The 165,383-nt window shown below is 56.7% G+C and carries 150 protein-coding genes, 5 tRNA genes and 2 pseudogenes (1 of these 157 only partly in view); 91 read left to right on the top strand and 66 right to left on the bottom strand.

Annotated elements, in window-relative coordinates:
* Positions 1 to 290 precede the first annotated feature (290 nt).
* Positions 291 to 366: transfer RNA gene (locus KIF87_RS14125), tRNA-Phe, on the bottom strand.
* A 169-nt stretch (positions 367 to 535) separates the two neighbouring features.
* On the opposite strand from KIF87_RS14125, the gene KIF87_RS14120 reads away from it, so the two are divergent.
* Entirely contained in the window at positions 536 to 1,381 is an 846-nt protein-coding gene (locus KIF87_RS14120; RefSeq protein ID WP_213329055.1) for an AraC family transcriptional regulator, read from the top strand.
* A gap of 36 nt (positions 1,382 to 1,417) precedes the next feature.
* Positions 1,418 to 2,008 (top strand): LysE family translocator, encoded by a 591-nt coding sequence (locus tag KIF87_RS14115; protein ID WP_213329054.1) that lies wholly within the window; start codon positions 1,418 to 1,420, stop codon positions 2,006 to 2,008.
* Here KIF87_RS14115 and KIF87_RS14110 read toward each other — a convergent pair.
* From KIF87_RS14110 to aspA, 5 genes are all read right to left on the bottom strand, one after another.
* The gene (locus tag KIF87_RS14110; RefSeq protein ID WP_213329053.1) at positions 2,005 to 2,580 is read right to left on the bottom strand and encodes a transcriptional regulator; all 576 of its coding nucleotides are present in this window, start codon (positions 2,578 to 2,580) and stop codon (positions 2,005 to 2,007) included. The genes KIF87_RS14115 and KIF87_RS14110 overlap by 4 nt on opposite strands.
* A 49-nt stretch (positions 2,581 to 2,629) precedes the next feature.
* The gene (locus KIF87_RS14105) at positions 2,630 to 4,321 is read right to left on the bottom strand and encodes a protein-disulfide reductase DsbD (protein ID WP_213329052.1); all 1,692 of its coding nucleotides are present in this window, start codon (positions 4,319 to 4,321) and stop codon (positions 2,630 to 2,632) included.
* Positions 4,297 to 4,620, bottom strand: coding sequence for a divalent cation tolerance protein CutA (gene cutA / locus KIF87_RS14100; RefSeq protein WP_014168278.1), 324 nt, complete (start codon positions 4,618 to 4,620; stop codon positions 4,297 to 4,299). Before cutA ends, KIF87_RS14105 begins: the two co-directional genes overlap by 25 nt.
* A gap of 113 nt (positions 4,621 to 4,733) precedes the next feature.
* Positions 4,734 to 6,035, bottom strand: coding sequence for an anaerobic C4-dicarboxylate transporter (locus KIF87_RS14095; RefSeq protein WP_032662382.1), 1,302 nt, complete (start codon positions 6,033 to 6,035; stop codon positions 4,734 to 4,736).
* Between the two features lie 115 nt (positions 6,036 to 6,150).
* Entirely contained in the window at positions 6,151 to 7,587 is a 1,437-nt protein-coding gene (gene aspA, locus KIF87_RS14090; RefSeq protein WP_003855923.1) for an aspartate ammonia-lyase, read from the bottom strand.
* A gap of 335 nt (positions 7,588 to 7,922) precedes the next feature.
* Between aspA and KIF87_RS14085 the strand changes: the two genes are divergently transcribed.
* Positions 7,923 to 8,387 carry an FxsA family protein gene (locus KIF87_RS14085; protein WP_032651318.1) on the top strand — a complete coding sequence of 155 codons (465 nt, stop codon included), beginning with the start codon at positions 7,923 to 7,925 and terminating at the stop codon, positions 8,385 to 8,387.
* 24 nt (positions 8,388 to 8,411) lie between these two features.
* On the opposite strand, the gene yjeH is transcribed toward KIF87_RS14085, so the two are convergent.
* Positions 8,412 to 9,662, bottom strand: coding sequence for an L-methionine/branched-chain amino acid transporter (gene yjeH / locus KIF87_RS14080; protein WP_213329051.1), 1,251 nt, complete (start codon positions 9,660 to 9,662; stop codon positions 8,412 to 8,414).
* A 178-nt stretch (positions 9,663 to 9,840) separates the two neighbouring features.
* Here yjeH and KIF87_RS14075 point away from each other — a divergent pair, with 178 nt between their 5' ends.
* From KIF87_RS14075 to KIF87_RS14065, 3 genes are all read left to right on the top strand, one after another.
* Positions 9,841 to 10,134 (top strand): co-chaperone GroES, encoded by a 294-nt coding sequence (locus KIF87_RS14075; protein WP_003855929.1) that lies wholly within the window; start codon positions 9,841 to 9,843, stop codon positions 10,132 to 10,134.
* Between the two features lie 31 nt (positions 10,135 to 10,165).
* Positions 10,166 to 11,809, top strand: a complete 1,644-nt coding sequence (gene groL / locus KIF87_RS14070; protein ID WP_029742112.1) for a chaperonin GroEL — start codon at positions 10,166 to 10,168, stop codon at positions 11,807 to 11,809.
* Between the two features lie 134 nt (positions 11,810 to 11,943).
* The gene (locus KIF87_RS14065; protein WP_023310115.1) at positions 11,944 to 12,297 is read left to right on the top strand and encodes a DUF4156 domain-containing protein; all 354 of its coding nucleotides are present in this window, start codon (positions 11,944 to 11,946) and stop codon (positions 12,295 to 12,297) included.
* Positions 12,298 to 12,363: 66 nt separating this feature from the next.
* Here the strand turns inward: KIF87_RS14065 and epmB are convergent, their stop codons facing one another.
* The gene (gene epmB, locus KIF87_RS14060; protein WP_213329050.1) at positions 12,364 to 13,392 is read right to left on the bottom strand and encodes an EF-P beta-lysylation protein EpmB; all 1,029 of its coding nucleotides are present in this window, start codon (positions 13,390 to 13,392) and stop codon (positions 12,364 to 12,366) included.
* 40 nt (positions 13,393 to 13,432) lie between these two features.
* On the opposite strand from epmB, the gene efp reads away from it, so the two are divergent.
* From efp to ecnB, 3 genes are all read left to right on the top strand, one after another.
* Positions 13,433 to 13,999: an elongation factor P gene (efp, locus tag KIF87_RS14055; RefSeq protein ID WP_010427766.1), complete on the top strand. Its 567-nt coding sequence runs from the start codon at positions 13,433 to 13,435 to the stop codon at positions 13,997 to 13,999.
* A 58-nt stretch (positions 14,000 to 14,057) separates the two neighbouring features.
* Positions 14,058 to 14,189 carry an entericidin A/B family lipoprotein gene (locus KIF87_RS14050; protein ID WP_024907352.1) on the top strand — a complete coding sequence of 44 codons (132 nt, stop codon included), beginning with the start codon at positions 14,058 to 14,060 and terminating at the stop codon, positions 14,187 to 14,189.
* Between the two features lie 108 nt (positions 14,190 to 14,297).
* Complete coding sequence (gene ecnB / locus KIF87_RS14045; RefSeq protein ID WP_014168289.1) at positions 14,298 to 14,444, top strand: lipoprotein toxin entericidin B; 147 nt, start codon at positions 14,298 to 14,300, stop codon at positions 14,442 to 14,444.
* Between the two features lie 36 nt (positions 14,445 to 14,480).
* On the opposite strand, the gene KIF87_RS14040 is transcribed toward ecnB, so the two are convergent.
* On the bottom strand, positions 14,481 to 15,080 hold the full coding sequence (locus KIF87_RS14040) for a helix-turn-helix transcriptional regulator (RefSeq protein ID WP_213329049.1): 600 nt from the start codon (positions 15,078 to 15,080) through the stop codon (positions 14,481 to 14,483).
* 261 nt (positions 15,081 to 15,341) lie between these two features.
* Between KIF87_RS14040 and sugE the strand changes: the two genes are divergently transcribed.
* Entirely contained in the window at positions 15,342 to 15,659 is a 318-nt protein-coding gene (gene sugE / locus KIF87_RS14035) for a quaternary ammonium compound efflux SMR transporter SugE (protein ID WP_148244443.1), read from the top strand.
* Here sugE and KIF87_RS14030 read toward each other — a convergent pair.
* Positions 15,656 to 16,186 (bottom strand): lipocalin family protein, encoded by a 531-nt coding sequence (locus tag KIF87_RS14030; protein WP_213329048.1) that lies wholly within the window; start codon positions 16,184 to 16,186, stop codon positions 15,656 to 15,658. The two genes, sugE and KIF87_RS14030, sit on opposite strands and share 4 nt — an antisense overlap.
* Before the next feature lie 122 nt (positions 16,187 to 16,308).
* A complete protein-coding gene (gene blaACT, locus KIF87_RS14025) occupies positions 16,309 to 17,454 on the bottom strand; it encodes an ACT family cephalosporin-hydrolyzing class C beta-lactamase (RefSeq protein WP_213329059.1) in 1,146 nt (381 codons plus the stop codon).
* 132 nt (positions 17,455 to 17,586) lie between these two features.
* Here blaACT and ampR point away from each other — a divergent pair, with 132 nt between their 5' ends.
* Positions 17,587 to 18,462 (top strand): LysR family transcriptional regulator AmpR, encoded by an 876-nt coding sequence (gene ampR / locus KIF87_RS14020; RefSeq protein WP_213329047.1) that lies wholly within the window; start codon positions 17,587 to 17,589, stop codon positions 18,460 to 18,462.
* Positions 18,463 to 18,491: 29 nt separating this feature from the next.
* On the opposite strand, the gene frdD is transcribed toward ampR, so the two are convergent.
* Genes frdD through frdA form a run of 4 tightly spaced genes read right to left on the bottom strand, consistent with a single transcriptional unit; the run spans position 18,492 to position 21,785 of the window.
* Positions 18,492 to 18,851 (bottom strand): fumarate reductase subunit FrdD, encoded by a 360-nt coding sequence (gene frdD / locus KIF87_RS14015; protein WP_032662398.1) that lies wholly within the window; start codon positions 18,849 to 18,851, stop codon positions 18,492 to 18,494.
* Positions 18,852 to 18,861: 10 nt separating this feature from the next.
* Positions 18,862 to 19,257, bottom strand: coding sequence for a fumarate reductase subunit FrdC (gene frdC, locus KIF87_RS14010; RefSeq protein WP_029739890.1), 396 nt, complete (start codon positions 19,255 to 19,257; stop codon positions 18,862 to 18,864).
* A gap of 10 nt (positions 19,258 to 19,267) precedes the next feature.
* Positions 19,268 to 20,002, bottom strand: coding sequence for a succinate dehydrogenase/fumarate reductase iron-sulfur subunit (locus tag KIF87_RS14005; protein WP_023310124.1), 735 nt, complete (start codon positions 20,000 to 20,002; stop codon positions 19,268 to 19,270).
* Complete coding sequence (gene frdA / locus KIF87_RS14000; protein WP_063144110.1) at positions 19,995 to 21,785, bottom strand: fumarate reductase (quinol) flavoprotein subunit; 1,791 nt, start codon at positions 21,783 to 21,785, stop codon at positions 19,995 to 19,997. The genes KIF87_RS14005 and frdA overlap by 8 nt, the downstream gene beginning before the upstream one ends.
* Positions 21,786 to 22,095: 310 nt before the next feature.
* Between frdA and epmA the strand changes: the two genes are divergently transcribed.
* Both epmA and yjeM read left to right on the top strand, forming a co-directional pair.
* The gene (gene epmA / locus KIF87_RS13995) at positions 22,096 to 23,073 is read left to right on the top strand and encodes an elongation factor P--(R)-beta-lysine ligase (RefSeq protein WP_023334238.1); all 978 of its coding nucleotides are present in this window, start codon (positions 22,096 to 22,098) and stop codon (positions 23,071 to 23,073) included.
* A gap of 195 nt (positions 23,074 to 23,268) precedes the next feature.
* Complete coding sequence (gene yjeM / locus KIF87_RS13990; protein ID WP_213329046.1) at positions 23,269 to 24,768, top strand: glutamate/gamma-aminobutyrate family transporter YjeM; 1,500 nt, start codon at positions 23,269 to 23,271, stop codon at positions 24,766 to 24,768.
* A 37-nt stretch (positions 24,769 to 24,805) separates the two neighbouring features.
* On the opposite strand, the gene mscM is transcribed toward yjeM, so the two are convergent.
* The 3 genes from mscM to rsgA all read right to left on the bottom strand — a co-directional run bounded on the left by mscM (position 24,806) and on the right by rsgA (position 30,267).
* Positions 24,806 to 28,129 carry a miniconductance mechanosensitive channel MscM gene (gene mscM, locus KIF87_RS13985; RefSeq protein ID WP_213329045.1) on the bottom strand — a complete coding sequence of 1,108 codons (3,324 nt, stop codon included), beginning with the start codon at positions 28,127 to 28,129 and terminating at the stop codon, positions 24,806 to 24,808.
* A gap of 19 nt (positions 28,130 to 28,148) precedes the next feature.
* Complete coding sequence (gene asd, locus KIF87_RS13980; protein ID WP_033144458.1) at positions 28,149 to 29,117, bottom strand: archaetidylserine decarboxylase; 969 nt, start codon at positions 29,115 to 29,117, stop codon at positions 28,149 to 28,151.
* A gap of 97 nt (positions 29,118 to 29,214) precedes the next feature.
* Positions 29,215 to 30,267, bottom strand: a complete 1,053-nt coding sequence (rsgA, locus tag KIF87_RS13975) for a small ribosomal subunit biogenesis GTPase RsgA (protein WP_023334242.1) — start codon at positions 30,265 to 30,267, stop codon at positions 29,215 to 29,217.
* 107 nt (positions 30,268 to 30,374) lie between these two features.
* Here rsgA and orn point away from each other — a divergent pair, with 107 nt between their 5' ends.
* The 4 genes from orn (at position 30,375) to KIF87_RS13955 (ending at position 31,425) form a co-directional block, all read left to right on the top strand.
* Positions 30,375 to 30,920 carry an oligoribonuclease gene (gene orn, locus KIF87_RS13970; protein ID WP_023310130.1) on the top strand — a complete coding sequence of 182 codons (546 nt, stop codon included), beginning with the start codon at positions 30,375 to 30,377 and terminating at the stop codon, positions 30,918 to 30,920.
* Positions 30,921 to 31,116: 196 nt separating this feature from the next.
* Positions 31,117 to 31,192: transfer RNA gene (locus tag KIF87_RS13965), tRNA-Gly, on the top strand.
* Positions 31,193 to 31,237: 45 nt separating this feature from the next.
* Positions 31,238 to 31,313 (top strand) — tRNA-Gly (locus KIF87_RS13960).
* 36 nt (positions 31,314 to 31,349) lie between these two features.
* Positions 31,350 to 31,425: transfer RNA gene (locus KIF87_RS13955), tRNA-Gly, on the top strand.
* Positions 31,426 to 31,695: 270 nt separating this feature from the next.
* Here the strand turns inward: KIF87_RS13955 and queG are convergent.
* A complete protein-coding gene (gene queG, locus KIF87_RS13950; protein WP_121424842.1) occupies positions 31,696 to 32,835 on the bottom strand; it encodes a tRNA epoxyqueuosine(34) reductase QueG in 1,140 nt (379 codons plus the stop codon).
* Here queG and nnr point away from each other — a divergent pair.
* From nnr to rlmB, 14 genes are all read left to right on the top strand, one after another.
* Positions 32,834 to 34,357 (top strand): bifunctional ADP-dependent NAD(P)H-hydrate dehydratase/NAD(P)H-hydrate epimerase, encoded by a 1,524-nt coding sequence (nnr, locus tag KIF87_RS13945; protein WP_213329044.1) that lies wholly within the window; start codon positions 32,834 to 32,836, stop codon positions 34,355 to 34,357. The two genes, queG and nnr, sit on opposite strands and share 2 nt — an antisense overlap.
* Complete coding sequence (tsaE, locus tag KIF87_RS13940; RefSeq protein WP_008502923.1) at positions 34,350 to 34,811, top strand: tRNA (adenosine(37)-N6)-threonylcarbamoyltransferase complex ATPase subunit type 1 TsaE; 462 nt, start codon at positions 34,350 to 34,352, stop codon at positions 34,809 to 34,811. Before nnr ends, tsaE begins: the two co-directional genes overlap by 8 nt.
* 16 nt (positions 34,812 to 34,827) lie before the next feature.
* Complete coding sequence (gene amiB, locus KIF87_RS13935; protein ID WP_159515371.1) at positions 34,828 to 36,168, top strand: N-acetylmuramoyl-L-alanine amidase AmiB; 1,341 nt, start codon at positions 34,828 to 34,830, stop codon at positions 36,166 to 36,168.
* A gap of 9 nt (positions 36,169 to 36,177) precedes the next feature.
* A complete protein-coding gene (gene mutL / locus KIF87_RS13930) occupies positions 36,178 to 38,022 on the top strand; it encodes a DNA mismatch repair endonuclease MutL (RefSeq protein ID WP_213329043.1) in 1,845 nt (614 codons plus the stop codon).
* On the top strand, positions 38,015 to 38,965 hold the full coding sequence (gene miaA, locus KIF87_RS13925) for a tRNA (adenosine(37)-N6)-dimethylallyltransferase MiaA (RefSeq protein WP_213329042.1): 951 nt from the start codon (positions 38,015 to 38,017) through the stop codon (positions 38,963 to 38,965). The genes mutL and miaA overlap by 8 nt, the downstream gene beginning before the upstream one ends.
* Positions 38,966 to 39,050: 85 nt before the next feature.
* Positions 39,051 to 39,362, top strand: coding sequence for an RNA chaperone Hfq (gene hfq / locus KIF87_RS13920; protein WP_023334248.1), 312 nt, complete (start codon positions 39,051 to 39,053; stop codon positions 39,360 to 39,362).
* Between the two features lie 74 nt (positions 39,363 to 39,436).
* A complete protein-coding gene (hflX, locus tag KIF87_RS13915; protein ID WP_023310136.1) occupies positions 39,437 to 40,717 on the top strand; it encodes a ribosome rescue GTPase HflX in 1,281 nt (426 codons plus the stop codon).
* Positions 40,718 to 40,773: 56 nt separating this feature from the next.
* The gene (gene hflK, locus KIF87_RS13910; RefSeq protein ID WP_213329041.1) at positions 40,774 to 42,033 is read left to right on the top strand and encodes an FtsH protease activity modulator HflK; all 1,260 of its coding nucleotides are present in this window, start codon (positions 40,774 to 40,776) and stop codon (positions 42,031 to 42,033) included.
* 2 nt (positions 42,034 to 42,035) lie between these two features.
* Complete coding sequence (gene hflC, locus KIF87_RS13905; RefSeq protein WP_023334250.1) at positions 42,036 to 43,040, top strand: protease modulator HflC; 1,005 nt, start codon at positions 42,036 to 42,038, stop codon at positions 43,038 to 43,040.
* A 71-nt stretch (positions 43,041 to 43,111) separates the two neighbouring features.
* Positions 43,112 to 43,309: a DUF2065 domain-containing protein gene (locus KIF87_RS13900; protein WP_003855996.1), complete on the top strand. Its 198-nt coding sequence runs from the start codon at positions 43,112 to 43,114 to the stop codon at positions 43,307 to 43,309.
* Positions 43,310 to 43,413: 104 nt separating this feature from the next.
* Positions 43,414 to 44,712, top strand: coding sequence for an adenylosuccinate synthase (locus tag KIF87_RS13895; RefSeq protein ID WP_024907332.1), 1,299 nt, complete (start codon positions 43,414 to 43,416; stop codon positions 44,710 to 44,712).
* Between the two features lie 193 nt (positions 44,713 to 44,905).
* Entirely contained in the window at positions 44,906 to 45,331 is a 426-nt protein-coding gene (gene nsrR / locus KIF87_RS13890) for a nitric oxide-sensing transcriptional repressor NsrR (RefSeq protein ID WP_023334253.1), read from the top strand.
* Between the two features lie 38 nt (positions 45,332 to 45,369).
* Complete coding sequence (rnr, locus tag KIF87_RS13885; protein ID WP_193940751.1) at positions 45,370 to 47,814, top strand: ribonuclease R; 2,445 nt, start codon at positions 45,370 to 45,372, stop codon at positions 47,812 to 47,814.
* 66 nt (positions 47,815 to 47,880) lie between these two features.
* The gene (rlmB, locus tag KIF87_RS13880) at positions 47,881 to 48,615 is read left to right on the top strand and encodes a 23S rRNA (guanosine(2251)-2'-O)-methyltransferase RlmB (protein WP_010427468.1); all 735 of its coding nucleotides are present in this window, start codon (positions 47,881 to 47,883) and stop codon (positions 48,613 to 48,615) included.
* A gap of 90 nt (positions 48,616 to 48,705) precedes the next feature.
* Here the strand turns inward: rlmB and KIF87_RS13875 are convergent, their stop codons facing one another.
* Positions 48,706 to 49,980: an MFS transporter gene (locus KIF87_RS13875; RefSeq protein ID WP_213329040.1), complete on the bottom strand. Its 1,275-nt coding sequence runs from the start codon at positions 49,978 to 49,980 to the stop codon at positions 48,706 to 48,708.
* A 193-nt stretch (positions 49,981 to 50,173) separates the two neighbouring features.
* Between KIF87_RS13875 and KIF87_RS13870 the strand changes: the two genes are divergently transcribed.
* The gene (locus KIF87_RS13870) at positions 50,174 to 51,796 is read left to right on the top strand and encodes an isovaleryl-CoA dehydrogenase (protein ID WP_213329039.1); all 1,623 of its coding nucleotides are present in this window, start codon (positions 50,174 to 50,176) and stop codon (positions 51,794 to 51,796) included.
* On the opposite strand, the gene KIF87_RS13865 is transcribed toward KIF87_RS13870, so the two are convergent.
* From KIF87_RS13865 to bsmA, 3 genes are all read right to left on the bottom strand, one after another.
* Positions 51,793 to 53,724, bottom strand: coding sequence for a methyl-accepting chemotaxis protein (locus tag KIF87_RS13865; RefSeq protein ID WP_213329038.1), 1,932 nt, complete (start codon positions 53,722 to 53,724; stop codon positions 51,793 to 51,795). The two genes, KIF87_RS13870 and KIF87_RS13865, sit on opposite strands and share 4 nt — an antisense overlap.
* 172 nt (positions 53,725 to 53,896) lie before the next feature.
* Positions 53,897 to 54,184 carry a DUF1471 family protease activator YjfN gene (gene yjfN / locus KIF87_RS13860; protein ID WP_032665074.1) on the bottom strand — a complete coding sequence of 96 codons (288 nt, stop codon included), beginning with the start codon at positions 54,182 to 54,184 and terminating at the stop codon, positions 53,897 to 53,899.
* Positions 54,185 to 54,320: 136 nt separating this feature from the next.
* Positions 54,321 to 54,650 carry a biofilm peroxide resistance protein BsmA gene (bsmA, locus tag KIF87_RS13855; protein WP_029740376.1) on the bottom strand — a complete coding sequence of 110 codons (330 nt, stop codon included), beginning with the start codon at positions 54,648 to 54,650 and terminating at the stop codon, positions 54,321 to 54,323.
* A gap of 137 nt (positions 54,651 to 54,787) precedes the next feature.
* Here bsmA and yjfP point away from each other — a divergent pair, with 137 nt between their 5' ends.
* Entirely contained in the window at positions 54,788 to 55,510 is a 723-nt protein-coding gene (yjfP, locus tag KIF87_RS13850; protein ID WP_213329037.1) for an esterase, read from the top strand.
* Here yjfP and ulaR read toward each other — a convergent pair.
* Both ulaR and ulaG read right to left on the bottom strand, forming a co-directional pair.
* Positions 55,507 to 56,262, bottom strand: a complete 756-nt coding sequence (gene ulaR, locus KIF87_RS13845) for an HTH-type transcriptional regulator UlaR (protein WP_032643819.1) — start codon at positions 56,260 to 56,262, stop codon at positions 55,507 to 55,509. The genes yjfP and ulaR overlap by 4 nt on opposite strands.
* Positions 56,263 to 56,372: 110 nt before the next feature.
* Positions 56,373 to 57,437, bottom strand: a complete 1,065-nt coding sequence (gene ulaG / locus KIF87_RS13840; RefSeq protein ID WP_010427455.1) for an L-ascorbate 6-phosphate lactonase — start codon at positions 57,435 to 57,437, stop codon at positions 56,373 to 56,375.
* Between the two features lie 358 nt (positions 57,438 to 57,795).
* Here ulaG and ulaA point away from each other — a divergent pair, with 358 nt between their 5' ends.
* The 6 genes from ulaA to KIF87_RS13810 are packed head-to-tail and all read left to right on the top strand — an operon-like array spanning position 57,796 to position 62,204.
* Positions 57,796 to 59,196 carry a PTS ascorbate transporter subunit IIC gene (ulaA, locus tag KIF87_RS13835; RefSeq protein ID WP_126545637.1) on the top strand — a complete coding sequence of 467 codons (1,401 nt, stop codon included), beginning with the start codon at positions 57,796 to 57,798 and terminating at the stop codon, positions 59,194 to 59,196.
* 12 nt (positions 59,197 to 59,208) lie between these two features.
* On the top strand, positions 59,209 to 59,514 hold the full coding sequence (gene ulaB / locus KIF87_RS13830; RefSeq protein ID WP_003856022.1) for a PTS ascorbate transporter subunit IIB: 306 nt from the start codon (positions 59,209 to 59,211) through the stop codon (positions 59,512 to 59,514).
* 10 nt (positions 59,515 to 59,524) lie between these two features.
* On the top strand, positions 59,525 to 59,992 hold the full coding sequence (gene ulaC, locus KIF87_RS13825; RefSeq protein WP_213329036.1) for a PTS ascorbate transporter subunit IIA: 468 nt from the start codon (positions 59,525 to 59,527) through the stop codon (positions 59,990 to 59,992).
* Between the two features lie 12 nt (positions 59,993 to 60,004).
* Positions 60,005 to 60,655, top strand: coding sequence for a 3-keto-L-gulonate-6-phosphate decarboxylase UlaD (gene ulaD, locus KIF87_RS13820; protein WP_063144079.1), 651 nt, complete (start codon positions 60,005 to 60,007; stop codon positions 60,653 to 60,655).
* 9 nt (positions 60,656 to 60,664) lie between these two features.
* On the top strand, positions 60,665 to 61,525 hold the full coding sequence (locus tag KIF87_RS13815) for an L-ribulose-5-phosphate 3-epimerase (protein ID WP_159515378.1): 861 nt from the start codon (positions 60,665 to 60,667) through the stop codon (positions 61,523 to 61,525).
* Positions 61,518 to 62,204 (top strand): L-ribulose-5-phosphate 4-epimerase, encoded by a 687-nt coding sequence (locus tag KIF87_RS13810; protein WP_159515379.1) that lies wholly within the window; start codon positions 61,518 to 61,520, stop codon positions 62,202 to 62,204. The genes KIF87_RS13815 and KIF87_RS13810 overlap by 8 nt, the downstream gene beginning before the upstream one ends.
* Before the next feature lie 142 nt (positions 62,205 to 62,346).
* On the opposite strand, the gene yjfY is transcribed toward KIF87_RS13810, so the two are convergent.
* On the bottom strand, positions 62,347 to 62,622 hold the full coding sequence (gene yjfY, locus KIF87_RS13805; protein WP_010427445.1) for a DUF1471 family protein YjfY: 276 nt from the start codon (positions 62,620 to 62,622) through the stop codon (positions 62,347 to 62,349).
* 341 nt (positions 62,623 to 62,963) lie between these two features.
* On the opposite strand from yjfY, the gene rpsF reads away from it, so the two are divergent.
* The 5 genes from rpsF to KIF87_RS13780 all read left to right on the top strand — a co-directional run bounded on the left by rpsF (position 62,964) and on the right by KIF87_RS13780 (position 65,485).
* Positions 62,964 to 63,359, top strand: coding sequence for a 30S ribosomal protein S6 (gene rpsF / locus KIF87_RS13800; protein ID WP_080328808.1), 396 nt, complete (start codon positions 62,964 to 62,966; stop codon positions 63,357 to 63,359).
* Between the two features lie 6 nt (positions 63,360 to 63,365).
* Positions 63,366 to 63,680: a primosomal replication protein N gene (gene priB, locus KIF87_RS13795; RefSeq protein ID WP_008502895.1), complete on the top strand. Its 315-nt coding sequence runs from the start codon at positions 63,366 to 63,368 to the stop codon at positions 63,678 to 63,680.
* 4 nt (positions 63,681 to 63,684) lie between these two features.
* Complete coding sequence (rpsR, locus tag KIF87_RS13790; protein ID WP_000135199.1) at positions 63,685 to 63,912, top strand: 30S ribosomal protein S18; 228 nt, start codon at positions 63,685 to 63,687, stop codon at positions 63,910 to 63,912.
* Between the two features lie 41 nt (positions 63,913 to 63,953).
* Positions 63,954 to 64,403 (top strand): 50S ribosomal protein L9, encoded by a 450-nt coding sequence (rplI, locus tag KIF87_RS13785; protein ID WP_023310148.1) that lies wholly within the window; start codon positions 63,954 to 63,956, stop codon positions 64,401 to 64,403.
* Positions 64,404 to 64,555: 152 nt separating this feature from the next.
* Positions 64,556 to 65,485 carry a DMT family transporter gene (locus KIF87_RS13780; protein WP_213329035.1) on the top strand — a complete coding sequence of 310 codons (930 nt, stop codon included), beginning with the start codon at positions 64,556 to 64,558 and terminating at the stop codon, positions 65,483 to 65,485.
* A 45-nt stretch (positions 65,486 to 65,530) separates the two neighbouring features.
* Here the strand turns inward: KIF87_RS13780 and KIF87_RS13775 are convergent, their stop codons facing one another.
* Positions 65,531 to 66,175: an OapA family protein gene (locus KIF87_RS13775; RefSeq protein ID WP_213329034.1), complete on the bottom strand. Its 645-nt coding sequence runs from the start codon at positions 66,173 to 66,175 to the stop codon at positions 65,531 to 65,533.
* A gap of 233 nt (positions 66,176 to 66,408) precedes the next feature.
* Between KIF87_RS13775 and bamJ the strand changes: the two genes are divergently transcribed.
* Both bamJ and cycA read left to right on the top strand, forming a co-directional pair.
* Positions 66,409 to 67,029, top strand: a complete 621-nt coding sequence (bamJ, locus tag KIF87_RS13770; protein WP_008502892.1) for a BamJ family beta-barrel-assembly machinery protein — start codon at positions 66,409 to 66,411, stop codon at positions 67,027 to 67,029.
* 311 nt (positions 67,030 to 67,340) lie between these two features.
* The gene (cycA, locus tag KIF87_RS13765; protein WP_213329033.1) at positions 67,341 to 68,750 is read left to right on the top strand and encodes a D-serine/D-alanine/glycine transporter; all 1,410 of its coding nucleotides are present in this window, start codon (positions 67,341 to 67,343) and stop codon (positions 68,748 to 68,750) included.
* Positions 68,751 to 68,846: 96 nt separating this feature from the next.
* Here the strand turns inward: cycA and ytfE are convergent, their stop codons facing one another.
* A complete protein-coding gene (gene ytfE, locus KIF87_RS13760; RefSeq protein ID WP_159515381.1) occupies positions 68,847 to 69,509 on the bottom strand; it encodes an iron-sulfur cluster repair protein YtfE in 663 nt (220 codons plus the stop codon).
* Positions 69,510 to 69,753: 244 nt separating this feature from the next.
* On the opposite strand from ytfE, the gene KIF87_RS13755 reads away from it, so the two are divergent.
* Positions 69,754 to 71,403 (top strand): methyl-accepting chemotaxis protein, encoded by a 1,650-nt coding sequence (locus KIF87_RS13755; RefSeq protein WP_121424858.1) that lies wholly within the window; start codon positions 69,754 to 69,756, stop codon positions 71,401 to 71,403.
* A 79-nt stretch (positions 71,404 to 71,482) separates the two neighbouring features.
* Here KIF87_RS13755 and KIF87_RS13750 read toward each other — a convergent pair whose 3' ends face one another.
* The 3 genes from KIF87_RS13750 to KIF87_RS13740 form a co-directional block, all read right to left on the bottom strand.
* Positions 71,483 to 72,448, bottom strand: coding sequence for a DMT family transporter (locus KIF87_RS13750; RefSeq protein ID WP_213329032.1), 966 nt, complete (start codon positions 72,446 to 72,448; stop codon positions 71,483 to 71,485).
* 75 nt (positions 72,449 to 72,523) lie between these two features.
* A complete protein-coding gene (locus tag KIF87_RS13745) occupies positions 72,524 to 73,348 on the bottom strand; it encodes an AraC family transcriptional regulator (RefSeq protein WP_213329031.1) in 825 nt (274 codons plus the stop codon).
* A gap of 48 nt (positions 73,349 to 73,396) precedes the next feature.
* Positions 73,397 to 74,440, bottom strand: a complete 1,044-nt coding sequence (locus KIF87_RS13740; protein ID WP_249665901.1) for a GlxA family transcriptional regulator — start codon at positions 74,438 to 74,440, stop codon at positions 73,397 to 73,399.
* Positions 74,441 to 74,616: 176 nt separating this feature from the next.
* Here KIF87_RS13740 and KIF87_RS13735 point away from each other — a divergent pair, with 176 nt between their 5' ends.
* The 8 genes from KIF87_RS13735 to KIF87_RS13700 all read left to right on the top strand — a co-directional run bounded on the left by KIF87_RS13735 (position 74,617) and on the right by KIF87_RS13700 (position 89,820).
* Entirely contained in the window at positions 74,617 to 76,515 is a 1,899-nt protein-coding gene (locus KIF87_RS13735) for a beta-ketoacyl synthase (RefSeq protein ID WP_213329030.1), read from the top strand.
* Between the two features lie 91 nt (positions 76,516 to 76,606).
* Positions 76,607 to 77,017, top strand: coding sequence for a membrane protein (locus tag KIF87_RS13730; protein ID WP_024907308.1), 411 nt, complete (start codon positions 76,607 to 76,609; stop codon positions 77,015 to 77,017).
* A 25-nt stretch (positions 77,018 to 77,042) separates the two neighbouring features.
* Positions 77,043 to 77,870: a hypothetical protein gene (locus tag KIF87_RS13725; protein WP_104949582.1), complete on the top strand. Its 828-nt coding sequence runs from the start codon at positions 77,043 to 77,045 to the stop codon at positions 77,868 to 77,870.
* A 43-nt stretch (positions 77,871 to 77,913) separates the two neighbouring features.
* On the top strand, positions 77,914 to 85,647 hold the full coding sequence (locus tag KIF87_RS13720) for a type I polyketide synthase (protein WP_213329057.1): 7,734 nt from the start codon (positions 77,914 to 77,916) through the stop codon (positions 85,645 to 85,647).
* Positions 85,644 to 86,660 (top strand): arylesterase, encoded by a 1,017-nt coding sequence (locus KIF87_RS13715; RefSeq protein WP_213329029.1) that lies wholly within the window; start codon positions 85,644 to 85,646, stop codon positions 86,658 to 86,660. Before KIF87_RS13720 ends, KIF87_RS13715 begins: the two co-directional genes overlap by 4 nt.
* A gap of 1 nt (position 86,661) precedes the next feature.
* Positions 86,662 to 87,717 (top strand): 2Fe-2S iron-sulfur cluster binding domain-containing protein, encoded by a 1,056-nt coding sequence (locus KIF87_RS13710; protein ID WP_213329028.1) that lies wholly within the window; start codon positions 86,662 to 86,664, stop codon positions 87,715 to 87,717.
* Positions 87,711 to 88,880 carry an alkane 1-monooxygenase gene (locus KIF87_RS13705; protein ID WP_213329027.1) on the top strand — a complete coding sequence of 390 codons (1,170 nt, stop codon included), beginning with the start codon at positions 87,711 to 87,713 and terminating at the stop codon, positions 88,878 to 88,880. Before KIF87_RS13710 ends, KIF87_RS13705 begins: the two co-directional genes overlap by 7 nt.
* Positions 88,873 to 89,820: an alpha/beta fold hydrolase gene (locus KIF87_RS13700; protein WP_213329026.1), complete on the top strand. Its 948-nt coding sequence runs from the start codon at positions 88,873 to 88,875 to the stop codon at positions 89,818 to 89,820. The genes KIF87_RS13705 and KIF87_RS13700 overlap by 8 nt, the downstream gene beginning before the upstream one ends.
* Here KIF87_RS13700 and KIF87_RS13695 read toward each other — a convergent pair.
* Together KIF87_RS13695 and KIF87_RS13690 are read right to left on the bottom strand one after the other, a co-directional pair.
* The gene (locus tag KIF87_RS13695; protein WP_213329025.1) at positions 89,788 to 90,501 is read right to left on the bottom strand and encodes a 4'-phosphopantetheinyl transferase family protein; all 714 of its coding nucleotides are present in this window, start codon (positions 90,499 to 90,501) and stop codon (positions 89,788 to 89,790) included. The genes KIF87_RS13700 and KIF87_RS13695 overlap by 33 nt on opposite strands.
* A gap of 96 nt (positions 90,502 to 90,597) precedes the next feature.
* A complete protein-coding gene (locus KIF87_RS13690; RefSeq protein ID WP_213329024.1) occupies positions 90,598 to 91,446 on the bottom strand; it encodes an SDR family oxidoreductase in 849 nt (282 codons plus the stop codon).
* Positions 91,447 to 91,530: 84 nt separating this feature from the next.
* Here KIF87_RS13690 and KIF87_RS13685 point away from each other — a divergent pair, with 84 nt between their 5' ends.
* A complete protein-coding gene (locus KIF87_RS13685) occupies positions 91,531 to 91,917 on the top strand; it encodes a winged helix-turn-helix transcriptional regulator (RefSeq protein ID WP_023334278.1) in 387 nt (128 codons plus the stop codon).
* Positions 91,918 to 92,015: 98 nt separating this feature from the next.
* Here KIF87_RS13685 and KIF87_RS13680 read toward each other — a convergent pair whose 3' ends face one another.
* A complete protein-coding gene (locus KIF87_RS13680) occupies positions 92,016 to 93,959 on the bottom strand; it encodes a bifunctional 2',3'-cyclic-nucleotide 2'-phosphodiesterase/3'-nucleotidase (RefSeq protein ID WP_213329023.1) in 1,944 nt (647 codons plus the stop codon).
* A 190-nt stretch (positions 93,960 to 94,149) separates the two neighbouring features.
* Here KIF87_RS13680 and cysQ point away from each other — a divergent pair, with 190 nt between their 5' ends.
* A complete protein-coding gene (gene cysQ / locus KIF87_RS13675; protein WP_023334280.1) occupies positions 94,150 to 94,890 on the top strand; it encodes a 3'(2'),5'-bisphosphate nucleotidase CysQ in 741 nt (246 codons plus the stop codon).
* Here the strand turns inward: cysQ and KIF87_RS13670 are convergent.
* Positions 94,884 to 95,441 (bottom strand): YtfJ family protein, encoded by a 558-nt coding sequence (locus KIF87_RS13670; protein ID WP_213329022.1) that lies wholly within the window; start codon positions 95,439 to 95,441, stop codon positions 94,884 to 94,886. The genes cysQ and KIF87_RS13670 overlap by 7 nt on opposite strands.
* A gap of 324 nt (positions 95,442 to 95,765) precedes the next feature.
* Here KIF87_RS13670 and KIF87_RS13665 point away from each other — a divergent pair, with 324 nt between their 5' ends.
* The gene (locus tag KIF87_RS13665) at positions 95,766 to 95,972 is read left to right on the top strand and encodes a DUF1107 domain-containing protein (RefSeq protein ID WP_008501430.1); all 207 of its coding nucleotides are present in this window, start codon (positions 95,766 to 95,768) and stop codon (positions 95,970 to 95,972) included.
* Between the two features lie 76 nt (positions 95,973 to 96,048).
* Here the strand turns inward: KIF87_RS13665 and paeA are convergent, their stop codons facing one another.
* The 6 genes from paeA to KIF87_RS13635 form a co-directional block, all read right to left on the bottom strand.
* Positions 96,049 to 97,386 (bottom strand): polyamine export protein PaeA, encoded by a 1,338-nt coding sequence (gene paeA / locus KIF87_RS13660; RefSeq protein WP_063144067.1) that lies wholly within the window; start codon positions 97,384 to 97,386, stop codon positions 96,049 to 96,051.
* 194 nt (positions 97,387 to 97,580) lie between these two features.
* Positions 97,581 to 99,128, bottom strand: coding sequence for an MFS transporter (locus KIF87_RS13655; RefSeq protein ID WP_213329021.1), 1,548 nt, complete (start codon positions 99,126 to 99,128; stop codon positions 97,581 to 97,583).
* A gap of 79 nt (positions 99,129 to 99,207) precedes the next feature.
* Positions 99,208 to 100,230, bottom strand: coding sequence for a Gfo/Idh/MocA family protein (locus tag KIF87_RS13650; protein WP_213329020.1), 1,023 nt, complete (start codon positions 100,228 to 100,230; stop codon positions 99,208 to 99,210).
* A gap of 12 nt (positions 100,231 to 100,242) precedes the next feature.
* Positions 100,243 to 101,310 (bottom strand): Gfo/Idh/MocA family protein, encoded by a 1,068-nt coding sequence (locus tag KIF87_RS13645; protein ID WP_213329019.1) that lies wholly within the window; start codon positions 101,308 to 101,310, stop codon positions 100,243 to 100,245.
* Between the two features lie 11 nt (positions 101,311 to 101,321).
* Positions 101,322 to 102,491 (bottom strand): Gfo/Idh/MocA family protein, encoded by a 1,170-nt coding sequence (locus KIF87_RS13640; protein WP_213329018.1) that lies wholly within the window; start codon positions 102,489 to 102,491, stop codon positions 101,322 to 101,324.
* 16 nt (positions 102,492 to 102,507) lie between these two features.
* Positions 102,508 to 103,659, bottom strand: coding sequence for a Gfo/Idh/MocA family protein (locus KIF87_RS13635; RefSeq protein ID WP_213329017.1), 1,152 nt, complete (start codon positions 103,657 to 103,659; stop codon positions 102,508 to 102,510).
* A 192-nt stretch (positions 103,660 to 103,851) separates the two neighbouring features.
* On the opposite strand from KIF87_RS13635, the gene KIF87_RS13630 reads away from it, so the two are divergent.
* Entirely contained in the window at positions 103,852 to 104,910 is a 1,059-nt protein-coding gene (locus KIF87_RS13630; protein ID WP_213329016.1) for a LacI family DNA-binding transcriptional regulator, read from the top strand.
* Here KIF87_RS13630 and msrA read toward each other — a convergent pair whose 3' ends face one another.
* Positions 104,911 to 105,552 carry a peptide-methionine (S)-S-oxide reductase MsrA gene (gene msrA, locus KIF87_RS13625; RefSeq protein WP_213329015.1) on the bottom strand — a complete coding sequence of 214 codons (642 nt, stop codon included), beginning with the start codon at positions 105,550 to 105,552 and terminating at the stop codon, positions 104,911 to 104,913. It lies immediately after the preceding gene.
* Between the two features lie 224 nt (positions 105,553 to 105,776).
* Between msrA and tamA the strand changes: the two genes are divergently transcribed.
* From tamA to KIF87_RS13610, 3 genes are read left to right on the top strand one after another with little or no spacing between them, the layout of a single operon-like run.
* A complete protein-coding gene (gene tamA / locus KIF87_RS13620) occupies positions 105,777 to 107,510 on the top strand; it encodes an autotransporter assembly complex protein TamA (protein WP_213329014.1) in 1,734 nt (577 codons plus the stop codon).
* The gene (gene tamB, locus KIF87_RS13615) at positions 107,507 to 111,283 is read left to right on the top strand and encodes an autotransporter assembly complex protein TamB (RefSeq protein WP_213329013.1); all 3,777 of its coding nucleotides are present in this window, start codon (positions 107,507 to 107,509) and stop codon (positions 111,281 to 111,283) included. Before tamA ends, tamB begins: the two co-directional genes overlap by 4 nt.
* Before the next feature lie 2 nt (positions 111,284 to 111,285).
* Positions 111,286 to 111,630, top strand: coding sequence for a gamma-glutamylcyclotransferase family protein (locus KIF87_RS13610; protein WP_014830431.1), 345 nt, complete (start codon positions 111,286 to 111,288; stop codon positions 111,628 to 111,630).
* 118 nt (positions 111,631 to 111,748) lie between these two features.
* On the opposite strand, the gene ppa is transcribed toward KIF87_RS13610, so the two are convergent.
* The gene (ppa, locus tag KIF87_RS13605; protein WP_010427397.1) at positions 111,749 to 112,279 is read right to left on the bottom strand and encodes an inorganic diphosphatase; all 531 of its coding nucleotides are present in this window, start codon (positions 112,277 to 112,279) and stop codon (positions 111,749 to 111,751) included.
* Positions 112,280 to 112,588: 309 nt separating this feature from the next.
* On the opposite strand from ppa, the gene ytfQ reads away from it, so the two are divergent.
* From ytfQ to KIF87_RS13580, 5 genes are all read left to right on the top strand, one after another.
* Positions 112,589 to 113,545, top strand: coding sequence for a galactofuranose ABC transporter substrate-binding protein YtfQ (gene ytfQ, locus KIF87_RS13600; protein ID WP_014882271.1), 957 nt, complete (start codon positions 112,589 to 112,591; stop codon positions 113,543 to 113,545).
* 65 nt (positions 113,546 to 113,610) lie between these two features.
* Positions 113,611 to 115,113, top strand: a complete 1,503-nt coding sequence (gene ytfR / locus KIF87_RS13595; RefSeq protein WP_213329012.1) for a galactofuranose ABC transporter, ATP-binding protein YtfR — start codon at positions 113,611 to 113,613, stop codon at positions 115,111 to 115,113.
* Positions 115,114 to 115,123: 10 nt separating this feature from the next.
* A complete protein-coding gene (gene ytfT, locus KIF87_RS13590) occupies positions 115,124 to 116,149 on the top strand; it encodes a galactofuranose ABC transporter, ATP-binding protein YtfT (RefSeq protein WP_183078921.1) in 1,026 nt (341 codons plus the stop codon).
* Complete coding sequence (gene yjfF, locus KIF87_RS13585) at positions 116,136 to 117,137, top strand: galactofuranose ABC transporter, permease protein YjfF (RefSeq protein ID WP_023293434.1); 1,002 nt, start codon at positions 116,136 to 116,138, stop codon at positions 117,135 to 117,137. Before ytfT ends, yjfF begins: the two co-directional genes overlap by 14 nt.
* A 93-nt stretch (positions 117,138 to 117,230) precedes the next feature.
* Positions 117,231 to 118,802 carry a methyl-accepting chemotaxis protein gene (locus KIF87_RS13580; RefSeq protein ID WP_213329011.1) on the top strand — a complete coding sequence of 524 codons (1,572 nt, stop codon included), beginning with the start codon at positions 117,231 to 117,233 and terminating at the stop codon, positions 118,800 to 118,802.
* Here KIF87_RS13580 and KIF87_RS13575 read toward each other — a convergent pair.
* The gene (locus KIF87_RS13575) at positions 118,774 to 119,130 is read right to left on the bottom strand and encodes a helix-turn-helix domain-containing protein (protein ID WP_213329010.1); all 357 of its coding nucleotides are present in this window, start codon (positions 119,128 to 119,130) and stop codon (positions 118,774 to 118,776) included. The two genes, KIF87_RS13580 and KIF87_RS13575, sit on opposite strands and share 29 nt — an antisense overlap.
* A gap of 150 nt (positions 119,131 to 119,280) precedes the next feature.
* Positions 119,281 to 120,279, bottom strand: coding sequence for a class 1 fructose-bisphosphatase (gene fbp / locus KIF87_RS13570; RefSeq protein WP_024907283.1), 999 nt, complete (start codon positions 120,277 to 120,279; stop codon positions 119,281 to 119,283).
* A gap of 197 nt (positions 120,280 to 120,476) precedes the next feature.
* Here fbp and mpl point away from each other — a divergent pair, with 197 nt between their 5' ends.
* On the top strand, positions 120,477 to 121,856 hold the full coding sequence (mpl, locus tag KIF87_RS13565; RefSeq protein WP_121424883.1) for a UDP-N-acetylmuramate:L-alanyl-gamma-D-glutamyl-meso-diaminopimelate ligase: 1,380 nt from the start codon (positions 120,477 to 120,479) through the stop codon (positions 121,854 to 121,856).
* Positions 121,857 to 121,950: 94 nt separating this feature from the next.
* Here the strand turns inward: mpl and yjgA are convergent, their stop codons facing one another.
* Complete coding sequence (yjgA, locus tag KIF87_RS13560; RefSeq protein ID WP_023334300.1) at positions 121,951 to 122,502, bottom strand: ribosome biogenesis factor YjgA; 552 nt, start codon at positions 122,500 to 122,502, stop codon at positions 121,951 to 121,953.
* A gap of 95 nt (positions 122,503 to 122,597) precedes the next feature.
* On the opposite strand from yjgA, the gene pmbA reads away from it, so the two are divergent.
* The 14 genes from pmbA (at position 122,598) to KIF87_RS13490 (ending at position 133,922) form a co-directional block, all read left to right on the top strand.
* Complete coding sequence (gene pmbA / locus KIF87_RS13555) at positions 122,598 to 123,950, top strand: metalloprotease PmbA (RefSeq protein WP_213329009.1); 1,353 nt, start codon at positions 122,598 to 122,600, stop codon at positions 123,948 to 123,950.
* A gap of 41 nt (positions 123,951 to 123,991) precedes the next feature.
* Complete coding sequence (gene cybC, locus KIF87_RS13550) at positions 123,992 to 124,378, top strand: cytochrome b562 (RefSeq protein ID WP_213329008.1); 387 nt, start codon at positions 123,992 to 123,994, stop codon at positions 124,376 to 124,378.
* A 316-nt stretch (positions 124,379 to 124,694) separates the two neighbouring features.
* Entirely contained in the window at positions 124,695 to 125,033 is a 339-nt protein-coding gene (locus tag KIF87_RS13545; protein ID WP_025911967.1) for a glycine dehydrogenase, read from the top strand.
* A 10-nt stretch (positions 125,034 to 125,043) separates the two neighbouring features.
* A complete protein-coding gene (locus KIF87_RS13540; RefSeq protein ID WP_010427372.1) occupies positions 125,044 to 125,406 on the top strand; it encodes an SFCGS family glycine-rich protein in 363 nt (120 codons plus the stop codon).
* A 2-nt stretch (positions 125,407 to 125,408) separates the two neighbouring features.
* On the top strand, positions 125,409 to 125,708 hold the full coding sequence (locus KIF87_RS13535) for a DUF4312 family protein (protein WP_006810338.1): 300 nt from the start codon (positions 125,409 to 125,411) through the stop codon (positions 125,706 to 125,708).
* Between the two features lie 22 nt (positions 125,709 to 125,730).
* Positions 125,731 to 126,507: a DUF4311 domain-containing protein gene (locus KIF87_RS13530; protein WP_063144056.1), complete on the top strand. Its 777-nt coding sequence runs from the start codon at positions 125,731 to 125,733 to the stop codon at positions 126,505 to 126,507.
* Positions 126,508 to 126,520: 13 nt separating this feature from the next.
* Entirely contained in the window at positions 126,521 to 127,162 is a 642-nt protein-coding gene (locus KIF87_RS13525) for a DUF4310 family protein (RefSeq protein ID WP_010427370.1), read from the top strand.
* Between the two features lie 42 nt (positions 127,163 to 127,204).
* A complete protein-coding gene (locus KIF87_RS13520) occupies positions 127,205 to 128,338 on the top strand; it encodes an amidohydrolase/deacetylase family metallohydrolase (protein WP_213329007.1) in 1,134 nt (377 codons plus the stop codon).
* Complete coding sequence (locus KIF87_RS13515) at positions 128,322 to 129,440, top strand: DgaE family pyridoxal phosphate-dependent ammonia lyase (RefSeq protein ID WP_213329006.1); 1,119 nt, start codon at positions 128,322 to 128,324, stop codon at positions 129,438 to 129,440. The genes KIF87_RS13520 and KIF87_RS13515 overlap by 17 nt, the downstream gene beginning before the upstream one ends.
* Positions 129,437 to 130,177, top strand: a complete 741-nt coding sequence (dagF, locus tag KIF87_RS13510) for a 2-dehydro-3-deoxy-phosphogluconate aldolase (RefSeq protein ID WP_213329005.1) — start codon at positions 129,437 to 129,439, stop codon at positions 130,175 to 130,177. The genes KIF87_RS13515 and dagF overlap by 4 nt, the downstream gene beginning before the upstream one ends.
* 84 nt (positions 130,178 to 130,261) lie before the next feature.
* Complete coding sequence (locus tag KIF87_RS13505) at positions 130,262 to 131,398, top strand: lactonase family protein (protein WP_213329004.1); 1,137 nt, start codon at positions 130,262 to 130,264, stop codon at positions 131,396 to 131,398.
* Positions 131,399 to 131,417: 19 nt separating this feature from the next.
* Positions 131,418 to 133,328: a BglG family transcription antiterminator gene (locus tag KIF87_RS13500; RefSeq protein WP_213329003.1), complete on the top strand. Its 1,911-nt coding sequence runs from the start codon at positions 131,418 to 131,420 to the stop codon at positions 133,326 to 133,328.
* A 77-nt stretch (positions 133,329 to 133,405) separates the two neighbouring features.
* Positions 133,406 to 133,648, top strand: a complete 243-nt coding sequence (locus KIF87_RS13495) for a type II toxin-antitoxin system RelB/DinJ family antitoxin (protein WP_063144050.1) — start codon at positions 133,406 to 133,408, stop codon at positions 133,646 to 133,648.
* Positions 133,638 to 133,922 carry a type II toxin-antitoxin system RelE family toxin gene (locus KIF87_RS13490; protein WP_213329002.1) on the top strand — a complete coding sequence of 95 codons (285 nt, stop codon included), beginning with the start codon at positions 133,638 to 133,640 and terminating at the stop codon, positions 133,920 to 133,922. Before KIF87_RS13495 ends, KIF87_RS13490 begins: the two co-directional genes overlap by 11 nt.
* A 3-nt stretch (positions 133,923 to 133,925) precedes the next feature.
* On the opposite strand, the gene nrdG is transcribed toward KIF87_RS13490, so the two are convergent.
* The 5 genes from nrdG to treR form a co-directional block, all read right to left on the bottom strand.
* Entirely contained in the window at positions 133,926 to 134,390 is a 465-nt protein-coding gene (gene nrdG, locus KIF87_RS13485) for an anaerobic ribonucleoside-triphosphate reductase-activating protein (RefSeq protein WP_213329001.1), read from the bottom strand.
* Positions 134,391 to 134,518: 128 nt separating this feature from the next.
* Entirely contained in the window at positions 134,519 to 136,657 is a 2,139-nt protein-coding gene (gene nrdD / locus KIF87_RS13480; RefSeq protein ID WP_023310191.1) for an anaerobic ribonucleoside-triphosphate reductase, read from the bottom strand.
* A 375-nt stretch (positions 136,658 to 137,032) separates the two neighbouring features.
* The gene (treC, locus tag KIF87_RS13475) at positions 137,033 to 138,676 is read right to left on the bottom strand and encodes an alpha,alpha-phosphotrehalase (protein WP_213329000.1); all 1,644 of its coding nucleotides are present in this window, start codon (positions 138,674 to 138,676) and stop codon (positions 137,033 to 137,035) included.
* A gap of 51 nt (positions 138,677 to 138,727) precedes the next feature.
* On the bottom strand, positions 138,728 to 140,146 hold the full coding sequence (gene treB / locus KIF87_RS13470; RefSeq protein WP_047646668.1) for a PTS trehalose transporter subunit IIBC: 1,419 nt from the start codon (positions 140,144 to 140,146) through the stop codon (positions 138,728 to 138,730).
* A gap of 129 nt (positions 140,147 to 140,275) precedes the next feature.
* On the bottom strand, positions 140,276 to 141,223 hold the full coding sequence (treR, locus tag KIF87_RS13465; RefSeq protein ID WP_213328999.1) for a trehalose operon repressor TreR: 948 nt from the start codon (positions 141,221 to 141,223) through the stop codon (positions 140,276 to 140,278).
* 391 nt (positions 141,224 to 141,614) lie between these two features.
* Between treR and mgtA the strand changes: the two genes are divergently transcribed.
* Together mgtA and KIF87_RS13455 are read left to right on the top strand one after the other, a co-directional pair.
* The gene (gene mgtA, locus KIF87_RS13460; protein WP_213328998.1) at positions 141,615 to 144,323 is read left to right on the top strand and encodes a magnesium-translocating P-type ATPase; all 2,709 of its coding nucleotides are present in this window, start codon (positions 141,615 to 141,617) and stop codon (positions 144,321 to 144,323) included.
* 202 nt (positions 144,324 to 144,525) lie between these two features.
* Positions 144,526 to 146,910 carry a beta-N-acetylhexosaminidase gene (locus KIF87_RS13455; RefSeq protein ID WP_213328997.1) on the top strand — a complete coding sequence of 795 codons (2,385 nt, stop codon included), beginning with the start codon at positions 144,526 to 144,528 and terminating at the stop codon, positions 146,908 to 146,910.
* A gap of 101 nt (positions 146,911 to 147,011) precedes the next feature.
* On the opposite strand, the gene gbpA is transcribed toward KIF87_RS13455, so the two are convergent.
* From gbpA to KIF87_RS13430, 5 genes are all read right to left on the bottom strand, one after another.
* The gene (gene gbpA / locus KIF87_RS13450) at positions 147,012 to 148,463 is read right to left on the bottom strand and encodes an N-acetylglucosamine-binding protein GbpA (RefSeq protein WP_213328996.1); all 1,452 of its coding nucleotides are present in this window, start codon (positions 148,461 to 148,463) and stop codon (positions 147,012 to 147,014) included.
* A gap of 139 nt (positions 148,464 to 148,602) precedes the next feature.
* On the bottom strand, positions 148,603 to 148,989 hold the full coding sequence (gene ridA / locus KIF87_RS13445; protein ID WP_014882305.1) for a 2-iminobutanoate/2-iminopropanoate deaminase: 387 nt from the start codon (positions 148,987 to 148,989) through the stop codon (positions 148,603 to 148,605).
* Positions 148,990 to 149,063: 74 nt separating this feature from the next.
* Positions 149,064 to 149,525, bottom strand: a complete 462-nt coding sequence (pyrI, locus tag KIF87_RS13440; protein WP_023310197.1) for an aspartate carbamoyltransferase regulatory subunit — start codon at positions 149,523 to 149,525, stop codon at positions 149,064 to 149,066.
* Between the two features lie 12 nt (positions 149,526 to 149,537).
* Complete coding sequence (gene pyrB / locus KIF87_RS13435) at positions 149,538 to 150,470, bottom strand: aspartate carbamoyltransferase (RefSeq protein ID WP_213328995.1); 933 nt, start codon at positions 150,468 to 150,470, stop codon at positions 149,538 to 149,540.
* 34 nt (positions 150,471 to 150,504) lie between these two features.
* Positions 150,505 to 150,609 (bottom strand): pyrBI operon leader peptide, encoded by a 105-nt coding sequence (locus KIF87_RS13430; protein ID WP_022646880.1) that lies wholly within the window; start codon positions 150,607 to 150,609, stop codon positions 150,505 to 150,507.
* On the opposite strand from KIF87_RS13430, the pseudogene KIF87_RS13425 reads away from it, so the two are divergent.
* Positions 150,589 to 150,706, top strand: a pseudogene (locus KIF87_RS13425) (hypothetical protein). The gene KIF87_RS13430 and the pseudogene KIF87_RS13425 overlap by 21 nt on opposite strands.
* Before the next feature lie 3 nt (positions 150,707 to 150,709).
* Here KIF87_RS13425 and KIF87_RS13420 read toward each other — a convergent pair.
* The 5 genes from KIF87_RS13420 to arcA all read right to left on the bottom strand — a co-directional run bounded on the left by KIF87_RS13420 (position 150,710) and on the right by arcA (position 155,955).
* The gene (locus KIF87_RS13420; protein WP_023334317.1) at positions 150,710 to 151,189 is read right to left on the bottom strand and encodes an arginine repressor; all 480 of its coding nucleotides are present in this window, start codon (positions 151,187 to 151,189) and stop codon (positions 150,710 to 150,712) included.
* A gap of 75 nt (positions 151,190 to 151,264) precedes the next feature.
* Complete coding sequence (locus tag KIF87_RS13415; protein ID WP_213328994.1) at positions 151,265 to 152,668, bottom strand: YfcC family protein; 1,404 nt, start codon at positions 152,666 to 152,668, stop codon at positions 151,265 to 151,267.
* Between the two features lie 46 nt (positions 152,669 to 152,714).
* The gene (argF, locus tag KIF87_RS13410) at positions 152,715 to 153,719 is read right to left on the bottom strand and encodes an ornithine carbamoyltransferase (protein ID WP_023310201.1); all 1,005 of its coding nucleotides are present in this window, start codon (positions 153,717 to 153,719) and stop codon (positions 152,715 to 152,717) included.
* Between the two features lie 93 nt (positions 153,720 to 153,812).
* Positions 153,813 to 154,724: a carbamate kinase gene (arcC, locus tag KIF87_RS13405; RefSeq protein ID WP_213328993.1), complete on the bottom strand. Its 912-nt coding sequence runs from the start codon at positions 154,722 to 154,724 to the stop codon at positions 153,813 to 153,815.
* Positions 154,725 to 154,734: 10 nt separating this feature from the next.
* Positions 154,735 to 155,955: an arginine deiminase gene (arcA, locus tag KIF87_RS13400; RefSeq protein ID WP_047646513.1), complete on the bottom strand. Its 1,221-nt coding sequence runs from the start codon at positions 155,953 to 155,955 to the stop codon at positions 154,735 to 154,737.
* A 675-nt stretch (positions 155,956 to 156,630) separates the two neighbouring features.
* Between arcA and KIF87_RS13395 the strand changes: the two genes are divergently transcribed.
* Complete coding sequence (locus tag KIF87_RS13395; protein WP_213328992.1) at positions 156,631 to 157,083, top strand: YhcH/YjgK/YiaL family protein; 453 nt, start codon at positions 156,631 to 156,633, stop codon at positions 157,081 to 157,083.
* Between the two features lie 102 nt (positions 157,084 to 157,185).
* Here the strand turns inward: KIF87_RS13395 and argF (KIF87_RS13390) are convergent, their stop codons facing one another.
* Both argF (KIF87_RS13390) and argL read right to left on the bottom strand, forming a co-directional pair.
* Complete coding sequence (gene argF, locus KIF87_RS13390) at positions 157,186 to 158,190, bottom strand: ornithine carbamoyltransferase (RefSeq protein WP_023299201.1); 1,005 nt, start codon at positions 158,188 to 158,190, stop codon at positions 157,186 to 157,188.
* Positions 158,160 to 158,255 carry a putative translational regulatory protein ArgL gene (gene argL, locus KIF87_RS13385; protein WP_213328991.1) on the bottom strand — a complete coding sequence of 32 codons (96 nt, stop codon included), beginning with the start codon at positions 158,253 to 158,255 and terminating at the stop codon, positions 158,160 to 158,162. The genes argF (KIF87_RS13390) and argL overlap by 31 nt, the downstream gene beginning before the upstream one ends.
* Before the next feature lie 99 nt (positions 158,256 to 158,354).
* On the opposite strand from argL, the gene rraB reads away from it, so the two are divergent.
* From rraB to KIF87_RS13360, 5 genes and pseudogenes are all read left to right on the top strand, one after another.
* Positions 158,355 to 158,780, top strand: a complete 426-nt coding sequence (gene rraB, locus KIF87_RS13380; RefSeq protein ID WP_029739283.1) for a ribonuclease E inhibitor RraB — start codon at positions 158,355 to 158,357, stop codon at positions 158,778 to 158,780.
* 46 nt (positions 158,781 to 158,826) lie between these two features.
* Positions 158,827 to 159,585 (top strand): tRNA isopentenyl-2-thiomethyl-A-37 hydroxylase MiaE, encoded by a 759-nt coding sequence (gene miaE, locus KIF87_RS13375; protein ID WP_213328990.1) that lies wholly within the window; start codon positions 158,827 to 158,829, stop codon positions 159,583 to 159,585.
* 30 nt (positions 159,586 to 159,615) lie between these two features.
* Positions 159,616 to 160,338, top strand: a complete 723-nt coding sequence (locus tag KIF87_RS13370; RefSeq protein ID WP_213328989.1) for a topoisomerase II — start codon at positions 159,616 to 159,618, stop codon at positions 160,336 to 160,338.
* Between the two features lie 105 nt (positions 160,339 to 160,443).
* Positions 160,444 to 160,528: transfer RNA gene (locus KIF87_RS13365), tRNA-Leu, on the top strand.
* 199 nt (positions 160,529 to 160,727) lie between these two features.
* Positions 160,728 to 161,993, top strand: a pseudogene (locus KIF87_RS13360) (tyrosine-type recombinase/integrase).
* Positions 161,994 to 162,102: 109 nt separating this feature from the next.
* Here the strand turns inward: KIF87_RS13360 and KIF87_RS13355 are convergent.
* The 3 genes from KIF87_RS13355 to KIF87_RS13345 form a co-directional block, all read right to left on the bottom strand.
* Complete coding sequence (locus tag KIF87_RS13355) at positions 162,103 to 163,203, bottom strand: DUF8606 domain-containing protein (protein WP_193163414.1); 1,101 nt, start codon at positions 163,201 to 163,203, stop codon at positions 162,103 to 162,105.
* A 144-nt stretch (positions 163,204 to 163,347) separates the two neighbouring features.
* A complete protein-coding gene (locus KIF87_RS13350) occupies positions 163,348 to 165,249 on the bottom strand; it encodes an AAA family ATPase (RefSeq protein ID WP_213328987.1) in 1,902 nt (633 codons plus the stop codon).
* A 44-nt stretch (positions 165,250 to 165,293) separates the two neighbouring features.
* On the bottom strand, positions 165,294 to 165,383 hold the 3' end of the coding sequence (locus tag KIF87_RS13345) for a restriction endonuclease subunit S (RefSeq protein ID WP_213329056.1). 1,692 nt of this gene lie beyond the right edge of the window; only the last 90 of its 1,782 coding nucleotides appear in the window; its start codon lies off the right edge, out of view; its stop codon occupies positions 165,294 to 165,296.

Raw genomic sequence — 165,383 nt, 5'->3', positions numbered from 1 at the left:
TCAGAAGTGAAACGCCGTAGCGCCGATGGTAGTGTGGGGTCTCCCCATGTGAGAGTAGGGAACTGCCAGGCATCAATTAGAAGAACCCCGTACCGAAAGGTGCGGGGTTTTTTGCTTTGTGCGTAGAAAAAACCAGTAACGCTGCGGGCTTAGTAGGCCGGATAAGGCAAAGCCGCCATCCGGCAACGCAGGCCGCACGATCCCACGATAAAGAGAAACAAGAATACAAAGAAGGGATTTATAAACGCAGAAAAGCAAAAACCCAGCCATAGGCTGGGTTCTTTAAATAGTGGTGCCCGGACTCGGAATCGAACCAAGGACACGGGGATTTTCAATCCCCTGCTCTACCGACTGAGCTATCCGGGCAACGGAGCGCATTAAACCGCAATCACGTCCGATCGTCAACATTATTTCGGGAAAAGCTGTTCAACTGCTTAAGTTTGCGGCAATCCGTCCGCTTTCGCCGTGAAAATGCACAAATCTTCCAGACAGTACCTGCGTGATACGGCAATGCTGAGAGTAAGAGGAGGGCAGTATGACGAATGACTGGCTTGAACTGCGTCAGCATGCAGATACGGGTATTGAGACGATTAAAGCGCATTTCGAAGGGCATGCCTTTGATCCGCACTGGCACGATAGCTATCTGGTAGGGATAACCCTCTCCGGCACGCAGCAGTTTCATTGCCGCCGTGAGCGTCATCGTAGCCAGCCGGGCGACGCATTTCTCCTCGAGCCTGGAGAAATTCACGACGGAGATGCGCCTGTAGAGGGCGGTTTTACCTATCTGACCTTCTATCTTGATGAGTGCTGGCTTACCGGTGCGCTACAGGGGCTCTACGAATCGACTCCCGGGAGTTATTCACTCCACTTTGCCCAAACGCTGACGCGGGAACCGCAGCTGGTGCGCGCTATCGGTGAGACATTCTCTACCCTGCATAATGACGAGATGAAAATCGTTCAGCAGAGCACAATGGATAATCTGCTCTCCCGGATCACCGCCCATTGTCACTGGCGTAAGAAACTGCCGTCGCAGTTACAAAGCGCTGCCGTGGCGCATCGTGCGCGCGACTATCTCTATGCCCATATCGGTGAGAACGTGGGGCTGTCAGACCTTGCGCGCGAGACGGGCACGGATCGCTTTACCCTGACGCGCTGTTTCAAGCGCGAGTTCAACCTGGCGCCCCATGCGTGGCTTATTCAGCTGCGTCTGGCAAAGGCCCGACAGCTGCTGGCGCGCGGTGACCAGCCCGTTGATGTGGCTGCCGCAGTGGGTTTTGCCGATCAAAGCCATTTGGGGCGTTGGTTTCAGCGGGCTTATCGTATCTCTCCTGCACACTACCGCCGGTTGTGCACAAACCTTCCAGACGTTTCCAAAAAATAACGGCACATTCATGGCTCTAATAAAAAGGAGCCACCTGTGAGTTTGATACCCTTTCTGTTGTTCGCATTTGTCGCCTCCATTACGCCGGGGCCAACCAATATCCTGGTGCTGACGAACAGCCAGCACTTTGGCGTAAAAAATACCGTACCTGCTATTCTGGGCGGGTGTATCGCGGCCAGTGCGATCGTGCTGGTATCAGGCGCGGGCGCAGGAGAAGTGCTGCGTCAGTATCCTCTGATACGTCAGATAATGAGCTGGGCAGGCGTGCTGTGGCTAAGCTGGATGAGCTGGCAGCTATTTCGCGCTCCGGCCGCCCGTCTTTCCGCTGAGAACCGTATCCGATTCACCGCTCAGGCGGCGGCGCTGCTGCAGATCGTGAACCCGAAAACCTGGATGATGGCGCTGGCCGTCGTCAGTCTGTTTGCCCCTGCTGGCGACCATGCATTGCGGGAGATTGCGCTAATGGCGCTATGGTTTCTGCTGATCTCAATAGTCTGTTTGATGTGCTGGGCGTGGTTGGGTAAAGCGGTGAACCGAATTTTTCGCACCACCGTGGCGATGGTGCGGTTTCAGCGCCTGATGGCGCTGTGTCTTCTCGTCTCTGCCTGGGCGGGCATCCTGGCTTAGGTCAGTGCTCCGCCCATACGACACTGAGCAAATCGCAAAATATCTTCCGCCAGACGGTGCGCCGTATCCACATCGGCCTGGCTACGGTTCACCAGCATGCGGCTGAGGCAACCTTCCAGCACCAGCTCCATCTGCTTCGCCACCATCGCCGGGTCATCGACTTCCAGCGTGGTCAGCAGTTCGTGGGTGAAGTCATGCGCCGCCCGTTTTTGCTGCTCCGCCAACTGGTGGATAGGATGGCCTGGGTCGGGAAAATAAGTGCAGGCGGCGATGAACAGACAGCCCGGGTAACGGTTGTTGCTGACGCACTCCGTCAGGGCGGTATAGCGCGCCAGAAGCTTTTGCTCCGCAGTCAGTTCTTCATCCAGCATCAGTTGCCTGCGCCAGATATCAACCTGCTGGCTGAGATAGCGCAGGGCATCATAGAGTAGCGCCTCTTTATCCGGCCAGAAGCGCTTAAGTTCATCCAGGGGATAATCGATACGGTCGGCTACCATCTCAAGCGTGGTGCTGGCGATCCCTTGAATCTCAAGTAGTTGCAGGGCTTGTCCCAGTACGTCTTCACGTTGCACGGTTATCTCCTCCGCTATTCCCAACGGTTTGTCCCGTTTAAAGTGTTGTTTACGGTTGGCGATTGCGCAAATGCGCGCTAAATGCCGCTGCATCCATAAACCCGGTTATACGCTGTTCTGGCTGCTCCTGGCCCTGTTGATTGAAGAACAGAATGGTTGGCAGCCCGAGCACGTTAAGCTGCTTCAGCAGAGCCTTATCCTGCGCATTATTGGCGGTCACGTTCGCCTGGAGCAAAACGGTCTCTTTCAGGGCGCTTTGCACCTGTGGATCGCTAAAGGTATATTTTTCAAACTCTTTGCAGGCGACACACCAGTCGGCATAGAGATCGAGCATCACCGGTTTGCCTTTTGCCTCTGCCAGGGCGCTGTTGAGTTCATCCACGTTTTTAATCTGGGTGAAGTTCAGATGCGCTTGCGTCTGACCCACCGGTGTGCCGAACGCCCAGTCCTGCAGAGGGCGTACACTCACCAGCGCGGCAGCGAGCAGGAGGATTTGCACCAGGCGCATCCACGTTTTTTTCGCCCCCAGGCTGACGATAAACGCCCAGGCAAAGAATGCTACGCCGAGCATCGCCCACAGGCGCAAACCCCAGGCGTCGCCGATGATACGCTCAAGGAGGAACACCGGCAGCGCGAGGATGACAAAGCCAAACGCGGTTTTCACCGTCTCCATCCACGGGCCGCTCTTCGGCAGCAGTCGATTGCCGAAAACCGTGACCAGAATCAGCGGCAGGCCCATGCCCAGGGCATACAGGTACAACGTTCCGCCGCCGAGCCACATATTGCCGCTCTGGGCGATATAGAGCAGGATGGCGCTCAGCGGTGCGGTGGTGCAAGGAGAACAAATCAAACCGGCGATGGCTCCCATCGCGAATACCCCACCCACCGAGCCACCCTGCTGGCGGTTACTCATCAGCGTTAAGCGAGTCTGCAAAGCCGACGGTAGCTGCAGGGTAAACAGGCCGAACATCGACAGTGCCAGCAGGATGAAGACCACCGACAGGCCAATAAGGACGTAAGGATGCTGCAGCGCGGCCTGGAACTGTAACCCGGCAGCGGCAACCACAAGGCCAAGGGCTGTGTAGGTCAACGCCATGCCCTGCACATAAATAAAGGCCAACAGCAGGGCGCGTGCGGTGGAAAGCCGTTGCTTACCGCCCAGCACGATGCCAGAGATGAGCGGATACATCGGCAGCACGCACGGCGTAAAGGCAATGCCGATACCGATCAGCAAGGCCCAAAGCGCTGAGAACGGAAGATCTGTCCGCTCTTCGCTTGTCTCGCCCGAGGGGAGAGGGGAGAAAGCGGCGGCAGCCTTAACTTCGCTGAGCGGAACGACCTTCGTTTCCGGTGGATAGCAGAATCCGGCGTCCGCGCACCCCTGATAGGTGACGGTCAGCGTCGCGCCTTTATCCGCCTGATTCACCGTGACGGGGACGCTTAGGCGCTGGCGGTAGATCTCACTCTTGCCGTAGAACTCGTCCTCGTGCCACTCGCCAGCGGGCAACTGTAATGCGCCCACGTTTGCCTGGGCAGGGGTAATGCTCACCTGCTTGCGATAGAGGTAATAGCCCTCTTTCACCTGCCAGGTAAGACTGAGATCGTGCTGGTTTTGCTGAAAGTCGAAAACGAAAGCCTGGTCGGCAGGGATGAAGTTCGAACGGCCGGGCGCGTCAAACAACCCGGCAAAAGCTGACGTGCTGCACAGCAGCAGGATCAGCGTAAGGAAGCGTTGAGCCATGAGAGATAGTCGTTATCGCCATGAACCACTGGCAAGACCAGCAGTTCCGGGGTTTGGTAAGGATGATGAGATTTGAGGCAGTCCAGGAGCGCCTGCTGATTCGCCAGATTGGTTTTGAGCAACATCTGGACTTCGTACTCCTGCTCCAGCTTGCCTTCCCAGTAATAAAGGGAGGTGGCACCGGGGAGGAGCGTCACGCAGGCAGCCAGTTTTTCGGCCAGCACTTTGGCGGCGAGATCCTGGGCAGAGGCTTCATCAGGGGCGGTACACAGTACGACAACAGCATCAGGCGTGTTCACAAGTCGACCTCCTCATCACGAAAGGCTTCACTATATCACGCAAGGCGGTTGGTCATTAATGAAACGGGCCGCAGAGCGGCCCGATTTTAACTATTTTTACAACCACTCACCGTTTACAGCACCACGCCGCCAATGATAAAGCCGAGGATCACGCACAGCGAAATGGCGACCACGCCCGGGATCAGGAACGCGTGGTTAAACACATACTTACCGATACGGGTTGAGCCGGTGTCGTCCATTTCAACCGCCGCCAGCAGGGTTGGGTAGGTTGGCAGAACGAACAGGGCAGAAACCGCCGCGAAAGAGGCAATCGCCGTTAGCGGGGTAACGCCCAGCATCAGTGCCGCAGGCATCAGCGCTTTGGTGGTCGCCGCCTGGGAGTAAAGCAGGGTAGCTGCAAAGAACAGCACCACCGCCAGCAGCCACGGATAGTTGTGCAGCAGGTCGCCTGCTACGGTCTGAATGTCGCTGATGTGCGCTTTCACGAAGGTATCACCAAGCCAGGCTACGCCGAGGACGCACACGCAGGCGCTCATACCGGATTTGAAGGTGCTGGCGTTCAGCACTTCGCTGGTATCAATTTTACAGGTGATGCTAATCAGCGTCGCGATGGTCAGCATAAACACCACAATCGCTTCGTTACGCGGCAGGACCGGGTTCTGGATCAGGCCCACGGTATCGCTGATAGCGGTCGCGTAGAACATGACGGCGACAATACCGATCAGGAACAGCAGTACGGAGCGTTTTGCGTGCGGCTTCAGCTCGAAGACCTGGCTGCCGCGCAGTTTCACTTCGCCCTTGGCAAGACGTTCCTGATAAACCGGATCGTCTTTCAGTTCGGCGCCGAGGAAGTTACACAGCACGGCAGTGATCATCACCGCAATCAGCGTCACCGGGATACAGATCGCCAGCAGCGTCAGGTAGCTCACGCCCATCGGCTCAAGGATACCGGCGAAGAAGACCACCGCAGCGGAAATCGGCGAGGCGGTAATCGCAATCTGGGACGCAACAACGGCAATAGAGAGCGGACGAGACGGGCGGATACCCTGCTCTTTCGCCACTTCGGTAATCACCGGCAGCGTAGAGAAGGCGGTGTGGCCCGTACCGGCGAGAATGGTCATAAACCAGGTCACCAGCGGGGCAAGGAAGGTAATGTATTTTGGATGGCGGCGCAGCATACGCTCCGCCAGGCTCACCAGGTAGTCCATACCGCCTGCCACCTGCATGGCGGCGATAGCGGCAATAACGGCCATGATGATTTCGATAACGTCAAACGGGATTGCACCGGGTTTAATCTGAAAGATAAGGGTAAGAACGAGCACCCCGAGACCGCCAGCAAAACCGATGCCGATACCCCCGAGTCTTGCTCCCAAATAAATCGCCAACAAGACGATGACGAGTTCTGCTCCAAACATAAGGACCTTCCTTGCTTATTAACAAGTTGATATTGAATTGTTGTATTTTGGTAACGCCTAAAAAGAAAAAAGGCACGTCACAAGTGACGTGCCTTAAGAAGCCTAGCCTGAACGGTTACTGTTCGCTTTCATCGGTATATCGTTTTGCTTTATATGCCGGGTGCATCAGGTTCTGGGCCGAGAAGATATCGTCCAGCTCAGCTTCGGTCAACAGCCCGCGCTCCAGCACCACTTCACGTACGCTCTTACCGGTTTCGGCACAAATCTTACCGACGATGTCACCGTTGTGGTGACCGATGAACGGGTTGAGGTAGGTGACGATCCCGATGGAGTTATAGACATAACCCTCACAGACTTCTTTATTCGCTGTGATGCCGTTAATGCATTTTTCCAGCAGGTTGTAGCAGGCGTTGGTCAGGATGTGGATAGATTCAAACATCGCCTGGCCAATCACTGGCTCCATCACGTTCAGCTGCAGCTGACCCGCTTCAGAGGCCATGGTCACGGTTGTATCGTTACCGATGACTTTGAAGCAAACCTGGTTCACCACTTCTGGCACAACCGGGTTCACCTTGGCTGGCATGATGGACGAACCGGCCTGCAGTTCTGGCAGGTTGATTTCGTTCAGGCCAGCGCGCGGACCGGAAGAGAGCAGGCGCAGGTCGTTACAGATTTTGGACAGTTTCACTGCCAGACGTTTCAGGGCGCTGTGTACCATGACGTAGGCGCCGCAGTCGGACGTCGCTTCAATCAGGTCTTCTGCAGGCACAACCGGCAGGTTAGAGACTTCAGCCAGCTTCTGTACCGCCAGCTGCTGATAGCCGTCCGGGGTGTTCAGACGCGTACCGATGGCGGTTGCGCCCAGGTTCACTTCCAGCAGCAGCTCGGAGGTGCGCAGCAGGTTTTTGGTCTCTTCGTTAAGCAGCACGTTAAACGCGTGGAATTCCTGGCCGAGCGTCATCGGCACTGCGTCCTGCAGCTGGGTACGACCCATTTTCAGGATGTCCTGGAACTCAACCGCTTTACGCTGGAAGCCATCACCCAGCTGGTTGATCGCATCTACCAGTTTCACTACAGAGGCATACACCGCGATACGGAAGCCGGTAGGGTAGGCGTCGTTGGTGGACTGGCATTTGTTAACGTGGTCGTTCGGGTTCAGGTACTGGTATTCACCTTTCTGGTGACCCATCAGCTCCAGGCCAATGTTTGCCAGTACTTCGTTAGTGTTCATGTTGACGGAGGTGCCCGCGCCGCCCTGATAGACGTCAACCGGGAACTGGTCCATGCATTTGCCGTTGTTCAGCACTTCATCGCAGGCCGCGATAATCGCATTTGCCGCGCTTTTAGGAATGGTTTGCAGCTCTTTGTTGGCCAGCGCTGCGGCTTTCTTCACCATCACCATGCCACGGACAAACTCAGGGATGTCGCTGATTTTGCTGTTGCTGATGTAGAAGTTTTCAATCGCTCTCAGAGTGTGAACACCGTAGTAGGCATCCGCTGGAACTTCCCTGGTACCCAACAAGTCTTCTTCGATACGAATGTTGTTTAACATGTGAACCTTCTTTTCAAGCTGCCGATGGATTGTACTAAACACACAGTATTTATGTGGTTTTGAATATTTTCTGGCCGACGATTATTCCCTCAATCAGCCAGATGCTCGAGATCATATGCTGATGATAGCGAATTGCCGTAAGCTGGATCACTTATTATCGAGCCGATTCCATGATAATTATTAATCTGTGAAATGGGTCACCGCTTTAATATTTCCAAAAAAAATATCCGTGCAAACTGATTGAATTTTCGCTAACCGTCACCATTTCATACAAACGCGCGTCGCGAACACATTCAGACAGGGGCCCGATGGCCCTTGCCACACAGGAGATGCCAGTGCGCTGGATACCGTTTATTGCTTTCTTTCTCTATGTTTACATTGAGATTTCCATTTTCATCCAGGTTGCCCATGTGCTGGGCGTCCTGCTGACGCTGATTCTGGTGATTTTCACCTCCGTCATCGGCATGTCGCTGGTGCGTAATCAGGGTTTCAAAAATTTCCTGTTAATGCAGGAGAAGATGGCTGCAGGCGAAAGCCCGGCAGCGGAGATGATCAAAAGCGTATCGCTGATTATTGCGGGGCTGCTGCTTATCCTGCCGGGGTTCTTCACCGACTTCCTCGGCCTTCTGCTGCTTCTGCCGCCGGTGCAAAAACACCTGACCATGAAGCTGCTGCCGCATCTGCGCTTTAGCCGTATGCCGGGGGGCGGGTTCAGCACCGGGCCGGGCGATACCTTTGAAGGGGAGTATCAGCGTAAGGATGAACAGCACGACCGTTTAGACCATAAAGACGATCGGTGATGTTGTTGCCCGGAGGCGTTTCGCTTACCGGGCCTCCGGCAGCGCACCGCGCTTCGGCAAAAACAGCCACAGCCCTGCCAGCATGACAATCGCGTACAGACTCTTCCATCCCACCATCGCCAGCAACAGCAGGCAAAGCACGCCCCCGACGACCGCCAGTGCTTTATAACGACCTTTCAGCAAGCGACATCCCGCCAGCATGCACAGCAGGTAGATCATGATGAAAATACCGTTGGCGTAGACGATCAGCGCGTCCAGATTGATCTTCAGCGCGTAAATACACAGCGTGCTCAGCACGCAGCAGCCCAGTACGGCATTCAGGGCATTCAGCGGAAGCTGGCGTTTAGACAGGCGCGCGAGGCGATTCTCAGGTTTGTCGAGCGCCTGCGACCACACCAGGCGCGCAAAGCTCTGGATATAAATATTCAGGCTGGCAAAACAGGCCAGATAGCCAATGACGCAGGCGATCCACAGCGCCTTCACGCCGAACAGCTCCACCACGATACCCGGCAGCGATGCAGCAGCGGCGAGATCTGCACCGAACGCGTTGAAGTGTAATACCAGCACGGTACACGCCCAATAGACCGTACCTGCCAGCAGCAGGCCTATCATCAGCGCACGGGGGAAATCGCGTTCAGGCTGCTTAAATTCCGACGCCAGATGGGCAAAGGCTTCCAGACCTACAAAACACCAGAACATGACGGAGAGCGCGGCGAAAAGCTGTGAATGGTCGACGTCTGTCACCGCCGGGAAGGGAATTTCCTTGATTGTGATATCGCCTGCCCACCAGATAGCGGCAACGAGCGCGACAATCAGCACCGCAACCAGCGTCTGCAGGTTGGCGCTGGAGCTCGCTCCGCGAGAGCCTACCCACCAGACGATAGCCAGCGTACCCAGCTCGGCCAGCAATAACTGCTCGTTATGCCAGCCAAACAGCGCCTGACCAAAGCCGGTCGCAATATGCAGCGCCGCAGGAAGGCCAACCGGAATGACGGAGAGAAACAGCCAGCCGGTGACGCGCTGCAGCCGCGGGCCAAAGGCCAGGCCGACAAAGTGCGCCACGCCGCCCGCGCTGGGGAAATGCCGCCCCAGAATGGCAAACACAATGGCTATCGGGAAAACCAGTACAATCAGCGCTGGCCACGCCCACAGGCTGTTATTTCCAGCCACCAGCGCCGCCAGCGCGGGGACGGCAAACACGCCCGTACCTAACAAGGAGGTTGAGAGAAGTCCAACGCCCTGCGCCAGCCCCAACTCCTGCTTGAGTCCACTCATTGACATCGCCCTGCCCGTACCAAAAGAGAGGCGATGGTAACACTTTCGCAAATTTTTTTTCGACTCCCCCTTGAAGGGGTAAAAAGCTATCCCCATCTCTCAGGGCACTAGTCGGAAAACCGCATGCGGGCCGGCGTCATCCATAACTGATAATGACTTTCTCAAAGGAGAGCTATCAATGAGTATTCGTCCGTTACATGATCGTGTGATCGTCAAACGTAAAGAAGTTGAAACCAAGTCTGCTGGCGGCATCGTTCTGACCGGTTCTGCAGCAGCCAAATCAACGCGTGGCGAAATCATCGCTGTCGGTAAGGGCCGCATCCTGGAAAACGGAACTGTGCAGCCACTGGACGTTAAAGTTGGTGACATCGTAATTTTCAACGATGGCTACGGCGTGAAATCCGAGAAGATCGACAATGAAGAAGTGTTGATCATGTCCGAGAGCGACATTCTGGCAATTGTTGAAGCGTAATTTACGCACGAGAATTTGAGGAAATAAGAACATGGCAGCTAAAGACGTAAAATTCGGTAACGACGCTCGTGTAAAAATGCTCCGCGGCGTAAACGTACTGGCAGATGCAGTTAAAGTGACCCTGGGCCCGAAAGGCCGTAACGTAGTGCTGGATAAATCCTTCGGCGCGCCAACCATCACCAAAGATGGTGTTTCTGTAGCACGTGAAATTGAGCTGGAAGACAAGTTCGAAAACATGGGCGCGCAGATGGTGAAAGAAGTTGCCTCTAAAGCGAACGACGCTGCAGGCGACGGTACCACCACCGCGACCGTACTGGCGCAGGCGATCATCACCGAGGGTCTGAAAGCCGTTGCTGCGGGCATGAACCCAATGGATCTGAAACGTGGTATCGACAAAGCCGTCACTGCCGCTGTTGAAGAACTGAAAGCGCTGTCCGTACCGTGCTCTGACTCTAAAGCCATTGCTCAGGTAGGTACCATCTCCGCTAACTCCGACGAAACCGTAGGTAAACTGATCGCTGAAGCGATGGACAAAGTCGGTAAAGAAGGCGTGATCACCGTTGAAGACGGTACCGGTCTGGAAGATGAACTGGACGTGGTTGAAGGTATGCAGTTCGACCGCGGCTACCTGTCCCCATACTTCATCAACAAGCCAGAGACTGGCGCTGTTGAGCTGGAAAGCCCGTTCATCCTGCTGGCTGACAAGAAAATCTCCAACATCCGCGAAATGCTGCCAGTGCTGGAAGCCGTTGCGAAAGCAGGCAAGCCGCTGGTTATCATCGCTGAAGACGTTGAAGGCGAAGCGCTGGCGACCCTGGTGGTTAACACCATGCGCGGCATCGTGAAAGTGGCTGCGGTTAAAGCACCTGGCTTCGGCGATCGCCGTAAAGCGATGCTGCAAGACATCGCAACACTGACCGGCGGTACCGTTATCTCTGAAGAGATCGGTATGGAGCTGGAAAAAGCGACCCTGGAAGACCTGGGCCAGGCGAAACGCGTTGTGATCAACAAAGACACCACCACCATCATCGATGGCGTGGGTGAAGAAGCCGCTATTCAGGGCCGCGTAGGTCAGATCCGTAAGCAGATCGAAGAAGCAACTTCCGATTACGACCGTGAAAAACTGCAGGAGCGCGTAGCGAAACTGGCTGGCGGCGTTGCGGTAATCAAAGTTGGTGCGGCGACCGAAGTTGAAATGAAAGAGAAAAAAGCACGCGTTGACGATGCCCTGCACGCGACTCGTGCTGCGGTAGAAGAAGGCGTGGTTGCTGGTGGTGGTGTTGCGCTGGTGCGTGTTGCCGCTAAGCTGGCAGGCCTGACCGCACAGAACGAAGATCAGAACGTGGGTATCAAAGTTGCGCTGCGCGCAATGGAAGCGCCTCTGCGTCAGATCGTGTCCAACGCCGGTGAAGAGCCATCTGTTGTGACCAACAACGTGAAAGCGGGCGAAGGTAACTACGGTTACAACGCGGCAACTGAAGAATACGGCAACATGATCGACTTCGGTATCCTGGATCCAACTAAAGTGACCCGTTCTGCTCTGCAGTACGCGGCATCTGTTGCTGGCCTGATGATCACTACCGAGTGCATGGTAACCGACCTGCCTAAAGGCGATGCACCTGACTTAGGTGCTGCTGGCATGGGCGGCATGGGCGGTATGGGCGGCATGATGTAATCGTGCGCTCTACGTCGTAGAATGTAAAAAACCCCCGGGCAGAAATGCTCGGGGGTTTTTCTTTTGGTCATCTTTTAGGTATAAGATTTACACACGGACAACTACTGTCCAGCTTATTGAAAACGAGGAATAACATGCGCGTAAAAGTCTGTGCAGGGATTGTAGGGGCAGCATTGCTGCTGGCGGGTTGTAGCTCCAGCAATGAGCTGTCGGCAGCGGGCCAGGGCGTTCGCTTTGTGGAAGATAAGCCTGGCAGTGAATGCCAGCTGTTAGGCACGGCAACCGGTGAGCAAAGCAACTGGATGTCAGGCCAGCATGGCGAAGAAGGTGGTTCTATGCGCGGTGCGGCGAATGCCCTGCGTAACCAGGCTGCGGCGATGGGCGGTAACGTGATTTACGGCGTGAGCAGCCCAACGCAGAGTATGCTGTCCAGCTTCGTGCCGACCGCCAGCCAGATGAACGGCCAGGTTTACAAGTGCCCGAACTGAGTTAACTTGCTGATGGCGCTGCGCCCGGACCCCGTAGGGCAGGTAAGCGTAGCGCCACCTGCCTTTTTAGAGCTGCCGCAGCTGCAAATCCAGCGGCGTCTTGCTCGGCTCTCCGCCAATCTCGCGTGCCAGCTTCGGCACCATATAGCCTGAAACCAGCGTTAACAGTTCGCGCATAATCTGCCGGGCTTCTTCATCCGTCACCATGAAATGGGCCGCGCCCTGAACGCGATCCAGCACGTGCAGGTAATAGGGCATCACGCCCGCATCAAACAGGGCATTGCTCAGGTCGGCCAGCACGCGGGCGCTGTCGTTTACACCGCGCAGCAGCACGCTCTGGTTCAGTAGCGTCACGCCCGCTTTACGCAGACGCGCCATCGCCGCGCGAAACGCATCGTCAATTTCGTTCGCGTGGTTGATATGGTTCACCAGCAGCACCTGCAAGCGGGACTGCTCCAGGCGTGACACCAGGCCGTCCGTGATCCGCGCCGGAATAACAATCGGTAAACGGCTGTGAATACGCAGGCGCTTAATATGCGGGATGGCTTCAAGCTCGGTCAGCAGCCAGTCCAGCTCATGATCTTTCGCCATCAGCGGGTCGCCGCCGGAAAAAATAATCTCATCCAGCTCCGGATGGGCGGCAATATAGTCCAGCGCGACCTGCCAGTTGCGTTTATTGCCCTGATTTTCGGCGTAAGGGAAGTGCCGACGGAAGCAATAACGACAATTTACCGCACAGCCGCCTTTTACCAGCAGCAGGGCGCGGTTGAGATACTTATGCAGTAAACCCGGCACCACGCTGTTCTGCTCTTCCAGCGGATCGGTGCTATAACCCGGTGCGGTGACAAACTCATCCTGCGAAGTAAGCGTTTGTTTTAATAGCGGATCGTCAGGGTTGCCTTTCTCCATCCGCGCCACAAACGCACGGGGAACGCGCAGGGCGAAAAGGCGCTTTGCCTCGCGGCCTGCAAGCAACTCTGGGTGCTGATCGAGGTCTAAAAGACGCAGCAATTCATCAGGACTGGTGATTACATCGGCAAGTTGCGATAACCAATCTTCTCTGGACGGGGTGTTTAGGGTTACAATATGCGCCATTTTGTGGCTTAGCTACCAGTTAACAAATTTAGAGGGCCTTATGGCAACGTACTATAGCAACGATTTTCGTGCTGGTCTTAAAATCATGATGGACGGCGAACCGTACGCGGTTGAAGCCAGCGAATTCGTTAAACCAGGTAAAGGCCAGGCATTCGCACGCGTTAAGCTGCGCCGTCTGCTGACCGGTACCCGTGTTGAGAAAACCTTCAAGTCTACTGACTCCGCTGAAGGCGCTGATGTTGTTGATATGAACCTGACCTATCTGTACAACGACGGTGAGTTCTATCATTTCATGAACAACTCCACTTTCGAACAGCTGTCTGCTGATGAGAAAGCGGTAGGTGACAGCGCTAAATGGCTGCTGGATCAGGCTGAGTGCATCGTGACCCTGTGGAACGGCCAGCCTATCGCTGTGACCCCACCAAACTTCGTAGAACTGGAAATCGTTGAAACCGATCCAGGTCTGAAAGGTGATACCGCAGGTACCGGCGGTAAACCAGCCAAACTGTCTACCGGTGCAGTGGTTAAAGTGCCACTGTTCGTACAGACTGGCGAAGTGATCAAAGTGGATACCCGCTCCGGCGAATACGTGTCCCGCGTGAAGTAATTTACGTCATGATTGAAGGCGCAGCGCCCGCTGCGCCTGATTTTTGCAGGCAGGGATGATGAAACGTACCGTTAAAATTCTGCTTCTGTTAGCGCTTTCCAGCGCATTACTCTCCGGCTGTAACACCACGCGTGGAATGGGACAAGATATCCAGGATCTCGGTCATATCATTTCTCACGCCGCCAGCTAAGTTCGTCTAATTTTCCTAAAAATGCTTCCTTTTTCGTCAACCGGCGGGATCTTGTCTATTCTTAAGTTGCTATACACAAAACAACTTTGGCTATAAAAGGAAGATATTATGGTTAAGAAGACAATTGCAGCGATCTTTTCAGTCCTGGTACTTTCTTCAGTGTTAACGGCCTGTAATACCACGCGTGGCGTCGGTCAGGATATTTCTGAAGGTGGTAGCGCAATCTCTGGCGCGGCATCAAAAGCTCAGCAGTAATTAACACACGGTACGGGACCAGCGGGTTTCGTACCGTCAGCTTTCTGATTCCTGCAGGGATAAGAACGGAGAAAAACGCGTATCCATATGCAATTTCATGCGGATATTGCGTTTATAGGTATAGACCGTTTTTCCGTTGATACTCAGGTGAGCGGCAATTTTTTGATTGCTCGCGCCGTCCATCCACAATGTCAGCACTTTCTCTTCCTGCCGGGTTAGCAAGGGGGCGGCTGCCGTTGGCCTTTCAGCGCATGAGCGCGAGATCAATGCGTCGTTGATAACCGTTGCCACCTCTCCGAGACTGGCGTTTTTCAACAACGACGACCACACCGGGAACTGGCCGAGCCAGTCTGTCATGCCGTTGTCCTCTCCCGATTGCAGCAAAATAAACGGTAAGCGTTCACTGGCGTTGAGCAAGGACGAGAGCTGCTGAAAATGATGAATATCCTGCCTGAAGCCGTATAGGTCAGCGATAACCAGCGTGGGTTTCCATTGCAGAATGTGCTCTCTGGCAAGGAACAGATTATTCAGCCCGGTCACAACGTAGTGTCCCGGGAACAAACCGGAATGATTGAGCCATGCTTCAAATCCCGTGCGGGTGAAGTGACAACGGTCAATCAAAAGAATTTTGAACATATTTTATTCGCAGTCGGCTAGTGGTTTGGCTTCCTGCCATCAGAAAGCACATCATCATAGAGAAGTCGGATGAGTGCTAAATGCCGGAACTACGCGCCATACTGCGGCTATTTCTTGCCTTAACGTGTTCAGCAAAAAATGATTGAAAAAAAATAGCACGCTAACCACAATATGGGGCGTAATCTCTGCCTTACGGGACGACCCGTAAGCATTTCTTTCACCGGGGACGGCCCCAACTTGAATTAAGTTAAGGAGCCTGAAATGTCCTGGATCATTCTTTTTATTGCTGGCCTGCTCGAAGTGGTATGGGCGATTGGTCTCAAATACACCCACGGATTTACCCGTCTGACGCCCAGCGTCATTACCATCACCGCGATGATCGTGAGTATTGTCCTGTTATCCTGGGCGATGCGCTCGCTGCCTGTGGGAACGGCTTATGCCGTCTGGACGGGCATTGGTGCGGTAGGGGCCGCCATCACCGGCATTCTGCTGCTGGGAGAGTCAGCGAGTCTGGCGCGTATCGCCAGCCTCGCCTTGATTGTGGCCGGGATCATTGGGCTGAAGCTCAGTACCCATTAACGGGGTTGTTTTACCCAGATAAGTTTTGACACATCAAACCCTTGCCGGGTCGCGACGTCCAGCATCTGCTGTTTCATTTCTGACGAAATAGTTGGCGTGCGGGAAAGTATCCACAGATAGTCGCGATCCGGCCCGCAGACCAGCGCGTGACGGTACTCTCTGTCGAGCGCTATCACGTTGTAGCCGCCATAAAACGGACCAAAGAAAGAGACTTTGAGCGCGGCCCGTCGCGGGTCGCCCGTGAAGTACGCTTTCCCAATCGACTGTTGCCACATCTCCCGGTCGGGATTATAGCCCCGGTTGATCACCTGAATACCGCCATCGTCCATCGGACTGTAATTTGCCGTGACCTTCTCCAGGCCCTGCTCAAACCGATGGTCGAGGCGCGCGATTTCATACCATGTTCCAAGGAAGCGTTGTGCATCAAAAGGCGTGACGACGGTAACGCCAGGCGGTGGGGTAGGGGAACTGCAGGCAACCACTAAAAACGCGGCTGTCACCGCGGCGATAACAGGCAGAATGCGCATAGGAGTTTCCTTACTGTTTTTTTGTTAAGTGTAGATGACGGCAAGGAAAATGTGGTTTTTGTGCGGCGTCACACCGTGGATTTTGTAGGCCGGGTAAGGCGAAGCCGCCACCCGGCAATGTTTTACTGCAGCACGTCGAGGATACGGTATGCCGCCTCAACGCGTGCCGGGTTCGGATAGCTTTTATTTGCCAGCATCACAATGCCGAGCTGCTTTTCAGGAATAAAGGCTACGTAGCTGCCAAATCCGCCGGTTGAGCCTGTTTTATGGACCCAGGAGGCCTTAACCGGCGGTGCCGGAGGATTTACTTCTCTCGCGGGCAAAGGTGCCAGCGCCACCTTATTGTCGCTACCTTCAACCACGGTTCTGGCATCGACGGGCCAGTTAAGCATTTCCCAGCCTAACCCCTGATACATGGCCCCCACGCGCCAGTAGCGAGACTGCGCCAGGGCAATGCCTTGCCTGAGTGAATTATCCTGAAGGGAGTCCGGCTTCATGTTGACCATTACCCAGCTTGCCATATCCTGCACGTTGGTTTTTACGCCATAGGCTTCCGCGTCGAGCATGCCTGGCGAAACGTGTACCGCTTTACCGTCACGGTATCCCCAGGCGTAATGCGCCTCTTCCGCTTTCGGAACGTTAATCCAGGTATGGTCCAGCCTGAGCGGCTTAAAGACCCGCGTCGTTATGGCCTGCTCATAGCTCATGCCGGAAGGTTTGACCGCCAGCGCGCCAAAAAGGCCGATGCTGGTATTGGCATAAAGACGCGTGGTACCCGGCTTCCACTGCGGCTGCCAGTTTTGATAAAAGCGCAGCAGAGCGGCGTTATCCGCGACCTCATCCGGTATCTGTAACGGTAGACCGCCTGCGGTATAGGTTGCCAGATCCAGCATGCGGATCCCCTGCCACTGCTTGCCCGTCAGCTCAGGCCAGTATTTGGTCACCGGATCGCCCAGCGATATTTCACCGCGAGCAATCGCATCGCCACCCAGTACGCCGGTGAAGGTTTTACTTATAGAACCCAGTTCGAACAAGGTTTGTGGGGTGACAGGCTTGTTTGCCGCAACATCGGCTTTACCGAAGGTAAAGTAGTGCGGCTGACCCTGATAAATCACCGCCACCGCCATGCCCGGAATGGCCTGCGCTTTCATCAGCGGCGTAACGGTACGTTCAACCACCTCAGCCAGCTGTTTTTCTGACATCGGGGCAGCCAATACCGAGCAGGAGGTGCTGAGCAGCAGGGCGCAGCAAAGGGATTTTGTCATCATCATTTATCTTCCGTAATAGCAGTTCAAGGGAGTGTCCGGGCCCGTCAGACCGCTGTAGTCTGTTGGATTTGACTATGGCTGACAAACGGTTAAATTTAGCATTAGCTGTTAATTTTTCTAACGGACGAGGCCATGACGCGCAGCTATCTTCCTCTTAATTCCCTGCGGGCGTTTGAAGCTGCTGCCAGGCACCTCAGTTTTACGCATGCCGCTATCGAGCTGAACGTCACCCATTCCGCGATTAGCCAGCACGTAAAGGCGCTTGAGCAGCACCTTAATTGCCAGCTGTTTGTCCGCGTTTCGCGTGGGCTGATGTTGACCACCGAAGGCGAGAATTTACTGCCGGTGCTGAATGACTCGTTCGATCGTATCGCCGGAATGCTGGATCGCTTTGCCAGCCAGCGCGCTCAGGAGAAGCTCAAAATAGGTGTGGTAGGGACCTTTGCCACGGGGGTTTTATTCTCTGAGCTTGCGGACTTTCGCCGCTGCTATCCGCATATTGATCTTCAGCTTTCCACCCATAACAATCGCGTCGACCCGGCGGCTGAAGGGCTTGATTACACCATTCGCTACGGCGGCGGCGCGTGGCATGGAACCGATGCTGAATTTCTTTGCCCCGCGCCGCTGTCTGCGCTCTGTACACCCGACATAGCCTCCTGTCTAAAAAGCCCGGCAGATATCCTGAAGTTTACCCTGCTGCGCTCCTACCGGCGCGACGAGTGGGCTGCGTGGATGCAGGCAGCGGGTGAACATCCTCCCTCGCCGACGCACCGGGTGATGGTGTTTGATTCGTCCGTGACCATGCTGGAAGCCGCGCAGGCAGGCGTAGGGATTGCCATTGCGCCTGTCGACATGTTTACCCATTTACTCAGCAGCGAGCGCATCGTGCAGCCGTTTGCAACGCAGATTGACCTCGGCAGCTACTGGCTCACAAGACTACAGTCACGGACAGAAACGCCCGCAATGCGCGAGTTTGCCCAGTGGCTGGTGGGGAAGATGCAGAAATAAAAGGCCCGCCGGATGGCGGGCCAGAAGCGTCAGAGGGTGACCACGGCAATCAGCGTCACCACGGTCAGGATGGTCGCCAGACCGTAGAACACCCATTTACCGCTTGGTACATGGATTTTCAGGTCATGCATCGCATGGTGAATACGGTGCAGACCACACCACAGCGGCAGGACGATCATCAGGAAGATGAACACGCGGCCGATAAAGCTGCTCGCGAACGCCAGCACGCGCTCGTAGCTCAGCGCATCGCCCGGGAACAGCCCCAGCGGCAGCATAATGCCAACCAGCAGGATGATGACGGGGGCGATGATGGCACTCCACATGCCGCCTGCGCCAAACAGGCCCCAGAAGACCGGCTCGTCAGAACGTTTTGGATTTGGATTGATCACAGGTGTCTCCTTACCAGAACAGTGCGACAAACAGAATGACCACAGTGACCAGAATCGTCACTGCCCAGAGCCCTTTAATCACCGGCTCTGGCCCCATTTTCTCGCCTTTTACGATGATGTTCGCCGCTTTTGGCGCCAGCTCAAACCAGGTTTTGGTATGAAGCAGCGCGGCCGCGAGCACGATCAGGTTCAGAACCACAATGATCGGGTTTTGCAGGAAACCGACAAAGCTGGCCCAGGCTTCAGGACCGTGCTTGAGGGCAAAAACGCCGTACATCAGCTCAAGGCTGAACCAGACCGCCGGTACCGCCGTGCCTTCACGCAGCATGTAGAAGCGATAAAACGGCAGGTTTTTCCACCAGGTGGACGGCACAGGCCGCACATAGGCCTTGCGTTTAGTCGTCATCATGCACTCCTTAGCGTGGTTTCAGGGTAGCGATAAGAAAGTCTTTCGAGCTTTCCACTTTACCCTGCTGAATTGCGGCGGCCGGGTCGACGTGCTTCGGACAAACTTCGGAGCAGTAACCCACAAAGGTACAGCTCCACACGCCGTTCTGGCTGTTAAGCTGCGCCATACGTTCTTTTTTACCGTGGTCGCGGCTGTCCTCGTTATAGCGGTGCGCCAGGGTAATGGCGGCCGGGCCGATGAACTCCTTGTTCAGGCCAAACTGTGGGCAGGCGGCGTAGCAAAGACCGCAGTTGATGCAGCCGGAGAACTGATGGTATTTCGCCATCTGCGCCGGCGTCTGGGTGTTCGGGCCCTGATCCGGCGTGCGCGGATTACCAATGATGTACGGCTTAATGGCTTCCAGGCTTTCGATAAAGTGGGTCATATCGACCACCAGATCGCGTTCAATCGGGAAGTTGCCCAGCGCTTCGACCTTAATGCCTTTGGTGTATTCGCGCAGGAAGGTCTTACAGGCCAGCTTTGGCACCTTGTTGACCATCATGCCGCAGGAGCCACAGATGGCCATGCGGCAGGACCAGCGGTAGCTCAGGTCTGGCGCCAGGTTATCTTTGATATAGCCGAGCGCATCCAGCAGGGAGGTTTGCTCGTCATAAGGGACTTCATAGAAAGCGCTGTGCGGTGCGGCGTCCACTTCCGGATTGTAGCGCACCACTTCAACTTTCATTTTTTGCATCTCAGCCATTCGCCTTCTCCTTCTTCTCGGCGGCTTCTGCTTCTGCACCGTACACGCGTTTAGCCGGCGGCAGCGTGGTGATTTTCACGTCGCTGTAGTCCAGACGTGTGGTGCCATCCGCATCGCGCCAGGCGAGAGTGTGTTTCAGGAAATTGACGTCGTCACGTTCGGTACAGCCTTCGTCCAGACGCTGGTGGGCCCCACGCGACTCTTTACGCGCCAGCGCAGAGTGCGCCATACATTCCGCGACGTTCAGACCGTGGCCCAGCTCGATGGTGTAGAGCAGGTCGGTGTTGAATACGCTGGAGGTGTCGGTGATGCGCACGCGCTTGAAGCGCTCCTGCAGTTCCGCCAGCTTGTCGACGGTTTTTTGCATCAGCTCAGGGGTACGGTAGATACCGCAGCCTTCTTCCATCGACAGGCCCATTTCGTCGCGGATCTTCGACCAGTTCTCATTGCCTTCCTGGTTCACCAGATCTTTCAGGCGTTTTTCAACGTCTGCGACCTGCGCATCCAGCGCGGCACCGTTGGCTTCGCCTGCGGTAGCCGCTCGCTCCATCGCGCGCTCGCCCGCCATGCGGCCAAAGACGACCAGCTCTGCCAGCGAGTTAGACCCGAGACGGTTAGCGCCGTGCAGGCCGACAGAAGAACACTCGCCGACGGCGAACAGGCCTTTAATCCGGGTTTCGCACTGCTGGTCGGTTTCGATCCCGCCCATGGTGTAGTGCGCGGTTGGACGCACCGGAATCGGCTCTTTCACCGGGTCGACGCCGACGTAAGCTTTCGCCAGCTCGCAGATGAACGGCAGACGTTCCAGCAGTTTCTTCTCGCCAAGGTGACGCAGGTCGAGATAGACCACATCGCCGCGCGGCGTGGAGATGGTGTTGCCTTTGCGCCACTCGTGCCAGAAGGCCTGAGAGACTTTGTCGCGCGGGCCGAGTTCCATGTATTTGTTCTTCGGCTCGCCGAGCGGGGTTTCCGGGCCCATGCCGTAATCCTGCAGATAGCGGTAGCCGTTTTTATTGACCAGAATACCGCCTTCACCGCGGCAGCCTTCCGTCATCAGAATGCCGGAGCCCGGCAGGCCGGTTGGGTGATACTGCACGAACTCCATATCGCGCAGCGGCACGCCGTGGCTGAGCGCCATGCCCATGCCGTCGCCGGTGACGATACCGCCGTTGGTGTTGTAGCGATAAACGCGGCCCGCGCCGCCTGTTGCCATCACCACGGCTTTCGCGCGGATCTGGACAAGCGTGCCTTCCATCATGTTCATCGCTACCAGACCGCGAGCCTCACCGTCATCGACCAGAATGTCGAGGACGAAATGTTCATCGAAGCGCTGAATTTGTGGGAACTGAAGGGAGGTCTGGAACAGGGTGTGCAGCATGTGGAAGCCGGTTTTATCGGCGGCGAACCAGGTGCGTTCAATCTTCATTCCGCCAAAGCGGCGAACGTTGACGCTGCCGTCCGGACGGCGGCTCCACGGACATCCCCACTGTTCAAGCTGGGTCATTTCCGTTGGACAATGATGCACAAAGTAGTCAACGACATCCTGTTCGCAAAGCCAGTCGCCCCCTGCAACCGTGTCGTGGAAATGGTATTCAAAGCTGTCATGATCCTGCGCAACGGCGGCGGACCCTCCTTCTGCTGCCACTGTGTGACTACGCATTGGATAGACTTTTGAAATCAATGCGATTTTAGCGTTGGGATTAGCTTGTGCTGCAGCAATCGCAGCACGTAATCCAGCCCCGCCAGCGCCTATTACGGCAAGATCGGCTTGAAAAGTTTGCACGACATTCCTCCAGATTTTTGTTATTTCGCAACGCGACAAACTAAAGGTAGTTCACCCGTCCAAAAGGACGATTGCGAAAGCGTTTCCACTGCTCCTTTATGGGTAAAACAGTATAACCGTGTAGATGTCAGGGAAATTTGACGTGTTCGATTTTTTTGCTGTTCTGTCAGGCGATTTATCATGAAGATTGATGAATTACGTCACGTAATTGCCCACCTAAATGAAATGCGCTTTTTTACTGCGCAAAATTTGTCTCTGCCCCAGCTAACGAGTAGACTTCGTGCCCTTGTCTGAAATCGGAGAACAACTCATGAGCGAAACGGCCACCTGGCAGCCGAGCGCATCCATCCCTAATCTGTTAAAACGCGCTGCAATTATGGCGGAGATCCGCCGTTTCTTTGCCGACCGCGGAGTCCTGGAGGTGGAAACGCCGTGCATGAGTCAGGCAACGGTAACGGATATTCATCTGGTCCCGTTTGAAACCCGTTTTGTTGGCCCCGGCCACTCTCAGGGCATGAATTTGTATCTGATGACCAGCCCGGAATACCACATGAAACGCCTGCTGGCAGCGGGGTGTGGTCCGGTGTATCAGCTGTGCCGCAGTTTCCGTAATGAAGAGATGGGTCGTCATCACAACCCGGAATTCACCATGCTGGAGTGGTACCGCCCGCATTATGATATGTACCGCCTGATGAATGAGGTGGACGATCTGCTGCAGCAGGTCCTGGAATGCTCAGAAGCCGAAACGCTCTCCTATCAGCAGGCTTTCCAGCGCCATCTGGAAATCGATCCGCTGTCGGCGGACAAAGCCCAGCTGCGCGAAGTGGCGGCAAAACTGGATCTGAGCAACGTGGCGGATACCGAAGAGGATCGCGACACGCTGCTGCAGCTGCTGTTCACTTTTGGCGTTGAACCGCAGATTGGCAAAGATCGCCCGACGTTTGTCTATCACTTCCCGGCAAGCCAGGCGTCACTGGCGCAGATCAGTACCGAAGATCATCGTGTCGCAGAGCGTTTTGAGGTCTATTACAAAGGCATCGAGCTGGCGAACGGCTTCCACGAACTGACTGATGCCCGCGAGCAGCAGCAGCGCTTCGAGCAGGATAACCGCAAGCGCGCCGCGCGCGGTCTGCCGCAGCAGCCTATTGATGTTAATCTGCTTGAAGCATTGAAAGCAGGTCTGCCGGATTGCTCCGGCGTGGCGCTGGGCGTTGACCGTCTGGTGATGCTGGCCCTGGGTGCAGAGCAGCTTGGCGATGTGATTGCCTTTACGGTCGATCGCGCCTAATAAAATGCCGGGTGGCGCTGCGCTTACCCGGCCTACCATTCCTGTCAATTAACCTTTCCATTTCCGCACAACAACATTAAAAACTGCCACATTCTCTATACACAGGTCTTTTTCTTAATTTGCCCCGCATAGCCACAATATTTGTCTGGTCTTCTGCTACCATCCGCGCAGTTTAATTCCTCTTCGGATGGTTCTATGTCCCAGTCACTCAAAAAGATGACCCTCACCGGGCTCATTCTGATGATATTTACCTCAGTCTTTGGCTTTGCCAACAGCCCGTCAGCGTTCTATCTGATGGGCTACAGCGCGACGCCGTTTTATATCGTTTCTGCTCTGTTTTTCTTTATCCCGTTTGCGCTGATGATGGCGGAGATGGGCTCGGCTTACCGGAAAGAAGAGGGCGGGATCTACTCATGGATGAATAACAGCGTCGGGCCGCGCTATGCGTTTATCGGCACGTTTATGTGGTTTTCATCCTACGTCGTCTGGATGGTCAGTACGGCGGCCAAAGTTTGGGTGCCGTTCTCAACGTTTCTTTTCGGTGCCGATAAAACGCAGGTCTGGTCTTTAGCCGGGCTGAGCTCCACGCAGGTCGTCGGGATTCTGGCGGTAGGCTGGATGGTGCTGGTCACCCTGGTGGCGTCTAAAGGTATCAATAAAATTGCCCGGATTACCGCCGTGGGCGGGATCTCGGTTATGGGGTTGAATCTGGTACTGCTGCTGGCGAGCATCGCTATCCTGTGCCTGAACGGTGGTCATTTCGCGCAGGAGGTGAACTTTGCCTCCTCGCCAAATCCGAGCTACCAGTCCGGGCTCGCCATGCTCTCCTTCGTGGTGTTTGCTATCTTCGCTTACGGCGGTATTGAAGCCGTAGGCGGCCTGGTCGATAAGACGGAGAACCCGGAAAAGAACTTTGCGAAAGGCATTATTTTTGCCGCCATCGTCATTTCCATTGGCTATTCGCTGGCTATTTTCCTCTGGGGCGTCAGCACCAACTGGCAGCAGGTGCTGAGCAACAACACCACTAACCTTGGCAACATCACCTATGTGCTGATGAAAAGCCTGGGGATGACGCTGGGACAGGCGATGAACCTGAGTCCCGAGGCGGCATCGGTAATGGGTGTCTGGTTCGCGCGTATTACCGGCCTGTCGATGTTCCTGGCCTATACCGGTGCGTTCTTCACGCTGATCTACTCGCCGCTGAAAGCGATTATTCAGGGTACGCCAAAAGCGCTGTGGCCAGCACGTATGACCCAGCTGAATAGCGCAGGCATGCCTGCCAACGCCATGTGGATGCAGTGTCTGCTGGTGTGCGTGTTCATTCTGCTGGTGTCATTTGGCGGCGATACGGCATCTGCGTTTTACAACAAGCTGACCCTGATGGCGAACGTGTCGATGACGCTGCCGTACCTGTTCCTGACCCTGGCGTTCCCGTTCTTTAAGGCGAAGCAGGATCTTGAACGTCCGTTTGTGATTTTTAAAACCCGCGCGGCAACGCTGCTGGCGACCACGGTGGTGGTGCTGGTGGTGGCGTTTGCCAACATCTTCACCATTATTCGGCCGGTGATTGAGGCGAACGACTGGAACAGCGCGCTGTGGATGGTGGGCGGGCCTATTTTCTTCTCGCTGCTGGCGATGGGGATTTATGAGAATTACCGTCGACGCGCGATGGCGTACGTCGCAGAAGTGGCGTAGCGGGAATATTCCCCTCCCGAAAGGGAGGGGAGCAGCGTTACAAACTTCCCGCCGGGCGCTTACGCGTCGCTGACGTCAGCGTTCTTCCCGTTTTACGCCCGTCCAGGCTTTCCAGACGCATCTGGAACGGTGGGAACGGCATATCGATACCGTGCTCGCGGAAGCCTGCCAGAATCAGCTGGTGGATCTCATGGCGCAGCGGCATACGGTGTCCCATTTCGGCGGCGTAGATACGCAGCTCGAAAATCTGGATCCCCTGCTGTAAATCCACAAGGAAGACTTCCGGCGCCGGGTTGTCGATTACCAGCGAGCAGCGCTCAGCGGCGGTGTAGAGGATCTGGGTGACCTCTTCGCTGTTGGCGTCCGACGGTGCCGGTACCGTCAGCACCACACGGGTAACGGAGTCTGACAGCGACCAGTTGATGAACTGCTCGGTGATAAACGCCTTGTTTGGCACGATGATCTCTTTCCGATCCCAGTCGCTGATCGTCGTCGCACGGGTGTTGATCTTCGTGATGCTGCCGGTCAGATCGCGGATCGTGACGGTATCGCCAATGCGGATCGGTTTTTCGAACAGAATGATCAGGCCGGAGATGAAGTTGGCGAAGATCTCCTGTAAACCAAAACCTAACCCTACACCGAGCGCCGCCACCAGCCACTGCAGCTTCGACCACTCAATACCGATCATCGAGAAGCCAACCAGCCCGCCAAACAGCATGATCAGATATTTGGTGATGGTCGTAATCGCATAACCCGTCCCCGGGGTTAAATCCAGGTGCTGCAGCAGCGCCAGCTCCAGCAGCGCCGGGAAGTTGCGCACCAGCTGCGTGGTGATGATCAGCACCAGAATGGCAATCAGCACCGCCCCCAGGGTAATCGGCTCCAGGCTTTCAACACCCTGCACCGTGGACGTCACGTCCCAGAGAGAGATGTTCTCCAGGAAGCCAAACGCGGAGTGGATCTCTGACCACAGGAAGATCACCGAAAGGAGGGCAATCAGCATCAGGATGGAGCGAACCAGGCGCAGGGACTGGGTGCTGATGGCATCCAGATCCAGTTCGACCTCGTCCGCATCCGTTGTGCCTTCCGTACTGTTCACATGGTTTGGCTCTTCCTCACCCCGCGCACGCTGGGCGAGGATCTCCGCCCGACGATGCTTGGCTCGGTCAAAGGCCAGACGGCGGCGCTGGATCAGCATCCAGCGGCGGATCACGTGGTACACCACCAGAAGCAGGAACCAGATGGCTACCGAGGTTTCCAGCCTTGCCAGCAGCGCCTGCGCGGTTGCCAGATAGCCCACCGCGGCTGCCAGCATCGCAAACAGCGGCGCGCTAAGCAGCAGGTTCCAGAGCAGCCGGTTAAACATGTTTTCGCCGCTGCCGGATTTATCCAGATAGAGCGGAATACCCGCGCGTTTCAGGCTGAGCGTGACGATGGCCAGCGCCCCGCATATCAGCATAAAGCAGAGGCGGCCCAGCGAGCCTGAGAATTCCCGGTCGTTGAGATTATCGAACATGATCAGCGCCATAATCAGCGGCACAATCAACCCGATGCTCATCAGGTAGTAACGCATGGCGCGCGCCACACGGTTACGCGGCCAGCCAAAGTGGGTGATGAACAGTCCATTGGGGCGCGCGAAGGTGGCGCAAATCATGACCACCCACAGCAGCGGAACCGTGGCGGTGACGCCATCGCCAATCGCTACCGCGAGCGGATAGGGCCAGGCTTCCCGCAGGCCATACCCCAGCGTCATCCACAGCACCGGCAGCGGAGAGGCGACAAGAATCGACCAGAAGACGGTGCGCAGCGTCAGCCAGAAGTGATCCTGGGTGACTTTCCCGACCCTGGAGCTGGAACGCTCCAGGAAACGGGTGAAATGTCTGCGCGAGTAAATGCTGAAGCCCACCAGAATCAACGCTCCCAGCAGCGGGAAAATGGTCTCTTTGCTGGTGAACATCATCACGCTGGCCTGTCCCAGCTGGCTGAAGGTATCCAGTGAAATCAGGCGGCGCAGGTCCTGGACAATCTCAATCGGCCACGAGAAGGTCATCGGACGCACATCGGACGTCCAGAAGAGATAACGGTGCGTAGCCTCGTTCACCTCTTTCAGCGCATCTTCCAGCTGGCTGTTGGAGACTTTTAGCTTGGTCAGCTCCAGAATCAACGTATCCCCGCCCTGGAGCAGAGAGTTCAGCAGTTCACGCTGGGTACGCAGCTGGGCTTCAAGAATACGGTTTTGCTCGCTGGTCAGCGGCTGTCCGTCAGCCTGACGGATCTGGCGGATTTGCGGCTGCTTGTTGAGAAGATCTTCAAAGTGCAGGCGCTGAACGCGCAGCTGGGCCATCTCGGTATCCAGCTGCTGCGGCTTCGGCATCTCCGGCAGGCGCGCGACCTGGGCGCGCAACGCTTCGCCGAGAAGGTTTGATGACCCGAGCCACTGTGACTGTTCGCGCAGGGTGTTGAGCGCCTGACGCACCTGCAGGGTTTGATTGGTCGCCTGACGCTGCTGGGAGGCAACCAGATCCATACGCTGCGCCTGCTGGTTCAGCGCGGCAGAAAGTTCGCGGTTGACCCTGAATTGTTCGTTGATACCGGCAGGGAGGTTTTCGCTGTTTTCAGCGAGCAGTTCTGTACTTTCCAGCGCCCGTTCGGCTTCACGCTGGCGCTGGCTGTTCAGCTGATTACGCAGGGCCTGAAGGTAGGCATCAAGCTGCTCGCTCTGCTTTTGCGCCAGCTCGGCGCGCATGCGCGACAGCTCCTGACGGTTGTTGGCAGAAAGCTGCGCCAGCTCGAGTTCATCAACCAGCGCTTTAAGTCGGGCGGATTCAGCCTGAATCCCAAGATTTTGCGCCTGGCTTTGTGCTGAATTGCCAGACTGCGTGCCCACGCGGCGCTCCACCTCGTTTAGCTGGCGGCGGGCGTCGGTTTGCTGCTGCGGAAGCTGGCTGAGCGAGTCGGCGATTTCGCGCGCGCGCTCCTGTTCCTGCTGCGCCAGGCGGCTCTTTTCCAGAAGCTGGCTGCTGACCTGGAGGATTTCCTGGTTTAGCGCATCGGAGGTTAAGCCCGCAGGAACATCGCGCGGTTCGTCACGCAGATTATTGAGCTGCGCGCGCAGCGTCTGCGAGAGTTTGGGGAAGTTGTCGATAACCTGCTGATACTGCTGAGCGCGCTCAAGAGAGCCTTTCCGCTCCTCAAGCGCGTTCAGGGCAGCCTGGAGCGACTCGACGGTCTCTGGCTGAGCGGGTTTGGCCGCTTTTGCCTGCTCCAGTTCCTGGGTTATCTGTTTGGCGTCGGGGGCTGTCGCTGCGTACGCCCCCATGCTGAGGCACCAGGCCATCAGTAGAACGATAATCGGGCGCACGTCAGCGATCCTTCTGTTGTTAGCCTTCGTCTTTTTTGTCGTCAACCAGCGGGCTGGCGTCGTGCTCGGCGTTGATCTCTTCCTGTGGCAGCGGAGCAGGTTCTGCATCTGGCGTCACGAAGGTTTCGGTAGAGACCGCCAGCGGCTGGCCCAGTTTGGTGACCGACAGGCTTTCGAGCTGTTCAGCCAGCTTCACTTTGCCCGGCGCAAACAGGTTGATCACGGTGGAGCCCAGCTTGAAGCGACCCATCTCCTGACCTTTCAGCAGGGCCACAGAGCCTTCCGCTTCACCGGCAGGCCAGGTCCAGCGTTTGATCACGCCTTCACGCGGTGGGGTGATGGTGCCGGCCCAGACGGTTTCAATGCTGCCTACGATGGTTGCACCCACCAGAATCTGTGCCATAGGGCCAAATTCAGTATCGAACAGACAGATGACGCGTTCGTTACGGGCAAACAGGTTCGGCACGTTCTGCGCGGTCAGGTGGTTTACGGAGAACAGGTCGCCCGGGACGTAAATCATTTCACGCAGGATACCGTTACACGGCATATGCACGCGGTGATAGTCGCGCGGTGACAGATAGGTTGTGGCAAACGTACCGTTGCGGAACAGATCCGCCATCAGGTAGTTACCTGCCAGCAGCGCTTCCAGACTGTAGTTATGGCCCTTCGCCTGCAGGATTTTGTCGTCTTCGATGTTACCCAACTGGCTGATCACGCCGTCTGCTGGCATCACCAGGACGTTAGGGTCGGTGTTCAGCGGGCGCACTTCGTCACGCAGCGGGCGCACGAAGAACTCGTTGAAGGTGCGATAGCTGGCGGTGTCCGGCTTCTGCGCTTCTTTCATGTCGACCTTGTAATATTTTACGAAAAGGTCGATGACCAGTTTGGTCAGCCAGCCCGCGCGTTTGCTTGCGCCCCAGCCCGCCAGGCGAGTGAGCCACAGTTTTGGCAGAATGTATTGAAGCGAAAGTTTAAATGCGTTTAACAAGGTAGCCTCCAGGCCATTGTTTTGTCGTTCCTGATCCGGCGTTAAGCCGCCGGAACCTGAAAAAAGGGGACGATTTTAGCGATGCTTAGCTTAGTTGTCAGTTATCAGAATCAGAAAAGTTTTTACGCGTTTTTACGTCTTCCATGCTCTCAAGAATGCGGTGGTAATTCTCGAAGCGGGTTTCCGCGATCTCGCCTTTCTCAACCGCTTCACGGATAGCGCAGCCTGGGTCGTTATCGTGTTTACAGTCGCGGTATTTACAAGCGCCTAAATAATCATGGAATTCGACAAATCCGTTAAAGATTTGTTCCGGCTCAAGGTGCCACAAACCGAACTCACGCACCCCCGGGGAGTCAATCACGTCGCCGCCGTGCGGGAAATGATACAGACGCGAGGCGGTGGTGGTGTGCTGGCCCAGACCCGAGACGTTGGACACATCGTTAGTCAGGATCTCTTGCTGGAGGCCAAGCAGGTTGTTCAGCAGGCTCGATTTACCCACGCCGGACTGGCCCGCAAAGATGCTGATACGGTCGGTCAGCGCCTCTTCCAACGGCTTAAGGCCATCTTTGGTGTGGCTGGAGACCATCAGCACGCGATAGCCGATCTTACGGTAGATATCCATCTGCTCATTCACGAAGGCCATGCCGTCGTCATCCAGCAGATCGATTTTATTCAACACGATGATCGGTTCAACCTGCAGCGTTTCGCAGGCGACAAGGTATCGGTCGATAATGTTGAGTGAAAGCTCAGGTAAAATCGCCGAAACAATGACGATCTGGTTAATGTTGGCGGCAATCGGTTTTACGCCATCGTAAAAGTCCGGTCGGGTGAGCACCGACGTGCGTTCATGCACGGCTTCAACGATGCCCTTAACCGTGACACCTTCAGCGGCCTCTTTACCCGGACGCCAGACCACGCGATCGCCGGTAACCAGTGAACGGATGGTGCGACGGATATTGCAACGGTGAATGTCACCGTCGGCGGATTCGACATCGGCATGCATACCGAAACGGCTGATGACTACGCCTTCTGTCGCTTCACCAAACAGGTTGTCGTCATAATCCGGCTTCTCCGAAGTGGTTTTAAGACGGCGCTGGTGGTTGGCGTTTACGCGGCGCTGCTGCCCTTTGGAGAGTTTATTTTTACTCAATCGCGCTGGCTCCTGGTCGCCCGTAAGGGGCAAAACCTCTATGATACACTCTAATTAATACTAGTTAACCTGCTACTGCCGGTTATGCGAGAAGGGTGGAAAATAACATGAGCGCGGATGAAAACAACCTGATTTGGATCGATCTCGAAATGACCGGGCTGGATCCCGAGCGCGATCGCATCATTGAAATTGCTACTCTGGTGACGGACGCCAACCTGAATATCCTGGCTGAAGGGCCAACGATTGCGGTGCATCAGTCCGACGATCAGCTGGCTTTGATGGATGAATGGAACGTGCGTACCCACACCGGCAGTGGCCTGGTGGAGCGCGTGAAGGCGAGCACGTTCGGCGACCGTGAGGCGGAGCTGGCGACGCTTGAGTTCCTGAAACAGTGGGTTCCGGCAGGCAAATCGCCAATCTGTGGGAATAGCATCGGCCAGGATCGCCGTTTCCTGTTTAAGTACATGCCGGAGCTGGAGTCTTACTTCCACTATCGCTATCTGGATGTCAGCACCCTGAAAGAGTTGGCGCGTCGCTGGAAGCCTGAAATCCTCGACGGCTTTAAAAAGCAGGGGACCCACCAGGCGATGGACGATATCCGTGAGTCCGTGGCGGAGCTTTCCTACTACCGCGAAAACTTTATTAAGCTGTGATTTTGAGATCCGGCGCCTTGCGTGGCCGGGTTTTTGTCGTTAAATTGTTCAGCTTGCCGATTTAATAAGCATTTGAACTTAATTTCGAAAAAATCGCTTTAAGGGGGGTTGCAGCTAAAAGGATTTCTCGTATAATGCGCCTCCCGTAACGACAGAGAATTACACGTTACGACAGCAACAAAAGCAGTACAGATTTGCGGGAATAGCTCAGTTGGTAGAGCACGACCTTGCCAAGGTCGGGGTCGCGAGTTCGAGTCTCGTTTCCCGCTCCAAAATTTGAAAGTATCTCCGGATACGCCCAGCACCAGAACACCCAAGCGGGAATAGCTCAGTTGGTAGAGCACGACCTTGCCAAGGTCGGGGTCGCGAGTTCGAGTCTCGTTTCCCGCTCCAAAATTTGAAAGTGCTTCTAAAGCACGGACCACCCAAGCGGGAATAGCTCAGTTGGTAGAGCACGACCTTGCCAAGGTCGGGGTCGCGAGTTCGAGTCTCGTTTCCCGCTCCAAATTCTTCTTAATCTCTAAAGTATCCACAGCGAAGAAACTCGTTGGGGACGTTTTCTATTGTCTCTGAAATACTCTTGTGAACAGAGTTATCCACAGAAACCGCGCTTACCCTGAACAGGGTTAAAACTTAGCAGGGTGAATAGTATCCATATAAATTGCTGTATTTAATGGATAAATTTTCATTTCAAAATGTTAGTGAGATCACTTGACCTCTTCTCTAGCCCAGATGGCGCTTGAGTTTGTAATTTTATTCACAGGCTGTGAATAGTTCAGGCATCCCGCGTAAGCCCTTTTTCAATCACCCTCACCAGACGCTGTTTCTTCGGTAGCTGCACCTCGATCGCACTGGCATTACGCTTCTCAATTTGCTGCGCAATCGCCCATTCTATGTGTTCATCAAGAAGTGGGTGCTCACCTCTACGGCTTTCAAGCGCCCGCACGTTCGCTTCATCCCACGGGGCATTACCCAGCGCGACGGCAACATTACGCAGCCAGCGCAGATGACCGATACGGCGAATGGCCGAACCTTCCGTCACCTTCAGGAACCAGGCTTCGGTCCAGGCGAACAGCTCAATGAGCTGCGGCGCATGCAGCGCCTTACGCGGGCTGAAATCCTCTTCGTCCGTGAGCTGCGAATAGCGGTTCCACGGGCAGATCAGCTGGCAGTCGTCGCAGCCGTAGATGCGGTTGCCGATAAGCGGTCGAAACTCTTCGGGAATGGCCCCTTCCAGTTCGATAGTGAGGTAGGAGATGCAGCGGCGCGCATCAACGGTGTAAGGCTCTACGATGGCACCCGTCGGGCAGATGGTCATGCAGGCCACGCAGCGGCCACAGCCTTCCTCTACCGGACCGTCTACCGGCAGCGGTAAATCAATCAGCAGTTCACCCAGGAAAAAGAACGATCCGGCGTCGCGGCTGAGGATAAGTGAGTGCTTACCTGTCCATCCAAGCCCGGCTTTTTCGGCGATCGGGCGCTCAAGAATAGGCGCAGAATCGACAAAGGGTCTAAAATTCAGCGAAACACAGTGCTGCTGAATAGTTTCCCCGAGTTTTTTTAAACGGTTACGCAAAAGCTTATGGTAATCACGTCCCAGGGCGTACCGGCTGACGTAACCTAAAGAGGGATTTTTTAGCGTGCGCGCAAAGGCCGCGTTGGCGGGCAGGTAGTTCATGCGCACGCTGATGACGCGTAATGTGCCCGGCAAAAGCTCGTGAGGACGCGCGCGCATCATGCCATGACGCGCCATCCATTCCATTTCGCCGTGGTATTGTTTGTCCAGCCAGGCCTGCAGTTTCGGCTCGCTGGCGGAAAGGTCGGTATCGGTAATGCCCACCTTCTGGAAGCCAAGCTCAGCACCCCACTGTTTTATTTTTTGCGCTAATTCATTGAGATCGAGGGGCTGTGACATGACGGACCATACGGTGAAGAAAAACCCCGCAAGTATACCACATTCCATCTGGCATGCGGATGACCTCCGGCGCGCCGAAAAAGAGGCCGCAGACAGCCTCGGAATTACCCTCTATGAACTGATGCTGCGCGCGGGTGAGGCGGCGTTTAACGTTGCCCGCAGCGCGTACCCGCAGGCCGCCCACTGGCTGATTCTGTGCGGTCACGGCAATAACGGCGGCGACGGCTACGTCGTCGCCCGTTTGGCGGTTGCGGCGGGTATCCGCGTGACGTTGCTGGCCCTGGAGAGCGATAAACCGCTGCCGGAAGAGGCCGACGCGGCGCGGGAGGCGTGGCTTAACGCGGGCGGTGTGATTCATGCGCCTGATATCGTCTGGCCGGAAGAGGTGGATCTGATTGTTGATGGTCTGCTGGGTACCGGGCTACGCAGTGTGCCTCGTGAGAACATTGCCGCGCTTATTGAACACGCTAACAGACATTCCGCGCCGGTAGTCGCCCTGGATATTCCCTCTGGCCTGATTGCACAAACCGGCGCGACGCCGGGGGCGGTCATTCATGCTGCCCATACGGTGACCTTCATCGCCCTCAAGCCAGGGCTACTGACCGGTAAAGCGCGAGACGTCGTTGGCGTGCTGCACCACAATGCGCTGGGGCTGGAGAGCTGGCTGGCCGGGCAGGAAATGCGCATCGCGCGTTTTGATGCGTCGCATCTTGCTGCATGGCTTCCGCCGCGCCGGCCGACGTCCCATAAGGGCGATCACGGCAGGCTGGTGATTATTGGCGGCGACCATGGTACGGCAGGTGCGATTCGCATGACCGGCGAAGCGGCTCTGCGCAGCGGTGCCGGATTAGTGCGAGTACTCACTCGCATCGAGAATATTGCGCCGATCGTTACAGCCCGACCGGAGCTGATGGTGCACGAGCTTACGCCCCAGGCGCTTGAAGAGAGCCTTGAATGGGCGGATGTGGTGGTAATTGGCCCGGGTCTTGGGCAGCAGGCATGGGGTAAACAGGCCCTGCAAAAGGTCGAGAATTTTCGTAAACCGATGCTGTGGGATGCCGACGCGCTTAACCTTCTGGCAATAAACCCGGATAAGCGTCACAATCGCATTCTGACGCCACACCCCGGCGAAGCCGCGCGCCTGCTTAACTGCAGCGTGGCAGAAATTGAAAGCGATCGCTTACTTTCTGCTCAGCGTCTGGTAAAACGTTACGGAGGTGTTGCTGTTTTGAAAGGGGCAGGAACCGTTGTCGCCAGTGACGAGACGCAGGGCATTATTGATGCTGGAAATGCGGGCATGGCAAGCGGCGGCATGGGCGATGTGCTTTCCGGCATCATTGGCGCATTGCTTGGACAGAAACTTCCCCTTTATGATGCAGCCTGTGCGGGCTGCGTGGCCCACGGTGTCGCGGCGGATAAACTCGCCGCGCGCTACGGTACACGCGGTATGCTGGCCACCGATCTTTTTTGCACGCTGCGGCGTGTTGTTAACCCGGATGTGATTGACGTAGAAAATGACTAATCGAGCGATTCCTTTACCTGATGAACAAGCCACTTTAGACCTCGGCAAGCGCGTGGCGCAGGCCTGTCAGGGGGCAACCGTCATTTATCTGTATGGTGATTTAGGTGCGGGTAAAACCACCTTCAGCCGGGGTTTTTTGCAGGCGTTAGGGCATAACGGGAATGTGAAAAGCCCAACCTACACGCTGGTCGAACCGTACACCCTTGAAAATCTCATGGTGTACCACTTTGATTTATACCGCCTTGCGGATCCTGAGGAGCTGGAATTTATGGGGATCCGTGATTATTTTGCCAACGACGCCATTTGCCTGGTGGAGTGGCCGCAACAAGGTGCGGGTGTGCTGCCTGACCCGGATGTCGAAATTCACTTAGATTACCAGGCACAAGGGCGTGAGGCACGCATCAGTGCTGTTTCCTCATCAGGCAGTTCCTTACTGGCGCGACTGGCCGGTTAAGCGTAGGGATGACGGGATGATAAATCGCGTTAAAGGTTGGTTGTTGGCTGCCACCGTGCTGCTGTGCGCGCAGGCCGGGGCGGCAAACCTCTCAGATATTCAGGTATCAAACGGCGAAAGCCAGGCCCGTATCACGTTCAGCTTTATGGGCGATCCTGAATATGCGTTTTCACAGCCAGACAGCCACAGCGTGGCGCTGGATATTAAGCAGACTGGCGTGATCCAGGGGCTACCGCTGCGGTTCAGCGGTAACAACCTGGTGAAAAGTATCCGTTCGGGAACGCCGCAGGATAGCCAGTCGTTACGCCTGGTGGTCGATCTGACCGAAAAGGGCAAAACGAAGGCGGTGAAGCAGCAAAACGGGGCGAACTATACGGTGGTCTTTACCATCAATGCCGACGCACCGCCACCGCCTCCACCGCCGCCGGTCGTAGCGAAGCGCGTGGAAGAACCGGTATATACGCCGCGTCCTTCTGAACCTGCGCGTAATCCGTTTAAATCGCAGAACGACCGCATTACTGCGGCAACCAGCAGCAATACGGTGACGCGTCCGGCGGCCAGCGCGCGACGCGCGACGGTCAGCGGTGACAAAGTGATTATCGCCATTGATGCGGGCCACGGCGGGGAAGATCCGGGGGCGATTGGCCCTGGCGGCACGCGAGAAAAAAACGTGACTATCGCTATCGCACGTAAGCTGCGTTCGCTACTCAATGACGACCCTATGTTTAAAGGCGTGTTGACCCGCGACGGGGATTACTTTATCTCCGTAATGGGACGCTCGGATGTGGCGCGTAAGCAAAACGCGAACTTCCTGGTCTCCATTCATGCGGACGCCGCACCGAATCGTAGCGCCACCGGCGCCTCGGTTTGGGTGCTGTCGAACCGTCGCGCTAACAGCGAAATGGCCAACTGGCTGGAAGAGCATGAGAAGCAGTCTGAACTGTTAGGCGGCGCGGGCGACGTGCTGGCGAACAGCCAGTCCGATCCGTACCTCAGCCAGGCGGTGCTGGATTTACAGTTCGGTCATTCTCAGCGCGTCGGGTATGATGTCGCCACTAACGTATTGAACCAGCTGCAAAGCGTTGGCGTGCTGCATAAGCGTCGTCCGGAACATGCCAGCCTCGGCGTTCTGCGCTCGCCGGATATCCCGTCCATCCTTGTAGAGACGGGCTTTATCAGTAACAACGGTGAAGAGCGTCTGTTGGGAAGCGACAGCTACCAGCAGCAAATTGCCGAAGCGATTTATAACGGTCTGCGTAAATATTTTGATGCCCATCCGCTGCAGTCCGCGCCGCAGAGCGGCGCTGCCCAGACGGCCAGTGCAGCGCTACCGGGTGAGATGACCGCGACCAACTAAGGAGAATTCATGCCGATTCAGGTTCTACCGCCGCAGCTCGCGAACCAAATCGCCGCCGGTGAGGTGGTGGAACGCCCTGCGTCGGTGGTGAAGGAGCTGGTGGAAAACAGCCTCGATGCGGGCGCAACCCGCATCGATATTGATATCGAACGCGGTGGCGCGAAGCTTATCCGCATTCGCGACAACGGCTGTGGCATCAAAAAAGACGAGCTGGCGCTGGCGCTGGCCCGTCACGCCACCAGTAAAATAGCCTCTCTGGATGACCTGGAAGCGATTATTAGCCTTGGTTTTCGCGGTGAAGCGCTGGCCAGTATCAGCTCGGTTTCGCGCTTAACGCTGACCTCCCGTACCGCTGAACAGCAGGAAGCCTGGCAGGCTTACGCCGAAGGGCGCGATATGGATGTGACGGTTAAACCCGCAGCGCACCCTGTTGGCACGACGCTGGAAGTCCTGGATCTGTTCTACAACACCCCCGCCCGACGCAAGTTTATGCGTACCGAGAAGACCGAGTTCGGCCATATCGACGAGATCATTCGCCGTATCGCGCTGGCCCGCTTCGATGTCACCATCAACCTCAGCCACAACGGCAAGGTGATGCGCCAGTATCGCGCGGTGGCAGAAGGGGGACAGAAAGAGCGCCGTTTGGGGGCGATCTGCGGTACGCCGTTTCTGGAACAGGCGCTGGCCATTGAGTGGCAGCACGGCGATCTGGCTTTACGCGGCTGGGTTGCCGATCCAAACGCGAGCAGTGCTGCGTTTGCGGAGATCCAGTATTGCTACGTAAACGGCCGCATGATGCGCGATCGTCTCATCAATCACGCGATTCGCCAGGCCTGCGAAGACAAACTCGGGGCCGATCAGCAGCCTGCTTTCGTCCTTTATCTGGAAATCGACCCCCATCAGGTGGATGTGAACGTCCATCCCGCCAAGCATGAGGTGCGGTTCCACCAGTCGCGTCTGGTTCACGACTTTATTTATCAGGGCGTGGCCACCGTGTTGCAGCAGCAGGCAGAGCCAACGCTGCCGCTGGAGAACGACGCCCCTGCACCGCGTCCGCTGCCAGAAAACCGTGTCGCGGCAGGCCGCAACCATTTTGCGGAGCCTGCCGTCGCGCGTGAACCGGAAGCCCCGCGTTTCTCCCCGGCAGGGAGCGCACCGCGTCCAACGGGCGCGAACTACCCGAATGCCCAGCCTGGCTATCAGAAGCAGCAGGGCGCGCTGTACCGCAAGCTGCTGGAAACGCCAGCCGTGGAGCGTAAAGAGCACATTCAGGCCGCTCAGCCTTCTCTGGACGGCCATAGCCAGAGTTTTGGCCGGGTGCTGACGATTATTGCGCCGGATATGGCACTGCTTGAGCGTGACGGCAAATTGATGCTTCTGGCACTGCCGGTCGCCGAACGCTGGCTCAAGCAGGTGCAGCTCACGCCAGGTGAAAATGCAGCCTGCGCGCAGCCGTTGTTAATTCCGGTTCGCCTGAAAATATCCCCTGAGGAAACAAGGGTATTGCAGCGCGCCGAGCCGCAGCTGGCGCAAATGGGTATTGAAACTGTGCTCGAACCACAACATGTGACAATTCGTGCAGTGCCTTTACCCTTACGCCAACAAAATTTACAAAACTTGATTCCTGAACTGATAGGCTACCTGGCGCAGCAAACATCGTTTGATGCCGCCAACACCGCGCAGTGGATCGCCCGCCATCTGGCAAGCGAACACGCGCCGTGGAGTATGGCACAGGCCATTAGCGTGTTGGCGGAGGTGGAACGCCTCTGTCCGCATCTGGTGAAAACGCCGCCGGGTGGGTTATTACAACCTGTTGATTTACAAACGGCGATGAACGCCCTGAAACATGATTGACGCAAGTAAGGCGAGCCTGCCTAAGGCAATTTTTTTAATGGGCCCAACGGCCTCCGGCAAAACGGCGCTAGCCATTGAGTTGCGTAAAGTTTTGCCTGTAGAGTTGATTAGCGTCGACTCCGCCCTCATCTACCGAGGGATGGACATCGGCACGGCGAAGCCTGACGCAGAAGAGCTGCGTGCGGCACCGCACCGTTTGCTGGATATTCTCGACCCGGCTCAGGCGTACTCCGCAGCGGATTTCCGCCGGGATGCCTTAGCCGAGATGGCCGAGATAACGGCGGCGGGACGTATACCGCTGTTGGTTGGCGGAACTATGCTCTATTTCAAGGCGTTGCTGGAGGGGTTGTCACCTCTGCCATCCGCGGATCCGGAAGTAAGAGCGAAAATTGAGCAGCAGGCGGCAGAGCAGGGTTGGGACGTTTTGCATCAGCAACTGGCGGAGATTGACCCGGTTGCGGCAGCACGGATCCATCCAAATGATCCGCAAAGGCTTTCCCGGGCACTGGAAGTTTTTTTCATTTCGGGTAAAACTTTAACGGAACTGACGCAAACGTCAGGAGAGGCTCTGCCGTATCAGGTGCATCAGTTCGCCATCGCCCCGGCGAGCCGTGAACTGCTCCATCAGCGAATTGAGCAGCGTTTTCATCAGATGTTAGCTTCAGATTTTGAAGCAGAAGTGCGGGCGCTATTTGCCCGTGGAGATTTGCATACGGACATGCCTTCCATTCGTTGTGTGGGATACCGCCAGATGTGGTCGTATCTTGAAGGTGAGATTTCATACGATGAAATGGTTTATAGAGGTGTTTGCGCCACGAGACAGTTAGCGAAGCGCCAGATCACCTGGTTGCGCGGTTGGGACGGCGTTCACTGGTTAGACAGTGAAAAACCACAACAGGCGTTAAACGAAGTGATTGAGGTTGTTGGTGATATCGCTCACTGAATGTGTACAATTGAGACGTATCGTGCGCAATTTTTCAGAATCGCAAGGTTCTAAGTACAAAACAAGCATATAAGGAAAAGATAGAATGGCTAAGGGGCAATCTTTACAAGATCCGTTCCTGAACGCATTGCGTCGGGAACGTGTTCCAGTTTCTATTTATTTGGTGAATGGTATTAAGCTGCAAGGTCAGATTGAGTCTTTCGATCAGTTTGTGATTCTGTTGAAAAACACGGTCAGTCAGATGGTCTACAAGCACGCTATTTCTACTGTTGTTCCGTCCCGTCCGGTATCTCATCACAGCAATAACGCTGGCGGCGGCACTGGTAGTAACTACCATCATGGCAGCAGCGCGCAGGGTTCTTCAACGCCGGCGCAGGACAGCGACGAAACCGAATAAGGTTTCGCACTGTTATCCACACGGGGAGCCAGGGATCCTGCGTTCCCCGCTGATCTTTTTAGAGAGGTTTACGCTTGTTTGACCGTTATGATGCCGGTGAGCAGGCGGTGCTGGTACACATCTATTTTTCGCAAGACAAAGATATGGAAGACCTCCAGGAGTTTGAATCTCTGGTCTCTTCCGCCGGTGTCGAAGCAATGCAGGTGATTACCGGTAGCCGTAAAGCGCCGCACCCAAAGTATTTTGTTGGTGAAGGTAAAGCAGTCGAAATTGCGGATGCCGTAAAAGCAACCGGCGCGTCAGTTGTGTTGTTTGATCATGCGCTGTCTCCAGCCCAGGAGCGCAACCTGGAAGCCCTTTGCGAATGCCGTGTTATCGATCGCACGGGTTTGATTTTAGATATTTTTGCTCAGCGTGCACGTACCCACGAAGGGAAACTGCAGGTTGAGCTGGCGCAGCTGCGCCATCTGGCAACGCGTCTGGTGCGTGGCTGGACACACCTTGAAAGACAAAAAGGCGGGATTGGTTTGCGCGGCCCGGGTGAAACCCAGCTCGAAACCGACCGTCGTTTGCTGCGTGGCCGAATTACCCAGATCCTCTCACGTCTGGAACGTGTAGAGAAACAGCGTGAACAGGGACGTCGGGCGCGAACGAAAGCCGACATCCCGACGGTGTCGCTGGTGGGCTATACCAACGCCGGTAAATCCACCCTGTTTAACCAGATAACCGAGGCCCAGGTTTATGCCGCAGACCAGCTGTTTGCGACCCTGGATCCTACGCTGCGCCGTATTGACGTTGCAGACGTCGGTGAAACGGTGCTGGCGGATACCGTAGGGTTTATTCGCCATCTGCCGCATGACCTGGTGGCGGCGTTTAAAGCCACCCTGCAGGAGACGCGGCAGGCGACTCTGCTGCTGCACGTGATTGATGCGGCAGACGTGCGGGTGCAGGAGAATATCGACGCGGTGAACGTGGTCCTCGAAGAGATCGACGCCCATGAGATCCCAACGCTGTTGGTCATGAACAAGATCGATATGCTGGACGATTTCGAACCGCGTATCGACAGAGATGAAGAAAACAAACCGATTCGGGTCTGGCTTTCTGCACAGACCGGTATTGGTGTGCCACTGCTTTTCCAGGCTTTGACAGAACGTCTTTCCGGTGAGGTAGCTCAGCACACGCTGCGACTGCCGCCACAGGAAGGCAGGCTGCGCAGCCGGTTTTATCAGCTTCAGGCGATAGAAAAAGAGTGGATGGAGGATGACGGCAGCGTGGGGATGCAGGTGCGTATGCCGATCGTTGACTGGCGTCGCCTCTGTAAACAAGAACCTGCGCTGGTCGACTATATCGTCTGATCAGAAAGGGGATGCCTGAATAATTCGCCCTTGCATAACAAATATGGAGCATATACATGGCGTGGAATCAGCCCGGTAATAACGGACAAGACCGCGACCCGTGGGGAAGCAGCAAACCTGGCGGCAACTCTGAGGGAAATGGCAACAAAGGTGGTCGCGAGCAGGGGCCGCCGGATCTGGATGATATCTTCCGCAAACTGAGCAAGAAGCTTGGTGGCCTTGGCGGAGGAAAAGGTTCTGGCTCGGGTGGCAATTCCACTCAGAGTTCGCGCCCGCCAATGGGTGGCCGCGTAGTGGGCATCGTGGCCGCTGCGGTAGTCATCATCTGGGCAGCCAGCGGGTTCTACACCATTAAAGAAGCAGAACGCGGCGTGGTCACCCGTTTCGGTAAGTTCAGCCATCTGGTTGAGCCGGGTCTGAACTGGAAGCCGACCTTCATTGACGACGTGACCGCGGTAAACGTGGAATCCGTCCGTGAACTGGCCGCCTCTGGCGTGATGCTGACCTCTGACGAAAACGTGGTGCGCGTTGAGATGAACGTGCAGTACCGCGTGACCGATCCTGAGCGTTATCTGTTTAGCGTGACCAGCGCCGATGATAGCCTGCGTCAGGCGACCGACAGCGCCCTGCGCGGTGTGATCGGTAAATACACCATGGACCGTATCCTGACCGAAGGTCGTACCGTTATTCGTAGCGATACCCAGCGCGAGCTGGAAGAGACCATTCGTCCGTACAACATGGGTATCACCCTGCTGGACGTCAACTTCCAGGCTGCGCGTCCGCCGGAAGAGGTGAAAGCCGCATTTGACGATGCGATTGCTGCCCGTGAAAACGAACAGCAGTACATCCGTGAGGCAGAAGCGTACACCAACGAAGTTCAGCCACGCGCTAACGGTCAGGCGCAGCGTATTCTGGAAGAAGCGCGCGCGTATAAGACGCAGACCATCCTGGAAGCTCAGGGTGAAGTGGCTCGCTTTGCGAAGATCCTACCGGAATATAAAGCGGCACCTGAAATTACCCGTGAGCGTCTCTATATCGAGACCATGGAAAAAGTGCTGAGCCACACCCGCAAAGTGTTGGTTAACGACAGTAAAGGCGGAAACCTGATGGTTCTGCCGCTGGATCAGATGCTGAAAGGCAGTGCTGCGCCAGCAGCGAAAGGCGACACCAGCGGCGCGAACAACCTGCTGCGTCTGCCGCCAGCCTCATCAGGCAGCGCCAGCACGAACACAACGCCTTCTTCGAACGATGGTGACATTATGGACCAACGCCGTGCTAACGCGCAGCGTAACGACTACCAGCGTCAGGGGGAATAAGGATGCGTAAGTCAGTTATTGCGATCATCGTCATCGTACTGGTCGCGCTTTATACCTCGATCTTTGTGGTGAAAGAAGGCGAGCGTGGGATTAAGTTCCAGTTCAGCAGCGTCGTGCGTGATGGCGACAAACGTCCGGTGATTTATGAGCCGGGCCTGCACTTCAAGGTGCCGTTCATTCAGTCAGTGAAAACGCTTGATGCGCGTATCCAGACCATGGATAACCAGGCCGACCGTTTCGTGACCAAAGAGAAGAAAGACCTGATCGTTGATTCCTATATCAAATGGCGCATCAGCGACTTCAGCCGCTACTTCCTGGCAACGGGCGGCGGTGATGTTTCTCAGGCAGAAGTGCTGCTGAAACGTAAGTTCTCTGACCGTCTGCGTTCCGAGATTGGTCGTCTGGATGTGAAAGACATCGTGACCGACTCCCGCGGTCGTCTGACCCTGGAAGTTCGCGATGCGCTGAACTCCGGTACCGCGGGCACGGAAGATGAAGTTTCAACGCCGGCAGCAGATGATGCGATTGCCAAAGCGGCGGAACGCGTTCAGGCGGAGACCAACGGTAAAGTGCCGGTGATCAACCCGAACAGTATGGCTGCGCTGGGTATCGAAGTGGTTGACGTGCGTATCAAGCAGATCAACCTGCCAGTAGAAGTGTCCGAGGCGATTTACAACCGTATGCGCGCCGAGCGTGAAGCGGTAGCCCGTCGTCACCGTTCACAGGGCCAGGAAGAGGCTGAGAAGCTGCGTGCAGCAGCGGACTATGAAGTCACCAAGACGCTGGCGGAATCTGAGCGCCAGGGCCGTATCCTGCGCGGTGAAGGCGATGCCGAAGCGGCGAAGCTGTTCGCGGATGCCTTCAGCCAGGATCCTGACTTCTACGCCTTTATCCGTAGCCTGCGTGCTTACGAGAATAGCTTCCAGAGCAACCAGGATGTGATGGTGCTCAGCCCGGACAGCGATTTCTTCCGTTATATGAAGACGCCGACTAACGCAACGCGATAAACTCAGGCTCGTTTGAGTATTCAAACCACCGCTCTCAACGGAGCGGTGGTTTTCTTTTATAAGGAATAAAAATGAATTCAACGATCTGGCTCGCACTGGCTTTGGTCCTGGTGCTGGAAGGTCTTGGACCGATGCTTTATCCGCGCGCCTGGCGTCGAATGATCGCCACGATGAGCCAACTGCCGGATAATATTTTGCGTCGTTTTGGCGGAGGTCTTGTGGTTGCGGGCATCGTGATCTACTACATGTTGAGGAAAACGATTGGCTGATCAAAAAGTAGGCGCAATCGGCGTATTTTGAGGTCAAAAAGTGCTGTATATCTGAAAAAGCGATGGTAGAATCCATTTTTAAGCAAACGGTGATTTTGAAAAAAATGGGTAACAACGTCGTCGTACTGGGCACCCAATGGGGTGACGAAGGTAAAGGGAAGATTGTTGATCTTCTGACTGAACGGGCTAAATATGTTGTACGCTACCAGGGCGGTCACAACGCAGGCCATACTCTCGTAATCAACGGTGAAAAAACCGTCCTCCATCTTATTCCATCAGGCATTCTTCGTGATAACGTCACCAGCATCATCGGTAACGGCGTTGTGCTGTCTCCTGCTGCGCTGATGAAAGAGATGAAAGGTCTGGAAGACCGTGGTATCCCTGTTCGTGAGCGTCTGCTGCTCTCCGAAGCCTGCCCGCTGATCCTGGATTATCACGTGGCGCTGGACGTAGCGCGTGAAAAAGCGCGCGGTGCGAAAGCGATCGGTACCACCGGTCGTGGTATCGGCCCGGCTTATGAAGATAAAGTTGCACGTCGCGGTCTGCGCGTGGGCGACCTCTTCGACAAAGCAACCTTCGCTGAAAAACTGAAAGAAGTGATGGAATATCACAACTTCCAGCTGGTGAACTTCTACAAAGCTGACGCTGTTGACTACCAGAAAGTGCTGGATGACGTCATGGCGATCGCTGACATTCTGACCGGTATGGTTGTTGATGTGTCCGATCTGCTGGACCAGGCGCGCAAGCGTGGCGATTTCGTCATGTTCGAAGGTGCGCAGGGTACGCTGCTGGACATCGACCACGGTACCTATCCGTACGTTACCTCCTCTAACACCACTGCAGGTGGCGTGGCGACCGGATCTGGCCTGGGTCCACGTTATGTGGATTACGTTCTGGGCATCATCAAAGCGTACTCCACTCGCGTGGGTGCGGGTCCATTCCCGACCGAGCTGTTTGATGAAACCGGCGAGTTCCTGTGCAAGCAGGGTAACGAGTTTGGCGCGACCACCGGTCGTCGTCGTCGTACCGGCTGGCTGGATGCGGTTGCAGTGCGTCGTGCAGTGCAGATCAACTCCCTGTCTGGCTTCTGCCTGACCAAGCTGGACGTACTGGACGGCCTGAAAGAAGTGAAAATCTGCGTAGGCTACCGTATGCCAGATGGCCGCGAAGTGACCACCACTCCGCTGGCTGCTGACGACTGGGAAGGCATTGAGCCAATCTACGAAACCATGCCGGGCTGGTCTGAGACCACTTTCGGTGTGAAAGAGCGTAGCGGCCTGCCGCAGGCGGCGCTGGATTACATCAAGCGTATTGAAGAACTGACCGAAGTGCCGATCGATATTATTTCTACCGGCCCGGATCGTACTGAAACGATGATCCTGCGCGACCCGTTCGACGCATAATCTTCGTGAATGCTGGCCTGCGGGGTGACCCGTAGGCCGGATAAGCGTAGCGCCATCCGGCGAACGCTCCTGGATCTCCGCTTTTTCGCCCCGTCTGTCAAATAAATTAGCCGCTAACTATCTGGCTGGTTTATCATCATTAATGAATATCTCTGCGGTTTGACCGCGTTTTCCCTTTTTTCCTGAGGTTGATGTGCAGTTAACAAGTTTCACCGATTACGGCTTACGTGCGCTGATTTACATGGCGTCGTTACCTGAGGGGAAGATGACCAGTATCTCTGAAGTCACGGAGGTTTACGGCGTATCCCGTAATCATATGGTCAAAATAATCAATCAACTTAGTCGTGCCGGATACGTTGCTGCCGTCCGCGGGAAGAATGGTGGGATCCGTCTCGGTAAACCGGCACAGAGTATTCGTGTGGGCGATGTGGTACGTGAACTGGAGCCGCTGTCTCTGGTGAACTGCAGCAGCGAGTTCTGCCACATCACGCCCGCTTGCCGCCTGAAAAAGGCGCTTTCAAAGGCCGTGCAAAGTTTTCTCATGGAACTGGATAACTACACGCTGGCCGATTTGGTTGAAGAGAATCAACCGCTTTATAAATTATTGCTGGTGGAATGAAGAAAATTTCCACCGGAGCTGACAACGGAGGAACCGACATGTCACATGATCCTTTCCAGGAACGCGAAGCTGAAAAATACGCGAATCCTATTCCCAGCCGCGAGTTCATCATTGAACACTTAACAAAACGCGAAAAACCCGCCAATCGTGAAGAACTTGCCGTTGAATTAAACATTGAAGGTGAAGAGCAAATTGAAGCCCTTCGCCGCCGCCTGCGCGCGATGGAGCGTGACGGGCAGCTGGTCTTTACCCGCCGCCAGTGCTACGCGCTGCCAGAACGCCTCGATCTGCTGAAAGGGACCGTCATTGGTCACCGCGATGGCTTTGGCTTCCTGCGCGTGGAAGGCCGTAAAGACGATCTGTACCTCTCATCTGAACAGATGAAAATGTGCATCCACGGCGACCAGATCCTGGCGCAGCCGCTGGGCGCGGACCGTAAAGGCCGCCGCGAAGCGCGCGTGGTACGCGTTCTGGTGCCAAAAACCAGCCAGATCGTCGGCCGCTACTTTACCGACGCGGGCGTGGGCTTCGTGGTGCCGGACGACAGCCGTCTGAGCTTCGACATTCTGATCCCACCTGAAGAGGTGATGGGTGCCCGCATGGGCTTTGTGGTGGTGGTGGAACTCACCCAGCGCCCAACCCGTCGCACCAAAGCGGTAGGTAAAATCGTTGAAGTGCTTGGCGACAACATGGGCACAACCATGGCCGTTGATATGGCGCTGCGCACCCATGAGATCCCCTACGTCTGGCCGAAAGCGGTTGAAGATCAGATCGAAAGCCTGCGCGAAGAAGTGCCGGAAGAGTCCAAGGTGGGCCGCGTGGATCTGCGCGATTTGCCGCTGGTCACTATCGACGGTGAAGATGCCCGCGACTTCGATGACGCCGTCTACTGCGAGAAAAAACGCGGCGGCGGCTGGCGCCTGTGGGTCGCTATTGCAGACGTAAGCTACTATGTTCGTCCGCACACCCCGCTGGATAACGAAGCGCGCAGCCGCGGTACCTCGGTCTACTTCCCGTCGCAGGTCGTGCCGATGCTGCCGGAAGTGCTGTCTAACGGCCTGTGCTCCCTGAACCCGCAGGTTGACCGCCTCTGTATGGTTTGCGAGATGACCATCTCCACCAAAGGGCGCTTAACCGGCTACAAGTTCTACGAAGCGGTGATGAGCTCGCACGCGCGTCTGACCTATACCAAGGTCTGGCATATGCTGCAGGGCGACCAGGATCTGCGCGAACAGTACGCGCCGCTGGTCAAACACATCGAAGAGCTGCATAACCTCTACAAAACGCTGGATCAGGCGCGCGAAGAGCGCGGCGGGATCTCGTTTGAGAGTGAAGAAGCGAAATTCATTTTCAACGCAGAACGCCGCATTGAGCGTATCGAGCAGACCCAGCGTAACGATGCGCACAAGCTAATTGAAGAGTGTATGATTCTGGCGAATATCTCGGCGGCACGATTCGTCGAGAAAGCCAAAGAGCCTGCGCTGTTCCGTATTCACGATAAACCGTCGACGGAAGCCATCACCGCGTTCCGCTCCGTGCTGGCTGAACTGGGTCTGGAGCTGCCTGGCGGTAACAAGCCAGAGCCGCGCGATTACGCCGAGCTGCTGGAGTCCATTGGCGATCGTCCTGACGCAGAAATGCTGCAGACGATGCTGCTGCGCTCTATGAAGCAGGCGATTTACGATCCGGAAAACCGGGGACACTTCGGCCTGGCGCTGCAGTCTTACGCCCACTTTACCTCGCCGATCCGTCGTTATCCTGACCTCTCTCTGCACCGTGCGATCAAGTATCTGCTGGCGCAGGAGCAGGGCCATAAAGGGAACACCACCGAAACCGGTGGCTACCACTATTCGATGGAAGAGATGCTGCAGCTGGGCCAGCACTGCTCCATGGCCGAACGTCGTGCCGATGAGGCAACCCGCGACGTGGCGGACTGGCTGAAGTGTGACTTCATGCTCGATCAGGTGGGTAACGTCTTTAAAGGCGTGATTGCCAGCGTGACCGGCTTTGGTTTCTTTGTTCGTCTGGACGAGCTGTTCATTGACGGTCTGGTGCACGTCTCCAGCCTGGATAACGACTACTATCGCTTTGACCAGGTCGGTCAGCGCCTGATTGGCGAATCTGGCGGCCAGACCTATCGTCTGGGCGACCGCGTGGAAGTGAAGGTCGAAGCCGTGAATATGGACGACCGTAAAATCGACTTCAGCCTGATCTCCAGCGAGCGCGCGCCGCGTAACGTCGGGAAAACCGAGCGTGAAAGGGCAAAAAAAACCGGTAACGGTAAACCGGGCGGCGGTAAACGTCGTCAGGCGGGCAAGAAGGTAAACTTCGAGCCGGACAGCGCGTTCCGCGGCGAGAAGAAACAGAAGCCGAAGGCGGCGAAGAAAGAAGCCCGTTCAGCGAAAAAACCGTCCGCGAAAACGCAGAAAATAGCTGCCGCGACCAAAGCGAAGCGCGCGGCCAAGAAAAAGCAGGCGGAGTAAATTCTCCCCTCACCCTGACCCTCTCCCCAACGGGGGGAGGGGAAATACTTATTACGAGAACCATCAATGAGTGAAATGATTTACGGCATCCACGCGGTGCAGGCCCTTCTCGAGCGCGCACCGGAGCGTTTTCAGGAAGTGTTTATTCTGAAAGGGCGTGAAGATAAGCGTCTGATGCCGCTGATCCACGCGCTGGAAGCGCAGGGCGTGGTGATCCAGCTGGCGAACCGCCAGTTCCTGGATGAGAAAAGCGAAGGTGCGGTTCACCAGGGGATCATTGCCCGCGTGAAGCCGGGTCGTCAGTATCAGGAAAACGATCTGCCGGATCTGATTGCCGAGCTGGATAACCCGTTCTTCCTGATCCTCGATGGCGTTACCGATCCGCATAACCTCGGCGCGTGCCTGCGTAGCGCCGATGCGGCGGGCGTGCACGCGGTGATCGTGCCAAAAGATCGCTCCGCGCAGCTGAACGCGACGGCGAAGAAAGTGGCCTGCGGCGCGGCGGAAAACGTTCCGCTGATCCGCGTGACCAACCTGGCGCGCACCATGCGTCTGCTGCAGGAAGAGAACATCTGGATCGTCGGTACCGCCGGTGAAGCGGATCATACTCTGTACCAGAGCAAAATGACCGGCCGTCTGGCGCTGGTGATGGGGGCGGAAGGCGAAGGCATGCGTCGTCTGACCCGCGAGCACTGCGACGAGCTAATTAGCATCCCGATGGCGGGCAGCGTGTCGTCCCTGAACGTTTCCGTTGCGACGGGCATCTGCCTGTTTGAAGCGGTGCGCCAGCGCGGAGAATAAACAGCAAGGCCGTCCAAAGGACGGCCTTTAGTGTTTTCTCCCTCTCCCCGTGGGAGAGGGCCGGGGTGAGGGCACCAGACGGTGACAAACTCACTCCTCTAACGACCGCAAATGGTCATCCTTCCTCAGCGTCATCAGCGCGAAAATACTCACTACCGCCGTCGCCATCACGTAATACGCTGGAATATCCAGGTTGCCCGTCTGCTTAATCAGTCCGGTAATGATTAGCCCCGCACATCCCGAGAAAATCGCGTTCGACAAAGAGTAGGCCAGCCCCAGCCCCGTATAGCGCACGCGCGTCGGGAACATCTCAGATAGCATTGCCGGACCCGGCCCCGCCAGCATACCCACCAGACCGCCCGCAATCAGTACCACGCCAGCCTTCACCGCCAGCGTGCTCGACTCCGCCTGCAGGATTTTCAGCAGCGGCAGGGCGAGGATAAGCAGCAGCGCGGTGGCGATAATCATCACCGTGCGGCGCCCGATCCGGTCGCTCAGGATCCCCGACGGAATGATGGTGAGTGCAAAACCAATATTCGAAATCACCGCTATCAGCAGCGCCAGGTTAAACCCGGTGTGCAGCGCCGACTGCAGATAGGTCGGCATAATCACCAGGTAGGTGTACCCCGCCGCAGACCAGACCATTACGCGCCCAATCCCCATCACGATGGCCCGGAGCGTGGCGGCAGTATCCGCCTGAGCGACAGCCGGTTTATCCTGCTGCTGCACAAAGCTGGGCGTCTCCTCCATGCTGACGCGAAGCCACAGCGCAACGACGCCCATGGGCAGTGCCAGGAAGAAAGGAATGCGCCAGCCCCAGTCGTGCAGGGCTTCAGGCGTGAGGAGGGCGGAGAGCAGCGCCACGATGCCTGCGCCCGCTAACAGCCCCAGCGCCACGGTAAAGGACTGCCACGCGCCATAGAGCCCACGCTTGCCGCGCGGGGCGAACTCCGTCATCAGCGAGACCGCACCGCCGTACTCGCCGCCCGCGAACAGCCCCTGCAGGATGCGCAGCAGCGTAATAATGAGCGGCGCGGCAATCCCGATGCTGGCATAGACCGGCACAACGCCGATGGCGGCGGTAGCGAGCGTCATCAATACCAGCACAATGATTAGCGTCGGCTTACGGCCAATCCGGTCGCCGATGCGGCCAAACACCACCGCACCCAGCGGGCGGAAGAAGAAGGCGATGGCAAACGAGGCGTAGGTGAGGATCAGGCTGGTAAGCCCCGCTTCTCCTTCAAGCTGGAAGAAGTTTTTCGCAATCACGGTCGCCAGAAAACCGTAGACCGCAAACTCATACCACTCGATAAAGTTACCAATGGAGCCTGCAATTAATGCTCGCTTGTGCGCATCCGGTTGCATAACGATCCTCACTGAAAAGGGTAAGAATAAATTATTCAACAAAAGCGAAGTGATGAAATAGTTTATTCTTATGTTCTGTGAGCTATTTCACGAATGATATCAGCGGGATCGTGAACGTGTGACTCCCCTCCCATGCAGCGCGCGCGCGGTCTGTCCATACTTATCGTCATTGCCACTGAAGGAGGGAGACAGCATGCACTGGCAGACCCATACCGTTTTCAATCAACCTGCACCGCTTTCCAACAGCAACCTTTTCCTCTCGGACTGCGCCCTGCGCGATGCGGTCGCGCGTGAAGGGGCCGAGTGGGATATCGAACTCCTCGCCAGCATTGGTCAGCAACTGGGTACGGCGGAGTCGCTGGAGCTGGGCAGGCTGGCAAACGTTAATCCTCCGGAGCTACTCCGTTATGACGCCACCGGCGAGCGGCTGGATGACGTGCGTTTTCATCCGGCGTGGCACCTGCTGATGCAGGGACTCTGCGCCAACCGCGTGCATAATCTGGCGTGGGAAGAGGAGGCGCGTAAAGGGTCGTTTGTCGCTCGGGCCGCACGCTTTGTGCTTCATGCTCAGGTGGAGGCGGGCACGCTGTGCCCTGTCACCATGACGTTTGCCGCCACGCCGCTGCTGCAGCAGGCGCTCCCCAAATCATTTCACGACTGGCTGACGCCGCTGCTCAGCGATCGCTACGATCCGCATCTGGCCCCTGGCGCGCAAAAGCGCGGCCTGCTGATCGGCATGGGGATGACGGAAAAGCAGGGCGGCTCAGACGTGCTCAGCAACACCACCAAAGCGGAAAAATGCAGCGACGGCAGCTACCGGCTGGTGGGGCATAAATGGTTTTTCTCCGTCCCGCAAAGCGATGCGCACCTGGTGCTGGCCCAGGCGAAAGGCGGGCTATCCTGCTTTTTTGTGCCGCGCTTTTTGCCTGACGGACAGCGCAACGCCGTCCGGCTGGAGCGTCTCAAGGACAAGCTCGGGAACCGCTCCAACGCCAGCAGCGAGGTGGAGTTTCTTGATGCCTCCGGCTGGCTGCTGGGGGAAGAGGGCGAAGGGGTACGGCAGATCCTCAAAATGGGCGGTCTGACGCGCTTTGACTGCGCGCTGGGCAGCCACGGACTGATGCGTCGGGCGCTCTCGGTGGCGCTGTACCATGCCCATCAGCGGCAAACCTTCGGCAAAAATCTCATCGACCAGCCGCTAATGCGTGAAGTGCTAAGCCGGATGGCGCTGGTGCTCGAGGGGCACACGGCGCTGCTGTTCCGCCTGGCCCGGGCGTGGGACAAGCGTGCCGATCCGCAAGAGGCCGCCTGGGCGCGGCTGTTTACCCCGGCGGCGAAATTTAGCGTCTGTAAAGCGGGCATCCCGTTTGTCGCTGAGGCGATGGAGGTGCTGGGTGGGATCGGATATTGCGAAGAGAGCGAACTTCCCCGCCTGTACCGTGAGATGCCGGTCAACAGCATATGGGAAGGATCGGGGAATATCATGTGCCTGGACGTTCTGCGCGTGCTGGCGAAGCAGCCCGGTATTCACGATCTGCTTGCCGACGAGTTTGCGCAGGTAAAAGGGCAGGACAGACACTTCGACCGCAGCTGGCGACAGCTGCAGCAAAAACTGCGTAAACCGCAGGAGGCGCAGGGGCGGGAGATCGCGCAGCAGCTTTTCCTGCTCGGTACCGGGAGCCAGATGCTGCGGCACGCATCGCCGCCGGTGGCGCAGGCGTGGTGCCGCATGATGCTGGACACCCGTGGCGGTACGCTGATGAGCGAGCAGGTGCAAAGTGACCTGCTGCTGCGCGCCACGGGCAGAGTCGGCTAGCCTTTTAGCTGGAACAGACTCACCAACTGAGTCAGGTGTGAACCCTTCTCGCGCAGCGTTTGAGCCGTTTGCTCGCTGCGCGAGATGCGATCGGCATTGATATGCGACGCTTCGCCAATATGGGTCATGGCGAGGTTCACCTGGCCGATCCCGGCGGACTGCTCGCGTGAAGCATGGTTAATCTCGGTGACCAGCTGGCTGATGTTATCGATATGAATGATGATGTCATTCATCGCCAGGCGCGTCTGTTCAGACAGCGCATGACCCTCACTCACTTTTCTGAGCGTATCGCCGATCAGCTGTTCAATCTCCTTCACCGCGTTAGCGCTGCGTCCCGCCAGCGCGCGAACTTCCTGGGCGACTACCGCAAATCCTTTACCGTGCTCGCCCGCGCGAGCCGCTTCCACTGCTGCATTCAGCGCCAGAATATTGGTCTGGAAAGCAATGGACTCGATCACGCGGGTGATGTCTTCGATGCGTTTTGACGCTTCGCGAATGTCGTCCATGGTCGACACCGCGTGGGTGACCGTCTCACCGCCCTGATGAACCGCAAGCGAGGTTTCACCCACCAGCTGCTGCGTTTGCTCCATATTGGCGGCATTTTGCTGCACGGTGGCGGCCAGCTGCTCCATGCTGGCGGACGTCTCTTCCACGCTGCTGGCCTGCTTGTTGATCTGCTCTGAAATCTCGCCAGTGTCGGCGGCCAGCGCGTTGGTGCCTGAATGGATCTCGCCTGCGGCCTCACGGACCTGCAGCACAATTTTTTGCAGGCCGCCGCCGATGCCGTTGATGGCATCGATCAGCTGGCCGACTTCGTCCTGGCGCGTCACGGGCAGGCTGGAACGGAGATCCCCTGCGGCATATTGCCGGGCAAGGTGGATCACATTGCGCAGCGGTCGGGTCAGCACGCGGCGAATCAGGACCACGAACAGGCCAGCAAAAAGGATGGATAGGACCACGCCGGCCAGCAGGAAGCGATCGCGCATGGCGGTGACGCTTGAGAGCAGCACCGATTTATCCACTTCACCCACGATAGTCCAGTTCCAGCCCGGCAGCGGGGTATAGGCCATTTTCAGCGTGCGGCCGTCGTCGCTTACGCGCTCCAGCGTGCCGGGTTTATCACTCAGAAGCTGCTGCTGCGTCGCGCCGTCCCACTTCGGCAGTTTTCCCTCTTCGCTGGCGTGGAACAGGTATTGCCCGCGCGTTTTTCCGTTGCTGCGATCCAGCACAAAGAAGTGACCGCTCTCGCCCAGCCGGCGGTTGAGGATTTTCTCACGCATGACGTTCCAGGAGTGGGTGATGTCCACCCCGACAAAGACGATCGCAATGACCTGTCCTTCGGCGTTTTTCACGGGCTGGTACTGGGTGATGTAGCGTTTGCCAAACAGCAGCGCCAGGCCGCGGTAGACTTCACCTTTGCTGACGGCGGCAAAGGCCGGGCTGGCGTTATCCAGAACGGTACCCATTGCGCGCTCGCCGTTCTCTTTGCGCAGGGAAGTGGCTACGCGAACAAAGTCGTTACCGCTTCGTACAAACAGCGTCGAAATGGCTCCCGTACGGTTCAGGAACTCGTCCGAAAGCGTGTTGTTTTCATGCAGCCCGGTTTCTCCGCCTTTCAGAAGCGGAACGCTGAGCCCGTTAATCGTCTGGGTTTGGGAAGTATCAATGTTCAGGGGCTGCGGTAAAAAGGTGGTGAACAGACGGGTATAGCTCTCAACCTCTTCACTCAGGCTGGTGTTAAACATCTGCACCATGTCGACCATGCCGGTGGACTGATTGTGCAGATCTTCTACCGCAAGGGCTTCAAGCTGCTGGCTGGCTTTTTGGCTGAGCAGAAAAGTGAAAAGCAGAAACAGCGTGGCGACACTGACGCCCGTAAGCAGTGACAGCTTCGCACCCAGGCCTGCGCGGCGAAAAACGTTGATCATAAATTGCTCATCATTGAAAAGGTATGGTTCTTCAACGGCAGAGCGGGGATTACGTTTACTGAATTAATGTAACAAAATGTTATTTTATTGTTCTTAATTGGTTTTATATAAGATAAAAAATTTGCAAAAACGAAAAGCCACTAAAAATAAGTGGCTTTTATCAGGAGGGAGATTACACGTAGAGAATGGCCTGTACCCGCCAGCGATCGATATGGTTATCTTCCTGCATCTGGATGATGCGATACCATGAAGCACCCTGCTCATCGGCCTTTAATGCCACGACACGTTCAACGTCTTGCGGGCTCCCCGAGATATTATTCACGGAGATCTGGCCAATTTCATTCAGGCCAGTCACGCAATCAGCACTGGCGAATTCTGCTGACTGCGCGGTGGTGCTCAGCAGGCCTGCTGAGAGCAACAGTGAGGTCAAAGCAAGAGTTCGTTTCATCGTCAGCTCCATTTCACATATATCCGGTATCCGCCGGGCAATCCTTCGCAAATAAACTCCCTTCCATTGACGCGGGCATGGAGTTTATTGTGGACAGGAAAATGTCTATGGACGCAAAGCAGTGTAAATCTCGTTCAAAGGAAAACCATTATTTCCGGTACAAAATGGCCTGTGAATACCACTGTCCCGTTATGATGGTTTCGTCGATCATAATGATGACGTAATAATCTGCTTTGGCGGCGACGGCCTGTGCTTTTATTGCCGATTCTGCGTCATCCGGAGAGCCGCGAACCAGCGCGGAGATGGTGCCCATTCGTTGTAATCCTTCCGTCTGATTACGACGAATCTCCTGTGGATGATCGGCGACCGGTGGAGCGGGTTGCGGCGTTCCCTGCAGCGCGCTACAGCCACTCAGCAGAAACACCAGCAATAAAGCAGCAAACCTGCGCATAACCATATCTCGTTTCCTGATAGCCATAGTGTAGTTGTCTGTGAATTTAGTTTTGGGGGAATGTTCCCGAAGTGTTATCTGGGACGTATATTTCGAATGAAAATGACGTGAAAGCGTAACCCAGTTCTCAACATTATGAATCATACATTCGCACAGGGTCGACAATGATTGAAATTGAAATACGCCACCTCGGCGACCATGAAATTTTACACGCGATGCCAGCGGGTAAACGTGATAAACCGCTGCCAGTTGTGGTTTTTTATCACGGGTTTACCTCATCGAAGCTGGTTTACAGTTATTTTGCGGTAGCGCTGGCGCAGGTGGGTTTTCGCGTGGTAATGCCAGATGCACCAGACCACGGCGCACGCTTTATGGGCAATGAGCAGGCGCGGCTGGGGCAGTTCTGGCAGATTCTGCACGGGAGCCTGACCGAGTTTGCCGGGCTGCGCGATGCGCTTTATGAGGCAGGGCTGGTGGCCGACAATCGTCTGGCTGTCGCTGGGGCATCGATGGGCGGTATGACGGCGCTGGGGATTATGACGCATCATCCAGAAGTGAAGTCTGTCGCCTGTCTGATGGGCTCGGGCTACTTTACTTCGCTGGCGAAGACGCTTTTTCCCCCTCAGGATTTAACGGAAATGACCGCGACGCTGGCTGAGTGGGAAGTGACCCGGGCTTTGCCGCGCGTGGCCGATCGCCCGCTGCTGCTGTGGCACGGTGACGCGGATGATGTGGTCCCGCCCGAGGGAACCTTCCGTCTTCAGCAGGCGTTAATGAATGAAGGACTGGACGGTAATCTGACCTGTCTGTGGGAGCCGGGCGTCCGCCACCGCATCACGCCAACGGCGCTCGACGCCACGGTGGCGTTTTTCCGCCAGCATCTTTAGACGCGCAGGACTTTCACCCCCTGATCTTCCAGCTTCTGGAGGATCTCAGGGTTGGCGCCTTTGCCGGTGATCACCATGTCGATTTGTTCGGCACGGCTGAATAACATCCCTGCGCGCTCGCCCACTTTGCTGCTGTCGACCAGCACAACGAGCTTGCCCACAACGTTGAGCATGTTTTGCTCCGCCATCGCGGTCAGCATATCGGTTTTATACAGGCCATCCGCCGTCAGGCCTTTGCCGCTGGTAAACATCCAGTGCCCGGCATAGAGACTGTTTTCGCTGTCCTGAGGGCTAAGGGTGATGGACTGGCTTTTGTTGTACTGGCCGCCCATGATCACCACGCTCTCATGCTCCTGATCGATGAGATAGTTGGCGAGCGGCAAGTAGTTGGTGATGATTTGCACCGGCTTGCCGCACATTTCACGACCCAGCAGAAACGCCGTGGAGCCGCAGTTGATGACCACGCTCTCACCGGGATTCACCAGTTGCGAAGCGGCTCTGGCGATCCGTACTTTTTCATCATGATTTTGCGCCTGATGAATATTCATCGGCGTCCAGCGGGGGCGCTGCTGGCTGATGGCTTCCGCGCCGTTGCGGACCTTTTTCAGCTTGCCGCTTTCATCCAGCTTGTTAATGTCTCGCCGCGCCGTTGCCGGGGAGATCCCTAAACGTTCGATCGCTTTCTCGACGGTGATAAACCCTGTTTGCGCCAGGAGTTCCAGGAGAATTTGATGCCGTTGCGCTTCCGTCATGAGCTATTCCGATAAGAATTGATTTGAAAAGATGATATTTGAAATAGCGTGAAATTACTAAAAGAAATATGACATCGCCAGACCTCACGTCTGGCGATTTGGCTGCGCTATCAGAGGAAGGACTTGAACGGCAGGTCTGGCTCAATGGTGAAGCAATCATCGAAACCACGTGGGTAGTGATATTCCAGATTGTCCTTGTCCAGCGGCCAGGTGAACTTGCCGCCGACCTGCCAGATGAACGGCTTGAAGCCATACTTCAGGCGGTCTTTTTTCATTTCCCACAGCACGCGGATTTCCTGCGGATCTGCCTGGAAGTTTGACCAGATATCGTGGTGGAACGGAATAACCACTTTGGTATTCAGCGCTTCCGCCATACGCAGCATATCGGCGCTGGTCATTTTGTCGGTAATGCCGCGCGGGTTCTCGCCGTAGGAGCCGAGCGCCACGTCAATCTGGTGCTCGTTACCGTGCTTCGCGTAATAGTTGGAGTAGTGAGAGTCGCCGCTGTGGTACAGGGAACCGCCAGGGGTTTTAAACAGGTAGTTGACCGCACGCTCATCCATGCCGTCCGGCAGTACGCCAGCGGCTTTCTGGTCGGCTGGCAGGGTAATCAATGCGGTACGGTCAAAGGCATCCAGCGCATGGATTTCAATATCTTTGATTTTCACCACGTCGCCAGGCTTCATCACGATGCAGCGCTCTTTCGGCACGCCCCAGCCAATCCAGAGATCCACGCAGGTCTGTGGCCCAATAAACGGCACGTCGTCCGCGCAGTTTTGCATTACCGCTGCCGCCACGTTCACGTCGATATGATCGTTGTGATCGTGAGTGGAAAGGACGGCGTCGATCTGGCGAATGGCAAACGGATCAAGCACAAACGGTGTGGTACGCAGGTTCGGCTGCAGTTTTTCTACGCCCGCCATGCGCTGCATCTGATGGCCTTTTTTCATCAGCGGATTGCCGTGGCTCTGCTTGCCGGTGCCGCACCAGAAATCGACGCAGATATTGGCGCCACCCTCTGATTTCAGCCAGATACCGGTACAGCCGAGCCACCACATTGCAAACGTGCCAGGAGCAACCTGTTCCTGCTCGATCTCTTCATTCAGCCAGCTGCCCCACTCCGGGAAGGTGCTCAGAATCCATGACTCACGGGTGATGGTGTTCACTTTACTCATCGTTTTGACTCCTGGTTTAATCAAATGTAATCATTTAATGATTTGTTATGATTAATGCTGTCACCATTTGACGCGCTTTGCAATGGTAAAAATGCGGAATTTTATCTGCTCGACTTCACGGACTCTGCACTTAGTCCTTGTTAGACTATCCTGTATTAAACATTAATTGCATGAATTATAAGGACTAATTCATTTTTCATGTACGGTAGTGAAAATCATTACTAACACCATGGAAATAATTTGCGTGATACGTCACAAATAATCAAATGCAATCTTGTGGTGATTATTTGTGATTAATAGAGTGATGGCACCAACCACACAGGGATTGCCCCTCGTGTTCTCATTTCTGGAGAGAGTTATGGAGATCCTCTACAACGTCTTTACCGTGTTCTTTAATCAGGTAATGACCAACGCCCCGCTGCTGCTGGGTATCGTGACGTGCCTGGGCTATATCCTGCTGCGCAAAAGCGTCAGCGTGATTATTAAAGGCACCATCAAAACCATTATCGGTTTCATGCTGCTGCAGGCGGGGTCAGGCATTCTGACCAGCACCTTTAAGCCGGTCGTCGCCAAAATGTCTGAGGTGTATGGCATCAACGGTGCGATCTCTGACACCTACGCCTCGATGATGGCGACCATCGAACGCATGGGGGATGCCTATAGCTGGGTGGGTTATGCGGTTCTGCTCGCCCTGGCGCTGAACATCATTTACGTTCTTCTGCGCCGTATTACCGGCATTCGCACCATCATGCTTACCGGGCACATCATGTTCCAGCAGGCGGGGCTGATCGCGGTTTCTCTCTATATCTTCGGCTACCCAATGTGGACCACGATTATCTGCACCGCGGTGCTGGTTTCGCTCTACTGGGGTATCACCTCCAACATGATGTACAAGCCAACCCAGGAAGTGACTGACGGCTGCGGCTTCTCCATCGGCCACCAGCAGCAGTTCGCCTCCTGGATTGCCTATAAAGTTGCGCCGTACCTGGGCAAAAAAGAAGAGAGCGTTGAAGACCTTAAGCTGCCGGGCTGGCTGAATATCTTCCACGACAACATCGTCTCCACCGCGATTGTGATGACCATCTTCTTCGGCGCCATTCTGCTCTCCTTCGGCATTGACGTTGTTCAGGCGATGGCGGGTAAAACGCACTGGACGGTCTATATCCTGCAGACCGGCTTCTCCTTCGCGGTGGCCATTTTCATCATCACGCAGGGCGTGCGTATGTTCGTCGCCGAACTGTCGGAAGCCTTCAACGGTATCTCCCAGCGCCTGATCCCCGGTGCAGTGCTGGCAATTGACTGTGCCGCTATCTACAGCTTCGCGCCAAACGCGGTGGTCTGGGGCTTTATGTGGGGCACCATTGGTCAGCTGATTGCGGTGGGCATCCTGGTCGGCTGCGGCTCCTCAATCCTGATTATTCCTGGCTTTATCCCGATGTTCTTCTCCAACGCCACCATCGGCGTCTTCGCTAACCACTTCGGCGGCTGGCGCGCGGCGCTCAAGATCTGCCTGGTGATGGGCATGGTTGAAATCTTCGGTTGCGTGTGGGCGGTCAAGCTCACCGGTATGAGCGCCTGGATGGGCATGGCGGACTGGTCAATTCTGGCCCCGCCGATGATGCAGGGCTTTGCCTCCGTCGGGCTGGTCTTTATGGCCGTCATCATCCTGATTGCTCTGGCTTATATGTTCTTCGCTGGCCGTTCGCTGCGAGCTGAAGAAGATGCGGAAAAACAAACAGCAGAAGTGTCTGCTCATTAAGGAGTTTCGATTATGACCGTACGTATCCTGGCTGTGTGTGGCAATGGGCAAGGCAGCTCCATGATCATGAAGATGAAAGTGGACCAGTTTTTAACCCAGTCAAACATCGACCACACGGTGAACAGCTGCGCGGTGGGTGAATACAAAAGTGAACTGAACGGCGCGGACATCATCATCGCCTCTACCCACATCGCCGGCGAAATTAGCGTGTCAGGCAATAAATATGTGGTGGGCGTGCGCAACATGCTGTCGCCTGCGGATTTCGGACCAAAACTGCTGGAAGTGATTAAAGAGCACTTCCCACAAGACGTGAAGTAAGGACGCCACCATGAAACTACGTGATTCGCTGGCAGAGAATAAATCCATCCTTTTACAGGCTGAAGCCAGCACCTGGCAGGAAGCGGTGAAGCTGAGCGTGGATCTGCTGGTTAAGGCTGACGTTGTCGAGCCGCGTTACTACCAGGCCATTCTTGATGGCGTCGCGCAGCACGGCCCTTACTTTGTGATAGCGCCAGGGCTGGCAATGCCGCACGGGCGCCCTGAAGAGGGCGTGAAGAAAACCGGCTTCGCGCTGGTGACGCTGAAAACGCCGCTGGTGTTCAACCACGAAGATAACGACCCGGTCGACATCCTGATCACCATGGCCGCCGTGGATGCCAACACCCACCAGGAGGTGGGCATCATGCAGATCGTCAATCTGTTTGATGACGAAGCCAATTTCGACCGTTTACGCGCCTGCCGTACCGAGCAGGAAGTGCTGGATTTAATTGATAACGCCACTGCGGCGGCAGTCTAAGAGGAATTGAACATGTCATTACCAATGTTGCAGGTTGCGCTGGATAACCAAACGCTGTCCCACGCTTACGAAACCACCCGCCTGATCGCGGAAGAAGTGGACATCATCGAAGTGGGTACCATTCTGTGCGTGGGCGAAGGCGTTCGCGCCGTTCGCGACCTGAAGGCGCTCTATCCGCATAAAATCGTGCTGGCGGATGCCAAGATCGCCGATGCAGGCAAAATCCTTTCCCGCATGTGCTTCGAAGCCAACGCCGACTGGGTCACCGTGATCTGCTGTGCGGATATCAACACCGCGAAAGGCGCGCTGGACGTGGCAAAAGAGTTTAACGGCGACGTGCAGATTGAGCTGACCGGCTTCTGGACCTGGGAACAGGCGCAAGAATGGCGCGACGCGGGCATTCAGCAGGTGGTTTACCACCGCAGCCGTGATGCGCAGGCCGCAGGCGTGGCGTGGGGCGATGCGGATATCAGCGCTATCAAACGTCTGGCGGATATGGGCTTCAAAGTCACCGTCACCGGCGGCCTGGCGCTGGAGGATCTGCCGCTGTTCCAGGGTATCCCGATTCACGTCTTTATTGCCGGTCGTAGCATTCGTGATGCGGCGTCTCCGGTGGAAGCGGCGCGTCAGTTCAAACGCTCAATCGCTCAGCTTTGGGGCTAAGGAGCGGGTATGTTGTCAAAACAGGTCCCGCTTGGCATCTATGAAAAGGCACTCCCTGCGGGGGAGTGCTGGCTGGAGCGGCTACAGCTGGCAAAACAGCTGGGTTTCGATTTTGTCGAAATGTCCGTGGATGAGACGGACGAGCGTCTCTCTCGCCTCGACTGGAGCCGCGAACAGCGCCTGGCGCTGGTGAGCGCCGTTGCTGAAACGGGCGTGCGCGTGCCGTCCATGTGCCTGAGCGCCCACCGTCGTTTTCCGCTCGGCAGCGAAGACGATGCCGTACGCGCGCAGGGGCTGGAGATCATGCGTAAAGCCATTCGCTTTGCGCAGGATGTCGGTATCCGCGTGATCCAGCTGGCGGGTTATGACGTTTACTATCAGGAAGCCAACGATGAAACGCGCCGTCGTTTCCGCGACGGCCTGAAAGAGAGCGTCGAGATGGCAAGCCGCGCGCAGGTCACGCTGGCGATGGAGATCATGGACTACCCGTTGATGAACTCCATCAGCAAGGCGCTGGGCTACGCGCACTATCTCAATAACCCGTGGTTCCAGCTTTATCCCGATATCGGCAACCTGTCTGCATGGGATAACGACGTACAGATGGAGCTGCAGGCGGGCGTCGGGCATATCGTGGCGGTGCACGTCAAAGATACCCGTCCTGGCGTGTTTAAAAACGTACCGTTCGGCACCGGGGTGGTGGATTTTGAACGGTGCTTCGAGACGCTCAGGCAGACAGGCTATTGCGGGCCTTACCTGATTGAGATGTGGAGCGAGACGTCGGACGACCCGGCTGCGGAAGTGGCGAAGGCGCGGGACTGGGTGCGGGAACGTATGGCGCGGGCAGGGTTGCTGGAGGCTGAACATGCTTAAGCTTAAACAGCAGGTCTTTGAAGCCAATATGGATCTGCCGCGCTATGGTCTGGTCACGTTCACCTGGGGCAACGTGAGCGCGATCGACCGCGAGCAGGGGCTGATCGTGATTAAGCCGAGCGGCGTGGCGTATGACACCATGAAAGCAGAGGATATGGTGGTGGTGGATCTCGACGGAAACGTCGTGGAGGGAAAATGGCGTCCCTCTTCAGATACCGCAACCCATCTGGCGCTGTACCGGCGTTATCCGTCGCTTGGCGGCGTGGTGCATACCCACTCCACGCACGCGACGGCCTGGGCACAGGCGGGGCTGCCCATCCCGGCGCTGGGCACGACCCACGCGGACTACTTCTTTGGCGACATCCCCTGCACGCGCGCATTAACGCAGGCTGAAGTGGAAGGCGAATACGAGCTCAACACCGGTAAGGTCATCATCGAAACGTTGGGTGAAAGCGAACCGCTGCATACGCCGGGTATTGTGGTCTATCAGCACGGTCCGTTCTCCTGGGGAAAAGATGCCCACGACGCCGTCCATAATGCGGTCGTCATGGAGGAGGTGGCACGTATGGCGTGGATTGCCCGCGGCATCAACCCACAGCTTCAGGGCATTGATGACTACCTGATGAACAAGCATTTCATGCGCAAGCACGGCCCGAATGCCTACTACGGGCAGAAGTGAATAAGTGCTCCGGAATACCGAAAAACAGTTGTAACCGGTGGTATTCCGGAGCCATTCACAAAAAAAAAGCCCCCGGGCAGGGGGCAACGTCAACTATGGCTATGTTCTCGTTGTTGGCTTTCCTGGTGCTAGCGTTAAAGCGTTATCGGTAAATATCTGCACTGGCGTGCATATTGCCGTTGCTGCCGGGCTCACGGGTTAACATCACGTGGTAATAGGTTGCGCCCTGCGCATCGGTTTCTTCGTTTAATGCCTGATCTGCTTCACTTTCCGTGGCGAAATTATGATTGATGTAAATTACGCCCAAGCTTTGCACATCATCCATGTTTCTGGCCTGCCGGCTGTCTATCTTGATGGCTGCCATCGCGTTTGCACTGAGCAAAAGCGCCGCCATTATGGCTAATGCGATTTTTTTCATGATATGCGCTCCACGACTACGTGCTGCGAGAGGGGGGATGCTCCTTCTTTAATTCAGGTGATCTCTGATTAAAGTGTAATCACTCATCCGGCGGGGATGCGTGACCATTTCTGATGCAGTTGTTCAAAAAAACAGCGCTTCCGTGTGTGACCAATTTTAAATCACTCACTTAGACCCGCTTCGCGCTTTGTGCGAATTATTTGCGCAATCAGCTTGAGTTTCCAGGGGCGCGCAAGTATTATGACGCGTCAATTTTTCAGCCGACCTTTAACACGTTCCTTGCCTCCCCGGGCCTCGGCTGACCCAGACAGGAGGCTGAATAATCCGTAAGGAGCAATTCGATGCGTCATTACGAAATCGTTTTTATGGTCCATCCTGACCAGAGCGAACAGGTTCCGGGTATGATCGAGCGTTACACTGCTGCCATCACTGGTGCAGAAGGTACGATCCACCGCCTGGAAGACTGGGGCCGCCGTCAGCTGGCTTACCCGATCAACAAACTGCACAAAGCACACTACGTTCTGATGAACGTTGAAGCGCCGCAGGAAGTGATCGATGAGCTGGAAACTACCTTCCGCTTCAACGATGCCGTTATCCGCAGCATGGTTATGCGTACCAAAAACGCAGTTACCGAAGCATCTCCGATGGTTAAAGCGAAAGACGAGCGCCGTGAGCGTCGCGATGATTTCGCAAACGAAACCGCAGATGATTCTGATGCTGGGGATTCTGAAGAGTAATTTCTGATGACCAACCGTCTGGCGTTGTCCGGCATCGTATGCAGGGCTCCCCTTCGAAAGGTCAGTCCATCAGGAATTCCGCATTGCCAGTTCGTGCTTGAGCATCGTTCTGTGCAAGAGGAAGCCGGGTTTCACCGGCAGGCGTGGTGCCAAATGCCCGTAATTATTAGCGGACACGAAAACCAGGCCATTACTCACAGTTTAACGGTCGGTAGCGCAGTAATCGTTCAGGGGTTCATCTCTTGCCACAAGGCAAAGAACGGCCTGAGCAAAATGGTTCTGCATGCCGAGCAGATTGATTTGATAGATTCTGGAGACTAGCCATATGGCACGTTATTTCCGTCGTCGCAAGTTCTGCCGTTTCACCGCGGAAGGCGTTCAAGAGATCGACTATAAAGATATCGCAACGCTGAAAAACTACATCACCGAAAGCGGTAAGATTGTCCCAAGCCGTATCACCGGTACTCGTGCAAAATACCAGCGTCAGCTGGCTCGCGCTATCAAACGCGCTCGCTACCTGTCCCTGCTGCCGTACACTGATCGTCATCAGTAATCGGGCACGGTCCATTAATACGACTTTAAGAGGATAAGGTAATGCAAGTTATTCTGCTTGATAAAGTAGCAAACCTGGGCAGCCTGGGTGATCAGGTTAACGTTAAAGCGGGTTACGCACGTAACTTCCTGGTTCCACAGGGTAAAGCTGTTCCAGCTACCAAGAAAAACGTAGAGTTTTTCGAAGCACGTCGCGCTGAACTGGAAGCCAAACTGGCTGACGTTCTGGCGGCTGCTAATGCTCGCGCTGAAGCAATCAACGCACTGGGCACCGTTACCATCGCGTCTAAATCTGGCGACGAAGGTAAACTGTTCGGTTCCATCGGTACCCGCGATATCGCTGATGCAGTTTCTGCAGCAGGCGTTAAAGTGGCTAAGAGCGAAGTTCGTCTGCCGAACGGCGTTCTGCGTACCACTGGTGAGCACGAAGTTGACTTCCAGGTTCACAGCGAAGTGTTCGCTAAACTGGTTGTTAACGTTGTAGCTGAGTAATTTTTTACTCTGCTCACGTTGAAACGCCGGCCTTGTGCCGGCGTTTTGCTTTTCTGGGAGACCAGAATTCATCATTTCTTCTTGTATGGTAGCTATTCCTGTCGCATTCTCTGACAATAAATTGAAACGCAATTTTATTTATGAGATTTGTCATGGATACCGCTCTGCCCACGCCTGTCTTTGCTCGTCGAAATGTGGCCTATGCCTGCGCCACGCTCTGCTGTCTACTCTGGGGTAGCTCCTACCCGGCCATTAAAAGTGGTTATGAACTTTTCCAGATCGCAACCGATGATATTCCATCGAAAGTGGTGTTTGCCGGATACCGTTTCCTGTTTGCCGGTGTGTTGCTGCTGCTGTTTGCATTGGCTCAGCGAAAACCGATTGGCAGGCTTACGCCCAGGCAGTTTGGCCAGCTCACCATCCTCGGGCTGACCCAGACGACCATTCAGTACACTTTCTTCTATATAGGCCTGGCCTACACGACGGGGGTGAATGGTTCAATCATGAACGCCACTGGAACCTTCTTCAGCGTTCTGTTGGCGCACTTTATCTACCACAACGACAAACTCAGCTATAACAAAACGCTGGGCTGTATTCTCGGGTTTGCAGGGGTAATGCTGGTGAACTTCCACAGCGGGTTAAGCGATTTCCAGTTTGTCTGGAATGGTGACGGGTTTGTGGTGCTGGCTGCTTTTATTCTCTCCGCTGCCACGCTGTACGGAAAACGCATCTCCCAGACCGTCGACCCCACGGTGATGACCGGTTGGCAGCTGGCTATCGGCGGGCTGGTGTTGGTGGGGGGCGGATATGCGACTGGCGGAACGCTGGAAGTGCACGGTATGAAGGCCATCGCCGTGCTGGGATATCTGACGCTGCTCTCATCCGTAGCCTTTGCGCTGTGGAGCATGCTGCTGAAAGTCAACCGAGTCAGTATGATTGCGCCGTTTAACTTCGTTGTGCCGGTGGCAGGCACAGTATTATCCGCCATTTTCCTCGGGGAAAATATTCTGGATATCAAATATGCGATTGCGCTGGTGCTGGTCTGCTCGGGGATTTGGTGGGTAAACAAGCGGAGTGCCTGAGAACAGTGTGCCGGGTGGCGGCTACGCCTTACCCGGCCTACAGAACTAGCGTGCGCGAATAAAACTGCCGTCGGTCTGACGGGTAAACAGCACCTGCTGACCATTTCCGGTATCGATCGTTAGGCCGGTCACCACGCCGCTGGCGTTCTGGCGGATCTGCACCATCTGACCATTTTGCAGGTTGCTCAGCGGCTTGCCTGCGCCTTCCACCTTCGCCATGGCATAGACGTCGGTCGGCGGCAGGTTGTGGTCGCGGAACAGCTGCGCCAGAGTTTTGCCCGGCTCTACGCGATAGGAACGCCACTGTTGCTCAATGCCGGTGGGCTGTTGCGCCTGAGGCTGAGACGGGGCGGCGGCTTGATCCTGCGGCTGTTCATCCTGAATAGGCTCTGGCTCAACCGGCGCGACCTGACCCGGATCGTTAGACGGGGTGACGAGCTGCGTCTGCATAGGCTGTGCGTCAGGCTGCGGCCGCGTCTGCGACTGAATGTCCAGTTGGGCATTGCGGGTGACGGGTGCGGTATCAACATCATCGCCCCCGGAAGGAAGCAGGAAGCCCACGATCACCATCAGCGCGCCAATGATGATCCCTCTGCGATGCAGAGGAGGCAGCGGGTCCATGATGCGAAAATTGTCCGGCGCCTGCCAGATTTTCGCCAGGGTAGGTTTCAGTTCAAATCGCCCGGGCATGGCACTCCTCCTGCTCCGCGTATTTTTTATCCTGTGTCCCGAAGTATAGTTTGCTAACTGCCTGAACGGCGTAGTAAACCCGACATCCGTGACATCAGTTCGGGATTAATCCTGGTTATCTCTATTGTTTCTGTTTCGTCGCGGTTTGTCACCTTAACTTCAGACAAAGTTTTACCCATAAGGGCATGGCTGATATGCTGCCCGCTACTTTAAATGTGATGGAAGGAAAACCCATGACCACCCCGACTTTTGACACTATCGAAGCGCAGGCAAGTTACGGTATCGGCTTGCAGGTAGGACAGCAGCTGAGCGAATCCGGCCTGGAAGGTCTGTTACCAGAAGCGCTGGTGGCGGGTATCGCTGACGCGCTGGAAGGCAAACAGCCTGCCGTTCCGGTTGACGTCGTGCACCGTGCGCTGCGTGAAATCCACGAACGTGCTGACGCCGTGCGTCGCGCGCGCTTCGAAGAGATGGCCGCCGAAGGTGTGAAATATCTGGAAGAGAACCGCGAGCGTGAAGGCGTGAACAGCACCGAGTCAGGTCTGCAGTTCCGCGTGATCAATCAGGGCGACGGCGCAATCCCGGCACGTACCGACCACGTTCGCGTACACTACACCGGTAAGCTGATTGACGGTACCGTCTTCGACAGCTCCGTGGCGCGCGGCGAACCGGCTGAATTCCCGGTGAATGGCGTTATCGCAGGCTGGATCGAAGCGCTGACCCTGATGCCGGTCGGTTCCAAATGGGAACTGACTATCCCGCATAACCTGGCCTACGGCGAGCGCGGCGCTGGCGCGTCCATCCCGCCATTCAGCACCCTGGTCTTTGAAGTCGAGCTGCTGGAAATTCTGTAACCGAATTTTCTTATTTCCTCTCCCCGGCAGGGGAGAGGAAAATAGTGTAAAAACCTATAGTTACGGTGCTATCAACATTTTATCTTGCAAACGAAACTGTTGCGTGTATTTTTGTGAGCTGTTTCGCGCTGTATGAGTGATATGACACTCACTTTCAACATATTATTAACATAATATCTAAATCATAGTATTCATCCCGCCGATTCTTACCTAATATCGATTAGCCCTTACAAGGGAACGTCATCTTTTGACGTATTTAAAGGCCAGAAGAGCCTTAACAACACAGACAGGCATAAACAGGAAAATATCACATGGTAGATCAGGTCAAAGTCGTCGCCGACGAAGAGGCGTCGTCCGAACAGTCGCTACGGCGCAATCTCACAAACCGTCATATTCAGCTCATTGCGATTGGGGGTGCCATCGGTACCGGGCTGTTTATGGGGTCGGGCAAAACCATCAGTCTCGCCGGACCGTCAATCATATTTGTCTATATGATTATCGGCTTTATGCTGTTCTTCGTGATGCGTGCAATGGGTGAATTGCTCCTCTCGAACCTCGAATACAAATCCTTTAGCGACTTCGCTTCTGACCTGCTCGGGCCGTGGGCGGGCTATTTCACCGGCTGGACCTACTGGTTCTGCTGGGTCGTCACCGGTATGGCGGACGTCGTGGCGATTACCGCCTACGCGCAGTTCTGGTTCCCCGGGCTGTCGGACTGGGTCGCCTCGCTGGCGGTCATTGTCCTGCTGCTGAGCCTGAACCTCGCCACCGTTAAAATGTTCGGTGAGATGGAGTTCTGGTTCGCGATGATCAAGATTGTGGCGATTGTCGGGCTCATCGTTGTGGGTCTGGTGATGGTTCTCACCCACTTCCAGTCGCCAACGGGCGTTCAGGCGTCGTTTACCCATCTGTGGAATGACGGCGGCTGGTTCCCGAAAGGCATCAGCGGCTTCTTTGCCGGCTTCCAGATTGCGGTGTTTGCTTTCGTGGGGATTGAGCTGGTAGGCACCACGGCGGCGGAGACCAAAGATCCCGAGAAGTCTCTCCCGCGCGCCATTAATTCTATTCCAGTTCGTATCATCATGTTCTACGTCTTCGCGCTGGTCATCATTATGTCCGTGACGCCGTGGAGTTCCGTGGTGCCAACCAAGAGCCCGTTCGTTGAGCTGTTCGTGCTGGTAGGCCTGCCTGCTGCCGCGAGCCTGATTAACTTCGTGGTGCTGACCTCTGCTGCCTCGTCTGCCAACAGCGGCGTATTCTCCACCAGCCGTATGCTGTTTGGTCTGGCACAGGAGGGCGTGGCGCCAAGCGCGTTCGCCAAGCTGTCTAAGCGTGCGGTACCGGCAAAAGGGTTGACCTTCTCCTGCATGTGCCTGCTGGGCGGCGTGGTGATGCTCTACGTGAACCCAAGCGTGATTGGCGCGTTCACCATGATTACCACGGTCTCTGCGATCCTGTTTATGTTCGTCTGGACCATCATCCTTTGTTCATACCTGGTGTACCGCAAGCAGCGTCCACACCTGCATGAAAAATCGATCTACAAGATGCCGCTGGGCAAGCTGATGTGCTGGGTGTGCATGGCGTTCTTCGTCTTCGTGCTGGTTCTGCTGACGCTGGAAGATGATACCCGGCAGGCACTCCTCGTCACGCCGCTGTGGTTTATCGCGCTGGGGCTGGGCTGGGTGTTTATCGGTAAGAAACGTATGGCAGGCGTAAGGTAAAAGCAAAACGGCAACTTCGGTTGCCGTTTTTAGTTTTTGCACCCTCTCCCCGTGGGAGAGGGCCGGGGTGAGGGCATCAGGCCGCAGCGGCCTTTTTTATTCCCCAGCTAATGCCCGCGGGAACAAAACGTTGTTCTCAAGACTGATGTGTTCCATCAGGTCGTCGATCGTTTCGTTAATGCCGTTGTACATCGCTTTCCACGTTGTGCACGCTTCTGGCGGCGGCGTGACGTTGTGGGTGGTGTGTTTGATCACTTCCAGCAGTTCACCCGCGTCATCGTGCTCGCTTTCCATCACGCTGATAGGCCCCATCGCCTGGCTTCCCATTCCCTGTTTAATCATCGGGAAGAGGATCTGCTCTTCTTTCATCATATGGCTGGAAAGCTCTTCGTGCAGCAGGGTCAGGTACTTCGCCAGACCGCGCGGTACGGATGGTTTGTCGGCATGTACGCGCTCAACTTTGGTCGCCTGCAGGATCAGTTCCGGCAGCTGTTCACGGTGACGGTCATGGTATCGCACGATGATATGGTCGATGATTTCAGCAAGCGGGGCGGTTCGCCAGTCTTTGTCGACGGGCTGCTCGGCCAGCAGCGCCAGCTCTGCTTCAATCACCTCAACGTCCAGCTCTTTGCGTGAGGCCGCACGCGCCAGGGTTTGCTTACCGCCGCAGCAGTAATCCATATCGTATTTACGGAACAGCGCAGAAGCGCGAGGAATGGAGAGCGCCAGCTCGCCAAGGGGTTGGTCGCGAAAGGCCATAGCAGTTACCTCGTCATTAATAATATAAGATGCATATTAAATGCATCTTTAAGGCGGCGCTATAACCCTTTAGAGGGAAGGGAAAAAATGAGATGCAGATCACAAAAAAATACCCCATTTAACTCTCTGAATGGACTTAGGAAAGTGGTTTAGAAACTTTTTAAAGGTGTAGAAACAGTAAACAACCCGCCGCGCCTGCCGATATATCCACGTCAGACAAACCTGCATATAACAAAGGCAACGCATGTTTAAACGTATAAAAGTCATTACCCTTCTGATTTCGGTGCTGCTTGTGCTCGGCATCATGCAAGTGATTTCCGCCGGTATCTTTATCAACGCGCTGAACAACGATAAAGACAACTTCACCGTGTCGCAGCTCTCCAGCCAGAACGTGGCGGAGTTTACCGATGCGTGGATCAGTCTGAACCAGGCACGCGTCACCCTGAACCGCGGGATGTTGCGCCTGCAAAGCAGCATGGCCTCGCAAATTAACGGCGGTCAGCTGAATGAGCTGGTGACGACGGCGAAAAATCTGCTGACTGAAGCGCAGGTCCATTACGATAAATACTATGCCTTGCCGAATACGCCAGGCCTGGACGAGAACCTGGCTAACCGACTCGAAGAGCAGTACCGCATTTACTCTGCAACGCTGACCCAAATGAACGTTCTGCTGAGCCAGGGCAATCTGGAAGATATGTTCAAGCAGAATGCAGAACAAAAGCAAAACGCGATGCAGACGGTATATCGTGAATGGCGTGAAGCGCAGGCTGCGCTCACCGATAAAGGCATTCAGGATAATGAAAGTGATTACAAACACATCCTGTGGATCCTCTCTGCGGTCATGCTGCTGGTGATTGTGGTGATTATTTCCAGCTGGGTAGCCATGCGCCGCGTGCTGCTGCTGCCTCTGGAAGAGGTGATTAACCATATTCGCGCCATTGCGGCAGGGGATTTAACCCAGCCCATTCAGGCTGACGGTAAAAATGAGATGGCTATCCTGGCGCGCAACGTTCAGGAGATGCAAACCTCGCTGGCGAACACGGTGGGCGTGGTGCGTGAAGGCGCAGATACCATTTACACCGGTGCAGGCGAAATCTCTGCGGGCAGTAACGATCTCTCTTCCCGTACCGAGCAGCAGGCCGCGTCTCTGGAAGAAACGGCAGCCAGCATGGAGCAGCTGACGGCTACCGTGAAGCAGAACGCCGATAATGCGCGTCAGGCGTCCCGCCTGGCGCTGGACGCCTCCTCAACGGCGAAGAAGGGCGGTAACGTGGTGGAAGGCGTGGTGCGTACAATGGACGAAATCGCCACCAGCTCCAGTAAAATCGCGCAAATTACTAACGTGATCGACGGTATTGCCTTCCAGACTAACATTCTGGCGCTGAACGCGGCGGTGGAAGCGGCGCGCGCGGGCGAGCAGGGCCGTGGTTTTGCGGTGGTGGCAGGGGAAGTCCGCACTCTCGCACAGCGCAGCGCCCAGGCGGCGAAAGAGATCAAAGCGCTGATCGATGATTCCGGCGAGCGCGTAAACGCGGGCTCCCAGCTGGTTAACGAAGCCGGGGAGACGATGGCGGAGATCGTCAATGCGGTCACCCGCGTCACCGACATCATGGGCGAAATTGCCTCGGCCTCTGACGAGCAGAGCCGCGGTATCGATCAGGTGGGTCAGGCGGTAGCCGAGATGGACCGCGTGACCCAGCAGAACGCCTCGCTGGTAGAGGAGTCTGCGGCCGCGGCGGCGGCGCTGGAAGATCAGGCTGCACGCCTGAACGAAGCGGTGGCGGTGTTCAAAATCACCCGCAACCAGGCGGTCAAAGCGGCGCCGGTGAAAACCTATGTGCCAAAAGCGCAGCCCGCAGCGGCGGCGTCTGAAGGGAACTGGGAAACGTTTTAAGGGCTTGCCCGGTGGCGGCTACGCCTTACCGGGCCTACGGTTTTGTAGGCCCTGCAAGCGCAGCGCCGCTGGGCAATGCTCACACCTCCGACGCCGGAACGACCCTCGGTTTCTCCGGCTTCGCTCTTACCGCCATTACCACCCCCACCACCAGCAGCGCGATCCCGCAGGCCGTGAATAACGGCGGCACGCTCTGGCGCATCAGGAAGGTATAAAGCAGTCCGGCCAGGGTTTCGAAGACAATCAGCGGCCCTAAAATCACCGTCGGCAGCTTCTGGCTGGCAATGTTCCAGCACAGCGCGCCCACCCATGAGCACAGCACCGCAACCGCCACCATCAGGCCGATAAACACCCACGGTCTTGGCCCGAAGGGTTGGGCGAAGTCCGGCTGTTGATGGCCTAACCAGATGCACGCCCCGACATACCCCACCAGCGAGACGGGCAGCGTGACCAACGCCTGCGCCGTCGCCCACATCATCGGGTGCTTGTCCGGGTTCTCCCGCAGCCAGCGCGCGTTGCGCAGGGCATACCATGCCCAGCACGCCACGGAAATGAACGCCAGCACAATGCCAGAGCCGTAACGCCACAGGTCAACTTCCGCCTGCCCATGACGCAGCTCGGCAATATTGACGCATACCAGCCCCACGGCGGTGCATACCAGCGCCGGGGTCATTTTTGACCACGCCAGTTTGCCATCGCGGTGGCTGTAGAGCAGGTTCGCAAAGACGGGGATAACGACCGGCAGCGTGCCGATAATCATGGTAGATACCGGCGCACCGGTACGCTGAATGGCGCTCGCGAGGCAAACGTAGTAGATAAGATTGCCCATCATCGTTAACGCCAGCGCGGTACTCCAGTCCTGACGGCTGAGCTGACGCAGGCGCGCGCGTCCCAGCCACGCCAGAGGCAGGGCAATCAGCCCCAGCGCCAGATAACGTCCGGTCGACTGCAGTATTGCCGGATACTCGGGCACGATTAATGGGCCGACAAAAATCAGCCCCCACATCATCCCGGCCAGCAGGGCATACAACACACCACTAATCATTTTTCCATCCACAGGTATTTACGCTGTATGCAGTGTAGGAGGGGAAAATGCGCGCGTATTGTATGAGATTGCGCATTAGCGCCGGGTGACCTGCTTCTGGTAGCGCACGGGGGTAATGCCGTAGCGGTGGGTAAACGCGCGGGTTAAATGCGACTGGTCGGTCAGCCCGGTTGCTGCGGCGACCTCTGCCGCGGGCATGCCGTGGGTGAGGAACGCTTTAGCGCGCCAGAGGCGAATGGCCATCAGCATCTGGTGCGGCGTAACGTGAAAATGGGCTTTGAACTGGCGCTGGAAATGGTACGGGCTGAGCGAAACGACGCTGGCCAGCTCGTCCAGCGTCAGGGCGCGCATATAGTTGTCGTGCAGATACTCGCGCACGCGTTCGAAGCGGTGCGCGCCTTCCAGAACCACCGGCGCGTGATGGGCAAACGGCCGGAAGGTCTCAATCAAATCCAGCAGCAATCCTTTTTGCGCAAGCGGATCGTCCGTGTGCCACAGGCCGTAAATGAGCCTGCCGATTTGCTGCGAGCGCTGCGGGTCATGACGCGTGACATCGCTAAACCACCAGTGCCGGAGGCCGGTCACCTCTTCCAGCAGGTCGGGTTCGATATAGACCATCCGGTAGCGCCAGCCGTCTTCGGTGGCGGATTCACCGGTATGGATCTCGTCCGGGTTCATGGTGACGACGGATTTTTCCGCCGCGAGATGCTGGGTACCGCGATAGCGAAAGCGTTCGGCACCGGTTTCAATCGTGCCGATCCCGAAGGCTTCATGGGTGTGAGGCTCAAAGGCGTAGTCAGAAATATGCGCGTGATAAAGCTCCAGGCCCGGCAGCTGCGCCAGATGGCGAAAGCGCGCGCTGTCTCTTTCATCAGTAAACTGTTCCGGTACGCCTTGCACGGTGAGCCTCCTCGTGGTCATCTTTTCATTATCAGAGATGACCGGCGTTTATGCACTAAACATCTTTGCCCGGACGGTCTTACGGTAATCCCCCGGTGAAACCGTTGTTTTATGCTTAAACTGGCGATTAAAGTGCGCAATATCCTGATATCCAACCGCATTCGCGATCTCCTGAATGCACAAATTGGTGGATTGCAGCATTGTCATGGCGGATTCAATTCTGGCGGTTAATAAATACTGCAGAGGAGACATGTCGGTGGCATTTTTAAAGCGGCGATTAAAGTTGCGCAAACTCATGCCGGCCATATCTGCAAGACTTTGCATGGATATATCCGAAGCGCAGTTGGCTTTTATCCAGATTTGAATTTGAACAATATCTTCATCCGGATGGGGTTTGTTTTCTTCACTGTAGCATTGACGCTCAAACTGGCTACGAATTTCATGGAAAAATGTCCGTTGGGTATGTGTGGCTACCCGTTTCCCGTATATCGTTTCTATAAAATGGATCGTCAGGTCTGACAGGGCCTTAACGCTTGCGGCGCAGTAAATATTATCGGCCTGAGTGAGGAAATGTTTTGTTTGTAATTTTACGGTGGGGTAGTCGCGCGAGAATTGTTTGAAGTAGTGCCAGTGGGTGGTGGCGGGTTTCCCGTCGAGCAGTCCCGACTCCGCGAGAAAGCAGCAGCCCGTTCCGACGGCGGCGATGCGGGTTCCTCGCGCGGCCTGCTCGGTCAGCCATTCCAGGAGTTCAGGCTGTTGCCTGACCACTCCGCGAGGATTGCGCCACAGGGCAGGAAGATAGATAACGTCATAGTGTCTGTCTGCGGCAAGGGTGGTATCGGCGGTAATGCTAAAGCCACTGTGCGTCAGGATGGGCTCGCTGTTTATGCCAATGGTATTCACCTTCAGAATATTCTCCGGGCGACAGAGCCTGAAGGGTGACTTCTCCGGTTTGTGCGTGTCTGCGTGGGATGTTGTTTTTTGCTCAGCTAAATAGCTACTGGCTGCGGCTTTCCACATTTCAATCGGAAGACTGAGACCGGAACTTAGCATGCGTTCGCATAACACAAATCCTATTTGTGTATTTGTCATTTTTGATTAATACCTGTTTTGACTATTATTTTTGGTAGCTCATCGTTGTCCTGGCCAAAAAAGTCAGCATTTTGGCTGGATTTTCATATTAGCTTTTGTTGGTAATTTGTAAACTAATATCTGAAATTATCGCACTTACTTAACAAAATAAATCCACGACCACTACAGGATGAATTATGGTGAAATTACCCGTAATAACGGCTTTTGGCGGCTATGGTCCAGCTGGTCGTAGTTCTTCACATCATGCATTTCGTCGAATGATAATTGAGTCATTATCGGAAGAGGAAAGGCAGGAGACGTTATTATCGTTAGCCATCCTGATGGGCGTACTGAAATATGATGAGGGCGGGTATTGCGACATTTCCGGTAAAAGATTTACACCTGCTCAGGCCGCCGCGAGGATAAAAGACGAGGCGCTTGAGGGGACCCTTATCAGAAAAATCACGCGCGACTATTTTGATGTCGATGCTATCGCCAGCCATGCAAAATTGAATATGGTTTCAGGCGAAGAAGGGTTCAGTTTTAATATATCTGCCAGACAATTACCTCACCCCTTACCGGCGGGATGGCACGTTGAAGAATTAGCGGATCAGCGTGTTCGTATCACCGTTCAGGGAGAGATGGACTGTAAAATTGAGGCGTTGCTGCGCACGGAGGTGCAGGCTGCCGGGCTGTTGCCGCAGGGATTCCGCCCGGGCGACCACTACAACTCGCAGTTCCATCCGCGGGCGTTACAAATGGCGATTGTCGGGGCGTCAGACGCCATCAACGCCCTGGGGATCCCGTGGCGAGAGGTGCAGGCAAATATCACGCCGGATCAGCTCGGCGTCTATTCGGGCAATATCATGGGGCAGCTCGACGATTATGGCTTTGGCGGGATGCTGCAGTCGCGCCTGAAAGGCCATCGCGTCAGCGCCAAGCAGTGTCCGCTGGGGCTGAACAGCATGTGCGCCGATTTCCTCAATGCGTATGTGCTGGGTAGCGTCGGCCACACCAGCGCCACGCTGGGGGCATGCGCCACGTTTCTGTATAACCTGAATGCGGCAGTTGAAGATATCAAAGCGGGGCGCATTCGCGTAGCCGTCATTGGCAGCGCCGAAGCGCCGGTCACCTCAGAAGTGATTGAAGGATTCGATGCCATGGGCGCTCTGGCAACGGAGAGTAAGCTTAAGCATATTGATGAAAAGGAAACGGCCGACTGGCGCAACAGCAGCCGCCCGTTTGGCAACAGCTGCGGTTTTGTGATCGCGGAATCCAGCCAGTATGTCGTGTTAATGGACGACGAGCTGGCGCTGCAGCTTGGCGCAGAGATCCACGGTTCGGTGGGAAATGTCTTCATCAACGCTGACGGCTTTAAGCGTTCTATCGCGTCACCGGGGCCGGGGAACTACATCACCATGGCGAAAGCCGTAGCCTCTGCGGTATCGATGGCCGGGATGGAGACGGTGCAGAAGGGATCGTTTATTCAGGCGCACGGTTCAAGCACGCCGAAGAATTGCGTCTCCGAGGCGGATATTTTTGACCGCGTTGCGCAAGCCTTTTCGATTCGCGACTGGCCGGTGACGGCGGTGAAATCGTATCTCGGCCACTCCCTGGGGCCCGCCAGCGGCGACCAGCTGATCGGCTGCCTCGGCGTCTTCCGCTACGGTATTTTGCCGGGAATTAAAAGCGTGTCGCACATCGCGCCGCAGGTGAACAACGCACGCTTAACCATTCCTCTTCAGGACTGCAAATTAGAGGAAGGCCAGGGACAAATCGCCTTTATAAATTCAAAAGGCTTTGGCGGTAATAATGCCACGGGGGTGGTTTACTCGCCAAAGCTTACCCATCAATGGTTGCGCAAACGCTATGGCGACGCGGTGTTTGCGGAATATCAGCAGCGTAACCGCCAGGTGCGACGTCAGGCTAACGCGTACGACGAGGCGGCTTCGCAGGGGGAACTCAATGTCATTTATCTGTTCGGACAGCAGGGGATAAATGAGGAAGATATTAAGATTGATAGGAATGGCATCACCATTCCCGGATTTGAAAAACCGATAACGTACGCGACGGATAAAGAATACCCGGACTTTTAATCGTTATATCTGATTTTATTATTAATAAATAAAGGTGCTTGTATTTTCTCAGGCGCCTTACCTTTGTGCACCACTAAACAGGAGAAAGAGAGTGGCTAATCTCAGTGCAATACTGATTGCCTTTGGCTGGAGCGGTATTGTTGTCGGCATAATGATGGGCGGATTAATGGGGATGTATGCTTTTAAGGGACCGTTTCGCGCCCCCAAAGGACATGAAAACTATACCGATTTAAACCGCAGAATGTTAAGGCTGGCACATATTGCCTTTATTATGCTGCCGTTAATATCCATGCTCTATGGCATGTGTATTGATGACCTCGCCGTGTCTTATACCTATAAATATTATGCCGTTATTTGCATGATGATACTTTCGGTTGGTATTCCGGTTCTCCTGATTGCATCGTGTTTTTATCTGCCATTTAAATATGTGCAGGTTATACCGTTTAGCTGTGGAATGTATGCGTTAGTCGTAATGGCAATTGGCAGGGTTTCAGCCCTGTAAACTATCACCTACCTGAGATATAAAAATGAAAACGTTACTGAATACCCGCCAGCTGGGTCGGGACGCTATTGTCGCGACCGTAGATAAGCACGTTTATACAGAAAACCGCGCATTTGCCAACAGGCTTATTGACCGGATTGAATCCCATCCGCTGATGCGCAGCCCTATATTATCAAAAATGAACAGCGGTGAAGTCGATCTTCAACAGATGCGCGTATTCCATCTGGAGTTTTATCACGCTTTTGCGCAAGTCTTTACCGATGCCGTTATTGAAGCGTTAAGCGCGGCGAAGCAGCTGGAAGCTCCGCTGGGCGCGCAGGCGAAAATGGCGGCCCGTTTTCTGCTGCAAATCAACCTGCTGGATGAGCTGGGCTTCCACCCAGGCGAAGATGCCGAGGGCAATTACAACGGCCAGCCCGCGCTGGCGCACTACGTCCAGTTCTTTACGACCATCCAGCAACTGGGGATGACAGAGCACGAGGTGAAATCCTGGCTGCCGATGTCCAGCTCCCTGGCCTGCCGCGCAACGTTTGAGAATGCCTATGGCGACTATACCCAGCTGGTGGGGTTGCTGGCCGTGGCCGAGACCGTCTTCCATGACTTCGCCACGCCGTGGGCCAAAGGCGTTGATAAAGCGACGGATATTGATGTCACGAAGGGCTATCACAGCATCCATGTAGAAAGCGAAACGGGAGAGTCCATTGAAGATGGCCACTCCGAAGATGCATGGATCCTGTTCTGCCAGGCGCTGACAGAAGACCGCTATGCCGAGATGGAACAGCGCGTCGATCTCTGGCTGAAGGTCTGGAACGACTTCTGTAACGATCTGCTGGCTGGCCGCGCCGGAAAATAATCTTTTCACCCTCATTACATTTGAAAATATAGAGCGAATTATGATGCCGTCTCATCAGTTGTTTAACAGGGGATATCATTCCTTCAACCAGCTTTTGCCCGAACTTGCTGTTCAACAGACTACTCAGACGGCATTTGAATTCGTCCGCAGCGCCAGAGATATTCACAGCCAAAGCTATGACCAGTTACACCAGCGCGCCGCGTCGCTTGCACAAGCATTAATGCAATACGGGCAGCGGGGCGACCGGGTAATATTGCTTTATCCGGATGGCGAAGATTTTATTGGCGCTTTTTTTGGATGTCTTTATGCCGGCAGGGTGGCGGTTCCCGTCCCGATGCCCGCAAAATCGTCAGGAAGCGCGTGGGAGCGTTTTGCCGGAGTATTACGTAATGCGCAAACGGAATGTATTGTTACGACAGCAAAGGGAGCAGAAACGCTAGGCCAGCTATCGCTTCCGTTATCCCCGCTTATTTTTACCTTCGACAAACCAGACACAGCTGCGCTACCTGCGGGCTATCGTCTGCATCATCTTGAGCGCACGTTCTCCGGGGCATTTCACCCGGTTTCGGTAGCAGAAAACGATCTGGCTTTTTTACAGTACACCTCGGGCTCGACGGGCTCTCCGAAAGGCGTGATGGTGACCCATGGCAACCTGTGGGCTAACTCGCATGCCATTCACCGCTTTTTCGGCCACCACAGCGAAAGCCGGGGCACGATCTGGCTGCCGCACTTTCATGATATGGGGCTTATTGGCGGGCTGCTGCAGCCCGTGTTTGGCGCCTTCCCCTGTCGTGTGATGTCGCCCATGATGCTAATGAAAAACCCGCTTAACTGGCTCAAACAGATTTCCGACTATCAGGCGACGACCTCCGGCGGCCCTAATTTCGCCTACGAGCTGTGCGTGCGCAAGATTGGCCGAGAGCAGGTTGAGGCATTGGATCTTTCGCGCTGGGATGTGGCCTTTTGCGGCGCAGAGCCGATTCGGCCCGCCACGCTCCAGCAGTTTAGCGAACACTTTGCGCCCGCAGGGTTTCGGCCCGGCGCGTTCCTGCCCTGCTACGGCATGGCGGAAACCACGCTCATCGTCACCGGAATGGACAAAGGACAGGGGCTCCGCGTTTCCGACGAGGCCGGTGCGGTGAGCTGCGGGCAGGCTCTGACTGATACCGAGGTGCGTATCGTCGATCCTGACCACCATCAGCCGCTTGCTGACGGTGAGAGCGGAGAAATATGGCTGCGTGGTCCGAGCGTTGCCGCTGGTTACTGGGACAATGACGCCGCCACGCGCGAAACCTTCCAGGCGTCTCTGGCTGGCCATCCGCACCCGTGGCTGCGCAGCGGCGATATGGGTTTTCTCCAGTCCGGTCATTTGTACGTCACCGGACGGCTCAAAGAGCTGCTGATTATCAACGGTCAGAACCACTATCCGACGGATATAGAAGAGACGATCCGTCAGGCCGATCCCGCGCTGGCGGAAGCGACGGTTTGCGTGTTTGCCAGCGAAGCTGAACGCCCGGTTGCGCTGCTTGAGCTGATGACGCGTCATAAAAATGATCTTGATATGGCGGCGCTTGCCCCGCGCATTGCCGCGGCGGTAGCGGAGCGTCACGGCATTACGCTGGATGAACTGCTCCTTGTCGAACGAAGGGCAATCCCCCGCACCACCAGCGGGAAATTACAGCGCACCCGCGCAAAAGTGATGTATCAGCAGGGGACCCTGGACGTGGCGTGGCGCAGCCGCCAGGCCGCGTCTAAACCCGCCGTAACCGAGGGGGAAACCCCACCCGCGCTGGCGGCGCTGATTGCCGGGATAATCAGCAGCGCGATGAATACGACGATCGGCGAATCCCAGTGGGATGACGCGTTTACCCGCTTTGGCATGAGCTCTCTGCAGGCGGTGGGCGTTATTGGCGAGCTTGAACAGCGGCTGGGCCGCGAGCTCTCTCCGGCGCTGATTTATGACTATCCCACCATCAATCAGCTGGCGGCCGCGCTGGGACAACCCGCTGCGGCCCGGCCGGTCAGCTCCGCCGTTGCAGAGAGCGCCATTGCGGTGATCGGCATCGGCGTGGAGCTGCCGGGGCATAGCGGCGTGGAGGCGCTGTGGTCGCTGCTGCTGCAGGGCCACAGCACAACCGGCGAGATCCCGGCGCACCGCTGGCGTACCTCGTCCCTTGACGGTTTTAACCGTAAAGGCAGTTTCTTTGACGAGGTCGACGCGTTCGACGCAGGCTACTTCGGCATCTCTCCCCGTGAAGCCGTCTATATCGATCCGCAGCATCGTCTGCTGCTAGAAACCGTTCAACAGGCGCTAACCGATGCTGGTCTTAAGGCGTCATCCCTGCGCGGTAGCGATACGGCGGTCTTTGTTGGGATCAGCGCCAGCGACTACGCGCTGGCCTGCGGCGATAACGTCTCGGCCTATAGCGGCTTAGGCAACGCGCACAGTATCGCGGCCAACCGAATTTCTTATCTTTATGATTTAAAAGGGCCAAGCGTCGCCGTCGACACGGCCTGTTCTTCCTCGCTGGTGGCGATTGAGGGGGCAATGCAGAGCCTGCGGAGCGGACGTTGCGCCCTGGCCATTGCCGGTGGCGTTAATCTGGCGCTGACGCCGCATTTGCAAAAAGTCTTCACCGAAGCACAGATGCTGGCCCCCGACGGCCGGTGTAAAACCTTTGACGCCCGTGCGGATGGTTATGTCCGCGGCGAAGGGTGTGGCGTCGTGGTGCTCAAGCCGCTGACCCAGGCGCTGGCGGATGGCGATCGGGTTTATGCCACGCTGGTGGCGAGCGCCGTCAATCAGGACGGCCGCAGCAACGGCATTACCGCGCCAAATGGCCCATCGCAGCAGGCGGTCATCCGACAGGCGATGGCGGACGCCGGGGTGGATAGCGATAAGATTGACTATATCGAAGCGCACGGTACGGGAACGGCGCTTGGCGATCTGATTGAATATCAGGCGCTGGAAGCGGTGTTTGCGGATCGGAAAAAAACCGCGCCTGTCCAGGTGGGCTCGATCAAAACCAACGTTGGCCACCTCGAGGCGGCGGCGGGCGTGCTGGGCGTGGTGAAAGCGTCTCTGATGTTGCACTACCGGCAGTTCGTTCCTCACCTCAATTTCCAGCATAAAAACCCGCATATTGCGGCGATTAGCCGTCATGTTGAGGTGAGTGGCGCGCAGCCTGCCTCATGGCATGCCGATGGCGAAGCACGCTACGCGGGCGTAAGCAGCTTTGGCTTCGGCGGTACTAACGGTCACGTGATTTTGCGCAGCGCGCCAGCGGTGGAAAAACGCCAGGAGCCCGCTGCGCCCCACGGCCTGCTTCTGATCGGTTCACATGATGAAGGGGCGTTTGCCCTTCAGCGGGAGGAGGTCAAAAAAGGGTTATCTGCATGCCGGGAGAGCGATATCGCCACCTGGTGTCGGCTGGTGAACACCCGCTACGACGCGGCCCGCTATCGCGGCGTGGCGTATGGCGCGGATCGCACCCAGCTGGCAGAAAGCCTTGCGCAGCTCACGGCCTGCAAGGCGGGTAAAGCCCAGCCCCAGGTCTGGCTCTTCCCGGGGCAGGGCACCCAGCAAATCGGCATGGGTGCAGAGCTGTATCACCATCTGCCGCACTATCGCACCCAGTTTGACGCGCTGGCGACGACCATCCAGCAGCGCTATCAGATTGATATCACGCAGGCGTTGTTTGCCCGAGACGATAGCTGGCAGCGCTGCGCCAGAACGTGTCAGCTCTCCTTATTTGCCTGTAGCTACGCGCTTGCTCAGAGCGTGATGCAGTTCGGCCCGCGTCCAGCAGCCGTGATGGGCCACAGCCTGGGGGAGTACTGCGCGGCGGTTATCGCCGGCTATCTCTCGCTGGACGACGGGCTGGCAATGGTTCATCAGCGCGCGCTGCTGATGTCAGCCCTGACGCAGGAAGGGGCGATGGCGGTCGTCTTCAGCGGCGAAGCCGACGTCCGTCAGATGATTTCGCCCTGGGCGGGCGACATTGATATTGCCGCATTCAATACGCCGACGCTGACCACCATAGCAGGCAGCCAGACGGCGATTGACGCCTGCCTTCAGGCCATTTCTTCTCAGGGTGGTCACGCCAGAAAAATTAAAACCGCCAGCGCATTTCACTCCTCGATGATGGATCCGATCCTCGGTGCCTGGCGCGAGTGGCTGGTCAACAACGTCACCTTCACCCGCGGGACGATCCCGTTTTACAGCAACCTGAACGGCGAGGCGTGCGGCCGAACCGACGCCGACTACTGGACCCGGCAAATTCGCCAGCCCGTGAGTTTCCTTCAGGGCGTGCAAAACGTGCTTGCGCAGGGGGAGTTCACCTTTATCGATCTGAGCGCGGACGGTTCGCTGGGCAAATTTGTGACCGCAACCGACCGCCGTCACCGGGTGCTGGCCGCAGGCGATCGGCGACATGAGTACAAATCACTGCTGACGCTGCTGGGTACGCTGTGGCAGCAAGGGCACGACATCAACTGGAGCGGGATATACCACGCGACCACGCGGGAGGCGCTAGCCCTGCCCGCAATCCAGTTCTGCCGCAAACGTTACTGGCTGGCGGGTGAGACGCCAGCGCAGACCCCATCTGCAAAAGAGGACGCTATGTCAAATCAACACCATTTAGCCGCTGAAATAAAAGCGATAATTGCCGGTTTTCTTGAGGTGGATCCCGCCGCGCTTGACGACTCTCTGCCCTTCCTGGAGATGGGGGCGGACTCGCTGGTGCTGCTGGATGCCATCAATACCATTAAAGACCGCTACGGCGTGGCCATCCCGGTGCGGGCGCTGTTTGAAGAGCTCAATACGCTGGATGCGGTGATCGGTTATGTGGTGGAGCACGCGCAGCCAGCGGCGGCGGCTCCGCTCAGCCCCCCGGAAACCACCGGCCAGGCGGCACCGCCGGCCGTGGCACAGCAGGGCGCCAGCAGGCCGGTGCCTGATACGGTTCAGGATCTGATTGCCCGCCAGCTGGAGCTTATGTCCCAGCAGCTCACGCTGCTCAACGGCACGGCGCAAACTCTTCCGATACCAGCCGCACCCGCGACGCCGGACGTTATCGCGCCTGCGCCTGTCGCGACCCCGGCCGCACCGGTGAAGGCCAGCGCGCACAACAGCTGGTTTAAAAAAGAGACGAAAAAGGTCTCCCTGGGCGCCGAGCGAGACCAGCATCTGGCGCAACTCACGCAGCGGTTTGTCGATAAAACGGGCGGGTCGAAACGCAATGCCCAGCAATACCGCGCCGTGCTGGCGGATAACCGGGCCTCTGCGGGCTTTCGTTTATCCACCAAAGAGATGCTTTACCCCTTAGTGGGGGAACGCTCTCAGGGATCGCGCATCTGGGATGTCGATGGCAACGAGTATATTGATTTTACGATGGGGTTTGGCGCTAACCTGCTGGGCCATGCCCCGGACTGTGTACAGCAGGCGGTAGCCGACCAGCTGGCACAGGGCATGCAGATTGGGCCGCAAAGCGCGCTGGCGGGCGAGGTGGCAACGCTTGTCAGCGAGCTGACCGGCCAGCAGCGCGTGGCATTTTGTAACTCCGGCTCTGAAGCGGTAATGAGCGCCGTGCGCCTGGCGCGCGCCGTGACGGGGAAAAATAAAGTCGCGCTGTTTAGCGGCTCGTATCATGGCGTGTTTGACGGCATTCTTGGGCGACAGCAGGGGGGCGAAACCCCCGAGCGCGCCACGCCGATTGCCGCAGGCACCCCGCCATCGCTGGTGGACGACCTGCTGGTGCTCGACTACGGCAGCGAAGAGAGCCTGGCGCTTATCGCCCGCTATGCCGCCGAGCTGGCGGTGGTGATCGTTGAGCCGGTGCAGAGCCGTTATCCCGATCATCAGCCGCGCGACTATCTGCATGCCCTGCGTGACCTGACGACAGCCCACAACATTGCGCTGATGTTTGACGAAGTGATCACCGGTTTTCGTCTGGCGGCCGGCGGCGCGCAGGCGTATTACGGCGTTCAGGCGGATATCGCCTCCTACGGAAAGATTGTCGGCGGCGGTATGCCGATCGGCGTGATTGCAGGCTCGGCCCGCTTTATGGACAGTATCGACGGCGGATTCTGGCAGTATGGCGATGACTCCTGGCCGCAGGCTGAACTGATCTTCTTTGCCGGTACGTTCTCCAAGCATCCGCTGACCATGGCGGCAAGCAAAGCCGTGCTGGAGTACATCAAAGCCCATCCGGCGCTCTATGACGACATCAACCAAAAAACCGCGCGTCTGACGATGTCGCTCAATACCTGGTTCTCTGCAACCGGTACGCCGATTGAGATCGTCTCTGCCGGCAGCCTGTTCCGTTTCAAATTCAACGGCAACTACGACATCCTCTTCCACCACCTGATGCTGCGCGGCATTTTCATCTGGGAAGGGCGTAACTGTTTTGTCTCTGTTGCACACGCGGACGAGGATATCGATCGGTTTATTGCGGCAGTGAAAGAGAGCGTTAACGCCATGAGCGTGGACGGCTTCTTTGGGGAGGCGGGATTGCGCCCCGACACGCGTTATGCTGCTGCAGACAGCCAGCAGCGTTTTCTGCAGCTGGCCGCGCAGGATGAAAGCGGCCTGTTGGCCGGGACGATCGGCGGCGTCATTGAAACGCCGCGCAATGTAGACAGCGACATCATGCGCGCCGCCTGGCAGCTGCTGTGCGAGCGCCATGACGCGCTGCGTATGCAGTTCACTGACGCGGGCGAACTTCAGGTGGCCCTGGCACCCACCGTCGACGTCTGCGAGGAATACGCTGCGCCTGCCGCCTGTCTCGCTGATTTTGCCGCGCGTCCTTTTGATCTTACCGCCGCGCCGCTGGCTCGCCTGCTGCTGGTCCGCCATGAGGGGAAAACCACGCTCGCCATCTCGGCACATCATTCGGTGGCGGACGGCTGGTCGTTTATGGTGATGCTGCGCGAGCTGCTGCATCTTTACGATGCCCTGGCGTCGGGTAAACGTCCTGAGCTGGCGGCTGCGGCAAGCTATCTGCAGGTCATCCGTGCGCAGAACATCGTCAGCGAGGCGGAGCTATCTGCGCGTCTTGCGGCGCTTCCTGCGCGCCGGGCAACGCCAGACGCTCTTACCGTGCTGGCACCCTCCCGGACGTATCAGGGGCAGCGGCTGGTACAGCGCCTGTCGTATCCGGGCCTGACCGGGCAGCTGCGCAAAGCCTCCGCCGAGCTGCGGGTGACACGATTCGCGATGCTGAATGCGCTCTTTACCCTGACCCTGGAGAAGGCGTTCGGCCACGCTCCGGTACCGGTCGGCGTGCCGGATGCCGGGCGGGATTTCGGGCAGGGCGACGCGCTTGTCGGCCAGTGCGTCAGGCTGTTGCCGCTGTGTATCGACAGCGCTGTTTGCGCGTCGGTGTCCGGGGTCGCCAGGGCAATCCATGACGGTATCCTCGCGCAGCGCGGCGAGCCCGCAATGCCGTCACGCTGCTTCCACGGTCAGGATGCGCCGCTTCCGCTGCTGGCGACCTTTAACGTCGAGCCGCATGCTCCGCTGGCAGAAATGCGGCAGTGGGAGGCCAGCCTGTCGCTGCTCCCGATCGGCGCCGTCGAATTCCCGCTGATGGTTAACATTCTCGAGACGAAAGAGGGGCTGTCCGTCGAGCTGGATTACCAGATGCGCTATTTCACCGAGGAACGTGCCCGCGCGTTGCTGGAGCATTTCCTGAAGGCGATAACCGTGCTGGCCGAGCAGGGAGAAGAGGCTGCCGAAGCATTATTCTCGTCGTCGGAGGCGCTGGCCGCATCATGAAAAAGCTGACGATTATCGTCCTCGCGGGCGCCGTGCTGGCGTTCGCCGTTAACCTGCTGATCGATGCCGGACTGTTTTATCGAGTGCAGGAGAGCGGCGGGGAACAGTGCCAAAAAATAACGGGCATTGAGGGCGCGGAGGATATCGCTCCCTTATCGGACGGCGGGGCGATAGCCAGTAGCCTCAACCGACACGGCAGCGCGCCCGGGGCGCTGTATTACCTCAACGGCGGCGACAAGCCGCAGCGGTTGGCTGGCGACTATCCGGATGCCTTCTTCCCGCACGGCATCGATGTCTGGCAACAGGAGGGCGAGACGTGGGTCTACGTGGTGAACCACCGCCCGCAGGAGGACAGCATTGATGTGTTTCGCTTTAATCGCGCGCAGATGCGTCTCGAGTATCAGCCCGCCCTGTCGCGCGCGGTCGGAAACAACATCAATGATATCAGCGTCATTGATAAAACCCGCTGGCTGCTGACGCGGGACCACCGGTGGAAGGGCTTCGCGGGACGCGTGGAGGACTATCTGCGGCTGCCGCTGTCCAGCGTTCTGCTGGCAGACGAGGCGGGGCTGCATACCCTGATTGATGGCCTGCATTTTGCGAACGGCATTTACTACAGCCGAGCGCGGGGGCGTCTGTACGTGGCGGAAACCACCCGCGGAGCGGTGAGCAGCTGGGCGTGGCAGCCGAGCGAGGCTGCGCCCGTCCTGCTGGGGCGCTTCAGCGGTCTGCATGGCGTCGACAATATCCTGCCGGACGGGCAGGGAATGCTGGTGGCGGCGCACCCGCAGCTTCTGAAGCTGGCCGCCTATCAGAAAGATGCACAGGCGCGTTCACCGTCCATGGTGTGGCGGCTGACAACCGGCGCACAGGGGGAGATCGCTCAGGCCAGTATGCTCTATCAGAGCCACGGCGAGGCGCTGGCGGCGGTCAGCGTCGCCGCGCCAGCGGGCGGAAAGGTGATGATGGGCAGCGTCTTTGACGACGGGCTGCTGCTGTGCGGGGAGCAATAAAATGCTGAAGAGATGGTTTTCCCGACGCGGTCATTTTCAGGGGACGCTTGAGGGACGGGTATTCTCCCTGACGTCCGGCCATACGCTCCTCGAAAGCGCGCTCAACGCCGGTGTTTCCCTGCCGTATAACTGCCAGGTCGGCTCGTGTAAATCCTGTCTTTGCCGGGTAACGAGCGGCAAGGTGCGTTCGCTTGTCGACCTGAGCTATTTGCTCAGCCAGGAGGAGATTGCCGCTGGCCACGTGCTGGCATGCCAGTGTCTGCCGGAATCGGATGTAGCGCTGGCCGCGGCGTTCACGCCCTGGACGTCTGCGCAAATTAAGCAGGCTGTCGCGCTCTCATCAACGGTATGGCGCGTGACGCTGCTGGCGGAGCAGGCGCTGCCCTTTCAGCCAGGACAATACGTTCAGGTCGGTCTCGAAAAGGATAAGGATATCCGGAGCTTCTCCGTCAGCTGGCCGAGCCGCGGGCGAGAGATTGTTCTGGATATCACTCGCCGTGAAGAGGGGCGGCTATCCCCGCTGCTGTGTGATGAGCGGGGGGCTGGCCGGAAGGTGTGGCTCTCAGACTGCCAGGGGCAGTTCGGCCAGCAGGATGACGATAACGGTCCGCTGCTGGCCATCGCCAGTGGATCGGGGCTGGGAACGACGCTGGGTCTGGTCCGCGCCGCGCTGGCGCGTCATCCCCACCGCGAGGTCATGCTGATCCACGCGGTTCGCAGGCGACAGGACACATTCGACCTGCCTGAGCTGCAGCGTCTGCGTCAGCACTATCCCGGTTTTCACTTTCTGCACGCGTTATCCCGGGAGCGCGAGGTTCAGGAGCAGGAGCTGGCAGGCCGTATTACCTGCTGGCTGGACGACTGGCGTGCCCTCTATCCCCGCCGGACGGCGGTAGCCGAATGGCGCGTCGTGATTTGCGGCAATCCAGCGCTGGCGCAGGCGTGCCGGCAAAGGCTGCTTGCCGGAGGGGTGATGAGCCACCTGCTTGAAATGGACTGCTTCTCCCCGCCGGTCGGTGCAAAAAACAGTCATAACAATAAGGAGCCCGTATGTTGAGTTACCTGAGATTTGCCCTTGTCCCCTGCGTTTTTTTACCGCTAACCGCGCTAACCACCCTGCTCGGCGGCGTGTGGATCGTCGTTTCCATGCTCTGCGTGACGCTGAGCTATGTCCTTTTCGATAACGCAACCGCGCACGACACCGCCGATCGCCACTACCGGCTTCCGGCGCTGCTGGAGATCATCCCGTATTTACAGCTCCCGGCCGCGCTGCTGGCGTTGTTCACCCTTATCTGGCAGGCCGCTCCGGGCGATCTGCTCGGGTTTGGCGCATGGCTTTCCGCTCTGACGGGTCACAACGTCATGGCGCTGCATAACCTTGCCCTGCCGGAGCTGCTGCTTGCGGCGGCATCCACCGGCTATACCATGAGCACCAATACCGTGGTGGCCCATGAGCTTATCCACAAAACCCACAGTCTGACGGCGATGGTGGTCGGGCGCTGGCTTCTGGCGCTGGTCGGCGATGCGCAGTTTTCGATTTCACACGTCTATTCGCATCATCCTAACGTGGCGACCCCGGCGGACGGCGCGACGGCGCGTCGTGGAGAGACTGTGTATCGCTTCTTTATCCGTTCTTCTCTGTCGCAGTATGTTGAATCCTGGCAGGTGGAAGCGCAGCGGCTGTCGCAGCAGAACCGGCGCGGCGCCATGCTGGCGAATCGGGTGATGCGCGGAGTGCTGATGAGCCTGCTGATCGTGGCGGTCTGCTTCACGGCGGCGGGCGTCAGGGGCGCGCTGGCGTGTCTGGTGACCATGCTGGTGTCTAAATTCCTGTTTGAAACGGTGAATTACATCCAGCACTACGGTCTGGTCCGCCTTCCCGGAACGCGCGTGGAGCCACGACACAGCTGGGATTGCAATAACCGGGCCTCGTCGGCCGGTCTGTTGAACCTGACGCGCCACTCCGATCATCACACCCATCCGCGTCGTGAATACTGGAATTTGCAGGCGCACAGCTACGCGGTGGGAATAGAAAAAGGATATGTTGCCCATATTTTTTACGCGCTGATACCGCCACTGTGGTTTAAGCGAATGGAAGCAAAACTCGCGTACTGGGACGAACACGTTGCCAGTGACGCAGAGCGTGCCTTGATCCGCCAGTCTGAATCATCCGCGGTTCAGTCCACTGTTCCCTGTGTTTCTGGAGAGTCCCATGAGTGAGCAATTTGATCGACTGATTGAGCAAGCCTACCAGCAGTATCGTGGACCCGCCTACCTGCGCTCTCCGATGTTTTCATGCGTGAAGGCCGGTATCCGCCTGATGGATCGGGTTGTGCCGGGGGTGACCGCCGACTGGCTGGGCAATCGTTTTTTTACGCCGCGCCGGGTGCCGACGCGTGCAAGCGATAAAGAGATAACGGCGCTGGCGAGCCGCATTGAGTCCCTCCCTCTGAGTAATGGTAAACATGCGGTGGTGTACCGCTGGGGCAGCGCGGGACCCACCGTGCTATTAGCCCACGGCTGGGAGTCGAGGGCTTCCCACTTTGGCAGGCTGATCAAGACGCTGGTCGAAAAGGGCTTTCAGGTCATCGGGTTTGACGCTCCCGCGCATGGCGACGCGGCAGGACGCCAGAGTAGCATCGTCGAGTTCATTGAAATCATTGAACAGCTGGCGCAGCAGGAAGGTGGTTTTGACGCGATTGTGGCGCACTCTTTTGGCGGTTTATCCGTCATTAATGCGGTAAAGGTGGGATTGCGGACCCGCGCGCTGGTTATCGTAGGGGCACCGACGCACTTTAGCGGGCTGGTCACCAAATATGCCGCGATCCTGAATCTCCCGGGACGCCAGCAGCAGAGGCTGCGCCGGTATATTGAAGGGTACTTTGGCATTGGCGAGGCGGTATGGCAGCGCTTTAACGCCTATGAGGGGCTGCAGCAGGTCGATCAGCCCGCCCTTGTTATTCACGACAGCAGCGATGACATTGTATTGCGGGTGGAAGCTGAATGCCTGGTCAACGCCTGGCCCGGCGCGAGGCTGGCAGAGACCCACGGTCAGGGGCATAATCCGCTGCGCCGTCCGGGGGAGGGGATCGACATGGTGATGACCTATCTGGCCCCCTTGCTGGCGTCAGGCAATGATCGTGATAACCCTGTCGCCTGAGAGCTGATAATAGCCCTGGATCCGGCTGCCCTGTACGCGTTGGGGGGAAAGCGTCCGGGTCAGCTCCAGGACGATCCTCTGCTGTTCAGGCGCGATGTGGCACACGCGGGCCGCGTCAAAATCGAGGACGCGGCCAACGTCAGGATAGAGCGCTTTATAGAGACTCTCCTTCGCGGAAAAGGTCATCAATAGCGCGCTGGCTTCGTCGAACGGGCTGGCGGCAAGGCACTCCCGCTCCTGCGGTGTGGTAAACAGGTGCGCTGTCCGCTGGATCGTCTCGGGTGCCAAAAACTCAATGTCGACGCCCGGCGTCAGGCCCGACGCCTCTGGGGCAACGACCGCCAGCGCCCATTCCTGAGAATGTGACAGGCTTCCCCGCCAGCCGGAAGGCCACACCGGAGAACGGTCCGGCGCGCTGCCCGGCGTAGCGTCACAGCCCCAGGATTTCAGCACCCGCTGCGCGGCGTAACGTGCCGCAAGATACTCCGCCCTGCGTTTGACCACGGCGCTATCGAGCTGACCGGGAAAGGGGATGCCCCAGTTATCAAAGAGTCCGTCATGGTAATCACGCGCGGTGAATGAGACCAGGCAGTAGCGCAGTGCGGGAAAAGGGTCGACGTTACCCATCTCAACGGAGTGAATAAAAGGGGGCGCTGAATCTGTGTTTATCGCAGTAAACATAGCGGGGTATCGGTATCTGTCGGGGGAACAGAATGCCATATAAGTGCGGGCCGGGTAAGGGAAATCACCCGGCCGCAGGAAAGAACGGTGACACCGTTACAGAATGGCTTTAATGCTCTGCGCCAGCGGCGTAGTCGCGCGCCCAATCAGTTTGCTCAGCGTATGGCTATCGTCAAAAAGTCCCCCTTTGGACGCGCCCACATCGGAGTCCGCCAGCATATCTGCCAGCCCGGCAGGCAGGCCGACGCTTTTCAGCGCGGCGGCAAAATCCGCTTCACTGAGGTTCTGATAGGTTACCGGCTTCCCGCTCTGCTTGCTGAGTTCAGCCGCCAGTTCGCTCAGCGTCCAGCCGTGGTCGCCCGCCAGTTCATAGACCTTGCCTGCATGGCCTTCTTCAGCGATCACTTTGGCTGCCGCCGCGGCATAGTCAGCACGGGTCGCAGCGGCAATTTTGCCGTCGCCTGCCGCACCAATAAACACGCCGTGTTCCAGCGCAGGCGGCGCGCTCGCCAGGTAGTTTTCGGTATACCAGCCATTGCGCAGCAGGGCATAAGGAATGCCGGACGCCGCCAGCGCTTTTTCAGTGGCAACGTGTTCAACGTGCAGACCCAGCGGTGATTTGTCCGCATGCAGCAGGCTGGTGTAGGCGATAAATTTCACGCCTGCCGTTTTGGCGGCGTTAATCACGTTCTGGTGCTGGGTTGCGCGCTGGCCGACTTCGCTGGAAGAGATCAGCAGCAGCTTATCAACGCCGCTCAGCGCGGCGGTGAATGCGGCTTCATCCGTATAGTCCGCCTGACGAACCACAATTCCCTGCTGGCTTAAGGCCTGCGCTTTCGCCGGGTTACGTACGATGGCCACAATCTGGTTGGCCGGTACGGTTTTCAACAGCTGTTCAATAACGAGATGGCCAAGCTGGCCGGTAGCGCCGGTAATCGCGATCATGATGAATCTCCTTCGTGTTTGTCTGGTGTTGTGGCACACTAGCACCATAGCTAACTTTTAGTAAGTACGTACAAAAAGGTAAGTATGAAAACAACGATACCAACGCTCAGCGAACAAATGCGCGATGGCAATCTTTTCGCGGAGCAGTGCCCTTCACGCGAGGTACTCAAACACGTGACCAGCCGCTGGGGTGTTCTGATTCTGCTGGCCCTGCGCCAGGGAACGCATCGCTTTAGCGATCTGCGCCGTAAAATGGGCGGGGTGAGCGAAAAAATGCTGTCCCAGTCACTCCAGGCGCTGGAGCTGGACGGGTTTGTCGATCGCGTGTCGTATCCGGTGGTGCCGCCGCACGTAGAGTATAGCCTGACGCCGCTGGGCGTTGAGGTGAGCGAGAAGGTCGCTGCGCTGGCGGACTGGATTGAGGTGAACACGCCGAAGGTGATGGCGAACAGGGACGATCGTGCAGCGTAAAAGCCGGGTATGTGCGGCCTGATGCCCTCACCCTGACCCTCTCCCACAGGGAGAGGGAACAAACACTAAAAACGGCAACGTGCGTTGCCGTTTTGCTTTTACCTGCTCAAATCCACCTGATAAATCGCGAACCCGATATCATCCGTTGCGACCTGCTTCATCGGATACTGCGCCTTGTCCTTAATGAACGCGGCAGCTTTATCGGACGGTGACGTTTCGAAGCGAATATCCAGTTTCGTATCGCTGTGGATCGGCGCGAGACGCCAGTTGTTATCCACTGCCGGATGGATTTCGCCCGCCTTTTTCGACTCCGCGCTGATCCACGCCGCCAGCACCGAGCGGTTCTCGTCCGGCGAGGCAAAGGCGATGTGGCTATCTCCCGTACCGGCAAACTTACCGCCGTAGGCGCGGTAGTTATTGGTCACCACCAGGAAGGTGGCATTCGGGTCAATCGCCTTGCCGTTGAAGGTCAGGTTTTTGATGCGCTCCGCCTGCGGGTTAATCGCCTGACACTCGCCGTCATATTTCGCCGGCTGGGTGACGTCAATCTGGTAGTTCACGCCGTCGATCACGTCGAAGTTATAGGTACGGAAGCCGTCCCAGTTAATCAGCGACTGCGGCTTACCGCTGTGCGGGTCAATCTGGTTAAACTGTCCGGCAGAGCACTCCAGCCACTCTTTTACCTCCTGGCCCGTCGCTTTTACCACCACCAGCGTGTTCGGGTAGAGGTAGAGATCGGCGGCGTTACGGAAGGTCAGCTGACCCTTTTCGACTTCAACATAGCTTGCCGGGTCATTCTTACGCCCACCCACCTTGAATGGCGCAGCGGCTGACAGGACCGGCAGTTTTGCCAGATCCGGATCGCCCTGCACAAAGTGTTCGGCATAGGCTTTCTGCGCCATGTTGACGACCTGAACGGTCGGGTCGTCCTGAACCAGCGCCAGGAAGCTGTACATGTTGTCGGCGGATTTGCCGATCGGCTTGCTGACAAATTCGCGCGTGGCGTCGTGATCGTGCTTCAGCACGTCGACCAGCTTTTTATCTTCAGCCGCCAGAGATTTTTTAGCCGCAGCGTCGTAAATCGGGCGTGCCTCTGCTTTTGACTGCGTCACCTTCCAGCTGCCGCTGTCGTTATTCAGCACCAGATCCACCACGCCCAGGTGGTCGCCCCACATGCCCGGCATCACCGACGGCACGCCGTTGAGCGTCCCTTTCTCAATGTCCGCGCCTTTGATGCTGGCGAAATCTTTGCCCGGGAAGACCGCGTGGGCGTGGCCGAACAGGATCGCGTCGACGCCCGGGACTTCACTCAGGTAGTAAACGGAGTTTTCTGCCATGGCCTGGTACGGATCGGCGGAGAGACCCGAGTGGGCGACAACGACCACCAGATCGGCTCCTTTTTCGCGCATTTCCGGCACGTATTTGCGCGCGGTTTCGGTGATGTCGTTAACGGTCACTTTACCGTCGAGGTTGGCCTTATCCCACGTCATGATCTGCGGTGGAACAAAACCGATATAGCCGATTTTCAGCGTCTGTTTTTTGCCGTCCTTGTCGACGACGTTTGTCTCTTTAATCAGGTAAGGGGTAAAGAGCGGCTTTTGGGTCTTAACGTCGATGATATTGGCGTTAACGTACGGGAATTTCGCACCGGCCAGCGCGTCATGCAGGTATTTCAGACCGTAGTTGAATTCATGGTTGCCGAGGTTGCCGACGGTATAGTCCAGGGTGTTCATCGCCTTATATACCGGATGAACCTCGCCTTTTTTCAGGCCCCTGGTCGCCATGTAATCCCCGAGCGGACTGCCCTGAATGAGATCGCCATTGTCGACCAGCACGCTGTTTTTCACTTCGCCACGCGCCGCATCGATCAAACTTGCCGTGCGTACCAGTCCGAATTTTTCCGTTGGGGTATCTTTGTAGTAATCGAAGTCCATCATGTTGCTGTGCAGATCGGTCGTTTCCAGAATACGCAGATCTACCGTCGCCGCCTGTACGCTTGCTGCAATCAGCGTCGCCAGAAGCGTTGCACTAAACTTAATCATCAGAGGAGTCCTTTTTTCGATGCAGACCACAAAAGAGTATGTATCTATAGCGTGTTGCTTACAGAAATGTGAATCCTGACAGAAAAAAGTAACCTGAAACCGGAATTGCTTCACAGATAGCGGAATTGTTCACATTACGATATAACTAAAACAAAGAGTTAACCTCACTGCGTTAACAAAGAGGTGGAAAATGCTAGATAAAATTTGTCAGCTCGCACGGGATGCGGGAGATGCCATCATGCAGGTGTATGACGGTAGTAAACCTATGGAGGTGGTCAGCAAAGCCGACGACTCTCCGGTCACGGCGGCGGATATTGCGGCGCATAAGGTGATCCTGAAAGGGTTACAGGCCTTAACGCCGGACATCCCCGTTCTGTCAGAAGAAGCGCCGCAAAGCTGGGATGAACGCCAGCACTGGCAGCGCTACTGGCTGGTCGATCCGCTCGACGGGACAAAAGAGTTCATCAAGCGCAACGGTGAATTCACCGTCAATATCGCCCTGATTGAGAAGGGCAAAGCGGTGCTGGGCGTGGTCTACGCGCCGGTAATGAAGGTGATGTACAGCGCCGCCGAAGGGAAGGCGTGGAAGGAAGAGTGCGGCGTGCGCAAGCAGATCCAGGTGCGCGATGCGCGTCCACCGCTGGTGGTGATTAGCCGCTCGCACGGCGACAGCGAGCTGCAGGAGTACCTGCAGCAGCTGGGTGAACACCAGACCACGTCGATTGGCTCATCGCTGAAATTCTGCCTGGTGGCAGAAGGCCATGCGCAGCTATATCCTCGCTTTGGGCCAACCAACGTCTGGGATACCGCGGCAGGTCATGCCGTTGCCGCGGCCGCCGGGGCGCACGTTCATGACTGGCAGGGCAAGCCGCTGGACTATACCCCGCGCGAATCCTTCCTCAACCCCGGCTTCCGCGTCTCTATTTATTGAGCCAGCAGCTTATGCAGCAGGTCGACAACCTGCTGCACCTCTTCCTGGGTTAACGCGCCGTCTTTCGCCCACTGTACGCGGCCCTCTTTATCCAGCACGACAATCGCGGAGCTCTCTTCCTCAAGCTGCCAGGCCTTACGGGTTACGCCGTTGCTGTCGACGATAAACTGCGACCACGGATAGAGCTTTTTATTGCTCTCAAGGCTTGAGCGCACAAACATCCCGGAGCCTGGAATAGCGTCGTCGGTATTCACGATCGTGGTGGTCTGGTAGCGGTCGTGAGGGAATTTTGCGGCCTTGATCGCTTCCACCAGATTGGCATTTTTCTCTTTTGCGGATGTACGACCGGCAATATGTTGTACAACTCTCACTTTGCCCGCGAGCTGCGCGCTATTCCAGGGTTTGTAGCTAAACTTATCATTGTCGAGAATCAATTCTCCCCGGTCAGCAATGCCGACTGGCGGTACACGTTGTCCTTTTTCAATGCTGTGAGCGGAAGCCCACAGGGGCAGCAGCAGGCAGGCTGCTGCAAGGATATTACGTAGGGTCATGGCGTTTCCTTATTGTTTGCAGGTGATCCGACCACTTGGTCTTGCGCTTTTAATCATAAGTGCGATCAATGGGGTTTTCCCGCAATCCCGATGCCAGTTTGCGGGTGAACGCACATATCCATGAAAAAACGACGGCTTATACTGCTCTCAGTCACGCTTTGCAAAGATTATTCTGAATAATTGTAATCAAACGGTAAATAAACTTATGCATACTGGGTTACATCGTTGTTCTGGTCTATAGTCATTGGGCATTAAAATTTGCGCTCAGGACAGTCGGGCCGATTGTGGCACCGCAAGAGCGTATGATTCGCAGGAGATACAAGAATGAAAATTTTCCAACGCTACAACCCGCTTCAGGTGGCGAAGTACGTGAAGATCCTGTTCCGTGGACGGTTGTATATCAAGGATGTTGGCGCTTTTGAGTTTGATAAGGGCAAGATCCTTGTCCCAAAAGTGAAGGACAAACAGCACCTGTCTGTGATGTCCGAAGTCAACCGTCAGGTTATGCGTCTGCAAACTGAGATGGCTTAACCAACGTGCTATGCAGTAGTAGTAGATAAAAAGACGGCTCCCAATGGGAGCCGTTGATGTATGTGGGGCAGGGAGTTTACGCCGAAACCTTCTCTTCCGCGTCCGGCAGTCTCGGCACCAGTACGGTCGGTTTGTTGTCGATGCGCGTCACCAGCAGCTGGTCGATGCGGTAGTTATCAATATCCACCACCTCAAACTTGTAGCCGGAGAACTTCACCGAGTCGGTACGTTTCGGGATTTTACGCAGCATAAACATCATAAAGCCGCCGATGGTCTCGTAGTTGCCGGACTGCGGGAACTCGTCGATATCCAGCACGCGCATCACGTCTTCAATCGGTGTGCCGCCATCAATCAGCCATGAATTTTCGTCACGCTGAACAATCTGCTCTTCCAGCCCCTGGCCAACCAGGTCGCCCATCAGCGTGGTCATCACGTCGTTCAGGGTGATAATACCCACCACCAGCGCGTATTCGTTCATGATAACCGCGAAGTCTTCCCCGGCGGTTTTGAAACTTTCCAGCGCTTCTGAGAGCGTCAGGGTGTCCGGCACAATCAGGGTATTGCGGATCTGCACGCCGCTGTTGAGCGCCAGGCTCTGGTTTGCCAGCACGCGGTTCAGCAGGTCTTTGGAGTCGACGTAACCGATGATGTGGTCGATATCCTCATTACAGACCAGGAACTTGGAGTGCGGATGCTGCGCCACTTTGTTCTTCAGGCTCTGCTCATCTTCATGTAAATCGAACCAGATAATGTTCTCACGGCCGGTCATGGAAGACGGCACGGTACGGGATTCCAGTTCGAATACGTTCTCAATCAGCTCGTGTTCCTGCTTGCGCAGCACCCCGGCCAGCGCGCCGGCTTCCACGACCGCATAAATGTCGTCAGAGGTGATGTCGTCTTTACGCACCATCGGCAGCTTAAAGATGCGGAAAATGACGTTCGCCAGGCCGTTGAAGAACCACACCAGCGGACGAAACACGTACAGACAGAAGCGCATCGGGTTGATGATACGCAAAGCCACAGCTTCTGGCGCAATCATACCGATGCGTTTCGGGGTCAGGTCTGCAAAGAGAATGAACAGGCCGGTTACCAGCGAGAAGGAGAGGATAAAGCTCAGCTGTTCGGCCAGCTCAACGGACATGTACTTAACAAAGAGGCTATAAAACGCCGGGGAAAACGCCGCATCGCCCACGATACCGCCAAGAATGGCGACCGCGTTAAGGCCAATCTGCACCACGGTGAAGAACATGCCGGGGTTTTCCTGCATTTTCAGGATGCGGGTAGCATTGATGTTGCCTTCATCGGCAAGCAGCTTCAGTTTGATTTTACGGGACGCGGCCAGCGAGATCTCAGATATCGAGAAAAATGCACTGACGGCAATCAGACAAAGTATTACTAAAATACTGTTTAACATAGTTTATCCGGCTTATCGCCAGATCCTCAGAAGGGGAGTTGATACCATTTGTGTGAAAACACATTGAACGTCAGCTCGTAGCGTTGAGCCGATTATTTCAGCGGGTAGTATAGCGTAAAGAGATGTAAATCTGCCAGAGGTCACATTTTGGCATAAAAAAGACCGGACAGCGTGGCGCTGTCCGGTACAGGGCGCTATTTCGCGGCGGATAAGCGGGCGTTCCCCTCCGCGCGTCGTGAGGCGCTTCCTCCCCACACCTGGTCATACTCATAACCCGTTAACTGCTTAATCACCACGCGGGTCCTGGCGTCGCAGTCGCGGTAATCACCGCCCAGCTTGCGGCGTGCAATTTCCTTCAGAAGCAGCTTGTGCGTCTCGCGGGTGAGCTTGAACCTGTAGGTGGTGAAGAAGCTGACCGCCAGCAGCGCTGCCGTCGCGAAGATCATCAGGCCGATAATCGCCCCCAGCGCGCTTTCAGGCTGTGCGCCGCTGCCCTTCACAAAGCCGGACTCCTGCAGCACCAGGCCAATGATCATGATGGCAATCGCCACGGTGCTCTTACGGGTCAGGACCATCACGCCGGCAAAAATGCCTTCGCGGCGCTGCTGCGTCACCATCTCATCGATATCCGGAATGAAGCTGTAAATGTTCCACGGAATATAATAGAGGCCCGCGCGGGCGGCGCCTAACAGGATAAAGACCGCCGAGAACAGCAGCGTCGGCACCTGCGTTTTGGTCAGGTAGACCGTAAACAGGAACGCCAGCACCAGGAGGATACAGCCGTACGCGAGCCGCAGGGCGGCAGACGGCGTCATATTCAGACGGTTCAATAGCAGCATAAATCCATAGGTACCCGGTACTGAGGCAAAGGCGGCAATACTCAGCCAGCCGGAAACCGCCGAGGCATCCTGGCTCAGGCAATACACGACGTAATAGGTAAAGACCGAGCCGAATACGTCCATCGCCGTGAACGAAAAGATGTAAATAATGATATGCAGGCGAAACGCGCGAATGCGGAAGGAGGAAAAGAGATCCAGCACCAGATATTTCAGGTGATTGAGTATCCCGCTGCTGCGCTGGTTGTCCACCTTAAAATCGGACTCTTGATGCACATCCTTTGCTTCCCAGGTGGTGTACCAGGTAATAAATACCGCGATGCAGAACACGCAGGAAAATATCAGCCCGGTAAGGGTATAGGTAAACGGATTATCTTTCCCCGTGAACTGCATAATCACGCCGGGAACGGAAACCGCAAGAAAACCGCCCAGCTGAGAGCAGATCATACGCACGCCGGAGAGGCGGCTACGCTCTTCATAGCGGTTTGTCATCTCCGCCGCCAGCGTCTCCCAGGGCACCAGCACCATTGCCGACAGCAGCTCAATAGAGAGATAGGTCCCCAGGTAATACCAGTAGCCCATGTCCGTCAGCCACAGCAGGGCATACAAAAACATGAGCGGCGAACTGAGTAATAAAAAGAAGCGGCGACGGCCAAATTTACACCCGAGCCAGGTATCGCCGAAATTATCGGTGATATAGCCCATAATCGGGCTTAATAACGCATCAATCACGCGGGCAATGGCGAATATAGAGCCTGCTTCAATAACCGAGAGCCCGCAATAGGTGGTGTAAAAAAAGAGCAGCCAGGTGCCGATAATGGCGAAAGCCCCTCCGCCAAACAGATCGGTTACGCCGTAGCCAAGCGCCACGCCGTAACCTACTCTACGTTCAGTAGGTTTGACCATAATAATATCCAGTGTAGGGTAATGATTAACCTGTTTTTCAGGTCGTATTTTTATTCAAATCTGGACGACACATTACGTTCTACTTATTGAGTTCTATCCATTGTCTTAACTGAGATGAGCGATAAATAGCCTCCACTAGGGTGAGTGATTTTCCGGCTTCGCGGATATCGGTGTAATTCCCGTTTCCGGGATGAGAAATGGCATGATAAAAACGGCGGATCGCCTGCTCATGCCCCAGCCCCCAGTAGCTTTTGACCGAGCCGTCAGGGGAGTTATCGCTGGCTAGCCTGAGGCGCTTGCCGGGAGTGATGCGCCAGAGCACGTTGTCACTGAGCAGCAGCGAGCCCCGTTCGCAGTGGATTTCGAGCCAGAGGGGGGAGTCCGCGGTATTGCAGTTGCTGGCATAAAACAGGCCGCGCGCGCCGTTGGCAAAATGCAGCGTCGCCATCGCGCTGTCTTCTCCCTCGGTCACGTCCGCCAACTGGCCGCGATCCACCACGCCTTTCACCCGCGTCGCGCCGCCGGCGAACCACTGCATCAGGTCGAGGGTATGGATGGCCTGGTTGATCAGCAGGCTGCCGCCTTCCGTTGCCAGCCGCCCGCGCCACGGGCTTTCGGTGTAGTACGCGCCCGAGCGTGACCACGTCAGCACCGCTTTGATGCTGAGCATTTTCCCCAGCTCGCCGTCGTCCAACGCCTGGAGAATACCCAGGCTGGTGGGGTTAAGCCGGTTCTGGTAGCACACGCCCAGCAGCCCCGGCGCCTGCTCTGCGGCGCGGGTGATTTCCTCGAGCTCGCTGCCGTTCATCCCCACCGGTTTTTCGCAGAAAACATGCTTCCCGGCGGCGAGCGCCGCCAGGATCATGGTTTTATGCTCGAAATGCGGGGTGCAGATATGGACCACGTCGATGGCCTCATCCAGCAGCATTTCCCGGTAATCCTGATAAAAGCGACACTCATAGCCCATCGCCAGCTTCAGCCCTTTGACGGTATCGATGTCTACCATCGCGCGCAGCGCAACGTTGGGCATCTGGCGCAACGCGTTCACGTGGCAGCCGTGAATTGCTCCGGCACCGATAACCGCCGTGTTCAGGATCGTCATTATCGCCTCCCGTTATTCCGTCGCGTTCGCCAGCATCTGAGCCTTCACGCAGAGCTCCGCCGCTTTGAAGGCGTGCGCCTGCGTCATGGCGTTTTCGGTACGGTGCAGACAGTCGAGGATCAGTTCGCCAAAGAACGGGAACCCGACCTGCCCGGCGACCGGATAACGGAATTCCCCCTCCTTATTGACGAGATAAACCACGTCCTGTTCGCCGCGGGTGAGATCGACATATTTGCGGATTTCGATATAGCCCTCGGTGCCGAGCAGCGTCAGGCGGCCGTCGCCCCAGGTTGAGAGCCCGTCCGGGGTGAACCAGTCGCAGCGGAAATAGCCGCTGGCGCCGTTTTCGCCTCTGAGCGTCGCGTCGCCGAAATCTTCAAATGCCGGATGCTGCGGATGGTTGAAATTGCGTGCCTGGCTGGCGACCACGCATGCCTCGCTGTTGCCCGTGTAAAACAGAAATTGCTCGATCTGGTGGCTGCCGATATCGCACAGAATGCCGCCGAAGTAGCGACGATCGTAGAACCAGTCCGGGCGGCCCGTGCCTTCCCGGTGCGGGCCGGTTCCCAGGGTTTGCACCACGCGACCGATCGCCCCCTGCTGCACCAGCTGTCCGGCAAACACCGCGCTCTCGACGTGCAGGCGTTCGCTGTAGTACACCGCGTATTTCCGCCCGGTTTTTTCCACCATCGCTTTGGCATCGGCCAGCTGTTCAAGGGTGGTGAGCGGCGCTTTATCGGTGAAGTAGTCCTTGCCTGCGGCCATGGCTTTTAGCCCCAGCGCGCAGCGCTCGGAGGGGATGGCCGCACCCGCAACCAGCCGCACCTCGTCGTCGTTGAGGATCGCCTCCAGCGACTCCGCCACTTTTGCCTGCGGGTACTGCTGGATAAATTTATCCACTTTGGCCGGATCGGGGTCGTACACCCATTTCAGGGTGGCCCCGGCTTCTATCAGGCCGTTACTCATCCCGTAGATATGGCCGTGGTCGAGCGCGGCGGCGGCGAAGATGAATTCACCCTCGCGGACAACCGGCTGCGGTTTGCCCACCGGGGCGTAGTTCATTCCGTCATTCTTGTTCATGGTGTCACTCCTTAATCCAGATCTTTGCCAAGGGGAATCGCACCCACTTCGCTGAAGTTGGCGACGCTTGCGGATTTTTCATAAAAACGGGGGGCGAGGGCGTTGGTCCCGCCGGTGCGGTAAAACGGGTCATCGCGCTGAATCGGCAGCGAGACCACGCTGCGGGTAATGGCGGATTTATAGATCGCGGTAATCAGCTCAAGCGAGCGTTTGCCCTGCAGGCCATCCACTAACGGTGCCGTGCCGTGCTCGATGGCATAAAGCAGGTCATCGATCTGCCCGGTGTGCAGCGTCCACTCGAGCTTCGGCGTCTCCTGAAAAACGGCGTTAAGCTGCGCTTCTCGCTGCTGGTCGTGGGTTTCCTGCGGGAAGCCGTTATCGGCGCTGACGCTGGCAAAGGCCTGCCACGGCGCGGAGATGCGCGCCTTATCGCCCTGAATAATAATTTTCTGATCTTCGCCGTGGTGCACGACCGAGGCGGTAAGCTGCGTGAGCGCGCCGCTGGGGTATTTGAAGATCGCGGCGCTGAGGTCTTCAACTTCGGCGTTATCGTGCGCCACGTTGGTCATCATCGCCACTACCTCGGACGGGAAGCCGAGCATCCACTGAATGGCGTCGATGTGGTGAACCGCGTGGTTTAGGGTGCAGCCGCCTCCCTCTTTTTCCCAGGTGCCGCGCCACCACAGGTCGTAGTAGCAGTGTCCGCGCCACCAGAACGAATCCACCTGCGCGTGGCAGACTTTTCCCGCGAGGCCGGAGTCGAGCGCGGCTTTCAGACGCCAGAAGGCATCGGTAAAGCGGTTCTGCGCAATGATGGCGAGCGTTTTGCCGCTGGCCTTTTGTGCGGCGATCATCGCGTCGCACTCCTCCAGCGAGGCGGCCATCGGTTTTTCGCACAGTACGTGACACCCCGCGTTTAGGGCATCAATGCCGATCTCTGCGTGGACGTAGGGCGGCGTGCAGACGTCGACGATGTCGATATCCGGCTCTGAGGCCAGCATCTGCTGGTGGCTGTCATACACGCGGGCTTCCGTCAGGCCGTAGCGCGTTTTTTTCTCGTGGGCTTTTTCCGGGTAGATATCCACCAGCGCGACGATCCGGCAGCGCTGGCCAAACTGCAAATAGCCCTGAATATGGTTATGCGAGATATTCCCTGTTCCCACAATAGCGACATTTAGCATCGATTCTTCTCCGGAGTTACCAGGTGCCGGAGGCATCCAGCGTGACGCTGGCTGTCTCTTTAGCCACTGAGGTGCTGATGCGCTGTTGAAGCAGGCGCAGATACTGTTTCTCGTTGAGCGGCAGCTCGACCCAGTCGTCCGTCCAGGTGGAGAGGTGCATGGCGTTGGAGAGCGTCAACCCGCGGATCCCTTCCAGACCCGGCGCAATGAGCGGCTCGCCGCGCAGGATGGCGGCACAGAAGTTGGCGGTAATGACGTGGTGTTCGCTGCACTCCGGGGCGACGGGAAGCGTGACTTCCCAGCATTCGGGTTCACCAAAACCGTTTTGCCAGCGGGCGTTGAAGGCGGTTTCTGATTCACGCAGCCGCCAGTAGCGCAGCTTGCCCTCTTCGACGACCACCTTGCCGCGATCGCCGACGATTTCCAGCCGGTTGGTGCCCGGCGTTTCCGCCACGGTGGTGATAAACACGCCCGTCGCACCGCTGGCGTACTCGGCGTAGGCGGTGACCTCGTCTTCCACTTCGATTTGACGATGCTTGCCGAACTGGCAGAACGCGCGCAGGCGGACCGGCATGCCGACCAGCCACTGCCAGAGATCGAGCTGATGCGGGTCCTGGTTGAGCAGTACGCCGCCGCCTTCTCCTTTCCAGGTGGCGCGCCAGCCGCCGGAGTTGTAGTAGCTCTGCGAGCGATACCAGTTGGTGATGATCCAGTTGGAGCGGCGGATCTCACCCAGCTCGCCGCTGTCGATAAGATCTTTCACCTTCTGGTAGAGCGGATTCGGGCGCTGGTTGTACATGATGCCGAACACCACGTCGCACGCCTGGGCGCAGGCGTTCATCTCCTGCACCTGCGCCGTATACACGCCCGCTGGTTTTTCACACAGGGTATGGATGCCGCTGCGCATCGCCAGCATCGACAGGCGCGGATGCTCGTAGTGCGGCGTGGCGACAATCACCGCGTCGATAAGCCCGCTCTGGAGCATCTCCTGCGCGTCGCTGAATAAGGGGAGGGTGCCGACCAGCTGGCGGATAGCGGGGTGCTTTTCCGGTGCATTATCGCAAACCGCCGCCAGGCAGGCGTCGCTGACCGTACCCGCCAGTAAATAACGCGCATGGACCGTACCGATATTCCCTATTCCAATAATGCCAAAACGTACCTTTTCCATGTCACACCTTAATTTCAGTTGAAATGAGTGATGACCGGAAAATAGGAAAGGGGAGCCGCAGCGACAATGTGTTTTTGTGAGAATACTCGCAAGGTGATTAAGTAATCTCCAGGCTTTCTGAAATTCCGTTTTAAAATCAACGGACTGTTTCTGCAAATATTTGCAAAAACTGAATGAGAGCGAGGTCACACTATGCCGGGCAGGTTGAAAATGGAGGAAATTGCGGCCCTGACGGGCTATTCCGTCAGCACGGTTTCGCGGGTATTAAGCGGCAAGTCTTATACCAGCGATAAAGCCAGAGAGGCGATCGTTCGCACCGCGCGAGAATTAGGGGTGCTGGAGTCAATGGCGAGCGGAAGACTACTAATTAACGGTATCGCTGTTTTTGCGCCGGAAAGAACCTTTCAGGGACGCGGGGATATTTTTTATCTGGAAGTGACGAAAGGGATCGCTGAAGCCTGCTCGCGGCACAACGTGTGGGTCAGCTGCTGTGGTTTAGAAGAACAGCACGCCGATGTGAAAGTTTTTATGGAAAAGGCCAGTCATAAGAATATCAACGCGATAATTATTATCGGGACTGATGATTCCACCATATTTAAACTGGCGAGCACGCTGAATAAGCCCTGCGTTTTGATTAATTCCGTCGATCGGGATCGGGTGCTGGATGCCGTGTCGCCCGATCACCGGGCGATTGGTTTCACCGCCATGCAGTACCTTTTTGAGCAGGGACATCGCCGTGTGCTTACGCTCACCTGCCTGCGGCGGGATACGCTTTATGCGCGTCTGGACGGCATCAAAGAGGCGTACCGTCATTTTCACGTGGCCTTTGACCCGCAGCGCGATTTGCTCGTGACGGAGTGGTTTACCGCTGAAGAGGCCGAGCAGGCGCTGGATGCGTGGCTGTTGAATCATGACCGTTCCCAGTGGCCGGAGGTCATTTTCCCGAACAGTACCAGCATGGTGGAAGGCGTGGTCAGAGCGTTAACGCGCCACGGGCTGCGCATTCCGGAAGACATTTCGCTAATTACGACCGATTTTGCATGGAATTTAGCGCACCGTCTGGAAAAACCGGTCACGGGCGTCACGGTGCCCTGCCGCGAGCTGGGGATTGAGGCCGTTCACCTGCTGCAAACGCGGCTTAACCGACCGCAGGCGCCGGTCTTTAACCTGCTGTTGCAGGGCAAAGTGATGGATTACGGTTCGGTCAGTAACGCCACGCGCCACGCGGCTCGCGTGGCGCTGGATCAATAATCAGGCCAGCTGTGGCGGCAGGCAGACGCCGATGCCTCCGATTCCGCAGTAGCCGTACGGGTTTTTATGCAGATACTGCTGGTGGTCGTCCTCGGCATAGTAGAACGGTTTCGCGCTGGTGATTTCCGTCGTTACCTCGCGCGTATCGCCCGCTTCACGCATGGCCTGCTGGAAGCGCTCAAGGCTGGCGCGCGCGGCGGCATCCTGCTCAGGCGTAAGCGGATAAATGGCCGAGCGGTACTGGGTGCCGTGGTCGTTGCCCTGACGCATGCCCTGCGCCGGGTCATGGTTTTCCCAGAAGACCTGCAGGAGCTGCTCGTAGCTAATCACCGCAGGGTCATAGACCACGCGTACCGCTTCCGCATGTCCGGTTTCGCCGGAGCAGACCTCGCGATAGGTAGGATTCGGCGTGTAACCGCCCGTGTAGCCAGCCGCCGTGCTGTAAACGCCGGGCAGCTGCCAGAAGAGGCGCTCAACGCCCCAGAAACAGCCCATGGCGAACAGGGCGATTTCCATTCCCTCCGGCACGTTGGTCATGGAATGGTTATTGACGGCGTGTAAGGTCGCCACAGGCATAGGGGTGTTGCGTCCCGGTAATGCATCGGTTTGTGAAACCAGATGCTTTTTGTCGAATAAACTCACGATGGGGCCTCCCGGGGTGCGATGTTTCAGTTAAGGTTGTCACGAAGCGTTTAATTGAACACAATAAATGCGCTGAATGAGTCTAGATTTAATCATAAGAAATATTTGGGTGTTACACCCATTTTCAACCCGCGATTCGGGTTTTTGGCCAACAGGCCGTGTTTTGCCGCGGAGCGGCACTTCATTTGCTTCCAGGGTGGAAACAGGGATATTCAGGAGAAAACGTGACAAAAATCCGCCAGTTATGTTTGGTCAGTGTGTTGCTGACAAGCGGGATTGCCAGCGCGGCGAATGTCCGTTTGCAGGTTGAGGGGTTATCCGGGGCGCTGGAAAAAAACGTGCGTGCGCAGCTATCGACCATCCAGAGTGATGAGGTGACGCCGGACCGGCGTTTTCGCGCGCGCGTTGATGACGCCATCCGTGAAGGGCTGAAAGCGCTGGGGTATTACGAACCCACCATTGATTTCGATCTCCGCCCGCCGCCAAAAAAGGGGCGCCAGGTCCTTATTGCCCGCGTTTCGCCGGGTGAGCCGGTACTGATTGGCGGTACGAACGTCATCCTGCGCGGCGGGGCGCGTACCGACCGGGATTACCTGGATCTGCTCAGCACGCGGCCGAAAGTCGGTACCGTGCTTAACCACGGCGACTACGACCATTTCAAAAAAGAGCTGACGAGCGTTTCCCTGCGCAAGGGCTACTTCGACAGCCAGTTCAATAAAAGCCAGCTGGGCATTGCGCTGGATCGACGTCAGGCCTTCTGGGATATCGACTACGACAGCGGGGAACGCTATCGCTTTGGCGATGTGACGTTTGAAGGTTCGCAGATTCGTGAAGAGTATCTGCAGAACCTCGTGCCGTTCAAAAAAGGGGATTACTACCAGTCGAGGGACCTGGCGGAACTGAACCGTCGCCTTTCCGCTACCGGCTGGTTTAACTCCGTGGTTGTCGCGCCGGAATTTGATAAGTCTCGCAAAACCAAGGTGTTGCCGCTGCATGGCGTTGTCTCGCCGCGCACCGAGAACACCATTGAGACCGGTGTTGGCTACTCGACGGATGTTGGACCACGCGTGAAAACCTCGTGGAAAAAGCCGTGGATGAACTCGTACGGCCACAGCCTGACCACCAGCCTGAGCCTCTCTGCGCCCGAGCAGCAGCTGGATTTCAGCTACAAAATGCCGCTGCTGAAAAATCCGCTTGAGCAATATTACCTTGTGCAGGGCGGTTTTAAGCGCACCGACTTGAACGACACCAAGCAGGACTCTACGACGCTTGCGGTCTCCCGCTTCTGGGATCTCTCCAGCGGCTGGCAGCGCGCCATTAACCTGCGCTGGAGCCTGGACCACTTTACCCAGGCCAACGTCACCAACACCACCATGCTGCTTTATCCGGGCGTGATGATCAGCCGCACCCGCTCGCGTGGGGGCCTGATGCCGACCTGGGGCGACTCGCAGCGCTACTCCATCGACTATTCCAACTCCGCCTGGGGCTCCGACGTGGACTTCTCCGTCCTGCAGGCGCAAAACGTCTGGATCCGCACGCTGTATGACAAACACCGCTTTGTGATGCGCGGCAATCTCGGCTGGATTGAAACGGGAGACTTCGAGCGCGTTCCGCCGGATCTGCGTTTCTTCGCCGGGGGCGACCGCAGCATTCGTGGGTATAAGTACAAATCGATCTCGCCTGAGAACGAAAAGGGCCAGCTAACCGGTGCGTCAAAACTGGCGACGGGATCGCTGGAGTATCAGTACAACGTCAGCGGAAAGTGGTGGGGTGCCATGTTTGTTGACGGCGGTGAAGCGGTGAACGATATCCGCCGCAGCGACTTTAAAACCGGCGCGGGCGTGGGCGTACGCTGGCAGTCACCCGTCGGGCCCATCAAGCTCGATTTCGCCGTGCCTGTCGGCGACAAAGAAGAACACGGATTACAGTTTTACATCGGTCTGGGGCCTGAATTATGAGTTTATGGAAGAAAATAAGCCTCGGGGTGCTGATTTTTATCGTGCTGCTGCTCGGTACGGTGGCGTTTCTGGTAGGAACGACGACCGGGCTGCATCTGCTGTTTAACGCTGCGAACCGCTGGGTGCCGGGGCTGGAGATTGGTCAGGTGACGGGCGGCTGGCGCGATCTGCGTCTGAAGAATATCCGCTACGAGCAGCCGGGCGTGGCGGTCAACGCCGGGGAGTTCCATCTCGCGGTGAAGCTGGGCTGTCTGCGTGACAGCAGGCTCTGCGTCAACGATCTGTCGCTTAAAGACGTCAACGTGGCGATAGACTCGAAAAAAATGCCGAAGTCTGCGCCGGTCGAGGAGGAGGACAGCGGCCCGCTGAATCTCTCCACGCCGTACCCGATCGCGCTCTATCGGGTGGCGCTTGATAACGTCAATATCAAAATCGACGACACCACCGTGTCCGTGATGGATTTCACCTCCGGCCTGCGCTGGCAGGAGAAAAACCTCACCCTGACGCCGACGTCCCTGCAGGGCTTGCTGATCGCGCTGCCGAAGGTGGCCGACGTGGCGCAGGAAGAGATCGTCGAGCCGAAGATCCAGAACCCGCAGCCGGAAGAAAAGCCGCTGGGCGAAACGCTGAAAGATCTCTTCTCGAAGCCTGTCCTGCCGGAAATGACAGACGTTCACCTGCCGCTGAACCTCAACATTGAGGAGTTCAAAGGCGAGCAGCTGCGCCTGACCGGCGATACCGATCTGACGGTCTACACCATGCTGCTGAAGGTCAGCAGCATTGACGGCAACATGAAGCTCGACGCGCTGGACATCGACACCAACCAGGGCTCGGTGAATGCGTCGGGGAATGCGCTGCTGCGCGACAGCTGGCCGGTGGATATTACGCTGAACAGCGCGCTTAACATCGATCCGCTGAAAGGCGAAAAGGTGAAGGTCAAAGTGGGCGGGGCGCTGCGCGAGAAGCTGGACGTCGGGGTCAATCTCTCCGGCCCGGTGGACATGGTCCTGCGCGCACAAGCGCAGCTGGCGGAAGCCGGGCTGCCGCTCAATCTTGAGGTTGTCAGCAAGCAGCTTTCCTGGCCGTTCACCGGCGAAAAGCAGTTCCAGGCCGATGACCTGAAGCTGAAGCTGAGCGGCAAGATGACCGACTACACGCTCTCGTTCCGCACCGCGGTGAAGGGGCAGGGCGTACCGCCCGCGAACATCACGCTGGATGCGAAGGGCAACGAGCAGCAGGTCAACCTCGACAAGCTGACCGTCGCGGCGCTGGAGGGCAAAACCGAGCTGACCGCGCTGCTCGACTGGCAGCAGGCGATCAGCTGGCGCGGCGAGCTGAAGCTGACGGGCATTAACACCGCCAAAGAGGTGCCGGACTGGCCGTCGAAACTGGATGGCCTGATCAAAACCCGCGGCAGCCTGTACGGCGGTACGTGGCAGATGGACGTGCCGGAAATTAAGCTCACCGGCAACGTGAAGCAGAACAAGGTTAACGTTGAAGGCTCGGTGAAAGGCAACAGCTATCTCCAGTGGGTTATCCCGGGGCTGCACGTGGCGCTGGGCCGCAACACGGCGGATATCAAAGGCGAGCTGGGGGTAAAAGATCTCAATCTGGACGCCACCATCGACGCGCCGAATCTGGATAACGCCCTGCCGGGGCTTGGCGGCACCGCGAAAGGGCTCGTGAAAGTGCGCGGTACGGTGGAGGCGCCGCAGCTGCTGGCGGACATTACCGCCAATAACCTGCGCTGGCAGGAGCTGAGCGTGGCCCGCGTTCGCGTGGAAGGGGATGTGAAATCCACCGATCAGATCGGCGGTAACCTGAACCTGCGCGTGGAGCGCATTTCTCAGCCGGACGTGAACATTAATCTGGTCACCCTAGATGCCAAAGGGAACGAGAAGCAGCACGATCTCCAGCTGCGCGTGCAGGGTGAGCCGGTCTCCGGTCAGCTGCACCTGACCGGCAGCTTTGACCGCAAGGACGAACGCTGGAAAGGAACGCTGGACAACACCCGCTTCAATACGCCTGTTGGGCCGCTGGCGCTGTCGCGCTCCATCGCGCTGGACTACCGCAACGCCGAGCAGAAGATCAGCATTGGGCCACACTGCTGGACCAACCCGAATGCGGAGCTGTGCGTACCGCAGACCATTGATGCGGGTGCGGAAGGACGCGCGCAGATCAACCTCAACCGCTTCGATCTGGCGATGCTGAAGCCGTTTATGCCGGACACGACCCAGGCCAGCGGCGTCTTCAGCGGGAAGGCCGATGTGGCCTGGGACACCACCAAAGAGGGGCTGCCGCAGGGCAGCGTCACGCTGTCCGGGCGTAACGTGAAGGTGACGCAGGAGGTCAACGACGCGCCGCTGCCGGTGGCGTTCGACACCCTAAACCTGAGTGCTGACCTGCATAACAACCGTGCGGAGCTGGGGTGGCTTATCCGTCTGACCAACAACGGCCAGATGGACGGACAGATACAGATTACCGATCCGCAGGGACGGCGTAATCTGGGCGGCAACGTCAACATTCGTAACTTCAACCTGGCGATGGTGAACCCGATTTTCGCGCGCGGAGAAAAAGCCGAGGGCATGGTGAATGCCAACCTGCGCCTGGCCGGCAACGTGCAAAGCCCGCAGCTGTTCGGCCAGCTGCGCCTCAGCGGTGTGGATATCGACGGTAACTTCATGCCGTTCGATATGCAGCCCAGCCAGATTGCGATGAACTTCAACGGTATGAGCTCGACGCTGAGCGGCTCGGTGCTCACCCAGCAGGGGCAAATCAACCTGAGCGGCGACGCGGACTGGAGCCAGATCGATAACTGGCGCGCCCGCATCGCGGCGAAGGGGAGCCGGGTACGCATCACCGTACCGCCAATGGTGCGCCTGGACGTCTCGCCAGACGTGGTCTTTGAAGCCACGCCAAGCCTCTTCACGCTTGACGGACGCGTCGACGTACCCTGGGCGCGCATCGTGGTTCACGACGTGCCGGAAAGTGCGGTCGGCGTCTCAAGTGATGAAGTTATGCTCAATGAAAATCTGAAACCTGTCGAACAGAAGAGCGCTGGCATACCGATTAATAGTAACCTTATCGTGCACGTGGGGAATAACGTGCGGTTGGATGCGTTTGGGCTGAAGGCGAGGCTCACGGGCGACCTGAAGGTGGCGCAGGATAAACAAGGGCTTGGCCTGAACGGGCAGATCACTATTCCTGAAGGGCGTTTCCACGCCTATGGTCAGGATCTGATTGTTCGCAAAGGCGAGCTGCTGTTCTCCGGTCCACCGGATCAGCCCCTGTTGAACATCGAAGCGATTCGTAACCCGGAAGCGACGGAAAACGACGTCATTGCAGGCGTTCGCGTCACCGGTTCTGCTGATGAACCGAAGGCGGAGATCTTCTCTGACCCGGCGATGTCGCAGCAGGAAGCTCTCTCTTATCTGCTGCGTGGACAAGGTCTGGACAGCGGACAAAGCGACAGCGCGGCGATGACCTCGATGTTAGTGGGTCTGGGGGTTGCACAAAGTGGGCAGGTTGTGGGTAAAATCGGCGAGACGTTCGGCGTAAGCAATCTGGCGCTGGACACCCAGGGCGTGGGTGACTCCTCGCAGGTGGTGGTCAGCGGCTATGTACTGCCGGGTCTGCAGGTAAAATATGGTGTGGGGATCTTTGACTCACTGGCAACACTCACGTTACGCTATCGCCTGATGCCTAAGCTATATCTGGAAGCAGTGTCCGGCGTAGACCAGGCACTTGATCTGCTCTATCAGTTTGAGTTTTAGCAATGCGAATATTTGTCTACGGCAGTTTACGAACCAAGCAAGGCAACAGTCACTGGATGACCAATGCCCTGCTGCTGGGGAATTACAATATCGAGAACTACCAGTTGTACAGCCTGGGCCACTATCCAGGCGCGGTTCCGGGCGAAGGAACAGTACAGGGTGAAGTCTATCGTATTGATAACGCGACGCTTGCCGAACTTGATGCCTTGCGCACCAGGGGCGGTGAATACGCACGCCAGTTGATCCAGACGCCGTACGGAAGTGCGTGGATGTATGTCTACCAGCGTCCGGTCGAAGGGTTAACGCGGATTGTAAGCGGTAACTGGTTAGACAGAGACCAGTACTGAAAAAAAACAACGCCACCGTGAGGTGGCGTTGTTTTTTTGCGCCTCTTGCCGGGTGGCGCTGCGCTCCAGCCACAAAAAAGCCCCGACTCGCGGGGCATTTTTTGATCGGCAGTAAGAATTACTTCTTAGCAGCGCGTTCGAAAGAGGCGATGATTTCTGCTTTCGCCGCTTCTGCGTTGTCCCAGCCGTCAACTTTAACCCACTTGCCTTTTTCGAGGTCTTTGTAGTGCTCGAAGAAGTGAGTGATCTGCGCTTTCAGCAGCTCTGGCAGGTCGTTCACATCTTTGATGTGATCGTATTCTTTGCTCAGCTTGGTGTGCGGTACCGCAACTAGCTTCGCATCTTCACCGGATTCGTCGGTCATTTTCAGCACGCCAACTGGACGGCAGCGAATGACGGAGCCTGGCTCCAGTGGGTATGGCGTTGGGACCAGCACGTCAACCGGGTCACCGTCCAGAGACAGGGTGTGGTTGATGTAACCGTAGTTGCACGGATAGAACATCGCGGTAGACATGAAACGGTCTACGAACAGGGCGCCGCTCTCTTTGTCCACTTCGTATTTGATCGGATCTGCGTTAGCCGGGATTTCGATAACTACGTAGATATCTTCTGGCAGTTCTTTACCCGCTGGGACGTTGAGTAAGCTCATGTCGGTGTCCTTTAAAATGGATGGTAAACAAGTGGCAGGTATTATAGCCAACTCGCGCTGAATGTCTCCGCCTGTTTTCGCTTTCTCTCCCCGCTTTCCCCACTTTTCAGACCGATTCCATGACAGGAAAATCCATAAACTCAGCCGCTTTTTTCATGGCGAAATGAAAGCGATTACAAACTTGTGATTAACGTTTTATTCACTTTTCTGAAGTGTGATGTAACGCAATTCGTTACATATTTCATGGGCTATAGTCATTCCGCAGAACATCTTTTAACCAACAATAACTCACCCTACGAGGACGTTCATATGTGGAAGCGCTTACTCCTGGTCACAGCAGTTTCGGCAGCCATGTCGTCTATGGCGATGGCCGCTCCCTTAACCGTAGGTTTTTCGCAAGTCGGCTCTGAATCTGGCTGGCGAGCGGCAGAAACCAACGTGGCGAAAAGCGAGGCTCAGAAACGCGGCATTACCCTGAAAATCGCCGATGGTCAGCAAAAACAAGAGAATCAGATCAAAGCCGTGCGCTCCTTTATCGCCCAGGGCGTGGATGCCATCTTTATTGCACCCGTCGTGGCGACCGGCTGGGAACCCGTCCTGAAGGAAGCGAAAGACGCTGAGATCCCGGTCTTCCTGCTCGACCGTTCCATCGACGTCAAAGACAAATCCCTCTATATGACTACCGTCACCGCCAACAACGTGCTTGAAGGGCAATTGATTGGCGACTGGCTGGTGAAGCAGGTCGACGGCAAGCCGTGTAACGTCGTTGAGCTGCAGGGCACCGTCGGCGCGAGCGTGGCCATCGACCGTAAAAAAGGCTTTGCTGAAGCCATCGCTAAAGCGCCAAACATCAAGATTATCCGCTCTCAGTCCGGCGACTTTACGCGCAGTAAAGGTAAAGAGGTTATGGAGAGCTTCATTAAGGCTGAAAACAACGGCAAGAACATCTGCATGGTTTACGCCCACAACGATGACATGGTGATCGGTGCGATTCAGGCGATTAAAGAAGCGGGCCTGAAGCCGGGCAAAGATATCCTCACCGGCTCTATCGACGGCGTGCCGGACATCTATAAAGCGATGATCGACGGCGAAGCCAACGCCAGCGTGGAGCTGACGCCAAACATGGCGGGCCCGGCATTCGACGCGCTGGAGAAATTCAAGAAAGACGGCACGATGCCTGAGAAGGTGACGGTCACCAAGTCCACGCTCTACCTGCCTGACACGGCGAAAGAAGAGTTAGAGAAGAAGAAAAATATGGGCTACTGATCCAGTGAAATTGCCGGGTGGCGCTGCGCTTACCCGGCCTACGGGAACGTGCCGGGGACGTAAATATGAAAACTGAACAACACCAGGAAATCCTCCGCACAGAGGGCTTGAGTAAATTCTTTCCCGGCGTAAAGGCGCTGGATAGCGTTGATTTCAGCCTCCGGCGCGGCGAGATTATGGCGCTGCTGGGCGAGAACGGCGCGGGAAAATCGACGCTGATTAAATCCCTCACCGGCGTTTATCACGCCGATCGCGGCACCATCTGGCTGGAAGGCAACGCCATTTCGCCAAAAAATACCGCCCATGCCCAACAGCTGGGGATCGGGACGGTGTACCAGGAAGTGAACCTGCTGCCGAATATGTCGGTGGCGGATAACCTGTTTATTGGCCGCGAGCCACGACGCTTTGGCCTGCTGCGCCGCAAAGAGATGGAAGCGCGGGCGACAAAGCTGATGGAGTCGTACGGCTTCTCCCTCGACGTCCGCGAGCCGCTGAACCGCTTTTCCGTGGCGATGCAGCAGATCGTCGCCATTTGTCGCGCGATCGATCTCTCGGCAAAGGTGTTGATCCTCGACGAACCCACCGCCAGCCTCGATACCCAGGAAGTGGAGATGCTCTTTACCCTGATGCGCCAGCTGCGCGATCAGGGCGTCAGCCTGATCTTCGTTACGCACTTCCTCGATCAGGTGTATGAGGTGAGCGATCGCATTACGGTGCTGCGCAACGGCAGCTTTGTCGGCTGCCGCGAAACCCGCGAGCTGCCGCAGATCGAGCTGGTCAAAATGATGCTCGGCCGCGAGCTGGAAACCAACGCCCTTCAGCGCGCAGGGCGCACGCTGCTGAGCGAGAAGCCGGTCGCTGCGTTCAGCGATTACGGCAGGAAAGGGGTGATTTCGCCGTTTAACCTGGAAGTCCGCCCGGGCGAAATTGTCGGCCTGGCGGGCCTGCTTGGCTCAGGCCGAACCGAAACCGCCGAGGTGATCTTCGGGATCAAGCCGGCCGACAGCGGCAGCGCGCTGATCAAGGGCAAACCGCAAACCCTGCGATCGCCGCATCAGGCGTCGTGTCTGGGCGTCGGCTTCTGCCCGGAAGACCGGAAAACGGACGGCATCATTGCCGCCGCCTCGGTGCGGGAAAATATCATTCTGGCGCTGCAGGCGCAGCGCGGCTGGTTAAGGCCTATCCCACGAAAAGAGCAAAACGCCATAGCCGAGCGCTTTATCCGTCAGTTGGGTATTCGTACCCCGAGTGCGGAGCAGCCTATTGAGTTTCTTTCCGGCGGTAACCAGCAGAAGGTTCTCCTCTCGCGCTGGCTGCTGACCAAACCGCAGTTCCTGATCCTCGACGAGCCGACGCACGGCATTGACGTGGGTGCGCACGCTGAAATTATTCGTCTGATCGAAACGCTGTGCGCGGACGGTCTGGCGCTGCTGGTTATCTCGTCCGAGCTGGAAGAGCTGGTGGGCTATGCCGATCGCGTCATCATCATGCGCGATCGCAAACAGGTGGCAGAGATCCCGCTGGATAAGCTGTCCGTTCCGGCAATCATGAATGCCATCGCGGCATAAGGAGTGAATCGTGATGCCCCGTTCACTTTCGCAAACCGGTGAGTCAAAGCGCCGCTTTAGCTGGCCGACCGGCACGCCGCAAATCGCGGCGCTGCTGGTGGTACTGCTGGTGGATAGCCTGGTCGCGCCGCATTTCTTCCAGATTATCGTGCAGGATGGCCGCCTGTTTGGCAGCCCGATAGACATTTTAAACCGCGCCGCGCCCGTGGCGCTGCTGGCCATCGGGATGACGCTGGTCATCGCCACCGGCGGGATTGACCTCTCCGTCGGCGCGGTGATGGCTATCGCCGGGGCTACGGCCGCCTCCATGACCGTGGCCGGACACAGCCTGCCGGTGGTACTGCTGGCGGCCTTAGGCACCGGCGTGCTGGCTGGATTATGGAACGGCATTCTGGTGGCGGTGCTGAAAATTCAGCCCTTTGTCGCCACCCTTATCCTAATGGTGGCCGGGCGCGGCGTGGCGCAGCTGATTACCTCCGGACAGATTGTCACCTTTAACTCCCCGAGCCTGGCGTGGCTCGGTAGCGGCAACCTTCTGTTCTTCCCGACGCCGGTAATTATTGCCCTGGCCACGCTCGTCGTCTTTTGGCTCTTCACCCGCAAAACGGCGCTGGGCATGTTCATTGAGGCCGTCGGGATCAACATCCGCGCCGCGCGCAACGCCGGGGTCAACACCCGGCTGATGGTGATGCTGACCTACGTGCTGAGCGGCGTGTGCGCCGCCATTGCCGGGGTCATCGTCGCGGCGGATATTCGCGGGGCCGATGCCAACAACGCGGGACTGTGGCTGGAGCTGGACGCGATCCTCGCGGTGGTGATCGGCGGCGGGTCGCTAATGGGCGGGCGCTTTAACCTGCTGCTCTCGGTGATAGGCGCGCTGATCATTCAGGGCATGAACACCGGGATCCTGCTTTCGGGATTCCAGCCGGAGCTTAACCAGGTGGTGAAGGCGGTGGTCGTGCTCTGCGTGCTGATCGTCCAGTCGCCGCGCTTTGTCAGCATCATTAAGGGGATCCGTGGCCATGATAAAACGTAATTTACCGCTCATGATCACGCTGGGCGTATTTGTGCTGGGGTACCTCTACTGTCTGACGCAGTTCCCCGGTTTTGCCTCGACGCGCGTGATTTGCAATATCCTGACCGATAACGCCTTTTTAGGCATCATCGCCGTCGGGATGACCTTTGTGATCCTCTCCGGCGGGATCGATCTCTCCGTCGGGTCGGTGATCGCGTTTACGGGCGTGTTCCTCGCGAAGGCGATCGGCTTCTGGGGGATCTCTCCGCTGGTGGCGTTTCCGCTGGTGCTGGCGATGGGCTGCGCGTTTGGCGCCTTTATGGGGCTGCTGATCGACGCGCTGAAAATCCCGGCGTTTATCATTACCCTCGCGGGGATGTTCTTCCTCCGTGGGGTGAGCTATCTGGTGTCGGAAGAGTCGATTCCGATTAACCATCCGGTGTACGACACGCTCTCCAGCCTGGCGTGGAAAATTCCCGGCGGCGGCCGCCTGAGCGCGATGGGGCTGCTGATGCTGGGCGTGGTAGTGATTGGCATCTTCCTCGCACATCGTACCCGGTTTGGCAATCAGGTTTACGCCATCGGCGGTAACGCCACGTCGGCAAACCTGATGGGGATCTCAACCCGCAGCACCACCATCCGCATCTATATGCTCTCGACCGGCCTGGCGACGCTGGCAGGTATTGTCTTCTCGGTGTATACCCAGGCGGGCTATGCCCTTGCAGGCGTGGGCGTTGAGCTGGATGCGATTGCTTCTGTGGTTATCGGCGGCACGCTGCTCAGCGGCGGGGTGGGCACGGTGCTGGGGACGCTGTTCGGCGTGGCCATCCAGGGGCTGATACAAACCTATATCAACTTTGACGGCACGCTCAGCTCCTGGTGGACGAAGATCGCCATCGGCATTCTGCTGTTTATTTTTATTGCCCTGCAGCGGGGGCTGACGGTGCTCTGGGAGAACCGTCAAAGCTCGCCTGTTACTCGCGTAAACACATCGGTAACAGAGCGATAACACGCTGAATTTGCTTAAAGTCTAAACATTTTCCGGTAGCGGCCGATACTCTTTTTTTATGCCCAGAAATATCTCGCTACCGGAAATAATATCATGCTTAAAACGCTATCGATTCGTACCGGCTTGCTCTCTTTACTGGCCGTTATGACCCTTCTGCTGCTGATTGTCAGCGGTATCGGCATTTATGCCCTCACACAGAGTTCTTCTTCACTGCAGCGAATTAATCACCTTCAGGGTGAGCAGATGGTGCAGCTTAATTCAGGCTATACGCTGATCCTGCGCGCGCGCAATGAGGCGGGCCAGGCCGTCCGCATGATGGAAATCGGCATGCTGGACGATGCGGCCAAAGCGGTAAAAAACATCAATCAGGAAGTTGCCCTGGCCCAGAAAACGCTGAAAGGCGTGATCGACGGCGGCGTGGCTGACGAGCAGGGACAACAGCTGCTCGATAAAGTGGCGGCCAGCCTGGCGACGTATAGCCAGCAGGGGATCAACCCGATGCTGAAAACCCTGAATGATCAGAGTGCGGACGGGTACTACGATCTTCTGGAGAAGACGCTGATACCGGTGGCGAAGCAGTTTGATAACGATATGCAGGCGTTTCAGAAATGGAGCGAAGCGCGTGGTCAGGCGGAAGTGAGTGCCGTGCAGGCGAGTAAAACCCGCGTACTGATCCTGATTATCGTCGCCGCGCTGCTGACGGCGGGCATTATCGTGCTCGCCTGGCTGGTGCTGCGCCATATGCTGCTCAAGCCGCTCTCGGCCTCCATTGCTCAGCTGGAGAACGTGGCCGCGGGTGATTTAACCCATACGCTGAATGCCCCCGCGAGCCAGGAGTTTAACCGCCTCAACGCGGTGATAGAGGAGATGCGCCAGTCGCTGATGAACTCGGTTATGCGGGTACGCGACGCCAGCGCGCAAATTGACACCGGCAGCCGCGAGCTGACGCTGGGAAACCGCGATCTTGCCGAGCGCACGGAATCCACCGCCACGTCGCTTGAGCAGACGGCGGCCAGCATGGAACAGATCACCGCCACGGTGAAGCTCAACGCCGATAACGCCGAGCAGGCGCACCAGCTGGCGAAGTCGGTGTCCGACACGGCCGATCACGGCAGCGAGATGGTCTGCTACGTAATTGAAAAAATGCGCGATATCTCCGGCAGCTCGGCGCGCATCGCCGACATCCTGAGCGTGATCGACGGTATTGCCTTCCAGACCAATATCCTGGCGCTTAACGCCTCCGTGGAAGCGGCGCGCGCGGGCGAGCAGGGGCGCGGGTTTGCCGTCGTCGCGGGCGAAGTGCGAAACCTCGCCAGCCGCAGCGCCGACGCGGCGAAAGAGATCCGAACGCTTATCAGTGATTCGCAGACCCACGTTACCGAGGGCAGCGAGCTGGCCCAGCAGGCTGGCGAAACGATGGACGAGATCGCAACAGAAGTGCTGCGCATGACCAAACTGATGCGTGAGATTGCGACCGCGTCTCAGGAGCAGAGCCGCGGCATTGAGCAGGTGAATATTGCGGTGAACCAGATGGACGAAACCGCGCAGCAGAATGCGGCGCTGGTGCAGCAATCCTCCGCCGCGACCCGCTCCCTTGAGGAGCAGTCGCGTCAGCTGATGGAAGCCATGTCATCATTCAAAGTGACGACTCAGACCGCTGCATAATATTACCCAGCCCCGGTACGCTCTGTGCCGGGGTTTTATTTATTCCGGAATTAACTGCCGCAATATTATCATGAATATCACCCATTAATATTTCCAGCGAGCTGGTTAAGGCTAACGCCTTTTCCGTCGGTTCAAGATATAAACCTTTGCGGAAAAATAACGGCTCATCAAAGAGTTGATTAAAGCGCTTTAATGCCAGGCTTACCGCGGGGCGGGACATCTCCAGACGCAAAGAGGCCTTTGCCATGCTGCCGCAGCGGACGATCTCAATAAATACAGGGATAAGATTTAAATCAATGCCGGTATTAGCACGGGAATAATTTTTCATTGCGATTCTGCTCCACGAAATATCTGTCAAACTGTTATGGAAATAATGCAGGAGCAGTGGTGAATATTAAAGCATGTTTTTTATAAACACTTATACGGTAAAATATATAAATGACCAGGGGAGCCAGAACGGCTCCCCTGAAGAGAGGTATTACGCGTCCGGGTACTCACGGATAAAACGTTCAACGTCTTCAACCATGTGGTTGTTGCCGACGAAGAATGAACGGCGCTGGTGAAGGCTTTCCGGCACGATATCCAGAATACGCTCTTTACCGTCGCTCGCCTTGCCGCCCGCCTGTTCGGCGAGGAACGCCATCGGGTTGCACTCGTACAGCAGGCGCAGCTTCCCGTCCGGGTGGCTGGCGGTGCTTGGGTAGAGGTAGATACCGCCTTTCAGCAGGTTACGGTGGAAATCCGCGACCAGAGAGCCAATATAGCGGGACGTGTACGGGCGCTGGGTCGCTTTATCTTCTTCCTGGCAGAATTTAATGTACTTCTTCACGCCGTTCGGGAAGCGGATGTAGTTGCCTTCGTTGATGGAGTAGGTGTTGCCCTTCTGCGGGAAGCGCATGCGTTCCTGGCTCAGACAGAAAACGCCCAGTGACGGATCGTACGTAAAGGCGTGAACCCCGCACCCGGTGGTATACACCAGCATGGTGGAAGAGCCATAAACGACGTAACCGGCAGCAACCTGATTAATGCCCGGCTGCAGGAAATCTTCTTCGGTCACCGGCGTGCCAACAGGCGTGACGCGGCGGTAGATGGAGAAAATGGTACCGACAGAAACGTTAACGTCGATGTTTGAGGAACCGTCGAGCGGATCCATCAGAACAACGTATTTAGCGTGTTCACACCCTTCGAAAACAACAATTTCATCTTCTTCTTCAGAGGCGATACCCGCAACGATGTCGCGCGCGCGCAGTGCAGCTTTCAATTTTTCATTTGCGAACAGATCGAGCTTCTGTTGAACCTCGCCCTGAACGTTCTCGGCACCGCTGGCACCCAGGATATCGACCAGACCGGCCTTGTTGATATCACGGTGGATGATCTTAGCGCCCAGCTTTATTGCCGACAGCAAAGCAGTGAGTTCACCGGTAGCATGAGAGAACTCGTGCTGCTTTTCGACAATAAATTCACCTAACGTTTTCATAACACTTTCCCTGCATCTTTGTGAGTAGAGCGATTGTATGTTCACTAAAACGACTAAAGCCCAACAATCTTAACAAACATTCAAATATTAGCGCAGAGGTGAATCGCGCCAGCAACATACGGATTTACCTGAAATGCGTTTCACAGCCGCTAACATGTGAGTAAAATGTGCGCCACATTGAAGAAGGATAGTGACGTATGCGCATTCATATATTGGGGATTTGTGGCACTTTCATGGGCGGACTGGCAATGCTGGCGCGCTCGCTGGGCCATGAAGTGACAGGTTCGGACGCCAATGTGTATCCGCCAATGAGCACACTTCTGGAGAAACAGGGCATCTCTTTAATTCAGGGCTACGATGCCAGCCAGCTGGATCCCGAGCCGGACCTGGTGATCATTGGCAACGCCATGACCCGCGGCAATCCGTGCGTCGAGGCGGTACTGGAACGCAATATTCCGTTCATGTCCGGCCCGCAGTGGCTGCATGACTTCGTCCTGCGCGACCGCTGGGTGGTTGCCGTTGCCGGTACCCATGGCAAAACCACCACCGCGGGCATGGCGACCTGGATCCTCGAAGCCTGCGGCTACAAGCCGGGCTTCGTGATTGGCGGCGTACCGGGTAATTTCGACGTTTCTGCACGTCTGGGCGACAGCCCGTTCTTTGTGATCGAAGCCGACGAGTACGACTGCGCGTTCTTCGACAAGCGTTCTAAGTTCGTGCATTACTGCCCGCGCACGCTGATCCTCAACAACCTTGAGTTCGACCACGCGGATATTTTTGACGATCTGAAAGCGATTCAGAAACAGTTCCACCACCTGGTGCGCATCGTGCCGGGCCAGGGACGCATCATCCTGCCGGAGAACGACATCAACCTGAAGCAGACCCTGGCGATGGGCTGCTGGAGCGAGCAGGAGCTGGTGGGCGAGCAGGGCCACTGGCAGGCGAAGAAACTCAACGCCGATGCCTCCGAGTGGGAAGTGCTGCTCGACGGTGAAAAAGTGGGTGAGGTGAAGTGGGGCCTGGTGGGCGAGCACAACATGCACAACGGCCTGATGGCCATTGCTGCGGCGCGTCACGTGGGCGTTCTGCCTGCGGATGCGGCTAATGCGCTGGGCTCGTTTATCAATGCCCGTCGCCGTCTGGAACTGCGCGGTGAAGCCCACGGCGTTACCGTATATGACGATTTTGCGCACCACCCAACGGCCATTCTGGCCACGCTTGCCGCCCTGCGTGGCAAGGTCGGCGGCACTGCCCGCATCCTGGCCGTGCTGGAACCGCGCTCGAACACCATGAAGATGGGCATCTGCAAAGATGACCTCGCGCCGTCGTTAGGACGCGCCGATGAAGTCTTCCTGCTGCAGCCGCAGCATATTCCGTGGCAGGTGGCGGAAGTGGCCGACGCCTGCATTCAGCCTGCGCACTGGAGCGCGGATGTGGATGTCCTGGCGGATATGGTGGTGAAAGCCGCTCAGCCCGGTGACCACATTCTGGTGATGAGCAACGGCGGTTTTGGTGGGATCCATCAGAAGCTGCTGGACGGTCTGGCGAAGAAAGCGGAAGCGGCAGCCGCAGAGTAAAAAAAAGCCCGGTGGCGCTTGCGCTTACCGGGCCTACTTTCCCGTGTTTTCTCCCTCGCCCCTCAGGGGAGAGGGCCGGGGTGAGGGGAAGAGATTACTCTTCGTTCTCAGACAGCTCGCGCAGATACTGGAAAATCAGGCGCGCAGACTTCGGCGGCTTATTCCCTTCTTTCTCTTTCTTCGCGTTGCGGATCAAGGAACGCAGCTGCTGGCGGTCAGCATCCGGCCACAGGTTCAGCACTTCCGGTACGGCATCATCACCCTGTTCAATCAGGCGATCGCGGATCTGCTCAAGCTTGTGGAAAAACGCAACCTGCTGGTTGTGGCGGTTTTTCAGCTTGTCCAGCGCCTGACGGATCGGATCGACGTCGCGCTGACGCAGCATTTTCCCGATAAGCTGAAGCTGGCGACGACGGCCTTCTTTTTTGATTTTCTGTGCCAGTTCAATGGCATCACGCAGATCCTGGTCGAGCGGGATCTTGTCCAGCGCGTTTTTACCCAGTTCTACCATTTCTGCGCCAAGCTGTTTTAACTCTTCGGCGTCACGTTTAATTTCACTTTTACTGACCCAGATGATCTCATCATCTTCGTCTTCGATGTCATCACCGGGAACGTCGTCGAGCCAGTCTTCGGGCTGCTTAGTCATGTCAGGCTCCTTAAAAAAAGAGGCTAATGTTACCAGTTAAGACGCGCACTGAAAAACGGTTCTCTGTTAGACTTCAGATAACTCTCTCTTACAGTATGGCATTTGCGATGAAAGTAACCTCACAAGTTGAAGCGCAGCGTAAGATTCTTGAAGAAGCCGTCTCCACCGCGCTGATGCTTGCTTCAGAAAAATCAGATGGCGCCGAAGTGGCGGTCAGCAAAACCACCGGCATCAGCGTGAGTACCCGCTATGGTGAAGTGGAGAACGTAGAATTCAACAGCGATGGCGCGCTTGGGATCACGGTGTATCACCAGAATCGCAAAGGCAGCGCGTCATCCACCGATCTCAGCCCGGATGCCATTGCCCGTACGGTGCAGGCGGCGCTGGATATCGCCCGCTATACCTCCCCGGATCCTTACGCAGGCGTGGCGGATAAAGATCTGCTGGCGTTTGATGCGCCGGATCTCGATCTTTTCCACCCAGCGGAGGTGACCCCGGACGAAGCGATCGAACTGGCCGCGCGCGCCGAGCATGCTTCCCTGCAGGCTGATAAGCGCATCACCAATACCGAAGGCGGCAGCTTCAACAGCCATTACGGCATCAAAGTCTTCGGCAACAGCCACGGGATGCTGCAGGGCTACTGCTCCACCCGTCATTCGCTCTCCAGCTGCGTCATCGCCGAAGAGAACGGTGACATGGAGCGCGACTACGCCTACACCATTGGCCGCGCGCTGGGGGATTTACAGTCTCCAGAGTGGGTGGGTAAAGAGTGTGCCGAACGCACGCTGTCTCGCCTGTCGCCGCGTAAACTCTCCACCATGAAGGCCCCGGTCATTTTTGCTAACGAAGTGGCGACCGGTCTGTTTGGTCATCTGGTGGGCGCGATCGCGGGCGGCTCGGTTTACCGTAAATCTACCTTCCTGCTCGACTCGCTGGGCAAGCAAATCCTGCCTGAATGGCTGACCATCGAAGAGCATCCGCACCTGCTGAAAGGGCTGGCCTCCACGCCGTTCGACAGCGAAGGCGTACGCACAGAACGTCGCGATATCATCAAAGACGGTATTCTGACCCAGTGGCTGCTGACCAACTACTCCGCGCGCAAGCTGGGGCTGAAAAGCACCGGACACGCGGGCGGCATCCACAACTGGCGCATTGCCGGCCAGGGCCTGAACTTTGAGCAGATGCTGAAAGAGATGGGCACCGGCCTGGTCGTAACGGAACTGATGGGCCAGGGCGTAAGCGGCATCACCGGCGACTATTCTCGCGGCGCGGCGGGCTTCTGGGTAGAAAACGGCGAAATCCAGTATCCGGTAAGCGAGATTACGATTGCCGGCAACCTGAAGGACATGTGGCGCAATATCGTTACGGTCGGTAACGATATTGAAACACGTAGCAATATACAGTGTGGTTCTGTACTTCTGCCGGAAATGAAAATCGCCGGCCAGTAATACCCGTAAAGGCGTTTTAATAATAAAAAAGGAAGTGAGCAATGCGTAAACACCTGTTAGCGATCGTCGCGGCTTCAACGCTGGTTCTTGGATCTTCTGCGTTTGCTGCCGATCTTGAAGACGACATGGGCATCCTCGGTCAAAACCTGAAGGTGGTGCAGAAGACGGACAATGCGGCTGAAATGAAAGACGCGCTGACCAAAATGCGTGAAGCGGCGCTGGACGCGCAAAAAGCGACGCCTCCGAAGCTGGAAAGCAAAGCGGAAGACAGCGCAGAGATGAAAGACTATCGCCACGGCTTTGACGTGCTGGTCGGCCAGATCGACGGCGCGCTGAAGCTGGCTAATGAAGGCAAAGTGAAGGAAGCCCAGGCGGCGGCCGAGCAGTTTGCGACGACCCGCAACACGTATCACCAGAAATACCGTTAACCGATCGCGCATCTGACAAACAATCAGCGGGAGCCAGTGGCTCCCGTTTTTTTTACGCGGTAATAAGTAAACCCTATCGCCATCACATTTTTGCGTCATCACGCCTGAACGTTTTCGCTTCCCCGGCGCGCGTTTCGCCGCTGGAATACGTGATATTCATCACGCAAATACCGTTATTAATCCAGATTCACCGCATTTATGTGGCACAGATCACTGCCGCGGCTCGCCTTTCCACTTCGAAGTGGAAAACAACTCGCTACAAACAATTCCTCCCCAACGTTAGTTTTATTCCAGAGCCATTAACGGGGTAAGACCAGTGATTAACGGAGCGGTAATGAACGACGTTGGGGAACAGGCGGAGCAAACAGAACAGCTCGCGAACACCATGCTGCAGCAGGTTTATGCCCTGCTGGCCCGGAACAACATCATCCCCAATGCGGTACAGGAGCAGATGCTCACCTCCCACGTGCGCGCAATGGCGCACCGGTCCGTGACCGGCGAGCCGCTGCCGGAGGTTGAAGCAGAGCTGTTTGACGAAATTTCACCGGATTCAATGCGGCTCGCCCGTGAAGTGGTCGCGCAGTTTGGCAATCTTCCTGATGAAGAAGCCTGGCTGCTCTCCGTTCACTTTGAAGTCGCGAAAGACAACCTTTAAGGAGCAACACATGGAACAGATTACAGTCGTGATTGGCGATCGCCTGGGTAAAGGTCAGAAAGTGGCTGCCGGTGTGGAAAAAGCGGGTGGACGCGCGGTGGTTGTGCCGGGCATGGCGGCGGATATGAAGCTGGGCGACATGATGAAAGCGGAAAACGCCACCTTTGGCATCTCCTTCTGCGGCAGCGGCGGCGCGGGTGCCATCACGGCCCAAACCAAATATGGCTACAAAGCCAAATACGGCATGCGTTCCGTGGAAGAGGGCGTGACCGCCATCAACGAAGGCTGCAACGTGCTGGGCTTTGGCTTTATGGATAAAGAAGAGCTGGGCGAGCGTCTGGTACAGGCGTGGCAGAAGAAATACGGCGCATAAGCATGAAAGAACAGTTCACAACCACGGTGAGAGTGAAGGGGAAAGGCGACGCCAAAGCGCGCGCCTTTGCCGACGCGCTCAACCACGTTCAGGCCGCGGTGATGAAAGCCTCACCGCATATCTTACTGCGTATTGAGCCACAGGATGTGCAGGTCGTTCAGGCGCAAGAAGCGGTGCGTAAAGAAGCGTTTCTGTTCTTCTTTCTGCGCCGGGAAAGACGCACCTACAGCGTGGAGCTGGATGTGACCGTCAACGTGACCGCTATCAATCTTGACCAGGTGGATTTCGTCACGCAACGCTGATTATTCATAAAAGGGCAGACTGATGTTCTTAATTATATTAATAAAATCGCTCATCATTGGCGGCCTGGTTGGCGTCGGTGTCGGAGCCGGGGCTGCACGCATGTTTCATGCGCCTACCACTCAGGGTATGGGCGCGTTTCGTACGTTGGGGGAACTGAACTCCTGTGAAGGGGATCCGGCATCCCACTTCTCCTTTGGGTTAGGTTTCTTCTTTAACGCCTGGGCCTCTTCCGTGGCCGCAGGTGCCTTCACACAGGACGTTGACCACCGCATCATCCCGAACTGGGGTGCTGCTGCTCTGATGATCAAAAACCGTAACGTCGGCGAAACGCTGCACGATCCCCGCAAAATGGCGATTGCCTGCGGCGCGATCGGCATGATCGTCGTGACCTTCCTGAACCTGACCGCCTCCTCCGTTCCGGCTGCGCTTCAGGTCACCGCCGTCAAGGTGCTGGTGCCTGCGGCTAACCTGCTGGTGAACACCGTCATGCCGGTGATCTTCTGGCTAGCGGCCATAGACGCGGGTAAAAAATCGGGCTTCTGGGCCACCATCTTTGGCGGCGCGGCGCAGCTGATCATGGGCAACGCCGTACCGGGCCTGGTGCTGGGGATCCTGATCGGTAAAGGCGTGGAAGAGAGCGGCTGGAACCACGTCACCAAAGTGATGATGGCGGCGATCGTCCTGCTCTTCGTGCTGAGCGGCTTCTTCCGCGGCTTCGACATGAAGATGATCGAATCCTTCCATCTGACCGTGCCGAACTGGCTCGACATGATCCACAACTCGCTCAGCGGTAAATAACAGGAGCCTCTAAATGGAACAGAATAAAGGTTTTTGGTATGCCGACTGGTCGTTCCCGATCTTCGTTGGCCTGCTCTCCTCCGGCGTCTTCGCCGGGACGCACATGTACTACCTCTACGGCATCGGCGCGTTTAACGAAGTGGCCTTCGTGGCGATGCTGAAAGCGGGGATGGATACCGGCGTCTACGGCGCGGTGGCGGCGTTCGGCGCAAGCTTCCTGTTCGCCCGCATTATCGAAGGGTCGCTGGTCGGTATTCTCGATATCGGCGGCGCCATCCAGACCGGCGTGGGCCTCGGCGTTCCGGCGCTGCTGCTGGGCGCGGGCATCATGTTCCCGGTGACCAACTTCATTGCCGCGCTGATTACCGGCCTGGTGATTGGTCTGGCGATTGGCTACGTCATTATCCTGGCGCGTAAGTTCACCATCAACCAGAGCAACTCCACCTACGGTGCAGACGTGATGATGGGCGCGGGTAACGCCTCCGGCCGCTTCCTCGGGCCGTTGATTATCCTCAGCGCCATGACCGCCTCCATTCCTATCGGCGTCGGCTCCCTGCTGGGTGCACTGGTGTTCTACATCTGGCAGAAGCCGATCACCGGTGGCGCCATTCTCGGCGCAATGCTGTTGGGCTGGCTGTTCCCGGTCGCCCTTTAATATCTGCGGGCGCTCAGGCGCCCGCCTTATCAGGAGATCCTCATGTTTGATTTACTCCTGCGCCGCGCGCGCCTTGCCGACGATACCCTGACCGATATCGCCATCCAGGACGGGAAGATTGCGGCGCTGGGCGACATTGACGCTCCCGCCAGCAAAACGGTTGAGCTGAACGGCAACGTATTCGTTAGCGCAGGCTGGATTGACTCCCACGTCCACTGCTACCCGAACTCCCCGATTTACCACGACGAGCCGGACAGCGTCGGCATCGCCACCGGCGTGACCTCCGTGGTGGATGCGGGCAGCACCGGGGCCGACGACGTGGACGATTTCTATGAAATCACCCGTAAAGCGACAACCGACGTCTTTGCCCTGCTGAACATCTCCCGCGTGGGGCTGATTGCCCAGAACGAGCTGGCCAATATGGCCAACATCGACGCCGACGCGGTGAAGCAGGCGGTGAAACGTCACCCCGACTTTATCGTCGGCCTGAAAGCGCGCATGAGCAGCAGCGTGGTCGGTGAAAACGGCATTACGCCGCTGGAGCGCGCGAAAGCCATCCAGAAAGAGAACGGCGACCTGCCGCTGATGGTGCACATCGGCAACAACCCGCCGAACCTCGACGAAATTGCCGAACTGCTTAGCTCGGGCGACATCATCACCCACTGCTATAACGGCAAGCCCAACCGCATTCTGACGCCCTCCGGCGAGCTGCGCGCCTCCATCACGTCTGCGCTGAAGCGCGGCGTGCGTCTGGACGTCGGCCACGGCACGGCGAGCTTCAGCTTTGAGGTGGCGAAACGCGCCATCGCGATGGGCATTCTGCCGCACACCATCAGCTCGGATATCTACTGCCGCAACCGCATCAACGGCCCGGTGGGCTCGCTGGCAAGCGTGATGTCGAAGTTTCTCGCCATCGGCATGTCGCTGCCGCAGGTGATTGACTGCGTGACCGCGAACGCCGCCGACGGACTGCGCCTGGCGCGTAAGGGCCGCATTCAGCCGGGTCTCGACGCCGACCTGACGCTGTTTACGCTTAAGCGCCAGCCGACGGTGCTGACGGATGCCGAAAACGACAGCCTGCAGGCTGAACACATTCTGGTGCCGCTTGCCGCGATCCGCGCGGGCAAGGGCTACATGACCGAACAAGGGAGCACGGAACATGCCTTCGATTTATGAGAAGTACAACTTAAAGCAGGTTATCAACACCTCCGGCCGCATGACGGCGCTGGGCGTCTCCACGCCGCGCCCGGAAGTGGTGCAGGCGGCGATGGACGGCATGAATCACTATTTCGAGATGAAGGATCTGGTCAACAAAACCGGGGAATACATCGCGAAGCTGCTGGATGTGGAAGGCGCGACGGTGGTCTCCTGCGCGTCGGCGGGCATTGCCCAGTCCGTGGCGGCGGTGCTGGTGAAAGACAGCGACTGGCTGCTGGAAAACCTGCACGTGACCCCGATTGAGAACAACGAGATCGTCCTGCCAAAAGGCCACAACGTTAACTTCGGCGCGCCGGTGGGCACCATGGTGGCGCTGGGCGGCGGTAAGCTGGTGGAAGCGGGCTACGCCAACGAATGCTCCGCCGATCAGCTGGCGGCGGCGATCACCCCGCGCACGGCGGCGATCCTCTACATCAAATCTCACCACTGCGTGCAGAAAAGCATGCTCAGCGTTGAGCAGGCGGCGGTGGTCGCGCGCAAGCACGATCTCCCGCTGATCGTCGATGCGGCGGCGGAAGAAGATCTGCACGCGTACTACCGATCCGGTGCCGATCTGGTTATCTACAGCGGCGCGAAGGCGATTGAAGGGCCAACCAGCGGGCTGGTGATCGGCAAAACCCAGTACGTTGAGTGGGTGAAGCGTCAGACCGCGGGCATTGGCCGCGCGATGAAGGTGGGCAAAGAGGGCATTCTTGGCCTGACCTGCGCCATCGAACATTACCTGACGGCGACCAAAGAGAGCGGGGCCGAGATGGTGGCGAAGATGACGCCGTTTATCGAGGCGCTCAACACCCTGAACGGCGTCACCGCGCGCGTGGTCTGGGACAGCGCCGGTCGCGATATCGCGCGCACCGAGATTAAGTTCGACGAAGCCGCAACGGGCGTCGGCACGGGCGATCTGGTGGCGAAGCTCAAACAGGGTGAATACGCCATTTACTTCCGTGGCTACAAGGCCAACGAAGGGATTATCGAGGCGGACGTGCGCAGCGTGAACGCAGACCAGCTGAACATCGTGTACCGCCGCATTAGCGAAGTATTAGGACAGGAGAAAAAAGCATGAAACTGACCCCCAACTTTTACCGTGACCGCGTCTGCCTGAACGTGCTGGCAGGATCGAAAGCCAACGCCAGCGCCATTTACGAGGCGGCGGAAGGTCACGTGCTGGTGGGCGTGCTCTCCAAAAATTACCCGGACGTGGCGAGCGCCGTTGCCGATATGCGTGAATATGCCGCGCTGATTGATAACGCGCTCTCCGTCGGCCTCGGCGCGGGGGATCCAAACCAGTCGGCGATGGTGAGTGAAATCTCCCGTCAGGTGCAGCCGCAGCACGTCAACCAGGTCTTTACCGGCGTGGCCACCAGCCGTGCGCTGCTGGGGCAGAATGAGTCTGTGGTCAACGGCCTGGTCTCTCCGACCGGCACCGTCGGGATGGTCAAAATCTCCACCGGCCCGCTGAGCAGCACCGCCCCGGACGGCATCGTACCGGTTGAAACCGCGATTGCCCTGCTGAAGGATTTCGGCGGCAGCTCCATCAAATACTTCCCGATGGGCGGCCTGAAGTGCCGAGACGAGTACAAAGCGGTGGCGGAAGCCTGCGCCCGTCACGACTTCTGGCTGGAGCCGACCGGAGGTATCGATCTGGAAAACTATGAGGAGATCCTGCAGATCGCCCTCGACGCGGGCGTAAGCAAAATCATCCCGCATATCTATAGCTCGATAATCGACAAGGCCAGCGGCGATACGCGCCCGGAAGATGTGCGTACGCTGCTTGCGATGACGAAGACGCTGGTTAAGTAGAACCTGCCCCTCAACCTAACCCTCTCCCTTTGGGAGAGGGCCGGGGTGAGGGGAAACAAACCGCACACACCTGAAGGAGCCACCATGCACACCCGTACCCTGCTTGTTGCTTCACTCTCAATGTTCGCCACCACCGCCATCGCCCAGACGCAGTACGCCTGGGTGGGCACCTACAACCCCAACGGCGAAGGGCTGTACCGCTTTACCGTTGACCCGCAAAGCGGCGCGCTGGCGAATAAAACGCTGGTGAGCAAGCTGCCGAACGCCGCGCAGCTGGCCGTCTCACGCGACGGCAAAACGCTCTATCTGGCAAGCGAAGTGGAGCAGGGCGTGGTGCAGGCGCTGCACGTGGAGGATAACGGCGCGCTGAGCGAGCTGAATCAGGTGGCCTCCGGCGGTGCGGGGCCGGTGTATCTTTCCCTGACGCCGAACGGTCGCCATCTGCTGGTGGCGAACTACGTCAGCGGATCGATCGCAGTGCTGCCCGTCAACGCAGACGGCAGCCTGGGTGAGGCCACGGACACTCATCAGGATCAAGGCGAACCGGGCGCGGCGAAGCCGGAAGCGGCAGCGGAGGGCAGCTTTGCCATCAGCGATCATAACGGCCCCCACGCGCACATGATCGCCGCCGATCCGAGCGGGAATTACGTATTTTCCACCGATCTTGGGCTGGATCGCCTCTACCAGTACCGTTTTGACGATCGAACAGGGAAGCTGACGCCGAACGATCCGCCGTTTATCAGCGCCTCCTCAAAAGGCGCCGGGCCGCGCCACTTTGTCTTTACGCCAAAAGGCGATGCCCTGTGGCTGATTAACGAAGAGGCGTCTACGCTCACCCATTATACCGTGAGCGCCAACGGCACCTTAAAAGAGGGCAAAACGCTTTCAGCCCTGCCGGAAGGTTACAAAGGCACCAGCTTTGCTGCCGGGCTGGCATTAAGCGCCGACGGTAAACAGCTGTATGTGGCTAACCGTTTGCATAACAGCATCGGGCACTTTACCGTAACAGCGGAGGGCACGCTGACGCATCAGGACGACGTGTGGACGCGGGGAGACTATCCGCGCACCCTGACGCTTGATAAGCAGGGGCGCTGGCTGTACGTCATGAACCAGCGCAGCGACAACATCACCCGTTTCCGCGTCGGTCAGGACGGCAAGCTCAGCTTCGAACCGGACTACACACCGGTCGGCAGCCCATCCCAGATGGTCATTTCACCTTAAGCCGTAAGAGGACAAACCCGTGCGATTTCCGAACCAACGTTTAGCGCAACTGTTCGATCTGTTGCAAAACGAGACGCTGCCGCAGGACGAGCTGGCGCAGCGGCTGTCGGTCTCCACGCGAACCGTCCGTGCCGATATCACCGCCCTGAACGCGCTGCTGGCAGGCCACGGCGCGCAGTTTATATTGAGCCGGGGCAACGGCTATCAGCTTAAAATTGATGATGCCCAGCGCTACCAGCAGCTGCAGGCATCCCACCCGCGCGCGCTGCGTATTCCCCGGACCGGGCCGGAGCGCGTGCATTATCTGGTGGTGCGTTTTCTGACCTCGGCATTTTCTCTTAAGCTCGAGGATCTGGCGGACGAGTGGTTCGTCAGCCGCGCCACGCTGCAAAGCGACATGGCGGAAGTCCGCGAGTGGTTCCACCGCTATAACCTGACGCTGGAAACGCGTCCGCGCCACGGCATGAAGCTGTTTGGCAGCGAGATGTCGACCCGCGCCTGCCTGACCGACCTGCTCTGGGAGCTGGCGCAGCAGGACAGCCTAAACCCGCTGGTGACCGACGTGGCGCTGAATGCGGGCGTGGCGGAGCAGATGGTGCCCGTGCTGCACGAGGCGCTGACGCGTCATCACATCCGTCTGACCGATGAAGGCGAGCTGTTCCTGCGCCTGTACTGCGCGGTGTCGGTGCGGCGCATCAGCGAGGGCTATCCGCTGCCGGAATTCCACGCCGAAGACGTGGAAGAGAACGTGCGCGAGGCGGCGAAGGATATCGCCGTCACTATCCAGCAGCTGGCGGGCAAAGCGCTTTCACCTTCGGAGGAGAGCTGGCTCTGCGTGCACATTGCGGCGCGGCAGATCCAGGAGATTGCCCCGAGCGCCATTAACGCTGATGACGACGAAGCGCTGGTCAACTACATCCTGCGCTACATCAACACCCACTATAACTACAATCTGCTCAGCGACGAGCAGCTGCACGCGGACCTGCTCACGCACATCAAAACCATGATCACCCGCGTGCGGTATCAAATCATGATCCCCAATCCGCTGCTGGATAACATCAAGCAGCACTACCCGATGGCGTGGGATATGACCCTCGCGGCAGTATCGAGCTGGGGCAAATACACGCCGTATGTGATCAGCGAAAACGAGATTGGCTTCCTGGTGCTGCATATCGGCGTCGGGCTGGAGCGCCACTACAACATTGGCTACCAGCGCCAGCCGCGCGTGCTGCTGGTGTGCGACGCCGGTAATGCCATGGTCCGCATGATTGAGGCCGTGCTGCAGCGTAAATACCCGCAAATTGAGGTCACGCGCACGCTCACCCTGCGCGAGTACGAGCTGGCGGAAACGATTGGCGAAGACTTTGTGATCGCCACCGCCCGCGTCAGCGAAAAGTCCAAACCGGTGGTGACGATCGCCCCGTTCCCGACCGACTATCAGTTAGAGCAGATCGGCAAGCTGGTGCTGGTGGACCGTACCCGCCCGTGGATGCTGGATAAATACTTCGACGCGGCCCATTTCCGTATTATCGACAAGCCCGTTGACCAGCAAACGCTGTTCCGGGAACTGTGCGCGCAGCTTGAAGGCGAGGGGTTTGTCGGCGCGGAGTTCCTGGATTCCGTCGTCGAGCGTGAAGCCATCGTCAGCACCATGCTCGGCGACGGTATTGCGCTCCCGCACTCCCTCGGCCTGCTGGCGCAGAAAACGGTAGTCTATACCGTGCTCGCCCCGCACGGCGTCCAGTGGGGTGACGAAACCGCGCACGTCATCTTCCTGCTCGCCATCAGCAAAAGCGAATACGAAGAGGCGATGGCGATTTACGATATCTTCGTCACCTTCCTGCGTGAACGGGCGATGTCGCGGCTCTGTAGCTGCGGAGATTTTGCCGAGTTTAAGGCGGTGGCGATGGAGAGTTTGAGCCGGTTTTGAGAGGCGTTATCCAGAATTCGATGTAATGCGAATGTAATGCTAAACTGCATTACACATTCGATTTTACCGGAGGCATAATGGCCACGCTGAACGTCCGTCTGGATGACAAACTCAAAAACGAGGCTTATGCCGTGCTGGAAAAACTTAATATCACCCCAACGGAAGCCGTGCGATTACTGTTTCAGTACGTCGCGGAGACGGGACGCATGCCCGTGAAAACGGTCACCATTAGCGACAGTGAAGATGAACTGATACAGGCAGTCCGGGATCGGCTGGCTAATCCGCAAAAGGGAATTAAGGTTAGCCTGGATGACTTATGAACTGGCATTTGATCCGAGGGCGTTAAAGGAGTGGAGCAAGCTGGGGGAGACTGTAAAAGACCAGTTTAAGAAGAAACTTGCGGAGGTGTTGGTGAACCCCAGGGTCGAATCGACCCGCCTGCATGGTCTACCGGATTGCTACAAAATAAAACTCCGATCCCAGGGTTATCGTTTGGTCTATCAGGTTCAGGACAACGTTGTAACGGTATTTGTTATCGCTATCGGTAAGAGAGAGAAAGCAGCCGTTTATCATGATGCAAACAAACGGCTCTAACGATCACCGCAGATGATGCACAACCTGGTTGCTGCTGCCGCGCCAAATCAGCGCCGGGTCTTTTAATTCCTGCACGAATTTGCCGTCGACCAGGACGTTAATCAGATCCACTACTTCCATTTGCTGCGCGTTCAGCTCTTCCAGCCTGTAGCCCGTCCAGACCCAGATATCTTTTCCCGTACATTCTGCCCGAATGCGTTTTACCAGCTTCAGGATATCCGGCACGTTTTGCGGGTGCAGGGGGTCGCCACCGGAAAGTGAGATCCCCTGACGGTGAATGCGCGTGTCGTTCAGGTCGTTGACGATCTTGTCTTCCATCTCAGCGGTAAACGGCATGCCGGAGTTCAGACGCCAGGTGCTTTTGTTGTAGCAGCCGGGGCATTCGTGGACGCAGCCTGAGACGAACAGGGTGCAGCGGGTGCCGGGGCCGTTGACGATGTCGACGGGGTAGTATTGATGGTATCGCATAGAAAATGTCCAGAGAATGTGTGCGCGCTGATGCCCTCACCCCGGCCCTCTCCCACAGGGAGAGGGGGAAGAGTTCCCTCTCCCTTGAGGGAGAGGGGTAGGGTGAGGGGGAGAACCCTGCGCAGAACTTACCCGATCTGCCCATTCCCCAAATGCTTCACGCGGCGCTTCACCTCTTCCTGCTTGCCGGCGTTAAACGGGCGCGCGTCCGGGCTGCCGAGATAGCCGCACACGCGACGGGTCACGGAGACGCGGGCCGCGTCGTGGTTGCCGCATTTAGGGCAGGTGAAGCCTTTGCTCGTACATTCGAACTCACCGGTAAAGCCGCACTCGTAGCACTCGTCGATTGGCGTGTTGGTCCCGTAATACGGCACGTGCTGATAGCTGTAATCCCACACGTCTTCCAGCGCCTTCAGGTTGTGCTGAATGTTCGGGTACTCGCCGTAGCAGATGAACCCGCCGCTGGCGATCGGTGGATAGGCCGCTTCGAAGTCGATCTTGTCGTACGGGTTCACCTTTTTCTCCACGTCGAGGTGGAAGCTGTTGGTGTAATACCCTTTGTCGGTCACGCCTTCCACAATCCCGAACTCGGCGGTGTCCAGACGGCAGAAGCGGTCGCACAGGTTTTCGCTCGGCGTGCTGTAGAGGCTAAACCCGTAGCCGGTTTCCTCTTTCCACTGGTCAACCGCGTCGCGCAGGCGCTGAACGATGGCGATGCCTTTTTCGCGCAGGGCCTCGCTGTCGTACATATGCGTATCGCCCGCCAGGGCGTTGATGGTCTCGTGAATACCGATATAGCCCAGCGAAATGGACGCGCGACCGTTTTTGAAGATCTCCGACACGTCATCGTCCGCCTTCAGGCGCACGCCGCAGGCCCCTTCCATATAGAGGATCGGCGCCACGCGGGCCTTGACTCCTTCAAGGCGCGCAATACGGGTCATCAGCGCCTTACGCGCCAGCTGCAGACGCTCGTCCAGCAGCGTCCAGAATTCAGCTTCATTCCCTTTCGCCTCCAGCGCGATGCGCGGCAGGTTCAGGCTGATGACGCCCAGGTTGTTGCGCCCGTCGTGGATCTGCTCGCCGTTTTCATCTTCGTACACGCCGAGGAAGCTGCGGCAGCCCATAGGCGTTTTAAACGAACCGGTCACTTTGACGACCTGATCGTAGTTAAGGATGTCCGGATACATGCGCTTGCTCGCGCACTCCAGCGCCAGCTGTTTGATGTCGTAGTTCGGATCGCCAAACTTGTGGTTCAGGCCGTCGCGGATGGCGAACACCAGTTTCGGGAATACCGCCGTTTTGCGGTTCTTGCCGAGGCCGGAAATGCGGTTGCGCAGGATGGACTGCTGGATCAGGCGCGATTCCCAGCTGGTGCCCAGACCAAAACCGAAGGTCACAAACGGCGTCTGGCCGTTGGCGGTGTGCAGCGTGTTTACTTCATATTCCAGCGACTGGAAGGCGTCGTAGCACTCTTTCTCGGTGCGGGAGTGCGCGTAGCCGTCAGCGTCCGGGATCTGCCACTCTTCGGCCGTTTTACGATGCTTATTGAAGCTTGCCGTCACGAACGGGGCCAGCACTTCATCAATGCGATTAATGGTGGTGCCGCCATAAATGTGGCTGGCGACCTGGGCGATAATCTGCGCGGTGACGGCGGTGGCCGTGGAGATCGACTTAGGCGGTTCAATCTCGGCGTTACCCATTTTAAAACCGTGGGTCAGCATGCCCTTCAGGTCGATCAGCATGCAGTTGAACATCGGGAAGAACGGCGAATAGTCGAGATCGTGGTAGTGGATCTCGCCGCGCTCGTGCGCAGACACCACGTCGCGCGGCAGAAGGTGCTGACGGGCATAGTGTTTGGCGACGATACCGGCCAGCAGGTCGCGCTGGGTCGGGATCACTTTACTGTCTTTGTTGGCGTTTTCATTGAGCAGGGCGGAGTTGGTCTGCTCCACCAGGCCACGGATCTCCTGGTTCAGACGACCGCGCTTCTCACGCTGCACGTCACGATCGTGACGGTACTCAATGTAGGCGCGCGCCAGCTGCTTGTAAGGACCCGCCATCAGCTGGTTCTCAACCGCGGTCTGGATCTCATTGATATCGACCTGGCTGCGTTCGTTCATCTGGCTGCTAACGACTTCTGCGACGGTGGCGCAGTAATCTGCGTCATCGACTCCCGCTGCTTTAGCTGCACGCAGAATGGCTTCCTGGATGCGCTCTGATTTAAACGGCACTTTACAGCCATCACGTTTCATCACATGCGGTGTCATGATCACTCCATTTTTTGAAAACAGGTTATCCACAAAGGTGGAGAAGTATTCACCGGGCGTATTCCCCGCCGGGCCAAAGACTTCCCGCGTTCCCAGCTCGTGTTATCCACAATTCCGGCCAGCGTAAGCGCCGTCTTGTTGTTGGAATAGTAGACGATAAATACAAGATGTTGGGTCGGCGTGCATTTTAAGTGCTACATATAGTGATTTGCATCAAACATGTTTGCGATTTATTTGATGCAGAACAAAGTAAAAAGACGAGAGTACAAACGGCGGGCGCTTCAGCGATTGTAAAGGCGTGCGAGAAAAATCTGATTAATTATTCAACAAAAACAGTAAAATAAGCCGGGTGCTGGAGGCACCCGGCAGGGAACGTTACTGCTGCAACCACCAGACGGCTTCAAACGGACGGAGCGACGTCGTTTGCGGTGCCGGATAGTTACTCATCAGGACCTGCGGCTGACCGCTAAGAACGTCCGTTTCCCATTCCTGAGGCGTATGACTCAGGTTTGCCGCCACTATCAGCGTCTGCCCCTGCCACTGACGGCGGTAACACCACAGGGAAGGATGTTCCGGCAGGAGGTCTTCATAATCTCCCCACGTCAGCACCGGCAGAGTCTTGCGCAGGCTAATCAGCGACTGGTAGGTGTAGAACACCGAATCCGGGTCGTCCAGCGCCGCGCGGGCGTTCACCGTTTCGTAGTTATCGCAGACGCCAATCCACGGCTCGCCCTCGGTAAAGCCCGCATTGTGCGAGGCGTCCCACTGCATTGGGGTTCGTCCGTTATCACGGGACTTACTCGCCAGAATCGCCAGCAGTTCATCCGGCTCGCGGCCGCTGGCCCGTAGTTCCGCGAACATGTTCAGGCTTTCCACGTCGCGATAGTCGGTGATGCGGCTGAAGTGCGGGTTGGTCATCCCCAGCTCTTCGCCCTGATAGATATACGGCGTGCCCTGCATGCCGTGCAGCACCATGCCGAGCATCTTCGCGGCATGAACGCGGTATTCCCCTTCGTCACCAAAGCGCGACACGATGCGCGGCTGATCGTGGTTACACCAGAACAGCGCGTTCCAGGCTTTGTTGTGCATCCCCTGCTGCCAGTGGCGGAAGAGGGTTTTTAGCGCCACGAAGTCCGGCTTCGCCTTCGTCCACTTTTCGCCGCCGGGGTAGTCTACCTTCAGGTGGTGGAAGTTAAAGGTCATCGACAGCTCGCTTCCGTCGAGCGACGCGTACTGCTGGCAGTTCTCCAGCGAGGTCGAGGACATCTCGCCCACCGTCATCAGGTTGCGCGGGGTGAAGACGTCGCGGCTCATCTCCTGCAGATATTCGTGAACGCGCGGCCCGTCCGTGTAGAAGCGGCGGCCGTCTCCGATGTTGTCGTCCGGGAAATCCTGGTCTTTTGAAATCAGGTTAATCACGTCCAGACGCAGGCCGTCCACGCCGCGATCGGCCCAGAATTCGCACACTTTTTTCAGCTCGGCGCGCACCGCCGGGTTTTCCCAGTTGAGATCCGCCTGCTCCGGGGCGAACAGGTGCAGATAGTACTGCTCGCTCTCGGCGTGCCAGCGCCAGGCGTTGCCGCCAAACTTGGATCGCCAGTTGTTGGGCAGCTGTTCCGGGGTGCCGTCGCGCCAGATGTAGAACTGGCGGTACGGGCTCGCTTTGTTCAGCGACTCGCGGAACCAGGCGTGCTGCGTGGAGGTGTGGTTAAACACCATGTCCAGCACGATGCGGATGCCGCGCTCGTGCGCCTGGGCAACCAGCTCGTCGAAATCATCCAGCGTGCCGTAAGCCGGGTCGATGGCGGTGTAATTCGCCACGTCGTAGCCGTTATCCACCTGCGGGGAGATATAAAACGGCGTCAGCCAGATGGCGTCGATGCCGAGGGTTTTCAGGTAGTCCAGGCGCTGCGTCACGCCGCGTAAATCGCCGGTGCCGCTGCCGGTAGTGTCCTGGAAGCTCTTTGGGTAAATCTGATAGATGACGCCGTTCTGCCACCATTGAGGGAGAGTATTCATAGTGCGTTCCTGCAAATGCGAAGGGGCGCAACTGCGCCCCGAAAGAGAGAATTAAACAATCTGCAGCGAGCCCTGACGGAACTTGCGCTGGTAAACCACGGTGGTGAGCGCCATTGGGACGATTATCGCGATGGCCATCGCCAGCGCAAACACCTGCCAGTAAGCGGGCTGGATGGAGAGGATGCCCGGCAGGCCGCCGACACCAATCCCGTTCGCCATCACGCCGTTCAGGCCGCACACCAGGCCCGCCAGACCGGAACCGATCATCGCGCAGAGCATCGGGAAGCGGTATTTCAGGTTGATACCGTACATCGCCGGTTCGGTGACGCCGAGGTAGGCGGAGATGGCTGCCGGAACGGAGATCTCACGCTCGTTGTGCTTACGGCTGACGATGATGATGCCGGTCACCGCAGAGGCCTGCGCAATGTTAGACAGGGCGATAATCGGCCAGACAGGCGTGCCGCCGAGGCTTTGAATCATCTGCATGTCGATAGCCAGTGTGGTCTGGTGCACGCCGGTGATCACCAGCGGGGCGTACAGGAAGCCAAACAGCGCGGCACCAATCGGCGCGAAGCTGCCGGTCATCAGGTGACGCACCGCGAAGGCCACGCCGTCGCCGATCATGCGGCCAAACGGACCGATAAAGGCGTGCGCCAGGAACACCGCCAGAATCAGCGAGCAGACCGGCACCACCACCAGATAGAGGTAATCCGGCACGATGCGCTTCAGGCGCGTTTCAATAAAGCCCAGCGCCAGACCGGCCAGCAATGCCGGAATGACCTGCGCCTGATAGCCCACTTTGGCGATGGTAAACAGGCCGAAGTTCCACACCTCAGGCACCTGTTGCCCAAGTAAGTAAGCGTTCATTAACTGTGGAGAGACCAGCGTGACGCCCAGCACGATACCGAGAATCGGCGTGCCGCCCATTTTGCGCACCGCGGACCAGCAGATCCCGACCGGCAGATAGAAGAAGATGGCTTCGCCAATCAGCCACAGGAAGTCGTAGATGCTTTGCAGCGCCGGGTACATCTGCGCCAGCGTTTTGCCGTCGCTCATCGGCACATCGCCGATGACGTTACGGAAGCCTAAGATTAAGCCCCCGCTGATCAGCGCGGGCAGCAGCGGGAAGAAAATCTCCGCGAAGTGGGAAATCAGCTGCTCGTGCCACTTCATGTTCTGGCGCGCGGCCTTCTTCGCCTGCTCTTTATCGGCGGAGGAGTGCCCGGTGGTTGCCAGCAGAGCCTGATAGTAATCGCCCACTTCGGTACCAATAACGACCTGGAACTGCCCGGCGTTGGTGAAGCAGCCTTTAACCATGGAAAGTTCTTCAATGGCCTTCGGGTTGGCTTTGGCCGGATCGTTCAGCACGAAGCGCAGGCGGGTAATGCAATGGCTGACGGTGGCGATGTTCTCGCGGCCGCCGACCAGGACGATCAGCCGATCGATATCTGCTTGTTTGACTTTACTCATCATGAAACCTCATGACAGATGGTGAGGGGGTGTAATGACCTGAGCGCAAGCCTACTCCTTCAGCGTGACGGCGAAAATGGGAACGTTCCCGAAATCGGGCGAAGATCACAATAATCTGTTTTAGGGGGGTTACGAAAGGTGAGCGGGAATAACGATCTGACGCGGGTCAGCGCGCCCGTTGATCTGCTCGATCAGCTGCGTGGCGGCCTGTCTGCCGGACTCGGCGTAGCCCGGATCGACGGTGATGATCTCCGGGTGCAGGAACTTCATCAGCGGCGTGCTGCCGACGCTCGCCACCTGCAGGTTATCGATGCGCTGCTCCTGCAGATATTTGCTGGCACCCAGCGCAAGGGTATCGGTGGCGCACACCAGCGCGGTGGTCTGGGGCGTCAGAACGCTGGCGACCTGCTCGTAGCCCTGCTTCATGCCCAGCCCCGGCAGGGAGGCCACGGCGGAGAGATTGTGGCTTTTGCAAAAGGCCAGGTAGGCCTCGTGACGGCGCTTGCCGGTGGTGACGTCCGCGTGCGGTACCCCGAGGAAGCTGATGTGGCGATGGCCTTCGTCAAACAGGCGCTGCATCAGGGTGATAATCGCGCCCTCGTCGTCATAGCAGACGGAGGCAAAGCCGTGGGCATCGCGCGCCAGCAGCACCAGCGAAGGCTGCCAGGGTTTCAGCATCTCGTCTTTAATGCCGGTAAAGCCGAACAGCACCACGCCATCAATGTTGCGCCGCTGGAGCATACCCAGATGCTCTTCAACCAGCTGTGGAGAGAACTGACTCTCCATCATGATCGGATCATACCCCTGCTCATAAAAGGCGGGCAGCATGGTCTGCACGGCGAGGTTTTCAGACAGAGAGTCCAGACGCGAGACAATAATGGCGACGACTTTGTCACTCTGCCCGCGCATGGCGCGCGCGGAGCGGGAAGGGGAAAAACCGTGCTGATTCATGACCGCCTCAACGCGCTCGCGGGTGCGTTCGCTGACGCCGCTCTCGTTGTTCAGCACGCGTGAGACGGTCGATTTCCCCACGCCGCTTAAACGTGCGATGTCTTTAATCGTTAGGCGGTTCTGCATGCTGTATTCCCTGTAACAACGACGGTGTAATGAATTGAGCCTAATGCTATAGCGCGATTTCGCTATGGGCAAAGTCTGGTTTACGTTCGGTTTATTTGCAGGGGGGTATAATACCGCCCGAATGGTCACAAAGGGTACGCTTAAATCCTTATACTGCGCGGCGACACCCTACTTTTTACTTACCGGAGGCTTCATGGATCCCGATCCCACACCTCTCCTGAACGGGAGAATGCGTTCTTTCCGGTAAGCCAGCCTGTTGCTGACTCACCGGTGATGTGAGGCAGCAACGCCACAAACGTTCCTGCTTGAAAAATTGAGTGCCTCTCAGGTACGGCCTTGCCACGCCTGAAGGAAATGCTGCGTCCGCATTAGCGGATGTGGAGGAATGACTATGTTTAAAAATATCACCCGGCAGCTGCAGGCCCTGCTGAGCCGCCACCTGCCACACCGTCTTGTTCAGCGCGACCCGCTGCCAAACGCCAAAAACATGGCGGGGGCGGCGATCCCCGCGTCCCTGACCGAACGCTGCCTGAACGTGGCGGCGATGGATGAAAACGAAGTCTGGCGCGCGTTCGGCGGACACCCGGAAGGGCTAAACGCGTCCGAAGTGGAAAAAATCCGCGCCGTGCAAGGCGATAACCAAATTCCGGCGCAGAAGCCGTCTCCGTGGTGGGTGCACCTGTGGCTCTGCTACCGCAACCCGTTCAACCTGCTGCTGACGGTGCTGGGCATCATCTCCTACGCCACTGAAGATCTGTTTGCCGCAGGCGTCATTGCCCTGATGGTCGGCATCTCCACGCTGCTGAACTTCATTCAGGAAGCCCGCTCCACCAAAGCGGCGGACGCCCTGAAGGCGATGGTCAGCAACACCGCGACCGTCTCGCGCGTGATTAACGATCTCGGCGAAAACGCCTGGGTGGAGCTGCCTATCGACCAGCTGGTGCCGGGCGATCTGGTGAAGCTGGCGGCAGGGGACATGATCCCGGCGGATTTACGCATCATCCAGGCGCGCGATCTGTTCGTCGCGCAGGCCTCCCTGACCGGGGAATCCCTGCCCGTTGAAAAGGTGGCGCGCAGCCGCGACCCGCAGCAGATGAACCCGCTCGAGTGCGACACCCTGTGCTTTATGGGCACCACGGTGGTCAGCGGCACCGCGCAGGCGATTGTCACCGCCACCGGGGGCAACACCTGGTTTGGTCAGCTTGCCGGACGCGTCAGCGAGCAGGAGAGCGAGCCGAACGCCTTCCAGAAAGGCATTGGCCGCGTCAGCATGCTGCTGATCCGCTTTATGATGGTGATGACGCCGATCGTGCTGCTGATCAACGGCTACACCAAAGGCGACTGGTGGGAAGCGGCGCTGTTCGCGCTCTCCGTGGCCGTAGGCCTGACGCCGGAAATGCTGCCGATGATCGTCACCTCCACGCTGGCGCGTGGGGCGGTGAAGCTCTCTAAACAGAAAGTGATCGTTAAACACCTCGACGCCATCCAGAACTTTGGCGCGATGGACATTCTCTGCACCGATAAAACCGGCACCCTGACGCAGGATAAAATCGTGCTGGAGAACCACACCGATATCTCCGGCAAAACCAGCGAGCGCGTTCTGCACAGCGCGTGGCTGAACAGCCATTACCAGACCGGGCTGAAAAACCTGCTCGACGTCGCGGTGCTGGAAGGGGTGGATGAAGAGTCCGCCCGCACGCTCTCCGGCCGCTGGCAGAAGGTGGATGAGATCCCGTTCGACTTCGAGCGCCGCCGCATGTCGGTGGTGGTGAGCGAGCAGACGGACGTGCACCAGCTGATCTGCAAAGGCGCGCTGCAGGAGATCCTCAACGTGTCGACGCAGGTTCGCTATAACGGCGACATCGTGCCGCTGGACGACACCATGCTGCGCCGCATCAAGCGCGTCACCGACAACCTGAACCGTCAGGGGCTGCGCGTCGTGGCGGTCGCGAGCAAGTTCCTGCCCGCGCGCGAGGGTGACTATCAGCGTATCGACGAATCCGATCTGATCCTCGAGGGTTACATCGCATTCCTCGATCCGCCGAAAGAGACCACCGCGCCGGCGCTGAAGGCGCTGAAGGCGAGCGGCATTACCGTCAAAATTCTCACCGGCGACAGCGAGCTGGTGGCGGCCAAAGTGTGCCATGAAGTGGGGCTGGACGCGGGCGACGTGGTCGTGGGGAGCGATATTGAACATCTCTCTGACGACGAACTGGCGAAGCTTGCCCAGCGTACCACGCTGTTTGCCCGCCTGACGCCGATGCACAAAGAGCGCATCGTCACCCTGCTCAAGCGCGAAGGGCACGTGGTGGGCTTTATGGGCGACGGCATCAACGACGCGCCCGCGCTGCGCGCGGCGGATATCGGTATCTCCGTGGACGGCGCGGTGGATATCGCCCGCGAAGCGGCGGACATTATCCTGCTGGAAAAGAGCCTGATGGTGCTGGAGGAGGGCGTGATCGAAGGTCGCCGTACCTTTGCCAACATGCTCAAGTACATCAAAATGACCGCCAGCTCCAACTTCGGTAACGTCTTCAGCGTGCTGGTGGCGAGCGCGTTTCTGCCGTTCCTGCCGATGCTGCCGCTGCATCTGCTGATCCAGAACCTGATGTACGACGTGTCTCAGGTGGCGATCCCGTTTGATAACGTAGACGACGAGCAGATCCAGAAGCCGCAGCACTGGAACCCGGCGGATCTGGGGCGCTTTATGCTGTTCTTTGGCCCGATCAGCTCTATCTTTGACATCCTGACCTTCTGCCTGATGTGGTTTGTGTTCCACGCCAACACCCCGGAACATCAGACGCTGTTCCAGTCCGGCTGGTTCGTGGTAGGCCTGCTGTCGCAGACGCTGATTGTGCACATGATCCGTACGCGCCGCATTCCGTTCATCCAGAGCCGTGCCGCGTGGCCGCTGATTGTGATGACGGGGATTGTGATGGCGCTGGGTATCGCGCTGCCATTCTCACCGCTGGCAGGCTACCTGCAGCTCCAGGCGCTGCCGCTGAGCTACTTCCCGTGGCTGGTGGCTATCCTCGCGGGCTACATGGTGCTGACGCAGATGGTGAAAGGATTCTATGCGCGTCGGTACGGGTGGCAGTAAGTTATGTTTGCCGGGTGGCGGCTTCGCCTTACCCGGCCTACTTACGAAACGTAGGCCCGGTAAGCGCAGCGCCACCGGGCAATAGCTTTCCTCCCAAATTCAACAACCTGTGATCTCCGTCGGCGCATTCGCTTGACGACAAATTGAGCGCATGTTAACAGAATGTTTTGCCTTTATTTGGCCCGTCAGATAAGGAACATTCATGTTACGGTACAGTCTCTTAACCGCCGGGCTGATGCTCGGCGCCTCAGCCTTTGCCGCTCCGGCAGGCGATCTCCCCCTGATGCCCTGGCCTGCGAAGGTCGAACGCCCGACGACCCAGGGCGCGCTGGTGCTTAACGATAAAATCTCTGTCAGCGTCAGCGGCGACGATCTGGGCGACGCGGTCAACCGCCTGCGCCAGCGCATTGCCCTGCAAACCGGCTGGACGCTGCAGCCGCAGGCTGAAAAGCCAGACAAACCGACCATCCGCATCGCGATTGCCAAAAAGGTCAAGCCGCAGCCGCTGCCGGACAGCGATGAAAGCTATAGGCTCACGGTGGACGCCAACGGCGTCGATATCTCCGCCAACACCCGCTTCGGCGCGCTGCGCGCCATGGAAACCCTGCTCCAGCTGATGCAGAACGGGGCGGAAAACACCTCGCTGCCGTGGGTCACCATCGAAGATTCGCCGCGCTTCCCGTGGCGCGGGCTGCTGCTCGATTCGGCGCGCCACTTTATCCCACTGCCGGATATCAAGCGCCAGATTGACGGCATGGCCGCGGCGAAGCTCAACGTTCTGCACTGGCACCTGACCGACGATCAGGGCTGGCGCTTCAGCACGAAGCGCTACCCTAAGCTGACGCAGCTTGCCAGCGACGGGCTGTTCTACACCCCTGAACAGATGCGCGAGGTGGTGCGTTACGCCGCCGAGCGCGGTATCCGCGTGGTGCCGGAAATCGACATGCCGGGCCACGCCTCGGCGATTGCCGTGGCCTATCCGGAGCTGATGAGCGCCCCGGGGCCGTACGCTATGGAGCGCCACTGGGGCGTGCTGAAGCCGGTGCTGGATCCGACAAAAGAGGCAACCTACACCTTTGCCGACGCGATGGTCAGCGAACTGGCGGCGATCTTCCCCGATCCGTATCTGCATATCGGCGGCGATGAGGTCGACGACAGCCAGTGGAAAGCGAACGCCGCGATCCAGAATTTCATGCGCGACAACAGGCTGGCAGACAGCCACGCGCTGCAGGCGTATTTCAACCGCAGGCTGGAGATGATCCTCGAGAAACACCACCGGCAAATGGTCGGCTGGGACGAGATCTACCATCCCGACCTGCCGAAAAGCATTCTGATCCAGTCCTGGCAGGGGCAGGACGCGCTGGGGCAGGTGGCGCAGAACGGCTACAAAGGGATTCTCTCGACGGGCTTCTATCTCGACCAGCCCCAGTCCACCGCCTATCACTATCGCAATGAAATTGTCCCGCAGGGGCTGAACGGCGTGGATGTGATTGCCGACACCGACAGCGTCCAGAGCTGGGCCTTCACCATGCCGCGCCTGAAGGGCAAGCCGGTGGAGGGGAGCTTCACGCTGGTGAAAGGGGATGCCGGCTGGCGCGGATTTATTGATTTTGCCGGGAAATCCCGCCGCGCGGTGCAGGATATTGAATGGCGTGACGACAATCAGGTGACCTTCACCGTCGACACCTGGATGGGCGAAACGCGCCCGGTGGTCTCCGTCGATAACGACAGGCTGAGCGGCTATTTCCTGGTGGGGAACACGCGCTACCCAATCAGCGGTACGCGTCTGGACGAGGTGCCGAAAGGTATTCCGCCGGTCGTGCCGGACGTAGCGAATCAGGCCAACCTGCTCGGCGGTGAAGCCGCGCTGTGGGCGGAGAACGTGGTCGCACCGGTGCTGGATATCCGCCTGTGGCCGCGCGCCTTCGCGGTGGCGGAACGCTTATGGTCCGCGAAGGACGTCAACGACGTCGACAACATGTACACCCGCCTGCAGGCGATGGACAGCTGGTCGACGGTGTCGGTCGGGCTGCAGCAGCATACCCAGCAGCAGGTGCAGTTCACGCGCCTCGCCGGGAATGCCGACACGCTGCCGCTGCAGATCCTCGCGCAGGCGGTAGAGCCCGCGCAGTATTACACCCGTCAGCACCTGAAGTTCCAGGCGGGAAACTACCATCAGTTTGAACCGCTCAACCGCTTCGCGGATGCGCTGAACGCCGAAAGCGCCACCGTGCGCCAGATGCACAAATGGGCGGACCGTCTGGTGAGCGATGCGGAAGACACGGAAAGCGCTGACGCGCTGCGCCACGTCTTTAACCGCTGGCAGAGCAACACCAGCGACGCGCTGGCGCTAAGCGAAAACAGCTATCAGCTGAAGGCGATGAAGCCGGTGATTCAGGAGGTGGATAAGCTGGCCTCAATTGGCCTGAGGCTGACGGATCTGGTGGCGCGCCAGGGCACGCTGGATGACAAAGAGATCGCGTCGATTCAGAGCGAGCTGGATAACGCGGCGAAGGTTCAGGACGAGGTGGTGATTGCGGCGGTCTATCCGCTGGAGACGCTGCTGCGCGCGACGCGGAATCAGTAGAAAAAATACCCCTCACCCCAACCCCTCTCCCCAAAGGGGCGAGGGGCTCGATCGGTTCCCTCTCCCTTTGGGAGAGGGTTAGGGTGAGGGAATCAGGCAACTCAGTTCTTCAGAACCCACGCCTCTTTCCAGTGTGCGCCAACGCCTGGCTCATACTGGTTTGCGGTTGGGCTGTACTGAACGCAGAAGCCGCTGTACGGGAAAGGCTTACATTCGTAGGTCTTACCGTCTTTCGGCTGCAGCACCACGGTACCCGCCTTGTAGGAGGCGATATTGTCCGGGAAGGTGAAGTCGTGATGACCGGTGCTGTCCGCGGCGGCATCGCCTTCCAGCATCAGGTTCAGCACGTCCTGGGCGAACATCGTGCCGTCTTTGTTGGTCGCATAGTATTTCAGCATGTGGTGGCCCGGCGTCACGTCATTCAGGGTCATGGTCACGTCCTGGTTGGCGTTGTTCATGTCCTGCTTCAGGTAGCCTTTTTCCGCACCGTGGTGGTTCATCACGTGTGCTTCCACATTCACGTCGCCTTTGGTGTTGACGTGGAAGGTCACGGTCGCGTTGCCATGCTCGATTTTGCTGTACTGCAGATCGGTGACGGCGATGGTCTCATTCACCTGCGCTTTCTGCTCTTCATAAGAGACGGCCACGGACTGCAGCGTGCTGCCGTCTTTCACGAATACGCTGTTTGCGCCGTGAACCGGGCTGATTTCACCCGCTTCATCCTTCACGCCGACGCGCACGTCGCTCTGGGCGGTGTTGATTTTCTGCGCCAGATCGTAAGACCACTGGTTAGCGTCGCCCTGCTCGGCTGAGCCGATGGTCATTTCGGTACGCATAGAGGTCACTTCGCCATTCGCGTCGAAGAAGCGTGCAATCACTTTATCGCCCGCGTTCAGGTTGTTACCCGCGATCTGGCCGCTCAGGGTTTTGCTCCACTGGGAAACAACCGCTGGCGTTTCGTCCGGCGTAACGTTGCCGCCGTTACCGAAATCAACGTCAATGGCCTGATAGAAACTGTTCGAGGTATCTGCAATTTCCCACACGCCGTAAATAACCTGATAGCCCGTACGCTCAGGCACATTACAGTTCATAGACTGCGTGACGGCCGGTGCCTGATTATTACCGTTGATGGTACAGAATGGCGTTAATTCAAACTGGTCGCGGGTCAGAGGTTTATTTGGATCCCAGTTTTGTTTGGTAATGTAATAACGCCAGTTGGTGGTTTTATGCGGCGCAGTATGGTGCCAGACGAACTGATGAGGACCCGCCGTCATCGGGTTTTTGGTCCACGCGTTCAGGCTCTGTTTGTCCAGCTGAGAATATTGAGAAATACCCGCGCTGGCGAGGTGTCCGTCCGCAGGCTCAGCGCCTGACGGGAAGCCGGAGGTTTTCTCTACGCTCTGTGGTTCGTACTGTACGGAGCCGCAGTCAACGTTTTGGCCGAGCTTACACATATAGGCGCGGCTGGCTGGTGATTCAATATATCCGTGAGCAAGTGCGGAAGACGCAACGGTTAACGTCGCGACGGCAAGTGCAATTTTTGAAAGTTTCATTACTCATCCATTATTAGAGAATATTACTAGGCGAGGAGGAGTCTAATAATGGACTGGGCTATGTGTCATTTTATCCAGAGAGTAAAAATAGCCGAAATAATAAAGGCAGCTTACGCTGCCTTCTGTTTATTGAAATAAATTAGCGACGTACGGCAATCGCTTCAATTTCAATTTTTACGTCTTTTGGCAGACGGGCCACTTCAACGCAGGAGCGCGCCGGGAAAGTCGCGTTGTGCTCGGTGAAGAACGCTTCGTAAGTGGCGTTAACGGTCGCGAAGTCGTTCAGATCTTTCACGAAAACGGTAGTTTTCACGATGTCGCCCACTTTCAGGCCCGCAGATTCAACGATTGCCTGCACGTTTTCCAGCGACTGACGCGCCTGTGCCGCTACGTCGGCCGGCACTTCACCGGTTTTTGGGTTCACCGGGATCTGGCCCGAAGTGATGATCATGCTGCCCAGATCAACGCCCTGAACGTATGGGCCGATAGCCGCTGGTGCATTTTCCGTCGCGAGTACTTTGGTCATGATTTCTCCAGAATAACAGCTGATTTAAGAGTCCCGGCCATTATAGGGAGGCCGGGATCCTTTACCAACCTCAATTAGTTGGCCAGCACCACATAATGAGAAAACTCTTTTTCGCAGTATTTGCATTTGAGCGCGATGTCATCGGCGCGTTTTTTCACTGCAAAGCTGGAGGAAACCGGCTCAGCGTGGCTGATACAGTTGCTGTTCGGGCAGACCAGCACGCTTTCGATGCGATCCGGCAGGCTCGGGCGGGATTTGCCCACCACTTCATACTCGTCGATGCGGTTGACGGTGGCGTCCGGCGCGTACAGCGACAGCTGGTTAACCTGCTCGTCGGTCAGGAAGGTGTTCTCGATTTTAATCAGGTCCTTGCGGCCCATCTCGCCGGACGGCAGGTTCAGGCCGATGGTGATGCGCTGGTCGGTTTCGGTCAGTTTGAACAGCGTCAGCAGCTTAAAGCCCACCTGCGCAGGGATGTGGTCAATCACGGTGCCACGCTTGATGGCTTCAACCTGGAGTTTGTTATCGTGTGTCATGGTCGTTTCCCCTTACAGTGCCAATTCGCGATTCAGAACCAGTGCCAGTAACGCCTGGCGGGCGAAGATGCCGTTTCCGGCCTGCTGGAAGTACCAGGCGTGCGGCGTTTTATCCACGTCTGTGGTGATCTCATCGATGCGCGGCAGAGGGTGCAGCACCTTCATGTTGTCGCGCGCGCCCTCGAGGTCGCTGGCGCGCAGCACGAACTGCGCCTTCACGTTGGCGTATTCGGACGGGTCCAGACGCTCTTTCTGCACGCGGGTCATGTAGAGAATATCCACGTGGCTCATCACCTCTTCGATGCTGGCGTGCAGGCTCCACTGAATGCCTTTCTCATCCAGCATGTCGAGAATGTACTGCGGCATCGCCAGCGCGTCCGGTGCGATGAAGAAGAAGCGGTTGCCGTTAAATTTCGCCAGCGCCTGGGTCAGGGAGTGGACGGTGCGGCCGTACTTCAGGTCGCCGACCATGGCGATGTTCAGGTTCTCGAGCTTGCCCTGCGTCTCCTGAATGGTGAACAGATCCAGCAGGGTCTGCGTCGGGTGCTGGTTGGCACCGTCACCGGCGTTCAGTACCGGAATGCCGCCGGAAAACTCGGTCGCCAGGCGCGCCGCGCCCTCCTGCGGGTGACGCATCACAATCGCGTCGACGTAGGTGCTGATCACTGAAATGGTATCCGCCAGGGTCTCGCCTTTTTTACCCAGCGACGTGTTGCTGCTGTCCGAGAAGCCCACCACGTTCGCGCCCAGGCGGTGCATGGAGGTCTCAAAGGAGAGGCGGGTGCGGGTCGAGGCTTCGAAGAAGCAGCTCGCAATCACCTTGTGCTTCAGCAGCTCCGGTTGCGGATTGGCCTTCAGTTTTGCCGCGGTTTCCAGAACCAGTTCCAGCTCTTCGCGGCTGAGGTCGTTTATGGAAATGATGTGTTTTTGATAAAGCGGATTCATGTTTATCTCCTGACGCCGGGCAAAAAAAAGCCCCTCAAATGAGGGGCTCTGGGAATAGGTTTAGCAACGGGAAGAAAAACGGCAGGCCAGCGTCTGATTTCAGACGCGGTAAGACGTTATGTCGTACACGCTTGACCATGCTTCCTCCCGGCAAATTGTCGGGCATTATACGCAGCTCGCTTTTCGGATCAAGCGATTTAATGCACGCTTTACTCAATGCAAACGGTTCTTTATGAATATTAATGCGTTCTGAGTAAATAATTAATTTGCTTATGCACCAGTGCGGTGCGCTTCACGACCCGGGGCGCGACCCAGACGATACTGCTGCCAGCCACCACGCCTAAAATTTCCGGTAGCTGGTGATAATCCAGAATACGCGCCACCGCGCGGCCATATCCGGCGACGGTATGAACAAGGATAAACTCGCTATTATGCTCGACGCTGACCACCATTTCGGACACGGTACGCGCGGCGTCGGGGGCAGGGCGCAGCTGGGGATTCAGCGAATAAATCTTTAGCCCTTTGGCATTTCGAATTTTTATGACACCGAGCAATTTAAGCAGACGTGAAACGGTGGACTGGCTGATGGTCTCAAAACCACGCTCCTGCAAATCCCGGCGGATCTCCTCCTGAGAGAGATAACTCTTTTCTGCGATCAGGCGCTGACAGACCGTCAGCTGAAGCTGTTCTTTTGGAGAGTAATCACCATATTCCGTCATAACTATTTCCCATGTAAGTGGCTGAAACAAAACGCCCGGTGGCGCTACGCTTACCGGGCCTACAACTTCAAAACGTCACAACAACGCCCCCAGGCTTAACGCCGCCATAATCACCACCGTTAATATCCCCAGCAGCGGCGCCACCCATTTCAGATAACGCACGTAGGGCACGCGGGCGATAGCCAGCCCGCCCATCACGACGGCAGAGGTGGGAGTGACCAGGTTAACGATGCCGGAGGCCGACTGGTAAGCCGTGACCACCAGGTCGCGGTTGACGTTAGCGAAATCGGCAAGCGGTGCCATGATCGGCATCGTCAGAACGGCCAGGCCGGACGAAGAAGGCACAAGAAACGACAGCACGACCTCCAGCCAGTACATCACGTTGATGAATGCCACCGTCGACAACCCGCTGACCAGTCCTTCCGCGCTGTGCAAAATGGTGTGGGTAATCATGCCCTTATCCATGATGACTACGATACCGCGCGCGATGCCGATAATCAGCGCGACGCCCAGCAAATCTCGCGCGCCGTTGATAAACGTCGAGGTCAGCTCCTCTTCGCTCATGCGGGCAATCAGGCCGACGATAATCGCGCTGGCGAGAAACACCGCCGAGATCTCCGCCATCCACCAGCCCAGCACCGCCACGCCGTAGATCATCACCGCGAAGGCGAGGGCGAAAATCACCAGAATGATTTTGCGCACCGGGGTAAATTCCAGCGACTGTTCGCCCTTGTCGCCGAGGAAATGGGCGCGGTTCTCTTCCTGCTTGTCCGCCACGATCGACAGCGACGGATCCTGGCGTACCCTGCGGGCGTAGCGCATCACCCACGCCACGCAGATGATCCAGCCGATGACCAGCAGCGCCACGCGCAGGGCAATACCGTTGGTGAAGGGGATCCCGGCGGCGTTGGCGGCGATCACCGTGGCAAAGGGGTTGATGGTGGAGCCGAGCGTGCCGATCCCCGCCCCGAGCAGCACCGTGGAGGCGGCGACAACCGGATCGAACCGGGCGGCCAGCATCACCGGCACCAGCAGGGTGTAGAACGGCAGCGACTCTTCGGCCATGCCGTAAATCGTGCCGCCTGCGGCAAACAGCGCCATCAGGATCGGGATCATCCACTCCTCGCGCCCGCGCAGCCGGGTGGTGACGCGTTCGATCCCGGCGTCAATCGCCCCAGTTTTGGTGACGATCCCGAGAAATCCCCCGATGATCAGGATAAACAGCGCCACGTCGATCGCCCCGGCCTGGCCGGAGACCGGATCGTACAGCCCGGCAATCGGCGCCATCAGGACGGAAACCAGCCCCTGCGGATGCGCCGCCACGTGGGCGTACGTTCCGGCAATCGGGACTTCTTTACCGAGGGTTTCGTTCATCGCCATCTGGTACTGACCGGCGGGGACGACCCAGCTCAGCGCCGCCACAACGGCAATCAGAAAAAAGAGAATGGTGTAAGCGGAGGGAAACTTAAACTTGCCCATGATGTGCTCCTTAACCCGGCGCACCCCTTGGCGCGCCGGGCGGTGATTAGTCGCCGAGTGTCGCCACCATGACCGCTTTAATGGTGTGCATGCGGTTCTCTGCTTCGTCGAAGACGATGGAGTTCGGTGATTCGAAGACCTCTTCCGTCACCTCCAGCCCCTTCAGGCCGTACGCCATCTCGATCTCGCGGCCCACTTTGGTGTGCTCGTTGTGGAACGCCGGCAGGCAGTGCATGAACTTGACGTTCGGGTTGCCGGTGGCCTTCATCACGTCCGCGTTGATTTGATAAGGCTTCATCAGGCTGACGCGCTCGGCCCAGGCCTCCTTCGGCTCGCCCATGGAGACCCACACGTCGGTGTAGAGGAAATCGGTGCCCCGCACGCCTTCTTCCACGTCGTCGGTGAGGGTGATGCGCGCGCCCGTCTCTTTCGCGATGGCGCGGCACTGCTCAACCAGCCCGGCTTCCGGCCAGAAGGATTTCGGCGCGACGAGGCGGATATCCATCCCCATCTTGGCCGCCCCGACCATCAGCGAGTTGCCCATGTTGTTACGCGCGTCGCCGAGATAGGCAAAGCTCAGCTCCGGCAGGGTTTTGCCCGGCGCGTGCTCCAGCATGGTCATTAGGTCGGCGAGGATTTGCGTGGGGTGGAACTCGTCGGTCAGGCCGTTCCACACCGGCACGCCCGCGTATTCGCCCAGCTCTTCGACGATGGCCTGGCCGTAGCCGCGGTATTCGATGCCGTCATACATACGGCCTAATACGCGGGCGGTGTCTTTCATCGACTCTTTATGGCCGATCTGCGATCCGCTTGGGCCGAGGTAGGTGACCTGCGCGCCCTGGTCAAACGCGCCCACTTCGAATGCGCAGCGGGTGCGGGTGGAGGTTTTTTCAAAGATCAGGGCGATGTTTTTCCCGACCAGGGTTTGCTTTTCGCGTCCGGCTTTTTTGGCGGCCTTCAGCTCGATGGCGAGGTCGATCAGGTACTGGATCTCCGCCGGGGTGTAGTCCAGCAGTTTCAGGAAGTTGCGGTTTTTCAGGTTGATGGTCATGTGGGAAATCCTTTTTAAAATTTAGCTGTCTGATGCCCTCACCCCGGCCCTCTCCCACGGGGAGAGGGAGAAGTGGGTGAGGGGAAAGGGTGCTCAGTTACGAATCAACGTGCCTTTCTCGCCCGCCAGGATCTCCGCACCGTCGGCCAGCGCGCCGATCCCGGCAATGCCGTTGCAGGCTTCAACAAACTCGCGGCAGGCGGCCACTTTCGGCCCCATCGATCCGGCGTCGAACTGCATGCCTCTGAGCAGCTCCGGCGTTACCTGCGCCAGCGGGCGCTGGGTCGGCTTGCCCCAGTCGAGGTACACCGCGTCGGCATCGGTCAGGATCAGCAGGGCGTCGGCCTCGATCTGCCTCGCCAGCAGGGCGGCGGAGAGGTCTTTGTCGATCACCGCCTCAATCCCGCGATAGCCGTTGGCGTTCTCCACTACCGGCACGCCGCCGCCGCCGTTGCAGATCACCAGGTGGTCACGCTGAATCAGCGCGGTGATGGCGTCGCTCTCAACGATGCGCTTCGGCTGCGGCGACGGCACCACGCGGCGGACGTAGCTCCCGTCGGCCTTGAACACCCAGCCTTTTTCCGCGGCCAGCGCTTTCGCCTGGGCTTCGCTGTACACTGGGCCGATGTACTTGGTCGGGTTGCGGAAGGCCGGGTCGGCGGGGTCCACTTCCACCTGCGTGAGCAGGACGCTCACCTCGCGCTGCGGCAGATTGTTTTTCAGCGCCTGCTGGAGCATGTAGCCGATCATTCCCTGGCTTTCGGCGCCGAGAACGTCCAGCGGGTAGGGCGTCACTTTGTCGTAGGCGCTGTTCTGCAGCGCCAGCAGCCCGACCTGCGGGCCGTTGCCGTGCACCAGCACCACGCGCCACTGTGCCGTCAGCCCGGCGATAGTGCGGGCGGCCTGCTCGATGTTCTGGCGCTGGATCTCCGCTTCCAGCGGCTCGCCGCGCTTGAGCAGCGCGTTGCCGCCCAGGGCCACAACCAGAGTGGGTTTTCGTTCCATGATGGCTCCTTTAAATTCCGTCGCGTTCAAGCGGGCAGCTCATGCAGCGCGCGCCGCCGCGGCCGCGTCCGAGTTCGTCGCCCGGGATGGGCAACACGGTGATGCCCGCTTTGTCGTACTTCTCGTTGGTCCAGACGTTGCGCTCGTAGCCAATCACCACGCCCGGGCGGAGGGTCAGCACGTTGTTGGCGTCGTTCCACTGCTCGCGTTCGGCTTCAAAAGCGTCGCCGCCGGTGGTGATCAGGCGCACCTGGCTAATGCCGAGCGCTTTCTCGATGGCGTGCAGCAGGTCGGTTTCCTGCGTGCGCAGCAGGCCGCCGCGTCCGTCCGGGGTGAGCGTCCAGCACTGGGCGTCCTTGCGCACCACTTCCGGGTAGACGGAGAAGGTGTCAACGTCGATGTGGGTCATCACGGTGTCGAGGTGCATGCAGGAGCGGTGTTTTGGCAGCTCAACGGCGATCACGCGCTCGGCCTGGCGGTGTTTGAACAGGCTGTTGGCGAGGAACTCCACGCCCTGCGGCGTCGTGCGCTCGGACATGCCGATCAGTACCGCCCCGCGGCCAATCACCAATACGTCGCCGCCTTCTAAGGTGGCGTGGTCGTAATTAATATTCTCGTCGCCGAAATACTTAATAAAATCGCCGTCGGCAAACGCCGGGTGCCAGCGATATATTGCCCGCAGGTTATTGGTTTCACGCTGACGGGCCGGTTTCGCCATGGGGTTAATAGAGACGCCGTTATAAATCCAGCACGAGGTGTCGCGGGTAAATAAATGGTTAGGCAGCGGCTTCATAATAAAATCATTCGCCGTGTGGGTATCCACCACCATATTTTTAATGGCCGCCGGAATTTCGCCGTAGGTTAATCCGCCGCTCAGCCTGCGCGCCAGTTCACGGTGCGGCATATCCGCCAGCCAGCCGCGCACGTCGCCGGCAAAGGTTGGGCCGAGGCGGTAGTCGGAGATTTGCGTATCCAGCAGCCAGGCTTTCGCTTCTGCAATATCAAGGGTTTGTGTCAGAAGGTCGGTCAACAGCAGGACTTCCACACCCTGCTCGCGCAGCGTGTTGGCGAAGATGTCATGCTCCTCACCCGCCCGCTCAACCGAGAGCACGTCATCAAAAAGCAGCTCCTGACAGTTTGATGGCGTTAAACGTTTCAGACTTAAATTTGGGCGGTGCAGCATAACGCTACGCAATTGACCAATTTCAGAACCGACGTAATGCTTTTCCATAATTATTCCTTTAACTGTTTTTCAGAATAAAAAGGGCATGCGCCATGTGATGTATTTAATTGCATGGCGGCTAAGCTCAAATGATTTCGTGATTAATACTAGGCAGTTAAATAATCCGTATTGTGATATTGCTCACGCGAAACCGGATATTAAGGGGTTTGTTTTCATTTGCATGATTCGCATCAGATAATGATTAATTTCATATTATTGAGGGATGAATAGCTAAGCAGGATCCGGTGGCATTATTTGAGGTTGTTATTATTTTGTAGATTTTAATCTTTTGAAATAAGTTGTTATGTGGCTGATTTTAAATGATAAATATTATGTATGAGAATGGCTATGCAATTAATGCAATTAACTATTTTTGACTTAAGAAAAATCAATAAATAATTATGGATTTTTAGAGCAAATTATCAAAACAGTAAAGTGTGAGGTGGCAACGAGTTTTGCTAATTAGAGAGCATGATCAAGAGGTTAGAACAGCCGTGCGATAAGCGCTGATCGAGGTTATGCATAACCCCTGCATAATTGCCTGGGCAGGGTTAACAGCAAATTAACACCTTTCCCGATAAACATGCGCTCGCTCAAACCTCGTCCAAAAAGGGCTGGTATGGCAGCCGGGATTCTCGTATAAAAGATAAAAATGAAACATTGTTTTATATTGAGGGTTAAAACATGATTATTGGCAACATCCACCATCTGCAGTCCTGGCTGCCTGACGATCTGCGCCAGGCCATTGAGCACGTTAAAGCCCACGTCACCGACGCCACGCCGCTCGGGAAACACGACATTAACGGCAACAGCCTGTTTTATCTGGTCTCTGAAGACACGACCCAGCCGTTCGCCGAGCGCCGCGCCGAGTACCACGCGCGCTATCTGGATATTCAGATCGTGATGAAGGGGCAGGAAGGGATGACGTTTAGCACCCTGCCGCACGGCGTGCCGGACACCGACTGGCTGGCGGACAAAGACATCGCGTTCCTGCCGGAAGGCGAGCAGGAGAAAACCGTGGTGCTGAGCGAAGGGGATTTTGTAGTGTTCTGGCCGGGTGAAGTGCACAAGCCGCTGTGCGCGGTGGGGACGCCTGCGAAGGTCAGGAAAGTGGTCGTTAAAATGTTGGTGGAGTAATTTTCCCTCACCCCGGCCCTCTCCCAGGGGGAGAGGGTGTAAAAGTCCCCTCTCCCTGTGGGAGAGGGTTAGGGTGAGGGCACCAGCGCGCAGAGGAGTCCATCACTCCCCAAGCGTCGCCACCATCACCGCCTTAATCGTATGCATCCGGTTTTCCGCCTGGTCGAACACGATGCTCGCCGCCGACTCAAACACCTCGTCCGTCACTTCCATCCCGCCGTGCAGATCGAACTCTTTCGCCATCTGCTTGCCGAGCGTGGTCTGGTCGTCATGGAACGCCGGCAGACAGTGCAGGAACTTCACGTTCGGGTTGCCGGTCAGCGCCATCATCTGCGCGTTCACCTGATACCCGCGCAGCAGGGCAATCCGCTCCGCCCACTTCTCTTTGGCTTCGCCCATCGACACCCAGACGTCGGTATAGATAAAGTCCGCGCCCTTCACGCCCGCCGCCACGTCTTCCGTCAGCGTGATCTTCCCGCCGTGCTTCTCCGCCAGCGCGCTGCACTCCGCCACCAGGCTCTCTTCCGGCCAGCAGGCTTTAGGGGCCACCAGGCGCAGATCCAGCCCGGTCAGCGCTGCCGCTTCCAGCATCGAGTTGCCCATGTTGTTGCGCGCGTCGCCCGCGTAGACCAGCGTCATCTCGTTAAACGCCTTGCCAGGCAGGTGCTCCTGCATGGTCAGCAGGTCCGCCAGCAGCTGCGTTGGGTGGAACTCGTTGGTCAGTCCGTTCCACACCGGCACGCCCGCATATTGCGCCAGCGTTTCGACCACTTCCTGGCCGTGGCCGCGATACTGAATACCGTCGTACATCCGCCCGAGAACCCGTGCGGTGTCCTTAATTGACTCTTTATGCCCAATCTGGCTGCCGCTCGGCCCTAAATAGGTAACGCGCGCGCCCTGGTCAAATGCGGCAACTTCGAAAGAGCAACGTGTACGGGTCGAGTCTTTTTCGAAGATGAGCGCGATGTTTTTACCGGTAAGCTTCTGTACTTCCTTGCCATTTTTTTTATCGGCTTTGAGCTGTGCGGCAAGGGTCAGCAGAGAGGTGAACTGTGCAGGGGTAAAGTCGAGCAGTTTCAGAAAGTGTTTCTTGTATAAATCGGACATTTTATCCTCGCATGGCGAACGCCACTTATTGAATTAAAATTCACTTTATATGTGTAATTATTCATTTGCAACCCCGTTTCACAATTCTTTCTTACAAAGGTGGAGGCAAACCCGTCCGTGTGTGAAAATAGAAGTATCTGCCGCACTTTAAAGAGGATTGAGCCATGGCAAACCCGGAACACCTGGAAGAGCAACGCGAAGAGACGCGTCTGATTATTGAAGAACTGCTGGAAGACGGTAGCGATCCGGACGCGCTGTACACCATCGAGCACCATTTCTCTGCGGATGATTTCGATGCGCTGGAAAAACTGGCCGTGGAAGCCTTCAAGCTGGGTTACGAAGTGACCGAGCCGGAAGAGCTGGAAGTGGAAGAGGGCGACACCGTCATCTGCTGCGACATCCTGAGCGAAGGCGCGCTGAAGGCGGAGCTTATCGACGCGCAGGTAGAACAGCTGATGAACCTGGCCGAGAAGTTTGAAGTGGAATACGACGGCTGGGGAACCTACTTCGAAGATCCGAACGGTGAAGACGGCGAAGAAGGCGACGACGAAGATTACGTCGACGAAGACGACGACGGCGTGCGTCACTAAGCGTTTCAGGCGGTGGCGCGCGCCACCGCTTTTTCAAGGCAGAACCATGGATTACCCGCAGATACTTGCCCCCGTACTCAACTTCCTCCAGTGCCCGACCCCGCAAGCATGGATTGATAAAGCCCGCGACCCGGTGAACCTGCCGCTGCTGCTCACCGACCACATGGTGTGCGAGCTCAAGGCCGCCCAGACCGCGCTGCTGCTGGTGCGTAAATACGTCGCCGACGAAAGCGGTGCCGACGCGCTGCTCGACTGGCTCAAGCCCTACGAACAGTTCACCTTCCGCGACGGCCCGGAGCCGGACTTCATCGCCCTGCACAGGCAGATTGGCAAAAGCGTGATGCCCAAAACCGACGACCCGTGGGGCCAGGCGCTCATCGACAGCATGGTGCTGCTGATTAAAGAGGAGCTGCACCACTTCTGGCAGGTGCGCGAGGCGATGCTGGCCCGCGACATTCCGTACGTCAAAATCACCGCCAGCCGCTACGCCAAAGGGATGCTGAAGGAAGTGCGCACCCACGAGCCGCTGACGCTGATCGACAAGCTCATCTGCGGCGCCTACATCGAAGCCCGCTCCTGCGAACGCTTCGCCGCGCTGGCCCCGTTCCTCGACGACGACCTGCAGAAGTTTTATCTCTCGCTGCTGCGCTCGGAAGCGCGCCACTATCAGGACTACCTGACGCTGGCCCAGCAGGTGAGCGACGACGATATCTCATCGCGCATAAAGCATTTTGGCGAAATTGAAGCCACACTTATCTCGACACCGGACAACGAGTTTCGCTTCCACAGCGGCGTGCCGGTGTAAACCGGCACAACGCAAGGATAAGGATGCGAGATGAATAAAACGTGGACCCGTACCGTGATGGTTGTTGTGGTCGCCGCCGCCGTGGCGTTCTGGGTGTTCTTCGACAGGCAGCGCGCTCCGGAACGGCAGATGGATTCCGCTCTTAACGCGATGCCTGCCTGGCAGGTGATTAAGGAGCAGGAGCCCGCGCTGCATCAGCGCATCCTCGACCAGATGGCCGCCCTGCAAAAAGCGGGCGAGCCGGAGCAGCAGATTATCGACACCATCCAGCCGCAGATCCTGCATCTGCAGATGTCGCGTCTGCAGAACGCCCCGGACGCCAACGTGGTGAACTACATGACCATCAACATGGAGCAGACCGCCGCCATCCAGAAGGTGAGCGACGACGCCTGCTTCCGCTTCCTCTACCCGACGGTGAAGGGCGGCGTGAACCCGATGCGCATGCTGGATAAAGACCTGATGGCGCGGCGCATGCAGGCCGACGCCGACATGATGCGCGCGGCCTACGGCAAAAACCGCCACACCGTGACCCCGGCCGAACGCGAGGCGGCTGTCGAGGACGTGCGGCCGATTATGAAGGCACTTGCCGATAAGTATGGCGAGGACATCCAGCTGCTGCAGATGCCGGAGAAGGCGGCGGGCAAAGAGAAGCTCTCCTGCGATATGGTGCAGGAGATGTGGGCGAAGGTGCTGGCGCTGCCGGAGCAGAAGGCGGCGGGAGTGATTCGGCTGGCGGTGTCAGAGCTGGACTGACGGTAGCGCTGGTTTTTTGGGCACTTAGCGCGGGTTTCGCGCGTCGTCGCTTGCATGGCGGCGCGCGACAGGTATAATCCACAACGTTTCCGCATCCCCTTCAGTGCCGAAGTGGCGAAATCGGTAGACGCAGTTGATTCAAAATCAACCGTAGAAATACGTGCCGGTTCGAGTCCGGCCTTCGGCACCATCGGAACATCAATAGACGTCAACGGACGTCTTTTTTTGTGCCTGAAATCCGCATTACACAAGGCTTTCCGCGATGTTCCTCTCAACTGAAGTCAATCTGAGTCAACCCACATCAAGTCGCTTGTGAGTATAGAAACGAGTATATATGCTGGTTCGATAATGCTTATATACTCACGGCAGCATATGGAAGGAATACCATCATGGCCCTGACTGATACCAAGGTGCGTGCGGCAAAACCCGAAGCAAAGGAATACTCGCTAGTAGATGGCGACGGCATGTTTTTACTAGTACACCCTAACGGCTCCAAATACTGGCGCTTTCGTTTCCGCTTTGGGGGCAAACAACACCTGATGGCTTTTGGTGTTTACCCTGAAACGTCCTTGGCTGATGCTCGTCAAAAGAGGGAGGAGGCCAGGAAGCTTGTTGCTGCCGGTGTTGATCCCCGTGAACATAAGCGTGCAGTAAAAGAAGAACAGGCAAAAGAGGTTATTACTTTCGAGTCTGTTGCCAGAGATTGGCACGCCAGCAATCAAAAGTGGTCTGAGTCACACAGTGCTCGGGTTCTTAAAAGTCTGGAAGATAATTTGTTTGATGCGATTGGTAAGCGAAATATCGCAGATTTAAAAACTCAAGACTTACTTAAACCACTTAAAGCCGTGGAGATGTCTGGACGTCTTGAGGTGGCGGCGCGTCTGCAACAACGAACAACATCAATTATGCGATTTGCTGTGCAAAGCGGTTTAATCGACTATAACCCCGCGCAAGAGCTTGCTGGTGCAATTGCTACCGCTAAACGACAGCATCGTGCTTCGCTGGATTTTGATCGTATTCCGGAACTACTTCATCGAATTGATTCTTACACAGGCAGACCACTAACACGTTTAGCTGTGGAGTTGACGTTGTTGGTCTTTATTCGGTCTAGTGAACTACGATTTGCTCGTTGGTGGGAAGTTGATTTTGAAACTGCGATGTGGACGATTCCAGGGGAACGTAAACCACTTGAAGGTGTTAAGCATTCACACCGAGGATCAAAGATGAGGACTCCTCATCTTGTTCCTTTATCTCATCAAGCACTCGCTATTCTGGAAAAGATCAAAAGCTTGAGTGTAAACCGTGAACTTATCTTCGTTGGTGATCACGACTCGCGCAAGCCGATGAGTGAGAACACCGTGAATAAAGCACTTCGAGTGATGGGCTACGATACGAAAGTTGAAGTATGTGGGCATGGTTTTAGAGCCATGGCTTGCAGTACATTAGTTGAGTCGGGGTTGTGGTCGAGGGATGCGGTAGAGCGACAGATGAGTCATCAGGAGCGTAACTCTGTGCGTGCGGCTTACATTCATAAGGCCGAACATTTAGGGGAGCGCAGATTGATGCTGCAGTGGTGGGCGGATTAACTGGATGCGAACCGAGAATCAGTCATATCTCCATTCGAATACGCAAAACTCAACAATCCATTGAGGTAAAAAAAGCAGTGTAACGATACGCCGCAGCTAATACTGCGGCAGTTATTCATTTTTAGAAGTCTTTTAACTTAATGATTTCATGCACATCTGGAAAATCATTATCCGCAAATTACAATTCTGCGTTCCAGTTTCCGAAATATCGCTTCAATTTCTCGATGGTATGACGCCACCTCGGTGCTGTTGGCCTGCACACCGTGTTTTGATTACCGAAGAAGCCAACTTCGCTCACGGCTTCTTGTTCGCTGCGGGTTTCAAGCCATTTTACCGAGACAAAATATTCTGATTTATCGGGATCATCCGCGTTGTCGCGATACCAATCGCCAAATTTGAGCACGTCCATTGCGAGTTTTTCGCCATCGTCAGTGTTAACAATAAAGCTGCTGGCCGGTTCAACGGCGCTTTGTACCAGCCCCACACCCACATAGCCTGTTTTAGGGATGTTGACCCAAACGCGGTCACCGGGCTGGAGCTGTTTTAAGGTCTGGCTGTACCAACTTCCGCCGCCCGCGCTGATAAATCCGTAGCGACGCGCTTCTTCCCAGACACGGCTTTGCGGATCGCCAAATGAGACGTAAAATTCGCCGTTCCAGGGCTCTTTTGTATTAGCGCTAGTGGCAGTGGCCTGTGCGGCATTAGTTTGCGTTTCGCTTGGGTCGATAAGCCAAGCACGGCTCAGGAACTGCTCCTCACCGTGCTGGAAAACTTTAAAGAACAGTACGTTAATTGAGATGCCATTCTTACTCAGATAGTCCACGATGCGCTCGGTAGACGGGTCCAGCTCCGCTGCCACAATAATAATTTGGTGCGACTGATTGAGCGACTCTTCTTCCAGTTCAGTATTAAAACGTTGCCTGAACGCCTCGCCTAGATTGCCGCCGCCGGAGAATTTTTCATAAATCTGCGACAGACGATCGGCGGTTAAGTCATCGACCCAGGAGGCGTAATCCAGCGCCTGTGCGACCACTTCACGCGGCGTGCGGTCTCGCTTAAGCTCAATCAGGATCAGAGAGGCATCCGGCGCAATCGCCAGCAGGTCGATACGTCCTTTATCGAACGTATATTCCTGATGCCCGATGATCATCCACTGGTCAGAAAGGATAGTAGGGTCGTTTAAAATCATCTTCTCCAACAGTTGCTCGCTGGCGAGTTTGCTGATGGTTAGCGGCTGGGGATTCTCCCCTATCCGCCAGATTGCATGATGAACTGGCATTAGTGCTTCCTATTTAATCCTGAAATTAAAATTATTTTTTTTTGATATATATTCTTACTTTAAAAAAGAAGTAACATATCAATGGGCGTTGTTTTAATGTAGCGGCATTAAAAATTAAGTGCCGAATGATGTTATCTCTAAAATTTATGCATGGCATTTGCTCTCGATGAAATCGAATAGTGGCCTAAATATTTCAAAACTCTCTGCTGGTAATGCCGGTACCATTTGTTTAGCAAATTCAGCTTTGTCACCCACAAACTCTATGATTTCACTACCTGCGATGAAAGGTCGTTTGATGAACCATTTCTCAAGCAAATCCTCTTTATAAAACAATAGTTCTATAGATAAATGAGAGCCTCCGTGCCCACCCCATGCTTGATTTTTTTCGTCAATAACTTGTTTTTTAATTTCAGTATCCTTTGGAACAGGAAGCAACAAGGCGTAATGGTATTCATAATTTAAGTTTTTAGCTAATCCAGAATGTGGGTCCATAACCAAATCCTGACCTTTAAGGCCTTTCCAATCATTATACGCATCGTCGAAATCAAATAAGGCAAACATTTTTCGGTTAGGGAAATTAAGCTTTAATTCATCGCGGGAAAATAAATTTCTCAAGAAAGTACGATCAAAAGCATTTTGAATGCCAAATGGACAACCCCGCCCTGGATTTAATCTTTCCCATGCGATGGTGAGAATTATTTCATCAGTCACACCTTCAGTAAAAAGCACATTACCCGATGATGTTTTGAGAAACTGATTCAATGCTAAGCGGGCTTCGGTTTCTGAAAAAGAAATAACCCCAGCAGATAGATCACGAATAACCTGACCTTTATCTCGCTTGCAAAACTTCATTTTTTGGCTCTCAGAATATATCACTGATATATACTCCTGCTCTAATGAAGCGATAGTTGAAGCACTATGAGTAGTTACTAAAATGTGATTTTTACATAACTTAGCTGTGTTAATTTCTTTAACTTGATTAATAAACTGATGCTGCCATTCTGGATGTAAAAAAGCATCAGGTTCATCAAGCAATGTCACACAGTTTTTATTTTTGAAAAACTCTGATACTGCAAAAATATAAATCGACTGAAATTGCCCATCACTAAAGGAACTAATATCACCTTCAATATCGGACTCCAATCTCAAGGGTACAGTTATATCAGAAAGCATTCCTAAAACTTTTAGGTTGTCAAACTGCTGAAAAAGCTCACACCAGCGTTTTTCAAATTTTTCTTGTAATTTTTTTATGGATATATACAGTATGTAATGGTCTTCACCTTGAAAATATCCTTCATTAACAGATATTTGATCAGTATTATCCCATGTGCATAGCGTTAAAGAATCAAGAAATTCTTTAGTAATGCCGACTGCATTCCAATACCTATCCGTTTCATTGTTAAGCTGAATATTAAAATCTCTTTTACCCTTAGCATAATCTGGGCGATCTAACTTTAATCTAATGACAGGCTCAGTAACTTCTTTAGTGCCAGGTTTTGTCAGACCCAATTTGTCAACTGCAAGTTTTTTTAGAATATAATTTCTAGCCGGATTATCTTGTTGCTGCGCTATTATTAGAGCTAGAAGCAGATTTTTGTAATCTGGCCCAATACCAATAAACTTACGTGAATCGGATAAATCAGCACCTTTAATTTTTCGCTGAAATGATGCCTTATAATTATCAATTAAGTTAGGCACAGTTGTATTGTGTCCGGTATAATATACAAGTATATTGTCGGGAAAAGGCGTGTTACCTATTTTTCGTTGACCCTCCTCATCATTGATAAACAATCGCTCGCCTGTCCATTCAATTTTAGTCACTACCCCATCAATTTCGTAAAAGACACCATACTCAAAACTAATGGTATTGTTATCGGAGCCAAACTGATCGATATGACGAAAAATCTCAATAATCGCTTCAAAAAAATTAGATTTCCCGCTTGCATTTTTCCCTACGAAAACATCAATTCCATTGCTATCATCAAAATCCATCTGGAAGTCATGAATGTTTTTGTATCGCGAAATGTAAATGGATTTTATACGCACCTAAAACTCCTTGTTATTCTATCAATTATGCAATAATGGGTGCATTAATTTTCAAAATGAGAAATAATAGAATCAGTTAAATTCTTTTTAATATTTTCACTTTTTGCAATTAGATCTTTAAGAGTGTCGACAAG

Source organism: Enterobacter sp. 120016 (assembly GCF_018383635.1).
GTDB lineage: Bacteria > Pseudomonadota > Gammaproteobacteria > Enterobacterales > Enterobacteriaceae > Enterobacter > Enterobacter asburiae_D.
The sequence above is the reverse complement of the archived record's forward strand: the minus strand, read 5'-3'. Positions and strand labels throughout refer to the sequence as shown.

Bases quoted from the DNA above. Each gene is read 5' to 3' on its own strand.
- ecnB (WP_014168289.1), top strand. From the start codon at position 14,298: ATGGTTAAGAAGACAATTGCAGCGATCTTTTCAGTCCTGGTACTTTCT.
- KIF87_RS14040 (WP_213329049.1), bottom strand. From the start codon at position 15,080: ATGTTCAAAATTCTTTTGATTGACCGTTGTCACTTCACCCGCACGGGA.
- KIF87_RS13810 (WP_159515379.1), top strand. From the start codon at position 61,518: ATGCTTAAGCTTAAACAGCAGGTCTTTGAAGCCAATATGGATCTGCCG.
- mgtA (WP_213328998.1), top strand. From the start codon at position 141,615: ATGTTTAAAAATATCACCCGGCAGCTGCAGGCCCTGCTGAGCCGCCAC.
- arcC (WP_213328993.1), bottom strand. From the start codon at position 154,724: ATGGAACGAAAACCCACTCTGGTTGTGGCCCTGGGCGGCAACGCGCTG.
- yjfY (WP_010427445.1), bottom strand. From the start codon at position 62,622: ATGAAAAAAATCGCATTAGCCATAATGGCGGCGCTTTTGCTCAGTGCA.
- KIF87_RS13690 (WP_213329024.1), bottom strand. From the start codon at position 91,446: ATGATCGCGATTACCGGCGCTACCGGCCAGCTTGGCCATCTCGTTATT.
- priB (WP_008502895.1), top strand. From the start codon at position 63,366: ATGACCAACCGTCTGGCGTTGTCCGGCATCGTATGCAGGGCTCCCCTT.
- KIF87_RS14005 (WP_023310124.1), bottom strand. From the start codon at position 20,002: ATGGCTGAGATGCAAAAAATGAAAGTTGAAGTGGTGCGCTACAATCCG.
- KIF87_RS13635 (WP_213329017.1), bottom strand. From the start codon at position 103,659: ATGGAAAAGGTACGTTTTGGCATTATTGGAATAGGGAATATCGGTACG.
- rraB (WP_029739283.1), top strand. From the start codon at position 158,355: ATGGCAAACCCGGAACACCTGGAAGAGCAACGCGAAGAGACGCGTCTG.
- fbp (WP_024907283.1), bottom strand. From the start codon at position 120,279: ATGAAAACGTTAGGTGAATTTATTGTCGAAAAGCAGCACGAGTTCTCT.
- cycA (WP_213329033.1), top strand. From the start codon at position 67,341: ATGGTAGATCAGGTCAAAGTCGTCGCCGACGAAGAGGCGTCGTCCGAA.
- pmbA (WP_213329009.1), top strand. From the start codon at position 122,598: ATGGCATTTGCGATGAAAGTAACCTCACAAGTTGAAGCGCAGCGTAAG.
- KIF87_RS14050 (WP_024907352.1), top strand. From the start codon at position 14,058: ATGAAACGTACCGTTAAAATTCTGCTTCTGTTAGCGCTTTCCAGCGCA.
- KIF87_RS13395 (WP_213328992.1), top strand. From the start codon at position 156,631: ATGATTATTGGCAACATCCACCATCTGCAGTCCTGGCTGCCTGACGAT.
- epmA (WP_023334238.1), top strand. From the start codon at position 22,096: ATGAGCGAAACGGCCACCTGGCAGCCGAGCGCATCCATCCCTAATCTG.
- KIF87_RS13610 (WP_014830431.1), top strand. From the start codon at position 111,286: ATGCGAATATTTGTCTACGGCAGTTTACGAACCAAGCAAGGCAACAGT.
- rplI (WP_023310148.1), top strand. From the start codon at position 63,954: ATGCAAGTTATTCTGCTTGATAAAGTAGCAAACCTGGGCAGCCTGGGT.
- KIF87_RS13575 (WP_213329010.1), bottom strand. From the start codon at position 119,130: ATGAAAAATTATTCCCGTGCTAATACCGGCATTGATTTAAATCTTATC.
- rnr (WP_193940751.1), top strand. From the start codon at position 45,370: ATGTCACATGATCCTTTCCAGGAACGCGAAGCTGAAAAATACGCGAAT.
- KIF87_RS13720 (WP_213329057.1), top strand. From the start codon at position 77,914: ATGCCGTCTCATCAGTTGTTTAACAGGGGATATCATTCCTTCAACCAG.
- groL (WP_029742112.1), top strand. From the start codon at position 10,166: ATGGCAGCTAAAGACGTAAAATTCGGTAACGACGCTCGTGTAAAAATG.
- nrdD (WP_023310191.1), bottom strand. From the start codon at position 136,657: ATGACACCGCATGTGATGAAACGTGATGGCTGTAAAGTGCCGTTTAAA.
- nnr (WP_213329044.1), top strand. From the start codon at position 32,834: ATGACGGACCATACGGTGAAGAAAAACCCCGCAAGTATACCACATTCC.
- KIF87_RS13630 (WP_213329016.1), top strand. From the start codon at position 103,852: ATGCCGGGCAGGTTGAAAATGGAGGAAATTGCGGCCCTGACGGGCTAT.
- KIF87_RS13495 (WP_063144050.1), top strand. From the start codon at position 133,406: ATGGCCACGCTGAACGTCCGTCTGGATGACAAACTCAAAAACGAGGCT.
- ulaA (WP_126545637.1), top strand. From the start codon at position 57,796: ATGGAGATCCTCTACAACGTCTTTACCGTGTTCTTTAATCAGGTAATG.
- tsaE (WP_008502923.1), top strand. From the start codon at position 34,350: ATGACTAATCGAGCGATTCCTTTACCTGATGAACAAGCCACTTTAGAC.
- KIF87_RS13650 (WP_213329020.1), bottom strand. From the start codon at position 100,230: ATGACGATCCTGAACACGGCGGTTATCGGTGCCGGAGCAATTCACGGC.
- mpl (WP_121424883.1), top strand. From the start codon at position 120,477: ATGCGCATTCATATATTGGGGATTTGTGGCACTTTCATGGGCGGACTG.
- KIF87_RS13895 (WP_024907332.1), top strand. From the start codon at position 43,414: ATGGGTAACAACGTCGTCGTACTGGGCACCCAATGGGGTGACGAAGGT.
- KIF87_RS13655 (WP_213329021.1), bottom strand. From the start codon at position 99,128: ATGGTCAAACCTACTGAACGTAGAGTAGGTTACGGCGTGGCGCTTGGC.
- ulaR (WP_032643819.1), bottom strand. From the start codon at position 56,262: ATGACGGAAGCGCAACGGCATCAAATTCTCCTGGAACTCCTGGCGCAA.
- KIF87_RS13705 (WP_213329027.1), top strand. From the start codon at position 87,711: ATGTTGAGTTACCTGAGATTTGCCCTTGTCCCCTGCGTTTTTTTACCG.
- hfq (WP_023334248.1), top strand. From the start codon at position 39,051: ATGGCTAAGGGGCAATCTTTACAAGATCCGTTCCTGAACGCATTGCGT.
- KIF87_RS13520 (WP_213329007.1), top strand. From the start codon at position 127,205: ATGTTTGATTTACTCCTGCGCCGCGCGCGCCTTGCCGACGATACCCTG.
- KIF87_RS13680 (WP_213329023.1), bottom strand. From the start codon at position 93,959: ATGATTAAGTTTAGTGCAACGCTTCTGGCGACGCTGATTGCAGCAAGC.
- ulaB (WP_003856022.1), top strand. From the start codon at position 59,209: ATGACCGTACGTATCCTGGCTGTGTGTGGCAATGGGCAAGGCAGCTCC.
- epmB (WP_213329050.1), bottom strand. From the start codon at position 13,392: ATGGCGCATATTGTAACCCTAAACACCCCGTCCAGAGAAGATTGGTTA.
- KIF87_RS13515 (WP_213329006.1), top strand. From the start codon at position 128,322: ATGCCTTCGATTTATGAGAAGTACAACTTAAAGCAGGTTATCAACACC.
- ridA (WP_014882305.1), bottom strand. From the start codon at position 148,989: ATGACCAAAGTACTCGCGACGGAAAATGCACCAGCGGCTATCGGCCCA.
- orn (WP_023310130.1), top strand. From the start codon at position 30,375: ATGAGCGCGGATGAAAACAACCTGATTTGGATCGATCTCGAAATGACC.
- KIF87_RS13695 (WP_213329025.1), bottom strand. From the start codon at position 90,501: ATGTTTACTGCGATAAACACAGATTCAGCGCCCCCTTTTATTCACTCC.
- KIF87_RS13700 (WP_213329026.1), top strand. From the start codon at position 88,873: ATGAGTGAGCAATTTGATCGACTGATTGAGCAAGCCTACCAGCAGTAT.
- KIF87_RS13490 (WP_213329002.1), top strand. From the start codon at position 133,638: ATGACTTATGAACTGGCATTTGATCCGAGGGCGTTAAAGGAGTGGAGC.
- blaACT (WP_213329059.1), bottom strand. From the start codon at position 17,454: ATGATGACAAAATCCCTTTGCTGCGCCCTGCTGCTCAGCACCTCCTGC.
- KIF87_RS13670 (WP_213329022.1), bottom strand. From the start codon at position 95,441: ATGACCCTACGTAATATCCTTGCAGCAGCCTGCCTGCTGCTGCCCCTG.
- KIF87_RS14030 (WP_213329048.1), bottom strand. From the start codon at position 16,186: ATGCGCATTCTGCCTGTTATCGCCGCGGTGACAGCCGCGTTTTTAGTG.
- rlmB (WP_010427468.1), top strand. From the start codon at position 47,881: ATGAGTGAAATGATTTACGGCATCCACGCGGTGCAGGCCCTTCTCGAG.
- cysQ (WP_023334280.1), top strand. From the start codon at position 94,150: ATGCTAGATAAAATTTGTCAGCTCGCACGGGATGCGGGAGATGCCATC.
- argL (WP_213328991.1), bottom strand. From the start codon at position 158,255: ATGAATAATTACACATATAAAGTGAATTTTAATTCAATAAGTGGCGTT.
- bsmA (WP_029740376.1), bottom strand. From the start codon at position 54,650: ATGGCTATCAGGAAACGAGATATGGTTATGCGCAGGTTTGCTGCTTTA.
- KIF87_RS13750 (WP_213329032.1), bottom strand. From the start codon at position 72,448: ATGATTAGTGGTGTGTTGTATGCCCTGCTGGCCGGGATGATGTGGGGG.
- yjgA (WP_023334300.1), bottom strand. From the start codon at position 122,502: ATGACTAAGCAGCCCGAAGACTGGCTCGACGACGTTCCCGGTGATGAC.
- pyrB (WP_213328995.1), bottom strand. From the start codon at position 150,470: ATGAATCCGCTTTATCAAAAACACATCATTTCCATAAACGACCTCAGC.
- KIF87_RS13815 (WP_159515378.1), top strand. From the start codon at position 60,665: ATGTTGTCAAAACAGGTCCCGCTTGGCATCTATGAAAAGGCACTCCCT.
- KIF87_RS13420 (WP_023334317.1), bottom strand. From the start codon at position 151,189: ATGACGGAATATGGTGATTACTCTCCAAAAGAACAGCTTCAGCTGACG.
- KIF87_RS13525 (WP_010427370.1), top strand. From the start codon at position 126,521: ATGGAACAGAATAAAGGTTTTTGGTATGCCGACTGGTCGTTCCCGATC.
- KIF87_RS13645 (WP_213329019.1), bottom strand. From the start codon at position 101,310: ATGAACAAGAATGACGGAATGAACTACGCCCCGGTGGGCAAACCGCAG.
- KIF87_RS14065 (WP_023310115.1), top strand. From the start codon at position 11,944: ATGCGCGTAAAAGTCTGTGCAGGGATTGTAGGGGCAGCATTGCTGCTG.
- yjfN (WP_032665074.1), bottom strand. From the start codon at position 54,184: ATGGAGCTGACGATGAAACGAACTCTTGCTTTGACCTCACTGTTGCTC.
- ampR (WP_213329047.1), top strand. From the start codon at position 17,587: ATGACGCGCAGCTATCTTCCTCTTAATTCCCTGCGGGCGTTTGAAGCT.
- argF (WP_023310201.1), bottom strand. From the start codon at position 153,719: ATGACCATCAACCTGAAAAACCGCAACTTCCTGAAACTGCTGGACTAC.
- yjeH (WP_213329051.1), bottom strand. From the start codon at position 9,662: ATGAGTGGACTCAAGCAGGAGTTGGGGCTGGCGCAGGGCGTTGGACTT.
- rpsR (WP_000135199.1), top strand. From the start codon at position 63,685: ATGGCACGTTATTTCCGTCGTCGCAAGTTCTGCCGTTTCACCGCGGAA.
- KIF87_RS13665 (WP_008501430.1), top strand. From the start codon at position 95,766: ATGAAAATTTTCCAACGCTACAACCCGCTTCAGGTGGCGAAGTACGTG.
- KIF87_RS13535 (WP_006810338.1), top strand. From the start codon at position 125,409: ATGAAAGAACAGTTCACAACCACGGTGAGAGTGAAGGGGAAAGGCGAC.
- KIF87_RS13780 (WP_213329035.1), top strand. From the start codon at position 64,556: ATGGATACCGCTCTGCCCACGCCTGTCTTTGCTCGTCGAAATGTGGCC.
- treB (WP_047646668.1), bottom strand. From the start codon at position 140,146: ATGAGTAAAGTCAAACAAGCAGATATCGATCGGCTGATCGTCCTGGTC.
- nrdG (WP_213329001.1), bottom strand. From the start codon at position 134,390: ATGCGATACCATCAATACTACCCCGTCGACATCGTCAACGGCCCCGGC.
- KIF87_RS13580 (WP_213329011.1), top strand. From the start codon at position 117,231: ATGCTTAAAACGCTATCGATTCGTACCGGCTTGCTCTCTTTACTGGCC.
- ytfR (WP_213329012.1), top strand. From the start codon at position 113,611: ATGAAAACTGAACAACACCAGGAAATCCTCCGCACAGAGGGCTTGAGT.
- ulaD (WP_063144079.1), top strand. From the start codon at position 60,005: ATGTCATTACCAATGTTGCAGGTTGCGCTGGATAACCAAACGCTGTCC.
- efp (WP_010427766.1), top strand. From the start codon at position 13,433: ATGGCAACGTACTATAGCAACGATTTTCGTGCTGGTCTTAAAATCATG.
- KIF87_RS13415 (WP_213328994.1), bottom strand. From the start codon at position 152,668: ATGGGCAAGTTTAAGTTTCCCTCCGCTTACACCATTCTCTTTTTTCTG.
- hflK (WP_213329041.1), top strand. From the start codon at position 40,774: ATGGCGTGGAATCAGCCCGGTAATAACGGACAAGACCGCGACCCGTGG.
- arcA (WP_047646513.1), bottom strand. From the start codon at position 155,955: ATGGAAAAGCATTACGTCGGTTCTGAAATTGGTCAATTGCGTAGCGTT.
- KIF87_RS13870 (WP_213329039.1), top strand. From the start codon at position 50,174: ATGCACTGGCAGACCCATACCGTTTTCAATCAACCTGCACCGCTTTCC.
- sugE (WP_148244443.1), top strand. From the start codon at position 15,342: ATGTCCTGGATCATTCTTTTTATTGCTGGCCTGCTCGAAGTGGTATGG.
- bamJ (WP_008502892.1), top strand. From the start codon at position 66,409: ATGACCACCCCGACTTTTGACACTATCGAAGCGCAGGCAAGTTACGGT.
- yjfP (WP_213329037.1), top strand. From the start codon at position 54,788: ATGATTGAAATTGAAATACGCCACCTCGGCGACCATGAAATTTTACAC.
- KIF87_RS13875 (WP_213329040.1), bottom strand. From the start codon at position 49,980: ATGCAACCGGATGCGCACAAGCGAGCATTAATTGCAGGCTCCATTGGT.
- amiB (WP_159515371.1), top strand. From the start codon at position 34,828: ATGATAAATCGCGTTAAAGGTTGGTTGTTGGCTGCCACCGTGCTGCTG.
- hflC (WP_023334250.1), top strand. From the start codon at position 42,036: ATGCGTAAGTCAGTTATTGCGATCATCGTCATCGTACTGGTCGCGCTT.
- ulaC (WP_213329036.1), top strand. From the start codon at position 59,525: ATGAAACTACGTGATTCGCTGGCAGAGAATAAATCCATCCTTTTACAG.
- cybC (WP_213329008.1), top strand. From the start codon at position 123,992: ATGCGTAAACACCTGTTAGCGATCGTCGCGGCTTCAACGCTGGTTCTT.
- rpsF (WP_080328808.1), top strand. From the start codon at position 62,964: ATGCGTCATTACGAAATCGTTTTTATGGTCCATCCTGACCAGAGCGAA.
- argF (WP_023299201.1), bottom strand. From the start codon at position 158,190: ATGTCCGATTTATACAAGAAACACTTTCTGAAACTGCTCGACTTTACC.
- miaA (WP_213329042.1), top strand. From the start codon at position 38,015: ATGATTGACGCAAGTAAGGCGAGCCTGCCTAAGGCAATTTTTTTAATG.
- ulaG (WP_010427455.1), bottom strand. From the start codon at position 57,437: ATGAGTAAAGTGAACACCATCACCCGTGAGTCATGGATTCTGAGCACC.
- treR (WP_213328999.1), bottom strand. From the start codon at position 141,223: ATGCAGAACCGCCTAACGATTAAAGACATCGCACGTTTAAGCGGCGTG.
- aspA (WP_003855923.1), bottom strand. From the start codon at position 7,587: ATGTTAAACAACATTCGTATCGAAGAAGACTTGTTGGGTACCAGGGAA.
- KIF87_RS14075 (WP_003855929.1), top strand. From the start codon at position 9,841: ATGAGTATTCGTCCGTTACATGATCGTGTGATCGTCAAACGTAAAGAA.
- KIF87_RS14105 (WP_213329052.1), bottom strand. From the start codon at position 4,321: ATGGCTCAACGCTTCCTTACGCTGATCCTGCTGCTGTGCAGCACGTCA.
- yjeM (WP_213329046.1), top strand. From the start codon at position 23,269: ATGTCCCAGTCACTCAAAAAGATGACCCTCACCGGGCTCATTCTGATG.
- ppa (WP_010427397.1), bottom strand. From the start codon at position 112,279: ATGAGCTTACTCAACGTCCCAGCGGGTAAAGAACTGCCAGAAGATATC.
- KIF87_RS13900 (WP_003855996.1), top strand. From the start codon at position 43,112: ATGAATTCAACGATCTGGCTCGCACTGGCTTTGGTCCTGGTGCTGGAA.
- KIF87_RS13865 (WP_213329038.1), bottom strand. From the start codon at position 53,724: ATGATCAACGTTTTTCGCCGCGCAGGCCTGGGTGCGAAGCTGTCACTG.
- KIF87_RS13740 (WP_249665901.1), bottom strand. From the start codon at position 74,440: ATGACAAATACACAAATAGGATTTGTGTTATGCGAACGCATGCTAAGT.
- KIF87_RS13710 (WP_213329028.1), top strand. From the start codon at position 86,662: ATGCTGAAGAGATGGTTTTCCCGACGCGGTCATTTTCAGGGGACGCTT.
- KIF87_RS13540 (WP_010427372.1), top strand. From the start codon at position 125,044: ATGGAACAGATTACAGTCGTGATTGGCGATCGCCTGGGTAAAGGTCAG.
- KIF87_RS13755 (WP_121424858.1), top strand. From the start codon at position 69,754: ATGTTTAAACGTATAAAAGTCATTACCCTTCTGATTTCGGTGCTGCTT.
- KIF87_RS13455 (WP_213328997.1), top strand. From the start codon at position 144,526: ATGTTACGGTACAGTCTCTTAACCGCCGGGCTGATGCTCGGCGCCTCA.
- mutL (WP_213329043.1), top strand. From the start codon at position 36,178: ATGCCGATTCAGGTTCTACCGCCGCAGCTCGCGAACCAAATCGCCGCC.
- yjfF (WP_023293434.1), top strand. From the start codon at position 116,136: ATGATAAAACGTAATTTACCGCTCATGATCACGCTGGGCGTATTTGTG.
- KIF87_RS13725 (WP_104949582.1), top strand. From the start codon at position 77,043: ATGAAAACGTTACTGAATACCCGCCAGCTGGGTCGGGACGCTATTGTC.
- miaE (WP_213328990.1), top strand. From the start codon at position 158,827: ATGGATTACCCGCAGATACTTGCCCCCGTACTCAACTTCCTCCAGTGC.
- frdC (WP_029739890.1), bottom strand. From the start codon at position 19,257: ATGACGACTAAACGCAAGGCCTATGTGCGGCCTGTGCCGTCCACCTGG.
- ytfQ (WP_014882271.1), top strand. From the start codon at position 112,589: ATGTGGAAGCGCTTACTCCTGGTCACAGCAGTTTCGGCAGCCATGTCG.
- gbpA (WP_213328996.1), bottom strand. From the start codon at position 148,463: ATGAAACTTTCAAAAATTGCACTTGCCGTCGCGACGTTAACCGTTGCG.
- queG (WP_121424842.1), bottom strand. From the start codon at position 32,835: ATGTCACAGCCCCTCGATCTCAATGAATTAGCGCAAAAAATAAAACAG.
- pyrI (WP_023310197.1), bottom strand. From the start codon at position 149,525: ATGACACACGATAACAAACTCCAGGTTGAAGCCATCAAGCGTGGCACC.
- KIF87_RS13685 (WP_023334278.1), top strand. From the start codon at position 91,531: ATGAAAACAACGATACCAACGCTCAGCGAACAAATGCGCGATGGCAAT.
- KIF87_RS13530 (WP_063144056.1), top strand. From the start codon at position 125,731: ATGTTCTTAATTATATTAATAAAATCGCTCATCATTGGCGGCCTGGTT.
- KIF87_RS13775 (WP_213329034.1), bottom strand. From the start codon at position 66,175: ATGCCCGGGCGATTTGAACTGAAACCTACCCTGGCGAAAATCTGGCAG.
- dagF (WP_213329005.1), top strand. From the start codon at position 129,437: ATGAAACTGACCCCCAACTTTTACCGTGACCGCGTCTGCCTGAACGTG.
- ytfE (WP_159515381.1), bottom strand. From the start codon at position 69,509: ATGGCCTTTCGCGACCAACCCCTTGGCGAGCTGGCGCTCTCCATTCCT.
- paeA (WP_063144067.1), bottom strand. From the start codon at position 97,386: ATGTTAAACAGTATTTTAGTAATACTTTGTCTGATTGCCGTCAGTGCA.
- KIF87_RS13735 (WP_213329030.1), top strand. From the start codon at position 74,617: ATGGTGAAATTACCCGTAATAACGGCTTTTGGCGGCTATGGTCCAGCT.
- KIF87_RS13370 (WP_213328989.1), top strand. From the start codon at position 159,616: ATGAATAAAACGTGGACCCGTACCGTGATGGTTGTTGTGGTCGCCGCC.
- KIF87_RS13355 (WP_193163414.1), bottom strand. From the start codon at position 163,203: ATGCCAGTTCATCATGCAATCTGGCGGATAGGGGAGAATCCCCAGCCG.
- KIF87_RS13640 (WP_213329018.1), bottom strand. From the start codon at position 102,491: ATGCTAAATGTCGCTATTGTGGGAACAGGGAATATCTCGCATAACCAT.
- KIF87_RS14120 (WP_213329055.1), top strand. From the start codon at position 536: ATGACGAATGACTGGCTTGAACTGCGTCAGCATGCAGATACGGGTATT.
- treC (WP_213329000.1), bottom strand. From the start codon at position 138,676: ATGAATACTCTCCCTCAATGGTGGCAGAACGGCGTCATCTATCAGATT.
- KIF87_RS13505 (WP_213329004.1), top strand. From the start codon at position 130,262: ATGCACACCCGTACCCTGCTTGTTGCTTCACTCTCAATGTTCGCCACC.
- KIF87_RS13715 (WP_213329029.1), top strand. From the start codon at position 85,644: ATGAAAAAGCTGACGATTATCGTCCTCGCGGGCGCCGTGCTGGCGTTC.
- tamB (WP_213329013.1), top strand. From the start codon at position 107,507: ATGAGTTTATGGAAGAAAATAAGCCTCGGGGTGCTGATTTTTATCGTG.
- KIF87_RS13430 (WP_022646880.1), bottom strand. From the start codon at position 150,609: ATGGTCAAGCGTGTACGACATAACGTCTTACCGCGTCTGAAATCAGAC.
- KIF87_RS14095 (WP_032662382.1), bottom strand. From the start codon at position 6,035: ATGTTTGGAGCAGAACTCGTCATCGTCTTGTTGGCGATTTATTTGGGA.